Here is a 217,309-nt window from a genome sequence, read left to right as displayed (position 1 = left end):
CCGAGGGCGAGCATCGCGCCGCGATGGTGCGCGCCGCCATCACCGGCCATGCCGGCTTCTCGCTCGACCGCCGCGAACTGCAGCGAAGCGGCCCCAGCTACACCATCGACACCGTGCGCGAGCTCCAGGCCGAGCACCGCGGCGCAGCGCTGTACCTGATCATCGGCCAGGACCAGTACGCCCGCCTGCCCACCTGGCACGAATGGCGCGAGCTGGTCTCGCGCGTCACGTTGGCCGTGGCCGGCCGCGACGGCCAGCCGGCATCGACGCCGAGCGCCTTGCGCGGCACCTGGCACCGTGTCGAGCCGCTGTCCATGCCACCGATGGACGTCTCCGCCTCGCGCATCCGCGAGCACATTGCCGGCGGCGGCACGGCCGAATCGCTGGTCCCCGCCATGGTGCCCACGGTGGTCGCACGCTATATTGACCGTCACCACCTGTACCGCGCCGCTTCGCCCGCGGCCTGACTCCCCAAGCGCATGGATATCCGCAAACTGCAACGCGCCATCGTCGACGGCCTCGAGGACGTCAAGGCCCACGACATCCAGGTGTTCAACACCGAGCATCTGTCACCGCTGTTCGAGCGGGTCATCATCGCGTCGGGCACCAGCAACCGCCAGACCAAGGCGCTCGCCTCGAGCGTGCGCGACGCCGTCAAGGCCAGCGGCATGAGCGTGATGCGCACCGAGGGCGAGGACAACGGCGAGTGGATCATCGTCGACTGCGGCGCCGCGGTCGCGCACATCATGCAGCCGGCGATACGCCAGTACTACCACCTCGAAGAGATCTGGGGCGGCAAGCCGGTGAAGCTCAAGCTCGCCGGCGACGGCGAGGTGCGCCTGGTCAAGGCGTCCGAACCGATGGACGACGAGCCGGCGCCGAAGAAGGCCGCCGCAAAGAAGGCCCCGGCCAGGAAGGCGCCGGCCAAGAAGGCGGCCGCTAAGGGCGCCGCGGCCAAGACGCCCGCCGCCAAGAAGCCGGCGGCAAAGAAGACCGTCGCCGCCGCGAAGAAGCCGGCCGCGCCGGCCAAGAAGGCGCCGGCGCGCAAGGCGGCACCAGCTGCCAAGAAGCGCGGCGCATGAGGCTCACGCTGGTCGCGATCGGCCAGCGCCTGCCTGCCTGGGCCGAGACGGCCTTCGACGACTACTGGAAGCGCCTGCCGCCCGAGTGGCGCGCCGAGCTCAAGACGCCCAAGGCCGAGCCGCGCACGCTCGGCAAGCCCGTCGAGGCGCTGATGGCCGCCGAGGCTCAGCGCATCGAGGCCGCCTGTCCCAAGGGCGCACGCCGCGTCGTGCTCGACGAGCGCGGCACGCGGGTGACGACGGCCCAGCTTGCCGAACGCCTGACCGCATGGCAGCGCGACGGCCGCGATGTTGCGCTGGTGATCGGCGGACCCGACGGCCTGGATCCGGCCTTCAAGGCCGGCGCCGACGAGACGCTGCGGCTGTCGGACCTGACGCTGCCGCACGCGCTGGCCCGCGTGCTGCTCGTCGAGGCGCTGTACCGCGGCTGGTCGCTTTCCGCCGGCCATCCCTACCACCGCGAATGAATCCGCGCGCATGACGACCGGCCCCGAGTTCCTCTATCTCGCCTCGCAGAGCGCAAGGCGCCGCCAGCTGCTGACGCAGATCGGCGTGCGCCACGAACTGCTGCTGCCCGGCGACGACGAGGATGCCGAGGCGCTGGAAGCGGTGCTGCCGGGCGAGGCGGCGCTGGCCTATTGCGAGCGCGTGACGCTGGCCAAGCTCGGTGCTGCGCGCGCACGGCTGCTCTCGCGCAGCTTGCCGCCGGCGCCGATCCTGGCGGCCGACACCACGGTCGCGCTCGAAGGTGCCGACGGCGAGGACGAGATCCTCGGCAAGCCGCACGACGACGCCGACGCCGCGGCCATGCTGCAGAAGCTCTCGGGTCGCACGCACCGCGTGATCACCGCGGTGGCGGTGCTCGAGGCGCCGCATCCGGCCTTTGCCCCGCATGCGACGGTGCAGGTGTCGCTGGTGAGCTTTCGCCAGCTCGATGCCGACGAGATCGTGCGCTACGTGGCCAGCGGCGAGTCGCAGGGCAAGGCCGGCGCCTACGCCATCCAGAGCCAGGCGGCGGCGTGGATCGCGCACATCGAGGGCAGCCACTCCGGGATCATGGGGCTGCCGCTGTACGAAACGGCGCAGCTGCTGAAGCCTCTTGGCTGGCGGTTCTAGCTGGCGCCGGTTCCGCACGAAAAGGACCAGCCGAGAGCTTGCGTGGCTCCAGCTTCGCCGGTCCACCGTAAGGGCCCCCACGGGGGGCAGCGAGCGCCAGCGAGCGTGGGGGCCACAGGTACCATGCGGCAATGCAAGACATCCTGATCAACTGGTCGCCGCAGGAGACGCGGGTGGCCATCGTCGAGAACGGCGCGGTCCAGGAGCTTCATCTGGAACGAACGCTCGAGCGCGGCTGGGTCGGCAACATCTATCTCGGCAAGGTCGCCCGCGTGCTGCCGGGCATGCAAAGCGCGTTCATCGACATCGGGCTCGAGCGCGCCGCGTTCCTGCACGTGGCGGACCTGCACCGCGACGACGGCGCCATCCCGGGCAACGTTGCGCTGCCGATCGAGAAGCAGGTGTTCGAAGGCCAGACGCTGATGGTCCAGGTCATCAAGGATCCGATCGGCACCAAGGGCGCGCGGCTGTCCACGCAGGTCAGCATTGCCGGGCGGCTGCTGGTGTTCCTGCCTCAGGACGACCGCATCGGCATCAGCCAGAAGATCGGCTCGCCGGAGCTGCGCGACCAGCTGCGCCGCCGCATGCAGACGCTGGCCGGCATGGCGGGCGGCGAGGGGGGCGGCAACGGCGGCAACGGCGCGACCGGCGGCTTCATCCTGCGCACCAATGCCGAGGAGGCGAGCGACGAGGAACTGGCCGAGGACATCGCCTACCTGCGCAAGACCTGGGCCGCGGTGCGCGAGCGCGCGTTCAAGTCGGCGCCGGGAACGCTGCTGCACGAGGATCTCAATCTCGCGCAGCGCGTGCTGCGCGACCTGGTGACCGACCGCACCCAGCTCGTGCGCATCGACTCGCGCATGACCTTCGACGCGCTCAAGGCCTTTGGTGCGCAGTACACGCCGACCGCGGTGGCGAAGCTCGAGCACTACGGCGGCGAGCGGCCGATCTTCGACCTCTTCAACATCGACCAGGAGGTCGAGCGCGCGCTGGCGCGCCGGGTCGAGCTCAAGAGCGGCGGCTACCTGATCATCGACCAGACCGAGGCGCTGACGACGATCGACGTCAACACCGGCGGCTACGTCGGCGCTCGCAACTTCGACGACACGATCTTCAAGACCAACCTCGAGGCCGCGCAGGCGATCGCGCGCCAGCTGCGCCTGCGCAACCTCGGCGGCATCATCATCATCGACTTCATCGACATGGCCCGCGACGAGCACCAGCAGGCCGTGCTCGGCGAGCTGCGCAAGCAGCTCGCGCGCGACCGCGTGAAGATCACCGTCAGCGGCTTCACGCAGCTCGGCCTCGTGGAGATGACGCGCAAGCGAACGCGCGAGTCGCTGGCACACATGATGTGCGAGCCGTGTCCCACCTGCCAGGGCCGCGGCCAGGTCAAGACCGCGCGCACCGTGTGCCACGAGGTGCTGCGCGAGGTGCTGCGCGAGGCGCGCCAGTTCAACCCGAAGGAGTTCCGCGTGGTCGCGAACGCGGCCGTGGTTGAGATGCTGCTCGACGAAGAGAGCCAGCACCTTGCCGGGCTGTCGGACTTCATCGGCAAACCGATCTCGCTGCAGGCCGATCCGGCGATGACGCCGGAGCAGTACGACATCGTGCTGCTGTAGTGCCGCGCACGCGTCGAGCAGGCCATCGCCGATGAGCCGCCGCGACGCGAACGCCCAGGCCTGGCGGGTGCTGGCGGCGCGCGGTCTGCGCGCGCTGGCCGATGGCTTCGTGGCCGTGCTGCTGCCGGCCTACCTGCTTGCGCTCGGCTTCAACACGTTCGACGTCGGCATCCTCGCCACCGCGACCCTGCTCGGCTCGGCGCTGGCGACCCTGGCGATCGGTGCCTGGGGCGCGCGCTTCGAGCCGCGTCGGCTGCTGTTGGCGTCGGCCTGGCTGATGGTCGGTACCGGCGTGGGCTTCGTCGCGTTCGACGCGTTCTGGCCGCTGCTGCTGGTGGCCTTTGTCGGCACGCTCAACCCGAGTTCGGGCGACGTCAGCGTGTTCCTGCCGCTCGAGCATGCGCGGCTTGCGCAGGCGGCGAGCGGCGCGGCACGCACGACGCTGTTCGCCCGCTACAGCGTGGTCGGCGCGCTGTGCGCCGCGCTCGGGGCGCTGGCCGCCGGCGTGCCGCAGTGGCTGGCCGGCGCGTGGGGCGTGGCGTGGTTGGATGCGCTGCGCGCGATGTTCGTCCTCCACGCGGCGATCGCGGTCGCGGTGTGGTGGCTCTACCGTGGGTTGCCCACCGTGGTCATCGAAGGCGAGCCGCCGCCGGCTGCGCTGGGGCCGTCGCGGCGCGTCGTCGTGCGGCTGGCCGCGCTGTTCGCGGTCGACGCGTTCGCGGGCGGCCTGGTGGTGAACTCGCTGCTGTCGCTGTGGTTGTTCCAGCGTTTCGGTCTGTCGCTGGCGCAAGCCGGTGCGTTCTTCTTCTGGACGGGCCTGCTGAGCGCGGCGTCGCAGTTCGCCGCGCCGCGCGTGGCGCAGCGCTTCGGCTTGCTCAACACCATGGTGTTCACCCACCTGCCGTCCAGCGTGTGCCTCGTGCTCGCAGCGCTGGCGCCGAGCCTGCCGGCCGCGCTGGTGCTGCTGTCGCTGCGAAGTGCGCTGTCGCAGATGGACGTGCCGACGCGCTCGGCCTACGTGATGGCGGTGGTCACGCCGGCCGAACGCACCGCAGCGGCGAGCTTTACCGCGGTGCCGCGCAGCCTGGCGGCGGCCTTGAGCCCCAGCCTCGCCGGCGCACTGTTCGCTGCCGGCTGGCTGGCCGCACCGATGGTGGCTTGCGGCCTGCTGAAGATCGCCTACGACCTGGCCCTGTGGCGCGCGTGCCGGCGTGACGTGCTGCGCGACCCTTGAGGCCGTATCCGGCCCCAGGGCGTCGGCCACTCAGTCGTAGTTCACTGGATCGCGCCAGGCCGGCTCGTCGTGAGCGGCCCAGTAGGCGTCTTGCAGCCGCACGGTGACGGGGCCGGGGAACCGCGGCAGCGCCACACCGTCCAGCCGCGCGACCGGCAGGATGCCGCCACCGGTGGACGTGAGGAACACCTCGTCCGCGGCGCGGAAGTCCGCCACCGGCAGTGGACCGACTTGCAGCGGGATGCCCAGGCGTTCGCACAGCTCGATCGCGGTGCGGCGAGAGATGCCCTCGAGCACGCCGCGATTGCCGGTGCGCACCACGCCATCCTTGACCATGAAGACGTTGAAGCCGGGGCCCTCGGCGATGTGCCCCAGCGCGTCGACCACGCAGCTCGTGTCGCGGCCGCGGTCGTAGGCGTCGAACATCGACTGGACGAGGTCGATCCAGTGGTAGTTCTTGACCGTCGGGTCGACCGACTCCGGCGCGATGCGCACGCGATCGCTGACGTGCAGATCGATGCCTTGCTGCTGCTTCTCGCGCGAGGCGATCCACACATAGGGCAGGGCGTAGGCGTAGAAGCGGTTCTGGGCCAGGCGCGGATCGCGCGCGCCGCGCGGCGGCACGCCGCGGGTGCAGACCATCGCGACGTACGCGTCGCGCAGGCCGGCGGCGCGCACGCAGCCGTGCAGGATCTCGCGCAGCTCGGCGCGGCTGTGAGGGATCGCCAGGCGCATCTTCGCGAGGCTGGCGAAGAAGCGGTCGATGTGGTCGTCGAGCCGGAAGAAGGCGCCTTGCCAGGTGCTGGCCACGTCGTAGGTGGCGTCGGAGCGCGTGAAGCCCCAGTCGAACAGCGAGACCTTGGCTTCGGATAGCGGGACGTAGGCGCCATCGGCGAAGGCGCAGCCGCCGTCGAACGAGTGCGGGGCGGGGGTGGACGGCAGGGGCGGGGCCATGCGATCAAACGCCGATGGGTTCAGTTTGGCAACTCGGGCTTGGTCAGCATGCCCGACAGGGAGCCCGCCATGCCTGTGATCCCCTCATTGGACAGTCCGGCGTCCTTCATCACTGCATCGACGATGGGCTTGGCAAGCTGGTACTGCAGCGCCGAATTCATGACCTGCTCGGGAAACGTGGCACCGCCAGCGCCGGCAGCACCATCGACTCCGGAACTTGCCGCGCCGGGCATGCCGTTGACCTGAAAGATCCGAATCGAGTCGATCTTCTCCATGGGTCGTACCGCCTGTTCAAGGATCTGCGGCAACTGCTGCAGCAGCAGCGTGCGAACCTGCAGGTCGATCTGCGCAGCCGAAAGCGTGTTCAGCGCCTCGTTGATGGCGCGCTTGCCTTCGGCCTCGGCCAGCGCAGCGGCCTGCCGCGCTTTTGCTTCGATGGTCAGGGCCTCGGCACGGTCCAGCGCGGCCTCCTTCTCCGCCAAAGCCGATACCTTGACGGCAATGGCGTTCTGCTCCGCTTCCTTCGAAGCCTCGATAAGCTGAATGTTCTTCTCGCGTTCCGCCACGGCGACCTGGCGCGCCGTGTTCACGGCCTCCTCGGCCTTGACGGATTCCGCTCGTGCCAAGTTGGCCGCAGCATCGGCATCGGATTGCTCGCGCGACTTGTTGGCGATCGCGATCTGCGTGTCCTGCCTGGCAATCTCAACCTGCTTGCGTTGTTCGGCGCGCTGCATTTCGGTCTTGCGCTCGAGCTCGATCTCGCGCGTCTGGACTACCAAGTTCTTGTCCAGTTCGGCCGCCTTGATTTCACGTTCAGCCTCGATGCGCTTCTGGCTCACCTGCCGCTCGGCTTCGATCTTGGCGGCTTCCGCCTCACGGCTGCGCTCAGCCTGCTGAGAGGCAATCAGTGCGACCTGCTCCGCACGCGTAATCTCGATCTCGCGCTTTTGCGCCAGCGTTGCGAACTCCTGGTCTTTCTCGATCGTCAGCTTTTGTCGAATGGCATCCAGGTTCTTCGTGCGAACCTGAACCTCGGTGTCTTGTTCGACATCATTGCGCTGCTTGCGGCGAGCCTCGGTCTGCTCGGTGAGCCGCGTCAGGCCCTCGGCATCGAATGCATTGTTCGGGTTGAAGAACTGCTTGTCCGTCTGGTCCAGGCTGGTGAGTGACACCGATTCCAACTCGAGGCCGTTCTTTTCCAGATCTTCCGCCACAGCGTTCTGTACCGCCTGGACGAAGTCGCGACGCTTGTCCTGAAGCTCCTGGATCGTCATCGTCGCGGCAGTCGCCCGCAACGAGTCGACGAACTTGTCTTCGACCAGCGCCTTGAGCTCGTCAGGACTCATCGTCCGGGATCCCAGGGTCTGGGCAGCAATGCTGACGGCTTCTTCGGTCTGCTTGACCCGCACGAAGAAGGCAGCCGTGACGTCGACGCGCATGCGGTCCTTGGTGATCAGGCTCTCCCGCTCGCGGCGAACGACCTCTAGCTTGAGCGTGTTCATGTTCACCAGAACACGCTCATGAAAGACGGGCAGGACGATTGCGCCGCCGTCCATGATGACCTTCTGCCCGCCCAGGCCGGTGCGGACAAACGCTGTCTCTTTCGTGGACCGCTTGTACAGCCGCGCGAAGATGATGCCGATGGTCAGAAGCGCGACAAGGGCGATGCCCGCGATGGTCAGTAGCTCGATCAGATTGCTCATTTGGTGTGTTCTCCCTTTTCCAGCGTCGAGATTGTTCGAATCTGGTCTGTTCCTACATCAAGGTCGGATGCGGATTGACGATGCAGCGATAGAAGGCTCCGATCTTTCTGACGATGAGCACCTGCGTACCTTCTTCGAATACTTCGTCGTCCAGATCGGGCTCGACCATCAGGTAGTGCGAGCGGCCATGGATGTCCTTCACCCTGGCCTGCGCAGCGAGACCTCGTCGGGCGCCGCCGCTCACGATCACGCCGGTCCTGCCAACAAGGCTTAGTTCGCTGACGGCGCTGGTTTCATCGCGCGGGACGATGTGCGCGATGAGCGCGCCGACGCCTCGAACAGTCGCCATTCCGGCCGGGACGGCCAGCACCCCCGCCAGCGCCGCAGGAATGTACCCACCGAACAATCCGTTGGACACCAACTGCAAGCTGTAGCCGAACAGCGTGTAGCCGCTCAGGAATAGCAGCAGCAGCACCAGGGCAGGTACCTTGCCGACATGCAGCCAGCCAAGCACCCGATCGAGCCCCGAGTCTGCGTCGACGTCGGGTAGCAGGTCGTCCAAGAGGTTGCTGGGGCTCATCGAGACCAGCATGCCTAGGCCTTCGAGGAGAGCAATGCCGACGATCAGTGCGAAGCCAATGCCGAACGGCAGGTTCTGCGGCGCGGTGAACAGGCTCATGCCTTGTTCGCCTTCAGCTCTGCCATGCGCTGCGAGATCTTGTTCTCGCGGACCATGTCGTCGAGTTCCTTGAGCTGCGCGGCCTGCTGCAAGCTGCTGCTGCGCGCCGTGCCGGAAAGGCCGGTCTGACGCTGGTAGATGCGATCGAAAGCGCTCGTCACCTTGTCAATGCGTTGCTCGACATGTCCGCCGTGCACATTGCCTTTCGCCGACGCCGTCCCGCCAGCAGCGGCTCTACTGGCGCGGAAATCAGTCAGTGCGTCCTGCATTTCCCGCTTCTTTGCGAGTAGGGCGGCCACGTAGCCTTGGAGCTCGCCCTCCTGGCGAGCAAGCTCGGCAAGTGTTGTTTCGAGCACGGGAAGCTGGGCTTCGATGTCAAGCTGCCGTGCGACGGCCGCGCGTGCCAACTCTTCGCGGCTGCCGGCCAATGCCTCTTCGATCTGATCTGCCAGCTTGGCATGCTGGCTGTTCAGATTGGCGTGTCTTTGTTGAGAGAGGTGGCGATTGGCCGAGACCACACCGAGTTCGTGTCGCACTTCGTCGATCACCGCGTCTGCCTCGCGAATCGACTGCTCCATCATGGCCTCGGGCGCCTGATCCTCGATGTGGTCGAGCAGCGCGTGCATGCTGCCGGCGATGACTCGTCCAACGCGGGTCTTGAGGGGTTCGGACATCTCAGGATCCTTTCGAAGTCTGCAGGTTGGCGGCCAGTTCGACCGCTTGACTCATGTAGCGTCGCACGACGGTGGGGTCGTACGCCGCCGCATGCAGCGTGGTTCCTTGACGCAGCAAGGTTTCGCACAGGGCGAATGCGCGACGAACGAGCGCATCCTCGAACTTGGTCGCCTCGATCTCGTCGCCGGGAGTTTGGCTCACGACCAAGGCGACGCATGCTGTCAAGTGATCGAGCAGCAGGCTCACGACCTCCGAATGTTTGCCCGTTCGTCCTTCCGTGCGGACCAGCGCTTCACGCAACCGGCCCGTCAGATCGCGTGCCCAGGCGTGCGCGGCAACGTAGTCCAGGGCGCCGTCGTGCTGACGCTTGAGCTGGCCGAGGAGAACGCGCAGCTTGTCGCTGTTGGTCGTCGCGCCCTCGACCTGCAGTTGCGCCAGCCATAGGTACAGGTCGCTCGGAATCCGCGCCGACAGCGGTTCCATCGTGGAGGGGGATGCGTGCGCGGCCATGGCACTTCGCCTTCACATCGGTTGGGTTGACTGCGAATGTATTCGAATGAATTCGATTGTCAACACCAAGACTTGATGGCCCATTGCTCAACCTTTGCATCACCGATGGTGCGAGCCGTCAAAAGGTGCGCGCGTCGTTCATGCCAAAAGACGAAAGGGGCGATCGCCTTGCCGCGATGCCCCTTGCCTGGTCCGTTTGAACGGCGTCAGCCCTTGCTCTTGGGTACGCGCCCGAGCAGATAGAACTCCTCGTTCGGCCGCAACGACATCAGGTTGGCCATGCGGTTCGAGAGGCCGAACAGCGCGGTGATGCCGCCGATGTCCCAGATGTCGTCGTCGGAAAAGCCGTGCGAGCGCAAGGCGGCGATGTCGGTATCGCCGATGTTCTGCGCGTCGCTGCAGACCTTGAGCGCGAAATCGATCATCGCGTGCTGGCGCGGCGTGAGGTCGGCCTTGGCGGGGTTGGTCGCGAGCTGGTCGGCGATCAGCGGGTTCTTTTCGTAGATGCGCAGGATCGCGCCGTGCGCGACCACGCAGTACAGGCAGCGGTTCACGCCGCTGGTGGCGACGATGATCATTTCCTTCTCGCCCTTGCTGAGGCCCGAGTCGCGCAGCAGCAGCGCGTCGTGGTAGGCGAAGAAGGCGCGGAACTCGTCGGGCCGGTGCGCCAGCGCGAGAAAGATGTTGGGCACGAAGCCCGCCTTTTCCTGCACCGCGAGGATCTTCTCGCGCAGGTCCTCGGGCAGGGCGTTCAGGTCGGGCACCGGCCAGCGGCTGATGGGTTTGGGGGCGGTCATCGGCGGCTCCTCGAGATGAACTGGGTCGCTCAGGTATTGAACTGCAACGCGTGAAGCCGCGAGAAGAGCCCGCCGCGCGCGATCAGTTCGGCGTGTGTGCCTTCCTCGATGACGCGGCCTTCGTCGAGCACGACCACGCGGTCGGCGGCCTCGATGGTCGACAGGCGGTGCGCGATGACGATCGAGGTGCGCCCGGCCATCAGCTTCTCCAGCGCCGACTGCACCATGCGTTCGCTTTCGGTGTCGAGCGCGGAGGTGGCTTCGTCGAGCAGCAGGATCGGCGCGTTCTTGTAGATCGCCCGCGCGATCGCCAGCCGCTGGCGCTGGCCGCCCGACAGCTCGCGGCCGTTGTGGCCGATCACCGTGTCCAGGCCCTGCGGCAGCGCCTCGACGTACTCGAGCAGGTTCGCGCCGCGCAGCGCCTGGATCACGCGATCGCGGTCCAGCGTGTCGCCGAAGCTCACGTTGGCGGCGATCGTGTCGTTGAACAACACGACCTCCTGGCTCACGAGCGCGAACTGGCTGCGCAGCGCGCGCAGATCCCACTGCGGCAGCGGCACGCCGTCGAGCCGGATCTCGCCCGCGCTGGGCTCGAGGAAGCGCGGCAGCATGTTGACGAGCGTCGACTTGCCGGCGCCCGAGGGGCCGACGAGCGCGATGGTCTTGCCGGCGGGAATGTCGAGCGTGACGGCGTCGAGCGCCGGGCGCTGGTCGTCCTTGTAGCGCAGGCTCACGTCGCGCAGCAGCAGATGGCCGTGCACCGTCGCCGGCGCATGCGTGCCGCCGGTTTCCTGAGGCGCGTGGTGGGCCAGCGCCAGGCCGCGCTGCACGGCGGCCAGGCCGCGCGTCACCGGCGCGGTCACGTCCGACAGCCGGCGCAGCGGGTTGATCAGCGTGGCCATCGCGACGATGTAGGACACGAAGGTGCCGACCGTGCTGCCTTGTTCGCGACCCTGCCAAAGTGCCAGCACGATGACCGCCGACAGCGCGCAGGCCGTGAGCAGCTGCGTGGTCGGCGTGAGCACCGAGGAGGCCACGGTCGACTTCATCACCAGCCGGCGCACCGCGTCGCTCGCGCGCGCGAAGCGCTCGCGCTGCAGCGGCGCCGCGTCGTGCAGCCGCACCAGCCGCCAGGCCAGCACGTTCTCCTCGACGACGTAGGCGAGCTGGTCGGTGGCCTTCTGACCCTCGCGCGTGAGCCGGTGCATGCGCTTGCCGAACACGCGCATGACCCAGGCGACCGAGGGAAACAGCAGCGCGATCATCAGCGTGAGCTGCCAATTCACCCAGACGAGATAGCCCAGCAGCGCCGCGACGGTCAGCGAGTCCTTCATCAGGATCTGCGCCGCGTTGACCAGCTGGTTGGCACCCGACTGCAGTTCGTAGACGACGGTGTTGATCAGGCTGCTCGAGGTCTGCTGCGACATCAGCGCCGGGTTGGAGCCGAGCAGGCGCGAGAACATCGCGCCGCGCATGCGCAGCGTGCCGCGGTTGGCAACCCAGGCGAGCGAGTAGTCGACCACGAATCCGGCCAGGCCCCGCACCAGGAACAGGCCGATGATCGCCAGTGGAACCGCCCACAGCGGAAAGCCCTGAGCCAGGAAGCCCTGGTCGAGCAGCGGCTTCATCATCCGGGCGAACGCGGCCTCGCAGGCGCCGCCGATCGCCGCGCCGAGCGCGGCCACCGCGAACGGCCAGCGCGAGTCGCCGAAGTAGGGAAGGAGTTCGCGCAGGCGCTCAGGGATGCTCGGAGAGGGGTTCAACATGCGTGGCGTGGGGCCGCGCCCATCGCGGCCGCGGGATTATGCGGCCCGCCCTGCGCCCACCAGGCCCGGCGCTGCCTACAATCCGGGCCGGACCGCAACACCGTGTCACGACTTTCTGCACCGGGGCGTGACGGGCGCGCACAGGGCCGCTGGTATCCTCTCGCGCTGCTCTCGCTGCGCCGTCGCAGTCCGCACGACAGACCGATGACCGACGCTCTCGCACGCGCGCCTCGCGCCACCGTTTCCCTTTCACGCCGTCACCTCGTTGCCTTGCCGCTGGCCGCGGCGCTGGCTCCGGCGCTGGCCCAGTTCCGCGTCGAGATCTCCGGAGTCGGCGCCACCCAGCTGCCGATCGCCGCGCTGCGCTTTCGAGACGAGGACAAGGCACCGCAGCCGGTGGGCTCGATCGTGCGCGCCGACCTCGAGCGCAGCGGCTACTTCAAGCCCATCGACGCCAGCAGCGCCGTCATCGACGAAGGCGCGCAGCCGGTCATGAGCGACTGGCGTGGCCGCGGCGCCGACGCGCTGGTGGCCGGCTCGGTGACGCGCCTGGCAGACGGCCGCTTCGACGTGCGCTACCGCCTGTGGGACACGGTCCAGGGCCGCGATCTCGGCGGCGCCAGCTTTGCCGTGCCGGCCGCCGATCTTCGTCTCGCAGCACACCAGATCGCCGACGCCATCTACGAGAAGCTCACCGGCGACAAGGGCGTGTTCTCGACCCGCATCGCCTACGTCACCAAGGGTGGCGGGCGCTACACGCTGTGGATCGCCGACGCCGACGGGGAAGGCGCCCAGTCGGCGCTGGCCAGCCCGGAGCCGATCATCTCGCCGGCCTGGTCGCCCGACGGCCGCGAAGTGGCCTACGTCTCGTTCGAGGCGAAGAAGGCCGTGGTCTACGTGCAGGAAGTCGCCAGCGGCAAGCGTCGCACGCTGGCGGCCTTTCGCGGCTCGAACAGCGCGCCGGCGTGGTCACCCGACGGCCGCCAGCTGGCCGTCACGCTCACGCGCGACGGCGGCTCGCAGCTCTACCTCATCGGCCGCGACGGCGGCGAGCCGCGCCGCATCACGAACAGCGGAGCGATCGACACCGAGGCCGCGTTCTCGCCCGACGGCAAGTCGATCTACTTCGTCAGCGACCGCGGCGGCGGTCCGCAGATCTATCGCATGCCGGCCGCTGGCGGTGCCGCCGAACGCGTCACCTTCGGCGGCAGCTACAACATCAGCCCGGCCATCAGCCCGGACGGCAAGACGCTGGCCTACATCACGCGCGACGGCGGCGCGTTCCGCCTGCAGGCGCTCGATCTCGCCAGCGGAACCGCCCGCCCCTTGAGCGACACGAACGACGACGAAAGTCCCAGCTTCGCGCCCAACGGAAAGCTGATCGTCTACGCCTCGCGCGCCCAGGGCCGCGACGTCCTCATGACGACCACGCTCGACGGCAAGATCAAGGCGCGGCTCGTGTCGACGCAAGCCGATGTCCGCGAACCGGTCTGGGGCCCGTTCGGCCGCTGACGACACGGCCAGGCGCCCCGGTTTTTTGATTTCGTACGAAGGGAATGACCCATATGAACATGCTGAAGTCGTTGACCTCCACGCCGCTCGCCATCGCGGCTGCCGCTGCGGCGCTCCTGCTCGGCGGCTGCGCCTCGGACGTCAAGCTGGACCAACCCCCGGTCGAGAACCGCAGCACGAGCGGCGCCGCCGGCGCCGGCAACGGCGGCACCGGTGCTCCGGCGTCGCAGGTCGCCAACGTGGACCTGGCGGCGCAGAACGCCGCGGCGTGGAGCAAACTCGGCAAGGTCGTCTACTTCGACTTCGACAGCTACGTCGTCAAGGACGAGTTCCGCCCGCTGGTCGACAGCTACGCCAAGCTGATGAACGCCGACCGCAAGAAGAAGGTCGTCGTCGAAGGCCACACGGACGAGCGCGGCGGCCGCGAGTACAACCTGGCGCTCGGCCAGAAGCGCGCCGAAGCGGTGGTTCGATCGCTGAGCCTGCTGGGCGTGCAGGATGGCCAGCTCGAGGCCGTGAGCTACGGCAAGGAGCGTCCTGCCGACACCGGCCATGACGAAGCCGCCTGGGCCAAGAACCGCCGCGCCGAACTGCGCGAGCGTTGATTGCCATGCGCGCCGCGCCCTTGCTGAGATCAACGCTCGCGGCGCTGTCGCTCGTCGCCGTGCTGCCCGCGCAAGCGGGCTTGTTCGACGACGAGGAGGCGCGCCGCGCGATCCTCGACCTGCGTTCGCGCATCGACCAGACCGGCGAGGCGCAGCGCAAGAAGGACGCCGAGCTGGCCGAGCAGGTCAACGGCATGCGAGGCGGCCTGCTTGAGCTCAATGCGACGATCGAGCAGCTGCGCGCCGAGATCGCGCGGCTGCGCGGCATCAACGAGCAGCTGCAGCGCGACGTCTCCGACCTGCAGCGCCGCCAGAAAGACGTGCAGCAGGGCATCGACGACCGGCTTCGCAAGCTCGAGCCGCAGAAGGTCAGTGTCGACGGCGTCGAGTTCCTCGCCGACCCCGAGGAGACGCGCCAGTTCAACGAAGCGCTGGCGCAGCTGCGCGGCGGCGACTTCGCCGGCGCCGGTTCGGCGTTCTCGGCGTTCCAGCGCCGCTACCCGTCCAGCGGCTACGGCCCCAGCGCCCAGTACTGGCTCGGCAATGCGCTGTACGGCAAGCGCGACTATCGCGATGCGATCAACACCTTCCGTGCGCTGGTGAACAACAGCCCGGACCACCCCAAGGCGCCCGAGGCGATGCTGGCGATCGCCAATTGCCAGATCGAGCTCAAGGACATCAAGTCCGCCCGCAAGACGCTCGACGACCTGCAGAAGGCCTACCCGAAGTCGGAAGCCGCGCAGGCCGGCCGGCAGCGCCTGGCGGCGCTCAAGTGAGCGTCGCGGCGCTGGCCCCCGCGGCCGGCGAGGCCGCGGACCTCGAGCGCCGCTTCGGCGGTCTGCGGCGTCTCTACGGCGATGAAGGCTACGAACGCCTGCGCGCCGCGCGCATCGCGGTCGTCGGCGTCGGCGGCGTGGGTTCCTGGGCCGCCGAGGCATTGGCGCGCAGCGGCGTGGCCGAGCTGACGCTGATCGATCTCGACCACGTCGCCGAATCCAACATCAACCGGCAGGTCCATGCGCTCGAGTCGACGCTCGGGCAGGCCAAGGTGCGCGCGCTGGCCGAGCGCATCGCGCAGATTCATCCGTCGTGCCGCGTGCACGAGGTGGAGGAGTTCGTCGAGCCGGGCAACTGGCCGTCGTTGCTGCCTGCTGCCGTGGACGTGGTCATCGACGCCTGCGACCAGCGCGCCGCCAAGGCAGCGATCGCGGCGTGGGCGCTAGCGCATGGCGCGGCGGTGGTCCTGTGCGGCGCGGCCGGCGGCAAGCGCCAGGCGCATGCCGTGGCGGTCGACGATCTCGCGAACGTGACTCACGACCCGTTGCTGGCCTCGCTGCGCCAGCAGTTGCGGCGCCAGCACGGCGCCGCGCGCACGGGACCGATCGGCCTGAGCTGCGTCTATTCGCGCGAGGCCGTGAAGCGCCCCGAGGGCGAGTGCGACGTCGACGGCAGCCTCAACTGCCATGGCTACGGATCCTCAGTCAGCGTGACCGCGACCTTCGGCCTGGTTGCGGCCAGCGTCGCCATCGAGCGCTGCATTCGCGATCGCACCGCAAAGGCTTGATCGGTTACGAAACACGTGGCTATAATGGCGGGCTCGCCGGGTTGTTAGCTCAGTCGGTAGAGCAGCAGACTTTTAATCTGTTGGTCGCAGGTTCGATCCCTGCACAACCCACCAGCGATCTATCCAGCGGCAGCCAGTAGATTGCCGGTGGGACAAGAAAAGTTTCAGGGCTCTTAGCTCAGTTGGTAGAGCAGCGGACTCTTAATCCGTAGGTCGAGTGTTCGAGTCACTCAGGGCCCACCAGTCAGTCACAAGGCCCGGCAGCGCAAGCTGCCGGGCCTTGTGCATTTGCGGGCCTGCGCGCCCGCGCCGGGCATCATCGCGCGCAGCCATCAAAGGGTAATTCCCAGGCGGGCTATCGCTAGGCCGTCAGTTTCTGTAAGAAACAAGTAAGGGGCCCGAAAGGAAAGTCGCGTCTGCGATGCTGACCTTTCTGAACCTCGCGCAGCTGCTGCTGTACATCCCCCTGCTGGCCCTGGCCGGGCAGGGCTTGCTCTTCGTGCTGGCGGGCTCGCGTCGCCAATCGAATGTGTTCTACCAGCTGCTGCAGCTGCTTTCGAAGCCGTTCACCGTCGTCGTGCGCAAGATGACGCCGGCACGCGTGGCCGACCAGCATGTGCCGGTGGTGACTTTCTTGCTGCTGCTCATTGCCTATGCAGTGGTGAGCTTCGAGAAGATCAATCACTGCATCCGGATCGGGGTGCATCTGTGTCAGTGAAGCGCCGCGGCTTCGATGCCTGGCGCCTGAAGGCGCGCGCGGTCGCGCTGCTGCTGCTCGGCCGGCGCGAGGCGGCCGAGGCCGTGTTCGGCCAGATGCTCGAGCGATGGCCGGACGACCCCTATGCGTTGGCCAGCCGCGCCCACGTGCGCGCGCAGCTCGGTCGGCGCGACGATGCCATCGCCGACGCGCAGGCCTTGGTCGACCGCCATCCGATGCGCAGCGCCGCCGACTGGTTCAACCTCGCCTTCCTGCTCGAGGAGGCCGATCGCGTCGAGGAGGCCGAGGCTGCGTTTCGTCGCGCCGTGGCACTCGACGACAAGCTCGACCGGGCCTGGTACGGCCTGGGCCTGGCGCTCATTCGCCAGCAACGGTTCGACGAGGCGGTGATGGCGCTCAAGCGCAACACCGAGCTTCAGCCCATGAGCCCCTATGGCTGGTACCAGCTGGCCCGGGTGCACGTGGATCGCAAGGACCCTGAGGCGGCGCGCAAGGTCATTCGCCATCTCCAGGGATTCGAACCCAAGGTCGCGGCTCAACTGCAGCGCGAGACCGGGCTGGCGCCGTAAGACTGCGATTGCAGTTCGTCACGGCGGTTTGGAGGGTGCCCAGTGAGCACCCGGTGACAACGTTGGAGGCAACTGCAATGCAACTGACCGAGCGACACCGAGAGTACTGGCGAAGGAACCTGCGGATCACCGGCGTCCTGCTGGCGATCTGGTTCGTGGTGACCTTCGTCGTGGGCTACTTCGCCCGCGAGCTGAACTTCACCTTCTTCGGCTGGCCCTTCAGCTTCTGGGTGGCGGCGCAGGGCGCGCTGATCGTCTACTGCCTGATCATCTGGTACTACGCGCGGGTCATGAACCGGCTGGACCAGGAGTACGGCGTCCACGAGGAGGAATGACATGGCCGGCATGACCTTCGAACATGGCGCCAGCACCGCTGCCGCCGACAACCGGGCGTTCAAGAGCCAGCTCCACAAGGTGTACGGCTGGTACACCGGCGGCTTCATCGCCTTCATCCTGGTCCTGGCGGTGCTCGAGCAGATGGGCCTGCCGCGCAACTGGATCGGCTTCATCTTCCTGATCGCGACCGTGGCCCTGTATGCCGGCATCGGCATCATGAGCCGCACCACCGACGCGGCCGAGTACTACGTGGCCGGACGCCGCGTGCCGGCGGTCTACAACGGCATGGCCACCGGCGCCGACTGGATGAGCGCCGCCTCGTTCATCGGCATGGCGGGCACGCTCTACCTCACCGGTTACGGCGGCCTGGCCTTCATCATGGGCTGGACCGGCGGCTACTGCCTGGTGGCGCTGTTCCTCGCGCCCTATCTGCGCAAGTTCGGCCAGTTCACGATCCCCGACTTCCTCGGCGCGCGTTATGAAGGCAATCTGCCGCGCTTCATCGGCATTGTCGCGGCGATCCTGTGCTCCTTCACCTACGTGGTGGCGCAGATCTACGGCGTGGGGCTGATCACGACCCGCCTTTCCGGCCTCGCATTCGAGGTTGGCATCTTCGTCGGCCTGGGCGGCATCCTGGTGTGCTCGTTCCTCGGCGGCATGCGCGCGGTGACGTGGACGCAGGTGGCGCAGTACATCATCCTGATCATTGCCTACCTGGTGCCGGTGGTGTGGCTGTCGGTGAAGCAGACCAGCATCCCGCTGCCGCAGGCGATCTACGGCATGCAGCTGCAGAAGGTCACCGAGGCCGAGAACCGGCTCAAGGCCGACCCGAAGGAGCAGGAGGTCATCGCGATCTTCAAGCAGCGCGCCGACGAGGCCGCCGCCAAGCTCAAGGACGTGCCCGCCGCGATGGCCGCCGACAAGGCGGCCGCCGAGAAGAAGCTCGCCGACCTGAAGGCGGCCAACGCGCCGGTGGCCGACATCCAGGCGGCCGAGAAGGCGCTCGCGTCGCTGCCGACCGACCTCGCGGCGGCCAACAAGGCCTATGCCGCGGCGAAGACCGCGAACGAGGCGCGTGCCAAGCCGCTGGCGGGTATGCCGCCGCATGCGCAGATCTTCTCGGGCGATCCGAACGGCGACGAGAAGGCCAGGAAGACCTACGACGAATCCCGGCGCAACTTCCTCGCGCTGGTGTTCTGCCTGATGGTCGGCACGGCCGCGCTGCCGCACATCCTGATGCGCTACTACACGACGCCCTCGGTGAAGGAGGCGCGCGAATCGGTGACGTGGTCGCTGTTCTTCATCTTCCTGCTGTACTTCACCGCGCCGGCACTGGCCGTGCTGGTCAAGTACGAGGTGCTGACGGCCCTGGTGGGAACGCCGTTCGACAAGCTCCCGGAATGGATCTCGGCCTGGGGGCGCGTCGACCCGGCGTTGCTGTCGGTCGCCGACGTCAACAAGGATGGCATCTTCCAGCTCGGCGAGATGAAGATCGGCGGCGACATCATCGTGCTCGCGACGCCGGCCATCGGCGGCCTGCCGTACGTGATCTCGGGCATGGTGGCCGCGGGCGGCCTGGCCGCGGCGCTGTCCACCGCCGACGGCCTGCTGCTGACGATCGCCAACGCGCTGTCGCACGACCTGTACTACAAGATGATCGACCCCAACGCCCCGACCGCGCGGCGCGTCGCGATCTCCAAGGCCTTGCTGCTGGTCGTCGCGTTGTTGGCGGCGCTGGTGGCGGCGCAGAAGCCGGCGGACATCCTGTTCCTGGTATCGGCAGCGTTCTCGTTCGCGGCCGCGGCGTTCTTCCCCGCGCTGGTGCTGGGCATCTTCTGGAAGCGCGCCAACAAGTGGGGCGCGTCGCTGGGCATGGTGGCCGGCCTGGGGGTGACCTTCTACTACATGGTGACGACCCAGCCCTGGTTGCGCGGCATCTTTGGCGTGACCAGCCCGATCGAGCTGTGGTGGGGCATCCAGCCGATCTCGGCCGGCCTGTTCGGCGTGCCGGTGGGCTTCGCGGTGATCATCATCGTGAGCCTGCTGACCGGAGCTCCCCGCAAGGAGACGCAGGAACTCGTCGAGCACGTGCGCTATCCCGAACTGAGGCTGGCGAAGGCCTAAGCCGCGCCGAGCCCTCATGAACAAAGGCCCCGCTCGCAAGAGCGGGGCCTTTTTCGTCGCGGGAGGGGCTGAGCGCCGCGCCGGCGTTCAGCCGAGCGGCGGCTCCAGCTTGCTCAGGAAGCGGTTCGCGAACTGAGCGGCCGGGCCGCCGCCGCGCGCGGTGCTGATGTAGGTGACGGCGCGCTCGAGCAGCATCCGCAGTTCGTTGACGTCGGTCACCTTCTCGAGCTTGATGGCAAGGCTTTCGGCCTGGGGGCCGAGCAGGTCGTTGAGCGCGCGCACGGCTTCGCGGCGTACCGCGATCACATCGACAGCCGGCGCCGCAGGGGCGGCCGCGACGGGGATGTCGACCGGGCGCGTCGCCATCGCCGGCGCAGGGGCAACGGCCGGGCGCGACACCGAGATGGCCTCGATCAGCCCGCCGTCGAGCAGCTCCTTCAGGGCCTCCTCGGCTTGCGGAATCATCTTGAGCAGCTCGTCGTCGCTGCGCTTGCCGTCGACCATGATCAGCGCGGAGCGCACGCGAGGCGACAGGCGCCTCGTGCGGACGTCGATCTCGGCTTGCCCTTGCGCGGTCTTGCGATAGATGGTCGTCATGCGGCAGCAAAGAGTGCGGCGCAAGCTTACCGCCGGCGGCTGCCTTGGCAATAGGCGGCGGCCCGGGCCGGCCGCCTCACAGCGAGATTTCCCAGCGATGGCCGCATCCGCGGCAGCACACCTGCAAGCGCGTGCCGGCATCGCCCGAATCGAGCAGGTCCCAGCGCGCATAGGCGTGGCACTCGCTGCACACCGCCTGGTCGGCGACGAACTCGGCGTGGTTGAGCAGATAGAGGTAGCGCCGCAGCGCCCAGACGCCGATGACCGCGCTGGCCGACACGCACAGCAGCAGCACGAACTGGTCGCCGATCGGTGCCTGCGCGTCGTAGACCTCGGCGCCGGCCAGGAGCGCGATCGCCGACAACAGCAGCATCACGAGATGCGCGTGGCTTTGCAGCAGCTCGCGCTCGTACCACTTGCGAAAGCCGTGGCGCTGGATTCTCTGCACGGACGTCATCGCGACACCTTCGGCGCAGGCAGGCATGCGGCATGCCGGTGGCCGATCTTCGCACCGGCAGGCGCCGCGCGGCGCGAAGGGCTGCAAGAATCCCGCGCGAAGATGTCGCCGCGGCAAGGGAGTTCATGATGGCCCAGCAGGAACAACGCGTGGTCGTGGTCACCGGTGCCTTCGGGGCGCTGGGTCGGCAGGTCGTGCGCTCGCTGTCCGATGACGGCTGGCGCGTCGCGCTGGTCGATGCGGCACCGGCCGCGCCGGCCGATCTGGCCGTCGCGGCGCCGCCGGCAGCCGTGCACGCCGGCATCGATCTCGGCGATGCACAGGCGGCCCGGGTCTGCGCGCAGGCCATCGCTGCCGCCTTCGGCCGCATCGATGCGCTGGTCAACATTGCCGGCGGGTTTCGCTGGCAGACCATCGAGGCGGGTGACCCCGGCGCCTGGGACCAGATGTTCGCGATGAACGTGAAGACGGCGCTGCACATGAGCCGCGCGGCGCTGCCCTGGCTGCTGGCGTCGCCGGCGGGTGCGATCGTCAATGTGGGCGCCGCGGCAGCCGCGCGCGCCGGCGCCGGGATGGGCGCCTACGCGGCCGCCAAGTCCGGCGTGCTGCGGCTCACCGAGGCGCTGGCCGAGGAGGGCAAGGACCGCGGCCTGCGCGTCAATGCCGTGCTGCCCGGCATCATCGACACGCCGGCCAATCGTCGCGAGATGCCGCAGGCCGACACGAGCCGCTGGGTGACGCCGGACGCGGTGGCCGATGTGGTGGGTTTTCTGCTCTCGCCGGCATCGCGCGCGATCACCGGCGCCGGCATCCCGGTGACGGGCCGACTGTGAGCACGGGGCTCGGCATCCCCGACGCGCGTGCGGATGCTTGCCGTGACAGACTTGCGGCCATGAGCCGTTCTCGCGAATCGATCCACTCTCGCAGCGTCCCCGTTCTGCGCTGGTCGATGCTCGCCGCCATGGCCGTGGGACTGCTGGGCGGCTGCGCCCACAGCTACGGTCCCGGCGGCTTGCCTGCGGGGGCCAGCAGCGCCCAGGCGGTTGCGCAGCTCGGGCCGCCGACGGGCCGCTATGCCTTGCCGTCGGGCGGGCAGCGGCTCGAGTTTGCGCGCGGCCCCTACGGCAAGCACACCTACATGCTGGACTTCGATGCCGGCGACCGCCTGCTGCAAGTCGAGCAGGTGCTGACCGAAGCCAAGTTCCTGCAGCTGCGCATCGGCATGACGGCCGACGAGGTGCTCAGCACGATCGGCCATCCCTCCGAGACGCGCTACCTCTCGCGCCAGCAGCACCGCCTCTGGTCCTACCGCTACGACACGCCGTTTTGCATCTGGTACCAGGTGAGCATCGACACGTCCGGCAAGGTTGCCGAGCTGGGCCACAACAGCGACCCGATGTGCGAGAACGATTTCTTCCCTTTCTGATGCGCAGGCCCCGATGACGACGCTCTATGGCATTCCGAATTGCGACACGGTCAAGAAGGCACGCGCCTGGCTCGACGAGGCCGGCATTGCCTATCGCTTCCACGATTTCAAGAAGGCCGGCGTGCCCGAGGACGCCCTCGCGCGCTGGCTTGCCGCGGTCGGCTGGGAGCGTCTGCTCAACCGCCAGGGCACGACCTGGCGCAAGCTCGACCCCGCCGTGCAGGCGCGCGTGACCGATGCGCCCAGCGCGGCCGCCTTGATGCGCGAGCAGTCCAGCGTCATCAAGCGGCCGGTGATCGACTGGCCCAGCGGCGCGGTGACCGTAGGCTTCGACGCCAAGGCCTTTGCCAGCCACCTGGCCGAAGACTGAGCGCCGGCTGCACATGAAAAAGGGCCGCAGACCTTCGCGGGTCTGCGGCCCTTGCGCCTTGTCGGCGCGATCGATCAGGCGGCGAGCAGCTGGCGCAGCACGAAGGGCAGGATGCCGCCGTGCTTGTAGTAGTCGACCTCGATCGGCGTGTCGATGCGAAGCGTCAGCTTGACCTTCTTCTTCGAGCCGTCGGCCTTGGTGATCACCAGCGTGGCGTCGCTTTGCGGCTTGATCTCCGCGCCGAGCTCGATGTCGATCAGCTCGTCGCCCTTGAGGCCCAGGCTTTCCCACGAGTCCCCGGCCTTGAACTGCAGCGGCAGCACCCCCATGCCGACCAGGTTCGAGCGGTGGATGCGCTCGAAGCTCTTGGCCACCACGGCCTTGATGCCCAGGAGCTGCGTGCCCTTGGCGGCCCAGTCGCGCGACGAGCCGGTGCCGTACTCCTCGCCACCGAAGATCACGGTCGGCACGCCCGCGTCGATGTACTTCATCGCGGCGTCGTAGATCGCGAGCTTTTCGCCGGTGGGCTGGTACAGCGTGTAGCCGCCTTCCTCGCGCGAGCCGTCGGCCTTGGCCGGCAGCATCAGGTTCTTGATGCGCACGTTGGCGAAGGTGCCGCGCATCATGACCTCATGGTTGCCGCGGCGCGAGCCGTAGCTGTTGAAGTCGGCCTTCATCACGCCGTTGTCGAGCAGGTACTTGCCCGCGGGCGTGGTTTCCTTGAACGAACCGGCGGGCGAGATGTGGTCGGTGGTGATCGAGTCGCCGAACAGGCCCATGATGCGAGCGCCCTTGACGCCGGCATCGGCCTGCTTGGGCTGCATCGCGAAGTCCTGGAAGAACGGCGGCTCGGCGATGTAGGTGCTCTTGGGCCACGTGTAGACGTTGCCCTTGACGCCCTTGATCTTCTCCCACAGCTTGCCCGGGTCGTTCTTGACCTTGTCGTAGTTCTTCTTGAACGCCTTGCCGTCCATCGCGAACTTCATCAGCTTGTAGATCTCTTCGCTGGTCGGCCAGATGTCGCCCAGGAAGACATCGCGCCCGCCCTTGCCCTTGCCGACCGGCTCGGTCATCAGGTCCTTGGTGACGTTGCCGGCGATCGCGTAGGCGACGACCAGCGGCGGCGAGGCGAGGAAGTTGGCCTTCAGGTTCGGGTGGATGCGCGCCTCGAAGTTGCGGTTGCCCGAAAGCACGGCCGCGCAGACCAGGTCGTTCTTGGTGATGGCTTCGTTGATCTCCGGCGTCAGGTCGCCGGCGTTGCCGATGCAGGTCGTGCAGCCGTAGGCGGCGACGTTGAAGCCCAGCTTCTCGAGGTAGGGCAGCAGGCCCGCCTTCTCGAGGTACTCGGTGACGATGCGCGATCCCGGGGCGAGCGAGGTCTTGACATGCTTCTTGACCTTGAGGCCGGCCTCGACCGCCTTCTTGGCCAACAGGCCCGCGGCCAGCAGCACGCCCGGGTTGCTGGTGTTGGTGCACGAGGTGATGGCGGCGATCAGCACGTCGCCGTTCTTGATCTCGATGCCGTCGGCGGTGGTGAAGCTTTGGGCGAGCTTGTCGGCCGGCTGGTTGAAGCCGTTCTCGGCCGCAGGCTTGCTGAACAGCGAGCTGAACTGCGACTTCACGTTGCCCAGTTCGATGCGGTCTTGCGGACGCTTCGGGCCCGACAGCGACGGCGCCACGGTGCCCAGGTCGAGCTTGACCACCGAGCTGTAGTCGATCTCGCCGGCGCCCGGCACGCCGAAGAGCTTTTGCGCCTTGAAGTAGGCCTCGAAGGCCTCGATCTCGGCCTTGGTGCGGCCGGTGCCCTGGAAGTAGTCGATCGTCTTCTCGTCGACCGGGAAGAAGCCCATCGTCGCGCCGTACTCGGGCGCCATGTTGGCGATCGTGGCGCGATCGGGCAGGGCGAGCGTCTTGGTGCCTTCGCCGAAGAACTCGACGAACTTGCCCACCACCTTGTGCTTGCGCAGGATCTCGGTGACGGTGAGCACCAGGTCGGTCGCCGTCACGCCTTCGCGCAGCTTGCCGGTGAGCTCGAAGCCCACGACGTCCGGCGTCAGGAAGTAAACCGGCTGGCCGAGCATGCCGGCCTCGGCCTCGATGCCGCCCACGCCCCAGCCGACCACGCCGATGCCGTTGATCATCGTCGTGTGGCTGTCGGTGCCGACCAGGGTGTCGGGGTAGTAGACGCCGCCCTTCGTCTTGTGCACGCCGCGCGCCAGGTACTCGAGGTTGACCTGGTGCACGATGCCGAAGCCCGGGGGCACGACGCCGAAGGTGTCGAACGCGTCCATGCCCCACTTCATGAACTGGTAGCGCTCCTCGTTGCGCTGGAACTCCAGCTTCATGTTGAGGTCCAGCGCCTTCTTGTCGCCGAAGTGGTCGATCATCACCGAGTGGTCGACCACCAGGTCCACCGGCACCAGCGGCTCGATCGACTTGGGGTTCTTGCCCATCTTGGCGGCGACGTTGCGCATCGCGGCCAGGTCGGCCAGCAGCGGCACGCCGGTGAAGTCCTGCAGCACCACGCGCGCCACCACGAACGGGATCTCGTCGACGCGCTCGGCCACCGGCGCCCACTTCGCGAGCTGCTTGACGTGTTCGGCGGTGACCTTCTTGCCGTCGCAGTTGCGCAGCACGCTCTCGAGCACGATGCGGATCGACACCGGCAGGCGCGACACGTCGACGCCGAGCTCCTTGCCGAGCGCGGGCAGCGAGTAGTACTGGCCTTCCTTGCCGGAGGCGGTCTTGAACGACTTGAGCGTCTTTGCGTAGGCGTGTGACATGGGGCTGCCTTGTGTTGTGGGTGGCGGGGGTGGAGTGTGACTCAGGCGGCTTTCGGTTCGATGACCTTCAGCCCTTTGAAGTAGTCGCGAAAGAACGTGGCATCGCGCGTGATCAGCGCGTCGCACTGAAGCAGGGCATGCGCACCGACGACGAAATCCGAGACGCCGCGCTCGCGCTCGCCCGCGGCGCGACGCGCGCGCCAGCGGCGCTGCATCTCGCCGGCGCGCAGCGCCGCCTTGCGCTCGACCGGGCTGTAGCGGATGCCCAGTTCCTCGAGCACCTGCATGGCCAGATCACCATCGCGCAGCGAGCTGCAGACCTCGACGACGACCACGTCGCACACGACGACCGGCCCGCGCGACAGCGCGTCGCGTAGCGCGGCCTCGGCCGTGTCGGCGCGCTCGCTGCCGGCCAGCAGGTCGATCAGCACGGCGGAGTCGGCGGCGATCATGCGGACTCGCTGTCGCCCGGCGTGCCGCCGCGCACGGCGCGCATCGCTTCGTCGGTGTCGGCGAAGCCGTCGAGCTTGAAGCGGCCCCGCGCACGCGAGATCGCGTCGTCGACGTTCTTGCGCAGGATGATGCGGCTGCCGTCGAGCTCGACCTTGAGCGTGGTGCCCTTGGTCAGCCCGAGCGCGTCGCGCACGGCCTTGGGCAGGGTGATCTGCCCGCGTTCGGCGACGGTGGCTTCCATGCGCGGCTCCGGAGTCGGTATGCATGAATTATACGTACCGAACGATGCGTACTCCAGGAGAATTCGCGCGCCTGCAGACAGGACTTGACGGCGCGGCGCGCGCTGATAGCGTGCGGCGCCGAACCCAGGACCCTTCGAGGAGGCATTGCATGTTCCGGACCAAGACGATTCGACCCTGGCGCGCGTTCGCGGCGCTGTTGATGGCCGCCGCGGCGCTGACCGTGCATGCCGAAGGGCGCCCGGTGCGCATCCTGGTCGGCTTTCCGGCCGGCGGCGGCACCGACGCGATCGCGCGGGTGCTGGCCGAGAAGCTCAAGGACGAACTCGGCGCGCCGGTCATCGTCGAGAACAAGCCCGGCGCCGGCGGCCAGCTCGCTGCGCAGGCGCTCAAGGTCTCCGCGCCGGACGGCACGACCTTCTTCATCTCGCACGACCACACGATCTCGATCCTGCCGCTGGTGGTGAAGCAGCCCGGCTTCGATCCGTCGCACGACTTCGTGCCGGTGGCCGGCTTCGCGAGCTTCGTCAATGCCTTCGCGGTCTCGGGCGGCACGCCGGCCAAGAGCATGGCGGAGTACGCGGCGTGGGTGAAGAGCGCAGGCGCAGGCAAGGGCACGGTGGGCGTGCCGGCACCGGCCTCGGTGCCCGAATTCCTGGTCGGCGTGATCGGCCGCAAGTTCCAGCTCGACCTCGTCGCCGCGCCCTACCGCGGCAGCGCACCGATGATGCAGGACATGCTGGGCAACCAGATCGCCGCGGGCATCGGCTCGGTGCCCGACCTGATCGAGAACCACCGCCACGGCAAGGTCCGCGTGGTCGCGGTGCTGGGTGGCGCGCGCCAGGCGGCGATGCCCGACGTGCCGACCTTGGCCGAGCTCGGCGTCGCCGGCTTCGAGGACGTGCCGTACTACGCCTTCTTCGCGCCCGCCGGCACGCCCAAGGCCTCGCTCGACGCCTTCTCGGCCGCCCTCGCCAAGGTGATCGCCAAGCCCGACGTGCGCGAGCGTCTCTCGACGATGGGCCTCACGGTCGAATTCATGCCCTCGTCGCAGCTCGCCATCCGCGAGCGCGCCTACAGCCAGACCTGGGCGAAGATCATCAAGGACAGCGGCTTCCAGCCGCAATGAACAAAGCCCGCCGATGGCGGGCTTTGTCTTGACGAAGCGGCTGACTTACTTGGCCGCCGTCACCGCCTGCGTCGCGGCGCGCTGCTCGGCGTGCTGGCAGCCGTCGACCATGCGCTGGCCGATCTTCTGATTCATCATCATCGACTTGCTCGGGATCTGCAGCCAGACGATGCCATTGCGCTTGTCTTCCAGGCGCACCGCGCCGGTCGTCGTCTCCTGCGGCGTCATCAGGTAGTTCGCGTTGTTGAACGAGACCTGGAAGTGGCCGGGCTTCGCGTCGACCGGCATCACGCGCACCGACTGGTTGAACTCGCACTGGGCCGAGCCGGTCAGCACGCGGTTGGCGATCTCGAGCTGGTTCGCGCTGATCGTCTCGGTGACGTCGGTTGCCAGCGCCAGGCCCTTGGCTTCGTTGCGCAGTTCCTTGCGCGACTGCGAGGCGGCCGGCTTCTTCGCCGGCTTGGCGGCTTCTTGCGCCGAGGCCGCGAAGGCCGCGCCGGCCAGGGCCAGGCTCAGGGCGACGAGGGGAATGCGCTTCATGACAGGACTCCGGAGAAAGGCTTTGTGTGGGGCGGATTGTGGTGGGTGGCCGCGTCGACTTCGTTGCAAGTTGCTTCCGGCAGGGTCCGGGAGTTCCCTGCCTGCGCGTGTACGAGATCACGATCCGTCAGGTCGTCCGAACCGCGAGCCTCTTGCTTCATGACATAGCGCACGGCCGGCGGGGCGTCCACCGACTGAACATCTTGTGATGTTCGGCGGCGCGGCAAGCGGCCTGCGGCTTCAGGAAGCGCGCGGTCGTGTTGGCGCGCCGCGACAACCCCTGCGATCAAGCGGTCGCGCGCAAGGCATCTGCCGGCACGCGCACCCAGCCTTCCATCAGCACGCGCGCGCTGCGGCTCATCACCGCCTTGGTGACGGTCCAGTCGCCATTGGTGCACGTGGCCTCGGCGCCGACGCGCAGCGTGCCCGAAGGGTGGCCGAAGCGCACCGCCTGCCGCGCGCCGCCGCCTGCAGCCAGGTTGACGAGCGTGCCGGGGATCGCCGCCGCGGTGCCGATCGCGACCGCGGCCGTGCCCATCATCGCGTGGTGCAGCTTGCCCATCGACAGCGCGCGCACCAGCAGGTCGATGTCCTTCGCGGCAACCGGCTTGCCGCTCGACGCGACGTAGTCCGCAGGCCGCGCGACGAACGCGACCTTGGGCGTGTGCTGGCGCTTGGCCGCTTCGTCGACGTGAGCGATCAGGCCCATCTTGACGGCGCCATGCGCGCGAATGGCCTCGAACTTCGCCAGTGCCTGCGCGTCGCCGTTGATCGCGTCCTGCAACTCGGTGCCGGTGTAGCCGATGTCGGCCGCATTGACGAAGATCGTCGGGATGCCGGCGTTGATCAGCGTGGCCTTGAGCGTGCCGACGCCGGGTACGTCCAGCTCGTCGACCAGCTTGCCGGTCGGGAACATCGCGCCGCCGGCGCCTTCTTCCTCGGCGGCGGGGTCCATGAACTCCAGCTGCACCTCGGCGGCAGGGAAGGTCACGCCGTCGAGCTCGAAGTCGCCGGTCTCCTGCACCGCGCCGTCGGTGATCGGCACATGCGCGACGATGGTCTTGCCAATGTTGGCCTGCCAGATGCGCACGACGGCAACGCCATTGCGCGGCACGCGGCTCGCGTCGACCAGGCCGTTGCTGATCGCGAACGGCCCGACCGCGGCCGACAGGTTGCCGCAGTTGCCGCTCCAGTCGACGAAGGCCTGGTCGATCGACACCTGGCCGAACAGGTAGTCGACGTCGTGGTCGGGCTTGCTGCTCCTGGCGAGGATCACCGCCTTGCTGGTGCTCGAGGTCGCGCCGCCCATGCCGTCGATCTGCTTGCCGTAGGGGTCGGGACTGCCGATCACGCGCAGCAGCAGCGCGTCTCGCGCCGGGCCCGGCCGCTGCGCGGCTTGCGGCAGGTCTTGCAGGCGAAAGAACACGCCCTTGCTGGTGCCGCCGCGCATGTAGGTGGCGGGGATGCGAAGTTGCGGTTCGTGCGGTGCGTGGCTCACGTCGTTCGTTCCTTCAGGCGGCCCGGTTCGCTTCGAGGAAGTCCTGCGCGAAGCGCTGCAGCACCCCGCCGGCCTCGTAGATCGAGACTTCCTCGGCGGTGTCGAGCCGGCAGGTCATCGGCACCTCGACGCGCTCGCCGCTCCTGCGATGGATCACCAGCGTGAGATCGGCGCGCGGCTTGCGAACGCCGACCACGTCGAAGGTCTCGGTGCCGTCGATGGCCAGCGTCTTGCGCGTCGTGCCCGGCTTGAACTCCAGTGGCAGCACGCCCATGCCGATCAGGTTGGTGCGGTGGATGCGCTCGAAGCCCTCGGCCGCGATCGCTTCCACGCCGGCCAGCCGCACGCCCTTGGCCGCCCAGTCGCGCGACGAGCCCTGGCCGTAATCGGCGCCGGCGATCACGATCAGCGGCTGCTTGCGGTTCATGTAGGTCTCGATCGCCTCCCACATGCGCATCACGCTGCCCTCGGGCTCGACGCGCGCCAGCGATCCCTTCTTCACCTTGCCGTCGACCACGGCCATCTCGTTGACGAGCGTCGGGTTCGCGAAGGTCGCGCGCTGCGCGGTGAGGTGGTCGCCGCGGTGCGTCGCGTAGGAGTTGAAGTCCTCCTCGGGCAGGCCCATCTTCGCGAGGTACTCGCCGGCCGCGCTGTCGAGAAGGATCGCGTTCGACGGCGACAAGTGGTCGGTCGTGATGTTGTCGCCCAGCACCGCGAGCGGTCGCATGCCCTTGAGCGTGCGCTCGCCGGCCAGGGCGCCTTCCCAGTAGGGCGGGCGGCGGATGTAGGTGCTTTGTGCGCGCCAGTCATAGAGCGGGCTGGCGTTCGCGGCTTCGCTCGAGCGCTCGTCGAACATCGGGATGTAGACGCGACGGAACTGCTCGGGCTTGACGGCTCGGGCGACGATGGCGTCGATCTCCTCGTCGCTCGGCCACAGCTCCTTGAGCGTGATCGGCTTGCCGTTCGCGTCGGTGCCGAAGCTGTCGCGCTCGATGTCGAAGCGGATCGTGCCGGCGATCGCATAGGCCACCACCAGCGGCGGCGAGGCCAGGAAGGCCTGCTTGGCGTACGGGTGGATGCGGCCGTCGAAGTTGCGGTTGCCCGAGAGCACCGCCACGGCATAGAGATCGCGGTCGATGATCTCCTGCTGGATCTTCGGGTCGAGCGCGCCCGACATGCCGTTGCAGGTGGTGCAGGCGAAGGCGACGATGCCGAAGCCGAGCTTCTCCAGGTCGCCGGTGAGACCCGCTTCGTCGAGGTACTCGGCGACGACCTTGGAGCCCGGCGCGAGCGAGCTCTTGACCCACGGCTTGCGCCGGAGGCCCAGCCGGTTCGCGTTGCGTGCGAGCAGGGCGGCCGCGATCACGTTGCGCGGATTGCTGGTATTGGTGCAGCTGGTGATGGCCGCGATGATCACCGCGCCGTCGGGCATCTGGCCCGGCGTTTCCTGCCAGGGCTTGGCAATGCCCTTGGCGGCCAGCTCGGTGGTGGCCAGGTGCGCATGCGGGTTCGACGGGCCGGCCATGCTGCGCGTGACGCTCGACAGGTCGAACTTCAGCACGCGCTCGTACTCGGCGTTCGCAAGCGAGTCGGACCACAGGCCGGCGGCCTTGGCATAGGTCTCGACGAGCCTGACCTGCTCGTCGCTGCGACCGGTGAGCCTGAGGTAGTCGATCGTCTGCGCATCGATCGAGAACATCGCCGCGGTGGCGCCGTACTCGGGCGCCATGTTGGAGATCGTCGCGCGGTCGCCGAGCGTCAGCGACTTGGCGCCTTCACCGTAGAACTCGAGATAGGCGCCGACCACCTTCTGCCGGCGCAGGAACGCGGTGAGCGCGAGCACGATGTCGGTGGCGGTGATGCCCGGCTGGCGCTGGCCGCTGAGCTCGACGCCGACGATGTCGGGCAGGCGCATCCAGGAGGCGCGGCCGAGCATCACGTTCTCGGCTTCCAGTCCGCCGACGCCGATCGCGATCACGCCCAGCGCGTCGACGTGCGGCGTGTGGCTGTCGGTGCCGACCAGCGTGTCGGGGAACGCTACGCCGTCCTTCGCATGGACCACCGGCGACATCTTCTCCAGGTTGATCTGGTGCATGATGCCGTTGCCCGCGGGGATCACGTCGACGTTCTTGAACGCGAGCTTGGTCCACTCGATGAAGTGGAATCGGTCCTCGTTGCGGCGGTCCTCGATCGCGCGGTTCTTCGCGAAGGCGTCGGGGTCGTCGCCGCCGCACTCCACGGCCAGCGAGTGATCCACGATCAGCTGCACCGGCACGACCGGGTTCACCTTGGCCGGGTCGCCGCCGGCGTCCGCGATCGCGTCGCGCAGGCCTGCCAGGTCCACCAGCGCGGTCTGGCCGAGGATGTCGTGGCAGACCACGCGCGCCGGGAACCACGAGAAGTCGAGTTCGCGCTTGCGCTCGATGAGCTGGCGCAGCGAAGGCTCGAGCTGCGCGGGCTCGCAGCGACGCACCAGGTTCTCGGCCAGCACGCGCGAGGTGTAGGGCAGCCGGTCGTAGGCGCCGGGCGAGAGGGCATCGACGGCCTCGCGGGCGTCGAACCAGTCGAGCGAGGTGCCGGGCAGGGGCTTGCGATGGAGCGTGTTCATGGCGCGCGGCCTCGGATTCAGGTGCGCTGGCCGATCGGAACGAACTTCTGGTCTTCCGGGCCGATGTAGTTGGCGCTGGGACGAATGATCTTGCCGTCGATGCGCTGCTCGATGATGTGGGCCGACCAGCCCGAGGTGCGCGAGATCACGAACAGCGGGGTGAACATCGCGGTGGGCACGCCCATCATGTGGTAGCTGACCGCCGAAAACCAATCCAGGTTGGGGAACATCTTCTTGATGTCCCACATCACCGACTCCAGCCGCTCGGCGATCGCGAACATCTTCATGTTGCTCGCGTCCTGCGAGAGGCGGCGCGCAACCTCCTTGATGACCTTGTTGCGGGGATCGCTGACGGTGTAGACCGGGTGGCCGAAGCCGATCACCACTTCCTTGCGCTCGACGCGCGCGCGGATGTCGGCATCGGCTTCGTCGGGCGAGTCATAGCGCTTCTGGATCTCGAACGCGACCTCGTTGGCGCCGCCGTGCTTGGGGCCGCGCAAAGCGCCGATCGCGCCGGTGATCGCCGAGTAGATGTCGCTGCCGGTGCCTGCGATCACGCGGCCGGTGAAGGTGCTGGCGTTGAACTCGTGCTCGGCGTAGAGGTTCAGCGAGGTGTGCATCGCGCGCACCCACAGCGTGCTCGGCGTCTTGCCGTGCAGCAGGTGCAGGAAGTGGCCGCCGATGGAGTCGTCGTCGGTCTCCACGTCGATGCGCTTGCCGTTGTGGCTGTAGTGGTACCAGTACAGCAGCATCGAGCCCAGCGAGGCGAGCAGGCGGTCGGCGATGTCGCGCGCGCCGGGATGGTTGTGGTCGTCCTTCTCGGGCAGCGCGCAGCCGAGCACCGAAACGCCGGTGCGCATCACGTCCATCGGGTGGCTCGCGGCGGGCAGGGCTTCCAGCGCCGCGCGCACGGCGGCCGGCAGGCCGCGCATCGCCTTGAGCTTGGCCTTGTAGCCGGCCAGCTCGGCCACGGTGGGCAGCTTGCCGTGGATCAGCAGGTGGGCGATCTCCTCGAACTCGCAGGTCTCGGCGATGTCGAGGATGTCGTAGCCGCGGTAGGCCAGGTCGTTGCCGGTGCGCCCGACGGTGCACAGCGCGGTGTTGCCGGCGGTCACGCCCGAGAGCGCGACGGACTTCTTGGGCTTGGGGCCGGTGGCGGGTGCTTCGGCGACGGTGGTGGCTTCGCTCATGTCTCGTTCCTCGTCCGGTTATTTCTTGGCGGCGAACAGCGCATCCAGGTGCTGTTCGAATGCGTGGTAATCGATGCGGTCGTAGAGCTCGTCGCGCGTTTGCATGAGTTCCACGACGTTGCGCTGGTGGCCGTCGCGGCGGATCGCGGTGTAGACCGCCTCGGCCGCCTTGTTCATCGCGCGGAAGGCCGACAGCGGGTACAGCACCATCGCGACGCCGGTCGGGCGCAGATCCTCGACCGAGAACAGCGGCGTCTTGCCGAACTCGGTGATGTTGGCCAGCACCGGCACCTTCACCGCGTCGACGAAGCGGCGGTAGGTGTCGAGGTCGTAGGCGGCCTCGGCGAAGATGCCGTCGGCACCGGCCTCCACGCAGGCGATGGCGCGCTCGATCGCGGCGTCGACGCCGTGCACGGCGATCGCGTCGGTGCGGGCGATGAGGAAGAAATCCTCGTCCGTCTTCGCATCGGCAGCGGCCTTGACGCGGTCGACCATCTCGTCGGTCGAGACGATCTCCTTGCCCGGGCGGTGGCCGCAGCGCTTGGCACCGACCTGGTCTTCGATGTGGCAGGCAGCGGCGCCGGCCTTGATCAGGCTCTTGACGGTGCGTGCGATGTTGAAGGCACTCGGGCCGAAGCCGGTGTCGATGTCGACCAGCAGCGGCAGATCGCACACATCGGTGATGCGGCGCACGTCGATCAGCACGTCGTCGAGCGTGTTGATGCCGAGGTCGGGCAGGCCCAGCGAGCCGGCCGCGACGCCGCCGCCGGAGAGGTAGATCGCGCGGTAGCCGGCGCGCCGCGCGAGCAGGGCATGGTTGGCGTTGATCGCGCCGATCACTTGCAGCGGCGATTCTTCCTTCAAGGCGGCGCGAAAGCGCGCGCCCGGCGAGGGCAGGGTCATGCGGAGTTCTCCGTGGAGTTCAGTTCGGACGGCTCGACGGCGGGAAAGAAGCTTTCGCGCGCCTCGCCGGGCAGCGGCTGGCCGGTGCGCTCGGCGCGCTCCAGGACGTGCCAGTAGTAGCGGTAGCTGGCGCGATCGTGCAGCACGCCGCGGTGCGCGATCGGCGCCCATTGCGCGGCCTGCGCCGCCGTGAGGATCTCGACCGCCTCGTCGACCTCGGCCGTCACCGGCGCAAAGGCCTCGATGATGGGCTTGATCTGGTTGGGATGGATGCTCCACATGCGCGTGAAGCCCAGCTCGCGCGAGGCCCGCGTGGCGGCCTCGGAGATCGCGCGTGCGTGCGTGAACTCGGTGACCACGCAATGCGAGGGCGTCTTGCCCGCCGCATGGCAGGCGGCGGCGATCTCGATCTTGGCGCGCAGCACCAAGGGATGCGTGAACTGTCCGTGTGCGCTCATGCCGGCCGCGGGAATCGCGCCGCGGTGCGCGGAGACGAAGTCCATCAGCCCGAACGAGAGCGACTCGACCTGCGGCAGCGCGGCAAGCGCGTTCACGTCGCGCAGTGCGCCGTGGGTCTCGACCAGCGCGTGCACGGGGATGCGCCGCTGCACGCCGAACTCGAGCTGCGCGCGTTCGATCAGCGCGATCGCGATGGCCAGCTCGGCCGCGCTGCCGACCTTGGGCACCATCAGGTAGGCCAGGCGATCGCCGGCGCCGCCGACCAGCGTGCGCACGTCGTCGACGAAGTGCCCGTTCGACAGCGGGTGCACGCGCGCGCCGACGCGGCCGAAGCGGTTGGCGGCGCTGTTGACCAGCGCGGCCACCAGCAGGGCGTGTTCCTGCTCGCCGCCGACCGGGGCGCCGTCCTCGAGATCGAGCGTGACGTCGAACAGCGCCTGGTCTGCGAACTCGCCTTGCAGCGACAGCGCCTTGCGCATGCGCGCCTCGACGCCGGCATAGTGGTCGCACACGGGCAGCGCCGGGCTGCGCTCGTGGGCGGCGAACAGCGCCTGGCGGGGGTGGATGCGGTGGCGGATCATGGCTGGCGACTCGGCAGTCGGCTGGCGTTCGGGACGACGTTCCGGCGGTTCGCAGACGCAAAAAAGGCCGGTGCAGGCGACTGGACCGGCCTCGTCTTGCTGGCTCGCGCCGCGTCAGAGCAGGTGCTTGACGCCGTCTTGCTCTTCCTGCAGTTCCTTGAGCGTGAGGTTGATGCGCTCCTGCGAGAAGGCGTCGATCTCCAGGCCTTCGACGATCTTGTACTCGCCGCCTTCGGTGGTGACCGGGAAGCCGAACATCACGTCCTTGGGAATGCCGTACTCGCCGTTGCTGGGCACGCCCATCGTGACCCACTTGCCGTTGGTGCCCAGGGCCCAGTCGCGCATGTGGTCGATCGCGGCGTTGGCGGCCGAGGCGGCCGACGACAGGCCGCGCGCTTCGATGATGGCCGCGCCGCGCTTGCCGACGGTGGGCAGGAACACGTCCTTGACCCAGGCCTGGTCGTTGACCAGATCCTTGGCGGCCTTGCCGGCGATCTTGGCGAAGCGGTGGTCGGCGTACATGGTGGGCGAGTGATTGCCCCACACGACCATCTGCTCGATGTCCTTGACGGTGCTGCCGGTCTTGGCGGCCAGCTGGCTCAGCGCGCGGTTGTGGTCCAGGCGCAGCATCGCGGTGAAGTTCTTGCGCGGCAGGTCCGGCGCGCTCTTCATCGCGATGTAGGCGTTGGTGTTGGCCGGGTTGCCGACCACCAGCACGCGCACGTTGCGCGAGGCCACGGCGTTCAGCGCCTTGCCCTGGGCGGTGAAGATCTGGGCGTTGGCCGACAGCAGGTCCTTGCGCTCCATGCCGGGGCCGCGCGGGCGGGCGCCGACAAGCAGGGCGTAGTCGGTGTCCTTGAAGGCGGTCATCGGGTCGCTGTGCGCTTCCATGCCGGCCAGCAGCGGGAAGGCGCAGTCCTCGAGTTCCATCATCACGCCCTTGAGCGCCTTCTGGGCCTTCTCGTCCGGGATCTCCAGCAATTGCAGGATCACCGGCTGGTCCTTGCCCAGCATCTCGCCCGAGGCGATGCGAAACAGCAGGGCATAACCGATCTGGCCGGCGGCGCCGGTGACGGCAACGCGAACGGGCTTCTTGCTCATGGGGGAGGCTCCGGGTTGGGGGTGATGGGTGCGCCGAAAGACCTCTCAGGCGCAGCCACCGAAGTTTAGGCAAGTGTAGGTTGCCCCTGACGCGAACGTCAACGGTCTTATGTCTTATATAAGACATCATTCACTGGACGCTCGTGCGCAGCCTGTGATGCAATCCGGACCCGATGGCCGCCGCCCTTCCTCCCGTGATCCCCGACGACGCCGCCGCCGACGCGGCAGGCCCGGCGTTCAGCCCGCTTTACCAGCAGATCAAGGCGCTGATCACGCGCAGCCTGCAGGCCGGCGAGTGGAAGCCCGGCGAGGCGATCCCCAGCGAGTTGGAGCTCGCGGCGCGCTACAAGGTCAGCCAGGGCACGGTGCGCAAGGCGATCGACGAGCTGGCGACCGAGAACCTGGTCGTGCGCCGCCAGGGCAAGGGCACCTTCGTCGCGACGCACTTCGAAGAGCACGTCCAGTACCGTTTCCTGCGCCTCGTGCCTGACCCCGACGGCGCCGCCGGCCCGGTGGAGCGCCGCTTCCTCGACTGCCGCCGCCTGCGCGCGCCGGCCGACATCGCCCGCGCGCTCGAGCTCAAGGCCGGAGAGCCGGCGGTGCAGGTGCGCCGGCTGCTGCTGTTTGCCGGCAGCCCGGTGGTGCTCGACGAGATCTGGCTGCCCGGCGCGCTCTTCAAGGGCCTGTCCGCCGAGCGGCTGAGCGAGTACCGCGGGCCGCTGTACGCGCTGTTCGAGACCGAGTTCGGCGTGCGCATGATCCGCGCCGAGGAGCGCGTGCGCGCGGTGGCCGCGAGCGCGGCCGACGCGCCGATGCTCGAGGTGCCCGAGGGCTCGCCGCTGCTGAGCGTCGAGCGACGCTCGATGACCTATGGCGACAAGCCGGTGGAGCTGCGCCGCGGCCTCTACAACACGGCGCATCACCACTACCGCAACGAACTGAGCTGACAACGAGGCGATACGCGACGCAGATCGCACCGGCGACGGGTCAGGCAGTGGCCCAGCGAGCCGGTTGGTGTGTTGCGATGCAATAAACTTCTCAGGCTTTACCCGGCACGATCCCCAGCAAGACGGTCTCGCCAGAGAGACCACCAGCTTCGAAGACCACAAAGGTTCGGCATGGCGAACAACACCGCAGTACCCGCGACCCGGCCCCGTCCGGAGTTCCGCAACATCCATATCACGCAGATCGTCTCGTACCGGCTGCCCGCGGCTGGGGTCGTCTCGATCCTGCATCGCATCAGCGGTGCGCTGATGTTCCTGCTGCTGCCCTTCATCGTCTGGCTGTTCGACGTGAGCCTCACGTCCGAGATCAGCTACGAGCGCTTTGCCAGCGCGTTCTCGGCCGGCATCGGCTTCGTGCCGGGCTGGTTCGTCAAGCTCGTGGCGCTGTCGCTGATCTGGGCCTACCTGCACCACTTCATCGCCGGCGTGCGCCACCTGTGGATGGACGCGACGCACGCGGTCACCAAGGGCTTCGGCGCGTCGTCAGCCACCTTCACGCTCGTGGCCAGCGTGCTGCTGACGCTGCTGCTGGGCGCCAAGCTGTTCGGCCTGTTCTGACGCGCGCCGGAGACACACGAATGAGCCAAAACTACGGATCCAAGCGCGTCGTCGTTGGTGCGCACTACGGCCTTCGCGACTGGCTGAGCCAGCGCGTCACCGCGGCGCTGATGGCGCTGTTCACGATCGTCTTGCTGCTGCAGGTGCTGTTCGGCGGCCCGCTGGGCTACGACCGCTGGGCGGCGATCTTCTCGTCGCAATGGATGAAGGTGCTGACCTTCGTCGTCATCGTCTCGCTGGCGTGGCATGCCTGGGTCGGCGTGCGCGACATCTGGATGGACTACGTCAAGCCCGTCGGCGTGCGCCTCGCGCTGCAGGTGTTCACCATCGTCTGGCTGGTCGGCTGCGCCGGCTGGGCGATCCAGGTGCTGTGGAGGCTTTGAACAACATGACCACCAAGAATCTCCCCACCCGCAAGTTCGACGTCGTCATCGTCGGCGCCGGCGGTTCCGGCATGCGCGCCTCGCTGCAGCTCGCGCGCGCCGGCCTCAACGTCGCCGTGCTGTCCAAGGTCTTCCCGACCCGCTCGCACACCGTGGCCGCGCAAGGCGGCATCGGCGCCTCGCTCGGCAACATGAGCGAGGACAACTGGCACTACCACTTCTACGACACGATCAAGGGCTCCGACTGGCTCGGAGACCAGGACGCGATCGAGTTCATGTGCCGCGAGGCCACCAAGGTGGTCTACGAGCTCGAGCACTTCGGCATGCCGTTCGACCGCAACCCGGACGGCACGATCTACCAGCGACCGTTCGGCGGCCACACCGCCAACTACGGCGAGAAGCCCGTGCAGCGCGCCTGCGCCGCGGCCGACCGCACCGGCCACGCGATGCTGCACACGCTGTACCAGCAGAACGTCAAGGCGCGCACGCAGTTCTTCGTCGAGTGGATGGCGCTTGACCTGATCCGCGACGCCGACGGCGACGTGGTCGGCGTGACCGCGCTCGAGATGGAGACCGGCGACGTCCACATCCTGCAGGGCAAGACCGTGCTGTTGGCCACGGGCGGGGCAGGGCGTATCTACGCCGCCTCGACCAACGCCTTCATCAACACCGGCGACGGCCTGGGCATGGCCGCGCGCGCCGGCATCCCGCTCGAGGACATGGAGTTCTGGCAGTTCCACCCGACCGGCGTGGCCGGCGCGGGCGTGCTGCTGACCGAAGGCTGCCGCGGCGAAGGCGCGATCCTGCGCAACATCAACGGCGAGCGCTTCATGGAGCGCTATGCGCCCACGCTGAAGGACCTCGCGCCGCGCGACTTCGTCTCGCGCTGCATGGACCAGGAGATCAAGGAAGGCCGAGGCTGCGGTCCCAACAAGGACTACGTGGTGCTCGACATGACCCACCTGGGCGCCGAGACCATCATGAAGCGGCTGCCCTCGGTGTTCGAGATCGGCCACAACTTCGCCAACGTCGACATCACCAAGGAGCCGATCCCCGTGGTGCCGACCATCCATTACCAGATGGGCGGCATCCCGACCAATGTGCACGGCCAGGTGGTCGTGCCCAACGGCCAGGTCCACAACGCGGTGATCAACGGCCTGTACGCGGTGGGCGAGTGCTCGTGCGTCAGCGTGCACGGCGCGAACCGCCTGGGCACCAACTCGCTGCTCGACCTGCTGGTGTTCGGCCGCGCGGCCGGCAACCACATCGTCGACGCGCTCAAGGGCGAGGCCAAGTCGCACAAGCCGCTGCCCAAGGACGCGGCCGACCAGACGCTCGCCCGGCTGGCGCGCCTGGACGGCAGCACCGGCGGCGAGTACGCGCAGACGGTCGCCAACGACATCCGCAACTCGATGCAGAAGCACGCCGGCGTGTTCCGCACCCAGGCCGCGCTCGACGAAGGCGTCAAGCAGATCGCCGCGATCCGCGAGCGCGTGGGCGGCATCACGCTGAAGGACAAGTCCAAGATCTTCAACACCGCGCGCATCGAGGCGCTGGAAGTCGAGAACCTGATCGAGGCCGCGCAGGCCACCATCACCTCGGCTGCCGCGCGCAAGGAATGCCGCGGCGCGCACACGGTCAAGGACTACGAGCGCGGTGCCGACGACGCCGAGTTCCCGCTCGGCCGCAACGACAAGGAGTGGCTGAAGCACACGCTGTGGTACAGCGAGGGCAACCGCCTTGCGTACAAGCCCGTGAACCTCAAGCCGATGTCGGTGGAGTCGATCCCGCCGAAGGTCCGCACGTTCTGAGCAGCGTCGCCTCCAGGAGAAAGCAAACACCATGGCCACCCAGAAGCGCACGTTCCAGATCTACCGCTACGACCCGGACAAGGACGCCAAGCCGTACATGCAGACCCTCGAGGTCGAGCTCGACGGCTCCGAGCGCATGCTGCTCGACGCGCTGATCAAGCTCAAGGAGCTCGATCCGTCGATCGCCTTCCGCCGCTCCTGCCGCGAAGGCGTGTGCGGCTCGGACGCGATGAACATCAACGGCAAGAACGGCCTCGCGTGCCTGACCAACCTGCGCACGCTCAAGGACCCGATCGTGCTCAAGCCGCTGCCGGGACTGCCCGTCGTGCGCGACCTGATCGTCGACATGACGCAGTTCTTCAACCAGTACCACTCGATCAAGCCGTATCTCGTCAACGAGACCACGCCGCCCGAGAAGGAGCGCCTGCAGTCGCCCGAGGAGCGCGAGGAGCTCAACGGCCTGTACGAGTGCATCCTGTGCGCGAGCTGCAGCACCAGCTGCCCGAGCTTCTGGTGGAACCCGGACAAGTTCGTCGGCCCGGCCGGCCTGCTGCAGGCCTACCGCTTCATCGCCGACAGCCGTGATCAGGCCACCAGCGAGCGCCTCGACAACCTCGAGGACCCGTACCGCCTGTTCCGCTGCCACACGATCATGAACTGCGTCGACGTTTGCCCGAAGGGCCTGAACCCGACCAAGGCGATCGGCAAGATCAAGGAGCTGATGGTCCGGCGCGCCGTCTGACCCTCAGCCTCGAGCACCCCATGGACGCCGCGATGCAACAGCCACTCGGAGAGCGGGAACTCAGCCGCCTGAAGTGGCGTTGCCGCCGCGGCCTGCTCGAGAACGATCTCTTCATCGAGCGCTACTTCCAGCGCCACGAGGCCGCGCTCACCGTGGGTGACGCGGCCGGCTTGTCGGCCCTGATGGACCTGGCCGACAACGACCTGCTCGACCTCCTGCTGCGCCGCACCGAACCGAAGGGCGAACTCGATCGCCCCGAGGTGCGCCAGACGCTGGAGAGGCTGCGTTTGCCTGCAGCCTGATCGCGAACAACAACATCCGAGACAAGCCCCGTCCACCTCCTCGCCTCACAAGGAACGCCCATGACACCGTCCGACGTCAAAGCCACCCTATCGTTCTCCGACGGCAGCCCGAGCATGGACTTGCCGATCTACCAGGGCAGCGTCGGTCCGGACGTGATCGACATCCGCAAGCTCTACGCGCAGACCGGCAAGTTCACCTACGACCCGGGCTTCCTCTCGACCGCGTCGTGCAACTCGTCGATCACCTACATCGACGGCGACAAGGGCGAGCTGCTGTACCGCGGCTACCCGATCGAGCAGCTCGCGGTGAACTGCGACTTCCTCGAGGTCTGCTACCTGCTGCTCAACGGCGAGCTGCCCAACCAGGACCAGAAGAACGCCTTCGTCAAGCTCGTGACCAACCACACCATGGTCAACGAGCAGATGCAGTTCTTCCTGCGCGGTTTCCGGCGCGACGCGCACCCGATGGCGGTGCTCACCGGCCTGGTCGGCGGCCTGTCGGCCTTCTATCACGACAGCACCGACATCAATAACCCGCAGCACCGCGAGATCTCGGCGATCCGCCTGATCGCCAAGATGCCGACGCTGGTGGCGATGGCCTACAAGTACGCGCTCGGCCAGCCCTACATCTATCCGCAGAACTCGCTGAGTTACACCGCGAACTTCACGCGCATGATGTTTGCGACGCCCTGCGAGGAGTACGTGCCCAACGACGTGGTCGTGCGCGCACTCGACCGCATCTTCATCCTGCACGCCGACCACGAGCAGAACGCCTCCACCTCGACGGTGCGCCTGTGCGGCTCGTCGGGCACCAACCCGTTTGCGGCCATCGCGGCCGGCGTGGCCTGCCTGTGGGGCCCCGCGCACGGCGGCGCCAACGAGGCGGCGCTGAACATGCTGGAAGACATCCAGAAGGCCGGCGGCGTGGCCAAGATCGGCGACTTCATCAACCAGGTGAAGGACAAGAACTCCGGCATCAAGCTGATGGGCTTCGGCCACCGGGTCTACAAGAACTACGACCCGCGCGCCAAGCTGATGCGCGAGACCTGCCACGAGGTGCTGGGCGCGCTGGGCCTGGAGAACGACCCGCTGTTCAAGCTGGCGATGTCGCTCGAGAAGATCGCGCTGGAAGACGAGTACTTCGTCGCCCGCAAGCTCTACCCGAACGTCGACTTCTACTCCGGCATCGTGCAGCGCGCGATCGGCATCCCGGTCTCGCTGTTCACGGCCATCTTCGCGCTCGCGCGCACGGTGGGCTGGATCGCCCAGCTCAACGAGATGATCGCCGACCCCGAATACAAGATCGGCCGTCCGCGCCAGCTGTTCGTCGGCAGCACGCCGCGCGAGGTGAAGCCGATCGGTCAGCGCTGATCTCGGCGAAGCCATGAAAAAGGGCGGCCACTGGCCGCCCTTTTCTTTTGCATTGCGCCCTCTCCCGCCTGCGGGAGAGGGCGGGGGTGAGGGCCAAGCCCCCGCCTCCCCTCAAGCCAACGCGTTCGCCGCCAACTGCTGCGACGGCACCCCGATCGACGCCGTCGAGCCACTCGACTCGCCGCCTGAAGGCGCCGCGAAGCCCGCCATCGCCGACACCAGCGCCTCGACCTGCGAGTCGAGCAGCACGCTGCCGTCGGCAAAGCGGAACTCCTCGACGTGGTAGCGCGAGCCGAGGTACCAGTCCTTGACGACGATCTTGTCGGCGCCGTTGCTGAGCACCGCTTCGAGGTTGTTGCCCACGCGCGCGAACGCGAGGTCGGATTGGCCGATGCCGGCGCCGAACTGCAGTGCGTCGACCACGCCGCTTGTGGCGTCGTTCTCCTGCACGGTGTCCAGGCCGTAGCCGTTGCCGAAGCGGTAGACATCGGCCCCGGTGCCGCCGATCAGCGTGTCATTGCCGCCCGCACCGTCGAGCGTGTCGTTGCCGGTCAAGCCGCTGAGTGTGTTGGCGGCCGCGTTGCCGGTCAGCGTGTTGGCGAGTTCGTTGCCTGTGCCATCGAGCGCTACTGAGCCGGTGAGGACGAGGTTCTCGGTGTGCCAACCCAACGTCCACGACACCGACGACAGCACCGTGTCGTTGCCGCCATCGGTCTGCGAAGCGGCTTCAACCACGACATCGTCGATGGAGTCGACCACAAAGGTGTCATGGCCCGTGCCGCCGTTGAGCGTGTCGGCACCGCCGCCGCCGATCAGCGTGTCGTCACCGGCGTAGCCCATCAGCGTGTTGCTGGCGGTATTGCCCGTGAGCACGTTGCCCAGCGAGCTGCCGCTGGCGTTGATGGCATCGGTGCCCAGCAGAGTGAGGTTCTCGCAGTTGGCCCCCAGGGACCAGCTGACGTAGGACTGGATCGTGTCGACACCTTCGTTCGCCAGCTCGAACACCTTGTCGCCCGAGACTTCGACGACGTAGGTGTCGTCGCCCGCGCCACCGTAATGGCTGTCGATGCCGGCGCCGCCGTCCAGCGTGTCGTTGCCGGCAAAGCCGTAGAGCGTGTTGGCGACGCCGTTGCCGACCAAATGGTTGTCGAGGGCGTTGCCGTTGACCATCAGGTTCTGGCTGCCCAGCAGGAGGGCGTCTTCCACATTGGCCGCGAGTGTGAGCGAGACCGTGCTGCGGACGCCGTCGCGCCCTTCGCCCGCGGCCTCGGTCACCACGTCCGCGGACGCGTCGATCACGTACCAGTCGTCGCCGGTGCCGCCGATCATCGTGTCGGCACCCGCTTGGCCGTCCAAGGTGTCGTTGCCGGCGCCGCCGGTCAGCGTGTTGTTGGCGCTGTTGCCGGTGAGCAGGTTGGCGAGTGAGTTGCCGGTGCCGTTGATGGCGGCCGTGCCGGTGAACAGCAGGTTCTCGACCTGGTCGGCCAGTGCATGGCTGACGGAACTTTCCACGCTGTCGATTCCGCCTCCGGCGAGTTCGACCACCGTGTCGCCGGCATCGTCGACGACGTAGACATCGTCGCCGCCGCGTCCGGTCATGACATCGGCGCCTTGTCCGCCGTCGAGGCGGTTGGCGGCGTCGTTGCCGGTGAGCCGGTTCGCCAGCGCGTTGCCGGTGGCGGCGATGGCCGCGGTGCCGGTGAGGACGAGGTTTTCGACATTCGCGCCGAGCGTCCATGACGCCGACGAACGCACGGTGTCCGTGCCCTCGCTGGCGTTTTCAGTGATGGTGTCCGCCGCGGCGTCGACTTCGTAGACATCGTCGCCGGCGCCGCCGCGCAGGGTGTCGTCGCCGGTGCCACCGTCGAGGCGGTCATGGCCATCGCCGCCTTCGAGCGTGTCGGCACCGGCCTGGCCTTGGAGCCAGTCGGCGGAGGCGGTGCCGGTGAGGGTGTCGGGGTTCGCCGTGCCGTTGATGGCGTTAAGGGTGAGTGCGGCGATCTGAGATGTGTCCCACACTGTGCCATCAGCAAAGGCGACTTGCTCGATGAAGAACTCGCCGTCGGTCTTGGCGAACCAGCTCTGGACGGTGACCTGGTCGCTGCCGTTGGCGTGGCTAAAGACCAGGTGGTTGCCCGAGCGGGTGACGGTGATGTCGCTCGGATCGATGCCCGCACCGAAGACGAGGCGATCGGTGAAGAAACCGCCGGTCTTGTACCACTGCTGGTCGGTGATGCTGTCCTGGCCGTCACCGAGGTTGAAGCGGTAGGTGTCGGCGTTGTGGCCGCCGCGCATCACGTCGTTGCCAGTGCCGCCTTCGAAGGTGTTGGCACCGGTCCAGTAGGCGTAGTCGGCCTGCAGGGTGTCGTTGCCGGCGCCGCCGAGCAGCGTGGCGCTGGCGTCGCTGCCCACGGTCAGGGTGTCGCTGCCGTCGCCGCCGTCGAGCGTGTCGCCGTAGCCCACCGCGGTGAGCGTGTCGTTGCCGCCCAGGCCGTGCAGGGTGTCGGTGAACACGGTGCCGCTGATCGTGTCGGCCGCTTCGGTGCCGTTGACCACCAGAGCCATGGTCGTTAGCTCGGCGGCCGTCCACACCGTGCCGTCGGCAAAGGCGACTTGCTCGATGAAGAACTCGCCGTCGGTCTTGGCGAACCAGCTCTGGACGGTGACCTGGTCGCTGCCGTTGGCGTGGCTAAAGACCAGGTGGTTGCCCGAGCGGGTGACGGTGATGTCGCTCGGATCGATGCCCGCACCGAAGACGAGGCGATCGGTGAAGAAACCGCCGGTCTTGTACCACTGCTGGTCGGTGATGCTGTCCTGGCCGTCACCGAGGTTGAAGCGGTAGGTGTCGGCGTTGTGGCCGCCGCGCATCACGTCGTTGCCAGTGCCGCCTTCGAAGGTGTTGGCACCGGTCCAGTAGGCGTAGTCGGCCTGCAGGGTGTCGTTGCCGGCGCCGCCGAGCAGCGTGGCGCTGGCCTCGGTGCCGACGTTCAGGGTGTCGCTGCCGTCGCCGCCGTCGAGCGTGTCGCCGTAGCCCACCGCGGTGAGCGTGTCGTTGCCGCCCAGGCCGTACATGGTGTCGGCGAAGACAGTGCCGCTGATCGCGTCGGCCGCCTCGGTGCCGCTGACCACGAGGGCCTGGGCGGTGAGGTCGGCAGCCGTCCACGTGGTGCCATCGGCAAAGGCGACCTGTTCGATGAAGTACTCGCCGTCGGTCTTGGCGAACCAGCTCTGGACGGTGACCTGGTCGCTGCCGTTGGCGTGGCTAAAGACCAGGTGGTTGCCCGAGCGGGTGACGGTGATGTCGCTCGGATCGATGCCCGCACCGAAGACGAGGCGATCGGTGAAGAAACCGCCGGTCTTGTACCACTGCTGGTCGGTGATGCTGTCCTGGCCGTCACCGAGGTTGAAGCGGTAGGTGTCGGCGTTGTGGCCGCCGCGCATCACGTCGTTGCCAGTGCCGCCTTCGAAGGTGTTGGCACCGGTCCAGTAGGCGTAGTCGGCCTGCAGGGTGTCGTTGCCGGCGCCGCCGAGCAGCGTGGCGCTGGCCTCGGTGCCAACGTTCAGGGTGTCGCTGCCGTCGCCGCCGTCGAGCGTGTCGCCGTAGCCCACCGCGGTGAGCGTGTCGTTGCCGCCCAGGCCGTACATGGTGTCGGCGAAGACAGTGCCGCTGATCGCGTCGGCCGCCTCGGTGCCGCTGGTCACGAGGGCCTGGGCGGTGAGGTCGGCAGCCGTCCACGTGGTGCCATCGGCAAAGGCGACCTGTTCGATGAAGTACTCGCCGTCGGTCTTGGCGAACCAGCTCTGGACGGTGACCTGGTCGCTGCCGTTGGCGTGGCTAAAGACCAGGTGGTTGCCCGAGCGGGTGACGGTGATGTCGCTCGGATCGATGCCCGCACCGAAGACGAGGCGATCGGTGAAGAAACCGCCGGTCTTGTACCACTGCTGGTCGGTGATGCTGTCCTGGCCGTCACCGAGGTTGAAGCGGTAGGTGTCGGCGTTGTGGCCGCCGCGCATCACGTCGTTGCCAGTGCCGCCTTCGAAGGTGTTGGCACCGGTCCAGTAGGCGTAGTCGGCCTGCAGGGTGTCGTTGCCGGCGCCGCCGAGCAGCGTGGCGCTGGCCTCGGTGCCAACGTTCAGGGTGTCGCTGCCGTCGCCGCCGTCGAGCGTGTCGCCGTAGCCCACCGCGGTGAGCGTGTCGTTGCCGCCCAGGCCGTACATGGTGTCGGCGAAGACAGTGCCGCTGATCGCGTCGGCCGCCTCGGTGCCGCTGACCACGAGGGCCTGGGCGGACAGCTCGGCAGCCGTCCACGTGGTGCCATCGGCAAAGGCGACCTGCTCGATGAAGAACTCGCCGTCGGTCTTGGCGAACCAGCTCTGGACGGTGACCTGGTCGCTGCCGTTGGCGTGGCTGAAGACCAGGTGGTTGCCCGAGCGGGTGACGGTGATGTCGCTCGGATCGATGCCGGGGCCGAAGACGAGGCGATCGGTGAAGAAGCCGCCGGTCTTGTACCACTGCTGGTCGGTGATGCTGTCCTGGCCGTCGCCGAGGTTGAAGCGGTAGGTGTCGGCGTTGTGGCCGCCGCGCATCACGTCGTTGCCAGTGCCGCCTTCGAAGGTGTTGGCACCGGTCCAGTAGGCGTTGTCGGCTTGCAGGGTGTCGTTGCCGGCGCCGCCGAGCAGCGTGGCGCTGGCCTCGCTGCCCACGATCAGGGTGTCGCTGCCGTCGCCACCGTTCAAGGTATCGATACCTGAGTCGGCTCGAAGTACATCGTCGCCGGCCCCGCCATTGAGGCGGTCGTTCCCGCGCCCGCCCCACAACTCGTCGTTGCCCTCGCCCCCGACAACTTGGTCGTCACCGTCGTCGCCTCGCAGATCATCGTTGCCTGCGGCACCGCTGACGATGTCGTCACCGGCACCCGCGTTGAATGCGTTGGCATCGTCCGACCCAAGATAGACCTCGTCGGCGGACGTCCCGCTGATGGCTTGGCTCGTCATTACGTGCCAGCTTGAGAGATCGCCTCTGAGTGGCGAGTCAACTGGCAAAGCATCGATCCACGTTCTTAGAAGATCGAGCCCATCGAACCCAACGGCATCCAACGTAGGCAAGGCCAACCGATTCAGGTCGATCAGATCCGTCAGCGCCTTGCGCTCGTCAGCCGTCTTGGTCGTCTCCAGCAGCGCGGTCACCGCCGTCGTGTCGAAATGGATGCCCGTCTCGTCGATCACCAGTTCCACGGCATCCAGATACGGCTTGAGCCGCGTCTGCATCACCAGCGCGTTGTAGACCGAGTTCTCCAACGCTTCGTACGCGCGATTGACGAATTCAATCTGCTGGGTGCTGATCGTGATGTCCCACGTTTGAGTCGACGGCGCCGTGCCTCCAACCGTGCCGGCCCCGCCGCCAGACCCCCCGTCGGTCGGAAAGCTCTGCCCGGGTGGCGGCAGGGTCCGTAGGAAGTCGATGAAGCGTGAACCGTTGAAGGCCTCCAGCACGGCGATGCGTCGCATCACTTCTGCGCCTTCCGCCGTCAGCAGCTCCACGGCGCCGATGATCGGGCGGTACTCCACCGTGTAGTAGCTGTCCGAGCCGAGACGAATGTCCGCGCGAATGGTGGTTGTGACACCAGGATTGGCCGTGGTGTAGCGGACCTCACGCGGGTCACCGTTGGCATACGTCGAAACAATGGAGCCGCCCAGGTAAGGCATGCTCGAACCGTTGTACCGCCCGGTCGTCTTGGCCCAATCGGTCAGCAGGTCATCGAGCAGCGCCTTCTGGTCATCGGCCGTGTTCGCCTGCGCGAACGCGCTCACTGCATCGGTGAACGCCTGCGCCTGCTCGGTGCCCAGGCTCATCGCCTCGCGCATGTCGCGTACCCAGCCGGAGGCGCCCATCTCCGGCAGCGCCAGCGCCGCCTCGGTCAGCGGGATCTCGTCGGTGAACTCGCGGTAGAAGGGGTTGTCGGCGAGGTTGAGGTTGCCGGCGGTGAGGTCGACGCTGTCGATCGCAGTGGTGCTGCCGTTGCTGCGCGTGACGACGGCGGTGCCGGTGATGCTGTTGCCGTTGCCCAGGTTGGTAGTGGCAGTGGTCTCGTTCAGCGAGATGCTCGCGATGCCCTTGTCGGCCAGGGTGAAGAGCTCGCTGGCCTGGCTGATGCCGTCGCGGTTGAGGTCCTGCCAGAGCTTGACCTGGGTGAAGGCGCTGTCGGAGGCGTTGAAGACCGAGTCGCCGTTCTCGTCGAGCGTGCGCAGGGCCTCGAAGCCGGAGGTGGCCCTGCGGGTGTAGGTGTAGGGCGTGCCGTTGCTGTAGTAGCCGGTGGCGGTGATCACGGTGTCCACGCCGAAGAGTTCGCGGCCAGAGTCGATGCTGCCGTTGCCGTCGAGATCGCGCACGAGCCAGGCGTCGTCGCCGGTGAGCCAGCCGGTGCCGGTCTTGATGCCGTTGGCGTTGTGGTCGAAGAGGACGGGCGAGGAGCCGTCGGTGGGGATGCCGAGGGTTTCGATGCCGTCGGCGTCGAGGTCGATGGCGAGGGGGTCGCGTGGGGGTGGGGTAAGGGCTGTGCGCCAGTCGGTATTTGTGCCGTCCGGTGAGATAAACGGAACTGAAACCTGTTCTTCGGGTGGGATGTCGTTCCGTTCTTCGGGTGAGAGTATTGGGTCTCCTCCGCTTTCACCCGTCCATGGGTTCGGTTCGATGCTTCTTACTCGATCAAATAGCCATTCATAAAACTTTCCCGCCACATAGCCAACGACAGCGCCTCCGAGCGGTGTAACGAAGGGGGAGGCCCCTATTCCTACTGCAGTTCCGAACGCGGTGGAGCCAACCACCTTTATTGATCCAAGAGTTGGGTTGCTATCTGCTCCGGCCTCGATGGACGATTTCGCAAGATCTGAAAGTTCAACGGCTGACATGGCCTCGTGGCCTGTTTGAGCGGCGGCATTGACGACGTCGTCTCCCAATTGCTTTCCAACTTGAGCCAGGGCTGAAGGGGAACCTTGAATGGCAATGATGCCTTTGTTCGTGATAATAAATCCAGTGCTGACGAGTGACATGATAATCTTCCTATTCGTAGATGAGTGTGAAGATAACTGCTACTGCGCTGTATATTGAAACTCCAATGGCCGCAACAATGATTGGAAGATGCAGTGGCCAAAGCTGCTCGATCGAACCGATGGATGTCGGTATTTGACCTGAGGCAAATATGGTGACAATGAACAACAATATGAGCCAGTGGATCATCATCAATTTTGGCGTTGACAGCAGGGCGCGCAGAAGATCTAGCTCTTGCTCTGTGCGTAATTCCCCTGTGTCTGCTAGGAGCGAGGCTGCGCGAGCGCTAATTACTTGCTCCGACGGTATGGCTTTTATTAAGTAGGGGATGAATCCGAACGCCTTGGCTGCAGTCGATCGCAACTCAATGGACAGTTCAAGCTGACTTGTGTAGGTATTTTTATGCTCAGCTCGGGATAGGAAAATCCAGCGAATGGTGTTGAATAGAATCACAAGCGCTAGACTTGCTAAAAGTAGCTGATCATGAAGGTAGTCATCGTTTCTTCTCGTTGAGAATAGAAACGAGAACCGCGTTATCCATGCTGCATTGGCTATATGGATTAATGCCGCAAGTAGTGATTCAGACTTCATTGCGTCTCTCGAAGCTGCAAAGGCGTCAAAGGAGCCGGGGTTGGCGGCGTATGCAGTTGCCTGGCCCGCACTTAGTCAATTTCGATTGCATGTCACGTATCCAGCCCGAAGCGCCCATCTCGGGCAGGGCGAGCGCCGCCTCGGTCAGCGGGATCTCGTCGGTGAACTCGCGGTAGAAGGGGTTGTCGGCGAGGTTGAGGTTGCCGGCGGTGAGGTCGGCGCTGTCGATCGCAGTGGTGCTGCCGTTGCTGCGCGTGACGACGGCGGTGCCGGTGATGCTGTTGCCGTTGCCCAGGTTGGTAGTGGCAGTGGTCTCGTTCAGCGAGATGCTCGCGATGCCCTTGTCGGCCAGGGTGAAGAGCTCGCTGGCCTGGCTGATGCCGTCGCGGTTGAGGTCCTGCCAGAGCTTGACCTGGGTGAAGGCGCTGTCGGAGGCGTTGAAGACCGAGTCGCCGTTCTCGTCGAGCGTGCGCAGGGCCTCGAAGCCGGAGGTGGCCCTGCGGGTGTAGGTGTAGGGCGTGCCGTTGCTGTAGTAGCCGGTGGCGGTGATCACGGTGTCCACGCCGAAGAGTTCGCGGCCAGAGTCGATGCTGCCGTTGCCGTCGAGATCGCGCACGAGCCAGGCGTCGTCGCCGGTGAGCCAGCCGGTGCCGGTCTTGATGCCGTTGGCGTTGTGGTCGAAGAGGACGGGCGAGGAGCCGTCGGTGGGGATGCCGAGGGTTTCGATGCCGTCGGCGTCGAGGTCGATGGCGAGGGGGTCGCGGGGTGGGGGTGTTTTGGCTGAGCGGTAGCCATCGCTGGCGGCGGGGTCAGGGCCCCATACCTGTTTGTACTTCAGGTCGGGATAGTCCTCGGGGTTGAACCTCTCAGGATCAACTCTCGGCAAAAGCGTGTTTGGATCCAGCAGTCCGTTGTCAATGAGCGATTGCGGATCCAGGATGGTTACCGGGCTGTATGGGTCGGTGCTTAGCGCTCTGTTGATGTCACTCAGCGCGCCAGCAATGTCCTCTCGGTTCTTGTAGATTTCCTTGGATGCGTTGGCGAGTGCGCTGATCGCAATGCCAAGAGCTTTTGTTTGAGGCAGTGGGGAGAGTGCAAGTAATCCACCTACGCCGCCTATGAGCCCCAAGGCCGCATCTACTCCTTGATCAAAGTTGTTTGTGGCAATGGCGTCCTGCAACTTCGCCAAATCCGCGGCAATTGTCAAGCCGGAAGCAACTGGCGCCAGCTGTGCAAAAACTGACGAGTGTGTCGCAAGAATGGCTGAAAGTGCCGCCATTCCGCCCGCGAGGTCGCCGGCGTTCACGGCATTGATGCCATTCTGAATTCCAGACACAAAACCTCTTGCATCGGAGAACACGTTGGTGGCGTCGCCGATGATAACGACAGGGTTGGTTGGCATCTCAGGTTCTCCCTATTTGATGATGTGAGCGCAGATTACGAATACCCCTGAAGATATAGCTATTGCCAGGATCGTAATGCATGTGCGGTACGTTCCGTGAGACGAAAGTAGCTTATGAAATTTATTGCGTGTTTCCTTTCTGCTTGTAGATGCATGCGCGGCGAGGCCGGATGCGGCTATCAATCCCGGAATTAGGAATAGGTATTTGAACCAGCGGATGGAGAAGTCGGATGTGTCGATGCTGACAATAAGTACCCCAAGTAGGAAGCCTGCAATCAGGCCCTGCTCTGTATATCTGTTGGCGTCGTGCGAATTACCGTTGCTGTTCATTTGCGTTTGTGCTTGGTTGAGTGGTCTTCGGGTCTGCTTCGGCAATCTGGTTTCCGGCGACATCTATCGTTCGCGAAGTCCTTCGTTGGCTCGTAGCAGCAGCGGCCCAGTCAGATACTCGATCACAGTTCTCCCTCCTGTCCTGATCTCCGCTGTCACGTTCATGCCAGGCGCCAACCGGACCTGTTTGCCGTCGACATCAATTGCTGTCTGCGTCAGCACCAACGTTGCCGGAAAGATCGCCCCCCGCTTCTCATCCGCCACCGCATCAGCCGCCATCGATCGCACTGTCGCTGGCACCGTCCCATAGCGCGTGAACGGAAACGTCTCCAGCTTCACCGTCACCTCCTGCTCCGCGCGCACAAAGCCCACGTCCTTGTTCTCGACGATCACCTCCGCCGTCACTTCGGCGTGGTCCGGCACGATCACCATCAGTGCCTGTGCCTCCGTCGCGACGCCGCCCGCCGTGTGCACGGCCAATTGCTGCACGGTGCCACTCACCGGCGCCGAGAGCCGGGTGAGTCGGCTGCGAAGCGCCGCCTTCTCGGCCTCCGACCCGAGCTGCTGGCGACGCAATTCGGCTTGCGCCAGGCGCTCGCGCAGCGTGCGCTCGGTTTCGGCCCGATAGGCACCGCGCGTCTGTTCGCTCTCTGCAAGCGCGGCTTGCGCTTCGGCGCGGCGTGCCAGCTGGGTTTCCAGATCGCGCTCCAGCTCGATGCGCTCGCGCGTTCGGTCCTGCCCGGCGTGGCTGGAGACAAAGCCTTGCGCCGTCAGTGCCTCGAAGTCGGCCGCGCGCTGGCGCACGATCGGCAGCGTGGCCTGCAGCTTGGCGATCTGTTGCTCCACGGTGCTGATCTCGGTGCGGCGGCGGTGCGCCTCGGCGTCGAGCTTCGCGAGGCGAGCGGTGATGTCGGCCCATTCGGCGCGCAGTTGGGATTGCGCCAGCGCGTCGTCGGCGCGGGGCAGGTCCGCGTGGCCCGGCCAGCGTGGCAGGCGGCCGCCGCCCAAGGCTTCCAATAAGGCTTGCGACCGCAGCACCTCAGAGACGGCCGCGGCGCGTTCCTGGGCCACGCGGTGCGCGTCTGCTTCAGGCGCCGTGGCGTCCAGCTCCACCAGCAGCTGGCCTTCCTGGACGTGGTCGCCGTCCTTCACGTGGATCGCCCGCACCACGGCGGTCTCCAGCGGCTGGATCACCTTGCTGCGGTCGCTGACGATGATGCGGCCCTGCGCCACGGCCACGATGTCGACCTTGCCGAAGCAGGCCCAGAGCAGGGCGATCACGAACAAGGCCATGATCGTCCAGGCCGCGCGGCGTGGCGCAGGGTGGACCGGCGTGGCTTGCAGGCTGAGGGCGGCCGGCAGGAAGGCGGCTTCGTCGGCCAGGTGCCTGGGGCCGGCGAGTTCGTGGCGGGCGGCCCAGGCGGCGGCGAGGATGGCGCGGTAGCGGTGGAGGAGGGCGAGCCAGGGCGAATGGGGTGCCGAGCTCGACGGCGCCGTTGTCGTCATGGCTGGTCTCCTGCAACCTGGTGTGGTTCGGCGGGGGGCATCGATACCTCAGCCCGAACGGAGGTGGCCACCGCACCGGGCGTCGCATGAGCGGTGGCATCGCCGGTCTGCATGCTCCACAAATGCGCATACAAGCCGCGCCGCTCCAGCAGCGCCTCGTGCGTGCCCATCTCGACGATGCGGCCCTTGTCCATCGCCACGATCCGGTTCGCGCGCCGCACCGCGCTCAGCCGGTGCGCGATGACGATCACCGTGCGCCCGCGGCAGATGGCGGCCATGTTGCGCGCGAGGATGGCCTCGCTCTCGTAGTCCAGCGCGCTGGTCGCCTCGTCGAAGATCAGGATGCGCGGGTCGCTGAAGAGCGCGCGGGCGATGGCTATGCGCTGGCGCTGCCCGCCGGAGAGCGTCGATCCCTGTTCGCCGACCACGGTGTCGTAGCCCTCGGGCAGCTCGCCGATGAACTCGTGCGCGCCGGCCAGCTGCGCGGCGCGCATCACCTGCTCGATCGGGGCGGCCGGGTCGGTGATCGCGATGTTCTGGCGCACGCTGCGGTTGAACAGCCAGTTTTCCTGCAGCACCACGCCGATCTGGCGGCGCAGCTGGGCGGCGTCGACGAGGCCGATGTCCACGCCGTCCACCAGCACGCGCCCGGCCTCGGGCACGTAGAGCCGCTGCACCAGCTTGGTCAGCGTGCTCTTGCCGGAGCCCGAGCGGCCGACGATGCCGATCACCTCGCCCGGGCGCACCACCAGGCTCACGCCTTGGAGCACCGGCGCGGCCTCGGGCCGGTAACGGAAGGTCACGTTGTCGAGCGCGATCTGGCCCTTCAGCGGCGGCAGCGTCGCGGCGGCCTTGGGCGGCGTCTCGGTGCGGGTGTCGAGGATGTCGCCCAGCCGGCGCATCGAGAGACCGGTCTGCTGGAAGTCGGTCCACATCTGCGCCATGCGCATGATGGGCTGCGCCACTCGGCCGGCGAACATGTTGAACGCGACGAACATGCCGACGGTGAGTTCCTGCTCCATCACCAGCCGCGCGCCGAACCACAGCGTCGCGGCGTTGACCAGTTTGCCGATCAGGTTGACGCCTTCGTTGGCAAAGCCGGCCAGCGTCTGTGTGCGAAAGCTGGCCGAGACGTAGGCCGCGAGCTGCTCGTCCCAGCGCCGGGCCATGGCCGGCTCCAGCGCGCCGGCCTTCACGGTCTGGATGCCGGTGACGGTTTCCACCAGCATCGCCTGGTTCTCGGCGCCGCGGGCGAACTTCTCGTTCAGGCGCGCGCGCAGCACCGGCACCACCAGCAGGCTCAGGCCCACATAGAGCGGCAGGCTCACCAGCACGATCAGCGTCAGCTGCACGCTGTACAGCAGCATGATCGCGACGAAGACCACCGAGAAAAGCAGGTCCATCACCAGCGTCAAGGCGTTGCCCGTGAGGAAGCTGCGAATGGTCTCCAGCTCGCGCACGCGTGCGACCGAGTCGCCGACGCGGCGGGCCTGGAAGTAGGCCAGGGGCAGGGCAACCAGGTGGCGAAAGAGGCGCGAGCCCAGCTCCACGTCGATGCGGCTGGTGGTGTGGCTGAAGACGTAGGCGCGCAGCGCGGTGAGCACGCTCTCGAACACCACCACGACCACGAGGCCGAACACCAGCACGTCGAGCGTGGAGAGGCCGCGGTGCACCAGCACCTTGTCCATCACCACCTGAAAGAGCAGCGGCGAGACCAGGGCGAACAGCTGCAGGAACAGCGAAACGACGAACACCTCGCCGAGCAGCTTGCGATGCCGCACGAGGCTGGGGATGAACCAGCTGAAGTCGAACTTGGCCAGCTCGCCGGCCAGGCTGGCGCGGCTGGTCACGAGGATCAGCTCGCCGCTCCACTCGCCGTTGAACACCTCGAGCGGCTCGATCGTCGGCCGGCTGCCGGGCGTACCAAAGGCCTGCCGCAGCACCCGCTGGCCGTCGGCCTGGGCCAGCAGCACGGTGCGGCCGTCGCGCATCAGCGCGAGCGCGGGCAGCGGGGTTTGGCCGAGCCGCTCGAGGCCGGTTTTGACGCGCTTGGCCTTCAGCCCGAGCTGGCGCGCGGCGAGCAGCAGGTCATCGACGCTGCAGGCGTCGCTCGGGCCCTTGCCGAGCTGGTGGGCGATCTGAGCGGGATCGGCCGCGATGTGATGCAGCCGGGCCATGGCGCACAGGGCGGCCAGCGAGGTGTCGATGGCCGCGGGCGGCGTGGTGCGAGGGGTGTTGGTGGTTGGAACTTCGGTGGTCGGTTGATTCAGGTGCGCCGCTGCAGACGTCGTCACTCGCCGTTCTCCCTGGAGGCCTTCGTGTTGTGGCCGCGCAGGCTAGCCGGACGATGCGGGAAAGCGATCCTCAAATTGAGGAGGACCTGTCAGAAGTGACAGGGCCGCGCCTGAACGGCATCGGCAGCGATCAAGTCGGCTTGAAACGCCATGTGAGTTGCCGCGGTTTCGCTGAGCGCGAAACCTTGCTTCAGAATTTCGGAAACACAAGCTTCTCCGCGAAAGCTACGCTTGCCCTGCAAGACGCTCGAGATCCGGCCTTACCGGGGCGGATCGGCCGTCCGGCTTCCACGCCTACCGGTGTGAGCGGCCGGGGTCGGGGAGGCGTCTTGCATCACGTCGCTCGAGGCCGTAGCCCCCTCACCCCAACCCTCTCCCCCTGCGGGGGCGAGGGAGTTGCTCACCTCCCCTGCGTGCAGGAGCGAGGGAATTGCTCGCTCTCCCGCGTGCGGGAGAGGGCTGGGGTGAGGGTCAGCGGCCATCTTCCCCATGCGCTTCGACCTCGTCACCCTCAACCTCGTGCTCGCCATCGCCGAGTCGCGCAGCATCTCGCGCGGCGCGCAGCGCGAGCATTTGGCCCTGGCGGCGGCGAGCAAGCGCGTCTCGGACCTGGAAGCGCGCCTCGGCGTGGCGCTGTTCGAGCGCCGCGCGCGCGGCGTCGAGCTCACCGAGGCCGGCCGTGCGCTGGTGCGCCACATCCGCTCGCTCAACTCGTCGCTGCACGCGCTCGAAAGCGAGGTGGTCGAGTTCGCGCGCGGCATCAAGGGCCACCTGCGCATCGCCGCCAACGCGGGCGCGATCGCCGAGTGCCTGCCGCCCGACCTGGCCGCGTTCTCGCGCGCCCATCCGCAGATCCGCATCAGCCTCGAAGACCTGACCAGCGCCGAGGTTCAGGCCGCCGTGGCCGAGGGTCGCGCCGACGTCGGCGTGTTTGTCGCGCCGCTGCTCGACGATCGCCTCACGACCTGGCGCTATCGCGAGGGCACGCTTGCGGCCATCGTGCCCAAGGGGCACCGGCTGGCCAGAGGCAAGCGCGTGCGCTTCGAGGCGCTGCTCGACGACGACATCGTCGGGCTGCACGTCGGCGCCGCGGTGCACGAGCTGATGCGCGAAGAGGCGCAAGGGCGCGGGCGAACGCTCAATGCGCGACTGCAGGTGCGCGGCTTCGACGCGATCGCGCAGCTGGTCGGCGCCGGCCTCGGCGTCGCGATCCTGCCGTCGGCCGTGGCCGAGCGCTTTGCGCAGGTCTTCGCGATTCGCGTGCTGGCGCTCGACGAGCCCTGGGCGCGGCGCGACTACCTGCTCGCCGTGCGCACGCAGGAGGTGCTGCCCAGCGTGGTGCAGCGCTTCGTTGATGCGCTGTGTCCCGGCGTCGCCCCGCGCGAAAGCGAGACAATCCACACCGCACGTTCCCGCAAGTCCAACCGTCACCACGACGGTCGCACCGACCGCCGCCAGCCATGAACGCCCGCACGATGAACGCCGCCCGCACGCTCTACGACAAGATCTGGGACGAGCACGTCGTCCGCACCGAGGACGACGGCACCTCCACGCTCTACATCGACCGCCACCTGGTGCACGAGGTCACCAGCCCGCAGGCCTTCGAGGGCCTGGACCTGGCGGGCCGCAAGGTCTGGCGCCTGTCGGCCAACCTGGCGGTCAGCGACCACAACGTGCCCACCACCGACCGCCGTCTCGGCATCGCCGATCCGGTCTCGAAGCTGCAGGTCGACACGCTCGACGCCAACTGCGACCGCGTCGGCATCACGCAGTTCAAGATGAGCGACAAGCGCCAGGGCATCGTGCACGTGATCGGCCCGGAGCAGGGCGCCACGCTGCCCGGCATGACCGTGGTCTGCGGCGACAGCCACACGTCCACGCATGGCGCCTTCGGCGCGCTCGCGCACGGCATCGGCACCAGCGAGGTCGAGCACGTGCTCGCCACGCAGACGCTCCTGGCGCGCAAGGCGAAGAACATGCTCGTCAAGGTGGAAGGCGTGCTGCCCAGGGGCTGCAGCGCCAAGGACATCGTGCTGGCCATCATCGGCAAGATCGGCACGGCGGGCGGCACCGGCTACACGATCGAGTTCGCCGGCTCGGCGATCCGCGCGCTCAGCATGGAAGGGCGCATGACGGTGTGCAACATGGCCATTGAGGCCGGTGCGCGCGCCGGCCTGGTGGCGGTCGACGACACGACGATCGAGTACGTGAAGGGCCGCCCGTTCAGCCCGCGCGGCGTCGAGTGGGAGCAGGCGGTGGCCTACTGGCGCACGCTGCAATCCGACCCGGGCGCGCACTTCGACCGCGTGGTCGAGCTGGATGCGTCGCAGATCCGACCGCAGGTCACCTGGGGCACCTCGCCCGAGATGGTGGTCTCGATCGAGGACCGCGTGCCCGATCCCGACAAGGAAAAGGACGCCGTGCGCCGCGGCGCGATCGAGCGCGCGCTGGCCTACATGGCGCTCGAGCCCAACAAGGCCATGGCCGACATCCGCATCGACAAGGTCTTCATCGGCTCGTGCACCAACAGCCGCATCGAAGACCTGCGCGAGGCCGCGGCCGTGGTGCGCCGCGTGGGCGGGCGCATTGCGTCGAACGTGAAGCTGGCGCTGGTGGTGCCAGGCTCCGGCCTCGTGAAGGAGCAGGCCGAGCGCGAAGGGCTGGACGCCGTCTTCAAGTCGGCCGGTTTCGAATGGCGCGAGCCCGGCTGCTCGATGTGCCTGGCGATGAACGCCGACCGGCTCGAACCCGGCGAGCGCTGCGCCTCCACCAGCAACCGCAACTTCGAAGGCCGCCAGGGCGCGGGTGGGCGCACCCACCTCGTCAGCCCGGCGATGGCCGCCGCCGCCGCGATGAGCGGGCATTTCGTCGACGTGCGCCGCGTGATGTGAGGAACCAGCGATGCAAGCTTTTCGAGTCCACCAGGGCCTGGTCGCCCCGATCGACCGCGACAACGTCGACACCGACGCGATCATCCCGAAGCAGTTCCTGAAGTCGATCAAGCGTTCGGGCTTCGGCCCCAACCTGTTCGACGAATGGCGCTACCTCGACCACGGCGAGCCGGGGCAAGACCCGGCCACGCGCAAACCCAATCCCGATTTCGTGCTGAACCAGCCGCGCTATCAAGGCGCGTCGATCCTGCTGGCGCGGCAGAACTTCGGCTGCGGCTCGAGCCGCGAGCACGCGCCGTGGGCGATCGAGCAGTTCGGCTTTCGCGCGCTGATCGCGCCGAGCTACGCCGACATCTTCTTCAACAACTGCTTCAAGAACGGCCTGCTGCCGATCGTGCTGCCCGAAGCGCAGGTCGCGCGGCTGTTCGACGAGGTGGCTGCGTTCCCGGGCTATCGCCTCACGGTGGATCTGGAGCGCCAGGTGGTGGTCAAGGCCGACGGCACCGAGCTGGCCTTCGAGGTCGAGCCGTTTCGCAAGCAGTGCCTGCTCAACGGCTGGGACGACATCGGCCTCACGCTGCGCCATGCCGATGAGATCCGCACCTTCGAGGCCGAGCGCCTGGCGCGCCAGCCCTGGCTCGCGCACCGCATCGTCTGACCATGCCTTGGCGCCAGCGGCTCAACCATTGGCTGCGGCGCAAGCCGCTGGCCACGCTGGCGCTGATGACGGTGTGCCTGCTGGGATTGGGCGCGCTGTCGGTCAACCTCTATCACCAGCTCAACGCCAACCTCGCGCTGATCCGCGAGCACGGTGTGATGGCCCTGGACGACGGCGCCGCGCAGCAGCTGATCGAGCTCATCGCGCAGGCGCTCGCCGCGACGCTGTTCTATGCCGGCGTCAAGGTCTGCGAGAAGCTGATCGTCGAATGGTGGACGGGCCGCTGAGCCCGCCGCCGCAAGCAATGGAATGAACACGATGAAGATTGCAGTCCTGCCGGGTGACGGCATCGGCCCCGAGATCGTCGCCGAGGCGGTCAAGGTCCTGCGCGCGCTCGAGCTGCCGCTCGAGATGGAAGAAGCGCCGGTCGGCGGCGCGGCCTACGAGGCGAGCGGCCATCCGCTGCCGCCTTCGACGCTGGCGCTGGCCAAGAACGCCGACGCGGTGCTGTTCGGTGCCGTGGGCGACTGGAAGTACGACAAGCTCGAACGCGCGCTGCGCCCCGAGCAGGCCATCCTCGGTCTGCGCAAGGAGCTGGGCCTGTTCGCGAACTTCCGCCCGGCCGTCTGCTACAAGGAGCTCACGCATGCGTCGAGCCTGAAGCCCGAACTGGTGGCGGGGCTGGACATCCTGATCATCCGCGAGCTGACCGGCGACATCTATTTCGGCCAGCCTCGCGGGCGCCGCACCGCGGTCGACGGCCACTTTCCCGGCAGTGAAGAAGCCTTCGACACGATGCGCTACAGCAAGCCGGAGATCGAGCGCATTGCGCACGTGGCCTTCCAGGCCGCGCGCCAGCGCAGCAAGCGCGTGACCAGCGTCGACAAGGCCAACGTGCTGGAGACCTTCCAGTTCTGGAAGGACGTGGTCACCGAGGTGCACGCGCAATACCCGGACGTCGAGCTCGACCACATGTACGTCGACAACGCGGCGATGCAGCTCGTCAAGGCGCCCAAGCGCTTCGACGTGGTCGTCACCGGCAACATGTTCGGCGACATCCTCTCGGACGAGGCGGCGATGCTGACCGGCTCGATCGGCATGCTGCCCAGCGCGTCGCTCAATGCGCGCAACCAGGGGCTGTACGAGCCCAGCCACGGCAGTGCGCCGGACATCGCGGGGCAGGGCGTGGCCAACCCGCTGGCTACAATCCTGTCCGCCGCCATGATGCTTCGCTACTCCCTCCAACGCCCCGACGCCGCCGACCGCATCGAGTCCGCGGTGGGCGCGGTGCTGGCCGCGGGCCTGCGCACGCCGGACATCTGGTCCGAGGGGGCCACGAAGGTGGGCACCCGCGCGATGGGCGATGCCGTGGTCGAAGCGATCACCGGCAAGACCATCACCATCAAGACCAAGAAGAGCTAGGTAGCTCCGGTTCGTCTCGCCCACCTCCTGGACCCCGGCGAACGAGCCGGGGGACCGAAAGCGGGGTTCGGGATCGAGTTGACTTCAAGTAAAGGCGAACGGATATGGCACTCGTAGGACTGGTGGGCTGGCGCGGCATGGTCGGCTCCGTGCTGATGGACCGCATGCAGGCCGAAGGCGATTTCGACCTCATCGAGCCGCTCTTCTTCTCGACCAGCAATGCCGGCGGCAAGGCCCCGGCGCAGGCGAAGAACGAGACCACGCTGCAGGACGCGCACGACATCGACGCGCTCAAGCGCTGCGACATCGTCATCACCTGCCAAGGCAGCGACTACACCAACGAGGTGTTCCCCAAGCTGCGCGCCGCCGGCTGGAACGGCCACTGGATCGACGCGGCGTCCGCGCTGCGCATGAAGGACGATGCGGTCATCATCCTCGACCCGGTCAACATGCCGGTGATCAAGGACGCGCTGGCTAAGGGCGGGCGCAACTGGATCGGTGGCAACTGCACCGTCAGCTGCATGCTGATGGGCGTGGGCGCGCTGTACAAGGCCGGCCTCGTCGAGTGGATGAGCACCCAGACCTACCAGGCCGCCTCGGGCGGCGGCGCGCAGCACATGCGCGAGCTGCTGACGCAGTTCGGCACGCTCAACGCCGAGGTCAAGTCCCTGCTCGACGACCCCAAGAGCGCGATCCTCGAGATCGACCGCAAGATCATCGCCAAGCAGCGCGCGCTGAGCGAAGCCGAGACCGCCAACTTCGGCGTGCCGCTGGGCGGCTCGTTGATCCCGTGGATCGACAAGGATCTCGGCAACGGCATGTCCAGGGAAGAGTGGAAGGGCATGGCCGAGACCAACAAGATCCTCGGCCAGGGTGAAGGCTTCGCCGCGCCCGCGGTACCGGTCGACGGTTTCTGCGTGCGCGTCGGCGCGATGCGCTGCCACAGCCAGGCGCTGACCTTCAAGCTCAAGAAGGACGTGCCGCTGGCGGACATCGAGGCCATGATTGCCGCCGACAACGCCTGGGTGAAGGTGGTGCCGAACACGCGCGAGGCGTCGATGCGCGACCTCACGCCGGTGGCCGTGACCGGTACGCTGACCATTCCGGTCGGCCGCCTGCGCAAGATGGCGATGGGGCCCGAGTACCTCGGCGCCTTCACGATCGGCGACCAGCTGCTGTGGGGCGCCGCCGAGCCGCTGCGCCGCATGCTGCGAATCCTGCTCGAGCAGTGATCGTTGATCGGGCGGCGGCGCTTGCGCGTTGCCACCCCGCAACGTGCAGTCGCTCGCTTCGTGGCGGCTGCACGTTCCGCAAGAACGTCAGCCATTGCTTCAGCTTGTCACCGTAATGGCCTGATGTTATTGTGATTTCGCTTTCTTCGGGCATGGCTTCCGAAGGGGCGCCCGAAGACAGGGACGGGCGCAAGAGGGCGTCGTGCGACGCTCTATTTCGCAGCGGGAGACGCCTTGAATCAACGACGTAATTCAGCCGGCCGGCGGCCGGCGGCCTGGGTTTGGAATCGTGTCGCCGCAGCGGCGATGCTGGTCACCGCGGCGACGCTGCCGTTCGACGCGGCGGCGCTGGGCCTGGGCCGCGTGGCCGTGCAGTCGGCGCTCGGCGAAGCCCTGCGCGCCGAGATCGATGTCAGCAGCATCACGCCCGAAGAGGCCGCGAGCCTGCGCGTGCGCATCGCCTCGCCCGATACCTATCGCAGCACCGGCGTCGACTACAACGCCGTGCTGACCGGCACCACGGTCAGCCTGCAACGCCGTCCCGACGGCCGCACCTTCCTGCGCGTCGCGAGCGATCGCGTCGTTCAGGAGCCCTTTGTCGACCTGATCCTCGAGATCACCTGGTCGTCGGGCCGCCTGGTGCGCGAGTACACGATGCTGTTCGACCCGCCGGTCGCACGCAGCGTCCAGCCCGCACCGGCCGCGCCGGTGGCGATCTCGCCGGCCCCGGTGCCGGCGCCAACGCCGGCGGCGCCCTTGGCGCCCGCGCCGAGCGCCGCGCCGCAACAGCCGCGGGTGGCACCGGCGGCGCCGGCCCCGTCGCCGCGCGCCGCGGCGCCCGCAGCGCCGACCGCCACGACGGCGCGCTCCGACGTCACGGAAGTCGAGGTGCGCCGCGGCGATACGCTGTCGGGCATCGCTGGCCGCACTGCACGCGGCGGCGTGACGCTCGAGCAGATGCTCGTGTCGCTGTACCGCGCCAACCCCGACGCCTTCCTCGACAACAACATGAACCGGCTCAAGGCCGGTTCGGTTCTGAAGGTCCCGGGCGCCGACGAGGCCAAGGCCATTTCGCAGAGCGAGGCGCGCCAGGTGATCCGCGCGCAGAGTTCGGACTTCGGCGCCTACCGCGAAAAGCTCGCCAGCGGCGCGACCGCCGCGGCGCCTGCCGCCACGCGTCAGGCCAAGGGCCAGGTGCAGGCCGAGGTGCAGGACAAGAAGCCGCAGGCCGCGGCTACCGGCGACAAGCTCACCCTGAGCAAGGGCGCCGTGGCGCCTGGCAAGGCAGGCACCGAGGCGCAGGCCGCGGCGGCCAAGGAGCAGAAGGACGCCGCGACGCGCGTCGCCGAGCTCTCGAAGAACGTCGAAGACCTGAAGAAGCTGCAAAGCGCGACGGCGGGCAGCGCGCCGGCCGCCGGTGCCGCAAAGCCGGGCGTGCCGCTCGGCGCCGCGCCGGTGCCGGCACCGGCGACGCCTCCTGCGCAAGCGCCGGCGCCCGCGGCTGCGCCGACCGCTGCACCGGCGCCTGCGCCGGTCGCTGCAACGCCCCCGGCACCGGCCGCATCGCCTGCGGTGACGCCGCCCGCGCCGGCGGCCGAGGCCAGTGCACCTGCCGCCGCCGCGGCGCCGGCTCCGGAGGCCTCCAAGCCGGCCCCCGCGCCGGCCGTGGCCAAGACCCCAGAGCCTGCAACCGCTCCCGAGCCCGGCATCCTCGACGGGCTGCTCGAGAACCCGCTGGTGCTGCCCGCCGCCGGCCTGTTGGTGGCGCTGCTTGCGGCGTTCGGCTTCTACCGCCTGCGCAAGCAGGGCAAGAGCGACGCCGGCGAGACCTCGTTCCTCGAAAGCCGCCTGCAACCCGACTCGTTCTTCGGCGCCAGCGGCGGCCAGCGCGTCGACACGCGCGACGCAACGGGCGTGCCCTCGTCGATGAGCTACTCGCTGAGCCAGCTCGACGCGATCGGCGATGTCGATCCGGTGGCCGAAGCCGACGTCTATCTCGCCTACGGGCGCGACCTGCAGGCCGAGGAGATCCTCAAGGAGGCGATGCGCGCCAACCCCGAGCGCATGGCGATCCGCTCCAAGCTCCTCGAGGTGTATGCCAAGCGGCGCGACACGCGCGGCTTCGAGCAACTGGCCGGCCAGATGTTCGCGCTGACCGGCGGCGATGGCGAAGAGTGGCGCAAGGCGCAGGAGCTGGGCCAGTCGATCGACGCCGAGAACCCGCTGTACCAGCCGGGTGGCCGTCCGGCCACCGCGGTGGTCGACGGCGGCGGCATCGTCGAGCCGCTGGGCGCGAGCACGATGCCGCAGTCGGTGCTGCCCACGCCGTCCAAGTTCGACGCGCAGCGCTCGGCCTACCAGGAAGACCCGGCCGTCGACCTCGACCTCGACATCTCGGTGCCTGCCGCGCTCGACGAGGCGCCGTCGGTGCCGCCGATGCAGCGCACCCAGCCCGTCGTGCCGGCGCCTACCGCGCAGCCCGAGCCTTCGCTCGACTTCGACCTGCCGCCGCTGTCGCTCGACACGCCGGCACCGGCGGCCGATCTCGGCGGCTCGGTCAGCGATCTGCCCGATCTCGGCAACCTCGACATCGCGTCGCCGGGCGTCGATGACGAGGCGCTGGCGCGCAAGCTCGAACTGGCCGACGAGTTCCGCCAGATCGGCGACGTCGACGGTGCGCGCGACCTCCTGCAGGAGGTGGTCGCCAAGGCCGGCGGCGCCCTCAAGTCCAAGGCGCAAGGCATGCTCGACGAGCTCGGCTGACGCCGGGCCGTCGATGCAGCGCCAGACGCCGGGTCCCGGGAGGCCACGATGCGCGTGGCCCTCGGGATCGCCTATCGCGGCACCGGCTACCTCGGCTGGCAGAGCCAGCCGAACGGCCGCACGATCCAAGACCACCTCGAGCGCGCGCTGACGGCCTTCGTCGCCGCGCCGGTTGCGACCATGTGCGCTGGTCGCACCGACACCGGCGTGCACGCGCTCAACCAGGTCGTCCACATCGACGTCGGCGTCGAGCGCGAGCCGTTCTCATGGGTGCGCGGCACCAACCGCTACCTTCCGCCCGACATCGCGGTGCAGTGGGCAATGCCCGTGGCCGACGACTTCCACGCCCGCAATCACGCGCGCGGCCGGCGCTACAGCTACGTGCTGCGTGAGTCGCCCGAGCGAACATCGATCGACGCGGGCCTCGTCGGCTGGGTGTTCCGGCCCCTCGACGGCGACGCGATGCGCGCCGCGGCGACCGTGCTGATCGGCACCCACGACTTCAGCTCGTTTCGCTCCAGCGAATGCCAGGCCGCGTCGCCGGTCAAGGAACTGCGCGCAATCGGCATCGCGCGGCACGGCGCCTACTGGCGCTTCGACTTCGACGGCAGCGCCTTCTTGCACCACATGATCCGCAACCTGATGGGTTGCCTGGTGGCCGTCGGGCAGGGCAGTCGGCCGCCCTCGTGGATGGCCGAGGTGCTGGCCGCGCGCTCGCGCGATGCCGCGGCGCCGACCTTCGCCCCCGACGGCCTGTACTTCCTCGGCCCGTACTACGATGCGGCGCTCGGCCTGCCGCAGCGCACGGCCGCCTTCGACTGGTTGCCCTTCACCGGCGCATGAGCCAACGTACCCGGATCAAGATCTGCGGCCTGACCCGCGAGCAGGACGTCGATGCCGCTGTCGCGGCCGGCGCCGACGCGGTCGGTTTCGTGTTCTATGCGGCCAGCCCGCGCGCGGTGACGCTCGCGCGCGCCGCGGAGCTCGCGCGCCGGCTGCCGCCCTTCGTCACGCCGGTGGGGCTGTTCGTGAACGCGACGGCCGGCGAGATCGCGCAGGCCTGCCGCGCGATCCCGACGCTGCTGCTGCAGTTCCACGGCGACGAGACGCCCCAAGACTGCGATGCAGCCCGGCGACCCTATCTGCGCGCCGCGCGCATGGCCCCAGGGTTCGACTTGCTAAACTTCGCGGCTCGCTACCCCAGCGCACAGGCGCTGCTGCTCGACGCCCACGTCGAGGGCTATGGCGGCGGCGGAAAGGTCTTCGATTGGTCACTCATTCCACCAAACGTGCCCCGTCCGGTCGTTTTGTCTGGTGGGTTGAATCCTGCAAACGTGACCGAGGGGGTGCTCGCGCTGCGGCCATGGGCCGTTGACGTGAGTTCCGGCGTGGAGATCGCCAAGGGCGTCAAGGACGCCGATGCGATCCGCCGGTTCTGCGATGCGGTGCGCGAGGCCGATGCCCGGCTCGCGACGCCACCGCCGCGCTAGACCTCTTTTCGAAAGTTCCACATGTTTGCCTACGCCCAACCCGACGCGCGCGGGCACTTCGGTCCCTATGGCGGCAGCTTCGTCGCCGAGACCCTGGTGCACGCGCTCGATGAACTGAAGGCCGCCTACGCGCACTACGCGGCCGATGCCGAGTTCCAGCGCGAGTTCCGCCACGAGCTGGCGCACTTCGTCGGCCGACCCAGCCCGGTCTACCACGCCGGGCGGCTCAGCCGCGAGATCGGCGGCGCGCAGATCCACCTCAAGCGCGAAGACCTGAACCACACCGGCGCCCACAAGGTCAACAACACCATCGGTCAGGCGCTGCTCGCCAGGCGCATGGGCAAGCCGCGCGTGATCGCCGAGACCGGCGCCGGCCAGCACGGCGTGGCCACCGCGACGATCTGCGCGCGCTACGGCCTCGAATGCGTGGTCTACATGGGCGCCGAGGACGTCAAGCGCCAAAGCCCCAACGTTTATCGCATGCACTTGCTCGGCGCGAAGGTCGTGCCGGTGGAGTCGGGCAGCAAGACGCTGAAAGACGCGCTCAACGAGGCGCTGCGCGACTGGGTCACCAACGTCGAGAACACCTTCTACATCATCGGCACGGTCGCCGGCCCGGCGCCGTACCCGGCGATGGTGCGCGACTTCCAGCGCGTGATCGGCGACGAGTGCCTGGTGCAAATGCCCGAGAGCATCGGCCGCCAGCCGGACGCGGTGATCGCCTGCGTGGGTGGCGGCAGCAATGCGATGGGCATCTTCTACCCCTACATCCCGCACGAGAACGTGCGCCTGATCGGCGTCGAGGCCGCGGGGCAGGGCCTTGAGACCGGCAAGCACGCGGCCTCGCTCACGGCCGGCTCGCCGGGCGTGCTGCACGGCAACCGCACTTACCTGCTGCAGGACGACAACGGCCAGATCATCGAAACGCACTCGATCTCGGCCGGCCTCGACTACCCGGGCGTGGGGCCTGAGCACGCCTACCTCAAGGACATCGGCCGCGCCGAGTACGTCGGCATCACCGACGACGAGGCGCTCGCGGCTTTCCATCGCCTGTGCCGCACCGAGGGCATCATCCCCGCGCTCGAATCCAGCCACGCGGTCGCCTACGCAATGAAGCTCGCCGCGACGATGCGCCCCGACCAGCACCTGCTCGTGAACCTGAGCGGTCGCGGCGACAAGGACATCGGCACCGTGGCCGATCTCTCGGGCGCCGAGTTCTACTGTCGCCCGTCGTGCAAGGGCCAGTCCGTCAAGGGTGGCGACAGCATCGTGAAGGTGGTGTCATGAGCCGCATCGCTTCCACCTTCCAGAAGCTGGCCGGCCGCAAGGCGCTGATCCCCTACATCACCGCCGGCGACCCGGACCCGGCGCAGACCGTCGAGCTGATGCTCGCGCTGGCCGAGGCCGGCGCCGACGTGATCGAGCTCGGCGTGCCGTTCTCGGACCCGATGGCCGACGGCCCGGTGATCCAGAAGGCCTCCGAGCGCGCGCTTGCCAAGGGCATCGGCCTGGCGCAGGTGCTCGAGATGGTGAAGGGCTTTCGCGCGCGCAACGCCGACACGCCGCTGGTGCTGATGGGCTACGCCAACCCGATCGAGCGCTACGACCAGCGCCTGGGCGAGGGCCATTTCGTGGCCGACGCCAAGGCGGCGGGCGTCGACGGCGTGCTGGTGGTCGACTATCCGCCCGAGGAGTGCGAGGACTTCGCCGCGCGCCTCAAGGCGGTGGGGCTCGATCCGATCTTCCTTCTAGCGCCCACCTCGACCGAGCAGCGCATGAAGGACGTCGGGCGCATCGCGACGGGCTATGTCTACTACGTCTCGCTCAAGGGCGTGACCGGCGCCGGCCACCTCGACACGGCCGCGGTCGCGCAGGCGGTGCCGCGCATCAAGGCGCACGTGAAAGTGCCGGTGGGCGTGGGCTTCGGCATCCGCGACGCCGCGACGGCCAAGGCGGTGGCGGCGGCGTCCGACGCGGTGGTGATCGGTTCGCGCCTCGTGCAGATCCTCGAAGAAGCCCTGCCGCATCAGCGGGTCGCGGCTGGGCGACAATTCATTGCTTCGATCCGCGCCGCGCTGGACGAACTCACTGTGGAAGGGACCCAAGCATGAGCTGGCTCGAAAAACTGCTGCCGCCCAAGATTCAGCCTACCGATCCGGCCGAGCGCCGCTCGGTACCCGAGGGCCTGTGGATCAAGTGCCCCTCGTGTGAGACGGTGCTCTACAAGACCGACCTCGAGCAGAACCTCAACGTCTGCCCGAAGTGCAGCCACCACCACCGCATGGGCGCGCGCGAGCGGCTCAACGCCTTCCTCGACGGCGAGGGCCGCTACGAGATCGGCGAGGAAGTGGTGCCGGTCGATCCCTTGAAGTTCAAGGACAGCAAGAAGTACCCCGAGCGCCTCAAGCAGGCGATGGAGGCCACCGGCGAAACCGACGCGCTCATCGTCATGGGCGGCGCGGTGCACACGGTGCCGCTGGTCGCCGCATGCTTCGAGTTCGACTTCATGGGCGGTTCGATGGGCTCGGTGGTGGGTGAGCGCTTCGTGCGAGGCGTGGAGACCGCGATCGAGCAGAAGGTCCCGTTCGTGTGCTTCACCGCCACCGGCGGCGCGCGCATGCAAGAGGGCCTGCTGTCGCTGATGCAGATGGCCAAGACGAATGCCTCCCTGACGCGCCTGGCCAAGGCCAAGCTGCCCTACATCAGCGTGCTGACCGATCCGACGATGGGCGGCGTGTCGGCCGGCTTCGCCTTCATGGGCGATGTGGTGATTGCCGAGCCCAAGGCGCTGATCGGCTTTGCCGGCCCGCGCGTGATCGAGAACACCGTGCGCGAGAAGCTGCCCGAGGGCTTCCAGCGCAGCGAGTTCCTGCTCAACAAGGGTGCGCTCGACATGATCGTCGACCGCCGCGAGCTGCGAATGACGATCGCCCAGCTGCTGACCAAGCTGCAGCGCCAAAGCGCCGACGCGGTGGCCTGACGAGTCCGGCCGCTGCACCTGCAGGGCGGCGCGAGCCGCCCTGTTTGTTTTCGAGAATCGATCCCCATCTGAGCCCGCGATGAGCACCGCAACGCCCGAGCGCACCTTGGCCGATTGGCTGGCCCACTGCGAGCGACTGCACCGCAAGACGATCGACCTCACGCTCGAGCGCGTGGTGCGCGTGAAGCAGCGGCTGGGCCTGGCGTTCGACGTGCCGCTGATCATCGTCGGCGGCACCAACGGCAAGGGCTCGACCTGCGCGATGCTGGAGTCCGTCCTGCGCGCCGCCGGCTACCGCGTGGGCGTGCACACCTCGCCGCACCTGGTGCGCTTCGAGGAGCGATGCCGCGTCGACGGTGCGGTGGTCGACGGCGACGCGCTGCTGCCTCACTTCGCCGCCGTCGAGGCGGCGCGCGGCGACGAGGAGCTGACCTTCTTCGAGTTCACCCTGCTGGTGATCGCGCGCCATTTTGCGCACTGCGGGCTCGACGCCGTGGTGCTGGAGGTCGGCCTCGGCGGACGGCTCGACGCGGTCAACGCCTTCGATGCCGACTGCGCCGTGCTGACCAGCATCGACATCGACCATGTCGCCTACCTTGGCCCCGACCGCGAGAGCATCGGTCGCGAGAAGGCGCACATCGCGCGCACCGGCCGGCCGCTGATCGTGGGCGACCCGGTGCCGCCGCGCTCGGTGATCGACTACGCAACCGAGATCGGCGCCGATGCCTGGCTGCACGGCCGCGACTTCAATGTCAGCGGCGACAAGACGCAGTGGGCCTGGGCCGGGCGAGGGCGCCGTTACGCCGGCCTGGCCTATCCGGCCCTGCGCGGCGCGAACCAGCTGATCAACGCGGCCGGCGTGCTGGCGGCGCTGGAGGCGCTGCGTGACCGGCTGCCGGTGCCGGCGCAGGCCATCCGCGTCGGGCTGGCGAGCGTGGAGCTGCCGGGGCGCTTCCAGATCGTGCCGGGCGAGCCGGCCCTGGTGCTCGACGTCGCGCACAACCCGCACGCCGTGGCCACGCTGGCGCAGAACCTCGACCAGATGGGCTTTCATCCGCGAACCCAGGCCGTGTTCGGCGCGATGCACGACAAGGACATCCCGGCGATGCTCGAGCGCATGCTGCCCTTGGTCGACACCTGGCACCTGAGCGCGCTCGCGACGACGCGCGCGGCCACGGTCGAGCAGTTGCGCACCGACCTCGAGGCCGCGATCGCCGCGGCTCGCGCGCGCGGTGCGACGCTGCCGCCGCAGATCGTGATCCGCACCCACGATCACCCTCGGTCGGCCTTGGTCGCGGCCCTCGAGGCGGCGGACCCCGCTGATAGAATTGTCGTGTTCGGATCCTTTCACACCGTGGGTGGCGTGCTCGAAGGCGGACTGCCCCGCCGCGCGGCGCGCCATCTGTCTTCCTGATCACGGTTTCGATCCGCAACCGCGCATCGAGGCCGACACGATCGCCCTTCGAGCCGCCGATCCCGCATGGGCCTCCTCGACTTCTTCAAGCGCCAAGCCTCAGAGCCCTCGCAACCCTCTGCCGGTGACGAGGTGCAGCGCGCCCGCACCCGCGCTCGGCAGCGCCTGATCGGCGCGGCGGTGCTCGTGGCAATCGGCGTGATCGGGTTGCCGATGATCTTTGACACCGCGCCGCGGCCGGTCGCGGTGGGCATCCCGATCGAGATCCCCGCGAAGGACGGTGCCGCACCGCTCACGCCGCCGCCCGCTGCCAAGCCGGCCGCCTCGCAGCGCGCCGAACTGCCGCCCGAGACGCGCGACGAGCCTGCCGTGAAGCCGGCGGCGGTGGCCGCCAAGAACGAAGGCAAGAGCGAGCCCAAGACCGAGCCGAAGGCCGAACCGAAGGCCGCGGAGTCCAAGGCCACGGAGCCCAAGCCTCAACCGCCCAAAGCCGACTCGCAGCGCGCCGCCGCCTTGCTGGAGGGACGCGACGCGCCGTCGGCGAAGACCGAGCCGGCCAAGGCTGCCAGCAGTGCCGAAGGCCGCTTCGTCGTGCAGGTGGGCGCCTTCGCGGAAACTGAATCGGCACGCGAAGCGCGGCTCAAGGTCGAGAAGCTCGGCCTCAAGACCTACACGCAGGTCGTCGAGACCAAGGAGGGCAAGCGCATCCGCGTGCGCGTCGGCCCCTACGACGGCCGCGCCGACGCCGAGAAGGCGGCCGGCCAGATCCGCAGCGCCGGCATGACGGCCTCGGTGCTCACGCTCTAGAGATCCGATGGACACGATTCACATCGGCTGGGTCGACATCGCGCTGGCGCTGATCGTCGGCGTCTCGGTGATCGTCGGCCTGTGGCGCGGGCTCACGCGCGAGGTGTTCTCGCTGATCGGCTGGGTCGTGGCCTACGTCGCCGCGCAGGCGCTCGGGCCGATGGTGGCTGCGCACCTGCGGGTCGGCGAGCCGGGATCGGCTCTGAACATCGGCGCCGCCTTCGTGCTGGTGTTCCTGGTCGCGCTGGTGGCCTGGAGCCTGGTGACCTGGCTGATCAGCCGGCTCGTGCAGGCCTCGGTGCTCAATGCGCTCGACCGCACGCTCGGTGCGGTGTTCGGCCTGGCGCGCGGCGTCCTGATCGCGCTGGTCATCGTCACCATCGTCAGCTTGACCCCTTGGGCAACGTCGCCGACCTGGCGCGCGTCGCACGGGGCCAGTTCCCTGCAGTATGTTCTCTCGGGCTTGAAGCCGCTGTTGCCGGCGGACCTGACGCAACACCTGCGTCTCGGATTTGCCGCCGATCAGGCGGACGTGAAGGGGTAGTTCCATGTGCGGCATCGTCGGCGTGATCTCCAAGTCGCCGGTCAATCAGCTCATCTACGACGCGCTCTTGCTGCTGCAGCACCGCGGCCAGGACGCGGCCGGCATCGTGACCGCAGGTCCGGATGAGCGCGGGCGCAAGTTCTTCATGCACAAGGCACGCGGCATGGTGCGCGACGTGTTCCGCACCCGCAACATGCGCGGCCTGCCGGGCACCGTGGGCCTGGGCCAGGTTCGCTACCCGACCGCCGGCAATGCCTACAGCGAGGAAGAAGCCCAGCCCTTCTACGTGAACGCGCCGTTCGGCCTGGTGCTGGTGCACAACGGCAACCTCACCAATGCGCATGCGCTGCGCCGCGAACTGTTCGCGGTCGACCGTCGCCACCTCAACACCGAGAGCGACACCGAGGTGCTGATCAACGTCGTCGCGCACGAGCTCGAACTCGCCGCGCGCGACCTGCCGCTGACGCCGGAGGCGATCTTCAAGGCGGTGGGCACGGTCCATCGGCGCATCAAGGGCTCCTATGCCGTGGTGTGCCTGATCGCCGGCCACGGCCTGCTGGCGTTTCGAGACCCCTTCGGCATCCGTCCGCTGTGCCTGGGCGAGATCGACACGCCCAACGGCAAGGAAGTCATGGTGGCCAGCGAGTCGGTCGCGCTCGAGGGCACCGGCCACAAGTTCGTGCGCGACGTCGCGCCGGGCGAGGCGGTGTTCATCGACCTGGACGGCAAGGTCCACGCCAAGCAGTGCGCTCAGTCGCCCTCGCACAACCCTTGCATCTTCGAATTCGTCTACCTCGCGCGGCCGGATTCCGTGATCGACGGCATCTCGGTCTACCAGGCGCGCCTGAACATGGGCGAGACGCTGGCGCAGCGGCTGATCTCCACGATGCCGCCGAGCGAGGTCGACGTGGTGATCCCGATTCCCGAATCCAGCCGCCCCTCGGCGATGCAGCTGGCCCAGAAGATCGGCAAGCCGTATCGCGAAGGCTTCGTGAAGAACCGCTACGTCGGGCGCACCTTCATCATGCCGGGCCAGGCGATGCGCAAGAAGTCGGTGCGCCAGAAGCTCAACGCGATTGCCAGCGAGTTCAAGGGCCGCAACGTGCTGCTGGTCGACGACTCCATCGTGCGCGGCACGACCTCGAAGGAGATCGTGCAGATGGCGCGCGAGGCCGGCGCGAAGAAGGTCTACCTGGCCTCGGCCGCGCCGCCGGTTCGCTTCCCCAATGTCTATGGCATCGACATGCCGACCAAGAGCGAGCTGATCGCGCACGGCAAGAGCATCGAGGAGATCCGCGCCTACATCGGCTGCGATGCGCTGATCTACCAGGACCTCGCGGCGATGAAGCGCGCGGTCGGATCGCTCAATCCCAACCTGGCCGGCTTCGAGGCCTCGTGCTTCGACGGCAGCTACATCACCGGCGATGTCAGCGAAGCCGACTTCGCCGCGATCGAGACGCAGCGCACCAGCCAGCCGCAGGAAGAAGACGGCGGCGGCATGCGCCTCGCACTGCAAAGCGCCAACGAGGGCTGAGCACATGACCGACCCGAAGCCGCGCGGCATTCCCCGCGTCGACTTGCCGAGCGACGTGCGGCTCGACACGCGCGCCGTGCGCGAAGGCCTGCCCGCGTCGCAATGGGGCGAGAACTCCGAGGCACTGTTCCTCACCAGCAGCTTCTGCCATCCCGACGCGGCCACGGCGGCGGCGCGCTTCGCGAACGAGGAGGAGGCCTTCGTCTACTCCCGCTTCACCAACCCGACCGTGATGATGTTCGAGCGCCGGCTTGCTGCACTCGAAGGCACCGAGGCCTGCATCGCCACGTCCAGCGGCATGAGCGCCATCCTGCTGCTGTGCATGGGCCTGCTCAAGGCCGGCGACCACGTCGTCTGCTCGCGCAGCGTGTTCGGCTCGACGATCAAGCTGCTGCAAGGCGAGCTGGGCAAGTTCGGCGTCGAATCGAGCTTCGTCTCGCAGACCGACGTGGGCGAGTGGCGTGGGGCGATCAAGCCCAACACGAAGCTGCTGTTCGCCGAGACGCCGAGCAATCCGCTCACCGAGGTGTGCGACATCCGCGCGCTGGCCGAGCTGGCGCACGGCGCCGGCGCGCTGCTGGCGGTCGACAACTGCTTTTGCACGCCGGCACTGCAGCGACCGGTCGAGATGGGGGCCGACCTGGTCATCCATTCGGGCACCAAGTACCTCGACGGCCAGGGCCGCGTGCTGGCCGGCGCGCTGTGCTGCTCGCAGGAGCTGATCGACAAGGCCTTCATGCCGATGATGCGCAGCGCGGGCATGTCGCTGTCGCCCTTCAACGCCTGGGTCGTGCTCAAGGGCCTGGAGACGCTGGGCATCCGCATGGCCGCGCAAAGCGAGCGGGCGCTGGGTCTGGCGCGCTGGCTTGAGTCGCATCCGTCGGTCGCGCGCGTCTACCACCCGGGGCTCGCATCGCATCCGCAGCACGCGCTGGCGATGGCGCAGCAGCAGGGTTCGGGCGGTGCGGTGGTCAGCTTCGTCGTGAAAGGCGAGGGCGCCGATGTCGCGCGGCGCCACGCTTTCGGCGTCATCGACGCCACCCGCGTGTGCTCGATCACGGCCAACCTCGGCGACACCAAGACCACGATCACACATCCGGCGTCCACCTCGCACGGCCGCCTCACCGAGCCGCAGCGCCTGGCCGCCGGCATCACGCAGGGCCTGATCCGCGTTGCGGTCGGGCTCGAAGACCTCCAGGATCTGAAGGCCGATCTCTCGCGCGGCCTCGACGCACTCTCTGCATGACCACTGTTCGTACCCGAATCGCGCCGTCGCCGACCGGCTTCCTGCATCTCGGCACGGCGCGCACGGCGCTGTATTCCTGGGCATTCGCACGCCATCACGGCGGCCACTTTGTGCTGCGCATCGAGGACACCGACGTCGCGCGCTCGACGCAGGACTCGGTCGACCAGATCCTCGCGTCGATGCACTGGCTCGGTCTCGACTACGACGAAGGCCCGATCTACCAGATGCAGCGCCTCGAGCGCTACCAGGCCGTGGTCGAGCAGATGATCGAAGCCGGCACCGCCTACCGCTGCTACTGCACGCCCGAGGAACTCGATGCGATGCGCGAGGCGCAGCGCGCCCGCGGTGAGAAGACGCGCTACGACGGCCGTTGGCGCCCCGAGCCGGGCAAGACGCTGCCTGCGATCCCGCAAGGCGTGACGCCGGTGGTTCGCTTTCGCAATCCGCTCGACGGCATCGTGAGCTGGGACGACCTCGTCAAGGGGCCGATCAGCATCGCCAACGAAGAGATCGACGATCTCATCATCCTGCGTCCCGACGGCGTGCCGACCTACAACTTCGCGGTGGTGGTCGACGACTGGGACATGAAGATCACTCACGTCTTCCGGGGCGACGAGCACATCAACAACACGCCCTGGCAGATCAACATCTTCAACGCGCTGGGGGCGCCGCTGCCGCGTTTCGGCCATTGCCCGATCATCCTCGGCGACGACGGCCTCAAGCTCTCCAAGCGCCGCGGCGCGGTCAGCGTCACGGCCTATGAAGACGCCGGCTACCTGCCCGAGGCGATGCTGAATTACCTCGCGCGACTCGGCTGGAGCCACGGAGACGACGAGCTGTTCACGCGCGAGCAGATGGTGCAGTGGTTCGACGGCTCGCACCTTGCCAAGAGCCCCGCGCAGTGGGATCCGGCCAAGCTTTCTTGGGTCAATGCGCACTACATCAAGCAGGCCGACGATGCGCGACTCGCGGCGCTGGTCGCCGCCCAGCTCGCCCGGCTGGACGTGAAGGCCGAAGCCGACGAACTGCTGGCCAGACGCTGCGCACTGTTCAAGGACCGCTGCAACACGACGGTCGAGCTCGCGCAGTGGCTGACGATGTACTACGCCGAGGTGAACCCGTCGGAGCAAGACCTCGCGCAGCACGTGACCGATGCGATCAAGCCCTCGCTCGTCGCACTGGCGGCCAAGCTCGAGGCGCTTGCGGCCTGGGATGCACCGTCGATCAACGCCGCGATCAAGGCGACCATCGCCGAAGCCGGCATCAAGATGCCGCAACTCGCGCTGCCGGTGCGCGTGCTCGTGTGCGGTCGCGCGCAGACGCCGTCGATCGATGCCGTGCTGGCACTGTTCTCGCGCGAGAAAGTGCTCGAGCGCTTGCGCGGTTGATTCGAGTCAGGCTATACTCTTTGTCTCGCTTGAACAGCGTTGCCTCAATAACGGGGGTATAGCTCAGCTGGGAGAGCGCTTGCATGGCATGCAAGAGGTCAGCGGTTCGATCCCGCTTACCTCCACCACTCCAGGTGGCGCGCGGTTCAAGTGATGAAGGTTTCAGTCCCCTTCGTCTAGAGGCCTAGGACACGACCCTTTCACGGTTGTAACAGGGGTTCGAATCCCCTAGGGGACGCCAAATACTTCGGTAGATGGCCAAACGCAAACGGCGCCGCAAGGCGCCGTTTGTCTTTCTGAGTCGCAATTCCGCCCCGCACGGCGCGGGGCACAGCGAGGTTCAGATCTTGAAATCCTCGAGCTTGCGGCCCGACGCGATCGCGGCCTGCAGCCATTTGGGTTTGAGCCCTCGGCCGCTCCAGGTTTCACCGGTGCTGTTGTCGCGGTACTTCGGGGCGACCTTGCTGCCGCCGTCCGATGCGCGGGTGGCCTTGGCCGTGCGCGGCGCCTTGCCGGTGTTCAGGTCGGCGATGGTGATCCCGTGCTCAGCCATCAAGCCCTTGATCTGGTTGATCACGCCGGCGCGCTCGGCACGGTGCGCTTCGGCCAGTTGGCGTTCCAGCTCGGCCGCCTGTTTCTCGAGCGCGGCCTTCTTGGCAAGCAGTTCCTGATAAGTCGTCATTCCATCGTCTCCAGAATCCGCCGCGCGCGCGGCCAATGAATTTGATTCTATCGACCGACCGGCAGTCACTCGCGCGGTTCAGGCAAAAGAAAACCCGGCCGCGGCCGGGTTCTCGACGGGGTGGTCCGAGATCACTTATATCCGGCGCGGTCCAGCATCTGCTGCACGCGAGCCGAATTGGCGCCGACAACCGAGATCGGAATCAGCTCCGACTTGAATGCTCCCAGCGCATCGAGCGCCGGATTCGCGACCTTCACGCTCGGCACGGCGGGATACTCGTTGTTGCCGTTGGCGAAATACCGCTGGGCGTCGTCGCTCGCAAGGTATTCGAGGAACTTGACGGCTGCCTCGCGATGCTTGGCGTGCTTGGCCACCGCGCCGCCGGCCACGTTGACATGCGCACCCCATGTGGCCTGGTTCGGGAAGATCACACCGACCTTTTCCATCACCTCGCGGTCTTCCGGCTTGGTCGAGCGCATCAGGCGCGCGACGTAGTAGCTGTTGGACAGCGCGATGCCGCATTCGCCGCTGGCCACCGCCTTGATCTGGTCGGTGTCGCCGCCCTTGGGTTCGCGCGCCATGTTGGCGACGGTGCTCTTCATCCACGCCTCGGTCTTCTCGGCGCCCAGGTGCTCGTAGAGCGAGCCGAACAGCGAGAGGTTGTAGGGATGCGAGCCCGACCGCGTGCAGACCTTGCCCTTGTTCTTCGGATCGGCCAGCTCTTCGTAGGTGTCGGCGTCGTCGCGCTTGACGGTCTGCTTGTTGTAGACGATCACGCGTGCGCGCGTCGAGAAGCCGAACCAGGCCGAGCCGCTGCCGTCGTCCTTGTCGCGCAGCTGCGCCGGGATGCGCTCCTCGAGCAGCTTGGACTTCACCGGCTGGAACAGGCCTTCTTGCTCGGCGCGCCACAGGCGCGCGGCGTCAACCAGCAGGATCACGTCGGCCGGGCTGGCCGCGCCTTCGCTGCGCAGTCGCGCGAGGATGCCTGCGTCGTCGGCATCGACGCGATTGATCTTGATGCCGGTGGCCTTGGTGAAGTTTTCGTACAGCGCTTCGTCGGTCTGGTAGTGGCGCGCCGAGTAGAGATTCAGCTCGCCTGCCGACTGGGCCGATGCGGCGAACGCGGCGGCGGCCAGCGCCATGCCGGTCAATGCGGTACGAAGGGAACGCAGGGCAAGAGTCATCGCGGTGGACGCACCGGCGACGGTGCGGCGGTTGATGGGCAACGCGCCGCAGTATAGAAGCAAACGAGAACGATTCTCGTCCGTATCGCGCGCAGGCGGGCGCCGATCAGGCGCTCGGCGGCACGTAGCCCGCCGGCTGGTCTGCGCCTTCGCCGAAGAAGTAGCGCTCCATCTGCCGCGCCAGGTACTGGCGCGCGCGCGCATCGGCGAGGTTCAGGCGGTTCTCGTTGACCAGCATGGTCTGGTGCTTGAGCCACTGGGCCCAGGCTTCCTTGCTGACGTTGTCGTAGATGCGCTTGCCGAGCTCGCCGGGGTAGGGCGCGAAGTCGAGGCCTTCGGCCTCCTTCTTCAGCAGGACGCATTGAACGGTGCGGGCCATGGCGGAATCTCCGGAATTACTTGAGGTGCTTGACCAGCACTTGCGAGCGCCGGTCCCAGTTGTACTTGCGCTTGCGCGCCTCGGGCAGCCAGTCGGGGTCGACCTGCTGGAAGCCGCGCTTGATGAACCAGTGCATCGTGCGCGTGGTGAGCACGAAGATGCTGTCGAGCCCCATCGCGCGTGCGCGCTGCTCGATGCGCTTGAGGATGCGCTCGCCGTCGCCCTGGCCCTGGACCTGGCCGCTGACGGTCAGCGCGGCCATCTCGCCGGTGCGGCCCTCAGGGTAGGGGTAGAGCGCCGCGCAGCCGAAGATCACGCCGTCGTGCTCGATCACCGTGTAGTGGTCGATGTCGCGCTCGATCTCAGTGCGGTCGCGCTTGACCAGCGTGCCGTCGCGCTCGAACGGCTCGATCAGCTGCAGGATGCCGCCGATGTCCTCGTGCGTCGCCTCGCGCAGGCTCTCGAGCTTCTCGTCGACGACCATCGTGCCGATGCCGTCGTGCGTGAAGACCTCCTGCAGGATCGCGCCATCGACCGCGAAGGGCAGGATGTGCGAGCGCTCGACGCCTTCTTCGCAGGCCTTGACGCAGTGGCGCAGGTAGAAGGCCAGATCGGTGGGCTGCTCGGCATTGGGCAGCCGTGCGAGCAGGCGCTTGGCGTCGGCCAGCGCGAGCTCCGTGTCGATCGCGCTTTCCGGGTCGTCGAGCTTCTCGCGGATGCCCGGAATCTCGGTCAGGAACATCAGCTTGTCGGCCTGCAGCGCGATGGCGGCGGAGGTGGCGACGTCTTCCATCGTCAGGTTGAAGGCCTCGCCGGTCGGCGAGAAGCCGAACGGTGACAGCAGCACCAGCGCGCCGATGTCGATCGCCTTGCGGATCGTGGCCGCGTCGACGCCGCGCACCACGCCCGAGTGCATGAAATCGACGCCATCGACGATGCCCACCGGCCGCGCGGTCAGGAAGTTGCCGGAGACCACGCGCACCGTCGCGTTGGCCATCGGCGTGTTCGGCAGGCCCTGCGAGAACGCCGCCTCGATCTCGAAGCGCAGCTGGCCGGCGGCCTCCTGCGCGGCGTCGAGCGCCATCGGGTCGGTGATGCGCTGGCCGTGGCTGAAGCGCGAGGGATGGCCCTTGGCGGCGAGCTGCTCGTTGACCTGCGGGCGAAAGCCGTGCACCAGCACGAGCTTGATGCCCATCGCGTGCAGGATCGCGAGGTCTTGCACGAAGGCGTTGAGCTTGCCGGCGGCGATCAGCTCGCCGGCCATGCCGATCACGAAGGTCTTTCCGTGATAGGCGTGGATGTACGGCGCGACCGCGCGAAACCACGGGACGAAGGTGTGCGGAAAGACCAGGCTCATGGCGGCTCGAAGGGGGTTCCGGATTGTGCCGCAGGCGTCATCGCCGTGTCGTTGACGCGCGCGGTGTCACCGCGCACGATGCGCCCTTCCCACCAACCGAGCGGAGACCGCGATGGAAGTGTTCAAGACCCATGGGGCGTTCAGCTGGAGCGAGCTGATGACCAGCGACCCGGATGCGGCGCTCGCCTTCTACAAGCAGCTGCTCGGCTGGGGCAGCGACAAGATGGACATGGAGGCCGGCACCTACCACGTGCTCAAGGTCGGCGACACCGCGGTCGGCGGCGTGATGAAGACGCCGCCCGAAGCCGGCCCGATGCCGCCGGCCTGGGGCTGCTACGTCACGGTGGACGATGTCGATGCCGTCGTCGCGCGCGTGCCCGCACTCGGCGGCAAGGTCTACGTGCCGCCGACCGACATTCCCGGCGTCGGCCGCTTCTCGGTGATCGCCGACCCGCAAGGCGCGGTGCTCAACCTCATCACCTACAGCCAGGAGCTCAAGTGAGGCTCGTCGCGGGACGCGGATAATCCGCGCCCCGTGACCGAGACCCCCGACGCGCGTTCGCCGCGCCTGCCCCCCATCACCTTTCCCGAGTCGCTGCCGGTCAGTGCGCGGCGCGACGAGATCGCGCGCGCGATCGCCGAGCACCCCGTGGTCATCGTCAGCGGCGAGACCGGCTCGGGCAAGACCACGCAGCTGCCGAAGATCGCGCTGGCGCTGGGCCGCGGCACCGCACACACCGGCAAGCTGATCGGCCACACGCAGCCGCGCCGCCTGGCCGCATCGAGCGTCGCCAAGCGCATCGCGGAGGAACTGCAGTCGCCGATGGGCGAGGTGGTCGGCTACAAGGTGCGCTTCCAGGACCGCCTGCAGCAAGGCGCCTCGATCAAGCTGATGACCGACGGCATCCTGCTGGCCGAAACCCAGCGCGATCCGCTGCTGCGCGCCTACGACACGCTGATCATCGACGAGGCCCACGAGCGCAGCCTCAACATCGATTTCCTGCTCGGCTATCTCAAGCAGATCCTGCCGCGGCGGCCCGACCTCAAGGTGATCGTGACCTCGGCAACGATCGACGCCGAGCGATTCGCCAACCACTTCGCTTCGATCAAGGGCCCGGCGCCGGTGATCCAGGTGTCGGGTCGGCTTTATCCGGTGGAGCAGCGCTGGCGGCCGTTCGAGGACAGTCGTGAGTACGACGTCAACGACGCGATCACAGATGCCGTCGACGAGCTCTGGCGAGACCGTGGCGGGGGTCCCGGCGACGTGCTCGTCTTCCTGCCCGGCGAGCGCGAGATCCGCGACGCCGCCGAGCACCTGCGCAAGCACCACCCGCCGGGCGTCGAGATCCTGCCGCTGTTCGCGCGCCTGTCGGAGGCCGAGCAGCACCGCATCTTCGAGCCGCATGGCGCGCCGCGCATCGTGCTGGCGACCAACGTCGCCGAGACCTCGCTCACGGTGCCGGGCATCCGCTACGTCATCGATCCCGGTCTCGCGCGCGTCAAGCGCTACAGCTATCGCAACAAGGTCGAGCAGCTGCAGGTCGAGGCGATCAGCCAGGCGGCGGCCAACCAGCGCGCGGGCCGTTGCGGGCGCGTGAGCAATGGCATCTGTATCCGCCTCTACGACGAGAAGGACTTCGCAGGCAGGCCGCGCTTCACCGACCCGGAAATCCTGCGCTCGTCGCTGGCCGGGGTGATCCTGCGCATGAAGTCGGTGGGGCTCGGGCGCGTGGAGGACTTTCCCTTCCTCGAGCCGCCGCCGCGCAAGGCCATTGCCGACGGCTACGCGCTGCTCAATGAACTGGGCGCGACCGACGACGACAACGAGCTCACGCCGGTCGGCCGCGAGCTGGCCAAGCTGCCGCTCGACCCGCGTGTGGGCCGCATGATCCTCGCCGCGCGCGACCGCCACGCATTGACCGAAGTGCTGGTGATCGCCTCGGCGCTCAGCGGCCAGGACGTGCGCGATCGCCCGGCCGACCAGCAGCAGCAGGCCGACGCCAAGCACAAGCCCTTCGACGACGAGCGCTCGGAGTTCATGGGCTACCTCAAGCTGTGGAAGTGGCTCGAGGAATCGCGCGGCGGCCACGGCGAGCATCGCTTGTCGGCGCGCAAACACGAGGCGCGCTTGCGCGAGCACTTCATCAGCCCGCGCCGCGTGCGCGAGTGGCGCGACATCCACCAGCAGCTGCACACAGTGGTGGCCGAGCATGGCTGGAAGCTCAATGCGTCACCGGCCACCTACGAGCAGGTTCACCTCGCCATGCTCGCCGGCCTGCTAGGCAACGTCGGCTGCAAGAGCGACGACGAGGACTGGTACCTCGGCGCGCGCGGCATCAAGTTCTGGCGCCATCCGGGCGCGCACCTGAGCAAGAAGCCGGGCCGCTGGCTGATCGCGGCCGAGCTGGTCGAGACCACGCGGCTGTTCGGGCGCGGACTCGCGGGCGTGGAGCCGGGTTGGATCGAACTTGTCGCCGGGCCGCTGCTGAAGAAGCAGATGCTCGAGCCGCACTGGGAGAAGAAGGCGGCCGACGTCGTGGCGCTCGAGCGCGCCACGCTCTACGGCATCGTGCTCTACAACAACCGCCGGGTGAGCTTCGGGCGCATCGATCCCAAGGCGGCGCGCGAGATCTTCATCCGCGAGGCCCTGGTCGCCGGCGAGTGGGAGACCAAGCTGCCGTTCCTTGCGCACAACCAGAAGCTGGTGCGCCAGGTGCAGGAGCTGGAACACAAGTCGCGCCGTCAGGACGTGCTGGTCGACGACGAGCTGATCTACGCCTTCTACGACCAGCAACTGCCGGCCGACGTGCACTCGGGCGCGACGATGGAGCGCTGGTGGCGCGAGGAGTCCAAGCGCCAGCCGCGCCTGCTGATGCTCAGCAAGGAAGAGCTGATGCGCCACGAGGCCGCCGGCATCACGACGGCGGCCTATCCCAAGACCTTGCGCCTAGGCGGCGTCGACTGCGCGGCGAGCTACCTGCACGAGCCGGGCGATGCCAAGGACGGCGTCACCGTCACCGTGCCGATCTATGCGCTCAACCAGGTCAGCGAAGAGCGCTGCGAATGGCTGGTGCCCGGCATGCTCGAGGCCAAGGTGCTGGCGCTGGTCAAGAGCCTGCCGCAGCGCCCGCGCTCGCGCCTGGTGCCGCTGCCCGAGTTCGCGGCCGAGTTCGCCGAGCTCACCGCCTTTGGCGATGGCGCGTTGATGGATGCGCTGCTCAAGGCCGTGCGCGAGCGCACCCAGCTCGCGGTGCAGCGCAACGACTTCAAGCTCGAGACGCTGCCGGCGCACCTGTTCATGAACTTTCGCGTCGTCGACGAGCACGGGCGCCAGCTCGGCATGGGCCGCCATCTCGCGGCGCTGAAGGCCGAGCTGGGCGGGCAGGCGCGATCGGCATTCCAGGCGCTGGCGGCGCTGAAGGTCGGCAGTGCTGCGCCGCAACCCTCACCCCAACCCTCTCCCGCGAGCGGGAGAGGGAGCCGGCAACTCCCTCTCCCTCGGGGAGAGGGCCCGGGTGAGGGGCTGGCGCAGGCTCCCCAACGCTTCACCGACTGGAGCTTCGGCGAACTTCCCGAGCTGATGGAGGTGCGCCGCGGTGCGCAATCGCTGGTCGGCTTCCCGGCGCTGATCGACCACGGCACGCATGTCGAGATCGAGGTCTTCGACGAGCCGGAGGTCGCCGCCGCGAAGCATCGCGCCGGCCTGCGGCGCCTGATTGCGCTGCAGATCAAGGAGCCGCTCAAGTACCTGGAGAAGAACATCCCGGACCTTCAGCGCATGGCGGTGCAGTTCATGGCGCTCGGTGGTTCGCAGGAGGAGCTGCGCGAGCAGATCATCGAGGTCGCGCTCGATCGCGCCTTCCTGCAAGGCGATCTGCCGGCCGATGCAGCGGCGTTCCGGCGCACGGTCGACGAAGGCCGCACGCGGCTGAACCTGATCGCGCAGGAGGTTGCGCGTCAGGCGGCCGCGATCCTTCAGGAGCACGCCAACGCGGCGCGCAAGCTCAAGGACAGCCGCGCGCCCAAGGACGTGGCTGACGACGTGACCGCCCAGCTCCAGCGCCTGGTGCCCAAGCGCTTTCTCGCCGCCACGCCCTATGGCCAGTTGCAGCACCTGCCGCGCTACTTGAAGGCCGTCACCGCGCGGCTCGACAAGCTGCGTGCCGATCCGGCGCGCGACGCGCAGCGCCTGGCCGAGCTGCGCCCGCTGGAGCAACGCTTCCTGCGCCGCCTGGCCGAGCGCAAGGGCGCTGCCGACGCGCGGCTCGACGAGTTCCGCTGGCTGCTCGAAGAGCTGCGCGTGAGCCTGTTCGCGCAGGAGCTGCGCACGCCGCAACCGGTGTCGGTCAAGCGGCTGGAAAAGGCCTGGGCGCAGATCGCAGCCTGAACCGGGCAAGCGCGCGATAGACGCCGGCGCCGCGGCGCGCTTAGAGTGCGCCGACCTCAACCCTGGTCAGGAGCGCTTCATGCACTATCTCTGGATGGCCGTCATCGGCTTCGTCGTCGGACTCATCGCACGAGCGATCCTGCCGGGCAGCCAAAGCCTGGGCATCATCCTCACGACGGTGCTCGGCATCGTCGGCTCGCTGGTGGCCGGCTTCATCGGCCAGGCGCTGGGCCTCTATGCGGCGGGCGCGCCAGTGGGCTTCATCGCCTCGGTGCTGGGGGCCGTCCTTGTGCTGTGGATCTACGGCAAGGTCAAGCGCGCCTGATGAAACGACATGCGACCGGTAGAATCGCGGCCGGTCTCGGGGTGTAGCGCAGCCTGGTAGCGCAACTGCTTTGGGAGCAGTGGGTCGCACGTTCGAATCGTGTCACCCCGACCAAATTCCCATCGGCGGCCCGGGTCAACGGCCCGCCATCCACGCCCGCAGCTGCGGCTCCTCATAGCCCGAGTCGCGCACGAACCAGGGTCCGCGCAGCAGCATTTCCTGCCCGACCTTGGAATCGAGCGGGTACATGCCCTGCTTGAAGTAGTGCTCGCCGTCGGCATAGCCGAACGGGCCGCGGTAGTCGAGCACCTGCTCGCCGTCGATCCAGGTCTGCAGGCCGCCGCCCTCAGGGTCGAGGCGAACGTGCTGCACGATCGTCGTCCAGCGGCCCGTCACCGCCGGCCCCAAGTCCTTGCGCACGACGCGATGAACCTGATCGGCCTGCGTCATCGGCACCTTGGTCGCGCTGCGCACGTCGATCGTGTAGCGCCCGGAGCGGATAGCCAGCGCCATCGGCGGATTGCGCCCGGCGGTGCTGTGGATCTGCGCGACGATGTAGGTGGCGTCGGTCGGCGTCCAGTTCGGCAGGTAGACCTGCCAGACGCGCCAGAACCAGCTGTCGCGCGGCGGCGAGGTGGCCGGGCGGCCGCGATAGAAGTTGAGCTCGGTGCGCGGTTGGCCGGCGATCTGCGGGTCGTCGGGCAATTGCTTGAGCCGCAGCACCTTGCGGTTCTTGTCCGTCGGGTCGGGCACCAGCGAGATGCGCGGCTCACCGAGGTAGTCGATCGCGTCCGCGGCTGTGTTGCTCGCCGTGTTGACGCCGGCGGCCTCGTAGCCCACGGTGACCTTCTGGCCCTTGAGACCTAGCGCGGGATCGAAGCCGAACAGCACGTCGGCCGGCGACACGGCCTTCGGCTTGGAGGACTGAATGGCCTTGGCGATGGCATCCATCTGCGCCACCTGCCATTCGCCGGCCAGGGCCGCTGGGGAGGCCGACGCGAGCAGCGTCCATGCCAGCAGCAGGCTTCGTTCGTACGTCATGGCACGCATCCCCGATCACTACGCGGCCATTGTGGTCCGTCCGCCTCAGCCGCGCTTCGCCGCGATCAGTGGCTTGACATCCGGCGCGGGCACGCGCTGCCGGTCGGCCTCGGGACCTGGCAGCGGCTGCACCTCGACCATCGTCGCGAGCGAGCGGCGTGCGAGATCCTGGTAGGTGAGGGTGCCTTCGAGCTTCCAGGCGATCTCGTCGTCGCGCAGCGGGCGCTTCACCTTGGCCGGCAGGCCCGCCACCAGCACGGCTGGCGGGATCTGCATGCCGGCGGGCACGAAGGCGCAGGCCGCGACGATCGCGCGCTCGCCGACCACGGCCTCGTCCATCACCACGGCGTTCATGCCCACCAGCGCGTCGCGCTTGACGACGCAGCTGTGCAGCACCGCGCCGTGGCCGATGTGGCCGTTCTCCTCAACCACGGTGTCGGCGCTGGGAAAGCCGTGGACGACGCAGCTGTCCTGCACGTTCGAGCCGGCCTTCAGGACGATGCGTCCGAAGTCGCCGCGCAGGCTCGCGCAGGGGCCGACATAGCAGCCGGGGCCGACGATCACGTCGCCGATCAGCACGGCGCTCGGGTGGACGTAGGCGCTGGGGTCGACCACGGGGGTGACGCCGTCGATGGCATAGCAGGGCATGGGTGTCTCCTGTGAGGCGCTGCGGGTTATCCCGGGGCTCTTCGGCTTGCGCCAGATCAAAGTGCTCCGTATTATTCAACCGACCGGTCGGTTAATCAATCGGCCCAAGCTCCCAACCCCTGATCGACGCCATGTCCGAAGCACTCGTTCTCTCGGCCCAGCAGGGCGCTGTGCGCACGCTGACGCTCAACCGCCCGGCCGCGCTCAACAGCTTCACCACCGACATGCACCGGGCGCTGCGCGCAGCGCTCGACGAAGCTGCGGCCGATGCCGCCGTGCGCTGCGTCGTGATCACCGGCGCCGGCCGCGGCTTTTGCGCGGGGCAGGACTTGTCGGATCCCGCCATCGCGCCCGACCTCACGCCCGGCGCCACCCCCAAGGACATCGGCCGCCTGCTCGACGACCACTACATCCCGCTGGCCAAGCGGCTGCGCTCGATGCCGGTGCCGGTGATCGCGGCGGTCAACGGCGTGGCGGCCGGCGCCGGCGCCAACATGGCCTTCAACTGCGACCTCGTGGTCGCGGCCAAGTCGGCCAGCTTCATCCAGGCCTTCTCGAAGATCGGACTGATCCCCGACTGCGGCGGCACCTGGCTGCTGCCGCGCCTGGTGGGCCGCGCGCGCGCGATCGGCCTGGCGATGACCGGCGACAAGCTGCCCGCCGAGGAAGCCGCGCGTATCGGCCTGATCTGGCAAGTCGTGGACGACGCCGCCTTCGCCGACACGGTGGGCGCGCTCGCGCAGCGCCTGGCCGGCATGCCGACCAAGGCCCTGGCCGAGACGCGCCGCGCGATGGACGCCGCGGTCGAGCTCGGCTTCGACGACGGCCTGGCCCTCGAGGCGCGCGTTCAGGGCGAACTCGGCCGTGCGCACGACTACCTCGAGGGCGCGAGCGCGTTCCTGCAAAAGCGCGCGCCGCAATACAAGGACCGCTGAGCCGCATGGAGCCCACGCCGCAACAGATCGCCGACCTCGTTCGCGAGCGCATGCACGCGAACGACCGCGCCACGCAGGCGCTCGGCATGCGCATCGTCTCGGTCACGCCCGGCGCGGCGACGCTGGAGATGACGGTGCGCGAAGACATGCTCAACGGCCACGAGACCTGCCACGGCGGGCTGATCGCGTCGCTGGCCGATTCGGCCTTCGCGTTCGGCTGCAACTCGTACAACGAGCTGACCGTGGCCTCGGGCTTTTCCATCGACCTGATGGCGCCCGCGCGCCTGGGCGACGTGCTGACCGCGCGCTGCGCCGAGGTGTCCAAGGCTGGCCGCACCGGCGTCTACGACGTCGAGGTGAGCAACCAGCGCGGCGAGCGCATCGCGGTGTTCCGCGGGCGCTCGTACACCATCAAGGGCAAGCCGGCCGTCGCGCCCTGAGCTTGCGCAGACGAGACCCACAGGAGACATCCCCATGCCGGTCCGGCAACCCGCCCCAGGCGACCTCGAGCCGATCGAGCGCGCCAGCCGCGACGAGATCGCCGCGCTGCAGCTGCAGCGCCTGAAGTGGTCGCTGCAGCACGCCTACGACAACGTCGCGCATTACAAGCGCGCCTTTGACGAGAAGGGCGTGCACCCGAGCGAGCTGAAGTCGCTCGCCGACCTTGCCAGGTTCCCGTTCACGACCAAGAAGGACCTGCGCGACAACTACCCGTTCGGCATGTTCGCGGTGCCGCGCCAGCAGGTGTCGCGCGTGCACGCCTCGTCGGGCACGACCGGCAAGCCGACGGTCGTGGGCTACACGAAAGGCGACATCGACCGCTGGGCCGATCTCGTCGCGCGCTCGATCCGCGCCGCGGGCGGCCGCCCCGGCGACATCGTCCACGTCGCCTACGGCTACGGCCTCTTCACCGGCGGCCTGGGCGCGCACTACGGCGCCGAGCGCGCCGGCTGCACCGTGATCCCGATGTCCGGCGGCCAGACCGAGAAGCAGGTCCAGCTGATCCAGGACTTCCGGCCCGACATCATCATGGTCACGCCGAGCTACATGCAGGTGATCGTCGAGGAGTTCCGCCACCAGGGGCTCGACCCGCGCGAGATGAGCGTCAAGGTCGGCATCTTCGGCGCCGAGCCCTGGACGGAAGCCATGCGCCGCGAGATCGAGGCCAGCGCCGGCATCGATGCGGTCGACATCTACGGCCTGTCGGAAGTGATGGGCCCCGGCGTCGCCAACGAGTGCATCGAGACCAAGGACGGCCCGGTGATCTGGGAAGACCACTTCTATCCCGAGATCATCGACCCCGAGACCGGCGAGGTGCTGCCCGATGGCGAGGAAGGCGAGCTCGTCTTCACCACGCTGACCAAGGAAGCGCTGCCCGTGATCCGCTACCGCACGCGCGACCTCACGCGATTGCTGCCGCCCACCGCGCGCAGCTTCCGGCGCATGGGCAAGATCGTCGGCCGCAGCGACGACATGCTGATCATCCGCGGCGTCAACGTCTTCCCGACGCAGATCGAGGAGATCGTGCTCGCGCACGGCCAGCTCTCGGGCCAGTATCAGCTCGTGGTCGCGCGCGACGGCCGGCTCGACACGCTGGAAGTGCGCTGCGAGCTGCTGCCCAACGCCACGGCCACCGCGGCCGACGCGGCCGGCTGGGTGCAGCAGCGCATCAAGACGATGGTCGGCGTCAGCACCACGGTGCAGGTGCTGGCGCCGGAATCGATCGAGCGCACGCTGGTCGGCAAGGCCAGGCGCGTGATCGACCAAAGACCCAAGGGTTGAGACGGTTCAAGGAGAGCCAAGCATGTACACCCAAGCCATGGACACCATGGGCAAGGACGCCGGCGACGGCAAGAAGCCCGTGCGCTCGGCCGAGGAAGCGCAGCTCGAGCAGCGCTTCGACGCGCGCATCGACGCCGGCGAGTTCATCGAGGCCAAGGACTGGATGCCCGAGCACTACCGCAAGACGCTGGTGCGCCAGATCAGCCAGCACGCGCATTCCGAGATCGTCGGCATGCTGCCCGAGGGCAACTGGATCTCGCGCGCGCCCACGCTCAAGCGCAAGGCGATTCTTCTCGCCAAGGTGCAAGACGAAGGCGGCCACGGCCTGTACCTCTATTCCGCTGCCGAGACGCTGGGCACCGCGCGCGACCAGATGCTCGACGCGCTGCACACGGGCAAGGCGAAGTACAGCTCGATCTTCAACTACCCGACGCTGACCTGGGCCGACGTCGGCACCATCGGCTGGCTGGTCGACGGCGCGGCGATCATGAACCAGGTGCCGATCTGCCGCTGCTCGTATGCGCCGTATGCGCGCGCGATGGTGCGCATCTGCCGCGAGGAGAGCTTTCACCAGCGACAGGGCTTCGAGGCGCTGCTGACGATGATGCAAAAGGGCACCGACGCGCAGCGCGCGATGGTGCAAGACGCGGTGAACCGCTGGTGGTGGCCGTCGATCATGATGTTCGGCCCGCCGGACGACCAGTCGCCCAACACCGCGCAGTCGATGCGCTGGGGCATCAAGCGCGTATCGAACGACGAGCTGCGCCAGAAGTTCGTCGACGCCTCGGTCGACCAGGCCAAGGTGCTCGGCGTCACGCTGCCCGACCCGGACCTCAAGTGGAACGAGGAGCGCGGCCACTGGGACTTCGGTGCGATCGACTGGAGCGAGTTCTGGCGCGTGGTGGGCGGCGACGGACCCTGCAACCGCGAGCGCCTGGCCACGCGTGTGAAGGCGTGGGAAGACGGTGCCTGGGTGCGCGAAGCGGCCCTGGCGCATGAGCGCAAGCGCGCCGCGAAAGAAAAGGCCGCGGCCTGAAGCAAAGGATTCGAGATGACGACCCAAGATCCGCAACAACGCGAATGGCCGCTGTGGGAAGTGTTCGTGCGCACGCGCGCCGGCCTGGACCACAAGCATTGCGGCAGCCTGCACGCGCCCGACGCCAAGATGGCGATCCAGCTCGCGCGCGACGTCTACACGCGCCGCCAGGAGGGCACGAGCGTGTGGGTGGTGCGCTCCGACCAGATCGTTGCGAGCGATCCGGGCGACAAGGACATGTACTTCGATCCGATGGAGGACAAGGTCTACCGCCACCCGACCTTCTATCAACTGCCGGCCTCGGTCGACCACATGTGAGGCCGGCGATGCAGGCATCGATCTCGCTTTCCAAGACGCCCGCGCTGCAGTACCTGCTGCGCATCGGCGACACCTGCCTGATCCACGGCCAGCGCCTGGCCGAGTGGTGCGGCCACGCGCCCGTCCTCGAGGAGGACATCGCGATGGCCAACATCGCGCTCGACCTCGTGGGCCAGGCGCGCGCGCTGCTGAGCCACGCCGGCGCGGTGGAAGGGCAAGGCCACGACGAGGACCAGCTCGCCTTCCTGCGCGACGAGCGCGACTACTTCAACGCCACGCTGGTCGAGCTGCCGCGCGGCGACTTCGCCTTCACCGTCGTGCGCAACACGCTGGTGTCGACCTTCCTCAAGCTGCTGTGGGAGCGGCTGCGCGACTCCAGCGACGCCGAGCTCGCCGCGATCGCCGGCAAGGCGCTCAAGGAGGCGCGCTACCACCAGCAGCACTCGGCCGACTGGCTGGTGCGCCTGGGCGACGGCACCGATGAGTCGCGCGCGCGCACCGAGGCGGCGCTGAAGCAGGCCTGGCTCTACGCGGCCGAGTTGTTCGAGTCCGATGCGGTGGACGAGGCCGCTGCGGCCAGCGGCCTCGGTCCGCGCTGGTCCGAGCTGCAGGAGCCCTGGCGCGCCGAGATCGCCGCGGTGCTCGACGAGGCGGGCCTCGCGGCGCCCGCCGACGCGGCGTTTCGCAGCACCGGCAAGCGCGGCGTGCACTCCGAACACATGGGCTTCATCCTCGCCGAGATGCAGCACCTGCAGCGCGCGTTCCCGGGAGGCGTGTGGTGATGACGCTGGTCGAGTCGCCGGCCGTCGCGGTGCGCAGCCCGCGCGTCGAACAGGCCTGGGCCGTGCTCGACACCGTGCTCGACCCCGAGGTGCCGGCGCTGTCGGTGTGCGAGCTGGGCATCGTGCGCGAGGTGATCGAGCACGACGACGACCTCGAGGTCGTGCTGACGCCCACCTACTCGGGCTGCCCGGCGACCGAGCTGATCGAGCAGCTGGTGCGCGAGGCGGTCGACGCCGCCGGGCTGGGTCCCGCGCGCACGACGCTGCGCCGCGCGCCGGCCTGGACCACCGACTGGATCGGCGAGGCCGCGCGCCGCAAGCTGCGCGAGTACGGCATCGCGCCGCCCGGGCACCTGGTGGCCGATGGCGCGGTGCCGATCCGCCTGCACCTGCACCGCAACGCCGAGACCGTGGCCTGCCCGCGCTGCGGCAGCGCCGACACCGAACGCCTCTCGGCCTTCGGCGCGACGGCCTGCAAGGCGCTCTACCGCTGCATCGCGTGCCGCGAGCCGTTCGAGCACTTCAAACCCATCTGATCATGAGTGTCCTCTTCCACCCGCTGAAGGTGCGCGCCATCGAGCCCGACACCGCCGAGGCGGTGATCGTCTCCTTCGACGTGCCGCCCGAGCTGCGTGAGACCTTTGGCTTCACGCAGGGCCAGTACCTGACGCTGCGCACCGAGATCGACGGCCAGGACCTGCGCCGCTCGTACTCGATCTGCGCCGGCGTCGACGACGGCGAGCTGCGCGTGGGCGTGCGCAAGGTCAAGGGAGGCGTGTTCTCCAACTGGATCAACGAGCATCTCAAGGCCGGCGACACGCTGCAGGTGATGGCGCCGCAGGGCCGTTTCTTCGTGCCGATCGAGCCGGGCGCGCAGCGCCACCACGTCGGCATCGCCGGCGGCAGCGGCATCACGCCGATCCTGTCGATCATGAAGACGGTGCTGGCGCGCGAGCCGCGAAGCAGCTTCACGCTGATCTACGGCAACCGCATGCTGCAGTCCACGATGTTCAAGGAAGAGATCGAGGACCTGAAGAACCGCTATCTCTCGCGCCTGGCGCTGCACCACGTGTTCTCCGACGAGCACACCGACGCGCCGCTGAACATGGGGCTGATGAACCGCGACAAGATCGCCGAGTTCCTGGCCAGCGTGGTGCCGGCGGCGAGCATCGACCACGCCTACATCTGCGGCCCCTACCAGATGAACGACGAGGCCGAGGCCGCGCTGCTGGCCGCCGGCGTGCCGGAAGAGCGCATCCACATCGAGCGCTTCGGCGTCGCCCAAGCCGCCGGCGCGCCATCGCCGGTGGGCGCGGTGATCCACGAATCCAAGCCGGGCGATGCCGAGCTCGCAAAGATCGTCATCGTGCGCGACGGCCTGCGCCGCGAGATCGAGTTCCGCCGCGAGCAGCCCAGCATCCTCGACTGCGCCTCGGCCGCGGGCCTCGAGGTGCCGTTCTCCTGCACCTCGGGCGTGTGCGGCACCTGCCGCGCGAAGGTGATCGAAGGCGAAGTGCGCATGGAGCGCAACTTCGCGCTCGACAAGCACGAGGTCGCGGCCGGCTTCGTGCTGACCTGCCAGTCGCACCCGCTGACTGAGCGCGTGGTGCTGTCGTTCGACGAGCGTTGAGCCGATGGCCCGCCCCCGATCCGCCGGCTACGACGACCAGCGCGAGCTCATCCTCGCACGCGCGGCCCACTTGTTCGCGCAACGCGGCTACCCCGGCACCTCCATGAACGAGGTCGCCGAAGCCTGTGGCATGAGCAAGGCGTCGCTCTACCACTACTTCCGCGACAAGGACGACCTGCTGGTCTCGATCGCCGACGGCCACGTCGCGCGGCTCGAGGCCCTGGTGGATCAGGTGCTCGCGGCGCACCCGCCCGGCGAAGGCCGCGCGCGCGCGCTGATCGAGCGCTTCGTCGAGGAGTACGCCGACGCGCAGAACGCGCACCGCGTGCTGACCGACGACGTGCGCTTCCTGCCCGAGGCCACGCGCGAAGCCATCCTCGCGCGCGAACGCCGCGTGGTCGACGGCTTTGCGCAGACCATCGCCGAACTCAAGCCCGCGCTCGGCAAGGACGGCCTGTCCAAGCCGCTCGCGATGCTGCTGTTCGGGATGATCAACTGGATGTTCACCTGGCTTCGGCCGGACGGTGCGCTGACGCACGCCGACATGGGGCCGATCGTGGCCGACCTGTTCTTCGGCGGCGTCGGTGCGGTCAAGGCGCCGGGCAAGGCGAAGCCGCGCGCCGCGGCGCAGCGCGGTGCAAAGCGAATCACTGAAAAGGAAACCTGATGAGCACCACAACGGCAGCTCCCGTTCTCCAGAGCTTCATCGGCGGCCGTTGGCAGGGCCGCGAGGCCGCTCAGGCGCTGCGCAGCGCCGTCAATGGCCGCACCGTGTTCCACACGCATGCCGAATCGCTCGACTTCGCCGAGGCCGTGAGCTTTGCGCGCGGCACCGGCTTGCCGGCGTTGATGGCGCTCGACTTCCAGCAGCGCGCCGAGCGCCTGAAGGCCTTGGCCAAGTTCCTCGTCGAGCACAAGGAAACGCTTTACGCGATTTCGGCCCACACCGGCGCGACGCGTGCCGACGGCTGGATTGACATCGAGGGCGGCACCGGCACGCTGTTCGCCTACGCCAGCATGGGCAGCAACGAGCTTCCCTCGGGCAACGTGGTGCACGAAGGGCCGGTGCTGCCGCTGGGCAAGCAGGGGCACTTTGCCGGCACGCACATCCTGGTGCCGCGCGGCGGCGTCGCGGTGCACATCAACGCGTTCAACTTCCCGATCTGGGGCCTGCTGGAGAAGTTCGCGCCGAGCTTCCTCGCGGGCATGCCGTGCATCGGCAAGCCGGCCACCGCGACCAGCTACCTGACCGAGGCGCTGGTGCGGCTGATCGACCAGTCCGGCATCCTGCCGGCCGGCAGCCTGCAGCTCGTGATCGGCGGCACCGGCGACCTGCTCGATCGCCTGAACGGCCAGGACGTCGTCACCTTCACCGGCAGCGCCGACACGGCGGCAAAGCTGCGCGTGCATCCGAACGTGGTGCGCCAGGCGATCCCGTTCAACGCCGAGGCGGATTCGCTCAACTGCGCCATCCTCGCGCCCGAGGTCACGCCCGACGACGAGGAGTTCGACCTCTTCGTCAAGGAAGTGGCGCGCGAGATGACGGTCAAGGCCGGCCAGAAGTGCACCGCGATCCGCCGCGCGATCGTGCCGCGCAAGCACGTCGACGCGGTCGCGAAGAAGTTGGCCGAGCGGCTGGCGAAGACCACGCTGGGCGACCCGTCGATCGAAGGCGTGCGCATGGGCGCGCTGGCCTCGCACGCGCAACTGGCCGACGTGACCGACCGTGTGCGCCAACTGCTCGACGGCGCCGAGCTCGTGGCCGGCGGTGCGAGGGCGGCCAAGCCGATGGGCGAGGGCGTGGCCGAGGGCGCATTCTTCGCGCCGACGCTGCTGCTCGCGAAGAACCCGCTGACCCATGACGCCGTCCACGACATCGAGGCCTTCGGCCCGGTCAGCACGCTGATGGCCTACGACGATCTCGACGAAGCCCTGGCGCTCGCCGCGCGCGGCCGCGGCAGCCTGGTCGGCTCGCTGGTCACCAAGGACCCGCAGGTCGCCGCGCGCGCGATTCCCGTGGCCGCGGCCCACCACGGCCGCCTGCTGGTGCTCGACCGCGAAGCGGCGGCCGAGTCCACCGGCCACGGCTCGCCGCTGCCGATGCTCAAGCACGGCGGCCCGGGTCGCGCCGGCGGCGGCGAGGAGCTGGGCGGCGTGCGCGCGGTCAAGCACTACCTGCAGCGCGCCGCGGTGCAGGGCTCGCCGACCATGCTGGCCGCGGTGACGCGCGAGCACGTGCGCGGCGCCAAGGTGAACGAGGGCGTGGTTCATCCCTTCCGCAAGCACTTCGAGGATCTCGCGATCGGCGACTCGCTGCTGACGCATCGCCGCACGGTGAGCGAGGCCGACATCGTCAATTTCGGCGGCATCTCGGGCGACTACTTCTACATGCACTTCGACGAGATCGCCGCGAAGGAGTCGCCCTTCGGCAAGCGCATCGCGCACGGCTACTTCGTGCTGTCGGCCGCGGCGGGGCTGTTCGTTTCGCCCGCGCCGGGGCCGGTGCTCGCGAACTACGGCCTGGACACGCTGCGCTTCGTCAAGCCGGTGGGCATCGGCGACACGATCCAGGCGCGCCTGACCGCCAAGCGCAAGATCGACCGCAACAAGAAGGACGCCAACGGCCAGGGCCAGGGCGTTGTCGCCTGGGACGTCGAGGTCACCAACCAGCACGGCGAGCTGGTCGCGAGCTACGACATCCTCACGCTGGTGGCCAAGCGCGGCTGAGGCCGATGCGGCGCGCCACGGTTGCGGGTCAGTCCCGTGGCTGCGCAGCCAAGCGGCACCTAGACTGGCCCGGCCTCCACCCACGCAAGAACTCACGGAGACCCCAACGATGAAGCGAATCACCCTGGCCCTCGCGGGCGTTGCCATGGCGGCGCTCAGCGCGATGGCGCACGCCGACATCAACGTCGGCGTCACGCTCTCGGCCACCGGCCCGGCGGCGTCGCTCGGCATTCCCGAGCGCAACACGATGGCGCTGCTGCCGGCCACGATCGCGGGGCAGAAGGTCAACTACATCGTCCTCGACGACGCCTCGGACACCACCGCCGCGGCCAGGAACGCGCGCAAGTTCATCACCGAGGACAAGGTCGACGTGGTGATCGGCTCGACCACGACGCCGAACTCGCTGGCGATGATCGACGTCGCCGCCGAGAACGAAACGCCGATGATCTCGATGGCTGCGAGCAAGACCATCGTCGAGCCGGTGGATGCCAAGCGCCGCTGGGTGTTCAAGACGCCGCAGAACGACGCGCAGATGTCCACGGCCATCGTCGAGCACATGGTCGACAACAAGATCCAGACCGTGGCCTACATCGGCTTCGCCGATGCCTATGGCGAAGGCTGGGCCAACGAGTTCGGCAAGATCGCCGAGCTGCGCAAGCTCAAGGTCGTGGCCAGCGAGCGCTTCGCGCGCACCGACATGGCGGTGACCGGCCAGATCCTAAAGATCCTCGCCGCCAAGCCCGACGCCGTGCTGATCGGCGGCTCCGGCACGCCGGCGGCGCTGCCGCAGAAGACGCTCAAGGAGCGTGGCTACACCGGCAAGATCTACCAGACCCACGGCGTTGCCAATGCCGATTTCCTGCGCGTGTGCGGCAAGGACTGCGAAGGCACCTTCCTGCCCGCCGGCCCGATGCTCGTGGCCGACCAGCTGCCGGCCGACAACCCGGTCAAGAAGTCGGCACAGGCCTATGTGTCGGCCTACGAAGGCAAGTACGGCAAGGGCTCGGTGTCGACCTTCGGCGGCCACGCCTGGGACGCGGCCAAGCTGCTCGAAGCGGCGGTGCCGGTGGCGCTGAAGACCGGCGCCAAGCCCGGCAGCAAGGAGTTCCGCGCCGCGCTGCGCGACGCGCTCGAGAAGAGCAGCAACGTTGCCGGCGCCCATGGCATCTTCAACATGACCACGACCGACCACCTCGGCCTCGACCAGCGCGCGCGCGTGATGGTTAAGATCGAGAACGGCGGCTGGAAGTACGCGAAGTAGGGCGCCTCCCGATCTGCGATCGTCAAGGGCCGCCATGGGCGGCCCTTACACTTTGGGCCTGAGTTATTTCGTAACGGCTGCCCGTAGCTCAACTGGATAGAGCAGCTGCCTTCTAAGCAGCAGGTCGGGGGTTCGAGTCCCTCCGGGCAGGCCACCCAGTTTTCATAGGGAAATCAGCCATTCGAGTTCGAGGCTCGGGGAAGAATTGGGGAGGAAATAAGCCCTTCCAGCTTGCCCATCTCTACATCGTTGCGCCCGCCGTCGATCCACTTCGCGTACGTGCGTAGGAACTGCTCCACGCTGTGGCCGAGCTGCTTGGCGCAGAAGGCCGGCGTCATGCCCGCCATGAGCATCATGGTCGCGTAGGTGTGCCGCGTCTCGTAGGGGCTGCGGTAGCGGATGCCAAGGCGCTTGAGCGTCGGGCGCCAGAAGTTCTCGCGCGGCCCTTCGTCGTCGACCCAGCGCTCACGCGTGCGCGGGTCCATGAACACCCATCCATCCTTCAGCAGGAACGTCGCTGCCTTCTGGCGCTCGAGCGCGGCCAGCGCGCGGGTGTTGAGCTGCACCACGCGCGCGACGTGCGTCTTGGTCCGGTCCTTGTGCTCGCCCAGCACGATGGCCTCGGCGACCAGCATCTGCTGCAGCCGCCAGTCGATCGACTCCCAGCGGACCGCGAGGCTTTCTGAGGTGCGCATGCCGGTGAAGAACTTCGCCTCGAAGTAGTTGCCGATCTGCGGGTCATAGCGCTTGAACAGCTCGGCGACGATGGCCTCGGCCTCATCGAGGCTGAACGGGTCCGGAGGAGGGCGCTGGTGCTTCGCGGCATCCAGCCCGGCCAGCGGGTCGGCCGTCATCGCGCCATCGCGCAGGGCGAGCGCGAGCGCTTGGCGCAGCACGCTGACCTTGTTGTTCCTGGTCTTGCCGCTCCATGTTGGCTCGGTCGCCAGCGCCGCGAGGATGGCGCTGTGCTTCAGGCTCTTGAGCGGCAGTCCGCCGATGCGAGCCTTCCACCAGCGCGCCGCGACGTTGTAGCCCTTGAGGGTCGACGACTCCTTGCCTGTCTGCAGGCCGATCCACAGGTCGAGCTGGTCAGCTACGGTCGTGCCGTGGCCGGTCGTGGCGTGCTGGCTGGCCGGAAAGTAGTCGGCGTAGCTGAAGGTGCCGTGCCGGATCTTGTCCTTGATCTCGGCGGCCAGGCGGTGGGCGTACTTTATGTTCGCGGGCGTCGGCGCGACGGGCTCGCCGTCCGTCCTGATCGTCTCTCGCCGCAGCTTGCCCTCGAAGGTGAACGACAGCCGGATCGACCGATCTCGGATCTCTACGCCGCTGCCGGTGCGACCCATCGCTCATACCCTCGCATGTCCACCATGACGTGACCATCGGGCGCGCGCACGTACTCGCGGCCCTCGACCCAAACACCGCGGGCGATCTTGGTCCGGATGGCCGAAGCCGTCAGGCCGGTAAGTGTCGCGGCGAGCGGGATGGTAACGAACCGGGACGGTGCGACCTGGACAGGGCGGTCTACGGCGGCGGCGCTCATCTCAGTCGAACAGCGGCAGCGTGCGGTCGTCGGCGACCGGGCTCGGGTCGTCCAGCGGCGAGAAGGCCGTGCACTTCGGGTAGCCGTCTTCGCCGTAGATCCACTCGGGCACTTCGTCGATGTAGCTGTTGCCGAGGATCTCGCACAGGCCTTCGCCGTCCGATTCCTCCATGCTCACGCGCCCGCTCATCACGGCATCGCGCGAGCATCTGCAGCACCAGGCTTCTTGGAAGCAGGCACCCTCGGTGCCGTTGCTCGGCAGGTACGGCTTGCCGGCTTCCTGGCTCGCGAGCTTGGCGTGCTCGGGGGTGAACACGGCTTTGATCGGAATGTGGGTCTGGCTCACGTCACTCTCCATCGGAATGGCTGGCACTGGTGGTCTCCTTCGCGGCCTCAGACGGAGCAGCGCGGTACTCCATCCGAAACGTCGTGCGAGCCCCTTTTGGCGGCCACGCGCCAGCCAGCGGGTTAGGCACTCTGAGGACGATGTCGAAGTCGATGCCGATGGCTTCGCAGGCATGCGATAGGTCATCTACCGACAAGTGCGTCGGAAGCTCATGGCGCGGGATGGTGATGGTTTTCATCTCTCATCCCACTGCGCCAAGCCGATCATCTCGAACTCCCATTCGCGGCTGCCGATTTTCTTGCCAAGTTGGACGAGCCACGCTTTCCCCCACGGATCCCCGAGCGCGACCAGATCGCCGACATCGGCGCCATCGTCGAACTGCGGATAGCAGAGAATCAACGATCGCTCCTCTCGATTTACCCAGCCGTCATTCGGATGGGATGCCTTTGCACCTTGGGCTCGCATCGATGCGATCCATTCCTGTTCTTCGCGCTCCATCTGCCGAGCGACTTCGGCCGCTAGCGCGTAGTCGGCACTGCTGCGGCAGGTAAGACCTTTCAGGTAGTCGCTCATACGCTCTCTCCCTGCTCTTTCGGGGACGGGGCGGCGGACAGCATTGCGACCCAGTGGTCATAGGGACCCTGCTGCACGGTCATGATGTCGCCGAAGTTGCGCAGCGTGTACTCGCGGTCGCCTTCGTCAGCCGCGGCAAGCATTTCTTCGGTCGGCTCCACCGGCACCAGCTTCCATCCCTGCGGGACTGCTCGGGGTGGGGCGGCGTAGAGGGGGATGGGCCACGAGTCAGACAGGACTTGGCGGTCCTGGCAGAAATCGCCGTTGCTGTGCAAATGACCCACCGGTTCCGCCCCCACTGCTCGCAGAGCCTCAGCAGCGGCGCGGCCGGCTTGGAAGGCGCACCACGCAAATTGGACGTGGCCGTTGTGGTACTCGCCATCGCCGCGAATCGTGAGCGCGTCACGGTCGCCGGCCCAGCGCTTCATGCACCACGCCTCGAACGCCTCGCGCTCTTGATCTTCAGGCAGGTTGGGGGTGGTCATGACACGTCCTCCGGGATTCGCTCGCTGGTCTTCCAGTAATGCGCGGCGCTACGAAAAAGCTCGCGCTGGTTCTGCCACCAGAACATCGCAACGCCGAGCAGCATGAGCGTGATGTTCCAGATGAACAGCAGCGGTAGCGTCACGACGATGGTGAGCCGGCGAAGTGCGTTCGACTTGATGCGATACAGGCCGAACACGCGGATTAGCTTGGTCATGACGACGACCCCTTCAGGTTAAGAATGGCGTGGGCTCTTGTGCGCCCAGTAACCCAATAGTTGTCCCATCGCCAACGCGCGAGCCATGTGCCGCTGTTGTCGAGCGCCGGCAACGTTTGGATGAATAACCAGTTCACTTCGCATCCCCCAGCTTCGCGACGATGGCGGCGCGGGCTGCGTTCACGTCGGCAACAGACTGGCTGATCGGAGAACCACGCCGCTCCATGTAGGTAGCACGCGTAAGCCGCTGTCGTGCAGCGCCATACGCCTCGATCAACGGCATCAGCTCCTCGGCCAGCGCGGCGCGGTCAGCGGCGCGTGCTTTCTCAAGCGCCTTGAGTTCTTCGATCAACTCGGCGCAGTGCTCAAGGATGCCGACCATGCTCTGCTCAATCACCTTGCCGCACAGGCGGGTGACGCGCTCGGCCATCGCGGGCGCGTTGTCAATGGCCCATTGCTTCGCGTGCTCTGCGGGGGTGGGGCGATCAGAAGCCATCGAACTCTCCCAGCGCTTCGTAGTCCTTCATCAGCATGGTCTTGAAGGCCAGGGTGTAGGAGGTCTCGCCGCAGCCTTCCTCGTCCTCATCGACGATCTCGTGCACCACGTCTTTCCAGTGCTTGGCAGGCACGGTCATCGTGGCGCCGTCGAGCGTTAGACAGCAGACCCGGATGGCGGGCTCGTTGTACTGAATGCCGTTCTTCATGACGGGCAGCGTGAGGGCGGGGGTGGGGCGATCAGTGGTCATCGGCAGAACCTCTTGGTCACTTCGGCAGCAGCGCCGAGGTAGTCGGGTTGCGGGGCGGGCTCGTCTTCGATCCAGCCGAGTGCTTCGGCTTCGGCCCATGTCAGCGGCTCGCTGCAGGCGAAGCACGGCGGCGAGACGCAGCACCGACAGCCGCCACGGTGCTCGATCAGGGTGAGGTACTTGTCGCCCGCGTCACAGAGTTCTTCGGACAGCGAGACAAGCTTCGCCAGCTCGCGCGGCGTGAGGTCGCGATCAGTGGTCACGGGGTGTCCTTTCGGGTGGCGACTTCGCGCAGGCGGCGATGACCGGCGGGTGTGGTGACGTGCTTGCTGGCGATGCTGTCGGCGGACAGCGGCGTGATGAGCAGGCTGCGACCTTCTTCGCGCACGGCCCGCAGCCGATCGATGTGGCTTGCGTATCGCCGCAGCGCGATCCCGGCGTCGAGTTGCCTGCGCTTCTCAAACGGCAAGTCCAATTGCTCGATCAGCGGTAGGCGCCAGAGAGACTCAGGGTCCACCATGTCGGCGAGTTCTTCGAGGTACTTCGGGCTCACGCTGCACCGCCGTTTCTGTTCCCCGCCTCGCTGGCGGCGGTGAGGGCCTTGCGCGCCACGTTCATGTAATAACTGCGGTCCTTGCTGAAACAGGTTTCGGCGTACTCGCCGACACCCCATTCGCCGCGGCAGATCGCCTTCGCCGCCGCCTCGACCTGCCCCTCGCTCGGCTCGCTCACCGTCTGCTTGGCTGGCTGGGCGGCGTACAGGTCGTCGTTAACTTTGCGCAGCTCCACCAGCGCGTTCGCTTTTGCTTCGGGTAGATCAGTCGTCAGCCAGCGCCGCGCAGCGCGAATTGCCTTGTAGGCATCGCTCAGCGCCGCCGGCTCGGTGGCTGGCTGGGTGGGGCTGGCGGCGAGGCGGATCTGCGCGCAAGCGTTGCGGAAGATGATGGCCGCGTGCCAGCCTGGATCGCCGAAAACGACTTCGCCGTAGTAGTTCGCGGCGAACCACTTGGCGAACTCGGCGCCGGCTGCACTTAGGTCCGGCTCGGGGGCCTCTTGAAACTCGAACAGCTCGGCTCCGATGAACTCGGGCAGCGTCTTGCCGTCTAACCGAAGCATCGGAAGATCGCTGGCGAACGACGCGACGGTTTCATCGGCTGCTTCGAGCATTGCGCCTCGGTCGTCGTCGGAGATCGTGTGTTCACGCCGCCGAAGCACCGCGATCAGCGTCGGCACCAATTCGGCATTGAGCAGCCGGAGCACATCGGTCGGCCCTGCTGCGGGAGTGGGGCGGGCGGCGAGCCTTTGCTGGCGAATGTCGTGCGCAAGGATTGCTACCGCGTCGCGGGACGGTGTGTTTGAACCAGCCCACGAGTTCAGTGGCTCGAACTTCGTCCCATTCCCATCGATGGTCAGCGTGCACGAGGCGCAGAACGCTTTGTCGGGGAAGCCCCAAGAGTCCGCGTTACGACAGGCGGGGCAGTTGCGCTTGCCGGTCTGCGGCGCTCCTTCGATCGGCTCCCCCTGCCCCTGCGGTGCTGCTGGCGATGGGTGGGCGGCGACGATTCCGACATCAGCCATCGCTGCGCAGAATTCGGTATCGGCGAGCAGGCCCATGAACGCGTCCTTGATGACGGCGCGCTCCGTGTCTGTGGGCGTGTAGCTACCTTCGTCGGCCTCAAACGTGTAACCGTCGATGTAGTCGTCGATCGCGCTCTCAAGCCACCAAACCGGATGCGAGCAATCGAGGATGCCCGGCTCTCCCGCCTCTGCCGTACCGGAAAGCGCGGCGGATGGAGAGGGGGTGGCGGCAGACACACTGCCCCACGGTTGCTCACCGCCGAGGGTGCCGTGATTGATGCGGTCAACCGCCATCTGTGCGTCGGTGTAGGCGGCACCGATCAGCATCGACGCAAAGCGGCAGAAGTCGCGCGCATCGCTGAAATGCAATTGCCATGTCTGCTCTCCCTGCTGCGCTAGCGCGGCGGTGGAGGCGAGGGCGGCCCGCCAGTCCTTCGTGCCAACCGCATCCATGCGCTCGGCCAGCGTCGGCGAAATCCCGTGCAGCTTCCGCGCCGCCTCGCTGATCGCCGGCAACGCATCGCGCGCCTCGACGAACAGCGGCATGATTTCGGCAAGTCGCGCTTCCAGCGCTTCGCGCAGTTGTTCGGTGCTCACTTGGAGTTCCCCTTGATGAGCGAGAAGCCGGACTTTCGCGGCTTCCCATCGGTGTGGATGCGGCGGCGCAGGTAGCCGAACTCGCGCCCACGTGCATCACGGGCCACGACACCGTTCGGCAGGATGTCGGTGATCGTCAGAACGCGACCTGGCATGCGGGGATCGTTGTCCTTGATGCGGTCGCCCGGCTTGAGTTCGGTGCTCACTTGGTCAGCTCCTTGAGGGTGGCGAGCGTTGCTTTTGCCCTGCCCATGCGCGGCGATGCTCGGACGGTGCGATGGGACGCGTCGCCTTGGCCCTTCGCGAACGCATGGACCCACTGGATTTGGTCTTCGAGGGATTGCTGCGCCTGCACGAGCGCTGCGTTTTGGGCGCGGAGAAGATTGGCAGCCTCGATCAATGACGCCCTGGCTTCGCAGCCGTGATCCAGGATCGTTGCGTGATCGCCGACCTTCTTCGCTAGTTCGGTTGCTCTGGTCATGGGTTGCTCCCTTGGGCCAGCATCAGCGCCGCAACAACCGGGCGGACCCAGATCGGCGACGCGCTCAACTGGAACGTCTCGCCGGCGTCGGCCAACATCAGAGTGCGCAGCATCTCCTCGGCGATCGGCGTCGCGCCGTCGGGCGGCACAGCGTTCCCCGTCCACTCGCGATGCACGCTGTCGCTCTTGCTCTCGCTGGTGAACGCCAGCGTGAAGGCAGCGACGTCGGCCGGGTCGTCAGGATCGAAGAGCGACTGCAGGGCCGCCAGCTCGAGCGTGGTGAAGGGCCGGTGCCAGGTGCCATCGAGCGCCCGGATCCGCGCAACCAGCTTGTCGGTGGCCTCGGGCATGCGCGGGTCAGCGACGGACCAGCGGCCGTTGTCGTGGCATGCGGCTGCGGCGACCGCACCAGCGGGCTCGCCCCACGGCAGCACGCCGTAGTGGCCGCCGGTGAGGTAGGCCTCTCGATCGCCTGCCATGCCTGAGCGCGGATCCGCAACCGACAGCCAGCCGCCTTGAACGCCCTTGCCTCCTGCGATGACGGTGCGAGAAGGCTCTTCCCAGTCCATCACGCACAGGTTGTTGCCGTGGCGATTCCAGTCGGGGCGCGGGTCGGCGACGGCCTGGCCGCCGGCGCTCGGATGCCCGCCCGCGGTGACGGTGCCCGCGGCCTGGTCGAAGCGGACCACCTTGAAGCAGTTGTTGTGCTTCGTCGCGCCGCAGCGCGGATCGGCGACCGTGCCGTAGCCGCTGCCGGGCGCCAGCTTGGCGGTGACCGTCGAGCTCGCCTCGTCCCAGCGGCGCACGCCGTAGGAGTGCCCGTCGTGCCACTTCTCCGATTGATCGAACCGCGGGTCGGCGACGCTGAACGAACCGGTGCCGGGCCGCGCGTTGCCGGTGACAGTGCCCGCTGGCTCGTGCCAGTCACGCACGCCCAGCACGCCGTTGTGCATCTCCGGCACGATCACGAAGTCGCGCAGGTGGCCGTCTTCGATCGCGAGCTTGTTCAGCGAGCGCCAGTCGGAGCCTGCTTCGACGAACGCGAGGCGAACCCACGTCTTCCACTGCAGGTTCGGCACGCGATGCATCGGGCCCGCAGCCTCGACGCCGGGCAGGTCCATCTTGCTCAGCACGTCACCGACGGCGCGCAGCGGGCGCTTCGGCGGTTCGTAGAGGAAGTTCGGCACCTTGGCCATATGCCGGCCCACGATGAGACAGCGCTTGCGAGACTGAGCGAGGTTGCCCAGCTCGCCGCAGTCGTGCACCGTCTCGGCGGTGGCGTAGCCAAAGGCCTGCTGCATCGCGATCAGCTGGTCGACGAATGGCCGGCCGCGAGTCAGAAGGCGCGGCACGTTCTCGAACAGGATCAGCGGCACCGGGTCATCGGCCCAGGCTTCGAGCGCGAGCCAAAGGCCCCGCTCGGCGAGCCCGTTCATCGCCACGTACTTGGCCGTTGTGCTCTTCGCCTCGCTCAGCAGTCCGGAGAAGCCCTTGCAGGGGGCGCTCAGGAAGATGCAGTCAGGGCGCATGCCGCCCGCGGCGCGCCGGATGTCTTCCGGCGTTGCCTCGCGCCAGACCGGCGGAGGCTCATGGCCGTGAATCGCGATGTACTGGGACCGGTCGGCCAGGTCGATCGTCGTCGCCGGTGCGCCGACGCGGCGCGCGAAGACGCGGTTCGCGCCCTCGTCGACGTCGATGCTGCCGATGCACTCCCAGGTGCCCTCGTGCATGCCCATGCGCACCACGGCGCGCTTGAAGCCCAGCGCGCCGCCACCGACGGCGCCGAACAGGCACAGCACCTTCTTGCGGACGCGGCTGAAGGTCACGACTGGGCCCCAACCGAGGCCGCCAGGGCCTTCTCCGGCGTGAGCTCGTTGCTTTCGAGGCCCTCAAGCGGATCCTGACCCGCTGCCTTCCCCTCGGCGATGCCGTCCGTGGGCTTCGCCCCGGGATGGCCGCTCGTGCCGTCGATCGTGTCGACGTCGTTCGGCGCCAGCAGCGTCGCCTCGATCTCGGTGCCCTCGAGCGCGCAGAGCTTGCCGACGATCTTCTCCGTGATGTCGGTGTTCGACTGGACCATGAACTCGACGAACACCGTGCCACCCTCGCGGCAGTCGAAGGTGACCTTCTTCAGGTTGCAGCCGAGGAGCACCAGGTCGGACTTCCCTCCGAGGCCATGGTCGATGCGCATCGTGTAGCCGGCGCCTTCCCAGTCCCACTTCAGCGGCATCTTCAGCTTCGGGCTGCGCAGGTTCGGCAGTGAGAAGTCCGGCACGCCATCGACCGTGCCCTGGCCTGCCTCGGCCGCCGCGCTGTAGTACAGCGAGCTGCGCAACCAGCCGTCGAACTCGCTGAGCGATTCGTTGCTGGTCTCCCACTTCAGGGAGAGGTCGATCGCCTGCACCAGGTCCTCGCCGTGGCATTCCTTGCGCGGCGAGACGTTGGTGAGCTTCAGCGTCGTGACTTCGGACAGTTCGAACATTCGGTGCTCCGGTGGTGAAGAAGAGGGCGGCTCCGTAGAGCGCTGGCCAGGCAACAGGGAGGTTGGGGACGGGATTCCTGGCCAGCGGGTCGCCCGAAAAGCGTTAGGCGGGTTGACGGGACCGGCTGCCGTACTCGCGCTCGAGTTCCTTCAGCCGGGGGTCGTTGAGGCGGATGCCATTCATGGCGGCGAAGGCCTGGCCGTACTCAATCAGGCTCGCGCCGCGCCGGCGGCTCATCGTTGTGGTGGACTCGCGCACGTTGACCAGCTCGCCCTCCAGGCCGCGAACGAACTCGACGTCGTCGCCAGTGGCCTTGGCGTGGCCGCTGATCAGGAGCACCTTCCACTCGCTGGCGGTACGCTCGCGGCCGTCCCATATCAGCCCGGACTTCGCGAAGTCGCCACACATCGCGTGGAAGCGCTGCTTCTGCCCGTCGTTCATAGAGGGCGACGCGATGAGCACCGTGTAGTCATCGGGCGACTCATCGATGGCGGCGTGCGCCCGGCGGCGCGCTTCGGGGTGGGCCAGGACGAAGAAGCGGCGTTCGCTCATGAGGCCTCCAGCTGTAGGACCTCGGGCCGGCCGGCGGCGCGCGCGATGCCGCGCATGCGCTCCACCCACTCGGCACCAAGAGCGCGGCGCTCGTCGCGCGAGATCTCGATCAGCAGGTCGAACTGCGTATGGCAGCCGACCAGGCCGAAGCGCGGGCCGCACAGGGGGAACGAGCGGGTATCGCAGACCTTCAAGGCCATGCCCTTCTCGAAGTTGTCGTGCGCGCACTGGCTGTAGCCGGCGACGCCGCACCAGAAACAGGGGAACGAGGCGACGAAGCGCCGGTAGTCTTCGGAGCGGATCAACACCGACTTCGGCGCGGCCACGACGTCACCAGCCACGGGCGTGCCGAGGCGAAAGCCCGGCAGCACGCGCAACGGTGCGGCCATCGGAGGCTGGTAGGCGGGGCGCTTGAAGCCGGAGCGACGCATCACTTGATCTCGAGCCGAACGCCTTGCACCATGTGAGCGCCAGGCACTTCCTTGCCCGCCTTGATGGCTTCCTTGATGGCCGTCTTGTCGGGCGCCGGCGGCGGCGGCTCCGGCTGCCGCATGAACTCGGCAGGGATCAGCCCGGGCTCGTTGATCACGACGCTGGCCGGGTTGTTCTTCACCGTCAGGGCGAAGTGCGGAGATTCGATCTTCGTGATCCCCGTCGCCTGCATGTTCTGGAGCAGGTAGGCGGTCAGCCGCTCGGCGCGAGCTTCCAGCGCCTTGCGGCGCGCGGCCATCGAAGCCTCGGCTTCCTTGATCGATGCCGCGAGCGACTGCATGTTGCGCACGACCATCGCGGTGTTGACCGCCTTCACCTCGAGATCGCCGGAGAGGCTCTCGAGGGTGTCGGCCAGGGTTTGCTCGTCGAGGTCGAGATCAGCGAGCGATGCGGCTGCGGCGCGGTACTCCTGCGCCAGGACATACAGAGCGGTCATGGATGATCTCCTTGGGGGTGGCTGCTCACGCGTAGCGGGACATGCGACGAGCGCTCGGTGCGGCCATGTCGAAGGCCGGCGATGCGGTCACGAAGGGAATGTCGTCGTCCATGTCGTCGAACGACGAGCCGCCACCGCCACCCTGGCCGTTGCTGGCGGGCTTCGTGGAGCTCTTGGACGTCTTGATCGGCCTGTCGCGCAGCCTGGAAACGAGGCGGCTCAGCTGCTCGGGCTTGACCTTCTTGTCGAGGATCTCGCTCGCGGTGAGCTCGGTGTCGGCTTGAAAGACGCCTGCCAGCACCATGCGTGTGCCGATCCCGCCGCCCTTCTTCTCGTACTCCTCGGCCTCGAGCAGCACGCCGATCGGCTTGTTCATCAGGTCGGGGAAGCACGAGGCGTCGACATCGATCTCGGCATTGGCGGTCGAGTCCCACTTCTTCACGCGCACCGTCTGAGGCTTGATGTCGCGCAGCTTCAGGCACGTCATCAGCGCCATGACGAAGCCGAAGCCGATGCTGATGACGGTGCCGTCGCTCTTCTTCGTGTAGAGCGCGAAGCGGGCCTTCTGGCCGTCACGGCTGACGAACGAGAAGTCGATGCCCTGCGTGCCGCTCGAGGCCTTCACGTCTTCGGCGCGCGTGAACGTGCCGATGTACTTGCCGGTCTCGTGGATGACGCTGCCGTGTTGATCGGCCTTGCGTGCCTGGTCGGTGTTCAGTGCGTACACAGTGCTTCCTTTCGTTGCTGTGCGTGGTGGGTGATCAGGCGGCGTCCTTCAGTGGCTCGATGCCGTAGAAGGAGCAGATGGATTCGTCGACGGAGGCCAGGTCGTTGCCGATCAGCTGGTCCGCGAACATGTCCATGGGCGACTTGACGGTGTCGCTGCCGTTGTTCTGCGTCGCGAACAGGTAGGAGCCGTCGCGGACCACCGTGCGCAGGACGATGGTGAACATGCCTTCGACGGTGATCTTTTCGTCGAGCATCTTTCCGATCGTCTTGATCTTCACGCGCCCGGTGTCGTCGCTCTGCGTGTGCGCGAGGATGTAGACGCGGCGCCGGTCAGCAAGATCGGACGCGGCGCGCAGGATGTTCCAGGCGTGCTTGCCGATGTCCGTGAACTTGTCGAAGCCCTTCTCGTCGCTGCGGCGCATGTACTCGTTCGCCATGACGTACTGGAAGTCATCGATCACGACGATCTCGTCACCGGACGAGCGCAGCACGCGCTCGATCAACTCCGGGTTGTCGGTCTGGATGACGTTGCCTTCAGCCTTCAGCGACGGGCGAACCTTCCAACCGGTCGACTTGAACGGCAGCGGCTTGCGGATCGCTTGGATCAGCAGCGTCTTGCTGGGGTCGAGATTGCGAAGGCTCGTGCTCTTGCCGGTGCCCGACTCGCCGAGGATCAGAGTTGCGATGCTCATGTGCTTGCCTTTCGTGCTGTGCTTCGTATTGCTGTTGCTCGAGCTGCTGCTGTAGCTGCCAGGGGTCGGCGCCGTCCATGACGGCGGGTCAGTTCGCCCAAGGCCACACCAGCCGCAGGAGGCGGCGCGCGAGGCTCGGGGTCGTTGCGATGCGCACGCGGCGCGTGCGGCGGAAGTTCCAGCTCTCTCCGATCACTTCGGTCGGCTCCTTCGGTCCTTGCCACCAAGCCATCGGATCCGGGAAGGCTTCTTCGCGGGTCCGCGGGTGGCGGCGCGTGGTGTCGTTGGTCGCGGCCATGTCAGCCTCCGAAGAACGCGCCCGGATGCGCAGCACTCGCGGCGATCGACAGCAGCAGCACGACGACGGCGAGAACGATCCCGCGCGCGGTGTCGAACATGTCGTCGAGGTCGGCCTTGCAGCGCTCCGGGTGCGGGCAGGCCTCGTGGCCCTGGCGGCACTCCTCGCCGATGCAGGCCGGCACTTCGGTGCAGCGGTGCAGGCGGGTGTCGATCGGCGTGCTCACAGCGACACCGCCTTCAGCACCACGTGCGTCCAGAGCACAGCGTCGAACGTGCCGAGCAGCACGATCAGGATGGGGTTGGCAGCGGTCACAGCGGCTCTCCCGCAACCTCTTCGCCGAGGCTGACGACCTTCTCGAACAGGTAGTTCTGCAGCTCACGCGTGCAGTCCTTCCAGCCGTGGCGCAGGTGTAGGAACTCCTCGATCAGCGTCGCGGCCAGTTGCTTCGTGCCACCGATCTCGAAGACTCGTTCCGACACGAAGATCGTTCCGCTCTCGGCGAGACCGAGCACGCCATCGCCCAGTGCCTCGACGACCTTGATCGGGTAGGCGCTGACTGGCCAACCGCAGCCCTCACAGAACGTGATGGCTCGCTCGAGGCTCTTGCGCTGCACCGGCGTCAGCGTGATCTCGCGTGGCTTGATCTCCGACTTCGTGTGCGTCTTCCACACACGCAGTGCCGTGGCGTTGATGCCGGATACCTTGTGCGCGGTGAGGTCGCCGACGACCTTCAGGAACGTCGGGCTCGGTTCGACCGACCAGCCGTCGAAGTCAAGGACGCCCTCAAGCGTGTCCTCACGCGCCGTCAGCACGGTGCGCAGGATCTCTTCGTCATCGCTGCGAAGTAGCGCGGTCGCGATGCGGTGCGCCGGCATCCACTGATGCTTGACGGTGCGGTCCTCGGTCAGCTCGAGGTGCCCGGTCTCGTTGTACGTGAACAGGCCGGACTTCGGGAACGTCTGAACACGCACGCCGCGGTAGAAGAAGCCGGGGCCGGTGCGGCGCCGGATCTCGACCGTGTCGGCAACGGCGTAGGCCTGATCCTCGAGCAGGAACATGTGCCGGTCCGAATGGATGCCGGCGAAGAGGTCGCCCTCGACAATGATCTTGGTGCGTCCGGCCTCGGGCGCTGGGTAGTTGAGCGCGCGCGTCGCAGTGCCACCCTCGTCCTTGCAGTTGCAGGCGATCTCGCGGTAGGCCATCCACGGCTCCCACGTCTTGCCAAGCTCGGTCGTGAAGCCGAGGTGCTGAGGCTCGCCGTCGCCGACCTGCATCGTGACGATGTCGAAGACCTGTCCGCGGACGGATTCGGTCGACAGACCGAAGGTCACGACCTGTTCGCCGCTGTAGACCGTGATTTGGTGCTTCAGGCGCAGCAGCACGGCGATGGCGTACTTCAAGCCAGTGCCGAAGAAGCCGATCGGGTTGCTGCCTTCCTTCACGCTCACGCCGAAGGTGCTGATCGAACGGATGTCGATCTCGCCGGGGTTCTCGAAGAGGACCGTGTTCATGCCGCGCCCCCCATCTCGATCGCCATCTCTTCCTCGTGGAAGGCCACATAGCGGTCACGCGCGCCGCGCCAGAACAGCTGCGCCGCCGCCTGCAGGGCAGGGCACGTCGAATCGCACGCCGCCATCGCAGCGATGCGCAACAGGTCGTCGAAGTGCCTGTCGGGGCCGGCAAGGTCGTCGCCCATCACGTAGGCCAGCGTGGCGCGCGGGCGCTGCGGGCCGAGACCCGGCGTCGCGATCACGGTCTGCGGGCCGCTGATCACCGCCTGGTCGAACTCGCGCGCCAGCACGGTCCGTGCATCGATCGCCTCAGCGTCGCGCTGGTCGATGAGCCTCAGGTGCCGCTCGGCGTCCTTGATCGGGCTGCCGTGGGCCTCGCCCGGCCAGAAGGACCGGTCTGCCGGCTGGTGCATCGCTGCCATCTGAGTCCCCTGTTCGTTGAACCGTGAACGCATTGAACCATAGTTCAAGCGTTGATGCAACTATGGTTCATTTTGGGCGTGCGCAGCGATTACCTATAGAGGTACGTAGTGGGGTGCTTACGTGAAAAAGCCCGCTCAAGGCGGGCTTGGTCGGAGAGCGCTGGGCTTGGTCAGCGATCCAAGGCCGGCAGCTCGGTCACCGTCTTATGGAAGTCGTCATCCACATCGATCCGCGTGATGCGTGAGGGATCGACCTCGGAACATAGGTACAGCGTGATGTTGCGGCCGGTCCACCATGGGCCTACGACAACGCCCGAGCCCAAGCTCGGGTGCTGCTCCATCGGCGATTCGGATGCCATCATTGCTGTGTCCTTTGCAGCGACTCTACCGCCGCGCCCCACCAAGTCAATGGCTCAGCATAGGTGATCCGCTCGGTCCCGGAGCCGAAGTTGTAGAAGAGCAGCCAGTCGCCGTCTTCCTGGGCCATGAAGCCGCGCCAAACGTGCATCGGGTTCTGCGGGCTGGGCGACAGGTAGGGGTTGCCGCGGTCCCTGGTCCAGGGGCCTTGATGGGTGGGCGCGTAGGCGTAGCCGATGCGGCTGGTCAACGGCTCTTCGCCCGGCCGCTCGGGCCGTGAGCTCCCGGCGTTGTAGACCATCATCCACGAGCCGTCGCTCAGCCGAATGCGCTGGGCGCCGCCGAGCCAGCCGTGATCCCAGGCATTGACGTCGGTCGACGGGAGCATCACGTCGTCGGGCTGTTTGGCGAACGGGCCCGCAGGGTTCGGGGCGGTCGCGCGCAGCATCCGCTCGGCCAGGCCGAATAGCGGCAAGGGCTGGTCGGGCGCGCCCATGTAGACCAGGTCGATGACACCGTCCTTGACCACCGCCGAGGGCGTGTCGGTGCTGAAGCCGTCACGAGATCCCGGCGCGCCCTTGGCGATGACCGTGCCGGTGCGGCTCCATGGCCCTTTCAGCCCCGGTGCCGAGAAATGGGCGATCGACTTGCTGGCCAGGTCGCCGTCAAAGCTCGCGGCGTAACCGTGGTAGGCGCCGCCGATGCGCGCCGGGCGCCCGTGCTCATCGGTCAGCACCACGAACTTGTGATATCCGTCGAGGCCTTCGAGCGAGACGGGCTCACTCCACTTGTTGCGCAGGCCGTTCGCGGTCGCGTAGAGCGTGCGCACGTGCGGCGCGCCCTTGGCGGTGCGGAACATGTACATCAACCACTCGTCGCCGTCGCGGACGATCTGCGGGTCGCCGGTGATCGTGCCGGGCTGGCTCGCGACGATGACACCGGTCGGCTCAAGGCGAGTGCCGGCCGGCTCGGTAGAGCATCCGGCCAACGCGGCCGCCGCCAGGGCAGCGATAAAGGCGGTCTTCATCTCGTGTTGCTTCAGGGCTTAAGCTCGCCAGTGTGTGGGCGATGTCAACTGGGGCGGCCCACGAAGAAGAGGGGGAGACGGCCAAAAGAAGCGGTGTGTGCGTCATCGTTCACGGTTGGCGAGGGCCTGTCATCCATCGCCGATCCGGTTCCCTAAAAGCCTGTTGGCCGATCGTCCTCTCGAATCATCGACCGCAGTTCATCATCGATCGACAAACACATCCCCCGGCTCCATGTCGGGGACTCGCAGGCCTCCCCCACGCAGTGGACCGAGAAGCGCCGACGCGGGCGGGTTAGGGCGATCACGAACCCCGTGTAGTGACCCGCCCGCGCGTCTTCGAGCAGCTGCTCGAGCGCCTCGATCGTCACTGCCGAGATGTGGCCGCGGACCAGCTCCAGCCTCATGGCTTCGCCTTCTTCGACCGCGCTTGAGGCTTCGCACCAAGATCGAACCCGGTGCCCCTGACCTTGCCACCCCTTGGCGCAGCACTCGCGCGCGGCGGGGGCGGTGATGGCGCTGGAGGAGGCGCCTCGTTCGGCTCCTCCGGGGGGACATAGCCGGTAGCCTGCGTCTCGCGCTGGTACTCAGCCCGAATGTCCTTGAACCACGCTTCTTGCTCCGCGAGCTTAGCGGTCGTTCCCTTGGCTGCGATCTCGAACAGGCGGCGCCCCTCGCTCATAACCAGCGCCTCGGCGGCGTTGCGCATGTTCTCTGGCGTGTGGAACCAGATCGCCGGGGTGACTCGGCGGAAAGGCCACTGCCTGGTCGAGTGCATCTCGCCCTCACCGGTGGCCAGCCAGTCGGAGTCGCAGCCCAGGAAGCGCGCGACGAAGGCGTTGTTCCTGCACGTTGCCGTAGCCCGGCCGTCGAACAGCTTCTTGGCGCCGGTGTAGCTGATGTCCAGCGCCGCGGCCAAGGCGGGCACGCCGATGTTGCCGGCTGCCTTCATTGCTGCGCGCAGCCGCTTTCCGTACTCGACCTTCTCGTGGTCCTTGGCGGGGTCCTTGTCATCAACCATGGTTGAGAGTGTGCCGTCACTGCGCAGGAGATATCGGATACGCAGCGCTCGCGGTTGCTGAACTATGGTTGCATCCATGCGTGAACTATGGTTCAATGAGTCATGCTGAAAACCGAAGCCATCGAACAGCTGGGCGGAACTACGGCCGCGGCCGCCGCAGCGATCGGCGTCACTTACCAGGCGGTCGACAAGTGGCCAGACGTGCTTCCGCCGCGCATCGTGGACCGGGTTCAGGCAGCCCTCTATCGCAAGGCCCAAGGCCTCCCGACGCCGGCGCCGGGCCCCGCGGTCCGAGACGAGCAGGCGGCCTAACCCATGGCCCCGCAGTCCCCGTCCATGCTGTTGGCAAAGGCCTGCTGCGAGCACGGCGTGCCGTTCGTCTCGTTCGGCCGCGGCATGCCGCTGGTCATGGCGATCGACGCGCAGTGCCGTCTGCCGCGGGAAGCGGCCAACGACGAGGGCCTCACCGGCCCGCAGGCGGCCTGAATGCATCACGCCGCCCATCGCCTGACTGCCTCGGCGTGCGCGCGCAGCTCGTCGGCCTCGCCGTCGATCGCCTTTGCCTGGTCTTCGAACCGCTTCGCCGCGACGGCGAACCAGTGGCGCAGCCACGACTGCAGGTCTTCGTCTGCGCGGGCTGCCTCTCGTGCTTTGCGTGTGTCCATGCGAAGCAGTCTCGTTTTTTTGCCCGCCGCGCAGACGGCAACAGACGGAAACACGCAATGACGTCAGTTCCCGTGTCCCAGCTCACGCTGAACTTCGAGCCGGCGCTGCCGGAGCGATTCAAGACGCTGCGGGCCTACCTCGCGCACCGGGTCAACGTGCACTCCAAGCCGGCCAAGACGATCGCGGCCGGCATGGACATGTCGCCCTCGATGCTGTCGCGCAAGCTGACCGCCGGGGTCGATCCCGACGACAAGGACACCCAGCGCTTCAACTGCGACGACCTCGAGGCCTACCTCGCCGAGACCGGCGACGTGGCTGCGGTCATGGAGTACCTCGCTGCCAAGTTCATGGGCGGTGGTGACGAAGGCCGTCGCGCGCGTGCCATCAGCAGCGCCGAGCGCCTGTTGGCCGAGCTGTCGCGCGTGCTGCCCACGTTGAAGGAGGGCGCATGAACTGCAAGCAAGGCGACCTCGCTTCGCCCGCCGCCGCCATCGCGGCCACACATCGCACCGCCGCAGCATGCGCCGATCGTCTGTGCGGCATCGGTGCGGTGGCGCACGCAGAGAGGGATGCCGCATGAATCAGACCTGCCTCGGCTCGCTCATCGAGTCCCTGCTGAACGTGGCGATCGGCTACGGCGTCGCGCTGGCGTCGCAGCTGGCCATCTTCCCTCTGTTCGGCATCCATGTGCCTCTGTCGACCAACGTCGCGATCGGTGCGTGGTTCACCGTCATCAGCGTGGTGCGCAGCTACGTGCTGCGCCGCTGGTTCAACGCGCGTCTTCAGGGTGCCGCACGCCGGCTCGCGGAGGCTGCACGGTGACCGATCCGTACCTGCAGTTCTTGCGCGAGAAGATCAACCTCGCGCGCTTCACTGGCTTCGACGTCGACCCGGAGGAGATCAACCCGGCGCTGAAGCCCCACACGCGCGACATCGTGCGCTGGATGCTCAAGGGCGGCAGCCGCGCGGTGTTCGCCAGCTTCGGCCTGCACAAGACCGCGACGCAGCTCGAGTGGCACCGCCTGATCGGCGTGCACCGACCAGGCCTGCGCCTGCAGGTACTGCCGCTCGGCGTGCGCCAGGAGTTCTTCCGCGAGGCCGCGCTGCGCTTCACCGGCGACCACGCCATCGACCTGCGCTTCATTCGCCGCGACGAAGAGATCGGCGACGAGCGCACGATCTACCTGACGAACTACGAGAGTGTGCGCGAGGGCAAGGTCACGCCGAGCCTGTTCCGCGCCGCCGGCCTCGATGAGGCCAGCATCCTGCGCAGCTTCGGCTCGAAGACCTACCAGGAGTTCCTGCCCGCCTTCGCGCCGGTGGAGTTCAAGGAGGTCGCCACCGCGACGCCGGACCCGAACCGCTACAAGGAGCTGATCCATTACGCCGGCTACCTCGGCGTGATGGACACCGGCCAGGCCCTGACACGCTTCTTCCAACGAGATAGCGAGAAGGCCGGCAACCTGACGCTGTACCCGCACAAGGTGCAGGAGTTCTGGCTCTGGGTGGCGAGCTGGGCCGTGTTCATCACGAAGCCCAGCGACCTCGGCCACGACGACACCGGCTACGTGCTGCCTGAGCTCGACGTGCGCTGGCACGAGATCCCGAGCGACTACGGTGCCGCCGGCGCCGACAAGGTGGGGCAGGGCCTGCTGATCCAGGACGTCGCCATGAACCTGCCGGCCGCCGCGCGCGAGAAGCGCGACAGCATGCCGGCGCGCGTGGAGAAGGTGCGCGAGCTGATCGCCGAGTCGCCCGAGGATCACTTCATCGTCTGGCACGACCTCGAGGACGAGCGCCACGCGATCCAGGAGGCGATTCCCGAGGCGGTGAGCGTGTGGGGCACGCAGGACCTCGACGAGCGCGAGGACCGGATCATGGACTTCAGCGACGGCAAGTTCCGCCTGCTGTCGACCAAGCCCGTGATCGCCGGCAGCGGCTGCAACTTCCAGCGGCACTGCGCACGCGAGATCTTCGCGGGCATCGGGCACAAGTTCAACGACTTCATCCAGGCGGTGCACCGCGTCTATCGGTTCGGCCAGCAGGGCCAGTGCCGCATCGACATCGTGCACACCGAGGCCGAGCGCGAGATCGTCGCCAGCCTCAAGGCGAAGTGGCGCCGCCACGATGAGCAGCAGGTCGCCATGGCCGAGCTCGTGCGCACCTACGGCCTCGACAACCTGGCGATGCAGGACTCGCTGGCCAGGACCATCGGCGTGGAGCGCCGCGTCGTCACCGGCGAGCGCTTCGAGGTCGCGCACAACGATGCGGTGCTCGAAGCCCGGGCCCGGCCGGCGAACTCCGTCGACCTGATCGTCACGTCGATCCCGTTCGCGAACCACTACGAATACACGCCGTCATACAACGACTTCGGCCACACCGAGGGCAACGACCACTTCTGGCGGCAGATGGACTTCCTGACGCCTGAGCTGGTGCGCATCCTCAAGCCCGGCCGCATGGCGTGCATCCACGTCAAGGACCGCGTGCTGTTCCAGAGCGTGACCGGCTTCGGCGCGCCGACGATGGACTACTTCCACGAGGAAGCCGCGTTCCATCTCCGCAAGCACGGCCTGCACAAGATCTGCTCGATCGTCGTCACCACCGACGTGGTGCGCGAGAACAATCAGACCTACCGCCTGGGCTACAGCGAGATGCTCAAGGACGGCACGAAGATGGGCACCGGGTGCTCGGAGTACGTGCTGGTGTTCCGCAAGCCCCAGACCGACCTGGCGCGCGGCTATGCGGACGAGCCGGTCAAGCACACGCCCGACAGCTACAGCCTCGCGCGCTGGCAGGTCGACGCGCACAACTACTGGCGCTCGAGCGGCGACCGTCTCCTGACGGCCGACGAGATGGCCGCCATGGGCCCGGGCAAGCTGCCGAGCTTCTTCCACGCGGACAGCCTGCGGCACGTGTACGACTACCAGCGCCACGTCGCCATCGGCGAGGCGCTGGCCGAGCGCGACGCGTTGCCGAAGCTGTTCGCCTGCCTGGCGCAGGGCAGCCCGGATCCGAACGTCTGGACCGACGTCGCACGCATGCGCACGCTCAACGGCGAGCAGGCGAACCGCGCCGTCGAGAAGCACGTCTGCCCACTGCAGTTCGACATCGTCGATCGACTGATCGAGCGCTTCAGCAACCTCGGCGACCTCGTCTATGACCCGTTCCACGGGCTGGGCACGGTCGGCGTGCGTGCCATCAAGCTCGGTCGGCGCGCCGGCGGCAGCGAGCTGAACGCCGACTACTTCCGCGACCAGGTGCACTACCTGCAGGCGGCGGAGCGCGAGCACGCGATGCCGACGCTTTTCGACTTCGAGGAGGCAGCATGAGGGACTACGGCCGCGTCCACAGCGCCTTCTGGTCAAGCGAGTCCGTCGCGCGCCTCAGCGATGACGGGAAGCTTCTCGCGCTGTACCTGATGACCTGCTCGCACAACACGATCGCGGGCGTCTTCAGGCTGCCCGACGGCTATGTCGCCGAGGACACGAAGTGGACCCCGGAAAGGGTTGCGAAAGGGTTTGCGGAACTGTTGGAGAACGGTTTCGCGACCCGTTGCGACCGGACTAACTGGGTCTGGATCTTCAAGCACCTCGAGTGGAATCCGCCCGAGAACCCGAACCAGCGCAAGGCCGCCGCGAAGGTGGTTCACCAGGTGCCGCGCAACTGCGCCTGGCGCGCCGACTTCCTTGCCGAGAAGGGCTGGGCAGTAGGCCTGGAGCCTGAGCCTCTCGATCCTTCGGAAACCGTTTCGAAACCGTTGCCGAACCCTGTCGCTAACCAGGAACAGGAACAGGAACAGGAACAGGAACAGAAGCAGGATCAGGAGCAGGAACAGACCTTCGGTCTCGTCGGCGATGCCGCCGACCAGGGCGGCCCGAAGAGGCCCACGGTCCCATGCCCGTACGACGCCATCGTCGACGCTTACCACCGCCTCCTTCCCGAGCTGCCCAAGGTCCGTCTGCGCGACGGGCCGACTTGGAAGGGACGCCAGAAGGTGATGCGCGATTTCTGGGGCTGGGTTCTCTCCAGCCGCAAGAGCGACGGCACGCGCCGCGCGGAGACGGCGGAGCAGGCTCTGGCCTGGATCGACCAGTACTTCAGCCGGGCGCGTGACAACGACTTCGTCATGGGCCGCACCCCGCGCGGCGCCGGGCACGAGAACTGGAAGCCGGACGTCGAGTACCTGCTGAGCGCGCGCGGCATGAAGCAGGTAATCGAGAAAACGCAGGAGGCCGCCGCATGACGCGGGAGGAAGCCATGCAGCGCGATGACGACGCTGTGGCGCGCCTACGCGTGCCGCCGCACTCGCGGGAGGCCGAGCAGTCCCTTCTGGGCGGGCTGCTGATCGACAACTTCGCTTGGGATCGCGTCGGCGACATCCTCGTCGAGGCTGACTTCTACCGGCACGAGCACAGGCTGATCTTCGTGGCGATCGCGATGCTCGTGAACGCGAACAAGCCGGCTGACGTCGTGACGGTCGCTGAGTGCCTCGAAGGGCAGGGCAAGCTGCATGACGCCGGCGGGCGGGCCTACCTCAACGACCTGGCGCAGAGCGTGCCCAGCGCTTCGAACGCACGGCGCTACGCCGAGATGGTGCGCGAGAAGTCGATCCTGCGGCGCCTCGTTGCGAACGCGGACGAGATCGCGACAGCCGCTTTCAACCCGAACGGCACCGCGCTGGAAACGCTGCTCGAGGACTCAGTCCAGAAGCTGATGTCGATCGACGCTGGCGTGCGCGAAGACGACTGGGAGCCAGCCGAGGCCGGCATCGTCCAGCTCGTCGACCACATCAGCGACGTCGCCACCGGCCAGAAGAAGCTCGACGTGATCTCGCTGGGCATCCCTGAGCTCGATGAGCGCCTCGATGGCGGCGGCCGGCCCGGCGAGCTGATCGTGATCGGCGCGCGCCCCAGCATGGGCAAGAGCGCGCTGGGCGCCACCATCAGCCTGGCCACGGCCGAGGCGGGCGAGCCGACTTCGTTCTGGACCGGCGAGATGCCCCGGCAGCAGCTGTGGACCCGGATGATGTCGATGAAGTCGCACATCCACCTCAGCCGCCTGAAGCGCCCCGAGCGCCTGCGCGATTACGACTGGGGCAACGTCACCGACAGCGTCGAGAAGCTGCGGACCCTGCCGCTGTTCGTCAACGACGTTCCGGGCCTGACGATCAACAAGCTGCGCAGCAAGGCGCGCGCGGCGAAGCGCAAGCACCGCATCCGCGTGCTGGTCGTCGACCACCTCAGCCTGATGGAGCCCACGGACCCGAAGGCGCCGCGGGTGCAGCAGGTGGGCGAGATCACGCGCGGCTTGAAGCGCCTGGCAAAGGAACTCGGCGCCGTCGTGATCCTGCTGGTGCAGCTCAACCGCGACGTGCAGAAGCGCCCGGATCCGACGCCGATGCTGCCCGACCTGCGCGAGTCCGGAGACATCGAGCAGGACGCAGACATCGTGCTCTTCGTGCACCGGCCGATTTACTACAAGCCAGACCTCGGCGATGAGTGGAAGTACTACGCCGAATTGATCGTCGCGAAGTTGCGCGACGGCGCGATCGGGAAGGTTCCCAGCATGTTCGTCGGCGAGAACGTGCGCTTCATGCCCTGGCCGAAGGACACGCCGATCCCGACCAGCCAGGTCCGAACCCGAAAGGAGTCGTTCGAATGAGCGAATCGCCCGTCCACGTGGTCCTGTGGGACCACCAGAACCACCGATTGATCGTCGGCACCCAGGAGCAGGCCGACAACGCCGGCATGGCCGCGTTCCTGGAGAACCAGCCGGGCATGGCGACGGTGCGGCGCAACCTGACCGGCGAGCAGGCCGACCAACTCGTGCGCAGCTACCGGCAGCTGATCGAAGCGCGGATCCGCGGCAACGGAGTGATCGCAGCATGACCATCATCGAACACATCCTCTTCTTCGTCTCGACGGCAGGCGAGTCCGGCTGCGGTGCGCAGCAGATCTTCGCTGCGGTCGAGATGCACTTCACCAGCCGCAGCGTCGTGATGGCGCAGCTGACGAAGCAGGGCCGCGTGTTCCGCGCTGGCCCTCATCACACGCGATGGGTCAAGTACTTCGCGCGCGCCGAGTGGGCCGAGGCCTGGGCGCCGGTGGCGGCCGAGCTGCAGCGGCAGAACAAGGAGGGGCGCAGCGAGCACGTGAACGCGCGCCGCCGGCGCCGCCACCACGAGCGCCGCGCCGAAGGCTGGACACCGAAGAAGCAGGTGTGGGTGCCGAAGGCGCAGCGCGTCGCCCAGCCGCCGCCGCAGGTCGAACCGCTGAAGCTGGCACCGAAGCCGGCGCCGAAGCAGCTCTTGCCCGCGCCGGTGAAGACGCCTGCCGCGAAGAAGCCGGCGCAGATCGTCGGCATGGACACCGCGAAGCACATCAGCTGCCCGCCGTGCCAGGTCGAGCGGTACCGCGTCGACGGGCCTGTGATCGGCGGGTTCGCGTCGATGGGCGTCGGTCGCTACCTCGAGGAGGCCGCTGCATGACGACCATCCTCGCGATCGACCCCGGCACCACAGAAAGCGGTTGGTGCCGCTACGGCCTCGGCAAGGTCATCGAGAGCGGCGTCGAACCCAACGACGCAATGCTGACGCGGCTCTACCAGCGAGTCGGCTTCGACCTCCTCGCGATCGAGATGGTCGCCAGCTACGGCATGGCCGTCGGGCGCGAGGTTTTCGAGACCTGCGTGTGGATCGGCCGCTTTCAGCAGCAGTTCGCCGAGCCCGGAAAGGTCCGACTGGTCTACCGCAAGGACGTGAAGCTGCACCTGTGCGGCTCGCCGCGCGCGAAGGACTCAAACATCCGACAGGCGCTCATCGACCGCCTCGGCGCTCCTGGCACGAAAAGGGCGCCCGGCGGCACCTACGGCGTCAAGTCGCACGCGTGGCCCGCGCTGGCCGTCGCGGTGACGGTATCCGACTCGCTGCCGCGTCCCGCCGCAGTCCTGAACCCCGAGCTGCTGGAGGCATTCTGATGGTCTCGACCGCGCTGCTGGTCTTCTTCATGGTCCTGCACGGCATCTGCGCCGGCGCGAGCCTCGCGGCACTGTCGAAAGACGTGCTGCCGAGGGGCGACGCGAAGCGCCCGACGCGGCGCGCGGCCGTGTTCCATCTGCTCTACGAGCTCGCCATCGCACTCGCGTGCGTGTGGGCGCTGTTGGTGGAGGGTCGCGTGCAATGACGCAACTCTGCGGCAGCCATCTGCACTTCTACGCCTGCCTCAGCCGCGGCGATCGGTGCGCAGCGCACTCGAAGGCGCGGGCCGACGCCTCACCCGTCGACCAGCCGCTGACCTGGCAGCCGGCGTATCCCTGTGAGGCACCGCCATGCATGTATGCCGAGTGTCGGCACGCTGATCGCGACGGCAGCAAGCACCGCGAGGCGGGTATCAGGCTGCCAGCATGACGCTGACCCTTCGCCCGCGAGGCAGAGGCAACTGGCAGGTCGTCGAGATCTCGATCGCCCAGAGCCGCCACTCGCCGCTGCCGCTGGAGTTCCACGTCGGCCAGCTGCTCGACCTCGGCGGCCGCTGCTTCCGCGTCGTGAGGATCACCGAATGACCTGCCAGGACTGCGCCGACGCGCGGCGGCAGGGCTGCTGCCACTGCGTCTACACGCTGACGTGCGAGGGCTGCAAGGCCCGCATGCTGGCCAAGTCACTGGCCGCCTACAAGGCGATCGAGAAGGGCGAGCCCGACGACCTCAGGGACGCGCTTCAACGCATCTTCCCGAAGCTCCCCGTGAAGCAGTCCAAGCTGCTGGTGTGGGAGTGGTGGGACCTGCTTCATCCGAAGGAAACGACACCATGACCGGCACCGAAGACCGCCCCACCGTCGAGGAGCGCTACACGCGCGCCATCCGCAGCAGCGACCTCGAGGTCGATGAGCAACGCGGCGACGTCGACATGCTGATCGCGGCCGGCTGGTGCCACGAGACGCTTGGCACGATGCTCTACCGGCTGGCCTGCGAGTTCGATTCGGTCAAGAGTGAGCAGCACCTGGCCAACGTCGAGATCGTGCGCGCGGCGAAAGCGATTGACGCCCAGATCGAAGCCGCGGCCGAGGTGCTGAAGCTCAAACCCGAGGCGAAGCAGGAAGAGGTGGAGGCCGCCGAGTACAGGGCGGCGCGCATGCGATCCGACGCCGAGGCCATGCGCCGCCAAGCCGAGGCCGCGCACGTCACGGCGCGCCTGCTGATCCTGCAGCGCATGAAGAGCCTCGACGCCACGAAGGCCGCCCTGGGGCGCTGGGCGTGCGTGCAGGCGACGCGGCGCCACTTCATGCAGAACGACGCCGACGTCGTGCGGCTCGCCGGCCGCGTGCTGAACGTCTTCCTCGACCCGACCTGCAGCTCGTGCCAGGGGCGAGGGCGCAATGGCGGCTACGGCTCCGTGCAGTCCATCTGCCGGGCCTGCTCAGGCAGCGGCAAGCGCAAGACGAACCTGGGCAAGGATGCCGTCGAGCGCTGGTTCGCCCAGCACCTGCTGGCCGAAATGGAGAGCATGCTGGCCGAGATCGACCGTCAGATGAGACGCTACTTGCGGGGTGACGGCAGACCTGCCTAGAATTGCGGCACGCTCAGCCCGGTGCGTCCCGCTGAGTGAATCCGACCGGCGAGCCATCGCCTGAGCAGGCTGGACCTGCGAACCTTCGAGGGGTCGGTGTCTTCGAAGCCCGCTACTTGGCGGGCTCTTTCGCTCCTAGCTCGGCGAGAACGTCATTGAACAAGCGCGGCATGCGCCCGGTCGCATCTTCATAGAGCGACTGTGCCCATGACGGAGTTGTCGAGCAACTTGCGACACCCATGCCGCACTTGAGTGCGAAGCGCCAGCCGATGTCGACCATCGCCATCATGTCTCGGAATCGATAAGCAGGCCCCAGGCGCTCACCGTCGTACCAGCTGTCGATTTGCTCTTTGCCTCCGTGCGTGAGGCCGTGCAGCAGGTTGAGGTTCGTGTCGAGCATCTGGGTCAAGTCCTTGGTGTACTCCGCGCCGCGCTTCGCCATCGCCAGGTTGGCGAGGGGGCGCGTGAAAAGGCGGTCGCCACTGCGGAACTCCTTGAGGGCAGCCTCCGGGTCGTCAGCGGTCATGAGCCACTCGGCGCGCACATAGGCATCCAGCTGGGGCCGTGCTAACGCGAAAGCAGATCCGGCGAGGTTGAGGTCGGTGCTGAGGATAGTCAGCATCGAATCGAAGTGCCGGTGCCCGAGGCCGTACAGAGCTGCGGCCGTACAGCTTATGGGGTCAGGCGCGATTCGCAGACCTCTGCCCAAAAGGCCGTGCACCCATTTCGTCAGGTCGCGAGCCTTGTCGAACTGCTCCCAGAACGAGCCTTCGAGTTCCTTGTCGTCCATCCCGCGACATTACTCCATCGCGAAAGGCAGGTACGCATGGACAACGTCAGCAGCACCGCCGTCGACGATCAGCTCGCACCGGACGAGGACGACAGCACTTCGATGCGACCGGCAGCCGGCCTGCGCGCCGATGCGTTCGACCGGATGGCGAAGACCCTGAGCCAACCGCCCAGCCGGCCGGCGCCCAGCAGCACCGCGAAGCCGGCGATCAGTGGCCTGTACGTCACCGAGTTCGACCGCCGCGCCTTCGCGCGCTGCACCTGACCCGAAGCCATCGCCCGCAGCCGGCGCGGGTCTGCCTGGGGCCGAGTGGTCACCCAGGCGGTGGATCTCCCCCGACGCGCACTCCGACGGGCAAGCCGGTGCGAGAGCGAATCGGCCGGCTGCTGCCGGGCTTGTCCCGGTAACCGGTGGCGCCCCGGTGGCGCCCCGGACGTGGCCGAAGCAGCCACCCATCGCTTCCTTCAACCCCGCTGGATGGCGGGCCCGGTGGATGCCGGAAAGGAACTCCAATGGCCACACGCAAGGCGCCGGCGCGCAAGAAGGCGCCGCCGGCAAAGAAGGTCGGGCGACCGACCAAGTTCAAACCCGACTTCCTGCGTCAGGTCTACGAACTGGCGCTGCTCGGTCTCACCGACGAGGAGATGGCGCCCGTCATCGGCGTCAGCGTCGCGACGTTCAACACGTACAAGCGGCAGCACCCTGAGTTTCTGGAGTCCCTCACACGCGGGAAGGTGATCGCCGACGGCCAAGTGGCCGCGAGCCTGCATCACCGCGCCCGGGGCTACTCGCACGAGGAAATCGTCATCACGTCCTACCAAGGCGAGATCACGAAGACCCGGGTGACGCGGCACTACCCGCCGGACACGCAGGCGGCGGGCATCTGGTTGTGGAACCGCCAGCCCACGCGCTGGCGCCGGCAGCCGGACTCAACGGACGGCAACGACGACGCGCCGCCGCCGGTCAAGGTCGTGGTGGAGGTGAAGAGCGCGCGCCGGCGCAGTGACGATGCCGACGCTCAACGAACCGCAGGCTGAGTTCCTCGCGCTCGAGCGCAAGTACCGGGCGTTCGTCAGCGGCTTCGGCGGCGGGAAGACCTGGGCGGGTGGCGCAGCGCTGTGCAAGCACGCGTGGGAACGGCCACGGATCAATGCCGGCTACTTTGCGCCGACGTTCCCGATGATCCGGGACATCTTCTATCCGACGATCGACGAGGTCGCGCAGGACTGGAACCTGACCATCAAGGTCAACGAGTCGAACAAAGAGGTCCACGTCTACAGCGGGCGCCGGTACCGGACCACGATCATCTGCCGCTCGATGGAGAACCCGGGCGACATCGCCGGCTTCAAGATCGGGCACGCGCAGGTCGACGAGTTGGACCTGCTGAAGATCGACAAGGCGGCGCTGGCGTGGCGGAAGATCATCGCGCGCATGCGCTACTCGGTGCCTGGCCTGCGCAACGGCATCGACGTCACGACGACGCCCGAGGGCTTCAAGTTCGTCTACCGGCAGTTCGTCAAGGAAGTGGCGGAGCAGCCCGAGAAGCTCGGCGGGCTGTACGGCATCGTGCAAGCCTCGACGTTCGACAACGAGGCGAACCTCCCCGACGACTACATCGACTCGCTGCGCGCCAGCTACCCGCCGCAGCTGATCGAGGCCTACCTGCGCGGCCGGTTCGTCAACCTGGCCAGCGGGTCGGTCTACCCAGAGTTCGACCGCCGCCTGAACCACACCGACGCCGAGATCAAGCCCGGCGAGGTGCTGCACATCGGCATGGACTTCAACGTCAACAAGATGGCGGCCGTTGTGTACGTCGTGCGAGATGGCGCGCCGCTGGCGCTGGCCGAGCACACGGGCGTGCGCGACACGCCGGCGATGGCAAAGCTTCTCAAGGACCGGTACCAGACCGGCCGTGAAGCGAAGGACCGCCACGAGATCCGCGTCTATCCGGACGCCAGTGGCCAGAACACCAGCTCGAAGGATGCGAGCGAGTCGGACCTGTCGATCCTGAAGCAGGCCGGCCTGCCGGTCGTCGTGAACCCCACGAACCCGGCTGTGAAGGACCGCGTCAACGCGGTCAACGCCCTGATCCTGAACGACAAAGGCGAGCGCCGGCTGAAGGTGAACACCCGGCACTGCCCGAACTTCACCGAGGCGCTCGAGCAGCAGATCTACGACCCGAAGAGCGGGGAGCCCGACAAGAAGGCCGGGCTAGATCACGTCAACGACGCCGGCGGCTACTTCCTCGTGAAGCAGTGGCCGATCGTGCGTCGCACCGCAACTGTCGAGCGCCTGCGCGCCTGAACCTATGGCAGCAAAAACCGTCGCCGACAAGTCGCCCGCCGTGCTGGCGATGGAGAAGCATTGGGCCCTGGTGGGTTCTCTGTTGGGCGGCACCGACACGATGCGCGCGGCGGGCGAGGCGCTGCTGCCGAAGTGGCCGAACGAGGACGACAAGGACTACGACTTCCGGCGCAAGGTCTCGGTGCTGTTCCCGGCGTACACGCGCACCGTCGAGACTCTGACCGGCAAGCCCTTCAGCAAGCCGATCACGGTGGGCGAGGACGTGCCGGAGCAGATTCAGGCCCTGCTCGACGACGTCGACCTTCAGGGTCGCAACCTCGATGCGTTCGCGTCGGACATCATGGAGGCGGCGCTGGGCTTCGGCCTGGCCGGCATCCTGGTCGAGTTCCCGGACGCCAACGAGGCCGCGGTCGAACGCAACGCGCAAGGCGTCACCACCATGGCGGCCGAGCGAAAGGCAGGCCTGCGGCCGTACCTGGTGCAGATCCGGTGCACGCAGATCCTCGGCTGGAAGGCGCGGCGCGAGAAGGGCGAGTGGAAGCTGCTGCAGCTGCGCTTCTTCGAGACGGTCGAACAGGATGACGGGGAGTTCGGCGCGGCCGAGGTCACGCAGATCCGAGTCCTTGAGCCCGGCAAGTGGTCGACCTACCGCAAGGGCGAGGGCACACAGAAGGACGAGTGGATCCAGCACAAGAAGGGCGTGACCACGCTCGACTTCGTGCCGTTCGTGCCCGTCTACGGCAAGCGCCTGGGCTTCATGGTTGCCAAGCCGCCGATGCTCGAGCTGGCGCACCTCAACGTGAAGCACTGGCAGAGCCAGAGCGACCAGGACAACCTGCTGCACGTCGCGCGCGTGCCGATCCTGACCATCATCGGCATCGACGACGAGAAGTGGAAGCTGACCGTCGGTAGCTCGGCGGCCGTGAAGCTGCCGATGAACGCCGACATGAAGTTCACGGAGCACAGTGGCGCCGCGATCACTGCCGGCAAGACCAGCCTGGACGACCTCAAGGAAGAGATGCGCCAGGCCGGCGCCGAATTGCTGGTGATCAAGCCCGGCGTCATCACGGCCACCGAGGTGACGACCGAGAACGCCGTCGGCATGTGCGCGCTGCAGCGCATCGTGCAGGGCCTGGAGGACGCGCTGGACTTGGCGCTGCAGTACATGGCCGAGTGGCTCAAGCTCGAGCAGGGCGGCCACGTCACCCTGTTCAACGACTTCGGCGCGGCGACGCTGGCCGAAGCTTCCGCGCAGCTGCTGCTGGAGTCGGCGAAGGCCGGCAAGATCAGCGACGAGACCTACCACGGGGAGCTGCAGCGCCGCGGCATCCTGTCGCCCGATGTGGACTGGGACACCGAGAAGGATCGAATCGAGGAGCAGGGCCCAGCGCTGGGCACACTGCCGGACCCAACCGAGGACCCGAACCGGCGACCTGAACCAGCGGGGGCCTGATGCCCTCCGTCAACTTCGAACTGCGCGAGGAGGAGATCGCGCATCAGGTCAACCTGCAGCGCTACAGCACGGGTGTCGTCCGTCGCCTGATCGGAATCCTCAACCGCGCTGACGCCGAGCTCGCCGCCGCCCTCCAAGGGGCGCTGGACCGGCTGCCGGCCGAATCCTTCACCGTCGAGCGCCTCGAGATGCTGCTCGGGTCGATCCGCGCGATCAACCTGCGCGCCTACGAGGCGGTCGGCCGCGAGCTCACCGTCGAGCTGCGCGAGCTGGCGACCTACGAAGCGAACTACCAGCGTCAGCTGTTCGAGTCGGTGATCCCGTCGCAAGTCATCGCGCAGGTCGGCATCGCGCAGATCGCGGTCGAGCAGGTCTACGGTGCCGCGCTGTCGCAACCGATGCGCGGCCGGCTACTCATGGAGTGGGCAAGCAGCTTGGAAGAAGGGCGGCGCGCGCGGATTCGAGACGCCATCCGGCTCGGCTACGTGGAAGGGCAAACGATTCAGCAAATCGTCCAGCGCATCCGGGGAACTCGGGCGCGCGGTTATCAGGACGGCATCATCGAGATTGATCGGCGACATGCGGAGGCAGTCGTCAGGACCGCTGTCTCGCACGTCGCCGGCTTTGTGCAGGATCGGTTCTTCGCCGAGAACGAGGATCTGATCAAGGCACTAGCTTGGACCAGCGTGCTTGATGCGCGGACCACGGTCGAGATCTGTGTGCCGCGTGATGGCAAGCAGTACCACCCGGTCACGCATCGTCCGATCGGGCACAACCTGAAGTGGATGGGCGGACCGGGCCGCGCGCATTGGTGCTGCCGGAGCACGAAGATCCCGATCACGCGCTCGTACCGCGAGCTCGGCATCGATGTGGACGAACTCCCGCCAGGTGATCGGGCCTCGATGGACGGCACTGTGCCGGCCGCGACCACGTACAAGGAATGGCTGTTGCGCCAGAGCGCAGCACGGCAAGACGATGTGCTCGGGCCGACGCGCGGTCAGTTGCTGCGAAAGGGCGGCCTGCAGATCGATCGCTTTTGGACCGACAAAGGCGCGTTCCTGGACCTCGATGACCTGCGAGAAAGGGATGCCGCAGCCTTCCGCAAAGCGGGGGTCTGACCGAAAATAGGCGAGCCCCGAAGGTGCTACCAACACCGACGAGGCTCTAACCACTTCGACTAGTTGGAGTCGCGATGGCTGAGAAGAATTCTACGAGGGTGCTCCCTCACACCTGCGCCATCTGCGGCGCGGTCTTCACACCGCTCAAGTTCAGGCCGTCGCTCGGCGTGTTCAAGGCGTACACCGGGCGCGAGAGCTGCTCCGCTGAGTGCGCTCATATTGCCAAGGGTCGCCGCACCGCGAAGCGGATGAAGGAAACCCGAGACCAGTGGGTCGGCCCGAACAACCCGATGTGGAAGGGCTCCTGCCTGCGGCGCAACAAGTCCTATCGCGGGCCGGATTGGGCGCAGGTCGCCGAGTCGATCCGCAAGCGCGATGGGTACCAGTGCAAGCACTGTCACATGACCCAAGCGGAGCACGAAGCGCGCTGGGCCCAAGCTCTTGAGGTGCACCACAAGGTGCCGTTTTCCGAGTTCACCGACTATCCTCGAGCGAACCGGCCGGCGAACCTCGTGACGCTGTGCAAGACCTGCCACATGCGGGCGGATCGGGCGATCAAGCAGCGGCAGACGCTGCTGACCTTCGAGGACGAGCCGAGGAAAAAGGCGCGCGAGGATCTCGTGCTTGGATCGAACAACCCGCGGGCGAAGCTGAACGAGTCTCAGGTGGCTGAGATCAAGCGACGCCTGCTGTGTCGTGAGCCGCACCGATTGATCGCGGCCGACTACGGAGTGAGGAAGACGCTGATCTCAGCTATCAGCACGGGCCAGAACTGGGGCCACGTCAAGGCAAACCGACCGGCGTAGACTGCCAACCGTGCCGACCCGCCTGAAGCTCGTCCCGCCCACCGAAGAGCCTGCCGCCACCAAGGTGCGCCGGCGCGTGGCCGCGCAGCCGAAGCCGGCCTCGATGATCCAGTGCAGGCGCTGCGGCGGCCGCGAGGTGATCGAGGTCAAGAGCGGCGTGCTGTTCCAAGCCGGCAAGACCAAGGGCGGCACGAGGCAGCTGGCCTGCTACCTCTGCATGATGCGCGGCGAGCGCGTGATCCTCGCCTGAACCTGGAGAGGTTGATGGAGATCGAGGTCATGGTCGACGGCAAGCCGCAGACGCGCCCCGCGACGGTCCAGATGGAGCACCGAGACATCCTCGGCCGGCTGATCGGCCAGGAGATCGTGCCCGAGACGAACGAAGGCGAGGTGCTCGCCCGGACCATCGACGGCCGCTGCCACATCTTCACGGGCGCCCAGCACCCGTAGCGCCACAGCACGCACCGAACACCCACTGAGCCCGCCCCGCGCGGGCTCTTCGCTTTCTAGGCCGCCCTGGGCAACCACGGCGGCCTTTTCGTTTCTGCCGCACCGGCCGGATGGCCGACGGCGCTCCGGGGCGGATGCCTCACCGCGAACCTGGGCGGATGCCCAAGGAAACACCACCATGCCTTTCAAGTACGACGCAACTGGCGCAATCGTTCTCCAAGAGTTCGAGGGCAAAAAGCTTCCGGTGTTCATCAACGCCGAGGGCAAGGAATCGCCCTTCGATGGCGACAGTGCTGTCGCCACCATCAGCCGCCTCAATGGCGAAGCCAAGGGGCACCGCGAGCGCGCGGAGAAGGCCGAGGGAAGCCTCAAAGCCTTCGAAGGCATCACGGACCCGGCGGCCGCCATCAAGGCCTTGGCCACGGTCAAGAACCTCGACGACAAGAAGCTGGTGGATGCCGGCGAAGTCGAGAAGGTCAAGGCCGAGGCGGTGAAGGCGCTCGAGGAGAAGTACGCACCGGTCGTCAAGGAGCGGGACACGCTCAAGAGCCAGCTTGACTCGCACCTCATTGGTGGCGTGTTCACGCGCTCGAAGTTCATCGCGGAGAAGTTCGCCGCTCAAGGCCCGGCCGGCGCCGAGATCGCGCAAGCGCTCTTCGGCTCTCGCTTCAAGGTCGAGGACGGCAAGCTCATCGCACTGGACGCTTCAGGCAACAAGCTGTACTCGCGCGCCAAGCCTGGCGAGCTCGCCGACGCCGAAGAGGCGATCGAGTTGCTCGTCGAGGCGTACCCGCACAAGGCGTCGATCCTGAAAGGGACCGGTTCCTCTGGCGGCGGCACGCAGAACGGCGGCGGTGGTGGCGGTAAGACGACTCTGACCCGAGCTCAGTTCGGCGCGCTCGACCCGGCGGCACAGATGGCCGCAGTGCGCGACGGCGCAACGATCACGGACTGAGCCTCTCTCCGATTGCAAACACCGGGCCCGCAAAAGCGGGCCTTCTCACTTCTGAGAGGTACACCATGCGCACTCTGAAGATTCGTGCCGCGGCTCTGCTCGCGGTCGCCGCGGCCATCGCGGTCTACCCCATCGCCACCATGGCGACCGTTGCGTCGCGCGTCTGGGACTTCATGCGAGGCGACCCCGCCGACCTGAAGGCTCACGGCGTGTTCGGCGCGAACACCATCACCAACCTGATCCCCGACATCTACAACGCGCTCGATGTCGTGTCCCGTGAACTGGTCGGCTTCATCCCGGCCGTTTCCACGGACATGACTTTCGAGCGCGCCGCTGTCGGCCAGACGGTGCGATCGCACGTCGCTCCCGCGGCGAGCGCGTCTGACATCACGCCCGGCGTCACGCCGCCGGACGACGGCGATCAGACGATCGGCAACGTGTCGATGACCATCACCAAGGCACGTCGCGTGCCGGTGCGCTGGAACGGCGAGCAGTCGCTGGGCCTGAACAACGGCGGACCCGGCCGTCGCAACGTCATGCGCGACCAGTTCGCGCAAGCGATGCGCACGCTGTGCAACGAAGTCGAGAGCGATCTCGGTGCGCTGCACATCTACGCGTCGCGCGCCTACGGCACGGCCGGCACCACGCCGTTCGCGACCGCCGACGACTGGACGGACGCGTCGGAGACCCTGCGCATCCTGAAGGACAACGGCGCGCCGGGCGGTCAGCACCAGCTCGTTATCAACACCGCTGCCGGCGCCAAGTTCCTCGGCAAGCAGGCGCGCGTCGATGCCAACGGCAGCGATAGCATCCTGCGTCAGGGCATCTTGCTGCCGGTGCATGGCATCGACCTGCGCGAATCGGCCGCCGTTGCGACGAGCACGGCCGGTACCGGCGCCAGTGCGACGACCAACACCGCCGGCTATGCCATCGGCGCCACGGTCATCACGCTGGCCTCGGCCGGCACCGGCACGATCGTGGCTGGCGACGTGATCACCTTCGCGGGCGACACCAACAAGTACGTGGTGGCGTCTGGCGACGCGGATGTGTCCAACGGCGGCACGATCACGCTCGCGGCGCCCGGCCTGCGCAAGGCCATTGCGGCTTCGGCCACGGCGATCACGGTGGTCGCGGCTGCGGCTCGCAACATGGCCTTCGCCCGCTCGGCCATCGCGCTTGCGACCCGCGCGCCGGCGCTCCCGGAGGAGGGCGATCTCGCGCTGGACCGGCAGATCGTCACCGATCCGCGCAGCGGCCTGAGCTTCGAGATCTCGATGTACGCGCAGTACCGCCAGGTGCAGTACGAGGTCGCGCTGGCCTGGGGCGTGAAGGCGGTGAAGACCGAGCACATCGCCCTGCTCCTGGGCTGATCCAGGACCGAGCTGATCGTGGAATCGCGGGGGCTTCGGCCCCCGCTCTCTTGAAGGAGCCAACCATGAAGCAGATGAAGGTCATGCCCTGGGGCAAGGATCAGGGCGACTACGTGGTGATCAACGCGGAGGACTTCGATCCGAAGGTCCACAAGGCCTACGGCGAGCAGGCAGCGTCGACCGAAGGCGGCGAGAAGCCCCTCGACGAGATGAGCGCGGCCGAACTCAAGGAGCTGGCCACCGCGAAGGGTCTCGAGTTCCCCGGCAACGTCTCGAAGGCGAAGTTGCTGGATATGCTGAACACCGCGGCGGCCTGAAGCCATGGCCCTCGTCGTCGAAACCGGCGCAGGCCTGCCGGACGCGGACTCCTACATCTCGGTCGCAGAAGCCACGGCGTACCACGCCGCGCGCGGCAATGCGGCCTGGGCCGCTGTCGTCGACGATACGACGCGAGAGCAGCTGTTGCGTAAGGCGACGGGGTTCATCGACGGCACCTATGCCGGCCAGTGGCTGGGATACCGGATGACGGACTCGCAGGCGTTGGACTGGCCGCGCGGGTATGTGCCGCGGCAGCCCCCATCGCTGACGGGCAGCATCTACTGGCCTGACGACGAGGTGCCGGTGGCGGTGCGTAATGCGTGCGCCGAGCTCGCGCTGCGCGCCATCAGTGGCGACCTTGCTCCCGACCTCTCCGGCCAAGTCAGGAGCGAGAAGGTCGGCCCGATCGAGGTGGAGTACGCGCCCGGCGCGCGGCAGCAGGTCAAGTACCAGGTCGTCGACGGCCTGCTGCAGCCGTTCCTGCAGGGGGGCGGCCAGTCGTTCGTGAAGGTGACGCGCGCGTGATCGCAGAAGCCGACCAGGCGCATGTGGTGCCGCTGGGCGACCTGCGCGAGCACGACGCGAACATGCGGTGCTGGTGCAAGCCGACTCAGGACGCGGAAGAGCCGGCGCTGTTCGTGCATCACGCGATGGATGGGCGCGAGGCGTTCGAGACTGGCGAGAGGAAGCCGTCATGAAGCGCGCCGGCAGCCACGAGCCCTACACCGAAGATGCAATCCGACGCCTGAAGTGCGTGCGCTGCGGCGCGCGCGCGAAGTTCCAGTGGCAGTGCTGCGCCGACGGCAACACCTGGCGTCCGATCTGCCCAGCCTGTGACGTCGAGCTCAACGCGCTGGTCCTGCTCTGGATGAGAGATCCGGAAGCCGAGGCGAAGGTCTCCGACTACGCGCAGCAGAAGGGCGTCCTGCTGTGACCGCCTTCAACTACGCCGCGACCGCGCAGACCGCGCAGCGCCTGCTGCAGCGCTTCGGCGCGCAGACCACGCTGACGCGGCCTGGCACACCGACCTATGACCCGGAGACGGGCGAGACGACCGCGACGCCGGTGGTTGACTCGTGCACCGCGGCCGTCTTCCCATACGGCGACAAGTACGTCGACGGCACACAGATCCTCGCCACTGACCGGCAGGCCTACATCGCCGCGGTCGGCCTGACCGAGCCGAAACCAGGTGACGTGCTCCTGTGGGGCGGCTCAGGCCTGACGGTGATCAAGACGAAGAACATCGCGCCGGCGGGCCTGCCGGTGCTCTACGAAGCGCAGGTTCGGGCCTGATCATGGCGACCCAGTTCACCTTCGGCCGGTCGCTGCAGCGCTTCGCCGAGAAGGCTGGCCGCAATGCAGACCTCGTGATCCGCAAGGTCGCGGTCGACATGAACTCGCGCATCGTGCTGCGAACCCCGGTCGACACCGGCCGCGCGCGCGGGAACTGGCAGACAACGATCGGCTCGCCGGCGACGGGCCAGCTCAGCGTCGAGGATCCGACCGGCGCGAGCACCGTGGCGGCCGCGACGCGCCGCCTGGCCGGCTTCAGGTCGGGGCCGAGCATCTTCATCATGAACAACCTGCCCTACATCGAGCGCCTCGAGTACGGCCACAGCGGGCAGTCTCCGCAGGGCATGGTCCGGGTCACGGCGCGCGAGTTCCTGAACCTCGTGAACACCGAGGCGCGCGCGGTGCGGCAGACGCCCTTCAACAGCGGCGGCAACCGATGAGCATCCTCAAGATCCGCGCCGCGCTGGAGGTTGGGCTCAACAGCATCACGCCGGCGCTGCCGACCGCCTGGCAGAACATGGACTTCACGCCGCCTGCGTCCGGCGGCTATCAGCGCGTCGCACTGCTGCCGGCGCAGCCAGAGAACCCCAGCATCGGCGCGTCGCTGCACCGCGAAGTCGGGATCCTGCAGGTGACGCTGATCTATCCGCAGAACGCGGGCCCGTCTGCAGCCGAGGCGCGGGCTGAAGCGATCCGCGCGCAGTTCAGGCGCGGCTCGTCATGGATCAAGGATGGCGTGACGGTGATCGTCGACGGAACGCCGGCGATTGCCGCCGGGCGCAACGAAGACGGCCGCTTCGTCGTGCCGGTCTCGATCCCATATCACGCGAACGTCTTCAGCTGACCGGCGAGGGCCGCGCAGCAGGTTTCCGGGCCGCCTCATGGCGGCCTTTTTCATGGGCTACCAGGAAAGGGCGTAAGCCATGTCGAACGCTGAAATCACCAGCCGCACCATTGCCATCGGCAAGCAGGCGGCCCTGGGCACTCTCGCGCTGACCAACAGCGGCAAGTACCAGAACTTCCGGCCGGACACCTCGGGTGGCCTCACGAAGGAGTCCTTCGAAAGCGACTCGGTGCGCCGCGATGCTCAGTACGGCAACCCGCGGCACGGCCTGCGCCAGGTCGGCTTCAACCTGAGCCAGGAGCTGCAGATCGGCGGCCACAACGACCTGCTGGCCGGCCTGCTGCGCGCGGCCTGGGCGGCGGCGGGCACGATCACCGGCACCACGATCGCCGTCAACGCGGCGACGCGCACGATCACCGACAGCGGCAACGGCTTCGTCACCGCCGGCTTCAAGGTCGGCGACATCGTGCGCTTCCTCACCGCAGGCAGCGGCGCGACGGAGAACGAAGGCGTCAACCTGCGCCTGCTCACGGTCGCCGCGGGCTCGATGACCTACGCCGCGGACCCGTGGACCTCCGGCATGGTCGACGACGCCGCCGGCGACAACGTCACGCTGGCGGTGCCCGGCAAGAAGCTGCAGATCCCGTCGAGCGCGCACACGAAGGACTACTTCACCATCGCGGACGATCACGCCGACGTCGATCAGCATTCGGTCTACCAGGACTGCATCGTCAACAGCGCGGCGTTCGACATCGCGCCGGGCGCACATGCGAACGTGACCTTCGCGATGCTGGGCCTGGATGCCGATCTCGACGGCGCCGACGACTACTTCACCACGCCGACCGCGGCGCCCACCGGCGCGCTGCTCGCTGGCCCCGAGGGCAAGATCCGCTACGGCAGCGCCGACTCGGCGGTGATGACGCAGCTCTCGCTGACCGTGGACAACCAGGGCGAGGTCAAGGCGGTGATCGGCGCCAACGTGTCGCCGGACGTCTTCCGCAACGGCGTGCGGGTGTCGGGCTCGATGGGCGCGCTGTTCGACGGCGGTGCGGTGCTGCAGAACTTCGACGACGAGACCGAAGCGGCGCTCTTCATCTACCTCTTCGCCGACAGCACGCCTGGCAGCGAGTTCCTGATCATCAAGCTGCCGAACGCGAAGATCAACAGCGCTGACAAGGGCACGGACGGGCCTGCCGTCACGCTCAGCGGCGACTTCTCGGCCGGCAAGTATGTCGGGGCATCGACGGTGATCGAGGCCACCACCATCGCCATCTGCGATTCGACGGTGGCCTGATGGATCTCGCGAAGCACGACATGAACGCCCTGGGCAACCAGGGCGCGTGGATCTCGATCGTCGGCCCTGACGGCCGGCCGACCGACCTGCGGATCAAGATCCGCGGCGCCCAGAGCGACCCGCTGCGCAAGGTCCAAGAGGACCACAAGCAGCGCGTCGCGGCAGCCATCAAGGCCGCCAAGGGCGACAAGGTCGACTTCGAAGCCCTTGACAAGGTGCGCGATCGCGAGATGGCGATCGCGTCGACCATCGACTGGGAGAACTTCGAGGAGAACGGCCAGCCGTTGGCCTGCACGCCCGAGGCGGTCGCACGCTACTACCTTCACCCCGGCTACGACTGGCTCGTGGTGCAGGTCTACGCCGGCGCGCAGGACGCCAAGGTTTTTCTGACGCCCTGAGCGACCAGGTCGCCGCGTTCGTCGCCCACTGGGAGCGGATGCGGCAGCCATACGTTCAGGGCTCGGCGAAGCCATCGCGGGTCCGCTCGCGCTGGGAGGTGCTCCAGCAGCTCGAGCGCAGCACCGGCCGGCGCCACCCCGACCTCGACGGACCCGGCATTGACCCTGGACTGGCCTACCTCACCGAGTGGTGGCGCGAACTCGACGAAGCGCGCGCGGAAGGCTTCAACGGCCTGCAGCCGCTGAGCTATGCCGAGATTGAGGCCTGGGCCCGGCTGACGGGCCGCTCTCCGTCGGTGGATGAAGTGACCACGCTCCAACGCATCGACCGCGCCTACCGCCGCATGTACGCCGAGGAGTCGGCGCGGCGCCGCGAGGCCGAAAGGACGAAGGCAAAGTAATGGCCGACGTAGCAGCCCTTGGCATCGAGATCCAGACCGGCGACGTCAACCGAGCCCGCAAGGAGCTCGACGCATTGACGAAGTCGGGCCAGCGCACCGAGACCATGGTGGCCGGCCTGTCGAACACCAGTCGCCTGCTCGGCCGCGCCTTCGGTGGCATCGGCGCGGCCGCGCTGGCGCGCGAGGTGATCCAGACCGCGGACGCCTATTCGAACATGAACGCGCGCCTGTCGCTGGTCACGCGCGGCATCACCGGTCTGGAGCAGGCTCAGGCGGCGCTGCTGGCCACGGCCAACAAGACGCGCACCGGGCTGGGCGAGACCGCCGACCTATTCGGCAACCTGTCGCGCGCTACGCAGCGCCTCGGCGTCAGCCAGGGTGAAGTGCTCGGCGTCACCGAGAGCATCAACAAGGCGCTCGTGATCAGCGGTGCCAGCGCGCAGGCCTCGGCCGCCGCGCTGGTCCAGCTGGGCCAGGGCTTCTCGAGCGGCACGCTGCGCGGCGAGGAATTGAACTCGGTCCTCGAGCAGGCGCCGCGGCTCGCTCAGGCCATCGCGGATGGTCTCGGTGTCAACGTGGGCCAGCTGCGACAGCTCGGCGAGCAGGGAAAGCTGACGGCCGATCGAGTCTTCACCGCGCTGCAGTCGCAGGCCGGCAAGCTGAACACCGAGTTCGACAAGATCCCGACCACGGTTGCCGGCGCGATGCAGCAGGTCGGCAACTCGCTGTCGGTTGTCATCGGCAAGCTCAACGAGGCGACCGGCGCGACCAGCCTGCTGGCAAAGGCGCTGTCGGGCATCGGATCGATCCTCGATGACGCCGCCGGCGCGCTGTCGGCGCCGGGCAGTCAGGGCCGCGTGTCGTTCCAGGAGCGCGCGCTGAAGCGATACGAGGATCAGCTGGCGGTGGAGCGCCAGAAGACAGGCGCCGCGGGTGTCATGGCCCGCTTTGTCGACATCCCGTATCTTGAATCGCGTGTCAAGGATCTTCGCGAGCGCATCGACGCAGCGAAGCCGGAGCTCGAGGAGATCGCGCGCAACGTCGCGTTGATCGATGAGGAGAACCGCCGGCGCTTCGGCCGCTTCGATGCGGAGCGAAACCCGGTGGCCAAGGCCACCTCCGGTGGCGGGTCGAAGCGGGATCCGTACCGCGACGCCGTCGAGGCTCAGAAAGAGCGCATCGCGCTGCTCGGCAAGGAAACCGAGCTCGAGCGCGTCAACGCAGAGATCTCGCTTGGCAAGTTCGGCAAGCTCGGCGCGGCGCAGAAGAAGGTGCTGCAGGACGGCGCGGCCGAGCTCGACCAGAAGCAGCGGCTGATCGCGCTGGCCGGTGAGGAGCAGCGCGCGCGCGAAGCCGCGGCGACCCTGATGATGAAAGCCGCCGACTTGGCGGCTCAAGAGGCGGATAGGCTCGCCGAGCAGAACCAGGCACTGCGCGAGGAGATCGAACTCATCGGCGCCAGCGAGCAGGCGAAGGCCAGCATCGAGAAGGCGCGCATCCGCAGCATCCGCACGCTCAAGGAAGAGCAGCTGGCCATGCTGGAGAACAGTGGCAGCGTCGGCGCGGAGACCGAAGCGCTGCGCCAGCAGATAGAGCTGCTGCGCCAGCGAGAAGAGTTGCTCGGTCAGCGCGGCGCGGCGAAGGCATCCGAAGACGCGAGGCAGGCCGCCAGCAAGACGGGTGACGCCTACCGCAGCTCCATCGCCGACAGCATGGAGCAGGGCTTCCGTGACGGCTTCCGGCACGGCGAGGACTTCACCGACATCTTCCTGAACGAGCTCAAGGCACGCTTCGCCAGCACGATCCTGCGGCCGGTGATCGATCCCGTCGCGGCCGCTGGCAACCAGCTGATCGACGCCTTCGTCAAGTACATCGGCGGAGCGCTGACGAACATGTCGACCACGAACCCTTCGTCGGTCAACTACGAGAACAGCTTCGACACGATGTCCTACGGCGGTGGCCGGGCCGGCGGCGGCAGCGTGCGCCGGGGCAGCTACTACCGCGTCAACGAGGAAGGCCCGGAGGTCTACCGCGACCGCGCCGGCCGCGACTACCTCATGAACCCGGACGGTGGTCGCGTGATCCCCAGCGGACAGGCCGGCGGCGGTGCGTCGTCGGTGGTCCTGCAGCCGCGCATCTACAACCAGGACGCTGGCAACACGGCGGTCGAGACGCGGCAGGGCGCTGATGGCCAACTCGAGGTGTTCGTGCGCCGCATCAAGGGCGACCTGCGCAGCGAGATGGCGGGTGGTGGGCCGATCGCGCGGGCCACGGCCGGCCGCTTCGGCATGAACAACGGCAGCCAGTTGCGGCGCCGCGGCGGGTGACGTGTGGCGAGCATCTATGTCCTGCCGGAGTCGATGCCTCCGGCGCTTCGTGACGGCCACAGCTTCCAGCCGCTGCCAAACGCTCGGAAGCGGGACCGCGATGCCGGGGAGTCGCGGATGCGGCCCCGCTTTCGAAGCGTGCCCGATGTCTGCACGGTCTCATGGTTCATCGAGGACCAAGCGGTCTTCGATGCCTTCCACGACTGGTTCGAGGAAACCATCGTCGTCGGCACCGAGGACTTCGATATCCAGGTCGCGGATCGCGAGGCCTTCGGTCGGCGCTGGTACACCGCGCGCTTCATCGACGACGCCGGCTACGAGGTGCAGATCGACGAGTGCGGCCGCTACACGGTCAGCGCCACGCTGTGGCTGGTGGAGGACATTGGCACCGAGCGAGTGGCCCCTGGCATCGAGGCCTCGGGCGGCATTGTGTTCGGAGGCGGCGCCTCCTTCGAACTAGCCGCGCTGGCTGGTTCCGGTGACATCGCGTTCAGTGGCGGCGCGGTATTCGTCCCGCCAGCCCTCCTCGCAGCGGGCGGAATCGAGTTCGAAGGTGGCGCCGAGTTTCCTGCGTCTGTCGAGGCCCGAATCACCGAAGACGACGAGGACCGTCTCACCGAAGACGACGAAACGCGCGTCTTGGAGTAAAGCATGACGAAGAAGATCAGCGAGTTGACGGACGCAGACCTGCCGCTTGCCGGCGATGAGCTGCTCGAAGTGTCGGTGCCCGGAACGCCGAACCTTTCGCGCAAGGTCACCGCACAGGACATTGCAGATTTGGCGCCGGGCGGCGCCGGTGGCGCGCTGACGCCATACCCCGATCCCGCCTATCTCTGGTACGGCCCGAGCGGCGTCACGGTCGACAGTGTCGGCAGCCAGATCTGCGGCGATCCGTTTGTGGTGTGGGACGGAACGCAGTTCATCAAGTACCACTTCGAGACACTGAGCTCGGCGCCCCACGTCAAGTGCTACTACCGAACTGGACCAACAACCGAGGGTCCGTGGGCCACGAAGACAGAGATCACCGGCATGGCCGGCTATCACAAGCCTGTCATCCTGGTCGACGAGCTCGGCGCGCCTGTGCAGGTCGGCGGCAACTACCACGCCTATGCCGTCTTCTTCGACAGCACGCTCGCCTCGAAGGAGATCTTCCACTTCACGGCCGCGACGCTGACCGGCACGTGGACGGTCGCGAGCAAGGTGATCGCCAAGGGCGGCAGCGGCGACAAGGACGAGTTCAACACCGACACCCCCTTCGCGATCTACAAGGGCGGCACCGTGTACCTCTGGTACATGGGCGCGCCGAGCAGTTCGCTTGCGACCTTCGGTCTGGCGGTTCGCATGCTGCGCGCCACGGCCACGGACCCGGACGGCCCTTTCACGAAGTCGAGCACTGACGTTCTCGAGCCGAGCACTTCGGCCGCATGGGACTACGGCTGGATGGGAGGCGTGCAGATTCGCCTGAGGCCGGATGGCACCTACATGATGGTCTACAACGCGGGCGACACGCGGCCCGTGAGCGCAGGCCAGGAACCGAACACCAGCCGAGTCGGCTACGCCTACGCTTCGTCGATCAATGGGCCATGGAGCAAGGATCCGTCGAATCCGTACTTCACGCCGACCAACGCGCCAACGACGGGGCTTGAGCAAACGAACATCTGGCGCGCGCACATGGCGTTCGATCCGAAGATCGGTCGCTGGACGATGTTCTACAACACGGGGGGCTCAGGCAGCGAGGTCATCACCTACGCACGCCAAGGTGCCTATGACTACTTCTACGGCACGGGCGCCGGCTTCGACGTCCAGACGCTGACGACAAGCGCCGCTGCGCTGACGAACTCTCGCGTGAACCTCACGCCCGGCGTGTACCGCGTCAAGTATCAGGTCAACTACATCGCCGACACCGCGGGCGGCACGAGCACGAAGCCCGACATCGACACGCAGATCCGCCTCAACGGCATCGACCTGACCAACAGGGTCAGCAGGGAGTATGTCGGATCGTATGCCTACGAGAACCGGGATACGACTGTCGAGGCGATCGTTGCTCTCGGCGCGTCGGGCTATGTCGATGCAACGGTTGTTGCTGCGCCATCGGCGCTATCGACTTCGAAGGCACGCCGGCTGCGCGTCATGGTTGAGCGGATCGGCTGATATGCCGGAGATCGCCTACCCAACGAGCCTGCCAGGGCCAGGGCCGGGGGTCCTGACGCCGCGACCAAGGCGTGCCGGATCGACCATTGAAGGCAACAGGCAGCTTCGACCTCGTCAGCGTGACTTCGCCGGCGCCATTCATCGCTACCCGTTCACCTACACGCCGGAAGAGATGGCGGCTTGGCGGTCGTGGTATCGGGGATCGCTGATCAATGGTCGCCGGTGGTTCTCGATTGCACTGCCCGGGGGCGGCGGCGTGATCACACGCGTGGCGCGCTATTTGAATGTCAGCGAGGTGCTGCTTCCGTCGGGAAACTTCCGAGTGACGGCCACGCTGGAGCAGCGCGGCGCAGCGATGCCGCCGCAAGCCACGTGGTCGATCGGCAAGGAGGAGTTTTGGAAGTACCGCGTCGAACTGCTAGGCAGCGGCGCGGACTACTCGTCTGCCGAATACAACGACATCGCGTGGCCGATCGCGCAAGCGCCGTTCGGCGACGGGCCTCACCCCTACCACGCAGGCGTCTGGCCCGACCCGAACACCATCGTCCCGCTCAATCGCGCGATCTGGATGCGGCGCTCCGAATTTTTGCCGGTGCTGGATGACATCGCGATCCACGTCAAGGCCGACAACGCGCCAACGTTGTGGATCAACGGAGAACCCGTGACCCTGGTGCAGCAGGGCGCGTACCCCGATCCCGATGAGTTCCTCTATGAGGCGACGTACACACCGACAAGCGAAGTTCTGGTGTTCGTCCTGCGTGTCATAGACGACGAAGGGAGCGAGCCTGGCGACCACATCTACGCAGACTTGGCGGCCGAGTACCTCTGATGCCAACCTATCTCCCCCCGCGCCGCGGCATCAGCCAGTCCGAGGCGCTGGCAGAGTCGCGTTCGTATGCGACCGCCGATGAGCCGGAACTGATCACGCTGGCCTTCTACCACTCGGCATTCCGAGATGAGAACGGCAACCAGGTCGCGGCCTACGTCGTCAACGACTTCGAACCGCTCTCGGCAACGATCGAAGCCGGCGCGCCGCTTGATGCCGGCGAGGCCGTCACCTTCCAGCCGGTGCCGCTCGAGATCGTGATCCCGGAAGAGAGCGAAGAGAACCGCGATCCGCAGGCAGCGATTCGCGTCGACAACGTCGGTCGCACGCTGACGCCGTACTTCAGGGCCGCCGCGCAGACGCAGGAGCCGGTGGTGTGCATCGCGCGCACCTACATGCCCAGCGACACGAGCGCCCCGCACGAGATGCCACCGCTACGCCTGGAAGTCACGTCGGCGAGCACCAACGGCAGCGCGGTCGAGATCACGGCCGGCTTCGGCGACATCACCAACTACCCGTTCCCGAGCGTGCTCTACACGCCGGAGGGCTTCCCGGGACTCGCGGCTGCGCAATGAGCTGGGTGAACTACTACATCGGCAAGCCTTGGAAAAGGGATGCCGAGGGCCCCGCTGCGTTCGATTGCAAGGGCCTGGTGCGTGACGTGGAGCAGAAGCATGCCGGCAAGTCGGTGCCGCGTCTGCTCAACGTCGGCCGACTCACCGACTGGGCCGCGGTGCGCGAGAGCGTCGCGCGTGATGGCTGGCGGCCCGTGAAGGATCGACCTCGCGAGTTCGACATCCTCACCGTTCGCGGGAAGGACGGACCGCACGTCGGTGTGTTCGTGCGCATCGGCCGACGCCTGCGAGTGCTTCACGCCCACGGCTACGAGCGCGACGGCCGCTCAATCGGCCGAGTCCGCCACGACGACCTCGCCGACCTGCTGGCCGGCGGCTATGGACACCCACGCATCTGGAGGTGCGAATGAGCTTCGAGCTTCGCCGCACCATTCCTGCCGGCTGGGCGCATGTCGGCCCGATGCAAGTCGAGATCGATCGACGAGATGTCCGCTTCGTCGGAGAGTTCCTCTGCATCAACGACTTGGCACCGAGGAACGGCCGCCGGGTCATCTGCTGCATCAATGGCGAGTACATCAGCCGCACCGACTGGTGGCAGCCGGTTCGAGCCGGCGACTGCATCGTCTTCTCGGAGATTGCGCACGGCGGCGGAGGGTCAAATCCGCTGCGGATCATCGCGACAATTGCCGTGCTCGTGGCGGCGATATACGCGCCTCAGTTCCTCGGCGTCGCGAAGGGCTCCCTGGCTGCTGCGGCGGTGTCGGCCACGGTGGCGGTGGCAGGGAACCTGCTCGTCAACGCGATCTTCCCGGTCGAGATGGCCCAGGCGCCGCAGACCCTGCAGTCGAGCCCGACGTACTCTGTCGCGCTGCAGGGCAACCGAGCCCGCCTCGGCGAGCCAGTGCCGGTTCGCTACGGGCAGGAGAAGTTCTACCCCGACGACATCTGTCCGCCGTACGCCGAGTACGAGTTCGCGACCTGGGACCAGTACTTCTGCGCCGGCTTGGCTGTTGGCCTCGGCGAGTACGAGATCCTGTCAGTTGAAATCGACGACACGGACGTTCGCAACTTCCAGGACTTCGAAGTCGTCATCGTCGGGCCCGGGCAGTCCACGCGAACGCAGCCGACGGGCTTCCCCGGCGTCGAGACGTGGGCGGATCAAACCATCATCGAGACGGGGATGATCACCTCTGCTGAGGTGACGGGCCAGGACCTGATCGACTCGAACTGGATCGGCCCGCTGACGCTCAACAAGGCAGGCACGTCGGTCAGCAAGATTTTCGTTGACATGCTGATGCCGCGCGGCTTGCGCAACATCGATTCGGACGGCAGCACGTCGGAGCGGCAGGTGTCCTGGCAGGTCTCCGCTCGCCAGATCAACAGTGCCGGCCAGCCTATCGGGTCGTGGTCGGTGCTGGGAACGGAGATCCTCGAGCAAGACACCGGCCAGCAGATCCGTTACAGCCGTGAGTACGTCGTCGACCCCGGGCGCTATCAGGTGCGGGTGCGTCGCATCGATCCCCGCTCCGACAACGACCTGCACGTCAACGATCTGCAGTGGCTGCAGTTGCGAGGCCTGCTAGACACCCCCGGCGTCGCGAGAACCGACGTGACCGGCATCGCGCTTCGGATTCGCGCGACCTCTCAACTCAGCGGCCTCAGTCAACGGCGCGTGCGCGTCATGTCGCGTCGGCTCGTGTCGGTGTACGACGCCGATTCCGAGACCTGGGGGCCTCCGCAGTTCACGCGGAATCCAGCTTGGGCGCTGGCCGATCTGTGGCGCGATCAGACCTACGGTCGGCGGTTGCCCGACGAGCGGATCGACCTGGCCACACTCGCCGATCTCGCCGAGGTGTGGGATGCCCGTCAAGACAGATTCGACTTCAGCTTCGACCGACAGCTCACGACCGACGATGCCGCGCAGATCGTCGCGGCTGCCGGGCGTGCCAGCACGATGCTTCGTCGAGGCTCGATCTACAGCCTGGTGCGCGACGAACAGCAGGACGCGCCGGTCGCGGTCTTCATGCCGCGCAACATGGATGCCGACAGCTTCGGCCTGTCGTGGGCGCTGCCGACTTCGGAGACGCCGGACGCCATCGCCGTGTCGTTCCGCGACGGCCGCTACTGGGAGGACCGCACGATCTACGCGCAGGTCCACGACGGCGCCATCCACGTCTACGCCGCGAACGAGGTCGGTGTGCCCTTGCGGCCGGTGGGTGTTCCTGCGCCGGCGATCATCGAAGACGTCAAGGCCGACGGCATCATCGGCGAGAAACAGGCGATGCGGCATGCCGCCTACCTGTTGGCGCGCAGCCTGTACCGGCGTGAGCAAGGCTCGTTCGTCGCTGACCTCGATGGCCTGCTCGTGACGAAGGGCTCCCTTGTCGGCATGGGCCACGACACCGCAGCCTGGGGCCGGACCGGCGATGTCGTCGACTGGGATGCCGGCACGCAAACGCTGACCGTTACGGAGCCCTTGGTGTGGACATCGGGGCAGACGCACTACGTTCGCCTGCAGGAGCACACCGGCGGCCTCGATGCGGCGATCGAAGCCACGCCCGGAACCTCCGACTTCGAGATGGTGCTGGCCAGCGCGCCGGGCTTCACGCCGAGCTTCGACGACGCTGACCGGGAGCGCACACGCTACCTATTCGGCTCGCTCGCCGACGTCACGCGCAAGGTGGTTGTCGGCGGCCCTCGTCCACAGTCGATCGACGAGGTCGAGGTGCCATTCTTCGTCGAGGACGACCGTGTCCATACGGCCGACAACGCATGGTTGCCAACCGGCAGCGAGATCCAGGATCCGCTGAGCGATGGCTCGCAATCCGGCGGCGGCGGCGGTGGTGGAGGAGGAGGCGGCGGTGAGATCCCGGTGATCATCACCAGCGAGACCTTCACGACCGTTGGCGAAGAGGCCATCAACCCGCGCGGCTACCTCAACTTCCTCAACGACGGAACGATCTTCCGCGGTGTCGAAATCTTCCCGGACCCGCGCGCGTGGCTAGCCGTGTCGCCGGTCACGCCCACCGTGGCGGCCGAGTACGAGATTTATCTCGAGCTGCTGTCGTTCACTGGCGTTGATGGCAACGGAGATCCTCACCCGGACCCCGTGGGCGACGGCACCGGGTCGATCACGATGCCGACGCTGTCGACGTGGCTGTCCCTTGGCACCGACCGGGAAACCGAACTCGACGTTCTCGCGTCGAGCGAATACACGCTCACGGCCCGCATTCGCGTTCAGATGCGCGATGTCGCGACGCAAACCGTGCAGGGCATGGCGACCTACACGGTCGTCGTGGAGCAGCTCGACAACCCCGGCGGCGGTTGACCGCATCCGTTTCAACGAAACCAATCCTCGAAAGGAGGAGGCTATGCCTTTGGCTGTCGCGGCGATCAACGAGCTGATCGACTACTACTTCCGGGGAGCGTCGGCACCGACACTGCCGGCGAACTTCTACTACACGCTGCTCAGCGCGATCCCGTCAGGAGGTTCGCCGAACGGCACCGAGATCACAGCCGGTGGCGTGACGCGGCAGGCCCGCGCGCGCAATACCACGCAGTGGTCCGGCACGCAGGGCGCCGGCACGACTGGCGCGAGCACGGGCACAACGACGCCAGGCATCACGCGCAACAACGACAAGATCACCTTCGCTGCATCGGCCAGTGCTGATGTGAGCGGCGCTGTTGCTGTCGGCCTGTTCGATGCGAGCACCGGCGGCAACCTCAAGGTGTGGGCGTACATCCGCAACAGCGGCGGCACGCCGGTCACGCGCAACTGGCTTGCCGGCGACGAGATCGCCATCGAGATCAGCGCCATGCAGTGGCAGTTGTCGTGAGGTGCTGATGGACTTCGACAAAGACACCATTGGTCGCATCGCGACGAGCCCGTTCGCCATCGGAGCCCTCGGCGCCCTGGTAACGGCCGTCAAGTTCACGCCTGGCGCGAGCTGGCGGGAACGCGCCTTCAACGTCTTCTCGGGCGCCCTGTGCGCCGGCTTTCTCACGCCGGCAATCGTCGAGTGGCTGAACATGAAATCGCCGGCCTATTCGAGCGGCGCAGCGTTCCTCTTCGGTCTCGTCGGGATGTCTCTCGCAGCAGCTCTACTGCAGGCGATCAAGGACACGCCCCTCGGTCAGATCGTCACTGGCTGGATCAGTCGGAGGAGCTGAGATGGACACGCTGCTCGCGCTCATCAACGCCGCTGCCTGCGGCCTCATCGCCGCCGTGCTGCTGTGGGCGATCCTGTCGCCTCGTGTGCACGACGGCATCGTCATCAAGGTCGGCCTCATCGGCCTGTGCGCTGGCTTCGGCTCGATCGCGCTGCGAATGGTCGACGGCCTCAAGGCCGATGACCTGGTCGGAATGGCCAGGTCGATCCTGCTGATCAACGCGGGGATCGCGGTCGTGATCCTCGGCTACCTGTTGCGACGCGCGCGCGCCGGTCATCCGCTGCGCCGCGTGCCGAGCGACTGGGTGGACCTGCACGACGACCATCTCCACCACGTTTCCGGAGGGAAGCAATGAGCGCTCGACCCTTGTTCATCTCGGTGCTGCTCGCGGCGCTGTTCTTCGCTGCCGTCGCGAACGCCCAGCAGTCCATCGTCGTCCCCGGCGCGCCGGCCCAGACGATCACGGTCCCGCAGGATCCGGCCGTGCCGGCGCTGCAGCAGCGCGCCGACAAGACCGATGCGGCAGTGGCCGCGCTCACGAAGCAAGTCGAGGCGGCCAATGCCGCGATTGCAGCGCTGCAGCCCAAGACGGCCGAACCGACCGTCGCCGCGGCCGACGTGCTGTTCGGCGTCGACCCAGCCAAGGCCCTCAAGGCGCAGACGCCCGTGCTCGGCTACGAGGCCTGCGGAGTCAACCTGATCAGCACGTCGGCGCCTGAGGCGATCCTGTGCAACGGCACCGCACGCATCAGCCTGGTGGTCGATCCGGCAGACGCGACGCGCAAGGTGCTTCGCCTCGCGCAGCAGCCCGGCGATCCGGTGATCGGCGGCCAGCCGCGCACGGAGCTCAACTTCAGCCGCTCCGGCGCCCCGCCGCTGGAAACGCCGCTCGTGCGTTCCTTCCAGATCTACCTGCCGGTCTGGAATGCCACAACGGCGACGTACCTGCTCGCGCAGGTTCACTGGGACGGCTCCGGCTTCCTCAACCCGGCCATGGCGCTCAAGGTCATGAGCGGCAAGTGGCGCCTGGACATCCGCCACGGCACCACGTCACAGGTCAACCAGGTCGTGAACGCCGATCTCGGGCCGATCGCAACGGGGCGCTGGATCAACTTCGTGCAGCGCTTCAAGCTGTCGCCGGCCGGCCAAGGCTACCTCGAGACCTGGATCGATGGCGTGAAGGCCCACAGCTACACCGGCCCCTTCGGCTACGCCAAGGGCACGCCCTTCATCAAGCAAGGCCTGTATCCGCTCGACTCGCCCGTTGGGCAGGCCATCCTGCTGCGCGGACCCTGGCTTGTGCGTGACACCGGCCTGACCGTGCCGCAGCTCAGCGCCTGGGTGGCGACGAAATGAAGTTCGAGATCTACCGAGACGCCGCCGGCCGGTGGCGCTGGCGCCTGAAGGCGCGCAATGGCGAGATCATCGCTGACCCAGGCTTCGGATACTCGCGCAAGGCCGGCGCACTCGCGGCGATCAAGCGCCTCCAGCGCGTGGACCTGTCATTGGTCAAGGTGGTCGCATGCTGATCTCCCTGGCGCAGTTGGTCGCCTGCGGGATCGGCCCGACCCAGGCTCGGACGTTTGTTTATCCGATCAACGAGGCATGCCAGGCATTCGACATCGACACGCCGCCGCGCCTCGCAGCCTTCCTTGCCCAGTGCAAAGTCGAGTCAAGGCGGTTTGCCGACCTCGAGGAGGACTTGACGTATCGGCGCGCCGAGCGCATCCGCGAGGTCTTCGGCGACCGAGTGTCCAGCCTGCAGCAGGCCGGCACGCTCGTCGGAAAGCCCGAGGCGCTGGCCAACGTCGTCTATGCCAACAAGAACGGCAACGGCGATCCCAACAGTGGTGACGGCTGGCGCTACCGTGGTCGCGGGCTCATTCAGCTCACAGGGCGAGCCAACTACATGGCTGCCGGCGCGGCGCTGGGCATGCCGTACAAGGACCAGCCAGACCTCGTGGCAACACCGCGGCACTCCTGCCTCACGGCGGCGCAGTTCTTTGCGGCCAACGGCTGCAACGAGCTCGCCGACAGCAGCCAGATCGACAAGATCACCCGCAAGGTCAACCGCGCGATGCTGCACGCCGCTGAGCGTCGGCAAGCTTTCGAAGAGGCCGTGAGGGTTCTGCTGTGAGCCTCCTGGACCCGCGCGTCTGGCTCGCCGTCATGGCGCTGTGCCTCGCGTCATACGGCGCCGGTCGGTTCCAGCAATGGCGCGCCGACGACCGCGCCGGCAAAGCGGTCGCCCTCGCCGCAACTCAGGACGCGCGCGAGCGCGAAGCCGCTGCACGCAAGTCCGAAAGGGAGATCGCCGATGCGCAACTCGCGAACCTTCGCCGCATCAATGCTCGCCTCGCTGCTGACCTTGACGGGCTGCGCAACCGCCCCGATCGTCTGCCCGACACTGAGCGAGCCGCCTGCACCGGCACCAGCGGAGCCGAGCTTTCAGGACCGGATGCGGGATTTCTTGTCCGGGAAGCTGCCCGAGCCGACGCCGTACTCGCTGCCCTCCGGGCCTGCGAAGCTCGGGAGCGCGGGCAGTACGACGCGCTGATGCTCCGCTAGCCGGCGCAAACACGCCGGGCTGGTCAAGGCGTGGCCGCAACGGTAGCGGGGAAGAATCCGGGGAAGAATCCGACGAATCCAGCCTAGCCAAGCACACCATGTCTCTATGAGATGTTGTGCCAAGTTGTGCTTTGGAGTGCCCTGTTGGCGGTTCGAGTCCCTCCGGGCAGGCCACGCCGCCCAAGGCGTGGCGGGTGGGCCTGGCGCGACCCAGCGCGCTCGCAGCTGGTAACCGATGTTGAAGACCGATACCGGTCTTGCGTCGGCGCTTCGTAGCATCAGCTTGCAGGTGGGGCCTCTTGTGCCGCTGTTGACGCGATCGACACCAACGATCGAATGTCAAGCTGGCCGGGCTTCGATTTGTTGAACCACGATCTCTTCCCGACAAAGGCAAAGCCCGAGCAATCGGGCGGCGCAAAGCCGACGGGTCCAGCGGCTGCTGGATGGCCGGGTTACCGAAGGAAGACCGCAGTGCACTCCCGGTGCTGAAGGGGCGGAGGTCTGGATCTGAACTGGACCTCCGATGCATCGCTACGCCCGCCCCACCTCGACCTCGATCCGATCTTCCCTCTGCACCTGGTTCACCGCGATGGCGACGGGCCTGGCCGCGCTCGGCGCCCATGCAGCGCCTCCCGCCGCGCCGAGTTCCTCCGCATCGACGGTCGCCGAAGGCACGCTCGAGATTCTGGTCGAAGACCATCCGTCCGGCGGCAAGGTACGCCACCTGCTGAAGACGGCCAACGGCCGCCTGGAACTGCGCCTGCGTGGCCATGCGCCGCAGGAGTGGCGCAGCGGCGACCGGCTGCGCGTGCGCGGACAGCAAAGCGGCAACGTGCTGGCGTTGAGCAGCACCGACAGCGGCTCGGTGAGCGTCGTCGCGAGCGCGCCGCTGGCCAACACGATGGGCGAGCAGAAGGTGGCCGTGCTGCTGGTCAACTTCAGCGACGACACGCGCCAGCCCTACACGCAGGCGCAGGCGCAGGACGTGGTCTTCAACCAGGTCAGTGGCTTCATGCGCGAGAACTCGTTCCAGAAGACCTGGCTGTCGGGCAATGTCCATGGCTGGCTCACGCTGCCGATCGCCAAGACCTGCCTGACGTCGGACATCGCCGATGCGGCCAAGGCAGCCGCCAGCAGCGCCGGCATCAGCCTCTCCGGGGTCGGCCGCGTGGTCTATGTCTTCCCGCGCAATGACAGCTGTGTCTGGTCGGGCGTCGGCACGGTCGGCGGCCTGCCATCCGATGCGTGGATCAACGGCCGCCTGGAGACCAAGGTCATCGCGCACGAGCTGGGCCACAACTTCGGCCTTCAGCATTCGCATGCGTCCGATTGCGATGCCACGCCCTTCGGCCCCAACTGCGTCGTGCAGGACTACGGCGATGTCGCCGACGTGATGGGCAACACCGGCGCGACGCATTTCAACGCCTTCCAGAAGGAGCGGCTCGGCTGGCTGAACAACGGCACGCAGCCGGCGATCACGCCGGTGACGGCCAGCGGTTCCTACACGATCGGCGCGTACGAGAGCGCCACCGTCGAGTCGAAGGCGCTGAAGATCCTCAAGAGCACCGACCCCGTCACCGGCGCGAAGACCTGGTACTACGTCGAGTACCGCCGCCCGCTGGGCTACGACAGCTCGCTCGCCACCATCTACGCCTCCAATCTGGTCAGCAACAGCCTGCTGGTACGCACCGGCACCGACGGCGACATCAACAGCAGCTTCCTGCTCGACATGACGCCGGGCACGGTGCCGACCTTCGACATGGGCGACGCGGCCCTGGTCTACGGCCAGGTGTTCAACGACGTGCAAAGCGGCGTCATGGTGACGCTCGAATCGGCGAGCGATGCCAGCGCGCGCGTGGCCGTGACGATGAGCAGCGCAGCCGCCTGCGTGCCCGCGGCGCCGGCCATCGGCATCACCGGCGGCGCCACGGTCAGCGCCGGCACGGCCGTGGCCTATGGCGTTTCGGTCACCAACAAGGACAGCAGCAACTGCGCTGCGACGAGCATCTCGCTGCAGTCGGTGGTGCCGGCGGGCTGGAGCGCGAGCTTCGCGAATCCGGTCGTCTCGCTCGCGCCCGGCGCCTCGGCGATGACCACGCTGACCGTTACCTCGCCGGTCACGGCGGCTGCAGGCACCTACGGCATCACCGCCAAGGCCGTCAACGGTGCGAACGCCAGCCTGGTCGGGTCGGCCAGCGCGAGCTACTCGGTCGCCGCGGCGGCGCTGGCCGCCAGCGTGACGACCAACAAGGCCGTCTACGCGCGCAACGACACCGTGCGCATGACCGCACGCGTGAACGCAGGCGGTGTGCCCGTGGCCAACGCGACGGTGGGCTTCACCCTCGTCAGGCCAGACGGGACGCAGGTCACGCAAAGCGCCTCGACGGATTCGAACGGCGTGGCCACGTCGAGCTACCGCCTCTCGCGCAAGGAAGTCGTGGGCGCCTGGCAGGTGCGGGCGAGCGCAAGCCGTAACGGCTCGACGGCCAGCGCGAGCGGGACCTTCGCGGTCCAGTAAGAACAAGGGCGGGGAGGATCCCCGCCCTTGTGTCGTCGCCGTCTCGGCGAGCGTCGATCAGCGCTTTCTGAGCGTGCTGCTCGTCGTCGCGCCGCTTGACGTCGGGCAGACGCCGTTCGGGCATGCGTCAGGCGAGCAGGTCGGGCACAGCGTGCATTCGGCAGTGGCCGTGTCGGGCTGGACCGAGAAGCCCAGCGGCGCCGTGCCGGTGGCGGTGACCGTGTCGCTGAAGCGCGCCAGGCCAGGCACCAGCGTGCTCGTCCCAGGCTGCTGGCGGTTCTCCGCCGTCGTCGGGAAGTACGACGCGCTGAAGCTCTTGCACGCACCGGTCGTGCCCGGAAGCGTCAAGGTCTGCGCCGAGCCGAGCAGGTTGCCCGAGACGTCCGTGTCCGTGACGGAGACGTTGGTCAGCACCGTGTCGCCCGTGTTGCACACCGAGCCTTCGACCAGCACCTTCACGACGAGGTACGGCGACACCTGGGCCAACGTCGTCGAGCACGACTTGGTGACGTCGAGCGACGGCGACAGCTGCAGGTTCGGGCAGTCGGCCGTGGCTTGAGCGGTCACGTTCGCGCTGCCGGTACTCGCCGTCGCGGTGATCGTGTCGTTCTCGCCGTTGACCGGCGTCGTGAAGCTGGACTGGTAGCACACCGACGCCAGGGGATTCAGCGAGCCGTTGAACGAGATCGCACCACCCGTCGGCAGGCCGTTGGCGTCGCAGTTGTGGTACGTGATCGCGCCGAGAGGCCGAGGCGCATCGGTGAGCGACAGGTTCGTCAGCGTGCCGAAGCCGGTGTTCTGCACCTGTCCGCGCACGGTGTAGCCGATCGTCGTGTCGGAGGCGAGGATCGGGTTGAGGCACTGCTTGGTGACCGCGATGCCACACACCGGGAAGCTGTGCATCACGAAGTCCTTCAGCGTCGCACTGACCTGCGACGACGCGCGCGTCTCGGCCATGAAGGTCGAGAAGCAGGGCACGCTTCCGGCGTTCGCGGCCGCGAAGACGTCGCTGATGTTGATGCCGATCTCGAAGAACGTGGCGGTCGGGAACGACGATGTGTTGCTCTTGGAAAGGTAGGTCCAAGGCGGCGTCTCGCCTGCGGTCGTGTTGGTGATGCCGCAGAACAGATCGTTGGTGAGTCCCGCCGAGCAGGTGGCGGGTGTGCCGCCCGCGATGCCGGCAATGCGCTGCAGCGTGCCGTTGACGTTGCCGCCGGTGCCGACCCACTTGAGCACCTCGATGTTGACGGTCGTGCCGCCCCCGGTGAAGTTGGCGAGCACGAGCACGTCGCCGACGGCGTGCTGGCCGGTGAAGCCGCCGGAGTTGCCCGAGATGGGGCCGAGGCCGATCTGGTTCTGGAAGAACCAGAAGCCCATGAACGCGTCGCCGCTGTTGTCGAAGCGGTCGGCGCCCGCATAGATCACCAGCTTGCCGTTGACGTTGTACGCCACGGCATAGGCATTGGTGATGTCGTCCTTGTCGGGGACGGAGCCGTTCTTGTGCTTCCACCCACCCGCGCCGGACAGCGGGCCGTTGAGGTCGAGGTCGTCCTTGGAGCCGCCGCCCGTGAAGATGGTCTGCGGCGCAGGATCCGCGGTGACGCCGGTGCGCGCGAGGATCGCGGACGAGCCGCCGGTCGGATTGACGACGGTCGCCCAGTCATCGCCGCCACCCGCAGGGTCGGCGACATTGCCGTCGAGTTCGAAGATGCCGTTGTCATGGACGGACCATGCCACCGGCATCACGAGCACAAAGCCCGCGATCGTTGCGATGGCCCACTTGCTGGTGATCTTGCATAGCGCGGCAAGGCCGCTGGATCGATGGCTCGGCATACAACCTCCTCAAAAGTCAGAGGACTGCTATGAGCTATCGCTGGACCTCCCGGGCGCGTCGGCTGTGGCGAACCGGCGCGACTGCAAGCGTCATAAAAAGATACAGCGGCAATGTGTAGTTACAAGGTCGGGTATCGAAGCTAGGGGGCCTCAGGCCTGGTCGAACCGGCAACGGGCAATGCGGACCTCGCCGTCCTGCACGCGCTCGTAGGTCATCTCGATCAGGTTGGACGAGCCGTCGCTGCGCTCGCCGGAATTGAGCACCAGGGTCTCGACCACTTTCGTGCCGCTCGTGCCGCGGCGGCTCAGCTGAAGGCCCACATGCCCCAGCTCGACATCGGCGACCTGCATGGCGTGGCTGGCTCGATCCTTGGGTGGCGCGGCGGTGTCGTCGCGTTCGATGCTCATCGAATGGCTCGTGCGCGCGAACCTGAACTGACCTTGCGTGGCCGCGATGCGCAGCGAGCACGCTTCGCCGCCAGTGGTCTTGCCGGCGTAGGTTCCGATCAGGCAATCCATCAGCGATTGCGCGCTGTTGTCGCCCAGCTTCAGCGCCCTGGTGACACGCTGCATGCAGCTGTGCACGGGCGCCACGGCCGCGGCCCGTTCGGCGGCGACGGTCGGTGCGGCCTCCTCAGGGTCGGCATCGCCGAAACCTCCGCACGATGCAAGGGCGCCGGCGACGGCGACCGAGATCATCCGCGCGAAGAACCGCGGCTGCGCAAGGCTGCCGGTTCGCGTGCTCGACATACGACCTCCTTGCGCGTCTGCCCGAGGCGTCGACGCAAACAAGAGTGCCCACAGAGGATATGGCGGACCGGGCCGTTTACAAGCCGGGCGCGACCGCGCGGACGCAGCCCGCTGTACGGGCGGCAGGCACGCCAGCTGCCAAGACGGTGTCAGTAAGGTCTTCGCAGCGCGCGCGACTCACGTTCAAAATGCCCCGGCGGCTGGGTTTCGGCCGCTTCGTTTTCGCGGCTTTGCGCAGGCCCGGCGGGAGGTGACCGGAACGTGGATCAAGCTTCACATCTCGACGCGAGCTCTCGGCTTGGCTGGGCCGAGCGGGCGCAAGCGGTGCGCGCGCGGTCGCTGCAGCTGGCCGCGCCGCTTTCGGCTGAAGACCAATGCGTGCAGTCGATGCCGGACGCCAGTCCGGTCAAGTGGCATCTCGCGCACACCAGCTGGTTCTTCGAAGCGGTGATCCTGCGCGCGCACGCGGCGGACTACCGCGAATTCGACGCACGCTTCGATCGCCTCTTCAACTCCTACTACGAGTCGCTGGGGCCGCGCCATCCGAGGCCGCAGCGCGGCATGCTGACGCGCCCGTCGATCGACGAGGTGCGCGGCTATCGCGCGCATGTCGACGCAGCGCTCGCGCGCTTCATCGAGCAGGCCGATGACGCGGCCTGGTCGCGCGCCGCGCCCTTGGTCGAGCTTGGCCTGCATCACGAACAGCAGCACCAGGAGCTGATCCTCACCGATCTCAAGCACCTGCTGTCGCTGAACCCGCTGCAGCCGGCGTATGTGGGGTCTGGCGCGGCCATGCGGGTGCATCCACGCGCGAATGCGGGCGGGCCGCTGCGCTGGATCGATCGCGACGGCGGCGTCGTCGACATTGGCGCGAGGTCAGCGGGATTCGCGTTCGACAACGAGCGCCCGCGCCATCGCGCCTTGCTTGCGCCGCATGCGATCGCCGATCGGCCGGTGAACTGCGCCGAGTACCTGGGCTTCATCCGCGATGGCGGCTACCAGCGGCCCGAGCTGTGGCTGTCCGACGGCTGGGCGCAGGTGCAGGCGCAGGGCTGGCGCGCGCCGCTGTACTGGGGCGATCCGGCCGATGCCGAGCCGGTGGTCTTCACGCTGCAGGGCCCGAGGCCCTTCGAGCCGGCCGAGCCGGTGGCGCACCTGAGCTTCTACGAGGCCTGGGCCTATGCGCAGTGGGCCGGCGCGCGATTGCCCACCGAGTTCGAATGGGAGGCCGCCGCCTCGCAGGGGCTGCTCGGCGGCACGGGCGAGGTGTGGGAGTGGACACGCTCGTCTTACGACCCTTACCCGGGCTTTCGTCCGCTGCAAGGCGCGGTAGGCGAGTACAACGGCAAGTTCATGGTCGGCCAGCTGGTGCTGCGCGGCGCCAGCTGCGCCACGCCGCCGGGCCACGCGCGCGTGAGCTATCGCAATTTCTTTCCACCGGCCGCGCGATGGCAGTTCGCCGGCATTCGACTCGCGAGGGATTCATGAGCAGACAAGCGCTCTTGCGGCCGGTGGCCGACGACGCCCAAGCCGAAGCCGCGGTGATCGACTGCGAGTTCGCTCGCGAGCTGCTGGCCGGCCTGTCGCGCCAGCCGCGCGCGGTACCGCCCAAGTTCTTCTACGACGCGCAAGGCTCGGCGCTGTTCGACCGCATCTGCGAGCTGCCCGAGTACTACCCGACGCGCACTGAACTCGCGATCCTTCAGACGAACGCGGCCGAGATCGCCGGCTGCATCGGCCCCGACGCCGAGATCGTCGAGTTCGGCGCGGGCTCGCTGCGCAAGATCCGCGTGCTGCTCGACGCGCTGCCGAGGCCGCGGCGTTTCGTGCCGATCGACATCTCTACCGAGCACCTGCTGGGCGCGGTCGAGCGGCTGCGCGCGGCGTATCCCGGCCTGGCGGTCGAGCCGGTGGCGGCCGACTTCACCTCGGACTTCGATCTGCCGAAGGCGCAGGGGCGCCGGATCGGCTTCTTTCCGGGCTCGTCGATCGGCAACTTCGATCCGCCCGAGGCGCTGGCCTTCCTGCGCCGCGCCGCCGCGCTGCTGGGGCAAGGTGGTGACGGCAGCGGCCTTCTGATCGGCGTGGACCTCGTCAAGAACCCGGCGCTGCTGCATGCTGCCTACAACGACGCGGCCGGCGTCACCGCGGCCTTCAACCTGAACCTGCTGGCACGCGCGAACCGCGAGCTGGGCGCGAACTTCGCGCTTGACGGCTTCTTCCATCACGCCTGCTACGTGCCCTCGCGCCAGCGCATCGAGATGCACCTGATCAGCCGGCGCGCTCAGCGCGTGCGGGTGTGCGGGCACGAGTTCGCCTTCGCCGAGGGCGAGTCGCTGCACACCGAGAATTCGTACAAGTACAGCGTTGCGGGCTTTCGCGCGCTGGCCGCGCAGGCGGGCTTCGTGCCGGGGCCGGCGTGGTGCGACGCGAAGGGCCTGTTCAGCCTGCACTGGCTGGCGCTGCCTGCGGCGCCGTCTCGTTCCCATCCTCTTCGTTGAACCAGCACAGCACGCGATGCAAGCCATCTGGAACGGTACCGTGATCGCCGAGAGCGACGACACGGTCGTGGTTGAAGGCAACCACTACTTCCCCGAATCCGCGCTCAAGCGCGAGTACGTGGTCTCGAGCAACCACCGCAGCACCTGCCCCTGGAAGGGCGAGGCGCGCTATTACTCGCTGCTCGTCGACGGCGACCTCAACCCCGACGCGGTCTGGTACTACCCGGAGCCGTTCGAGGCGGCCGCCGCGATCCGCGGGCGCGTCGCGTTCTGGAAAGGCGTGCAGGTACGCTGACACGGCCGGCTCTCAGGCGCGCGGCATGAAGATCGCCACGAGCCGCAGCGCCAGCACGCCGTTGTTGACGATCTCGTGCGCCACGCCGGCCGGCACGATCAGCGTGCACGGCGCGTGGAAGTGCTGCGGGTCGGCCTCCAGCCGCTGCTTGCCGGTGCCGGCCAGCACCAGCAGCACGCGCGGATGCGGCTGCGCCGGTGTTGTCCACCGGGCGCCGGCCTCGACGCACAGCAGCTCCACCTCGAACGGCGCCGGGCCGACGGCAGCGCCGGCGACGGTCTGTCGCTGGCAGCCGTCGCAGCCGGTGCGCGGCAAGGCGCTGTGGTTGATGACGTGCATGGGGCCGAGCCTCGGTGACGATGGCCGCAGTGTTGCGGGATCGTCGCGGGCTGCCATCGCCCGGAGGAGCCATCGGCTTGCGTTCGCCGGAGATGGCTCCCACGCCCCTTGATGGGCCGCAGAGGGGGCGGGTGGTGCGCCGGCCGAGCCAGCGTGCGCGCGTTCAGCCGTGGTCGCGGTACCAGGCGGCCGCCTGGCCGCGCGAGGCCAGCGCGAGCTTGTCGAGGATGTTGGCGACGTGGCGCTTCACGGTGTGCGGGCTCAGGTCGAGCGAGCGCGCGATGACCTTGTTGCTGTCGCCGGCGGCGATGCGCTCGAGCACCTCGCGCTCGCGCGCGCTGAGCGGGTCGTCGGCGCCCGCGGCGCGCAGCGCGCCCGGTGCGGGCTCGGCGGCCGGCGCGGACAGCGCGGCCGGATCGCGCAGATGGCGCGAGAGCGCGGCGGCACGGCGCAGCTGCTGTTGCTCGTCATCGTCGAGCAAGGCGCCCCAGGGCTGCTGCGCCAGCTCGGAGAGCACCTGGTGGCCGCACATCAGCGCATGGCCGTGTTCGCCTTCGCTGACCATGCGCTGCAGCGCCGGGCGGATCGCGCCGGCGGCTTCCGCGAGGCGCCGCTCGCGCGCCAGCGCATGGCCGCAGCGTAGCTGCACCTCGATGCACTGGCCCATCAGGTCCAGGTGCGGTGCGTAGGGCAGCAGCCGCAGGTAGAGCTCGGCGGCGTCGTGCCAGCGGCCCTCGGCCGCGGCGACGCGGGCGTGCAGCGTCGAGACGCGGCCCTTGGGCTTGCCGTCGTCGCCGAGGTCCTCGCCGACCGGCGGTCGTTCGAGCGGGCGGTCGATCTGCAGCGCGCCGAAGCGGCGCAGCGCGGCGGCATCGCTGCCCATGATCTCGGTCAGGCGCACCGCGAAGATCGCGGCCTGGTGGCGCCAACGCTCGGCGCGCTCGGCGGTCGTGCCGTCTTCGCGCGCCAGCAGGGCCTCGATTGCCGGCGCCACCGCCTCGGCGCGGCCGCGCAGCGCGTCGGCCAGCATGCGGAACACGACGACATTGACCTCGATGTCGGCCGAGCAGGCCAGCCAGCGCACGTCGGCCTCGGCGGTGGCGGCTTCGTCGAGCGCGCGGTCGACCTCGCCGCCCCACAGGTAGCACCAGGCGCGCTGGATGTGCACCGAGCCGCGAAACGGCATCGAGCGCTCGCCCAGGCGGCGCGCGGCGCCGCTCAGGTAGCGCAGCATCTGCACGCGCATGCCGCGGATCGTCGACCAGGCCGAGGCGGGCTGGACCTTCCACCACAACAGCAGGTCGTCGCTGGGCTCGATGGCGTCGAGGACCTGCGCGAACAGCGCCGGCACCGGCGCGATCTCGCCGCGGTCGAAGTGCAGGCCGCAGTCGGCCAGCAAGGCGATGCCGCGCGTCTCGGCATCGAGGCCCGGCTGCGCGGCCAGCTCGTCGATCGCGGCCTGCGCCGCCGCGGCATGGCCGATCGCGCGCTCGGCGGTGGCCAGGTAGGCGAGCGACAGCGCCAGCTCCTCGGGCGGGCCCGACACGCGCGCGAGCCGCACCGCGTCGCGCAGGCACTGCGCCATCTCGTGCCACTGCCAATGCTGGCAGTGCGCGATCGCCGCGATGCGCTGCAGTCGCGCGGAGGCGTCGCGCCACGGCGCCGGGAAGAGTTCGATCAGGCGCTGCAGCTCGTGCAGCGCGCCTTGCAGCAGGAGGTCGTTCGACGCGGCGGCGAGCGCGGCTTCGGCCGCAGGCCAGTCGGCCGCGCGGGCGAGGAAACCGACCTGGCGGGTCGCATCGCGCTCGCCCTGGGCCGCGCGCACCAGCAGCCGCGGCAGCTCCTCGGGCAGCTCGCGGCGCAGGCGGTCGTCGAGGCAGTCGCGGAACAGGTCGTGCAGGACCAGCGTGCGTTCGTCGGCGTCGAGCACGGCGACGAACAGGCCGCGGCGCTCGATCTCCTCCAGCCAATCCGCGGCGCGCGCGTCGCCGGTGACGGCCGCGCAGCGCTCGGCGGTGAGTTCGGGCAGCACCGAGCAGCGCAGCAAGAAGGTTCGCAGCTCGGCGGGCATGTCGTCGAGCACCTCGCTGGCGAGGTAGTCGAAGGCGTGGCGATCGAGCCGGCTGCCGGCCAGCGAGGCGCGCTGTGGCGACGCGGCGCCCAGCGCCAGGCCCAGGCCGGCCGCCCAGCCCTGCGTGCGCGCGTGCAGCGCCTGCACCTCGTCGTCGCTGCAGCCGGGGCGCTGCAGCTGCACCAGGCTGCGCACCTCGTCGGGACTGAAGCCCAGGTCTTCCTGCCGGAACTCGGCCAGCTCGCCGCGCGCGCGCAGCCGCGGCAGCGCCAGCGGCGGGTCCATGCGCGTGGACATCAGCAGCGACCAGTTCGCCGGCAGGCGCTCGAGCAGCGCGTCGATCAGCTCGAACACTGCGGGGTCGGTGACACGGTGCGCGTCGTCGAGCACGATCAGCCCGCGCTCGCGGCCGCTGGCGGCCAGCGCGTTGACCAGCGCGGCGACGAAGGCCTGGCGGCTGGCGCGCTGGCCGTCTTGCGCCGCGAGCACCAGTGCGTCGGGCGAGGTGCGCCACGGCAGGTCGAAAGGTTCGAGCGCGGCCACCAGACCGGCCGCGACGCGGCCGAGGTCGTCGTCCTCGTCGAGCGCGAACCAGGCCAGTGCGGCATCGCTGCCGAGTCGGCTCAGCAGCCGCGTCAGCACGACGGTCTTGCCGGCGCCGGCCGGCGCGCTCATCAGCACCAGGCGCGCGTCGACGGTGGCGTCGAGCAGGCGTTGCTCCAGTTCCGTGCGCTCGATCAGCCCGGGCCGCAGCCGCGGCGGCTGCAGCTTGGTGAGGGCGAAGCGCGTCGGAAAGCTCATCGCCCGTTCAGGCTTCGCGCGCCGCCGCAGCGCAGGCGCGGCAGATGCACGCCTCGCCGCGCTGAGACTCGGGCACGCGCGCGATCAGCTCGGGCGTGAAGCGCACGTCGCGGCACCAGCAGGCCACGTCGAAGCGGCCCGCTTCGGCGACCGCGCAGCCGTTGGCCGCGCCGCACAAAGGGCAGCGCGGCGCGCGGCGCGGCTCGCCCGGGTTCGGACCCGAGGTCAGACGGTCGCCACCGGGATCTTGCCGATCTTGGCCTGCCATTCCTTCGGCCCCGTGATGTGCGCCGAGGTGCCGCCGGCGTCGACCGCCACGGTCACCGGCATGTCGCGCACGTCGAACTCGTAGATCGCCTCCATGCCCAGGTCGGCGAAGCCGACCACCTTGGCGCCCTTGATCGCCTTGGCCACCAGGTAGGCGGCGCCGCCCACGGCCATCAGATACGCGCTCTTGTGGTTGCGGATCGACTCGATCGCCACCGGGCCGCGCTCGGCCTTGCCGATCATCGCGATCAGGCCGGTCTGGCTGAGCATCATGTCGGTGAACTTGTCCATGCGCGTGGCCGTGGTCGGGCCCGCCGGGCCGACCACTTCGTCGCGCACCGGATCGACCGGGCCGACGTAGTAGATAACGCGGTTCGTGAAGTCCACCGGCAGCTTCTCGCCCTTGGCCAGCATGTCCTGGATGCGCTTGTGCGCGGCGTCGCGGCCGGTGAGCATCTTGCCGGACAGCAGCAGCGTCTCGCCTGGCTGCCAGCTCGCGACCTCTTCCTTGGTCAGCGTGTCGAGGTTGACCTTGCGGCTCTTGTTGTAGTCGGGGGCCCAGTGCACGTCGGGCCACAGATCCAGGCTGGGCGGCTCGAGGTAGGCGGCGCCGCTGCCGTTGAGCACGAAGTGCGCATGGCGCGTGGCGGCGCAGTTCGGGATCATCGCGACCGGCTTGCTCGCCGCGTGCGTGGGATAGGTGGCGATCTTGATGTCGAGCACCGTGGTCAGCCCGCCCAGGCCTTGCGCGCCGATGCCCAGCGCGTTGACCTTCTCGTAGAGCTCGATGCGCAGCTCCTCGAGCTTGCTGCTGGGGCCGCGCGCGAGCAGGTCGTGCATGTCCAGCGGCTCCATCAGCGATTCCTTGGCCATCAGCATCGCCTTCTCGGCGGTGCCGCCGATGCCGATGCCCAGCATGCCCGGCGGGCACCAGCCGGCGCCCATGGTCGGCACGGTCTTGAGCACCCAGTCGACCAGCGAGTCGCTGGGATTGAGCATCACGAACTTGCTCTTGTTCTCCGAGCCGCCGCCCTTGGCCGCGACGGTGACCTCGACCGTGTCGCCCGGCACCACGCTCATGTGCACGACGGCCGGCGTGTTGTCCTTGGTGTTCTTGCGCTCGAAATGCGGGTCGGCCACGATCGACGCGCGCAGCTTGTTCTCGGGATCGTTGTAGCCCCGGCGCACGCCTTCGTTGATGGCGTCCTCGATCGAGCCGGGAAAGCCTTCCCAGCGCACGTCCATGCCGATCTTGATGAAGACGTTGACGATGCCGGTGTCCTGGCAGATCGGCCGGCGGCCCTCGGCGCACATGCGGCTGTTGGTGAGGATCTGCGCGATCGCGTCCTTGGCCGCGACGCTTTCCTCGCGCTGGTAGGCGCGCGCCAGGTGGCTGATGTAGTCCGTCGGGTGGTAGTAGCTGATGTACTGCAGCGCGGCGGCGACGGAGTCGACGAGGTCGTCGTAGCGGATGGCGGTGGTCATGGTCGCTGGCTCGGTAGGATCGGCGGGCTTGCCTCGGGAAAACCCGTCAAGTTTAGCGACGCGAGCATCCCCCACGGACCGCCCCGGATCGATGAACGCACCACCCATGCGGACTGAACCTGTTGCGCCGCCGCACGCGATGAAGGCTTTTGACGCGTTGACGGCGCTGTGGCTTGGCGCAGGCGGCGAGCCTGGAGCGCTCCAGGCCGTGACACTTTCCGGCGACGCGCCGGTGCTGCCGTCGTCGTTCGCGGTCGACGTGGCCGCGCAGGCCAGCATTGCCGCCGCCACGCTGGCCGCGCGCGAGCTCGGCCGCGAACGCGGCGGGCCGGCGCAGACGGTTCAGGTCGATCGACGGCACGCGGCGGTGGCGTTCCGCAGCGAACGCTACCTGCGCGTCGACGGCCAGCCGGCGCCCGAGCTGTGGGACCGCATCGCCGGGCTGTACCGCTGCGAAGGCGGCTGGGTGCGCGTCCACACCAACTTCCCCCATCACCGCGACGGCGTGCTGCGCCTGCTCGGCTGTGCGCACGAGCGCGACGCGGTGGCGGCAGCGCTCGCGCGCTGGCGGGCCGAGGACTTCGAACAGGCGGCGGCCGAGGCCGGGTTGGTGGCCAATGCGCTGCGCTCCTTCGCGCAATGGGACGCACATGCGCAAGGCCTCGCGGTGGCGCGCGAGCCGCTGCTGGCCTTCGAGCGGCTCGACGACGCCGCGCCGCGCGCGCTGCCGCCGCTCGCGCTGGGCGCGTCGCCGTTGGCCGGGCTGCGCGTGCTCGACCTCACGCGCATCATCGCCGGCCCGGTGGCCGGGCGCACGCTGGCCGCGCACGGCGCCGAGGTGCTGCTCGTCACCGCGGCGCACCTGCCGTCAGTCGCGCCGCTGGTGATCGACACCGGTCGCGGCAAGCGCTCGACGCAGCTCGACTTGCGCACGCGCGAGGGCGCCGATGCGCTGCGCGCGCTGGTGCGCGAGGCCGATGTCGTGATCCGCTCGTACCGGCCGGGTGCGCTCGATGCGCTGGGCTTCAGCGCGCGGGCCATGGCGCAATTGCGCCCGGGCCTGGTCGTCGCCACGCTGTCGGCCTGGGGCGCGCAGGGGCCCTGGGCGCAGCGCCGCGGCTTCGACTCGCTGGTGCAGGCCGCCAGCGGCTTCAATCTCGCCGAGGCCGAGGCCGCCGGCGACGCGCAGCCGCGCGCGCTGCCGGCGCAGGCGCTCGATCACGCCTCGGGCTATCTGCTCGCGCTGGGCGCGCTGCAGGCATTGCGTCGTCGCGCGCATGAAGGCGGCAGCTGGCACGTGCGCGTGTCGCTCGCGCGTACCGGGCTGTGGCTGCGCTCGCTCGGGCGCGTCGAGCAGGGCTTCGCCGTGCGCGATCCCGGCTTCGACGACGTGCGCGATCTGCTGGAGGAAAGCGACTCGGGCTTCGGCCGCCTCGCGGCCGTGCGCCATGCGGGCGGCCTGGCGGCGACGCCTGCGCGCTGGGTGCGGCCGTCGGTGCCGCTGGGCACCGACGCGTCACGCTGGCTCAGTGGTCCGCCGCCGACTTGAGGCCGAGGATGCGGTCCACCGCCGCGATCGCCATCGCCGAGAGCAGGAAGGCGATGTGGATCGCGGTCTGCGCGATCAGCACGCGGTCGGTGTAGTTCTCCGCGTTGATGAAGGTCTTGAGCAGGTGGATCGAGCTGATGCCGATGATTGCGGTGGCCAGCTTGACCTTGAGCACCGAGGCGTTGACGTGGCTGAGCCACTCGGGCTGATCAGGGTGGCCTTCGAGGCGCATGCGCGAGACGAAGGTCTCGTAGCCGCCGACGATCACCATGATCAGCAGGTTGCTGATCATCACCACGTCGATCAGGCCCAGCACCACCAGCATGATCGTGGTCTCGTTGAGCTTGGGCGCCTCGGTGCCGATCACGTTGCCGGCGGCGTCCTTGATCGCCGGCAGCTTGTAGCCGATCGACTTGATCAGCGAGGCGAGCGCGTCCTGACTGCCGAACGCGGCCTCGATCAGGTGCACCAGCTCGACCCAGAAATGGAAGACGTAGACCGCCTGCGCGAGGATCAGGCCGAGGTACAGCGGCAGCTGCAGCCAGCGGCTGGCGAAGATCAGGTTGGGCAGGGGCGGCAGCTTGCTGGCCGCGGTTGCGGCGGACGTGTCGGTCATCGCGGGTCGCTAGGGCTAATACGGGGTTGCGCGGGATTCTAGGTGTGGCCCAAGGTGCGGCCGAACGCGGGCTGTCGCGCATGCGTCAGGCGACCGTAAGAGCGCTTGGCGACAGTGTGCGCGCCGCGAAGACAGCACCATCGAAGGAGACGTTCCCATGAGCGAGCACGAGACCCGGCTCTATGCGCCGCCCGCCGACCTTGCCTCGAGCGCCCACGTGGCCGGCATGGCGGCCTACGACAAGCTGGTTCGCGAGGCCGAGACCGACTACGAAGGCTTCTGGGCCCGCCTGGCACGTGAGTACGTGAGCTGGAAGACGCCGTTCACCAAGGTGCTCGACAGCTCCAACGCACCGTTCTTCAAGTGGTTCGAGGACGGCACGCTCAACGTCTCGTACAACTGCCTGGACCGCCAGGTCGAGGCCGGCCTCGGCGACAAGACGGCCATCATCTTCGAGGCCGACGGCGGCGAGGTCACCAAGGTCAGCTACAGCGAACTGCTGGCGCGCACCTGCCAGCTCGCCAATGCGCTCAAGGCGCAGGGCGTCAAGAAGGGCGACCGCGTCGTGATCTACATGCCGATGTCGGTCGAGGGCGTGGTCGCGATGCAGGCTTGCGCTCGCATCGGCGCGACGCACTCGGTGGTGTTCGGCGGCTTCTCCGCGCAAAGCCTGCGCGACCGCATCGAGGATGCCGGCGCGGTGATGGTGATCACCGCCGACGAACAGCAGCGCGGCGGCAAGGCGCTGCCGCTCAAGGCGATCGTCGACGAGGCGCTCGGCATGGGCGGCTGCGAGTCGATCAAGAACGTGATCGTCTATCGCCGCACCGGCGGCAACGTGGCGTTCAAGCCCGGCTGCGACTTGTGGATGCACGAGCTCACGGCAAGCCAGCCCAAGACCTGCGACCCGGAGTGGGTGAGCGCCGAGCATCCGCTGTTCCTGCTCTACACCTCGGGCTCGACCGGCAAGCCCAAGGGCGTTCAGCACAGCACCGGCGGCTACCTGCTGCACGCGGCGCTGACGATGAAGTGGACCTTCGACCTCAAGCCCGAGGATGTGTTCTGGTGCACCGCCGACATCGGCTGGGTCACCGGCCACACCTACATCACCTACGGCCCGCTGGCCATGGGCGGCACCGAGGTCGTGTTCGAGGGCATCCCGACCTATCCGGACGCCGCGCGCTTCTGGAAGATGATCGAGAAGCACAAGGTCACCATCTTCTACACCGCGCCGACCGCGATCCGATCGCTGATCAAGGCCGCCGAGACCAACGAGGCGGTGCATCCCAAGCGCAGCGACCTGTCGAGCCTGCGCATCCTCGGCTCGGTCGGCGAGCCGATCAACCCGGCGGCCTGGGAGTGGTACCACCAGCACGTCGGCGGCGGGCGCTGCCCGATCGTCGACACCTGGTGGCAGACCGAGACCGGCGGCCACATGATCACGCCGCTGCCCGGCGCGACGCCGCTGGTGCCGGGCTCGTGCACGCTGCCGTTCCCCGGCATCACCGCGGCGATCGTCGACGAAACCGGCGGCGACGTGCCCAACGGGCAGGGCGGCATCCTCGTGATCAAGAAGCCCTGGCCCAGCATGATCCGCACGATCTGGGGCGACCCGGAGCGCTTCAAGAAGAGCTACTACCCGAGTGAGCTCAAGGGCTACTACCTCGCGGGCGACGGCGCCAGCCGCGACGCCAAGACCGGCTACTTCACGATCACCGGGCGCATCGACGACGTGCTCAACGTCTCGGGCCACCGCATGGGCACGATGGAGATCGAGTCGGCGCTGGTGTCGCACACCGAGCTGGTGGCCGAGGCGGCCGTCGTGGGCCGCCCCGACGAGACCACCGGCGAGGCGATCTGCGCCTTCGTCGTGTTGAAGCGTCCGCGCCCCACCGGCGAGGAGGCGAAGAAGCTCGCCAACGAACTGCGCAACTGGGTGGCCAAGGAGATCGGCCCGATCGCCAAGCCCAAGGACATCCGCTTCGGCGACAACCTGCCCAAGACGCGCAGCGGCAAGATCATGCGCCGCCTGCTGCGCTCGATCGCCAAGGGCGAGACGATCACGCAGGACACGTCGACCCTCGAGAACCCGGCGATCCTGGAGCAGCTGGCTCAGACCAACTGAATCGCTGCGCCAGAAAAGACAGGGCCCGCATCTGCGGGCCCTTTGTCTTGCGGGATCGAACGGCTTACTTGGCGCCGCCCAGGATCCAGGTCACGAGCGTCTTGGCTTCGGCCTCGCTGACCTGGGCATTGGCCGGCATCGGCACCTGGCCCCACACGCCCGAGCCGCCCTTGATGACCTTCTGCGACAGCTTGTCGACCGCGTCCTTCTGGCCGGCGTACTTGGCGGCGACGTCCTTGTAGGAAGGACCGACCAGCTTCTTGTCGACCGCATGGCAGGCCATGCAGTTCTTCTTCTGTGCGAGCTCCAGGTTGGCGAACGCAGGTGCTGCGGACAAACCCGCAATCACTGCAACGAGAGACAGACGCAGCTTCATGAACGATGTCCTTTCAGGCGGAGTTACACATCGATTACAGTGCTCCAACGCATTGTAGTGAGACGGGTTGACGGTGTCGCCGATCATCCCGCGAAGTCGTCGGAGGAAGCCTCATGTTGTTCATCGTCGTGGGCGTGCTGCTCGTGCTGCTGAAGCTGCTCGACTTCGGCGCACCGGCGGCCTGGCCGTGGTGGGCCATCTTGTCGCCCTTCATCCTCGCGGCCCTGTGGTGGTGGTGGTCCGACGCGAGCGGGCGCACCAAGCGCCTCGAGATGGAGAAGATGGACGACCGCAAGGAGGAGCGCCGGCGCAAGAACCTGGCGGCGCTGGGCATCGACTACCGCGCCCACTCCAAGCAGAAGAAGCAGGCCGAGAAGTTCAAGGCGATGCGCAAGAAGGAAGTTGCCGAGGTTGAAGGCAAGCGGGAAGCGCAGCGGCAGAAGTTCAAGGACTCCATCCTGCACAGCCGGCTCGACAGCAGCCAGAGCACGTTCGAGAACACGCAGCAGCCGCCTGCCGAAGGCGGCAAGAGCTGACGATTCGGTTCAGGTGACAAGACAAGGGCGGCCCGCGGGCCGCCCTTGTCGTTTGCAGCGCGGCTCAGCTGCTCATTCGAAGCGATCGAGCACCGCGCCCGAACTCGCGCTCGACGCGTTCTTCGCGAACTTGGCCAGCACGCCGCGCGTGTAGCGCGGCGCCGGCGGCGTCCACGCGGCACGGCGCTTCGCGATCTCGTCGTCGGCCACGTTGAGCTGCAGCAGCAGTTGGTGCGCGTCGATCGTGATCGAGTCGCCTTCCTTCACCAGCGCGATCGTGCCGCCGGCCGCGGCTTCCGGCGCGACGTGGCCCACCACCATGCCCCAGGTGCCGCCGGAGAAGCGGCCGTCGGTGATGAGCCCCACGCTTTCGCCCAGCCCCTGGCCGATCAACGCACCGGTGGGCGCGAGCATTTCCGGCATGCCCGGTCCGCCCTTGGGGCCGAGGTAGCGCAGCACCATCACGTCGCCGGCCTTGATCTGGCCGGCCATGATGGCCGCCAGCGCCGACTGCTCATCGTCGAACACGCGCGCCGGGCCGGTGATCACCGGGTTCTTGAGGCCGGTGATCTTGGCGACGCAGCCCTCGGGCGAGAGATTGCCCTTGAGGATCGCCAGGTGTCCGGCGGCGTAGATCGGGTCGGATACCGGGCGGATCACGTCCTGGTCGGCGCGCAGCGGCGGCACGTCGGCGAGGTTTTCGGCCACGGTCTTGCCGGTGATCGCCATGCAATCGCCGTGCAGCAGGCCGGCGTTCAGCAGCTCCTTCATCACTGCCGGAATGCCGCCGGCGCGATGAAGGTCGATCGCGAGGTACTTGCCGCTGGGCTTGAGGTCGCACAGTACCGGTGTCTTGCGGCGCACGCGCTCGAAGTCGTCGATCGTCCAGTCGACGCCGGCCGCGTGGGCAATGGCGAGGAAGTGCAGCACTGCGTTGGTCGAGCCGCCGGTGGCCATGATCACCGCGACCGCGTTCTCGATCGCCTGCTTGGTGACGATGTCGCGCGGCTTGAGATCCGCCTTGACCGCCTGCACGAGCACCGCGGCGGCCTTCTTGACGTTGTCGACCACCTCGTTCTCGACGTTGGCCATCGTCGACGAGTAGGGCAGGCTCATGCCCAGCGCCTCGAACGAGGAGCTCATCGTGTTGGCGGTGTACATGCCGCCGCACGATCCGCTGCCGGGGATGGCGCGCCGCTCGATCTGGCAGAAGTCTTCCTCGCTCATCTTGCCGGCCGAGAACTGGCCGACCGCCTCGAACACGCTGACGATGTTGAGGTCCTGGCCCTTGTAGTGGCCGGGCAGGATGGTGCCGCCGTAGATGTAGATCGCCGGCACGTTGGCGCGCAGCATGCCCATCATGCCGCCCGGCATGTTCTTGTCGCAGCCGCCGATGACGATCACGCCGTCCATCCACTGGCCGCCGACGCAGGTCTCGACGCAGTCGGAAATCACCTCGCGCGAGACCAGCGAGTACTTCATGCCCTCGGTGCCCATCGCCATGCCGTCGCTGATGGTCGGCGTGCCGAAGATCTGCGGATTGGCGCCTGCGGCCTTGAGGCCCTCGACGGCGGCATCGGCCAGGCGCTGCAGGCCGGAGTTGCAGGGCGTGATCGTCGAGTGGCCGTTCGCGACGCCGATCATCGGCTTGGCGAAGTCCTCCTCCTTGTAGCCCATGCCGTAGTACATGGAGCGGTTCGGCGCGCGGGCCACGCCTTCGGTGATGTTCTTCGAGCGGCGGTTCATCTCGGACATGTCGGTCTCCTGGCGAGTGGAGAAGTATCGAGCGCGCCCCGGCGGGCGGTCCAATCCCGATGCGGTCCGGTTTTGATATGTTTGGCATATGAATCACGAGCCATTGAGCGGGTCGATTGAACTTCGGGCCTGGCGCCAGTTCGCCGTGCTGGCCGAGACGCTGCACTTCGGCCGCGCCGCCGCGCGGCTGCACATGACCCAGCCGCCGCTGACGCAGGCCATCCAGCAGCTCGAGCGGCGCCTGGGTGTGGCGCTGTTCGTGCGCAGCAAGCGCAGCGTCGCGCTCAGCGCGGCGGGCGAGGCGCTGCTCGCACCGGTGCAGGCGCTGCTGGCGGCCGCCGCGGCGCTGCCAGCCATTGCGCGCGATGCCGCCGCAGGCCAGACCGGGCGTCTGCGCCTGGCCTTCGTGTCGTCGATCGGCTACGGGCCGCTGCCGCGCTGGCTGCGCGGTTTTCGCGAGGCGCATCCCGGCGTGACGGTCGAGCTGCGCGAGGCCACGGCCGACGTCCAGCTGCCGGCGCTGGAGCGCGGCGACATCGACGCCGGCTTCGTCTTGCATGCACCGCAGGCAGCGCCGGCCGGCCTTGCGGCATTGACCGTGCTGGAAGAACCGCTGGTGCTGGCGCTGCCCGAGGCGCACGTGCTGGCGACGCGTGCGCGCATCGCCAGCCTGGCGGCGCTGGACGCCGCGATGGCCGAGCCGCTGGTGACGATCCCGCGCGCGATCGCGCCGTCGCTGCACGACGCGATCCTCGCCGGCTACCAGCGCCGCGGCCTGGCGCCGCGCATCGCGCAGGAGGCGATCCAGATGCAGACCATCGTCAACCTGGTTGCCGGCGGGTTGGGCGTGGCCTGGGTGCCGGCCAGCGTGTCGGCGCTGCAGCGCCCTGGGGTGGTCTACCGCGCACTGGAGCGCTCGGCCGCCGCGACCGTCTCGCGCGTGCAGACCAGCCTGGTCTGGCGGGGCGAGCCGTCGCCGGCGCTGCATCACTTCATCGCCCACATCGAGCGCCATCCGGCGGCCGCGACACGGCGCTGAGCCCGGCGGCTCGGGTATCGTCGCGCCTTTCGTGCCGCTTGCCGACGATGTTGATTCACCCCCAGTTCGACCCCATCGCGTTGCGCCTCGGGCCGCTCGCGATCCACTGGTACGGCGTCACCTACCTGGTGGCGTTCGCGATGTTCCTCTGGCTGGCACGCCTGCGCGCGAAGCGCGAGCCCTTCGCCTCGGCGGGCTGGAACGCGCGCGACGTCGAGGACCTGCTGTTTTACGGCGTGCTCGGCGTCGTGCTCGGCGGGCGGCTCGGCTACGTGCTGTTCTACAAGCCCGAGTGGTACCTCGCCCATCCGCTGGAGGTGTTCGCGGTGTGGAAGGGCGGCATGGCCTTTCATGGCGGGCTGCTGGGCGTGATCGCTTCGATGGTGGTGTTCGCGCGCATGCGCGGGCGCCGCTTCCTCGAGGTGGCCGACCTTGTGGCGCCGTGCGTGCCGGTGGGGCTGGCGGCCGGGCGCGTGGGCAACTTCATCAATGGCGAGCTGTGGGGGCGCGCGGCCGATCCGTCGCTGCCGTGGGCGATGGTGTTTCCGCAATCAGGTACGGACGTCCCGCGCCATCCATCGCAGATCTATCAGTTCGCCCTCGAAGGCCTGCTGCTGTTCGCGCTGCTGTGGTGGTTTGGGCGTCGCCCCCGCCCGACCGGTCGGGTCGCCGCGGCCTTCCTGATCGGCTACGGCACGCTGCGCTTCGTGGCCGAATGGTTCCGCGAACCGGACAGCTTCCTGGGCCTGTTGAGCCTGGGCCTCAGCATGGGGCAGTGGCTGTGCGTGCCGATGGTGCTGGCCGGCGCCGCCCTGTGGTGGTGGTCGGGCCGCGGGGGCACTGCGAAGGTGCACTGACGGCCGACGGGCGTCATGAAAAACGCCCTTCCGGCGGCTGCCGGAAGGGCGGGGAAAGGGCCATGCCCTGCTGAGGAGATAGCGACTGCATCGGAGATCCAGTCGACCACCCTATTGCAAGGCCCATGCCACCGGCCCACGAATACCCGGGCGCAAAAAAGCCCGCACGCGGCGGGCTCTTCGAAGCGGTTGGCTCGGCTTACGCGTGACGGTCGAAACTGCCCGCGAAGGTGCGGCGGAACCACTCGATCGGGCGCAGCTGGCCGAAGAACGACGAGTCAGGTGTGGCTTCGTCGCGTTCGCGCAGGACGCTACGCGCCGACAGCAGCTCCAGGAAGGCCATCACGGCCGGGCGGGCCAGGCCGCTTTCGTTCGCGAGCTGCGGCACCGAGGCATAGCGCTGCGACATCAGGTGCAGCATGCGCCGGTAGGCGGTGCGGTGATAGGGGGGCGGCAGGTCAGGCCAGCCCGATAGCTTGTATTGCTTCATGATCCCAACGACTCCGCAGAGGTCTCTGACAAACGACAGAGGTACTGCCGGCTTTTGACAGCAGGGTAGCGACGGTCGATGACAACCGGAAGTCCGATTGCCCCGCGATTTGTGATATTTGCCACAGGCTGCATGTGACCAATTGAAAGAGCTTGCAAGCGCTTGCGGGGCAGCGGGACGTCTGCGACGAGACCCCTTCGCTCGGCCGCCTCGGCGGGCCTGCCTACACTGCCGGCATGCTGATCCTCGGATTCGAATCCTCGTGCGACGAAACCGGCGTGGCCCTGGTCGAGCTGCGAGAAGGCGCGGCGCCTTTGTTGCTCGCGCACGCCCTGCACAGCCAGGTCACGATGCATGAGGCCTATGGCGGCGTCGTGCCGGAGCTGGCTTCGCGTGACCATGTGCGGCGCGTCTTGCCGCTGGCGCGCGAGGTCATGGCCGCGTCGAAGCGTTCGCTCGAGGAACTCGACCTGGTGGCCTATACGCGCGGGCCAGGTCTCGCCGGCGCGCTGCTGGTGGGCAGCGCGACCGCGAACGCACTGGCGCTCGCCTTGGGCAAGCCGGTGCTCGGCGTGCACCACCTCGAAGGCCACTTGCTGTCGCCTTTCCTGTCGGCCGACCCGCCGGAGTTTCCTTTCATCGCGCTGCTGGTTTCGGGCGGTCACACGCAGCTGATGCGCGTGGATGGCGTCGGCGAGTACGAGCTGCTCGGCGAAACGATCGACGATGCCGCCGGCGAGGCCTTCGACAAGAGCGCCAAGCTGCTGGGCCTGGGCTACCCGGGCGGGCCGGCGCTGGCGCGGCTGGCCGAGTTCGGCGACGACAAGGCTTTCGCGCTGCCGCGCCCGCTGCTGCACAGCGGCGACCTCGACTTCTCGTTCGCGGGGCTCAAGACGGCGGTGCGCGTTCAAGTCGGCAAGCTGGCCAACCGGGTCTGCGAGCAGGACCGCGCCGACGTGGCGGCCTCGACGCAGGCGGCGATTGTCGACGTGCTGGTCGCCAAATCGATGTCCGCCCTCAAGCAAAGCGGCTTGACGCGCCTGGTGGTAGCCGGCGGTGTCGGCGCGAATCGCCGGCTGCGCGAGCAGCTGGACACGCAGTGCGCGCGCCGCGGCGTGCGCGTGCACTACCCGGAACTTCACCTGTGCACCGACAACGGCGCCATGATCGCGCTCGCCGCGGCGATGCGCGTGGCGGCCGGCCGGGGCTCGCCGCGCCCGGCCGGCGCCTTCGACGTGCAGCCGCGCTGGCCGCTCGCCGAAGCCGCCTGAGCTGTCGGCTCAGTTGATCGCGAGCTGCGTCGCGCCGGGGCGGCCCTTCTTCACCAGCGTCAGCGTCAGCACGCCGTTCTCCAGGCGGGCGCTCGAAGCCTGGTCATCGATCTCGACCGGCAGCTTGAGGCTGCGCTCGAACTGCGTCACCGAGCGTTCGCCAAGCAGAACGCGTTCGCCTTCCTTCGCGTCGGCGGCCTTGACGGCAGCGGCGATCGAGACCTTGTGGCCGTCGATCGAGACCTTCACGTCCTCCTTGGCGACGCCGGGCAGGTCGGCTGCGAGCAGGTAGCTCGTGTCGGTCTCGCGCACGTCGACAGCCGGCGCGCGCAGCGTGGTGCGCGGCGCGACGCCGAGGTCGTCGAACAATCGATCGACGACGCGGCCGAGGTCATGCAGCGCGGCACCGTTGAACGCACTGGCGGGGACGGAACGGCGGGTCACAGGCATCACGAACATGGCGTTCTCCTAGAATCCAAAACGGTGGTCCAGCCACCCATGCCGCTGACTTGGGAGCGGCGTTTTTGTTTTTCAAGAGCCGATGAATCGACCGTGGTGGCCGCGCCTGGCGGCCTTGTCCGTCGCGCTGTTCAGCGGCCTGGTGGCCGCCTCACCGAAGGAACCGATCCGCCTCGCGCTGATCGAGGGGCTGTCCGGCCCGTTTGCCAATGCCGGCGAGGCGGTCGAGCGCAACTTGCTGATGGCCGTCGAGCGCGTCAATGCACGCGGTGGCGTGCGGCTGGCCGACGGCATGCACGCGTTGGAACTGGTGCGCTACGACAGCAAGGGCCAGGTCGACGAGGCCTTGTCGATGCTCAAGGCCGCAACGGGGCAGGGCGCGCGCTTCGTCCTGCAAGGCAACAGCTCCGCGGTCGCCGCCGCCCTGGTCGATGCGCTCGACAAGCACAACGAGCGCGAGCCGGGTTCGCGTGCGCTGCTGCTCAACTACTCGGCCGTCGATCCCCAGCTGACGCAGTCGCGCTGCAGCTTCTGGCACTTTCGCTTCGATGCCCATGCCGACATGCGCATGGCCGCGCTCACCGAGGTGATGCGTGCCGACACGCGCCTCGAGCGCGTCTACCTGATCGGCCAGGACTACAGCTTCGGCCGTCAGGTGCTGCAATCGGCGCGCTCGATGCTGGCCGCCAAGCGCCCGGACGTGCGCATCGTCGGCGAGGAGTTGCACCCGATCGGGCGCATCAAGGACTTCCTGCCCTACGCGCTGAAGATCAAGGCCAGCGGCGCGCAAGCGGTGGTCACCGGCAACTGGGGCAACGACCTGACGCTGCTCGTGCGCGCCGCACGCGAGGTCGGACTGGAGGCCAAGTTCTACACCTTCTACGGCAACGGCCTCGGGGCGCCGGCGGCCATCGGCGAGGCCGGCGTCGGACGCGTGGTGGCCGTGGCCGAATGGCATCCGAATGCCGGCGGGGCGGCGTCGGACCGCTTCGTCGAGGCCTTTCGCGCCCGCTTCCCGCGCCCGCAGGACGACTACCAGCACGTGCGCATGCACGCGATGGTCGAACTGCTGGCGGCCGCGCTCGAGCGGGCCGAGAAGGCCGATGCCGTGACGGTGGCCCGCGCGCTGGAAGGGTTGCGATTCGATCCACGAACGCTGGGCGGCCTGCACGAGGGCTGGATTCGCGCGGCGGACCACCAGTTCGTGCAGCCGCTGTACGTCAGCGTGATGGCGCGCGCCGGCGAGCCGGGCGTGCGCTTCGACAATGAAGGCTCCGGCTGGGGCTTCAAGACCCTGCGCTTCGTGTCGCCGGCGCAGACCGAGCCGCCGCAGCGCTGCCTGATGCGCCGGCCCTGAGCGGGTGGCCATGTGGCCCTGAGCGATGCGTCGTACCGCATGGCTATAATCCCTGGCTTCGCGGGTCGCAAGGCCTGCGGATACGAGCACGGCACGGGTCGGTTTCACCTGTGACCGCAAGTCCAACCGACCGGCGTCAGGCGTCACAGCGACGACGACAAGGGTCACGACGAAACCGCGGCGGCGCCTCATGGCAGCTTCCCGGTCCGTCATCCGATCGAGGAAACGCCATGTCCATCGCCGACATCAACACCGCCGACATCGTCAAGGCCAACGCGCGCGGCGCGGCCGACACGGGGTCGCCCGAAGTTCAGGTGGCGCTGCTGACCGCGCGCATCAACGAACTGACCCCCCACTTCAAGACGCACGCCAAGGACCACCACGGTCGCCGCGGCCTGCTGCGGATGGTGAGCCGCCGCCGCAAGCTGCTGGACTACCTCAAGTCCAAGGATGCGGACCGCTACGTGGCGCTGATCCAGAAGCTGGGCCTGCGCAAGTAAGCAAAGCATGACGACGAAGAGCCTGTCTGGTTTCGCCAGCACAGGCTCTTTGTTCTTTGGCCTTTGACGTTCCATCTCACCGTGAGCGTTGCTGTGTCATTCCAACGAGGCGAGGCGACCCGCCGCTTCGCTGGAATGGCATCCCGCTCGGTGATCGAAGGCCCGGTCCGTCCCGCAGCCGTCTTGCGGGCATCACTTGCGGCATGACGCCGCAACGGAGACACCATGAGCATGTTCAACAAGGTCACCAAGACGTTCCAGTGGGGCCAGCACAAGGTCACGCTGGAGACCGGCGAGATCGCTCGCCAGGCCAGCGGTGCGGTCATCGTCAGCATTGAAGACACCGTGGTGCTGGCCACCGTGGTCGGCGCCAAGAACGCCAAGCCCGGCCAGGACTTCTTCCCGCTCACCGTCGACTACATCGAGAAGACCTACGCCGCCGGCAAGATCCCCGGCAGCTTCTTCAAGCGCGAGGCCAAGCCGAGCGAGCTCGAGGTGCTGACCTCGCGCCTGATCGATCGACCGATCCGCCCGCTGTTCCCGGAAGGCTTCTACAACGAGGTGCAGGTCGTCATCCACGTGCTGTCGCTGAACCCCGAGGTCTCGGCTGACATCGCCGCGATGATCGGCTCGTCGGCGGCGCTTGCGATCAGCGGCATCCCGTTCAACGGCCCGATCGGCGCCGCGCGCGTGGGCTACGTCAACGGCGAGTACGTGCTGAACCCCGGTCCGACGCAGCTGGCCGACTCGAAGCTGGACCTGGTCGTCGCCGGCACCGAGGCGGCCGTGCTGATGGTCGAGTCCGAGGCCGACCAGCTGCCCGAGGACGTGATGCTGGGCGCCGTGGTGTTCGGCCACGACCAGGGCAAGGTGGCGATCGCCGCGATCAACGAGCTGGTGCGCGAGGCCGGCAAGCCGGCCTGGGACTGGCAGCCGCCGGCCAAGGACGAGGCCTTCATTGCCAAGGTCAACGGCCTGGCCGAAGAGAAGATCAAGGCCGCCTACCAGATCCGCTCCAAGCAGGCCCGCACGCAAGCCACGCGCGAGGCCTACGCCGGCGTGAAGGCCGCGCTGGCCGCCGAGGGGGTCGAGTTCGATCCGATCAAGGTCGACAACCTGCTGTTCGACCTCGAGGCCAAGACCGTGCGCGGCCAGATCCTGTCGGGCGAGCCGCGCATCGACGGCCGCGACACGCGCACCGTGCGGCCGATCGAGATCCGCACCGGCGTGCTGCCGCGCACCCACGGCTCGGCGCTGTTCACGCGCGGCGAGACGCAGGCGCTCGTGGTCGCCACGCTGGGCACCGACCAGGACTCGCAGCGCATCGACGCGCTGGCCGGCGAGTTCCGCGACAACTTCCTGTTCCACTACAACATGCCTCCGTTCGCCACCGGCGAAGCGGGCCGCATGGGCACGCCCAAGCGCCGCGAAGTGGGCCACGGCCGCCTGGCCAAGCGCGCGCTGGTGCCGCTGCTGCCGGCCAAGGAGGACTTCGCCTACACGATGCGCGTGGTCTCGGAGATCACCGAGTCGAACGGCTCGTCGTCGATGGCCTCCGTGTGCGGCGGCTGCCTGGCGCTGATGGACGCCGGCGTGCCGATGAAGGCGCACGTCGCGGGCATCGCGATGGGCCTGATCAAGGAAGGCAACCGCTTCGCCGTGTTGACCGACATCCTGGGTGACGAAGATCACCTCGGCGACATGGACTTCAAGGTCGCCGGCACGACCGCCGGCGTGACTGCCCTGCAGATGGACATCAAGATCCAGGGCATCACCAAGGAGATCATGCAGGTCGCGCTGGCGCAGGCCAAGGAAGCCCGCCTGCACATCCTCGGCAAGATGGTCGAGGCCATGGGCGGCGCGCGCACCGAGGTCAGCGAGTTCGCCCCGCGCCTGTACACGATGAAGATCAATCCGGAAAAGATCCGCGACGTGATCGGCAAGGGCGGCGCGGTGATCCGCGCGCTGACCGAAGAAACCGGCACGCAGATCGACATCGCCGAGGACGGCACCATCACCATCGCCTCGACCGACGCCGATAAGGCGGCGATCGCGCGCCAGCGCATCGAGCAGATCACGGCCGAGGCCGAGGTCGGCGCGATCTACGAGGGCCCGGTCACCAAGATCCTCGACTTCGGCGCGCTTGTGAACATCCTGCCGGGCAAGGACGGCCTGCTGCACATCAGCCAGATCGCGCACCAGCGCGTCGAGAAGGTCACCGACTTCCTGCAGGAAGGCCAGATCGTCAAGGTCAAGGTGCTCGAGACCGATGAGAAGGGCCGCATCAAGCTGTCGCTGAAGGCGCTGCTCGACAAGCCGGAAGGCTACGTCGAGGAAGAGCGTCCGCGCCGCGAGCGCAGCGACCGCGGCGACTTCCGCGGTGAGCGCCGCGACCGCGGTCCGCGCCCCGAGCGTGGCGAGCGCCCCGAGCGTGGCGAGGCCGCGCCGGTGTCCGATGCTCCCGTGGGCGGCGGTTCGGACGAGCCGCAAGCCTGACGACCGCACGCCGGGCGCCGCGTGGTGCCCGGCATGACGAACCACGAGGACGCGTGATGCAAGCAATCGAGATCTCGCGCCCCGGCGGCCCCGAGGTGCTGCGCCTGGCGGAGCGGCCCGACCCGGTGCCGCGTGCCGGCGAGGTGTTGATCGAGGTGGCAGCGTGCGGCGTGAACCGCCCCGACGTGCTGCAGCGCAAGGGCGCCTATCCGCCGCCGCCAGGTGCCTCCGACCTGCCCGGGCTGGAGGTGGCCGGGCGCATCGTCGGCGGCGACGCTGCCGAACTCGCGGCGGCCGGCTTCAAACTTGGTGACCGCGTCTGTGCGCTGACGCACGGCGGCGGCTACGCGCGCCTGTGCGTCGCGCCGATCAGGCAGTGCCTGCCGGCACCGGCCGGCTGGAGCGACGTCGATGCGGCCAGCCTGCCCGAGACCTGCTTCACCGTCTGGATCAACGTGTTCGAGCGCGCCCGCTTGCAGCCGGGCGAGACGCTGCTGGTGCAAGGCGGCTCCAGCGGCATCGGCGTCACCGCGATCCAGCTCGCACGGGCGCTCGGCTCGGACGTGATCGTCACTGTCGGCGACGACGACAAGGCGCGGGCCTGCGTCGCGCTCGGCGCAAATCACGCGATCAACTACAAGACGCAGGACTTCGTCGTCGAGGCGCGGCGCCTCACCGACGGTCGCGGCGTCGACGTGATCCTCGACATGGTCGCCGGCGACTACGTCGCGCGCGAGGTCGAATGCCTGGCCGACGACGGCCGGCTGTCGATCATCGCGGTGCAAGGCGGCGTCGCGGCCAGCTTCGACGCGGGGCAGGTGCTGCGCCGGCGCCTGACGATCACCGGCTCCACGCTGCGTCCGCGCACCGTCGAGTACAAGGCTTCGATCGGCCGCGCGCTGCGCGAGCGCGTGTGGCCCTTGCTCGAGGCGGGTCGCGTGAAGCCCGTGGTGCATCGCGTGTTCCCGGCCGCCGAGGCGGCTCAGGCGCACGCGCTGATGGAATCCAGCCGCCACGTCGGCAAGATCATGCTCGCGTGGTGAGAAAGGCCAGGAGATGAGCGCTCAATTGAGTGATTCGCGCCGCCCGCTCGTGGTGGGCAACTGGAAGATGCACGGCAGCCACGCTGCCAACGAGCAATTGCTCGAAGGTCTCAAATCCGCCGGGCCGCTGCCCTGCGAGGTGGCTGTGTGCGTGCCGTTCCCCTACCTCGCGCAAGCCGCCGAGCGCCTGGCGCGCAGCGCGATCGCCTGGGGTGCGCAGGATTGCTCGGCGCACGAGCAGGGCGCTTTCACCGGCGAGGTGTCGGCGCCGATGCTGGCCGACTTCGGTTGCCGCTACGCGATCGTGGGTCATTCGGAGCGCCGTGCGCTGCATGGTGAGAGCGATCAGCTCGTGGCCGACAAGGCCAAGGCGGCGCTCGCCAAGGGCATCACACCGATCGTGTGCGTCGGCGAGACGCTCGCGCAGCGCGAAGCCGGCGAGACCGAGTCGGTGGTCAAGCGCCAGCTCTCGGCGGTCATCCATACGCTGGCCCACTGCGCCGGCGAGATGGTCGTGGCCTACGAGCCCGTCTGGGCAATCGGCACCGGCCGCACCGCGACGCCCGAACAGGCCCAGGCCGTGCACGCGCTGCTGCGCGCTCAGCTCGCCGCGGCCACGCCGCGCGCGGCGCAGATGAAGCTGCTGTACGGCGGCAGCGTCAAGCCGGACAACGCGGCCCAGCTGTTCGGCCAGCCCGACATCGATGGCGGGCTGATCGGCGGCGCCTCGTTGAAGGCCGCCGACTTCGTCGCCATCTGCCGCGCCGCGGCGAACCATTGACTCAGAACAAATCCACAGCAAGTTTTCTGGAGCTCTAAGACATGCAATTCGTGATCACCATCGTCCTCGTCGTGCAGATGCTGGCCGCCGTGACGATGATCGGCCTGGTGCTGGTCCAGCACGGCAAGGGCGCTGACATGGGCGCCTCGTTCGGCAGCGGCGCGTCGGGCAGCCTCTTCGGCGCGACCGGCAGCGCGAACTTCCTGTCGCGTACCACGGCCGTGTGCGCCGCAGTGTTCTTTGTATGCACGCTCGCGCTGGCCTACTTCGGCAACCTGCGCGGCGGCGAACCTGCGGGCAGCAGCGTGCTCGAACGCGCCGCAACCTCCGCACCGGCCGCCAGCGCGGCCGAAGCAGCGATTCCGCAAGCACCTGCCGCGAGCGGCAGCGCCGTTCCCGCCGCTCCGGCGGCTTCGGCAGCGAACCAGATCCCTGCGCGCTGAGCACGGGCGCGGACCCAGGCCAGGAGCGCGTGAAGCGCGATGCGGCCGAGTGAATCTCTTGGGGTTTGCCTGGATCGGGTCGTCGTTTCACGCTAGAATCTTTGGCTGTTCGGTGAGCCAAACCTCATGCAAGCCGGACAGCCGAAACAGATCGCACTGACTGCGATCTGACGGGCCGAAGCAAAGCGGGAGGACCGCTCGGGTTCGGTCAGGCCGACGTGGTGAAATTGGTAGACACGCTATCTTGAGGGGGTAGTGGCGAAAGCTGTGCGAGTTCGAGTCTCGCCGTCGGCACCAGTTGAATGATGAGTGGACCGTCGTGTCGTCCGGCCGCGGTTCAGCGCCCTGACAGCAATACGAGCAGGCAGGGACCGGGCGCGCTGCACGTGCAACGAGGATCAGGGTGGATCCGGTTGTGCCAGCGCGCTTTGTTTTGGCCGGACGGCAACGCTTAACACCCGAGCGAGTCCGCCATGAGTCTTGACGCCTACCTGCCAGTGATCCTGTTCATCCTCGTGGGTGCGGCGGTCGGAGTGGCGCCTCAGGTGCTCGGCTTCCTGCTCGGCCCGCGTCGCCCCGATGCGGCGAAGAACAGTCCCTACGAGTGCGGCTTCGAAGCCTTTGAAGACGCGCGCATGAAGTTCGACGTGCGCTATTACCTCGTGGCGATCCTGTTCATCCTGTTCGACCTCGAGATCGCCTTCCTCTTCCCATGGGCTGTGGCCCTGCGCGAGATCGGTGCCACCGGGTTCTGGGCCATGATGGTCTTCCTGGGCATCCTCGTCGTGGGCTTCGCCTACGAATGGAAGAAGGGTGCCCTCGACTGGGAGTAATGATGCCCCTCGTCCGACGAGTACGTCGGCCGATCCCCCGGGGGGATGCGGGCCGGCTTGGGAGCGGCCCGGCGCTCGGCCCGCTCGCTTGCAAAGGTTTGGAGCACTGATATGGGAATCGAGGGCGTCCTCAAAGAGGGCTTCATCACCACCTCGGCCGACAAGCTGATCAACTGGTCGAAGACCGGTTCGCTGTGGCCGATGACCTTCGGTCTCGCCTGCTGCGCGGTCGAGATGATGCACGCGGGCGCCGCGCGCTACGACATCGACCGTTTCGGCATGCTGTTTCGCCCGAGCCCGCGCCAAAGCGACCTGATGATCGTCGCCGGCACGCTGTGCAACAAGATGGCGCCGGCGCTGCGCAAGGTCTACGACCAGATGGCCGAGCCGCGCTGGGTGCTGAGCATGGGCTCGTGCGCCAATGGCGGCGGCTACTACCACTACAGCTACTCGGTCGTGCGCGGCTGCGACCGGATCGTTCCGGTCGACGTCTACGTGCCGGGCTGCCCGCCCACCGCCGAGGCGCTGCTCTACGGCATCTTGCAGCTGCAAGCCAAGATCCGCCGCGAAAACACGATCGCGCGCTGAACAAAACGATGGACCACAAACTCGACGCGCTGCAGCCCGCCCTCGAAGCGGCGCTGGCTGGCAAGATCGTCTCGCTCGTGCGCTCGCGCGGCGAGCTCACGCTGACCGTCAAGCTGGCCGACTATCTGGAGGTCTGTCGCACGCTGCAGTCGAACGAAGCGCTCTCGTTCGAGCAGCTGATCGATCTCTGCGGCCTCGACTACTCGGGCTACAAGGACGGCGCCTCGCCGCTGGCCGAAGGCCCGCGCTTCGCGGTGGTCTCGCACCTGCTGTCGGTCAGGCACAACTGGCGAGTGCGCCTGCGCGTGTTCGCGGCCGACGACGGCCTGCCGGTCGTGCCGAGCGTGACGCCGATCTGGAACGCCGCCAACTGGTTCGAGCGCGAGGCCTTCGACCTCTACGGCATCGTCTTCGACGGCCACGAGGATCTGCGCCGCATCCTCACCGACTACGGCTTCATCGGGCATCCGTTCCGCAAGGACTTCCCGATCTCGGGACACGTCGAGATGCGCTACGACCCAGAGCAAAAGCGCGTGATCTACCAGCCGGTGACCATCGAGCCGCGCGAGATCACGCCGCGCATCGTGCGCGAAGAGAACTACGGCGGCCTGCACTGAAACGCGCAGCGTTCATCGAGTAGCCCATGGCAGACATCAAGAACTACACGCTGAACTTCGGCCCGCAGCACCCGGCAGCGCACGGCGTGCTGCGCCTCGTGCTGGAGCTCGACGGCGAAGTGATCCAGCGCGCCGACCCGCACATCGGCCTGCTGCACCGCGCGACCGAGAAGCTCGCCGAGACGCGCACCTACATCCAGTCGCTGCCCTACATGGACCGTCTCGACTACGTGTCCATGATGTGCAACGAGCACGCCTACTGCCTGGCGATCGAGAAGCTGTTGGGCATCGAGGTGCCGATCCGCGCCCAGTACATCCGCGTGATGTTCAGCGAGATCACGCGCATCCTGAACCACCTGCTGTGGATCGGCGCGCACGGCCTCGACTGCGGCGCGATGAACATCCTCATCTACGCCTTCCGGGAGCGCGAGGACCTGTTCGACGCCTACGAGGCGGTCTCCGGCGCGCGCATGCACGCGGCCTACTTCCGTCCGGGCGGCGTTTACCGCGACCTGCCGGACTCGATGCCGCAGTACAAGGTCAGCAAGATCCGCAACGCGAAGGCGCTGGCCAAGATGAACGAGAACCGGCAGGGCTCGCTGCTGGACTTCATCGAGGACTTCACGAACCGCTTCCCGCAGCGCGTCGACGAGTACGAGACTCTGCTCACCGACAACCGCATCTGGAAGCAGCGCACGGTGGGCATCGGCGTCGTCTCGCCCGAGCGCGCGCTCAATCTCGGCTTCACCGGCCCGATGCTGCGCGGCTCCGGCGTCGCCTGGGACCTGCGCAAGAAGCAGCCCTACGACGTCTACGACCAGGTCGATTTCGACATCCCGCTGGGCACCAACGGCGACTGCTACGACCGCTATGTCGTGCGCGTCGAGGAGATGCGCCAGTCCAACCGCATCATCAAGCAGTGCATCGACTGGCTGCGCAAGAACCCCGGCCCGGTCATCACCGACAACCACAAGGTCGCTCCGCCGTCGCGCGTCGAGATGAAGACCAGCATGGAAGAGCTGATCCACCACTTCAAGCTCTTCACCGAAGGCTTCCACGTCCCGGAGGGCGAGGCCTATGCGGCGGTCGAGCACCCGAAGGGCGAGTTCGGCATCTACCTCGTCAGCGACGGCGCCAACAAGCCCTACCGCCTCAAGATCCGCGCGCCCGGCTTCGCCCACCTGGCGGCGATGGACGAGATGTCGCGCGGCCACATGATCGCCGACGCGGTCGCCGTGATCGGCACGATGGACATCGTGTTCGGCGAGATCGACAGGTAAGCAGCACATGACGCTCAGCCCCGCCACCGAGCAACGCTTCGCGCGCGAAGTCGCGAAGTACCCCGCCGACCAGAAGCAGTCGGCCGTGATGGCCTGCCTGGCGATCGTCCAGCAGGAGCAAGGCTATGTCTCGGCCGAGGCCGAGAACGCCATCGCGGCCTACCTCGGCATGCCGCCGATCGCGGTGCACGAGGTCACGACCTTCTACAACATGTACAACCAGCAGCCGGTCGGCAAGTTCAAGCTGAACGTCTGCACCAACCTGCCGTGCCAGCTGCGCAACGGCCAGACCGCGCTCGACCACGTCTGCCACAAGCTCGGCGTCGAGCCCTACGGCACCACGGCTGACGGCGTCTTCACCGTGCAGCCCAGCGAATGCCTGGGCGCCTGCGCCGACGCACCGGTGATGCTGGTCAACGACCGCGAGATGCTCAGCTTCATGACCGAGCCGCGGCTCGACGAGCTGCTCGACACGCTCAAGGCCGATGCGGCCTCGAAGTGAGGACATGACGACCATGCTCGATCTGTCGAAGTTCAAGGCCACCGGCCGCGAGACCTGCTTCCACGGCCAGCACATCGGCGCGCAGATCTATGCCGATCTCAACGGCGCGAACTGGCGCCTGAAGGACTACGAGGCGCGCGGCGGCTACCAGGCGCTGCGCAAGATCCTCGGCAAGGATGGCGCCAAGCCGCAAGGCGACCAGCAGGTCGCGGGCATGACGCCCGACCAGGTCATCGCCGAGGTCAAGCTCTCGGCGCTGCGCGGCCGCGGCGGCGCGGGTTTCCCGACCGGCCTGAAGTGGAGCTTCATGCCGCGTCAGTTCCCGGGCCAGAAGTACCTCGTCTGCAATTCCGACGAAGGCGAGCCGGGCACTTGCAAGGATCGCGACATCCTGATGTTCAACCCGCACATCGTGATCGAGGGCATGGCCATCGCCGCCTACGCGATGGGCATCACCGTGGGCTACAACTACATCCACGGCGAGATCTTCGAGGTCTACGAGCGCTTCGAGGAGGCGCTCGAGGAGGCGCGCGCCGCGGGGCTGCTGGGCGACAACATCCTCGGCAGCGGCTTCAGCTTCCAGCTGCATGCTCACCACGGCTTCGGCGCCTACATCTGCGGCGAAGAGACCGCGCTGCTCGAGTCGCTCGAGGGCAAGAAGGGCCAGCCGCGCTTCAAGCCGCCGTTCCCGGCGAGCTTCGGCCTCTACGGACGGCCGACCACGATCAACAACACCGAGACCTTCGCCGCGGTGCCCTGGATCATCCGCAACGGCGGCCAGGCGTATCTGGAGATCGGCAAGCCCAACAATGGCGGCACCAAGATCTTCTCGGTGGTCGGCGATGTCGAGCGTCCCGGCAACTTCGAGATCCCGCTGGGCACGCCGTTCTCCAAGTTGCTGGAGATGGCCGGTGGCGTCAGCGGCGGTCGAAAGCTCAAGGCGGTGATCCCCGGCGGCTCGTCGGCCCCGGTGCTGCCGGCCAACATCATGATGGACCTGACGATGGACTACGACGCCATCGCCAAGGCCGGTTCGATGCTCGGCTCGGGTGCGGTGATCGTGATGGACGAGCGCCGCTGCATGGTCAAGAGCCTGCTGCGGCTGTCCTACTTCTACCAGCACGAGAGCTGCGGCCAGTGCACGCCGTGCCGCGAAGGCACCGGCTGGCTGTGGCGCATGGTCGACCGCATCGAACATGGCAAGGGTCGCCCGGAAGACCTCGCGCTGCTCGACTCGGTGGCCGACAACATCAAGGGTCGCACCATCTGCGCGCTCGGCGACGCCGCCGCGATGCCGGTGCAGGGCATGCTCAAGCACTTCCGCGACGAGTTCGCCCACCACATCGAACACAAGACCTGCATGGTCCCGGTGGCCGCACAAGCGTGATCGGGGCAAGACGACATGGTTGAAATCGAACTCGACGGCCGCAAGGTCGAGGTGCCCGAAGGCAGCATGGTCATGCATGCCGCCGACAAGGCCGGCACCTACATCCCGCACTTCTGCTACCACAAGAAGCTCAGCATCGCGGCCAACTGCCGCATGTGCCTGGTCGACGTCGAAAAGGCGCCCAAGCCCATGCCGGCCTGTGCGACGCCGGTGACGCAGGGCATGATCGTGCGCACCAAGAGCGACAAGGCGCTCAAGGCCCAGCAGTCGGTGATGGAGTTCCTGCTCATCAACCACCCGCTGGACTGCCCGATCTGCGACCAGGGCGGCGAATGCCAGCTGCAGGACCTCGCGGTCGGCTACGGCAAGTCGTCCTCGCGCTACACCGAAGAAAAGCGCGTCGTCTTCCACAAGGACGTCGGCCCGCTGATCTCGATGGAGGAGATGACCCGCTGCATCCACTGCACGCGCTGCGTGCGCTTCGGCCAAGAGGTGGCCGGGGTGATGGAGCTGGGCATGATCCATCGCGGCGAGCACAGCGAGATCACCACCGTCGCCGGCAGCACGGTCGACTCCGAGCTGTCGGGCAACATGATCGACCTGTGCCCGGTCGGCGCGCTGACCAGCAAACCGTTCCGCTACAGCGCGCGCACCTGGGAACTCTCGCGCCGCAAGAGCGTGAGCCCGCACGACTCCACCGGCGCGAACCTGATCGTTCAGGTCAAGGGCCAGCAGGTGATGCGCGTGGTGCCGTTCGAGAACGAGGCCGTCAACGAGTGCTGGATCGCCGACCGTGACCGCTTCAGCTACGAGGCGCTCAACGGCGTCGATCGCCTCACCGCGCCGATGCTCAAGCAAGGCGGCGAGTGGAAGCAGGTCGACTGGACCACCGCGCTCGAGTACGTCGCCAACGGCCTCAAGCAGATCAAGACGCAGCATGGCGCGAGCGCGATCGGTGCGCTGGCCAGCGCGAACCAGACGGTCGAGGAGCTGCACCTGCTGGCCAAGCTCGTGCGTGGCCTGGGCTCGGAGAACGTCGACCATCGCCTACGCCACGCCTCGACCGAGTCCGCGCCGGGCGTGCGCTGGCTCGGCCTCGAGATCGCCGCGCTGTCGTCGCTGGAGCGAGCCTTCGTGATCGGCTCCTTCCTGCGCAAGGATCATCCGCTGTTCGCGCAGCGCCTGCGCCAGGCCGCCAAGCGCGGCGCGCAGATCAGCGCGCTGGGCGCCGTGGCCGACGACTGGCTGCTGCCGGTGGCCGCGCGCGTGATCGCCGCGCCGAGCGCCTGGGTCGGTGCGCTGGCGTCGGTGGCCGCAGCCGTCGCGCAAGCCAAGGGCACGAGCGCGCCCGTGGCCGCCGAGGTCACGCCCGCCGCGCAATCGATCGCGACCTCGCTGCTGTCGGGCGAGCGCAAGGCCGTGCTGCTGGGCAACACCGCGATGCAGCACCCCGAGGCCGAGTCGCTGCTGGCGCTGGCGAACTGGATCGCCGCCCAGGTCGGCGCCCGCTGCGGCGTGCTGGGCGAGGGCGGCAACAGCGTCGGCGCGCAGCTGGTCGGCGCGCAGCCGGGAGCCGCGGGCCTGTCGGCCGCCGAGATGCTGGGCGCCAAGCCGCGCAAGGCGGTGCTGCTGCTCGGCGCCGAGGCGAGCTACGACAGCGCCGATCCGGTCGCCGCGCGCGCCGCGCTCGGCCACGCCGAGATGGTCGTCTCGCTGAGTCCGTTCAAGGACGCCAATGCCGAGGTGGCCGACGTGCTGCTGCCGGTGTCGCCGTTCACCGAGACCTCGGGCACTTTCATCAACGCCGAGGGCCGCGTGCAGAGCTTCCACGGCGTCGTCAAGCCGCTGGGCGAGACGCGCCCGGCCTGGAAGGTGCTGCGCGTGCTCGGCTCGATGCTGGGCCTCGAGGGCTTCGGCTTCGAGACCTCGGAAGAGGTGAGGGCGCAGGCGCTCGGCGACGTGACCGCGCTGCCGCAGCGCCTGAACAACGCCGCCGCCGTCGATGCCGCCGCGGTGCGCGTGTCCGCGCCGGCCAATGGCATCGAGCGTCTGGCCGATGTGCCCATCTACAGCACTGATGCGATCGTGCGCCGCGCTTCGTCGCTGCAGCTCACGGCCGATGCGCGTCCGCCGCGCGCGTCGCTGCCTGCGGCCTTGTGGCAGCAACTCGGCCTGGCCGAAGGCGCCGCAGTGCGCGTGACGCAGGGCTCGGCCAGCACCGTGCTGCCGGCCGTGCTCGACGCCAGCCTCGCTTCCAACACCGTGCGCGTGCCGGCCGGCCACGGCGCAACCGCCACGCTGGGCGCGATGTTCGGCGCGATCAGCGTCGCCAAGGCCTGACGGGAGCCCTCGAATGATCGATACCGTCTACCAGTTCGGCGCGCTGCACCTGGGCGGCGTCTGGCCGGTGATCTGGAACCTTGCCAAGATCGTCGCGCTGCTCGTGCCGCTGATGGTCTGCGTCGCCTACCTTACGCTGTGGGAGCGCAAGGCCATCGGCTGGACGCAGATCCGCCCCGGTCCCAACCGCGTCGGCCCCTGGGGCCTGCTCACACCGATCGCCGATGCGGTCAAGCTGATCTTCAAGGAGATCATCCTGCCCACGGCCTCGAGCAAGGGGCTGTTCCTGCTCGGACCGGTGATGACCATCATGCCGGCGCTGGCCGCGTGGGTGGTGATTCCCTTCGGCCCCGAGGTCGCGCTGGCCGACATCAATGCCGGCCTGCTGTACCTGATGGCCATCACCTCGATGGAGGTCTACGGCGTGATCATCGCCGGCTGGGCCTCGAACTCGAAGTACGCCTTCCTGGGCGCGCTGCGCGCGTCGGCGCAGATGGTCAGCTACGAGATCGCGATGGGCTTCGCCTTCGTGGTGGTGCTGATGACCACCGGCAGCCTGAACATGACGGACATCGTGCTCTCGCAGGACAAGGGCATGTTCGCCGACATGGGCCTGAACCTGCTCTCCTGGAACTGGCTACCGCTGTTCCCGATCTTCCTCGTCTACTTCATCTCCGGTCTGGCCGAGACCAACCGGCACCCGTTCGACGTGGTGGAAGGCGAGTCCGAGATCGTGGCCGGCCACATGATCGAGTACTCGGGCATGGCGTTCGCGATGTTCTTCCTCGCCGAGTACGCCAACATGATCCTGGTCTCGGCCCTGTGCTCGATCCTGTTCCTCGGCGGCTGGTTGCCGCCGATCGACAGCGCGATATTCAACTGGATCCCGGGCTGGATCTGGCTGGGCTTCAAGACCTTCTGCGTCGTGACCGTGTTCCTGTGGGTGCGCTCCACGTTCCCGCGCTTCCGCTACGACCAGATCATGCGCCTGGGCTGGAAGATCTTCATCCCGGTCACCCTGGTCTGGCTGGTCGTCGTGGGCCTGTGGATCCAGTCGCCCTGGAACATCTGGAAGTAAGGAGGTCAGCACGATGAGCGCTGTCGCCTCGATCAAAGAATTCTTCAACACCTTCTTGCTGCTCGAGCTCTTCAAGGGCATGAAGCTCACGGGCAAGCATTTCCTGTCGCCCACCATCACGGTGCAGTTCCCGGAAGAGAAGACGCCGCTGTCGCCGCGTTTTCGCGGCTTGCACGCGCTGCGCCGCTATGAGAACGGCGAAGAGCGCTGCATCGCCTGCAAGCTGTGCGAGGCCGTGTGCCCGGCGCTGGCGATCACCATCGAGTCGGATGTGCGCGCCGACGGCACGCGCCGCACGACGCGCTACGACATCGACCTGACCAAGTGCATCTTCTGCGGCTTCTGCGAGGAGAGCTGCCCGGTCGACTCGATCGTCGAGACGCACATCCTCGAGTACCACGGCGAGAAGCGGGGCGACCTGTATTTCACCAAGGACATGCTGCTCGCGGTGGGCGACCGCTACGAGCGCGAGATCGCCGCTGCCAAGGAGGCCGACGCTCCCTACCGCTAAAGGCGGCAGAGGCGACACAAGCCATGGATACCAAGACCGCGCTCTTCTACGTCTTCTCCGCGATCCTGCTGTTCGCAGCGTTTCGCGTCATCACCGCGCGCAGCTCCGTGCACGCTGCGTTGTACCTCGTGCTGGCCTTCTTCAACGCCGCCTGCGTGTGGATGCTGCTCAAGGCCGAGTTCCTCGCGATCTCGCTGGTGCTCGTCTACGTGGGCGCCGTGATGGTGCTGTTCCTGTTCGTCGTGATGATGCTCGACATCAACGTCGACCGGCTGCGCGAAGGTTTCTGGAAACTGTTCCCGGTGGCCGGCACCATCGCGGCGATCATCGCCGTCGAGATGATCTGGGTCATCAAGCGCGGCTTCAACCTGCCGGTGGCTGCGCAGCCCGATCCGGCGCTGGCCAAGCTGAGCAACACCAAGCTGCTGGGCATCGAGATCTACACGCAGTACCTGTACCCACTGCAGATCGCCGCGGTGCTGCTGCTGGTGGCCATCGTCGCGGCGATCGCGCTGACCCTGCGTCGCCGCAAGGACAGCAAGTACGTCGACCCGGGCGCGCAGGTCAAGGTCAAGAAAGCCGACCGGCTGCGCGTCGTGAAGATGGCGCCAGAGGTCGCGCCGGCGCCGGCCGCGCCCGCCGGCGACGCCCCCCAAGCCACCGGAGGCCAGGCATGACGCTCACGCTCGGTCATTACCTGTCGCTCGGCGCGATCCTGTTCGCGCTGTCGGTGATCGGCATCTTCCTGAACCGCCGCAACCTGATCGTGCTGCTGATGGCGATCGAGCTGATGCTGCTGGCGGTCAACCTGAATTTCGTGGCCTTCTCGCACTATCTGGGCGACATGGCCGGACAGGTGTTCGTGTTCTTCATCCTGACCGTGGCCGCCGCCGAATCGGCGATCGGCCTGGCGATCCTGGTGGTGCTGTTCCGCAACCGCTCGACGATCGCGGTCGACGAACTCGACGCCCTCAAGGGCTGAACGCGGCCTTCACCGCCGCACACTGAAACGCAACGAGAGCCCGCTTACCGGGCGGGCTTCGGAGAGAACAACAATGTCTGCGCTATCGCAATCGATGCTGGTCGCCGTGCCGCTCGCGCCGCTGGTCGGGGCGATCGTGGCCGGCCTGTTCGGCAAGACGGTCGGACGCCGCGGCGCGCATGCGGTCACCATCCTCGGCGTCGCGATCGCCTTCGTGCTGTCGGCCATCACGCTCAAGGCGGTGGCCGTCGACGGCGCGCGCTTCAACCAGACCGTCTACGAATGGATGGTCATCGGCGGCATCAAGATGGAGGTCGGCTTCCTGGTCGACGGCCTGACCGCGATGATGATGTGCGTCGTGACCTTCGTCTCGCTGATGGTGCACATCTACACCATCGGCTACATGGAGGAAGACCCGGGCTACCAGCGCTTCTTCTCCTACATCTCGCTGTTCACCTTCTCGATGTTGATGCTCGTGATGAGCAACAACATGCTGCAGCTGTTCTTCGGCTGGGAGGCGGTGGGCCTGGTGTCCTACCTGCTGATCGGCTTCTGGTACACCAAGCCGACGGCGATCTTCGCCAACATGAAGGCCTTCCTGGTCAACCGGGTCGGCGACTTCGGCTTCATCCTGGGCATCGGCCTGCTGCTGGCCTACGGCGGCACGCTCAACTACGGCGAGCTGTTCGCCAAGGGCCCCGAGCTCGCCAAGCTGGGCTTCCCCGGCACCGACTGGATGCTGATCACGGTCGCGTGCATCTGCCTCTTCATCGGCGCGATGGGCAAGAGCGCGCAGTTCCCGCTGCACGTCTGGCTGCCCGACTCGATGGAAGGCCCGACGCCGATCTCGGCACTGATCCACGCCGCGACGATGGTGACGGCCGGCATCTTCATGGTGGCGCGCATGTCGCCGCTGTTCGAGCTGTCGGACACCGCGCTGAACTTCGTGCTCGTGATCGGCGCGATCACGGCGCTGTTCATGGGCTTCTTGGGCATCATCCAGAACGATATCAAGCGCGTCGTCGCGTACTCCACGCTCTCGCAGCTGGGCTACATGACGGTGGCGCTGGGCGCCTCGGCCTACTCGGTCGCGGTGTTCCACCTGATGACGCACGCCTTCTTCAAGGCGCTGCTGTTCCTGGCCGCCGGCTCGGTGATCATCGGCATGCACCATGACCAGGACATCCGCAACATGGGCGGCCTGCGCAAGTACATGCCGCTGACCTGGATCACCTCGCTGCTGGGCTCGCTGGCGCTGATCGGCACGCCGCTGTTCGCCGGCTTCTACTCGAAGGACAGCATCATCGAGGCGGTCCATGCGAGCCACCTGCCGGCCGCCGGCTTCGCGTACTTCGCGGTGCTCGCGGGCGTGTTCGTCACGGCGTTCTACTCGTTCCGGATGTACTTCCTCGTCTTCCACGGCGAGGAGCGCTTCCGCCACAAGCCGTTCCCGGCCGAAGACGAAGAGGTCCACGGCCACGACGAGCACGAGCACGAGGAGCCGCACGAGTCGCCCTGGGTCGTGACCGCGCCGCTGCTGCTGCTGGCCGTGCCCTCGGTGGTGATCGGATTCATGACGATCCAGCCGATGCTGTTCGGCGAGTTCTTCAAGGACTCGATCTTCGTCAACGCCGAACTGCACCCGGCGATGGAAGAGCTCGCGCACGAGTTCCACGGCGCCGCCGCGATGGCGCTGCACGCACTGACCACCGCGCCGTTCTGGCTCGCGCTGGCCGGCGTGGTCGTGTCGTGGTGGTTCTACATGAAGCAGCCGGCGATCCCGGCAGCCATCAAGGCGCGCTTCGCCATCGTCTACAAGCTGCTCGACAACAAGTACTACATGGACTGGATCAACGAGCACGTGTTCGCCGCAGGCGCCAGGCTGCTCGGCCGCGGCCTGTGGAAGGGCGGCGACGTCGGCCTGATCGACGGGGTGCTGATCAACGGCTCGGCGCGCGTCGTCGCCGGCGCGGCCGCGATCACGCGCCTGTTCCAGACCGGCTACCTGTACCACTACGCGCTCGTCATGATCCTCGGCATCTTTGCGCTGATGACCTGGCAGCTGTGGCCCTACCTGGGCATGGCCCGCTGATCGAGAGGCCGGAGAACAACGAATGGGACTGCTGAGCCTCTCCATCTGGATGCCGATCGTCTTCGGCCTGATCCTGCTCGCGCTCGGCCGCGACGAGCAGGCCGGTGCGGTGCGCTGGATCGCGCTGGCCGCCGCCGTGCTGAGCTTCATCGTCACGCTGCCGCTGGTGTCGGGCTTCGACGCCTCGACCGCCGCGATGCAGTTCGCCGAGAACCTGCCGTGGATCGAGCGCTTCAACGTGCGCTACCACCTCGGCGTCGACGGCCTGTCGGTGTGGTTCGTGCTGCTCACGGCCTTCATCACCGTGATCGTCGTGATCGCCGGCTGGGAAGTGATCGAGACGCGCGTGAACCAGTACATGGGCGCGTTCCTGATCCTCTCCGGCCTGATGGTCGGCGTGTTCAGCGCGCTCGACGGCATGCTGTTCTACGTGTTCTTCGAGGCCACGCTGATCCCGATGTACATCATCATCGGCATCTGGGGCGGGCCGCGGCGCGTCTACGCGGCGTTCAAGTTCTTCCTGTACACGCTGCTCGGCTCGCTCCTGATGCTGATCGCGCTGATCTACCTGTACACGAAGTCCGGCGGCAGCTTCGACATCCTCACCTGGCACAAGCTGCCGCTGGCGATGCCGGCGCAGACCCTGCTGTTCTTCGCGTTCTTCGCGGCGTTCTCGGTCAAGGTGCCGATGTGGCCGGTGCACACCTGGCTGCCCGACGCCCACGTCGAGGCGCCGACCGGCGGCTCGGTGGTGCTGGCGGCCATCATGCTGAAGCTGGGCGCCTACGGCTTCCTGCGCTTCTCGCTGCCGATCACCCCTGACGCCAGCCACGCCTGGGCCGGCTTCGTGATCACGCTGTCGCTCATCGCGGTGCTCTACATCGGGCTGGTCGCGCTGGTGCAAGGCGACATGAAGAAGCTGGTGGCGTACTCGTCGATCGCCCACATGGGTTTCGTGACGCTGGGCTTCTTCATCTTCACCGACCTGGGCGTCGCCGGCGGCATCGTGCAGATGATCAGCCACGGCTTCGTCTCGGGCGCGATGTTCCTGTGCATCGGCGTGCTCTACGACCGCGTGCACTCGCGCGAGATCGCGGCCTATGGCGGCGTGGTCAACACCATGCCCAAGTTCGCCGCCTTCGCCGTGCTGTTCGCGATGGCCAACTGCGGCCTGCCGGGCACCAGCGGCTTCGTCGGCGAATGGATGGTGATCCTCGGTGCCGTCCAGTACAACTTCTGGATCGGCCTGCTCGCCGCGACCACCCTGGTCTTCGGCGCCGCCTACACGCTGTGGATGGTCAAGCGCGTGTACTTCGGCAAGGTCGCCAACGACGACGTGAAGGCGCTCGTCGACCTGAACAAGCGCGAGTTCTTCATGTTCGTGCTGCTGGCGGCCGGCGTGCTGTGGATGGGCCTGTATCCCAAGCCCTTCACCGACGTGATGCAGACATCCGTCACCGAGCTGCTCAAGCACGTGGCGGTCTCGAAGCTGAACTGAACGACAAGAAGAGACCGCGATGGAATCCTCGATGAACTGGCTCGCCATCTACCCGGAGATCCTGCTGCTCGGCATGGCGTGCGCGATCGCGCTGGTCGACCTGTTCGTGACCTCGCCCAAGCGCACGGCCACCTATGGCCTGACGCTGATGACCCTGGTCGGCATCGGCGCCTTGCACCTGGCCTACCTGAAGGGCGGCGCCACGCTCTACGCGATGGACCGCATGGTCGTCACCGACCCGATGGGCCACCTGCTGGCGTTCTTCGCGACCCTGGCCGTCGGCGTGACGCTGGTCTACGCGCGCCCCTATGCTGCCGACCGCGACATGCTCAAGGGCGAGCTGTTCACGCTGTCGCTGTTTGTGCTGCTGGGCGTGTCGGTCATGGTGCAGGCCAACCACTTCCTGGTGGTCTACCTGGGCCTCGAGCTGATGACGCTGTCGCTGTACGCGATGGTCGCGCTGCGCCGCGACAACCTCAACGCCACCGAGGCGGCGATGAAGTACTTCGTGCTCGGCGCGCTGGCCTCGGGCTTCCTCCTGTACGGCCTGTCGATGATGTACGGCGCGACCGGTTCGCTGGAGATCGGCGAGGTGTTCCGCGCCATCGGCACCGGCCAGATCAACAAGCAGGTGCTGGTGTTCGGCGTCGTGTTCGTGGTCGCCGGCCTGGCCTTCAAGCTGGGCGTCGTGCCGTTCCACATGTGGGTGCCCGACGTCTACCACGGCGCACCGACCGCGGTGACGCTGATGATCGCCGGCGCCCCCAAGCTGGCCGCGTTCGCGATCACGATCCGCCTGCTCGTCGAGGGCATGCTGGGCCTTGCGATCGACTGGCAGCAGATGCTGATGGTGCTGTCGGTCGCCTCGATGGTGATCGGCAACCTCGCCGCCATTGCGCAGAGCAACCTCAAGCGCATGCTGGCCTATTCGGCCATCGGCCAGCTCGGCTTCATGCTGCTGGGCCTCACGCCCACCGTGGTGTTCGGCAACACCTTCTCGGCGGCCAACGGCTACAGCTCGGCGATGTTCTACCTCGTGACCTACGTGCTCACGACGCTGGCGAGCTTCGGCGTGATCATGGTGCTGGCGCGCCAGGGCTTCGAGTGCGACGAGATCGACGACCTGCGCGGCCTCAACAAGCGCAGCCCCTGGCTGGCCGGCGTGATGGCGGTGGTGATGTTCTCGCTGACCGGCATCCCGCCGACGGTGGGCTTCTACGCCAAGCTCGCGGTGCTGCAGTCGCTGGTGTCGACCAGCGCGACGCCCTATGTCGTGCTGGCCATCGTCGCGGTGCTGCTGTCCTTCGTGGCGGCCTATTACTACCTGCGCGTCGTCAAGGTCATGTACTTCGACGAGCCGGTGGACGCGGCCTTGGGCGTGCACGAGCCGGTGAGCCTGCATGTGCGAGCGGTGCTGGCGGTCAACGGCGCGGCCGTGCTGGGGCTGGGTCTGCTGCCCGGCGGCCTGATGGCCGCCTGCGCCGAGGCGATCCGCATCACGCTCGCGACCTGATCGCGAGCGCGCCGCCGCCACGCCCTCGATGAACACCGCGCTCGCGGTCTGGGTCGTGCTGCTGCTGGCGGCAGTGGCGGCCAACCTGCCGTTCGTCAACGAGCGGCCGTTCCTCGTCGGGCCGCGGCGGGTGCCGGTCAAGTCGGTCGCCTGGCGCCTGCTCGAACTCGCGGTCTACGGTGCGCTCGTGATCGCGGCCGGACGCCTGATGGAAGGCGCGATCGGCCAGGCGGCACCGCAGGGCTGGGAGTTCTACGCGGTGCTGCTGTGCCTGTTCCTGACGCTGGCCTTCCCGGGTTTCGTCTGGCGCTACCTGCGTCGGCATCGTGGCTGATCCCAAAGACCCCCAGGACGACGACGCCCACCTGCGCGAGACGCGCGTCTCGAGCGAGCAGGTCTTTCGCGGCGGCTTCCTCGATGTGCGCCGCGACGCCGTGCGCCTGCCCGACGGCAGCACGGCGCAGCGCGAGTACGTCGTCCATCCCGGCGCGGTGATGGTCGTGCCCATCCTCGACGACGGCCGCCTGGTCATCGAGCGCCAGTGGCGTTACCCCCTCGATCGCGCCTTCATCGAGTTCCCCGCCGGCAAGCTCGACGCGGGCGAGGGCGCCTTCGCGTGCGCCGTGCGCGAACTGGCCGAGGAGACCGGCTACCGCGCCGGCGAGTGGGCGCGGGCCGGCGTGCTGCACAACGCGATCGGCTATTCGAACGAGGTCATCGAGATCTGGTTCGCGCGTGAGCTCAGGCTCGGCGAGCGGCGCCTCGATCACGGAGAGTTTCTCGACGTGCAGACCACCACGCTCGAGGCGCTGGAGGCCGACGCGGCCGCCGGCTCGCTCACCGACGCCAAGACCCTGATCGCGCTGCTGTGGCTGCGTCATTGGCGCGACGGCCGTTGGGACTTGCACTGGCAGCCCACACCGGCGCACCTGCAAGGCCAATAATCAGCCCATCATGAAGGTGCTCAACCTCCAGTGCGAACAGGGCCATGGCTTCGAAGGCTGGTTCGGCTCGGAAGCCGACCATGCCGACCAGCACGCGCGCGGTCTGATCGAATGCCCGCTGTGCGGCAGCAAGTCGGTGCAGCGGTTGCCCAGCGCACCGCGGCTGAACCTGTCGGGTGCCAGCGCGCCACCGGCTGCGGCCGCCACGGCCGCCGCGCCGACGCCCGAGCGTGCCAGCGTCGAGGCGCTGTGGCTGCAGGCGGTGCGTCACGTGATCAACAACACCGAGGACGTCGGGCCGCGCTTCGCCGAGGAGGCGCGCCGCATCCACTACGGCGAGACGCCGGAGCGCGCGATCCGCGGCCAGGCCAGTCCCGACCAGGCTCAGTCGCTGCGCGACGAGGGCATCGAGGTCTTCAGCATGGCCGTGCCGGCGGCGGCCAAGGGCACGCTGCAGTAGGTGCGAGCTGATGCGCGAGTAGGCGCGCGGCGCCGCGCCTAGAGCACGCGGCCGGGGTTCATGATCCCCTGCGGATCGAGCGCCTGCTTGATCGCACGCATCAAGCCCAGCGCCACTGCATCCTTGCGCTGCGCGAGTTCATCGCGCTTGAGAGCGCCGATGCCGTGCTCGGCCGAGATCGATCCGCCATGCGCGATCACGGCGTCGTAGACGATCGCGTTGACCGCCTCCTCGTGCTCATGCAGGAACGCGGCCGCATCGCCGCCCTCGGGACACTGCACGTTGTAGTGCAGGTTGCCGTCGCCCAGGTGGCCGAAGTCGACCAGCCGCACGCCGGCAAAGGCCGCCTCGAGCGCGGCATCGGTCGAGGCGACGAAGCTTGGGATGCTCGAGACGGGCAGGGCGATGTCGTGCTTGATGTTGAGGCCTTCCTCGCTCTGCGCGAGCGGGATGCTCTCGCGCAGATGCCACAGTGCCTTCGACTGCTCGATGCTCGCGGCCACCGCGGCGTCGTCGATCTCGCCGGCCTCGAGCGCGGCTTCGAGCAGCGCTTCGAAGCGCTGCTGCGCGTGCTCCGCGCCCTCGGCGTCCGACTGCTCCAGCAGCACCGTCCACGGCGCCGCCGGCAGCGGGCGTGGCAGCTGCGGGAAATGCTTGGTGACCAGCGCCAGCGAAAACGCATTCATCACCTCGAATCCGGTCAACGCCGGGCCAAGGCTGGCACGCGCACGCGCCAGCAGCGCGACGCAGGCCTCGAGCGACGCGCAGGCGGCAAGTGCCGTGGTGCGCGCGGCCGGCTGCGGCTGCAGCTGCAAGGTGGCGGCAGTGATCACGCCCAGCGTGCCTTCGCTGCCGACGAAGAGGTCGCGCAGGTCATAGCCGGTGTTGTCCTTGCGCAGGCCCGACAGGCCGTTCCAGACCTCGCCGGCGGCCGTGACGACCTCCAGCCCCAAGCACAGCGCGCGCGCAGTGCCGTAGCGCAGCACCTGCGTGCCGCCGGCGTTGGTCGCGAGGTTGCCGCCGATCGTGCAGCTGCCTTCGGCGGCCAGCGACAGCGGCAGCAGCAGTCCGGCCGCTGCGGCCGCTTCCTGAGCGGCCTGCAGCACGCAGCCGGCCTCGACGGTCATCGTCGCGTTGGCGCGGTCGAGTTCGCGCACGCGGTTCATCCGCGTGAGGCTGAGCAGGACCTGCTCGCCGCTGTCGTCGGGCACACCGCCACCGACCAAGCCGGTGTTGCCACCTTGCGGCACCAGCGGCACGCGGTGCGCGGCGCAGGCACGCACGACCGCAGCCACCTCGGCGGTCGAGGCGGGCCGCACCACAGCGAGCGCGCGGCCGCGCCAGCGCCGGCGCCAGTCGAGCTCCCAGGCCGAGAGGTCGCCCTCGGTCAGCACGTGCGCCGTGCCGACGGCGCTGCGCAGTTCTTCGATCAAGGCCATGGGCTCAAGCCTCCCGCTTCGCTTGCGCCAGCCGCGCGCGCACGTGCCAGCCGCAGGCCGCGAACAGCGCGACGCCGAGCGCCACCTCGACGAGCGCCAGGAGCGCACCCGGTGCCGGCTCGCTGGTCGCGCGCACCAGCCCTTCGGCGACGTAGAGCCACACCAGCAGGCTCAGCCAGCGAAACGTGTAGAGCCTTCGCGTGAACAGCCCGGGCAGGGCCAGCGCAAGCGGCAGCACCTTGATCGCCAGCGTGCCGCGGCCGGTCGGCGCGAGCCACAGTTCCCACGCGAGGCCGAGCGCGATCAGCGCAACCAGCGCCACGAGCGCCAGCCGGCGCGACAACTCGATCGACGATGGCGCATGCGCCGCCTCGGCACCGATGGCGTTCTCTCCAGACATGGCTGGCATGATAGCCAGCATGAATGTTCCTTCCGCGCTGCGAGTGCCCTTGCGCGAGCGGCTCGCGCGGCTTGCGCAAACGCTGTCCTCCTGGCCCTGGCTCGAAACGATGCGCACGCTGCGGCAGCGCTTTCGCGAGGATCGCCTCGGCCTCACCGCGAGCAGCCTGACCTTCACGACCACGATCGCGCTGGTGCCGCTGGCGACCGTCACGCTGGCGATCTTCACCGCCTTTCCGATGTTCTCGCGCTTCCAGGGCGCGCTGGAGAAGTACTTCATCCAGAGCCTGGTGCCCGACAACATCGCCAAGCCGGTGCTGGGTGCGCTGACGCAGTTCGCGCTCAAGGCCAACCGGCTCGGCACGCTGGGCCTGGTGGTGCTGGTGTTGACCGCGCTGGCGCTGATGCTGACGATCGACCGCACGCTCAACGCGATCTGGCGCGTGCGCAAGCCGCGGCCGATCGCGCAGCGCGTGCTCGTGTACTGGGCCGCCGCGACGCTCGGGCCGCTGCTGCTAGGCATCAGCCTGACCATGACCTCGTACGCGATCTCGGCCTCGCGCGGCGTGGTGGGCTCGCTGCCCGGCGGCGTGAGCTTCCTGCTCAACGTGATCGAGTTCCTGCTGCTGGCCGCAGCGATCACCTCGCTCTACCACTACGTGCCGAACACGCCGGTGCGCTGGGTCCACGCCTGGGCCGGCGGGCTGTTCGTCGCGGTCGGCTTCGAGCTGGCGAAGAAGGGGCTGGCCTGGTACCTCGGCCAGGTGCCGACCTACTCGACGATCTACGGCGCCTTCGCGACCGTGCCGATCTTCCTGATCTGGCTCTACCTCGGCTGGGTCATCGTGCTGTTCGGCGCAGTGATCGCCGCTTACGCGCCGAGCCTTGCGATGCGCGTCGTGCGCCGTCCGGAAACGCCGGGCTTCCAGTTCGACCTCGCGATCGCGATGCTGCGCCAGCTCGCGCTGGCGCGCACGCAATCCACCCACGGTTTGAGCGCCGCGCGCCTGGCCGAGAGCCTGCGCGCCGATCCGCTGCAGATCGAGCCCATCGTCGAGACCCTGCTCGGGCTCGACTGGATCGCGCGGCTCGACGAGGGCGATGACCCCCGCCTCGTGCTGCTGGCCGATCCGGACTTCACGCCGGCGCAGCCGCTGATGGCCGCGCTGCTGCTCGAGCCGACGCCGACCGTGCGCGCGTTCTGGCAGCGCGCCGGCTTCCAGGACATCAGCCTGCGTCAGCTGCTCGACGCCTGAGGCGACGAGGAGCCCCCACGCTCACTTCGTTCGCTGCCCTCCGTGGGGGCCCGGTCGCCTTGGGGCGGCCCGGCGGCGACCGAGGTGCGCAGCACCGCGCAGCGCAGCACGCGGTCGCGTCCGAGCCGCTTGGCCTCGTACATCGCCTCGTCGGCGCGCTGCACCAGGCGCGCGGCATGGTCGCCGTCTTCCGGTGCAAGGGCATAGCCGATGCTCGCGCTGACGCGGTGCGCAACCTGCAGCCCAGCGCTGCACACGCGCACGGCGTCCAGCAGGTGGCGCGCCAGCGCCTCGGCGCCGGCGTCGTCGCGCACGCGCGCGAGCACGAGGAACTCGTCGCCGCCGAAGCGCCCGACGGCGTCCTCGGCGCGCACGGCCGACTGCAGCGCGGCCGCGGCGGCCAGCAGCAGCCGGTCGCCCTCGCGATGGCCGAGCGTGTCGTTGACGGACTTGAAGCCGTCGAGGTCGACGAAGAACAGCGCGACCGGCGCCTCGGCGCTGGCCAGCGGCAGCGCCGCCTCGAGGCGCTCCATGATCGCGCGGCGACTGAACACGCCGGTCACCGCGTCCTCCTCGACGCTGCGCTGCAGGCGCTCGCGCGCCAGCGTGAGCTCGTGCACGTCGATCGTGGAGGTGTAGATGCCGACCACGCTGCCGTTGGCGTCGCGGTCGGGCACGTAGCTGGTGCGCAGCCAGCGCGCGCCCTGCGGCAGCTCGACCAGGCGCGTGTAGGTGGCGGTCTCGCCGGCCAGTGCGCGCTCGTAGAACGGCCAGTGCTCGCGCCACAGGCGCTCGCCGCGCACCTCGCCGATGTGGCGGCCGAGGATGGCCTCGGGCGGCGTGCCGGTGGCCTCGACGTAGGCCTTGTTGATGAAGCGCACCACGCAGCCGCGGTCCAGGTAGGTCAGCGGGTAGGGAATGTTGTCGGTGAAGTGATCGAGCCGGCGGCGCGCGGCCTCGAGCGTCTCGCGCGCGGTGACGTCGTCATGGATGTCGAAGGCGATCGTGTAGACCGCCTCGACGTTGCCGTGCTCGTCGCGGTCGGGGAAGACCTGCACGCGCGCCCAGCGCGGCGTGCCGCCGCGGTGGGTCAGCAGGCGTTCGTAGAACACGGTTGCGCCGCCGTAAGCCCGCTCGAAGGCGCTGCGTGCGGCGGCCCAGGCGTTGTCGCCGTAGTTCTCGCGCAGCGTGCGCCCGATCAGCGCCTCGCGCGGCCGGCCGGCCCAGCGCAGGTAGGGCGGGTTGACGAAGCACAGCACCGCCTCGCCGTCATCGCGGCGCTCCCAGCGGCCCATCGGCAGGTCGATCGCGGCGACCAGCCGCTCGATGTGCCCGACGCGGTCGTCGGCGTGCATGGCAGTGCCCGCCGGATCAGAACGGGATGCGGCCCAGCCAGATGTCGCGGTACATCGCCCAGTCGCCCATGAAGCTGTAGAGCGGGCGCTTGAACGAGGCGGGCTTGTTCTTCTCGAAGCCGAAGTGGCCGAGCCAGGCGAAGCCGTAGCCGCACAGCAGGCCGTAGATCAGGAACTGCAGCGAGCCGGTGGTCAGCACGACGGCGAAGCACACGAGCGCCAGCGTCGAGCCGACGAAGTGCAGCCGCCGGCAGGTGCGGTTGCTGTGCTCGCCGAGGTAGAAGGGATAGAACTCGCCGAAGCTGTGAAACGAATGCGGGTCGACCGCGCCCTGCGTGCTCATGCTGCAGCCTCCGTCTTGTTGGCGAGAAAGGTCCAGATCGCATTCAACACGCCGTCCGGCGCCTCGGTCATGAGGGAATGCCCGGCCGGCAAACGGATGGTGTCGGCCTTCAGCAGCTGAGCCAACCCGGCGGCCATGCGCGGCTGCGTCATCTGGTCCTTGGTGCCCAGCACCAGGCGCGCCGGGCAGCGTACCCGGGCAGCGGCCGCTTCGGCGCCGGCGTAGGCGTTGCAGGCGCTGAAGTCGATGTGAAACAGGCTGGCGCCGCCGTGGCGGGCGGCGTAGTTGCCCTGCATGCGGCGCTTGAGCGCCATCGCCGCGCCGTGCAGCCAGGTGCCGGGCCCGGGCGCCGACGGCTTGGCGGCGAGGGTGGAATGTGCGAAGACGTTGTCCATCGCCATCGCCCGCGGCGGATCGTCGCGCGAGGTGTCCAGCAGGGTCGGCGACACCGTCATCGGGTAGGCGGTGCCGACCATCACGAGCCGTGTCGCCCGTTCGCCGAGCCGCGCCGCGGTCTCCAGGCCGATCAGCGAGCCCATGCTGTGGCCGACGATGGCCGCGCGCGGCACGGCCAGCGCGTCCAGCAGGGCGACCAGCCAGTCGGCCATCGCCTCGACGCTCGAAAGCGCCGGGCCCTCGCTGCGGCCATGGCCGGGCAGGTCGACCGCCAGCACCGAGTGGCCGTGATGCGCCAGGTAGCGGCTTTGCAGGCCCCAGACGCTGTGGTCGTTGAGCGCGCCGTGCACGAGCACGACGCAGGGCAGGGCGGCGTCGAACGGACGGCCGCCGGTGTAGGCGTAGGCGCTGCGGCCTTGCAGATCGATCTTCATGCGGCCACCTTCGCTGCGGCCTTCAGCGCGCGGCCGAGGTCGTCGATCAGGTCGGCCGGATCTTCGAGGCCGATCGACAGGCGGATCGTCCCCGGGCCGATGCCGGCCTGGCGCAGCGCGTCGTCGTCCATGCGGAAATGCGTGGTCGAGGCCGGGTGGATCACCAGCGAGCGGCAGTCGCCGACGTTGGCCAGGTGCGAGAACAGCTTCAGCGCCTCGATGAAGGCCTTGCCCTGGGCGCGCGAGCCCTTGAGGTCGAAGCTGAACACCGCGCCGCAGCCGCGCGGCAGCAGCCGTTGCGCCAGCGCGTGGCTGGGGTGTTCGGGCAGCTCGGGATAGCCGATTCGCTCGACCATCGCCTGCTTGGACAGGAACTCGACCACCCGGCGCGTGTTGTCGACGTGGCGCGCCATGCGCAGCGGCAGCGTCTCCAGGCCCTGCAGGATGGTCCAGGCGGTGTGCGGGCTCATGCACGCGCCGAAATCGCGCAGGCCCTCGCGGCGCGCGCGCAGCAAGAAGGCGCCGACGGTGCTCTCCTCCGTGAATACCATGCCGTGGAAGCCCTCGTAGGGCTCGGTCAGCTCGGGGAATCGGCCCGAGGCGTCCCAGTCGAAATTGCCGCTGTCGACCAGCACCCCGCCGACCACGGTGCCGTGGCCGCACAGGAACTTGGTGGCCGAGTGGTAGACGAGGTCGGCGCCGTGCTCGAACGGGCGCAGCAGCCACGGCGTCGTGAAGGTCGAGTCGACCAGCAGCGGCAGGCCGGCGTCGTGCGCGATGGCCGCGACCGCCTCGATGTCGAGCACGTCCAGGCCCGGATTGCCGAGCGTCTCGCCGAACAGCAGTCGCGTGTTCGGCCGGATCGCGGCGCGCCAGCCGTCGAGGTCGCCCGGCTTCACGAAGCTGGTCTCGATGCCGAAGCGGCGCAGCGTGTAGTGCAGCAGATTGTGCGAGCCGCCGTAGAGGGCCGAGCTCGCGACGATGTGCGAGCCGGCACCCGCCAAGGTGGCAACGGCCAGGTGCAGCGCCGCCTGGCCGCTCGCCGTGGCGATCGCCCCGGCGCCGCCCTCGAGCGCGGCCATGCGCTCCTCGAACACGGCGTTGGTCGGGTTGGAGATGCGCGAGTAGACATGGCCCGCGCGTTCCATGTTGAACAGCGCCGCCGCGTGGTCGCTGCTCTCGAAGACGAAGGAGGTCGAAAGATGCAGCGGCACGGCGCGCGCGCCGGTGGCCGGGTCGGGGGCGGCGCCGGCGTGCAGCGCCAGCGTGTCGAAGCCGGGATCGGATGCGCCGGGCATCGGGGTCTCCTCTACAGCGGATTTGAGGGGCGTCGCTCGTGGCGGCGCCCGTGTTCGTCGCGCGGCATTGTGGGCTATATTGGCCGCATCACCCGAAGCGCATTTCCCCAAGGAGCACCGCCATGAAAGTCAGCGACATCCTGCGCGTCAAGGGCGGCACGCTCTACACCGTTTCCCCTGACCTGCCGCTGGCCGAAGCCGTGCGCACGATGGCCGAGCGCGACATCGGTTCGCTGGTCGTGATGGAGCACGGCGACCTGGTCGGCATGCTGACCTTTCGCGAGGTGATCCAGGCCGTGGTCGGCAACGACGGCACGGTCGGCACGACCATCGTGCGCACCGTGATGGATGACCATCCGCTGACCTGCACCCCCGAGACCGAGATCGACGAGGTGCGCCGCATGATGCTCAACCGCCATGCGCGCTACATGCCGGTGATGAACGGCCGCACGCTGATGGGCGTGATCTCGTTCTACGACGTCGCGAAGGCCGTGGTCGACAGCCAGGACTTCGAGAACCGCATGCTCAAGGCCTACATCCGCGACTGGCCGGTCGAGGACGCGCAGGCCCAGCAGCAACAGCAGTAAGCCGGTCGTGCGTTCGCGGGACGGGCGTGCCGTCCTAAGGCGGGATTAAGGCAACGCTCCCAGACTGCATCTCAGGCAGCGGCATCAGTCGCCGCGTTGGGGAGCAGGAGTGGGAAGCCGCGCGCGTCAAGGAAGCTGGTACGGTGCCCGGACCGCCCGTGTCCTGGCCCTCGGGACGGCGCTCGCCGCTGCGAACATCACTGTGCAGGCCGAGCCGCGGCCGGCCGTGGAGGCTCCTGCCGCTGCGCCCCCGCTGCGATTGAGCCTCCCGCCGAGCCACCCGTTCGGTTCCGAAGGTGCGAAGGACGCGATCGAGCCCGCTCGCATCACGGCGCCGCGGCCGCTGTGGCAACGCGTCAGCGTGGTCGAGATGCCGGTGGACGCCATTCCCGGCGCGCCGCCGCGCCGTGCCCACCACGCGCTGCGCATCGCCACCGACGCCCCCAAGGCCTTCTTGCGCGGCCTGGGCTTCGAGCCGAGCGACTGCGCCGCGCAGCTTCGAGCCCCGGCGCGGATGAAGCAGGAACGCGGCGACACCAACGTGGACGTGCAGGCCCAGGTGCGCATCGGCTGCCGCTTCTGAGCCCGGTCCCCGTCTCAGGACGAGGCGCCGCGTCGGCGACAATGGCGCATTGCGCCTCGCGCGCCGAACGCCTCTCGCTTGCGCCATGTCCGGCAACACCCTCGGCCACCTGTTTCGCGTCACCACCTTCGGCGAGTCGCACGGACCGGCGATCGGCTGCGTGATCGATGGCTGCCCGCCCGGCATGTCTCTGTGCGAGGCCGACATCCAGCCAGAGCTCGACCGCCGCCGCCCCGGCACCTCGCGTCATGTGACGCAGCGCCAGGAGGCCGATGCCGTGGAGATCCTCTCCGGCGTCTACGAAGGCCGCACCACCGGCACGCCGATCGCGCTGCTGATCCGCAACACCGACCAGCGCAGCAAGGACTACGGCAACCTGCTCGACACGTTCCGCCCCGGGCACGCCGACTACACCTACTGGCACAAGTACGGCATCCGCGACCCGCGCGGCGGGGGGCGCAGCTCGGCGCGCCTGACCGCGCCCGTCGTGGCCGCCGGCGCGGTGGCGCGCAAGTGGCTCGCCGAGCGCCACGGCGTGAAGCTGCGCGCCGGCATGGCCGCGCTGGGCGCCACCGAGATCACCTTCGAGGGCTGGGAGCACGTCGACCACAACCCGTTCTTCGCGCCCAACGCGAGCCAGATCGATACGCTCGAGGCCCAGATGGACGCGCTGCGCAAGTCCGGCGACTCGGTCGGCGCGCGCATCGTGGTGGAAGCGGCGGGCGTGCCGGTCGGCTGGGGCGAGCCGATCTACGACAAGCTCGACGCCGACATTGCCTACGCGATGATGGGCCTGAACGCCGTCAAGGGCGTCGAGATCGGGGCTGGCTTCGCCAGCGTGGCGCAGCACGGCAGCGAGCACGGCGACGAGCTCACGCCCGAGGGCTTCCTGAGCAACCACGCCGGGGGCGTGCTGGGCGGCATCTCGACCGGCCAGGACATCCGCGTCTCGATCGCGATCAAGCCGACCAGCTCGATCCGCCTGCCGCGCCGCTCGATCGACAAGGCCGGCCTGCCGGTCGAGGTGGTCACGCACGGCCGCCACGATCCCTGCGTCGGGATCCGCGCGACGCCGATTGTCGAGGCGCTGCTGGCCCTGGTGCTGATCGACCATGCACTGCGCCATCGCGCCCAGTGCGGCGATGTCTCGGTGCCGACGCCGGCCATCCCCGCTTCACCCGGTTCGCGCGGCTGACGCGTCGCTTCGTCGCGCGGCGCCGGACCCCTGTCGCGCCGCCCTGCGGTTCGCTCCCGCCGAACTGCAATCCGTCGCATGATGGGAACCTTTCGTCAGACGGCCCACTTAGACTCGCGGCCCATGAACGAAGCCACCCTCGTCCAGCCCGTCGCCGCGCCCACGAAGCGCCGCCGCCGGGCGATCACCGCCGCGATCGTCGTGGTCCTTCTCGCAGGGGCGGGCGTCGCGCTGTCCTCCCGCCTCGGCCCCGGCAAGAAGAAGGAAGAGACGCCGGCGCCGCCGCTGCAGTTCGGTCCCGCCGAGGTGGCGCGGCCGCTGCTGGCGCCGATGCCGCAGCGCGTCGAGTTCACCGGCCCGCTGGTCGCGCCCCGCACGGCCGTCGTGCGCGCCAAGGCCGCCGGCACCCTGCTGTCGCTGGCGGTGGCCGAAGGCAGCCGGGTGCGCGCCGGCCAGCCGCTGGGCAGCATGGACCTGGCCGACCTGCAGGCGCGCATCAACGAGCGCAGCGCCGGCATCGAGTCGGCCCAGGCGACACTGATCGAGGCCGAGCGCATGCACGACTCGAACACGCGGCTGGCGGCGCAGAACTTCATCTCGTCGACCGCGCTGCAATCCTCGCAGGCGCGGCTCGACGCGGCCCGTGCCGCGTTGAAGTCGGCCCAGGCCCAGCTTGAGACGCAGCGCATCTCGATGCGCGAGGCGGCCCTCGTGGCGCCGATCGACGGCATCATCGGCAAGCGCCACGTGGTGCCCGGCGAGAAGCTCAGTGCCGAGCAGCAATTGCTGACCATCGTCGACCTGAAGACGCTGGAGCTGGCCGGCACGGTGGCCACGCACGAGGTTTCGGTGCTGCAGGTGGGGCAGGCGGTCGAGGTCAAGGTCGAGGGCATGGCCAAGCCGGTCGTGGGCCGCATCGACCGCATCGCGCCGTCGGCCGAGGCCGGCACGCGCGCGATCGGCGTGGTGGTCGTGCTGGACAACAAGAGCGAGGTGCTGCGCGCCGGCCAGTACGCCCAGGCCGCGGTCACGCTGGAGGACCCCACGCCGCGCCTGACGGTGCCGGTGGCCGCGATCGGCCAGGCCTCGGGCCAGGACTTCGTCTGGACGGTCGAGAACGGCGCCCTGGTGCGCCGCGTCGTGATCACCGGCCGCAAGGACGTTGCCAGCGGGCGCGTCGAGGTGCTGCAGGGCCTGAAGCCGGAGTCCATGGTGCTCGCGGCGCGCTTCGACAATCTGCGCGAAGGCGCGCTGGCCGAGGTCACGGGCCATTCGAACGTCGCGCCGGCCGCCTCGGCGTCGACGCCGCGCCCGGCGTCCTGAGCGCCGGCCTGATTTGCCGGACCGACCGGCCCTTGTAGCCGGTCGCCCCATCGTTCTCGCCGCTGGCATCGCAGCGGCTGCTGTCGGGAGCGTCCACCATGTGGATCACGCGCGTTTCCATCAACAACCCCGTGTTCGCCGCGATGATGATGATCGCGCTGTGCGTGCTCGGGCTGTTCTCCTACGCCCAGCTGCGCGTCGAGCGCCTGCCCGACATCAGCCCGCCGGTGGTGTTCGTCAGCATCAGCTACCCGGGCGCGTCGCCGGAGGCGATCGAGACCGAGATCACGCGGCCGGTCGAGCAGTCGATCAACGGCATCGCGGGCGTCAAGCGCATCATGTCGACGAGCCGCGAGGGCCGCAGCGACACCGTCGTGCAGTTCAATCTCGAGGCCGACATGAACCGCGCGATGCAGGACGTGCGCGACAAGGTTGCGGTGCTTGCGCCGACCTTCCCGCGCGACGTCAAGTCGCCGCTGGTCAGCCGCTTCGACAACGACAACGCGCAGCCGGTGGTCTACCTGTCGCTGATGGGCGCCGACCGCAGCGCGCGCGAGCTCTCGCTGCTGGCCGACCAGGTGGTGCGCAAGCGGCTCGAGCGCGTCTCGGGCGTCGCGCGCGTCGATGTGGGCGGCATGACGGTGCGCCAGGTGCGCATCGACCTCGACCCGCAGCGCCTGCGCGCCCACATGCTCACGCCGGCCGACGTGGCCGCCGCGCTGCAGCGCGCCAACACCGACGTGCCGGTCGGCCTGCTGCAAAGCACGCAGGCCGAGGCGATCGTGCGCGTCGAGGGCAAGGTGCGCGACGCCAAGGCCTTTGCCGACGTGGTGGTCTCCACGCGCAACGGCACCGTGGTCACGCTCGGCGACCTGGGCTCGCTGGTCGAGCGCGAACAGGAGCCGCAGTCGCTCGCGCGCCTGGACGGCCAGCCGGCGATCAACTTCAACGTCTTCAAGCAGCAGGACGCCAACATCGTCGACACCGGCGAGGAGATCAAGCGCGCCGCCGAGGAACTGCGCCAGGGCCTGCCGCCCGGCGTGGAGCTGCGCCTGGTCTACGCCGACAGCGAGTGGGTCAAGGACTCGCTCGCAGGCGTCAAGCGCACGCTGATCGAAGGCGCGCTGCTGACGGTGGCGATCGTGTTCCTGTTCCTGCACAGCTGGCGCTCGACCGTGATCACCGGCCTGACGCTGCCGATCTCGGTGATCGCCTCGTTCATTGCCGTCTATGCGTTCGGCTTCACGCTGAACTTCATGACGATGATGGCGCTGTCGCTGTGCATCGGCCTCTTGATCGACGATGCCATCGTCGTGCGCGAGAACATCGTGCGCCATGTCCACATGGGCGCCGACCACCACACGGCCGCGCGCGTGGGCACCGACGAGATCGGCCTCGCGGTGATGGCCACCACCTTCGCGATCTGCGCGGTGTTCGTGCCGGTGGCCTTCATGAAGGGCATCATCGGCAAGTTCTTCTTCCCGTTCGGCATCACCGTCACGGTGGCCGTGCTGGTGTCGCTGTTCGTGAGCTTCACGCTCGACCCGATGCTCTCGAGCATCTGGAAGGACCCGCCCGGCACGCGCCTGGCCAAACTGCCGGTGCTGGGCTGGCTGATGCGCGCGACCGATCGCGTGATGGACGTCTTCCACTCGCTCTACGAGAGCAAGATCCGCTGGGTCTTCTCGGGCAGGCACTACCGCCTTTGGCTGCCGTCGATCGGCCTGTGGCGCGCGATCCGCCATGGCGAGCTCGCGGCGCTCAAGCCGCGGCGCGCGACGATCACGCCGCGCGGCATCATCCTGTGGGGCGGCTTCCTGAGCTTCGTGGGCGCCGTGATGCTCACGCCCCTGGTCGGCACCGAGTTCGTGCCCGAGAGCGACCAGAGCTACATCCAGCTCAACGTCAAGCTGCCGGTCGGCGTGAGCCTGGAGCGCGCGAGCGACAAGATCGCGCAGGTGGAGCGCGCGGTGAAAGCCTTCCCCGAGGTCAAGTCGCTGACCGCGACGATCGGCGACGCGGGGCAGGGCAGCCGCAACGCGGCCGAGCTCGGTGTGCTGCTGCATCCGCGCCTGGAGCGCAAGCGAACGCAAAAGCAGATCGAAGAGGGCATCCGCGAGGCCCTGCGCTCGATTCCCGGCATCGACGTCGCGCTCGGCCAGCGGCCGATCTATGTCGCGCTGCTCGGCCCCGACCCGGCGGTGCTCGAACGCGAGGTGCTCAAGCTCGCCGATGCCGTGAAGAAGATCCCCGGCGTGGCCGACCTGCAGACCTCGGTGGAAGCGGGCATGCCGGCCTACGCGGTGCGGCTCAAGCAAGACGCGGTGCGCGAGCTGGGCATCACGCCGCAACAGCTCGCCGGCAGCCTGCGCGCCTTCGTCAATGGCGATGTCGCGACCTACTGGACCGCGCCCGACGGCGAGCAGGTGGAGGTCGAGCTGCGCTTGCCGCGCGAGTCGCGCGAGAACATCGCGCAGATCGAGTCGCTGCCGGTGGCCTACAGCCGCGACGGCACGCCGGTCGTGCTGGGGCGCATCGCGCACATCGAGCAGGTTTTCAACCCGGACAACATCAAGCGCCAGGACCTGCAGCGCCGCCAGGCGATCTACGCCGGCGTGCAGGGCCGCCCGGGCGGCGACGTCGGTGCCGACGTGCAAAAGCTCATCAAGACCTGGCAGCTGCCGCCCGGCTACCGCTTCGACATCGGCGGCCAGACGCGCGACCAGCAGGAGGCCTTTCAGGGCGTGCTGATGGCGCTGGGCCTGTCAATCATCTTCATCTACATCGTGCTGGCCTCGCAGTTCGGCAGCTTCATCCAGCCGCTGGCGATCATGGCCTCGCTGCCGCTGGCGCTGATCGGCGTGATGCTGGCGCTGCTGATTTCGGGCTCGACGCTGAACCTGTTCTCGATGATCGGCCTGGTGATGCTGATGGGCCTGGTGACCAAGAACGCCATCTTGCTGGTCGATTTCGCCAACCACGCCCGCAGGCGCGGCGCCACTGTCGCCGAGGCGCTGCTCGAGGCCGGCCTGGTGCGCATGCGCCCGATCATGATGACGACCGCAGCAATGGTGTTCGGCATGCTGCCGCTGGCGCTGGCGCTCAACGAGGGCGGCGAGATCCAGGCGCCGATGGGCCGCGCGATCATCGGCGGCGTGATCACCTCGACCCTGCTGACCCTGGTGGTCGTGCCGGTGCTGTACTCGTACCTCGCACGCGACCGCCGGGCCGCAGTGCAGCCGTCCGCGTCCATCGAGCCGAGCGGCTCGGGGGCTCTGCCCGGCTATGCGCCAGCCGACCGCGAATAGGGCGCTTGCCGACGTTGCGATTGTCGAAACGGGTTCGCCTGCGGCGCGCTTGCGGCTAGGATTGCCCTGCAAGCGCCGCGACCCGGCGCGACGGGAGACAGCGATGCCTTATCGGCGCATCCTCCTGCACGTGGACAGTGGGCCCGCCACCGCAGCTCGTACCGCGGTGGCCGCCCGCCTGGCGATCGAGCACGACGCGCAGCTCGTCGTGCTTGCACCCACCGACCCCGTTTCGGTGCCGGGTGATCCTTCCGCCCTGATCGGCGGCGCGGCTGAGACGGTCGAGCGGGCGCTCGCCGATTCGATGCGCCGCGCCCAGGAGGCCGCCGACACGGCGCGCTCGCGCCTGGCGCAGGCCGGCGTGGTGCCGATCGCCGCGCGCGTCGATGGACGCGACCATGCGGTCGCGGTCGTCGAGTCGGCGCTGACGGCCGACCTGATCGTGCTCGGCCAGCCGCATGCTGAGACCGCCCCTCACCTGGCCGGCCTGGCCCCGGAGGTGCTGCTGCACGCCGGGCGGCCGGTCCTCCTGGTGCCGCACATTGCCGAGGAGCAGGCAAGCGTCGGCACGCGTGCGCTGGTCGGCTGGAACGCCAGCCGCGCCTGCGCGCGCGCCATCGCCGATGCGCTGCCGATCCTGCGCCGCGCGAAACAGGTCGACGTGGTCCGTTTCGAGAAGCCGGCGGTCGGCGTCGAGTTCCGCGCCGACGGCTTCGGCGGACTCGACGACTGGCTCGCCTCGCATGGCGTGCGCGCCAAGCTCGAGGCCGTGCCCAGCGAGATCGGCGTGGCCGATGCGCTGCTGTCACGCGCGGCCGACGGCGGCCACGATCTGGTGGTGATGGGCGGCTACGGCCACTCGCGCTTCCGCGAGGCGCTGCTCGGCGGCGCGACGCGGTCGGTGCTCAAGCAGATGACCGTGGCCGTGCTCATGTCTCATTGATGAGGCCCCACGCTTGCCGCTTCGCGGCGGCGCTGCCCCCAAGGGGGCTGGCCGGGCTTGGGGCGGCCCGGCGCCCGGCCGCCGTCCGGCTTCATCGCGCAGCGTGGTGGATCACGTCGCGCACGAGCGGATAGATCTGCATCTCCCAGCGCCGGCCGCTGAACACGCCGTAGTGGCCGGCGCCGGGCTGCACGTAGTGCGACTTCATGTACGGCCGGATGCCGGCGCACAGGTCGTGCGCGGCCAGCGTCTGGCCGAGCGCGCAGATGTCGTCGCGCTCGCCTTCAACGGTCAGCAGCGCGGTGCGGCGGATCGCCTGCGGGCGCACCGGCCGGCCTTGCACCTCGAACATGCCGCGCGCGAGCTCGTAGTCCTGGAACACGCGGCGCACGGTCTCGAGGTAGAACTCGGCCGGCAGGTCGGCGACCGCGAAGTACTCCTCGTAGAAGCGGCGCGTCGGCTCTGCCTGCTCCTGCTCGCCGTTGGCCAGCTGCTCGTACATCGTCTTGAGCGAGTGCAGGTGACGCTCCAGGTTCATGCTCATGAAGGCGGTGAGCTGCATGAAGCCCGGGTAGACGCGGCGCAGCGCGCCCTGGAAGCGCAGCGGCACCACGCCCAGCAGGTTGCGCTCGAACCATTCGATCGGCTTGCTGGTCGCCAGCGCGTTGACCTCGGTCGGCGCGACGCGGCAGTCGATCGGACCGGCCATCAGCGTCATGCTGCGCGGCGTGGCGGGGTGCTCGTCCTCGGCCATCAGCGACACGGCGGCGAGCGCCGGCACGCAGGGCTGGCAGATCGCCAGCAGGTGCACGCCGGGGCCGATGCGGCCGAGGAAGTCGATCACGTGCGCCACGTACTCGTCGAGCCCGAAGCGCCCGGCCGACAACGGAATGTCGCGCGCGTTGTGCCAGTCGGTGATGTAGACGTCGTGGTCGGCGAGCGCCACGCGCACCGTCTCGCGCAGCAGCGTCGCGAAGTGGCCCGACATGGGCGCTACGATCAGCAGCGGCGGCTGGCCCTCGACGCCCGGCTTGCGAAAGTGCAGCAGCGAGCCGAAGGGCGTGCGGTAGGGCACTTCCTCCACCACCCGGCGGGGCACGCCGTCGACCGGCACCTCGTCGATGCCGAAGGCCGGGCGCTTGTGCGTCATCTGAACCAGAGAGACCAGCTCGCACCATGCGGCGGCACGGCGCACCGGCGGCCAGTCGCGTGCACCATGACGGGCGTCGCCGAGCCACGGGGCGGCGGCGCTGGCGGCGCTGCGCAGCGGCCAGAGCCAGTCGGTGTGGGCCTGGTAGGCGTGGTAGATCATGCCGTGCCTCCGAGGGGGAATGCGCTGTCCGTGCAACTTGCGAGCCAAGCACGACGGCACCGCGACGGGGCGCGTGGCACAGCGCTTGCGGAGCCTGCGACGACGCCCCAGCGAGGAGACGGCCGATGGCCCGCGCGACGCTCACGATCAGCAGCAAGAACTACTCGTCCTGGTCGCTGCGCGGCTGGCTGCTGGCGCGCTTCGCCAAGCTCGACTTCGACGAGCGCATCGTGCCGCCCGACGACGCCGACGCGCGCAAGGAGATCCTGCTGCTGTCGCCGTCGATCCTCGTGCCCTGCCTGCGCCACGAGGGCGTGACCGTCTGGGACACGCTGGCGATTGCCGAGTACCTGCACGAGGTCAAGCCGCGCGCCGGCCTGCTGCCCGCCGATCGGGCCGCGCGCGCGCACTGCCGCGCGATCTGCGGCGAGATGCATTCGGGCTTCGCGAGCCTGCGCGCGGCGTTGCCGATGAATCTCAAGGGCGACTTCCCGGACTTCAAGGTCTGGGCGCGCGCCCAGGCCGACATCGAACGCATCTGCGAGATCTGGCGCGACTGCCTGGAGTGCTACGGCGGCCCCTATCTCTTCGGCGCCAGGCGCACGATGGCCGACGCGATGTACGCGCCGGTCGCGACGCGCTTCGCGACCTACCACGTGCCGCTCGACGAGGCCTCGCGGCGCTATTGCGAAGCCGTGCTGTCGATGCCCGAGATGGTCGAGTGGACCGAGGCCGCGCTGGCCGAGGAAGAGGAGATCGACGAGCTGGACGTCGAGTTCTGATCAGGCGGCAGCCGGCCGTCGGGTCGTCCCAAGGCCGCCAAGCCCCTCGAGGACAGCGCCGCGACGAGGCCGCAAGCGTGGCGGGCGTTCATCTCCACGGTGTCGGCTTCGGGATCTCGCATGGCCCCTCGACCTCCACCGTCTTGAAGTCCGCCGGGCTCACGATCTCCAGGTACTCCATGTCCGGCGAGTAGTCGAACAGGTAGTGCACGATGCCGGGGCGCTGGTGCACCACGTCGCCGGCTTCGACGAGGGTTTCCTTGTCCTCGTACATGAACTTGGCCCAGCCCTTGGTCATGATGACGATCTGGAACTCGGCCTCGTGGCGATGCCAGCCGGTGCCGCCGCTCTCGGGCGGGATGTCGCTGGCCTTCACCAGGTGTGCGATCACCTTGCCGTTCGTCGCGTCGGCGACCCCGAGGTCGCGGTAGAGGAAGAAGTCGCGCAAGCCCTCGCCCTTGAACGCGGTGTCGCCGGGCTTGACGTGGGAGAAGCGGGTGCCGGTGGTGTCCAACATGGCATGGCCTCCTGCGATGCGGTGGTGGCTTACCGCCTGCATCAGGCATGCCAAGGCTTGTGCACCGCAGCAGGGCGGCGCACAAGCTTCCTCGTCGATCAGAGCGTGAGCCGAAAGCCCTCGATCACCGCTCCCGGCGTCGTGATCGAGCCGAGCTGCCGCTGCCCATAGGTGTCGCTGTTGGGCAGGAACTCGGCCTCGTCAGTGAGGCCGACGAGGCCGTCGCCGAGCAGGCGCAGGGCGTCGTCGTCGAAGCGCATCACGTTGACGGGCGCCACCAGCTCGCCGCCTTCGACCCAGAAGCAGGCGTAGCGCGTCATGCCGGTCATGCGGCAGGCCTGGCGGTCGCTGTAGTTCAGGTACCAGAGGTTGCTGACATACAGGCCGGTGTCGAGCGCGCGCAGCATCTCGCTGTGCGCGATGCTGCCGGCGGCCACGCGCAGCGAGTCGGGCGACTCCTGGGCATCCGCGCCGTTGGTCGCGACGCCGTATTCGCGCGCCGAGCGCGGCGAGTTCAGCGTGCCGCCCTCGCGCGGCAGGCGGCCCGCCGTCACCAGCGGCACGCTGGCCGGGCGCGTGAAGCCTTCGGCCGTGAAGGCCGGCGCCGTGCCGCTGGCCACGGCCTCGTCGATGTGCAGCGAAGGCGCGAACGCCGCCTCGCCGCGTTCGAGGCGCATCAGCGACGAGACGCCGGTGCGCCGCGACTTCAGCGAGAAGCCGCTCCAGCCCAGCGTGCCGAGGATCTCGACCAGCGCGGTCGGCGTGAAAGCGGCGCGGTAGGCACCCGGCTTCAGCGTGCGCGGCTCGCGCGCCAGCAGCGGCACGCGCGCGGCGACCTCGTCGAACCTCGCGACGAAGGCCGCGTCGTCCCAGTGCGTGCCGGCGTAGGCGGTCTTGATCGCCTTGTCGGCCTGACGGTACAGGCACCAGTCGAAGTGGAAGCTCTCGACGCGGTGCCAGTGGCGGCTGCCCAGCGTGTCGGCGAAGGCGCGCACCATCGGCCCGCCGGCGTAGAAGCCGACGAAGTCGTGCTTGCCGGCAGCCAGGCCGTGCACCAGCGCGATCAGCTGCGCGGCCTCGGGCAGGCGGCCGTGGTCGTCGCGGCTGCTGGTGCTGGCGGCGTCGGGCACCAGCAGCCAGGGGTCGTCGGGAATCAGGTCGAGGTCGCGCAGCAGTTCGGCGCGCTCGGACGACAGCGTTGCGAGGTCGCGCGACAGATCGCCCGACAGCGCTACCGTCGCCTCGGTGCGGCGCTGGCCGCGTTCGACGGCCAGCGTCGCGTAGGCCTGCGAGACCTGCGTCGCCTGGCGCAGCGTGCCGCGGTTGAAGCGCAGGAAGTCGCTCGACTCGGCCGACACCAGCAGCGTCGTGCGGTCGGCGCCGTGGCGGGCCTCGGGGGTGCCGAGCAGCGCGTCGGCGAGGGCCTCGAAGCCTTCGCGGCGGGTGAGCGGGTTCAGTTGCACGCGTGCGTCCATCACTGGGCCCCTCCGAAGACGTCGACGGCGGCGAACTTGCAGGCCGGCGACGCGTGGCCCACGCGGATGACTTGCGAGGGCTCGCCCTTGCCGCAGAACGGCGTGCCCATGACCTCGTAGGTGCTGTCGTTGCCGACCATCGCGAGCGAGCGCCAGAACGTGGCGCTGATGCCGCGGTAGTTGGGGTTGCGCACCACCTCGGCCAGCTGGCCGTTGCGGATCACGCGGCCGTACTCGCAGCCGAACTGGAACTTGTTGCGCGAGTCGTCGATGCTCCACGAGCAGTTGGTGTGCATCATCACGCCGAGCTCGATGCTTTGGATCATCTCGTCGAGCCCGCTCGTGCCGGGCTCGACGTTCAGGTTGCTCATGCGATCGATCGGCGCGCGGTTCCAGCTGCACGCGCGCGTGGTCGCGACGCCGCCGATGTCATGCCCCAGCGCGCGGGCGCGTGCCTGCGACAGGCTGCCGCCGAGCGGGCGCTGGAGGATGCCGCGCTCGATGATCAGCGCGCGCTGCGCCGGCAGGCCGTCGTCGTCGAAGGCGAAACCGGCGAATTCATGCGCGCGCGTCGGGTCGTAGCTGACGTTGAGCAGCTCGCTGCCGTAGCGGTAGTGGCCGAACATGTCGAGCGTCACGAAGCTGGTGCCGGCGAAGTTGCGCTCGTCGCCGAGGATGCGGTCGAGTTCGAGCGGGTGGCCGATCGACTCGTGGATCTGCAGCATCATCTGGTCCGGCATCAGCAGCAGGTCCATCGTGCCGCTCGGGCACACGGGTGCGGCCACCAGCTCCAGCGCCTCGCGGGCGACGCGCGGGCCTTCATGCGTGCGAAAGCCGGCGCGTTCCAGCACCTCGAGCCCGCCTTGCTGGCAGTAGCCGTTGTACTGGCCGGCGCTCGAGCGCACCTGCGTGACGCCGGCGTCGTGGGCGGTGACCTGCACCGAGGGCGTGAGGAACTCCCAGTGTTGCTCGGTGCGCGCGCCGTCGCTGGTGAGGTAGAGCTGGTCGGTGACCACGCTCCACAGCGTCGCGTGGCGGTCGACGATGCGCGCGTCGGCCTTGGCGGCGGCGCAGACCTCGTGCAGCCACTCGAGTTTCTCGGGCAGCGTGGCACTGCCGGCCGGACGCTCGACGGCGCTCGCGTAGCGCCCGCTCGCGGTCGGCGGCTGCAGTGCCGCGTCGTCGTGCGCGGTCTTGCCGGCGCTGGCACGCGCCAGCGCATGCGCGCGCTCGAAGGCGGTGGCGAGGCCGGCCTCGGAAACGTCGGAGGTGGCGGCGTAGCCGAGGCCCCCGTCGATCACGGTGACCATCGCGCCGGCGTCGTGCGAGCGGCGCGGTGCCTCGGCGACGTCGTCGCGCACGCTCAGTTGTTCGGACACTTCGCGCACGCCGCGCACGGCCCAATGGCGGGCTGTGGAGGGCAGGGCGCCGGCCGCGCGCCGCGCGGTCGCTTCGACGGTATCGAGCATGGGGGCCTCCGCTGATGGCCGCGGGTTCATGGCCCGCGGCGGTGGAGGCAGTTTAGCGGCGTAGCATCGCGGCCCTTGGTCTGGCCGGCCAGACGCACACTCGACAACCCGCAATGCAAACACGCCGATCCTTGCTGTCCGGCCGCCACGCTTGCCGGATCCTTCTGATCGTCTGCGGCCTGTGGGGCGGCGGCGCGCAGGCGCAGAACCCGAGCCCGGCCGAGTCCTGCCGGACCGACCTGGAGGCGCTGCCCGGCTTCCTGCTGGAGAACGACGCCGGTGCGCGCGAGCACGTCGCGCGCCGGGGGCAGGCGGTGTTCGACGCCGCGCTGGCGAAGGCGCGCGTCGACGTCGCGGGGATCGACAGCGATGCCGATTGCGTCAAGCTGCTGCGGGGCTATCTGCGCAGCTACCGTCATGGCCATCTGGGCGTGAGCGCGATCGCACCCTCGTTGACCGTGCCGGCGGCAGCGACGCCTGACGCATCGTTGCCGAGCTTCCGGGTCTTGTCGGCGAAGACCGCGCTGCTGGTGCTGCCGAGCTTCGCGGACCACTACGCCGAGCCGATCGGCGCGTTGCTGCGCCGGCATGCGCGCGAAATCGCCGCGCGGCCCAACCTGATCGTCGACGTGCGGCGCAACGGCGGCGGATCCGACACGACCTACGAGCCGGTGATGGCGCTGATCGATGCCAACCTGCGCCGCGACGTCGGTGCCGAGTTCCTTTCGACGCCAGCCAACATCGAGGCTTCGCAAGCGGTGTGCGAGCAGATGCAGCCGCCGTCGCAGGCTTGTCGCGACTTCATGCGGCCGGTGCTCGAGGCGATGCGCGCGGCGCCCGTGGGCAGCTTTGTGCTGCCGACGGGGATCGAGCCCGTCGCGACGGTCCGCCCGAGGCAGATCGCGCGGCAGCCCCAGCGCGTTGCCGTCGTGATCGACCGCGGCTGCGGCAGCTCGTGCGAGGAGTTCGTGCTGGCCGCGCGGCAGAGCTTCAAGGTCAAGCTGTTCGGGCGTCCGACCTACGGATCGCTCGACTACTCCAACATGCGGCCCCACACGCTGCCTTCGGGGCTGCGGCGGCTGCACTACGCAACCTCGCGCTCGCTGCGCCTGCCGGCCTATGCGATCGACGCGGGCGGCATCGCGCCGGACCACTTCATGCTCAAGCCCGCCGAAGGGCAGGCCGACGAAGAGCTGCGCTACGTGCAGCAGGTGCTGGAGTCGACGCGCTGAGCGCACCGCGGCCGCGCGCGGCGATCGGCGTCCGAGGCCCGGTGCCCCGGCGCGTCAGGGGCCATCCTGGCCCCCAGGCGATGACCTCGACCGCGTGGTCGGGTGGGCTCAGCCCACGCGTTGCTCGCTGCGGCCATCGAACAGGTGCGCTGCGCCCGGCTGCCAGCGCAGTCGCACGG

Annotated in this window: 230 protein-coding genes, 7 tRNA genes and 1 riboswitch (2 of these 238 only partly in view); of the genes, 154 read left to right on the top strand and 83 right to left on the bottom strand. The window is 68.1% G+C overall.

Annotated features, from left to right (window positions below):
• From nadD to ACO2TI_RS01930, 6 genes are all read left to right on the top strand, one after another.
• Window positions 1-467 carry the 3' portion of a nicotinate-nucleotide adenylyltransferase gene (gene nadD, locus ACO2TI_RS01955; protein WP_423281748.1) on the top strand. 178 nt of this gene lie to the left of the window's left edge, so only the last 467 of its 645 coding nucleotides appear in the window; the start codon falls outside the window, past its left edge; it ends in the stop codon at window positions 465-467.
• Window positions 468-479: 12 nt separating this feature from the next.
• Complete coding sequence (gene rsfS / locus ACO2TI_RS01950) at window positions 480-1,082, top strand: ribosome silencing factor (protein ID WP_423281747.1); 603 nt, start codon at window positions 480-482, stop codon at window positions 1,080-1,082.
• Window positions 1,079-1,549, top strand: coding sequence for a 23S rRNA (pseudouridine(1915)-N(3))-methyltransferase RlmH (gene rlmH / locus ACO2TI_RS01945; RefSeq protein WP_423281746.1), 471 nt, complete (start codon window positions 1,079-1,081; stop codon window positions 1,547-1,549). The genes rsfS and rlmH overlap by 4 nt, the downstream gene beginning before the upstream one ends.
• 10 nt (window positions 1,550-1,559) lie before the next feature.
• Window positions 1,560-2,198: a Maf family protein gene (locus ACO2TI_RS01940; RefSeq protein WP_423281745.1), complete on the top strand. Its 639-nt coding sequence runs from the start codon at window positions 1,560-1,562 to the stop codon at window positions 2,196-2,198.
• Between the two features lie 131 nt (window positions 2,199-2,329).
• The gene (gene rng / locus ACO2TI_RS01935; RefSeq protein ID WP_423281744.1) at window positions 2,330-3,820 is read left to right on the top strand and encodes a ribonuclease G; all 1,491 of its coding nucleotides are present in this window, start codon (window positions 2,330-2,332) and stop codon (window positions 3,818-3,820) included.
• Window positions 3,821-3,851: 31 nt separating this feature from the next.
• Window positions 3,852-5,054: an MFS transporter gene (locus ACO2TI_RS01930; RefSeq protein WP_423281743.1), complete on the top strand. Its 1,203-nt coding sequence runs from the start codon at window positions 3,852-3,854 to the stop codon at window positions 5,052-5,054.
• A gap of 30 nt (window positions 5,055-5,084) precedes the next feature.
• Here the strand turns inward: ACO2TI_RS01930 and ACO2TI_RS01925 are convergent, their stop codons facing one another.
• From ACO2TI_RS01925 to msbA, 7 genes are all read right to left on the bottom strand, one after another.
• Window positions 5,085-6,008 carry an aminotransferase class IV gene (locus tag ACO2TI_RS01925; RefSeq protein WP_423281742.1) on the bottom strand — a complete coding sequence of 308 codons (924 nt, stop codon included), beginning with the start codon at window positions 6,006-6,008 and terminating at the stop codon, window positions 5,085-5,087.
• 20 nt (window positions 6,009-6,028) lie between these two features.
• Window positions 6,029-7,711: a flotillin family protein gene (locus ACO2TI_RS01920; protein WP_423281740.1), complete on the bottom strand. Its 1,683-nt coding sequence runs from the start codon at window positions 7,709-7,711 to the stop codon at window positions 6,029-6,031.
• Between the two features lie 52 nt (window positions 7,712-7,763).
• Entirely contained in the window at window positions 7,764-8,390 is a 627-nt protein-coding gene (locus ACO2TI_RS01915; protein WP_423281739.1) for a YqiJ family protein, read from the bottom strand.
• Entirely contained in the window at window positions 8,387-9,064 is a 678-nt protein-coding gene (locus ACO2TI_RS01910) for a PspA/IM30 family protein (protein WP_423281737.1), read from the bottom strand. The genes ACO2TI_RS01915 and ACO2TI_RS01910 overlap by 4 nt, the downstream gene beginning before the upstream one ends.
• A 1-nt stretch (window position 9,065) precedes the next feature.
• Complete coding sequence (locus ACO2TI_RS01905; RefSeq protein ID WP_423281736.1) at window positions 9,066-9,575, bottom strand: hypothetical protein; 510 nt, start codon at window positions 9,573-9,575, stop codon at window positions 9,066-9,068.
• A 206-nt stretch (window positions 9,576-9,781) separates the two neighbouring features.
• A complete protein-coding gene (locus ACO2TI_RS01900) occupies window positions 9,782-10,372 on the bottom strand; it encodes a peroxidase-related enzyme (protein ID WP_423281734.1) in 591 nt (196 codons plus the stop codon).
• Window positions 10,373-10,401: 29 nt separating this feature from the next.
• Window positions 10,402-12,138 carry a lipid A export permease/ATP-binding protein MsbA gene (msbA, locus tag ACO2TI_RS01895; RefSeq protein WP_423281733.1) on the bottom strand — a complete coding sequence of 579 codons (1,737 nt, stop codon included), beginning with the start codon at window positions 12,136-12,138 and terminating at the stop codon, window positions 10,402-10,404.
• A 204-nt stretch (window positions 12,139-12,342) separates the two neighbouring features.
• Here msbA and tolB point away from each other — a divergent pair, with 204 nt between their 5' ends.
• The 10 genes from tolB (at window position 12,343) to ACO2TI_RS01845 (ending at window position 19,566) form a co-directional block, all read left to right on the top strand.
• Window positions 12,343-13,650, top strand: coding sequence for a Tol-Pal system beta propeller repeat protein TolB (tolB, locus tag ACO2TI_RS01890; RefSeq protein WP_423281732.1), 1,308 nt, complete (start codon window positions 12,343-12,345; stop codon window positions 13,648-13,650).
• Between the two features lie 53 nt (window positions 13,651-13,703).
• Window positions 13,704-14,255: a peptidoglycan-associated lipoprotein Pal gene (pal, locus tag ACO2TI_RS01885; RefSeq protein ID WP_423281731.1), complete on the top strand. Its 552-nt coding sequence runs from the start codon at window positions 13,704-13,706 to the stop codon at window positions 14,253-14,255.
• A gap of 5 nt (window positions 14,256-14,260) precedes the next feature.
• A complete protein-coding gene (gene ybgF, locus ACO2TI_RS01880; protein ID WP_423281730.1) occupies window positions 14,261-15,031 on the top strand; it encodes a tol-pal system protein YbgF in 771 nt (256 codons plus the stop codon).
• A complete protein-coding gene (locus ACO2TI_RS01875; RefSeq protein WP_423281729.1) occupies window positions 15,028-15,819 on the top strand; it encodes a tRNA threonylcarbamoyladenosine dehydratase in 792 nt (263 codons plus the stop codon). Before ybgF ends, ACO2TI_RS01875 begins: the two co-directional genes overlap by 4 nt.
• 38 nt (window positions 15,820-15,857) lie before the next feature.
• Window positions 15,858-15,933: transfer RNA gene (locus ACO2TI_RS01870), tRNA-Lys, on the top strand.
• Between the two features lie 53 nt (window positions 15,934-15,986).
• Window positions 15,987-16,062: transfer RNA gene (locus tag ACO2TI_RS01865), tRNA-Lys, on the top strand.
• Window positions 16,063-16,240: 178 nt separating this feature from the next.
• Entirely contained in the window at window positions 16,241-16,537 is a 297-nt protein-coding gene (locus ACO2TI_RS01860) for a hypothetical protein (protein WP_423281728.1), read from the top strand.
• Window positions 16,528-17,106 carry a tetratricopeptide repeat protein gene (locus tag ACO2TI_RS01855; RefSeq protein WP_423281727.1) on the top strand — a complete coding sequence of 193 codons (579 nt, stop codon included), beginning with the start codon at window positions 16,528-16,530 and terminating at the stop codon, window positions 17,104-17,106. The genes ACO2TI_RS01860 and ACO2TI_RS01855 overlap by 10 nt, the downstream gene beginning before the upstream one ends.
• A 77-nt stretch (window positions 17,107-17,183) precedes the next feature.
• Complete coding sequence (locus tag ACO2TI_RS01850) at window positions 17,184-17,441, top strand: DUF4212 domain-containing protein (protein WP_423281726.1); 258 nt, start codon at window positions 17,184-17,186, stop codon at window positions 17,439-17,441.
• Between the two features lies 1 nt (window position 17,442).
• Window positions 17,443-19,566, top strand: coding sequence for a sodium:solute symporter family protein (locus ACO2TI_RS01845; protein ID WP_423281725.1), 2,124 nt, complete (start codon window positions 17,443-17,445; stop codon window positions 19,564-19,566).
• 87 nt (window positions 19,567-19,653) lie between these two features.
• On the opposite strand, the gene ACO2TI_RS01840 is transcribed toward ACO2TI_RS01845, so the two are convergent.
• Together ACO2TI_RS01840 and ACO2TI_RS01835 are read right to left on the bottom strand one after the other, a co-directional pair.
• Complete coding sequence (locus ACO2TI_RS01840) at window positions 19,654-20,163, bottom strand: hypothetical protein (protein WP_423281724.1); 510 nt, start codon at window positions 20,161-20,163, stop codon at window positions 19,654-19,656.
• A 76-nt stretch (window positions 20,164-20,239) separates the two neighbouring features.
• Window positions 20,240-20,620 carry a hypothetical protein gene (locus ACO2TI_RS01835; RefSeq protein ID WP_423281723.1) on the bottom strand — a complete coding sequence of 127 codons (381 nt, stop codon included), beginning with the start codon at window positions 20,618-20,620 and terminating at the stop codon, window positions 20,240-20,242.
• A gap of 128 nt (window positions 20,621-20,748) precedes the next feature.
• Here ACO2TI_RS01835 and ACO2TI_RS01830 point away from each other — a divergent pair, with 128 nt between their 5' ends.
• Genes ACO2TI_RS01830 through ACO2TI_RS01820 form a run of 3 tightly spaced genes read left to right on the top strand, consistent with a single transcriptional unit; the run spans window position 20,749 to window position 22,416 of the window.
• The gene (locus ACO2TI_RS01830; protein WP_423281722.1) at window positions 20,749-21,453 is read left to right on the top strand and encodes an SDR family NAD(P)-dependent oxidoreductase; all 705 of its coding nucleotides are present in this window, start codon (window positions 20,749-20,751) and stop codon (window positions 21,451-21,453) included.
• 59 nt (window positions 21,454-21,512) lie between these two features.
• The gene (locus tag ACO2TI_RS01825; protein WP_423281721.1) at window positions 21,513-22,046 is read left to right on the top strand and encodes a hypothetical protein; all 534 of its coding nucleotides are present in this window, start codon (window positions 21,513-21,515) and stop codon (window positions 22,044-22,046) included.
• A 13-nt stretch (window positions 22,047-22,059) separates the two neighbouring features.
• Window positions 22,060-22,416, top strand: coding sequence for an ArsC family reductase (locus ACO2TI_RS01820; RefSeq protein ID WP_423281720.1), 357 nt, complete (start codon window positions 22,060-22,062; stop codon window positions 22,414-22,416).
• Window positions 22,417-22,490: 74 nt separating this feature from the next.
• Here the strand turns inward: ACO2TI_RS01820 and acnA are convergent, their stop codons facing one another.
• The 3 genes from acnA to ACO2TI_RS01805 are packed head-to-tail and all read right to left on the bottom strand — an operon-like array spanning window position 22,491 to window position 25,893.
• On the bottom strand, window positions 22,491-25,199 hold the full coding sequence (gene acnA / locus ACO2TI_RS01815; protein ID WP_423281719.1) for an aconitate hydratase AcnA: 2,709 nt from the start codon (window positions 25,197-25,199) through the stop codon (window positions 22,491-22,493).
• A 41-nt stretch (window positions 25,200-25,240) separates the two neighbouring features.
• Window positions 25,241-25,651, bottom strand: coding sequence for a PIN domain-containing protein (locus ACO2TI_RS01810; RefSeq protein ID WP_423281717.1), 411 nt, complete (start codon window positions 25,649-25,651; stop codon window positions 25,241-25,243).
• Window positions 25,648-25,893, bottom strand: a complete 246-nt coding sequence (locus ACO2TI_RS01805; protein ID WP_423281716.1) for an AbrB/MazE/SpoVT family DNA-binding domain-containing protein — start codon at window positions 25,891-25,893, stop codon at window positions 25,648-25,650. Before ACO2TI_RS01805 ends, ACO2TI_RS01810 begins: the two co-directional genes overlap by 4 nt.
• Window positions 25,894-26,042: 149 nt before the next feature.
• Here ACO2TI_RS01805 and ACO2TI_RS01800 point away from each other — a divergent pair, with 149 nt between their 5' ends.
• Complete coding sequence (locus ACO2TI_RS01800) at window positions 26,043-27,020, top strand: Bug family tripartite tricarboxylate transporter substrate binding protein (RefSeq protein WP_423281715.1); 978 nt, start codon at window positions 26,043-26,045, stop codon at window positions 27,018-27,020.
• Between the two features lie 45 nt (window positions 27,021-27,065).
• Here ACO2TI_RS01800 and ACO2TI_RS01795 read toward each other — a convergent pair whose 3' ends face one another.
• The 7 genes from ACO2TI_RS01795 to ACO2TI_RS01765 all read right to left on the bottom strand — a co-directional run bounded on the left by ACO2TI_RS01795 (window position 27,066) and on the right by ACO2TI_RS01765 (window position 35,900).
• Window positions 27,066-27,560: a hypothetical protein gene (locus tag ACO2TI_RS01795; protein WP_423281714.1), complete on the bottom strand. Its 495-nt coding sequence runs from the start codon at window positions 27,558-27,560 to the stop codon at window positions 27,066-27,068.
• Between the two features lie 286 nt (window positions 27,561-27,846).
• Window positions 27,847-29,058: a 2-methylaconitate cis-trans isomerase PrpF gene (gene prpF, locus ACO2TI_RS01790; RefSeq protein WP_423281713.1), complete on the bottom strand. Its 1,212-nt coding sequence runs from the start codon at window positions 29,056-29,058 to the stop codon at window positions 27,847-27,849.
• A gap of 13 nt (window positions 29,059-29,071) precedes the next feature.
• Window positions 29,072-31,666 (bottom strand): Fe/S-dependent 2-methylisocitrate dehydratase AcnD, encoded by a 2,595-nt coding sequence (gene acnD, locus ACO2TI_RS01785; protein WP_423281712.1) that lies wholly within the window; start codon window positions 31,664-31,666, stop codon window positions 29,072-29,074.
• 17 nt (window positions 31,667-31,683) lie between these two features.
• Window positions 31,684-32,856: a bifunctional 2-methylcitrate synthase/citrate synthase gene (gene prpC / locus ACO2TI_RS01780; RefSeq protein ID WP_423281711.1), complete on the bottom strand. Its 1,173-nt coding sequence runs from the start codon at window positions 32,854-32,856 to the stop codon at window positions 31,684-31,686.
• A gap of 18 nt (window positions 32,857-32,874) precedes the next feature.
• On the bottom strand, window positions 32,875-33,759 hold the full coding sequence (prpB, locus tag ACO2TI_RS01775; protein WP_423281709.1) for a methylisocitrate lyase: 885 nt from the start codon (window positions 33,757-33,759) through the stop codon (window positions 32,875-32,877).
• Window positions 33,756-34,799 (bottom strand): HpcH/HpaI aldolase/citrate lyase family protein, encoded by a 1,044-nt coding sequence (locus ACO2TI_RS01770; protein WP_423281708.1) that lies wholly within the window; start codon window positions 34,797-34,799, stop codon window positions 33,756-33,758. Before ACO2TI_RS01770 ends, prpB begins: the two co-directional genes overlap by 4 nt.
• A 114-nt stretch (window positions 34,800-34,913) precedes the next feature.
• Window positions 34,914-35,900 carry a malate dehydrogenase gene (locus ACO2TI_RS01765; RefSeq protein ID WP_423281707.1) on the bottom strand — a complete coding sequence of 329 codons (987 nt, stop codon included), beginning with the start codon at window positions 35,898-35,900 and terminating at the stop codon, window positions 34,914-34,916.
• Window positions 35,901-36,073: 173 nt separating this feature from the next.
• Here ACO2TI_RS01765 and ACO2TI_RS01760 point away from each other — a divergent pair, with 173 nt between their 5' ends.
• The 7 genes from ACO2TI_RS01760 (at window position 36,074) to ACO2TI_RS01730 (ending at window position 42,071) form a co-directional block, all read left to right on the top strand.
• Window positions 36,074-36,847, top strand: coding sequence for a GntR family transcriptional regulator (locus ACO2TI_RS01760; protein ID WP_423281706.1), 774 nt, complete (start codon window positions 36,074-36,076; stop codon window positions 36,845-36,847).
• A gap of 171 nt (window positions 36,848-37,018) precedes the next feature.
• Window positions 37,019-37,462, top strand: coding sequence for a succinate dehydrogenase, cytochrome b556 subunit (sdhC, locus tag ACO2TI_RS01755; protein WP_423281704.1), 444 nt, complete (start codon window positions 37,019-37,021; stop codon window positions 37,460-37,462).
• 20 nt (window positions 37,463-37,482) lie between these two features.
• Window positions 37,483-37,845: a succinate dehydrogenase, hydrophobic membrane anchor protein gene (gene sdhD / locus ACO2TI_RS01750; protein WP_423281703.1), complete on the top strand. Its 363-nt coding sequence runs from the start codon at window positions 37,483-37,485 to the stop codon at window positions 37,843-37,845.
• Between the two features lie 5 nt (window positions 37,846-37,850).
• The gene (gene sdhA, locus ACO2TI_RS01745) at window positions 37,851-39,656 is read left to right on the top strand and encodes a succinate dehydrogenase flavoprotein subunit (protein ID WP_423281702.1); all 1,806 of its coding nucleotides are present in this window, start codon (window positions 37,851-37,853) and stop codon (window positions 39,654-39,656) included.
• A gap of 31 nt (window positions 39,657-39,687) precedes the next feature.
• On the top strand, window positions 39,688-40,398 hold the full coding sequence (locus ACO2TI_RS01740; protein WP_423281701.1) for a succinate dehydrogenase iron-sulfur subunit: 711 nt from the start codon (window positions 39,688-39,690) through the stop codon (window positions 40,396-40,398).
• 32 nt (window positions 40,399-40,430) lie between these two features.
• Window positions 40,431-40,700, top strand: coding sequence for a succinate dehydrogenase assembly factor 2 (locus ACO2TI_RS01735; RefSeq protein WP_423281700.1), 270 nt, complete (start codon window positions 40,431-40,433; stop codon window positions 40,698-40,700).
• Between the two features lie 60 nt (window positions 40,701-40,760).
• Window positions 40,761-42,071 carry a citrate synthase gene (locus ACO2TI_RS01730; RefSeq protein ID WP_423281699.1) on the top strand — a complete coding sequence of 437 codons (1,311 nt, stop codon included), beginning with the start codon at window positions 40,761-40,763 and terminating at the stop codon, window positions 42,069-42,071.
• A gap of 111 nt (window positions 42,072-42,182) precedes the next feature.
• Here ACO2TI_RS01730 and ACO2TI_RS01725 read toward each other — a convergent pair whose 3' ends face one another.
• The 5 genes from ACO2TI_RS01725 to ACO2TI_RS01705 all read right to left on the bottom strand — a co-directional run bounded on the left by ACO2TI_RS01725 (window position 42,183) and on the right by ACO2TI_RS01705 (window position 55,242).
• The gene (locus tag ACO2TI_RS01725; RefSeq protein WP_423281698.1) at window positions 42,183-49,121 is read right to left on the bottom strand and encodes a calcium-binding protein; all 6,939 of its coding nucleotides are present in this window, start codon (window positions 49,119-49,121) and stop codon (window positions 42,183-42,185) included.
• Between the two features lie 10 nt (window positions 49,122-49,131).
• On the bottom strand, window positions 49,132-49,710 hold the full coding sequence (locus tag ACO2TI_RS01720) for a hypothetical protein (protein WP_423281697.1): 579 nt from the start codon (window positions 49,708-49,710) through the stop codon (window positions 49,132-49,134).
• A 25-nt stretch (window positions 49,711-49,735) separates the two neighbouring features.
• Window positions 49,736-51,112 carry a hypothetical protein gene (locus ACO2TI_RS01715; RefSeq protein WP_423281696.1) on the bottom strand — a complete coding sequence of 459 codons (1,377 nt, stop codon included), beginning with the start codon at window positions 51,110-51,112 and terminating at the stop codon, window positions 49,736-49,738.
• A gap of 393 nt (window positions 51,113-51,505) precedes the next feature.
• A complete protein-coding gene (locus ACO2TI_RS01710) occupies window positions 51,506-52,948 on the bottom strand; it encodes an HlyD family type I secretion periplasmic adaptor subunit (protein ID WP_423281695.1) in 1,443 nt (480 codons plus the stop codon).
• Window positions 52,945-55,242: a type I secretion system permease/ATPase gene (locus ACO2TI_RS01705; protein WP_423281694.1), complete on the bottom strand. Its 2,298-nt coding sequence runs from the start codon at window positions 55,240-55,242 to the stop codon at window positions 52,945-52,947. Before ACO2TI_RS01705 ends, ACO2TI_RS01710 begins: the two co-directional genes overlap by 4 nt.
• A gap of 489 nt (window positions 55,243-55,731) precedes the next feature.
• Between ACO2TI_RS01705 and ACO2TI_RS01700 the strand changes: the two genes are divergently transcribed.
• The 20 genes from ACO2TI_RS01700 to ACO2TI_RS01605 all read left to right on the top strand — a co-directional run bounded on the left by ACO2TI_RS01700 (window position 55,732) and on the right by ACO2TI_RS01605 (window position 75,852).
• The gene (locus ACO2TI_RS01700) at window positions 55,732-56,706 is read left to right on the top strand and encodes a LysR substrate-binding domain-containing protein (RefSeq protein WP_423281693.1); all 975 of its coding nucleotides are present in this window, start codon (window positions 55,732-55,734) and stop codon (window positions 56,704-56,706) included.
• Window positions 56,703-58,133 (top strand): 3-isopropylmalate dehydratase large subunit, encoded by a 1,431-nt coding sequence (gene leuC, locus ACO2TI_RS01695; RefSeq protein WP_423281692.1) that lies wholly within the window; start codon window positions 56,703-56,705, stop codon window positions 58,131-58,133. The genes ACO2TI_RS01700 and leuC overlap by 4 nt, the downstream gene beginning before the upstream one ends.
• A 10-nt stretch (window positions 58,134-58,143) precedes the next feature.
• Window positions 58,144-58,791, top strand: coding sequence for a 3-isopropylmalate dehydratase small subunit (gene leuD, locus ACO2TI_RS01690; protein ID WP_423281690.1), 648 nt, complete (start codon window positions 58,144-58,146; stop codon window positions 58,789-58,791).
• Window positions 58,792-58,793: 2 nt separating this feature from the next.
• The gene (locus ACO2TI_RS01685; RefSeq protein WP_423281689.1) at window positions 58,794-59,078 is read left to right on the top strand and encodes a hypothetical protein; all 285 of its coding nucleotides are present in this window, start codon (window positions 58,794-58,796) and stop codon (window positions 59,076-59,078) included.
• A 31-nt stretch (window positions 59,079-59,109) separates the two neighbouring features.
• Window positions 59,110-60,213 (top strand): 3-isopropylmalate dehydrogenase, encoded by a 1,104-nt coding sequence (gene leuB / locus ACO2TI_RS01680; RefSeq protein WP_423281688.1) that lies wholly within the window; start codon window positions 59,110-59,112, stop codon window positions 60,211-60,213.
• Between the two features lie 104 nt (window positions 60,214-60,317).
• Window positions 60,318-61,445, top strand: coding sequence for an aspartate-semialdehyde dehydrogenase (gene asd, locus ACO2TI_RS01675; RefSeq protein ID WP_423281687.1), 1,128 nt, complete (start codon window positions 60,318-60,320; stop codon window positions 61,443-61,445).
• A 306-nt stretch (window positions 61,446-61,751) separates the two neighbouring features.
• A complete protein-coding gene (locus tag ACO2TI_RS01670; protein WP_423281685.1) occupies window positions 61,752-64,208 on the top strand; it encodes a FimV/HubP family polar landmark protein in 2,457 nt (818 codons plus the stop codon).
• Window positions 64,209-64,256: 48 nt separating this feature from the next.
• Complete coding sequence (gene truA, locus ACO2TI_RS01665) at window positions 64,257-65,051, top strand: tRNA pseudouridine(38-40) synthase TruA (RefSeq protein ID WP_423281684.1); 795 nt, start codon at window positions 64,257-64,259, stop codon at window positions 65,049-65,051.
• Window positions 65,048-65,698, top strand: coding sequence for a phosphoribosylanthranilate isomerase (locus ACO2TI_RS01660; RefSeq protein WP_423281683.1), 651 nt, complete (start codon window positions 65,048-65,050; stop codon window positions 65,696-65,698). Before truA ends, ACO2TI_RS01660 begins: the two co-directional genes overlap by 4 nt.
• 21 nt (window positions 65,699-65,719) lie before the next feature.
• Complete coding sequence (gene trpB, locus ACO2TI_RS01655) at window positions 65,720-66,985, top strand: tryptophan synthase subunit beta (protein WP_423281682.1); 1,266 nt, start codon at window positions 65,720-65,722, stop codon at window positions 66,983-66,985.
• Window positions 66,982-67,809, top strand: coding sequence for a tryptophan synthase subunit alpha (trpA, locus tag ACO2TI_RS01650; protein ID WP_423281681.1), 828 nt, complete (start codon window positions 66,982-66,984; stop codon window positions 67,807-67,809). The genes trpB and trpA overlap by 4 nt, the downstream gene beginning before the upstream one ends.
• A complete protein-coding gene (gene accD / locus ACO2TI_RS01645) occupies window positions 67,806-68,678 on the top strand; it encodes an acetyl-CoA carboxylase, carboxyltransferase subunit beta (RefSeq protein ID WP_423281680.1) in 873 nt (290 codons plus the stop codon). Before trpA ends, accD begins: the two co-directional genes overlap by 4 nt.
• A 79-nt stretch (window positions 68,679-68,757) precedes the next feature.
• Window positions 68,758-70,092 carry a bifunctional tetrahydrofolate synthase/dihydrofolate synthase gene (gene folC, locus ACO2TI_RS01640; protein ID WP_423281679.1) on the top strand — a complete coding sequence of 445 codons (1,335 nt, stop codon included), beginning with the start codon at window positions 68,758-68,760 and terminating at the stop codon, window positions 70,090-70,092.
• A gap of 66 nt (window positions 70,093-70,158) precedes the next feature.
• On the top strand, window positions 70,159-70,899 hold the full coding sequence (locus ACO2TI_RS01635) for an SPOR domain-containing protein (protein ID WP_423281678.1): 741 nt from the start codon (window positions 70,159-70,161) through the stop codon (window positions 70,897-70,899).
• 7 nt (window positions 70,900-70,906) lie between these two features.
• The gene (locus ACO2TI_RS01630) at window positions 70,907-71,443 is read left to right on the top strand and encodes a CvpA family protein (RefSeq protein WP_423281677.1); all 537 of its coding nucleotides are present in this window, start codon (window positions 70,907-70,909) and stop codon (window positions 71,441-71,443) included.
• A gap of 4 nt (window positions 71,444-71,447) precedes the next feature.
• A complete protein-coding gene (gene purF, locus ACO2TI_RS01625; RefSeq protein WP_423281676.1) occupies window positions 71,448-72,977 on the top strand; it encodes an amidophosphoribosyltransferase in 1,530 nt (509 codons plus the stop codon).
• Between the two features lie 4 nt (window positions 72,978-72,981).
• A complete protein-coding gene (locus tag ACO2TI_RS01620) occupies window positions 72,982-74,223 on the top strand; it encodes an O-succinylhomoserine sulfhydrylase (protein WP_423281675.1) in 1,242 nt (413 codons plus the stop codon).
• Window positions 74,220-75,611, top strand: coding sequence for a glutamate--tRNA ligase (gene gltX, locus ACO2TI_RS01615; protein ID WP_423281674.1), 1,392 nt, complete (start codon window positions 74,220-74,222; stop codon window positions 75,609-75,611). The genes ACO2TI_RS01620 and gltX overlap by 4 nt, the downstream gene beginning before the upstream one ends.
• 52 nt (window positions 75,612-75,663) lie before the next feature.
• A tRNA-Ala gene (locus tag ACO2TI_RS01610) sits at window positions 75,664-75,739 on the top strand.
• A 37-nt stretch (window positions 75,740-75,776) separates the two neighbouring features.
• Window positions 75,777-75,852 (top strand) — tRNA-Glu (locus ACO2TI_RS01605).
• Between the two features lie 99 nt (window positions 75,853-75,951).
• On the opposite strand, the gene ACO2TI_RS01600 is transcribed toward ACO2TI_RS01605, so the two are convergent.
• From ACO2TI_RS01600 to argA, 4 genes are all read right to left on the bottom strand, one after another.
• Window positions 75,952-76,293, bottom strand: a complete 342-nt coding sequence (locus ACO2TI_RS01600) for an H-NS family nucleoid-associated regulatory protein (RefSeq protein WP_423281673.1) — start codon at window positions 76,291-76,293, stop codon at window positions 75,952-75,954.
• Window positions 76,294-76,424: 131 nt separating this feature from the next.
• Window positions 76,425-77,477 carry a Fe(3+) ABC transporter substrate-binding protein gene (locus tag ACO2TI_RS01595; protein WP_423281672.1) on the bottom strand — a complete coding sequence of 351 codons (1,053 nt, stop codon included), beginning with the start codon at window positions 77,475-77,477 and terminating at the stop codon, window positions 76,425-76,427.
• A gap of 106 nt (window positions 77,478-77,583) precedes the next feature.
• Entirely contained in the window at window positions 77,584-77,856 is a 273-nt protein-coding gene (locus ACO2TI_RS01590; RefSeq protein WP_423281671.1) for an oxidative damage protection protein, read from the bottom strand.
• 16 nt (window positions 77,857-77,872) lie between these two features.
• Window positions 77,873-79,213 (bottom strand): amino-acid N-acetyltransferase, encoded by a 1,341-nt coding sequence (argA, locus tag ACO2TI_RS01585; RefSeq protein ID WP_423281670.1) that lies wholly within the window; start codon window positions 79,211-79,213, stop codon window positions 77,873-77,875.
• 112 nt (window positions 79,214-79,325) lie between these two features.
• Between argA and ACO2TI_RS01580 the strand changes: the two genes are divergently transcribed.
• The 4 genes from ACO2TI_RS01580 to ACO2TI_RS01565 all read left to right on the top strand — a co-directional run bounded on the left by ACO2TI_RS01580 (window position 79,326) and on the right by ACO2TI_RS01565 (window position 84,039).
• The gene (locus ACO2TI_RS01580) at window positions 79,326-79,715 is read left to right on the top strand and encodes a VOC family protein (RefSeq protein WP_423281669.1); all 390 of its coding nucleotides are present in this window, start codon (window positions 79,326-79,328) and stop codon (window positions 79,713-79,715) included.
• Window positions 79,716-79,748: 33 nt separating this feature from the next.
• The gene (hrpA, locus tag ACO2TI_RS01575) at window positions 79,749-83,600 is read left to right on the top strand and encodes an ATP-dependent RNA helicase HrpA (protein WP_423281668.1); all 3,852 of its coding nucleotides are present in this window, start codon (window positions 79,749-79,751) and stop codon (window positions 83,598-83,600) included.
• Between the two features lie 79 nt (window positions 83,601-83,679).
• The gene (locus tag ACO2TI_RS01570) at window positions 83,680-83,925 is read left to right on the top strand and encodes a GlsB/YeaQ/YmgE family stress response membrane protein (protein ID WP_423281667.1); all 246 of its coding nucleotides are present in this window, start codon (window positions 83,680-83,682) and stop codon (window positions 83,923-83,925) included.
• Window positions 83,926-83,962: 37 nt separating this feature from the next.
• Window positions 83,963-84,039 (top strand) — tRNA-Pro (locus ACO2TI_RS01565).
• 21 nt (window positions 84,040-84,060) lie between these two features.
• Here the strand turns inward: ACO2TI_RS01565 and ACO2TI_RS01560 are convergent.
• Window positions 84,061-84,966 (bottom strand): polysaccharide lyase, encoded by a 906-nt coding sequence (locus ACO2TI_RS01560; RefSeq protein ID WP_423281666.1) that lies wholly within the window; start codon window positions 84,964-84,966, stop codon window positions 84,061-84,063.
• Window positions 84,967-85,011: 45 nt separating this feature from the next.
• Window positions 85,012-85,614 (bottom strand): phenylacetic acid degradation protein PaaY, encoded by a 603-nt coding sequence (locus ACO2TI_RS01555; protein WP_423281665.1) that lies wholly within the window; start codon window positions 85,612-85,614, stop codon window positions 85,012-85,014.
• 131 nt (window positions 85,615-85,745) lie between these two features.
• Between ACO2TI_RS01555 and ACO2TI_RS01550 the strand changes: the two genes are divergently transcribed.
• From ACO2TI_RS01550 to ACO2TI_RS01495, 12 genes are all read left to right on the top strand, one after another.
• Window positions 85,746-86,549, top strand: a complete 804-nt coding sequence (locus ACO2TI_RS01550) for an enoyl-CoA hydratase-related protein (RefSeq protein WP_423281664.1) — start codon at window positions 85,746-85,748, stop codon at window positions 86,547-86,549.
• 5 nt (window positions 86,550-86,554) lie between these two features.
• On the top strand, window positions 86,555-86,989 hold the full coding sequence (gene paaI, locus ACO2TI_RS01545) for a hydroxyphenylacetyl-CoA thioesterase PaaI (protein ID WP_423281663.1): 435 nt from the start codon (window positions 86,555-86,557) through the stop codon (window positions 86,987-86,989).
• 34 nt (window positions 86,990-87,023) lie between these two features.
• Entirely contained in the window at window positions 87,024-88,331 is a 1,308-nt protein-coding gene (paaK, locus tag ACO2TI_RS01540) for a phenylacetate--CoA ligase PaaK (protein ID WP_423281662.1), read from the top strand.
• Window positions 88,332-88,353: 22 nt separating this feature from the next.
• Window positions 88,354-89,367 (top strand): 1,2-phenylacetyl-CoA epoxidase subunit PaaA, encoded by a 1,014-nt coding sequence (paaA, locus tag ACO2TI_RS01535; RefSeq protein WP_423281660.1) that lies wholly within the window; start codon window positions 88,354-88,356, stop codon window positions 89,365-89,367.
• Between the two features lie 15 nt (window positions 89,368-89,382).
• Window positions 89,383-89,685: a 1,2-phenylacetyl-CoA epoxidase subunit PaaB gene (gene paaB, locus ACO2TI_RS01530; protein WP_423281659.1), complete on the top strand. Its 303-nt coding sequence runs from the start codon at window positions 89,383-89,385 to the stop codon at window positions 89,683-89,685.
• 8 nt (window positions 89,686-89,693) lie between these two features.
• Window positions 89,694-90,467 (top strand): 1,2-phenylacetyl-CoA epoxidase subunit PaaC, encoded by a 774-nt coding sequence (paaC, locus tag ACO2TI_RS01525; RefSeq protein ID WP_423281658.1) that lies wholly within the window; start codon window positions 89,694-89,696, stop codon window positions 90,465-90,467.
• Window positions 90,467-91,003, top strand: coding sequence for a 1,2-phenylacetyl-CoA epoxidase subunit PaaD (gene paaD, locus ACO2TI_RS01520; protein WP_423281657.1), 537 nt, complete (start codon window positions 90,467-90,469; stop codon window positions 91,001-91,003). The genes paaC and paaD overlap by 1 nt, the downstream gene beginning before the upstream one ends.
• Window positions 91,004-91,005: 2 nt before the next feature.
• Entirely contained in the window at window positions 91,006-92,097 is a 1,092-nt protein-coding gene (paaE, locus tag ACO2TI_RS01515; RefSeq protein WP_423281656.1) for a 1,2-phenylacetyl-CoA epoxidase subunit PaaE, read from the top strand.
• A 4-nt stretch (window positions 92,098-92,101) separates the two neighbouring features.
• A complete protein-coding gene (locus ACO2TI_RS01510) occupies window positions 92,102-92,764 on the top strand; it encodes a TetR/AcrR family transcriptional regulator (protein ID WP_423281655.1) in 663 nt (220 codons plus the stop codon).
• Complete coding sequence (paaZ, locus tag ACO2TI_RS01505) at window positions 92,764-94,824, top strand: phenylacetic acid degradation bifunctional protein PaaZ (protein WP_423281654.1); 2,061 nt, start codon at window positions 92,764-92,766, stop codon at window positions 94,822-94,824. The genes ACO2TI_RS01510 and paaZ overlap by 1 nt, the downstream gene beginning before the upstream one ends.
• A 109-nt stretch (window positions 94,825-94,933) precedes the next feature.
• Window positions 94,934-96,085: an ABC transporter substrate-binding protein gene (locus tag ACO2TI_RS01500; RefSeq protein WP_423281653.1), complete on the top strand. Its 1,152-nt coding sequence runs from the start codon at window positions 94,934-94,936 to the stop codon at window positions 96,083-96,085.
• A gap of 77 nt (window positions 96,086-96,162) precedes the next feature.
• Window positions 96,163-96,239 (top strand) — tRNA-Arg (locus tag ACO2TI_RS01495).
• Between the two features lie 19 nt (window positions 96,240-96,258).
• Here the strand turns inward: ACO2TI_RS01495 and ACO2TI_RS01490 are convergent.
• The 29 genes from ACO2TI_RS01490 to ACO2TI_RS01350 form a co-directional block, all read right to left on the bottom strand.
• On the bottom strand, window positions 96,259-97,428 hold the full coding sequence (locus tag ACO2TI_RS01490) for an Arm DNA-binding domain-containing protein (RefSeq protein WP_423281652.1): 1,170 nt from the start codon (window positions 97,426-97,428) through the stop codon (window positions 96,259-96,261).
• The gene (locus tag ACO2TI_RS01485; protein ID WP_423281650.1) at window positions 97,404-97,625 is read right to left on the bottom strand and encodes an excisionase; all 222 of its coding nucleotides are present in this window, start codon (window positions 97,623-97,625) and stop codon (window positions 97,404-97,406) included. The genes ACO2TI_RS01490 and ACO2TI_RS01485 overlap by 25 nt, the downstream gene beginning before the upstream one ends.
• Window position 97,626: 1 nt before the next feature.
• Window positions 97,627-97,971, bottom strand: coding sequence for a hypothetical protein (locus ACO2TI_RS01480; protein WP_423281649.1), 345 nt, complete (start codon window positions 97,969-97,971; stop codon window positions 97,627-97,629).
• A gap of 1 nt (window position 97,972) precedes the next feature.
• On the bottom strand, window positions 97,973-98,209 hold the full coding sequence (locus tag ACO2TI_RS01475) for a hypothetical protein (protein ID WP_423281648.1): 237 nt from the start codon (window positions 98,207-98,209) through the stop codon (window positions 97,973-97,975).
• The gene (locus ACO2TI_RS01470; protein WP_423281647.1) at window positions 98,206-98,544 is read right to left on the bottom strand and encodes a hypothetical protein; all 339 of its coding nucleotides are present in this window, start codon (window positions 98,542-98,544) and stop codon (window positions 98,206-98,208) included. The genes ACO2TI_RS01475 and ACO2TI_RS01470 overlap by 4 nt, the downstream gene beginning before the upstream one ends.
• Window positions 98,541-99,029 carry a hypothetical protein gene (locus tag ACO2TI_RS01465; RefSeq protein WP_423281646.1) on the bottom strand — a complete coding sequence of 163 codons (489 nt, stop codon included), beginning with the start codon at window positions 99,027-99,029 and terminating at the stop codon, window positions 98,541-98,543. The genes ACO2TI_RS01470 and ACO2TI_RS01465 overlap by 4 nt, the downstream gene beginning before the upstream one ends.
• Entirely contained in the window at window positions 99,026-99,244 is a 219-nt protein-coding gene (locus tag ACO2TI_RS01460; RefSeq protein ID WP_423281645.1) for a hypothetical protein, read from the bottom strand. Before ACO2TI_RS01460 ends, ACO2TI_RS01465 begins: the two co-directional genes overlap by 4 nt.
• 133 nt (window positions 99,245-99,377) lie before the next feature.
• Entirely contained in the window at window positions 99,378-99,740 is a 363-nt protein-coding gene (locus ACO2TI_RS01455; RefSeq protein WP_423281644.1) for a hypothetical protein, read from the bottom strand.
• Window positions 99,730-99,990: a hypothetical protein gene (locus tag ACO2TI_RS01450; RefSeq protein ID WP_423281642.1), complete on the bottom strand. Its 261-nt coding sequence runs from the start codon at window positions 99,988-99,990 to the stop codon at window positions 99,730-99,732. The genes ACO2TI_RS01455 and ACO2TI_RS01450 overlap by 11 nt, the downstream gene beginning before the upstream one ends.
• The gene (locus tag ACO2TI_RS01445) at window positions 99,987-100,253 is read right to left on the bottom strand and encodes a hypothetical protein (RefSeq protein WP_423281641.1); all 267 of its coding nucleotides are present in this window, start codon (window positions 100,251-100,253) and stop codon (window positions 99,987-99,989) included. Before ACO2TI_RS01445 ends, ACO2TI_RS01450 begins: the two co-directional genes overlap by 4 nt.
• Window positions 100,250-100,543: a hypothetical protein gene (locus tag ACO2TI_RS01440; RefSeq protein ID WP_423281640.1), complete on the bottom strand. Its 294-nt coding sequence runs from the start codon at window positions 100,541-100,543 to the stop codon at window positions 100,250-100,252. The genes ACO2TI_RS01445 and ACO2TI_RS01440 overlap by 4 nt, the downstream gene beginning before the upstream one ends.
• A complete protein-coding gene (locus tag ACO2TI_RS01435; RefSeq protein ID WP_423281639.1) occupies window positions 100,540-102,165 on the bottom strand; it encodes a hypothetical protein in 1,626 nt (541 codons plus the stop codon). Before ACO2TI_RS01435 ends, ACO2TI_RS01440 begins: the two co-directional genes overlap by 4 nt.
• On the bottom strand, window positions 102,162-102,371 hold the full coding sequence (locus ACO2TI_RS01430) for a hypothetical protein (RefSeq protein WP_423281638.1): 210 nt from the start codon (window positions 102,369-102,371) through the stop codon (window positions 102,162-102,164). The genes ACO2TI_RS01435 and ACO2TI_RS01430 overlap by 4 nt, the downstream gene beginning before the upstream one ends.
• A complete protein-coding gene (locus ACO2TI_RS01425) occupies window positions 102,368-102,646 on the bottom strand; it encodes a hypothetical protein (RefSeq protein WP_423281637.1) in 279 nt (92 codons plus the stop codon). Before ACO2TI_RS01425 ends, ACO2TI_RS01430 begins: the two co-directional genes overlap by 4 nt.
• Complete coding sequence (locus ACO2TI_RS01420) at window positions 102,643-104,472, bottom strand: DNA cytosine methyltransferase (protein WP_423281636.1); 1,830 nt, start codon at window positions 104,470-104,472, stop codon at window positions 102,643-102,645. The genes ACO2TI_RS01425 and ACO2TI_RS01420 overlap by 4 nt, the downstream gene beginning before the upstream one ends.
• Window positions 104,469-105,128: a hypothetical protein gene (locus ACO2TI_RS01415; protein ID WP_423281635.1), complete on the bottom strand. Its 660-nt coding sequence runs from the start codon at window positions 105,126-105,128 to the stop codon at window positions 104,469-104,471. Before ACO2TI_RS01415 ends, ACO2TI_RS01420 begins: the two co-directional genes overlap by 4 nt.
• A gap of 103 nt (window positions 105,129-105,231) precedes the next feature.
• Window positions 105,232-105,681, bottom strand: coding sequence for a recombination protein NinB (locus ACO2TI_RS01410; RefSeq protein ID WP_423281634.1), 450 nt, complete (start codon window positions 105,679-105,681; stop codon window positions 105,232-105,234).
• Window positions 105,678-106,112, bottom strand: a complete 435-nt coding sequence (locus ACO2TI_RS01405) for a hypothetical protein (RefSeq protein WP_423281633.1) — start codon at window positions 106,110-106,112, stop codon at window positions 105,678-105,680. Before ACO2TI_RS01405 ends, ACO2TI_RS01410 begins: the two co-directional genes overlap by 4 nt.
• Window positions 106,112-106,609 carry a siphovirus Gp157 family protein gene (locus ACO2TI_RS01400; protein WP_423281632.1) on the bottom strand — a complete coding sequence of 166 codons (498 nt, stop codon included), beginning with the start codon at window positions 106,607-106,609 and terminating at the stop codon, window positions 106,112-106,114. Before ACO2TI_RS01400 ends, ACO2TI_RS01405 begins: the two co-directional genes overlap by 1 nt.
• A gap of 25 nt (window positions 106,610-106,634) precedes the next feature.
• On the bottom strand, window positions 106,635-107,336 hold the full coding sequence (locus tag ACO2TI_RS01395; RefSeq protein WP_423281631.1) for a hypothetical protein: 702 nt from the start codon (window positions 107,334-107,336) through the stop codon (window positions 106,635-106,637).
• A 34-nt stretch (window positions 107,337-107,370) separates the two neighbouring features.
• Window positions 107,371-108,030 (bottom strand): ATP-binding protein, encoded by a 660-nt coding sequence (locus ACO2TI_RS01390; RefSeq protein WP_423281630.1) that lies wholly within the window; start codon window positions 108,028-108,030, stop codon window positions 107,371-107,373.
• Between the two features lie 88 nt (window positions 108,031-108,118).
• Window positions 108,119-108,328 carry a hypothetical protein gene (locus ACO2TI_RS01385; RefSeq protein WP_423281629.1) on the bottom strand — a complete coding sequence of 70 codons (210 nt, stop codon included), beginning with the start codon at window positions 108,326-108,328 and terminating at the stop codon, window positions 108,119-108,121.
• Between the two features lies 1 nt (window position 108,329).
• Window positions 108,330-108,554: a hypothetical protein gene (locus tag ACO2TI_RS01380; RefSeq protein WP_423281628.1), complete on the bottom strand. Its 225-nt coding sequence runs from the start codon at window positions 108,552-108,554 to the stop codon at window positions 108,330-108,332.
• A gap of 85 nt (window positions 108,555-108,639) precedes the next feature.
• Window positions 108,640-109,842 carry a hypothetical protein gene (locus ACO2TI_RS01375; protein WP_423281627.1) on the bottom strand — a complete coding sequence of 401 codons (1,203 nt, stop codon included), beginning with the start codon at window positions 109,840-109,842 and terminating at the stop codon, window positions 108,640-108,642.
• Window positions 109,839-110,324, bottom strand: coding sequence for a hypothetical protein (locus ACO2TI_RS01370; protein ID WP_423281626.1), 486 nt, complete (start codon window positions 110,322-110,324; stop codon window positions 109,839-109,841). The genes ACO2TI_RS01375 and ACO2TI_RS01370 overlap by 4 nt, the downstream gene beginning before the upstream one ends.
• Window positions 110,325-110,434: 110 nt before the next feature.
• Window positions 110,435-110,626, bottom strand: a complete 192-nt coding sequence (locus ACO2TI_RS01365) for a hypothetical protein (RefSeq protein WP_423281625.1) — start codon at window positions 110,624-110,626, stop codon at window positions 110,435-110,437.
• Window positions 110,623-111,648 (bottom strand): hypothetical protein, encoded by a 1,026-nt coding sequence (locus ACO2TI_RS01360; RefSeq protein ID WP_423281623.1) that lies wholly within the window; start codon window positions 111,646-111,648, stop codon window positions 110,623-110,625. Before ACO2TI_RS01360 ends, ACO2TI_RS01365 begins: the two co-directional genes overlap by 4 nt.
• Before the next feature lie 152 nt (window positions 111,649-111,800).
• Window positions 111,801-112,052 carry a hypothetical protein gene (locus ACO2TI_RS01355; RefSeq protein ID WP_423281622.1) on the bottom strand — a complete coding sequence of 84 codons (252 nt, stop codon included), beginning with the start codon at window positions 112,050-112,052 and terminating at the stop codon, window positions 111,801-111,803.
• Window positions 112,049-112,666, bottom strand: coding sequence for a hypothetical protein (locus tag ACO2TI_RS01350; RefSeq protein ID WP_423281621.1), 618 nt, complete (start codon window positions 112,664-112,666; stop codon window positions 112,049-112,051). Before ACO2TI_RS01350 ends, ACO2TI_RS01355 begins: the two co-directional genes overlap by 4 nt.
• Window positions 112,667-112,768: 102 nt before the next feature.
• On the opposite strand from ACO2TI_RS01350, the gene ACO2TI_RS01345 reads away from it, so the two are divergent.
• Entirely contained in the window at window positions 112,769-112,978 is a 210-nt protein-coding gene (locus ACO2TI_RS01345) for a hypothetical protein (RefSeq protein WP_423281620.1), read from the top strand.
• 24 nt (window positions 112,979-113,002) lie between these two features.
• The gene (locus ACO2TI_RS01340; RefSeq protein ID WP_423281619.1) at window positions 113,003-113,152 is read left to right on the top strand and encodes a hypothetical protein; all 150 of its coding nucleotides are present in this window, start codon (window positions 113,003-113,005) and stop codon (window positions 113,150-113,152) included.
• A 5-nt stretch (window positions 113,153-113,157) separates the two neighbouring features.
• Here the strand turns inward: ACO2TI_RS01340 and ACO2TI_RS01335 are convergent, their stop codons facing one another.
• A complete protein-coding gene (locus tag ACO2TI_RS01335) occupies window positions 113,158-113,331 on the bottom strand; it encodes a hypothetical protein (protein WP_423281618.1) in 174 nt (57 codons plus the stop codon).
• Window positions 113,332-113,388: 57 nt separating this feature from the next.
• On the opposite strand from ACO2TI_RS01335, the gene ACO2TI_RS01330 reads away from it, so the two are divergent.
• From ACO2TI_RS01330 to ACO2TI_RS01275, 12 genes are all read left to right on the top strand, one after another.
• A complete protein-coding gene (locus ACO2TI_RS01330; protein ID WP_423281617.1) occupies window positions 113,389-113,784 on the top strand; it encodes a hypothetical protein in 396 nt (131 codons plus the stop codon).
• A gap of 124 nt (window positions 113,785-113,908) precedes the next feature.
• Window positions 113,909-114,154 carry a DUF7220 family protein gene (locus ACO2TI_RS01325; protein ID WP_423281616.1) on the top strand — a complete coding sequence of 82 codons (246 nt, stop codon included), beginning with the start codon at window positions 113,909-113,911 and terminating at the stop codon, window positions 114,152-114,154.
• Window positions 114,151-116,661, top strand: a complete 2,511-nt coding sequence (locus ACO2TI_RS01320) for a DNA methyltransferase (RefSeq protein ID WP_423281615.1) — start codon at window positions 114,151-114,153, stop codon at window positions 116,659-116,661. Before ACO2TI_RS01325 ends, ACO2TI_RS01320 begins: the two co-directional genes overlap by 4 nt.
• Window positions 116,658-117,575, top strand: coding sequence for a hypothetical protein (locus ACO2TI_RS01315; RefSeq protein ID WP_423281614.1), 918 nt, complete (start codon window positions 116,658-116,660; stop codon window positions 117,573-117,575). Before ACO2TI_RS01320 ends, ACO2TI_RS01315 begins: the two co-directional genes overlap by 4 nt.
• Window positions 117,572-118,993 (top strand): replicative DNA helicase, encoded by a 1,422-nt coding sequence (gene dnaB / locus ACO2TI_RS01310; protein WP_423281613.1) that lies wholly within the window; start codon window positions 117,572-117,574, stop codon window positions 118,991-118,993. The genes ACO2TI_RS01315 and dnaB overlap by 4 nt, the downstream gene beginning before the upstream one ends.
• Entirely contained in the window at window positions 118,990-119,220 is a 231-nt protein-coding gene (locus tag ACO2TI_RS01305; protein ID WP_423281612.1) for a hypothetical protein, read from the top strand. The genes dnaB and ACO2TI_RS01305 overlap by 4 nt, the downstream gene beginning before the upstream one ends.
• Complete coding sequence (locus ACO2TI_RS01300) at window positions 119,217-119,819, top strand: hypothetical protein (protein ID WP_423281611.1); 603 nt, start codon at window positions 119,217-119,219, stop codon at window positions 119,817-119,819. The genes ACO2TI_RS01305 and ACO2TI_RS01300 overlap by 4 nt, the downstream gene beginning before the upstream one ends.
• Window positions 119,816-120,307 (top strand): hypothetical protein, encoded by a 492-nt coding sequence (locus ACO2TI_RS01295; protein WP_423281610.1) that lies wholly within the window; start codon window positions 119,816-119,818, stop codon window positions 120,305-120,307. The genes ACO2TI_RS01300 and ACO2TI_RS01295 overlap by 4 nt, the downstream gene beginning before the upstream one ends.
• Window positions 120,307-120,513, top strand: coding sequence for a hypothetical protein (locus ACO2TI_RS01290; protein WP_423281609.1), 207 nt, complete (start codon window positions 120,307-120,309; stop codon window positions 120,511-120,513). The genes ACO2TI_RS01295 and ACO2TI_RS01290 overlap by 1 nt, the downstream gene beginning before the upstream one ends.
• Before the next feature lie 220 nt (window positions 120,514-120,733).
• Window positions 120,734-120,892 carry a hypothetical protein gene (locus ACO2TI_RS01285; protein ID WP_423281608.1) on the top strand — a complete coding sequence of 53 codons (159 nt, stop codon included), beginning with the start codon at window positions 120,734-120,736 and terminating at the stop codon, window positions 120,890-120,892.
• Window positions 120,889-121,140, top strand: coding sequence for a hypothetical protein (locus tag ACO2TI_RS01280; protein WP_423281607.1), 252 nt, complete (start codon window positions 120,889-120,891; stop codon window positions 121,138-121,140). Before ACO2TI_RS01285 ends, ACO2TI_RS01280 begins: the two co-directional genes overlap by 4 nt.
• Complete coding sequence (locus ACO2TI_RS01275; protein WP_423281606.1) at window positions 121,137-121,895, top strand: hypothetical protein; 759 nt, start codon at window positions 121,137-121,139, stop codon at window positions 121,893-121,895. The genes ACO2TI_RS01280 and ACO2TI_RS01275 overlap by 4 nt, the downstream gene beginning before the upstream one ends.
• Window positions 121,896-122,007: 112 nt before the next feature.
• Here ACO2TI_RS01275 and ACO2TI_RS01270 read toward each other — a convergent pair whose 3' ends face one another.
• Window positions 122,008-122,685 (bottom strand): DUF6988 family protein, encoded by a 678-nt coding sequence (locus tag ACO2TI_RS01270; RefSeq protein WP_423281605.1) that lies wholly within the window; start codon window positions 122,683-122,685, stop codon window positions 122,008-122,010.
• 36 nt (window positions 122,686-122,721) lie between these two features.
• Here ACO2TI_RS01270 and ACO2TI_RS01265 point away from each other — a divergent pair, with 36 nt between their 5' ends.
• The 35 genes from ACO2TI_RS01265 (at window position 122,722) to ACO2TI_RS01095 (ending at window position 150,824) form a co-directional block, all read left to right on the top strand.
• Window positions 122,722-122,949, top strand: coding sequence for a hypothetical protein (locus ACO2TI_RS01265; RefSeq protein ID WP_423281604.1), 228 nt, complete (start codon window positions 122,722-122,724; stop codon window positions 122,947-122,949).
• A gap of 248 nt (window positions 122,950-123,197) precedes the next feature.
• A complete protein-coding gene (locus ACO2TI_RS01260) occupies window positions 123,198-123,722 on the top strand; it encodes a terminase (protein WP_423281603.1) in 525 nt (174 codons plus the stop codon).
• Complete coding sequence (locus ACO2TI_RS01255; RefSeq protein WP_423281602.1) at window positions 123,694-124,989, top strand: terminase large subunit domain-containing protein; 1,296 nt, start codon at window positions 123,694-123,696, stop codon at window positions 124,987-124,989. Before ACO2TI_RS01260 ends, ACO2TI_RS01255 begins: the two co-directional genes overlap by 29 nt.
• Before the next feature lie 4 nt (window positions 124,990-124,993).
• Window positions 124,994-126,442 carry a DUF4055 domain-containing protein gene (locus ACO2TI_RS01250; RefSeq protein WP_423281601.1) on the top strand — a complete coding sequence of 483 codons (1,449 nt, stop codon included), beginning with the start codon at window positions 124,994-124,996 and terminating at the stop codon, window positions 126,440-126,442.
• On the top strand, window positions 126,442-127,560 hold the full coding sequence (locus tag ACO2TI_RS01245; RefSeq protein WP_423281600.1) for a hypothetical protein: 1,119 nt from the start codon (window positions 126,442-126,444) through the stop codon (window positions 127,558-127,560). Before ACO2TI_RS01250 ends, ACO2TI_RS01245 begins: the two co-directional genes overlap by 1 nt.
• 74 nt (window positions 127,561-127,634) lie before the next feature.
• On the top strand, window positions 127,635-128,366 hold the full coding sequence (locus tag ACO2TI_RS01240) for an HNH endonuclease (RefSeq protein ID WP_423281599.1): 732 nt from the start codon (window positions 127,635-127,637) through the stop codon (window positions 128,364-128,366).
• A gap of 10 nt (window positions 128,367-128,376) precedes the next feature.
• Window positions 128,377-128,616: a hypothetical protein gene (locus tag ACO2TI_RS01235; protein WP_423281598.1), complete on the top strand. Its 240-nt coding sequence runs from the start codon at window positions 128,377-128,379 to the stop codon at window positions 128,614-128,616.
• Window positions 128,617-128,630: 14 nt separating this feature from the next.
• Window positions 128,631-128,816: a hypothetical protein gene (locus ACO2TI_RS01230; protein ID WP_423281597.1), complete on the top strand. Its 186-nt coding sequence runs from the start codon at window positions 128,631-128,633 to the stop codon at window positions 128,814-128,816.
• A gap of 178 nt (window positions 128,817-128,994) precedes the next feature.
• On the top strand, window positions 128,995-129,771 hold the full coding sequence (locus ACO2TI_RS01225) for a DUF6651 domain-containing protein (RefSeq protein WP_423281596.1): 777 nt from the start codon (window positions 128,995-128,997) through the stop codon (window positions 129,769-129,771).
• 65 nt (window positions 129,772-129,836) lie between these two features.
• A complete protein-coding gene (locus ACO2TI_RS01220) occupies window positions 129,837-131,141 on the top strand; it encodes a P22 phage major capsid protein family protein (protein WP_423281595.1) in 1,305 nt (434 codons plus the stop codon).
• Window positions 131,142-131,206: 65 nt separating this feature from the next.
• On the top strand, window positions 131,207-131,458 hold the full coding sequence (locus tag ACO2TI_RS01215; RefSeq protein ID WP_423281594.1) for a hypothetical protein: 252 nt from the start codon (window positions 131,207-131,209) through the stop codon (window positions 131,456-131,458).
• Between the two features lie 4 nt (window positions 131,459-131,462).
• On the top strand, window positions 131,463-131,984 hold the full coding sequence (locus ACO2TI_RS01210) for a DnaT-like ssDNA-binding protein (protein WP_423281593.1): 522 nt from the start codon (window positions 131,463-131,465) through the stop codon (window positions 131,982-131,984).
• Window positions 131,981-132,157, top strand: coding sequence for a hypothetical protein (locus ACO2TI_RS01205; protein WP_423281592.1), 177 nt, complete (start codon window positions 131,981-131,983; stop codon window positions 132,155-132,157). Before ACO2TI_RS01210 ends, ACO2TI_RS01205 begins: the two co-directional genes overlap by 4 nt.
• The gene (locus ACO2TI_RS01200) at window positions 132,154-132,393 is read left to right on the top strand and encodes a hypothetical protein (RefSeq protein ID WP_423281591.1); all 240 of its coding nucleotides are present in this window, start codon (window positions 132,154-132,156) and stop codon (window positions 132,391-132,393) included. Before ACO2TI_RS01205 ends, ACO2TI_RS01200 begins: the two co-directional genes overlap by 4 nt.
• The gene (locus tag ACO2TI_RS01195; protein ID WP_423281590.1) at window positions 132,390-132,752 is read left to right on the top strand and encodes a hypothetical protein; all 363 of its coding nucleotides are present in this window, start codon (window positions 132,390-132,392) and stop codon (window positions 132,750-132,752) included. Before ACO2TI_RS01200 ends, ACO2TI_RS01195 begins: the two co-directional genes overlap by 4 nt.
• A gap of 2 nt (window positions 132,753-132,754) precedes the next feature.
• On the top strand, window positions 132,755-133,192 hold the full coding sequence (locus ACO2TI_RS01190; protein WP_423281589.1) for a hypothetical protein: 438 nt from the start codon (window positions 132,755-132,757) through the stop codon (window positions 133,190-133,192).
• Window positions 133,189-133,596 carry a phage tail terminator-like protein gene (locus ACO2TI_RS01185; protein ID WP_423281588.1) on the top strand — a complete coding sequence of 136 codons (408 nt, stop codon included), beginning with the start codon at window positions 133,189-133,191 and terminating at the stop codon, window positions 133,594-133,596. The genes ACO2TI_RS01190 and ACO2TI_RS01185 overlap by 4 nt, the downstream gene beginning before the upstream one ends.
• 79 nt (window positions 133,597-133,675) lie before the next feature.
• Window positions 133,676-134,890 carry a phage tail tube protein gene (locus ACO2TI_RS01180; protein ID WP_423281587.1) on the top strand — a complete coding sequence of 405 codons (1,215 nt, stop codon included), beginning with the start codon at window positions 133,676-133,678 and terminating at the stop codon, window positions 134,888-134,890.
• Window positions 134,890-135,288, top strand: a complete 399-nt coding sequence (locus tag ACO2TI_RS01175) for a hypothetical protein (RefSeq protein ID WP_423281586.1) — start codon at window positions 134,890-134,892, stop codon at window positions 135,286-135,288. Before ACO2TI_RS01180 ends, ACO2TI_RS01175 begins: the two co-directional genes overlap by 1 nt.
• Before the next feature lie 98 nt (window positions 135,289-135,386).
• Window positions 135,387-135,689, top strand: coding sequence for a phage tail assembly chaperone (locus ACO2TI_RS01170; RefSeq protein WP_423281585.1), 303 nt, complete (start codon window positions 135,387-135,389; stop codon window positions 135,687-135,689).
• Window positions 135,689-138,016 (top strand): tape measure protein, encoded by a 2,328-nt coding sequence (locus ACO2TI_RS01165; protein WP_423281584.1) that lies wholly within the window; start codon window positions 135,689-135,691, stop codon window positions 138,014-138,016. The genes ACO2TI_RS01170 and ACO2TI_RS01165 overlap by 1 nt, the downstream gene beginning before the upstream one ends.
• Window positions 138,017-138,019: 3 nt before the next feature.
• The gene (locus ACO2TI_RS01160) at window positions 138,020-138,664 is read left to right on the top strand and encodes a hypothetical protein (RefSeq protein ID WP_423281583.1); all 645 of its coding nucleotides are present in this window, start codon (window positions 138,020-138,022) and stop codon (window positions 138,662-138,664) included.
• A 3-nt stretch (window positions 138,665-138,667) separates the two neighbouring features.
• Complete coding sequence (locus ACO2TI_RS01155; RefSeq protein WP_423281582.1) at window positions 138,668-140,167, top strand: family 43 glycosylhydrolase; 1,500 nt, start codon at window positions 138,668-138,670, stop codon at window positions 140,165-140,167.
• 1 nt (window position 140,168) lies between these two features.
• Window positions 140,169-140,996, top strand: coding sequence for a hypothetical protein (locus ACO2TI_RS01150; RefSeq protein WP_423281581.1), 828 nt, complete (start codon window positions 140,169-140,171; stop codon window positions 140,994-140,996).
• Entirely contained in the window at window positions 140,996-141,568 is a 573-nt protein-coding gene (locus tag ACO2TI_RS01145; protein ID WP_423281580.1) for a DUF1833 family protein, read from the top strand. Before ACO2TI_RS01150 ends, ACO2TI_RS01145 begins: the two co-directional genes overlap by 1 nt.
• Complete coding sequence (locus ACO2TI_RS01140; protein WP_423281579.1) at window positions 141,565-141,978, top strand: hypothetical protein; 414 nt, start codon at window positions 141,565-141,567, stop codon at window positions 141,976-141,978. Before ACO2TI_RS01145 ends, ACO2TI_RS01140 begins: the two co-directional genes overlap by 4 nt.
• Window positions 141,975-144,896: a host specificity factor TipJ family phage tail protein gene (locus ACO2TI_RS01135; RefSeq protein WP_423281578.1), complete on the top strand. Its 2,922-nt coding sequence runs from the start codon at window positions 141,975-141,977 to the stop codon at window positions 144,894-144,896. The genes ACO2TI_RS01140 and ACO2TI_RS01135 overlap by 4 nt, the downstream gene beginning before the upstream one ends.
• Window positions 144,897-144,939: 43 nt before the next feature.
• Complete coding sequence (locus ACO2TI_RS01130; RefSeq protein WP_423281577.1) at window positions 144,940-145,404, top strand: phage tail fiber protein; 465 nt, start codon at window positions 144,940-144,942, stop codon at window positions 145,402-145,404.
• Window positions 145,405-145,411: 7 nt separating this feature from the next.
• Window positions 145,412-145,738, top strand: coding sequence for a hypothetical protein (locus tag ACO2TI_RS01125; protein ID WP_423281576.1), 327 nt, complete (start codon window positions 145,412-145,414; stop codon window positions 145,736-145,738).
• A gap of 1 nt (window position 145,739) precedes the next feature.
• Window positions 145,740-146,093: a hypothetical protein gene (locus ACO2TI_RS01120; RefSeq protein ID WP_423281575.1), complete on the top strand. Its 354-nt coding sequence runs from the start codon at window positions 145,740-145,742 to the stop codon at window positions 146,091-146,093.
• Entirely contained in the window at window positions 146,090-147,094 is a 1,005-nt protein-coding gene (locus ACO2TI_RS01115) for a heparin lyase I family protein (protein ID WP_423281574.1), read from the top strand. The genes ACO2TI_RS01120 and ACO2TI_RS01115 overlap by 4 nt, the downstream gene beginning before the upstream one ends.
• The gene (locus tag ACO2TI_RS01110) at window positions 147,091-147,267 is read left to right on the top strand and encodes a YegP family protein (RefSeq protein ID WP_423281573.1); all 177 of its coding nucleotides are present in this window, start codon (window positions 147,091-147,093) and stop codon (window positions 147,265-147,267) included. Before ACO2TI_RS01115 ends, ACO2TI_RS01110 begins: the two co-directional genes overlap by 4 nt.
• Window positions 147,261-147,875 (top strand): glycoside hydrolase family 19 protein, encoded by a 615-nt coding sequence (locus ACO2TI_RS01105; RefSeq protein WP_423281572.1) that lies wholly within the window; start codon window positions 147,261-147,263, stop codon window positions 147,873-147,875. Before ACO2TI_RS01110 ends, ACO2TI_RS01105 begins: the two co-directional genes overlap by 7 nt.
• Window positions 147,872-148,306 (top strand): hypothetical protein, encoded by a 435-nt coding sequence (locus tag ACO2TI_RS01100; protein ID WP_423281571.1) that lies wholly within the window; start codon window positions 147,872-147,874, stop codon window positions 148,304-148,306. The genes ACO2TI_RS01105 and ACO2TI_RS01100 overlap by 4 nt, the downstream gene beginning before the upstream one ends.
• A 379-nt stretch (window positions 148,307-148,685) precedes the next feature.
• A riboswitch (cyclic di-GMP riboswitch) is annotated at window positions 148,686-148,766 on the top strand.
• A gap of 63 nt (window positions 148,767-148,829) precedes the next feature.
• Window positions 148,830-150,824: an MG2 domain-containing protein gene (locus ACO2TI_RS01095; protein WP_423281570.1), complete on the top strand. Its 1,995-nt coding sequence runs from the start codon at window positions 148,830-148,832 to the stop codon at window positions 150,822-150,824.
• Window positions 150,825-150,881: 57 nt separating this feature from the next.
• On the opposite strand, the gene ACO2TI_RS01090 is transcribed toward ACO2TI_RS01095, so the two are convergent.
• Window positions 150,882-152,657, bottom strand: coding sequence for a hypothetical protein (locus ACO2TI_RS01090; RefSeq protein WP_423281569.1), 1,776 nt, complete (start codon window positions 152,655-152,657; stop codon window positions 150,882-150,884).
• Between the two features lie 150 nt (window positions 152,658-152,807).
• Window positions 152,808-153,356, bottom strand: coding sequence for a hypothetical protein (locus tag ACO2TI_RS01085; RefSeq protein WP_423281567.1), 549 nt, complete (start codon window positions 153,354-153,356; stop codon window positions 152,808-152,810).
• Between the two features lie 312 nt (window positions 153,357-153,668).
• Here ACO2TI_RS01085 and egtB point away from each other — a divergent pair, with 312 nt between their 5' ends.
• Genes egtB through ACO2TI_RS01070 form a run of 3 tightly spaced genes read left to right on the top strand, consistent with a single transcriptional unit; the run spans window position 153,669 to window position 156,203 of the window.
• The gene (gene egtB, locus ACO2TI_RS01080) at window positions 153,669-154,895 is read left to right on the top strand and encodes an ergothioneine biosynthesis protein EgtB (RefSeq protein ID WP_423281566.1); all 1,227 of its coding nucleotides are present in this window, start codon (window positions 153,669-153,671) and stop codon (window positions 154,893-154,895) included.
• A complete protein-coding gene (gene egtD / locus ACO2TI_RS01075) occupies window positions 154,892-155,908 on the top strand; it encodes an L-histidine N(alpha)-methyltransferase (RefSeq protein ID WP_423281565.1) in 1,017 nt (338 codons plus the stop codon). Before egtB ends, egtD begins: the two co-directional genes overlap by 4 nt.
• 16 nt (window positions 155,909-155,924) lie before the next feature.
• A complete protein-coding gene (locus ACO2TI_RS01070; RefSeq protein ID WP_423281564.1) occupies window positions 155,925-156,203 on the top strand; it encodes a DUF427 domain-containing protein in 279 nt (92 codons plus the stop codon).
• Window positions 156,204-156,215: 12 nt separating this feature from the next.
• Here the strand turns inward: ACO2TI_RS01070 and ACO2TI_RS01065 are convergent, their stop codons facing one another.
• From ACO2TI_RS01065 to ACO2TI_RS01050, 4 genes are all read right to left on the bottom strand, one after another.
• Window positions 156,216-156,542 carry a cupin domain-containing protein gene (locus ACO2TI_RS01065; RefSeq protein ID WP_423281563.1) on the bottom strand — a complete coding sequence of 109 codons (327 nt, stop codon included), beginning with the start codon at window positions 156,540-156,542 and terminating at the stop codon, window positions 156,216-156,218.
• A gap of 163 nt (window positions 156,543-156,705) precedes the next feature.
• The gene (locus ACO2TI_RS01060; RefSeq protein WP_423281562.1) at window positions 156,706-159,414 is read right to left on the bottom strand and encodes a LuxR C-terminal-related transcriptional regulator; all 2,709 of its coding nucleotides are present in this window, start codon (window positions 159,412-159,414) and stop codon (window positions 156,706-156,708) included.
• Window positions 159,415-159,421: 7 nt separating this feature from the next.
• Window positions 159,422-159,682, bottom strand: coding sequence for a cysteine-rich CWC family protein (locus ACO2TI_RS01055; RefSeq protein ID WP_423281561.1), 261 nt, complete (start codon window positions 159,680-159,682; stop codon window positions 159,422-159,424).
• Window positions 159,640-161,166 carry a fumarate hydratase gene (locus tag ACO2TI_RS01050; RefSeq protein ID WP_423281560.1) on the bottom strand — a complete coding sequence of 509 codons (1,527 nt, stop codon included), beginning with the start codon at window positions 161,164-161,166 and terminating at the stop codon, window positions 159,640-159,642. Before ACO2TI_RS01050 ends, ACO2TI_RS01055 begins: the two co-directional genes overlap by 43 nt.
• A gap of 91 nt (window positions 161,167-161,257) precedes the next feature.
• On the opposite strand from ACO2TI_RS01050, the gene ACO2TI_RS01045 reads away from it, so the two are divergent.
• Entirely contained in the window at window positions 161,258-162,715 is a 1,458-nt protein-coding gene (locus tag ACO2TI_RS01045; protein WP_423281559.1) for a CoA transferase, read from the top strand.
• Here the strand turns inward: ACO2TI_RS01045 and ACO2TI_RS01040 are convergent.
• Window positions 162,693-163,331, bottom strand: coding sequence for a YqhA family protein (locus ACO2TI_RS01040; protein ID WP_423281558.1), 639 nt, complete (start codon window positions 163,329-163,331; stop codon window positions 162,693-162,695). The two genes, ACO2TI_RS01045 and ACO2TI_RS01040, sit on opposite strands and share 23 nt — an antisense overlap.
• A 157-nt stretch (window positions 163,332-163,488) precedes the next feature.
• Here ACO2TI_RS01040 and acs point away from each other — a divergent pair, with 157 nt between their 5' ends.
• Window positions 163,489-165,456, top strand: coding sequence for an acetate--CoA ligase (acs, locus tag ACO2TI_RS01035; RefSeq protein WP_423281557.1), 1,968 nt, complete (start codon window positions 163,489-163,491; stop codon window positions 165,454-165,456).
• 64 nt (window positions 165,457-165,520) lie between these two features.
• Here the strand turns inward: acs and ACO2TI_RS01030 are convergent, their stop codons facing one another.
• Window positions 165,521-165,832 carry a c-type cytochrome gene (locus ACO2TI_RS01030; protein WP_423281556.1) on the bottom strand — a complete coding sequence of 104 codons (312 nt, stop codon included), beginning with the start codon at window positions 165,830-165,832 and terminating at the stop codon, window positions 165,521-165,523.
• Window positions 165,833-165,945: 113 nt separating this feature from the next.
• Between ACO2TI_RS01030 and ACO2TI_RS01025 the strand changes: the two genes are divergently transcribed.
• On the top strand, window positions 165,946-166,368 hold the full coding sequence (locus tag ACO2TI_RS01025) for a TIGR04438 family Trp-rich protein (RefSeq protein WP_423281555.1): 423 nt from the start codon (window positions 165,946-165,948) through the stop codon (window positions 166,366-166,368).
• A 72-nt stretch (window positions 166,369-166,440) separates the two neighbouring features.
• Here the strand turns inward: ACO2TI_RS01025 and ilvD are convergent, their stop codons facing one another.
• Complete coding sequence (gene ilvD, locus ACO2TI_RS01020; RefSeq protein WP_423281554.1) at window positions 166,441-168,123, bottom strand: dihydroxy-acid dehydratase; 1,683 nt, start codon at window positions 168,121-168,123, stop codon at window positions 166,441-166,443.
• Window positions 168,124-168,211: 88 nt separating this feature from the next.
• On the opposite strand from ilvD, the gene ACO2TI_RS01015 reads away from it, so the two are divergent.
• Both ACO2TI_RS01015 and lgt read left to right on the top strand, forming a co-directional pair.
• A complete protein-coding gene (locus tag ACO2TI_RS01015) occupies window positions 168,212-169,162 on the top strand; it encodes a LysR family transcriptional regulator (protein WP_423281553.1) in 951 nt (316 codons plus the stop codon).
• Between the two features lie 47 nt (window positions 169,163-169,209).
• On the top strand, window positions 169,210-170,019 hold the full coding sequence (gene lgt, locus ACO2TI_RS01010) for a prolipoprotein diacylglyceryl transferase (protein WP_423281552.1): 810 nt from the start codon (window positions 169,210-169,212) through the stop codon (window positions 170,017-170,019).
• 199 nt (window positions 170,020-170,218) lie between these two features.
• On the opposite strand, the gene ACO2TI_RS01005 is transcribed toward lgt, so the two are convergent.
• A complete protein-coding gene (locus ACO2TI_RS01005) occupies window positions 170,219-170,509 on the bottom strand; it encodes a hypothetical protein (RefSeq protein ID WP_423281551.1) in 291 nt (96 codons plus the stop codon).
• Between the two features lie 236 nt (window positions 170,510-170,745).
• Here ACO2TI_RS01005 and tsaD point away from each other — a divergent pair, with 236 nt between their 5' ends.
• On the top strand, window positions 170,746-171,780 hold the full coding sequence (gene tsaD, locus ACO2TI_RS01000; protein ID WP_423281550.1) for a tRNA (adenosine(37)-N6)-threonylcarbamoyltransferase complex transferase subunit TsaD: 1,035 nt from the start codon (window positions 170,746-170,748) through the stop codon (window positions 171,778-171,780).
• A 9-nt stretch (window positions 171,781-171,789) separates the two neighbouring features.
• On the opposite strand, the gene ACO2TI_RS00995 is transcribed toward tsaD, so the two are convergent.
• A complete protein-coding gene (locus tag ACO2TI_RS00995; protein ID WP_423281548.1) occupies window positions 171,790-172,239 on the bottom strand; it encodes an Hsp20/alpha crystallin family protein in 450 nt (149 codons plus the stop codon).
• Window positions 172,240-172,321: 82 nt separating this feature from the next.
• Between ACO2TI_RS00995 and ACO2TI_RS00990 the strand changes: the two genes are divergently transcribed.
• The 24 genes from ACO2TI_RS00990 to ACO2TI_RS00875 all read left to right on the top strand — a co-directional run bounded on the left by ACO2TI_RS00990 (window position 172,322) and on the right by ACO2TI_RS00875 (window position 195,484).
• Window positions 172,322-173,596: a branched-chain amino acid ABC transporter substrate-binding protein gene (locus ACO2TI_RS00990; protein ID WP_423281547.1), complete on the top strand. Its 1,275-nt coding sequence runs from the start codon at window positions 172,322-172,324 to the stop codon at window positions 173,594-173,596.
• A gap of 230 nt (window positions 173,597-173,826) precedes the next feature.
• The gene (gene rpsO, locus ACO2TI_RS00985; protein WP_423281546.1) at window positions 173,827-174,096 is read left to right on the top strand and encodes a 30S ribosomal protein S15; all 270 of its coding nucleotides are present in this window, start codon (window positions 173,827-173,829) and stop codon (window positions 174,094-174,096) included.
• Between the two features lie 225 nt (window positions 174,097-174,321).
• Window positions 174,322-176,592, top strand: a complete 2,271-nt coding sequence (gene pnp / locus ACO2TI_RS00980) for a polyribonucleotide nucleotidyltransferase (RefSeq protein ID WP_423281545.1) — start codon at window positions 174,322-174,324, stop codon at window positions 176,590-176,592.
• Window positions 176,593-176,648: 56 nt separating this feature from the next.
• The gene (locus ACO2TI_RS00975; protein ID WP_423281543.1) at window positions 176,649-177,635 is read left to right on the top strand and encodes an NAD(P)H-quinone oxidoreductase; all 987 of its coding nucleotides are present in this window, start codon (window positions 176,649-176,651) and stop codon (window positions 177,633-177,635) included.
• 13 nt (window positions 177,636-177,648) lie between these two features.
• Window positions 177,649-178,416 carry a triose-phosphate isomerase gene (gene tpiA / locus ACO2TI_RS00970; RefSeq protein ID WP_423281542.1) on the top strand — a complete coding sequence of 256 codons (768 nt, stop codon included), beginning with the start codon at window positions 177,649-177,651 and terminating at the stop codon, window positions 178,414-178,416.
• A 41-nt stretch (window positions 178,417-178,457) separates the two neighbouring features.
• Window positions 178,458-178,859, top strand: coding sequence for a preprotein translocase subunit SecG (gene secG / locus ACO2TI_RS00965; RefSeq protein WP_423281541.1), 402 nt, complete (start codon window positions 178,458-178,460; stop codon window positions 178,857-178,859).
• Window positions 178,860-179,071: 212 nt separating this feature from the next.
• Window positions 179,072-179,156: transfer RNA gene (locus tag ACO2TI_RS00960), tRNA-Leu, on the top strand.
• 176 nt (window positions 179,157-179,332) lie between these two features.
• Window positions 179,333-179,692, top strand: a complete 360-nt coding sequence (locus tag ACO2TI_RS00955) for an NADH-quinone oxidoreductase subunit A (protein WP_423281540.1) — start codon at window positions 179,333-179,335, stop codon at window positions 179,690-179,692.
• A 111-nt stretch (window positions 179,693-179,803) separates the two neighbouring features.
• Window positions 179,804-180,280: a NuoB/complex I 20 kDa subunit family protein gene (locus ACO2TI_RS00950; protein WP_140626292.1), complete on the top strand. Its 477-nt coding sequence runs from the start codon at window positions 179,804-179,806 to the stop codon at window positions 180,278-180,280.
• A gap of 8 nt (window positions 180,281-180,288) precedes the next feature.
• Window positions 180,289-180,897, top strand: coding sequence for an NADH-quinone oxidoreductase subunit C (locus ACO2TI_RS00945; RefSeq protein ID WP_423281539.1), 609 nt, complete (start codon window positions 180,289-180,291; stop codon window positions 180,895-180,897).
• A 26-nt stretch (window positions 180,898-180,923) separates the two neighbouring features.
• Window positions 180,924-182,177: an NADH-quinone oxidoreductase subunit D gene (locus ACO2TI_RS00940; RefSeq protein ID WP_423281538.1), complete on the top strand. Its 1,254-nt coding sequence runs from the start codon at window positions 180,924-180,926 to the stop codon at window positions 182,175-182,177.
• Between the two features lie 7 nt (window positions 182,178-182,184).
• Window positions 182,185-182,679, top strand: coding sequence for an NADH-quinone oxidoreductase subunit NuoE (gene nuoE, locus ACO2TI_RS00935; RefSeq protein ID WP_423281537.1), 495 nt, complete (start codon window positions 182,185-182,187; stop codon window positions 182,677-182,679).
• 13 nt (window positions 182,680-182,692) lie between these two features.
• On the top strand, window positions 182,693-184,066 hold the full coding sequence (nuoF, locus tag ACO2TI_RS00930) for an NADH-quinone oxidoreductase subunit NuoF (protein WP_423282133.1): 1,374 nt from the start codon (window positions 182,693-182,695) through the stop codon (window positions 184,064-184,066).
• 15 nt (window positions 184,067-184,081) lie between these two features.
• Window positions 184,082-186,406 (top strand): NADH-quinone oxidoreductase subunit NuoG, encoded by a 2,325-nt coding sequence (gene nuoG / locus ACO2TI_RS00925; RefSeq protein WP_423281536.1) that lies wholly within the window; start codon window positions 184,082-184,084, stop codon window positions 186,404-186,406.
• Window positions 186,407-186,419: 13 nt separating this feature from the next.
• Window positions 186,420-187,484: an NADH-quinone oxidoreductase subunit NuoH gene (gene nuoH / locus ACO2TI_RS00920; RefSeq protein ID WP_423281535.1), complete on the top strand. Its 1,065-nt coding sequence runs from the start codon at window positions 186,420-186,422 to the stop codon at window positions 187,482-187,484.
• Window positions 187,485-187,497: 13 nt separating this feature from the next.
• The gene (gene nuoI / locus ACO2TI_RS00915; RefSeq protein ID WP_423281534.1) at window positions 187,498-187,995 is read left to right on the top strand and encodes an NADH-quinone oxidoreductase subunit NuoI; all 498 of its coding nucleotides are present in this window, start codon (window positions 187,498-187,500) and stop codon (window positions 187,993-187,995) included.
• A 23-nt stretch (window positions 187,996-188,018) separates the two neighbouring features.
• The gene (locus tag ACO2TI_RS00910; RefSeq protein WP_423281533.1) at window positions 188,019-188,672 is read left to right on the top strand and encodes an NADH-quinone oxidoreductase subunit J; all 654 of its coding nucleotides are present in this window, start codon (window positions 188,019-188,021) and stop codon (window positions 188,670-188,672) included.
• On the top strand, window positions 188,669-188,977 hold the full coding sequence (nuoK, locus tag ACO2TI_RS00905; RefSeq protein WP_423281532.1) for an NADH-quinone oxidoreductase subunit NuoK: 309 nt from the start codon (window positions 188,669-188,671) through the stop codon (window positions 188,975-188,977). Before ACO2TI_RS00910 ends, nuoK begins: the two co-directional genes overlap by 4 nt.
• A gap of 73 nt (window positions 188,978-189,050) precedes the next feature.
• On the top strand, window positions 189,051-191,069 hold the full coding sequence (gene nuoL, locus ACO2TI_RS00900; RefSeq protein ID WP_423281531.1) for an NADH-quinone oxidoreductase subunit L: 2,019 nt from the start codon (window positions 189,051-189,053) through the stop codon (window positions 191,067-191,069).
• A 22-nt stretch (window positions 191,070-191,091) separates the two neighbouring features.
• Window positions 191,092-192,567, top strand: coding sequence for an NADH-quinone oxidoreductase subunit M (locus tag ACO2TI_RS00895; RefSeq protein WP_423281530.1), 1,476 nt, complete (start codon window positions 191,092-191,094; stop codon window positions 192,565-192,567).
• Between the two features lie 19 nt (window positions 192,568-192,586).
• Window positions 192,587-194,080, top strand: coding sequence for an NADH-quinone oxidoreductase subunit NuoN (gene nuoN, locus ACO2TI_RS00890; RefSeq protein ID WP_423281529.1), 1,494 nt, complete (start codon window positions 192,587-192,589; stop codon window positions 194,078-194,080).
• Window positions 194,081-194,108: 28 nt separating this feature from the next.
• Window positions 194,109-194,414 (top strand): DUF2818 family protein, encoded by a 306-nt coding sequence (locus tag ACO2TI_RS00885; protein ID WP_423281528.1) that lies wholly within the window; start codon window positions 194,109-194,111, stop codon window positions 194,412-194,414.
• Complete coding sequence (locus ACO2TI_RS00880) at window positions 194,407-195,024, top strand: NUDIX domain-containing protein (protein ID WP_423281527.1); 618 nt, start codon at window positions 194,407-194,409, stop codon at window positions 195,022-195,024. The genes ACO2TI_RS00885 and ACO2TI_RS00880 overlap by 8 nt, the downstream gene beginning before the upstream one ends.
• Window positions 195,025-195,034: 10 nt before the next feature.
• Window positions 195,035-195,484 carry a DUF1178 family protein gene (locus tag ACO2TI_RS00875; RefSeq protein ID WP_423281526.1) on the top strand — a complete coding sequence of 150 codons (450 nt, stop codon included), beginning with the start codon at window positions 195,035-195,037 and terminating at the stop codon, window positions 195,482-195,484.
• Between the two features lie 38 nt (window positions 195,485-195,522).
• Here the strand turns inward: ACO2TI_RS00875 and ACO2TI_RS00870 are convergent, their stop codons facing one another.
• Together ACO2TI_RS00870 and ACO2TI_RS00865 are read right to left on the bottom strand one after the other, a co-directional pair.
• Entirely contained in the window at window positions 195,523-196,923 is a 1,401-nt protein-coding gene (locus ACO2TI_RS00870; RefSeq protein ID WP_423281525.1) for an FAD-binding oxidoreductase, read from the bottom strand.
• Between the two features lie 4 nt (window positions 196,924-196,927).
• The gene (locus ACO2TI_RS00865; protein ID WP_423281524.1) at window positions 196,928-197,344 is read right to left on the bottom strand and encodes a DUF2069 domain-containing protein; all 417 of its coding nucleotides are present in this window, start codon (window positions 197,342-197,344) and stop codon (window positions 196,928-196,930) included.
• On the opposite strand from ACO2TI_RS00865, the gene ACO2TI_RS00860 reads away from it, so the two are divergent.
• A complete protein-coding gene (locus tag ACO2TI_RS00860) occupies window positions 197,343-198,578 on the top strand; it encodes a YihY family inner membrane protein (RefSeq protein WP_423281523.1) in 1,236 nt (411 codons plus the stop codon). The two genes, ACO2TI_RS00865 and ACO2TI_RS00860, sit on opposite strands and share 2 nt — an antisense overlap.
• On the opposite strand, the gene ACO2TI_RS00855 is transcribed toward ACO2TI_RS00860, so the two are convergent.
• The 4 genes from ACO2TI_RS00855 to ACO2TI_RS00840 are packed head-to-tail and all read right to left on the bottom strand — an operon-like array spanning window position 198,560 to window position 202,404.
• A complete protein-coding gene (locus ACO2TI_RS00855) occupies window positions 198,560-199,933 on the bottom strand; it encodes a sensor domain-containing diguanylate cyclase (protein WP_423281522.1) in 1,374 nt (457 codons plus the stop codon). The genes ACO2TI_RS00860 and ACO2TI_RS00855 overlap by 19 nt on opposite strands.
• A 16-nt stretch (window positions 199,934-199,949) precedes the next feature.
• Entirely contained in the window at window positions 199,950-200,276 is a 327-nt protein-coding gene (locus ACO2TI_RS00850; protein WP_423281521.1) for an Mpo1-like protein, read from the bottom strand.
• Complete coding sequence (locus ACO2TI_RS00845) at window positions 200,273-201,106, bottom strand: alpha/beta fold hydrolase (protein WP_423281519.1); 834 nt, start codon at window positions 201,104-201,106, stop codon at window positions 200,273-200,275. The genes ACO2TI_RS00850 and ACO2TI_RS00845 overlap by 4 nt, the downstream gene beginning before the upstream one ends.
• Window positions 201,103-202,404, bottom strand: coding sequence for an O-acetylhomoserine aminocarboxypropyltransferase (locus ACO2TI_RS00840; protein WP_423281517.1), 1,302 nt, complete (start codon window positions 202,402-202,404; stop codon window positions 201,103-201,105). The genes ACO2TI_RS00845 and ACO2TI_RS00840 overlap by 4 nt, the downstream gene beginning before the upstream one ends.
• Window positions 202,405-202,526: 122 nt before the next feature.
• Here ACO2TI_RS00840 and ACO2TI_RS00835 point away from each other — a divergent pair, with 122 nt between their 5' ends.
• From ACO2TI_RS00835 to ACO2TI_RS00810, 6 genes are all read left to right on the top strand, one after another.
• Window positions 202,527-202,991, top strand: a complete 465-nt coding sequence (locus ACO2TI_RS00835) for a CBS domain-containing protein (protein WP_423281514.1) — start codon at window positions 202,527-202,529, stop codon at window positions 202,989-202,991.
• Window positions 202,992-203,250: 259 nt separating this feature from the next.
• The gene (locus tag ACO2TI_RS00830; protein ID WP_423281512.1) at window positions 203,251-203,574 is read left to right on the top strand and encodes a hypothetical protein; all 324 of its coding nucleotides are present in this window, start codon (window positions 203,251-203,253) and stop codon (window positions 203,572-203,574) included.
• An 85-nt stretch (window positions 203,575-203,659) separates the two neighbouring features.
• On the top strand, window positions 203,660-204,769 hold the full coding sequence (gene aroC, locus ACO2TI_RS00825) for a chorismate synthase (RefSeq protein ID WP_423281511.1): 1,110 nt from the start codon (window positions 203,660-203,662) through the stop codon (window positions 204,767-204,769).
• 123 nt (window positions 204,770-204,892) lie between these two features.
• Window positions 204,893-206,092 (top strand): efflux RND transporter periplasmic adaptor subunit, encoded by a 1,200-nt coding sequence (locus tag ACO2TI_RS00820; protein WP_423281510.1) that lies wholly within the window; start codon window positions 204,893-204,895, stop codon window positions 206,090-206,092.
• A 98-nt stretch (window positions 206,093-206,190) separates the two neighbouring features.
• Window positions 206,191-209,400, top strand: a complete 3,210-nt coding sequence (locus ACO2TI_RS00815; protein WP_423281508.1) for an efflux RND transporter permease subunit — start codon at window positions 206,191-206,193, stop codon at window positions 209,398-209,400.
• Between the two features lie 103 nt (window positions 209,401-209,503).
• A complete protein-coding gene (locus tag ACO2TI_RS00810) occupies window positions 209,504-210,343 on the top strand; it encodes a universal stress protein (RefSeq protein WP_423281507.1) in 840 nt (279 codons plus the stop codon).
• A gap of 91 nt (window positions 210,344-210,434) precedes the next feature.
• Here the strand turns inward: ACO2TI_RS00810 and ACO2TI_RS00805 are convergent, their stop codons facing one another.
• Window positions 210,435-211,655 carry a polyhydroxyalkanoate depolymerase gene (locus ACO2TI_RS00805; RefSeq protein WP_423281506.1) on the bottom strand — a complete coding sequence of 407 codons (1,221 nt, stop codon included), beginning with the start codon at window positions 211,653-211,655 and terminating at the stop codon, window positions 210,435-210,437.
• Window positions 211,656-211,780: 125 nt separating this feature from the next.
• Between ACO2TI_RS00805 and ACO2TI_RS00800 the strand changes: the two genes are divergently transcribed.
• Window positions 211,781-212,437 carry a glutathione S-transferase family protein gene (locus tag ACO2TI_RS00800; RefSeq protein ID WP_423281505.1) on the top strand — a complete coding sequence of 219 codons (657 nt, stop codon included), beginning with the start codon at window positions 211,781-211,783 and terminating at the stop codon, window positions 212,435-212,437.
• 88 nt (window positions 212,438-212,525) lie between these two features.
• Here ACO2TI_RS00800 and ACO2TI_RS00795 read toward each other — a convergent pair whose 3' ends face one another.
• From ACO2TI_RS00795 to ACO2TI_RS00785, 3 genes are all read right to left on the bottom strand, one after another.
• Window positions 212,526-212,954: a cupin domain-containing protein gene (locus ACO2TI_RS00795; RefSeq protein ID WP_423281504.1), complete on the bottom strand. Its 429-nt coding sequence runs from the start codon at window positions 212,952-212,954 to the stop codon at window positions 212,526-212,528.
• Window positions 212,955-213,052: 98 nt separating this feature from the next.
• The gene (locus ACO2TI_RS00790; RefSeq protein WP_423281503.1) at window positions 213,053-214,429 is read right to left on the bottom strand and encodes a TldD/PmbA family protein; all 1,377 of its coding nucleotides are present in this window, start codon (window positions 214,427-214,429) and stop codon (window positions 213,053-213,055) included.
• Window positions 214,429-215,898 carry a TldD/PmbA family protein gene (locus tag ACO2TI_RS00785; RefSeq protein WP_423281502.1) on the bottom strand — a complete coding sequence of 490 codons (1,470 nt, stop codon included), beginning with the start codon at window positions 215,896-215,898 and terminating at the stop codon, window positions 214,429-214,431. The genes ACO2TI_RS00790 and ACO2TI_RS00785 overlap by 1 nt, the downstream gene beginning before the upstream one ends.
• A gap of 113 nt (window positions 215,899-216,011) precedes the next feature.
• Between ACO2TI_RS00785 and ACO2TI_RS00780 the strand changes: the two genes are divergently transcribed.
• Window positions 216,012-217,130, top strand: a complete 1,119-nt coding sequence (locus tag ACO2TI_RS00780) for a S41 family peptidase (RefSeq protein WP_423281501.1) — start codon at window positions 216,012-216,014, stop codon at window positions 217,128-217,130.
• Window positions 217,131-217,238: 108 nt separating this feature from the next.
• On the opposite strand, the gene ACO2TI_RS00775 is transcribed toward ACO2TI_RS00780, so the two are convergent.
• On the bottom strand, window positions 217,239-217,309 hold the end of the coding sequence (locus tag ACO2TI_RS00775) for an ABC transporter ATP-binding protein (RefSeq protein WP_423281500.1). Its footprint extends 997 nt past the window's final position; the window shows 71 of its 1,068 coding nt (coding positions 998-1,068); its start codon lies off the right edge, out of view; it ends in the stop codon at window positions 217,239-217,241.

Source organism: Caldimonas sp. KR1-144 (assembly GCF_049446155.1).
In the GTDB taxonomy this organism is placed as follows: Bacteria; Pseudomonadota; Gammaproteobacteria; order Burkholderiales; family Burkholderiaceae_C; genus Rivibacter.
This window is presented reverse-complemented; position numbering and strand designations above follow the sequence as displayed.

What these genes read in the sequence shown, in the direction of transcription:
- ACO2TI_RS01275 (WP_423281606.1), top strand. Translation starts at nt 121,137, where the DNA reads ATGACCGGCACCGAAGACCGCCCCACCGTCGAGGAGCGCTACACGCGC.
- ACO2TI_RS01820 (WP_423281720.1), top strand. Translation starts at nt 22,060, where the DNA reads ATGACGACGCTCTATGGCATTCCGAATTGCGACACGGTCAAGAAGGCA.
- ACO2TI_RS01095 (WP_423281570.1), top strand. Translation starts at nt 148,830, where the DNA reads ATGCATCGCTACGCCCGCCCCACCTCGACCTCGATCCGATCTTCCCTC.
- nuoG (WP_423281536.1), top strand. Translation starts at nt 184,082, where the DNA reads ATGGTTGAAATCGAACTCGACGGCCGCAAGGTCGAGGTGCCCGAAGGC.
- ACO2TI_RS01175 (WP_423281586.1), top strand. Translation starts at nt 134,890, where the DNA reads ATGGATCTCGCGAAGCACGACATGAACGCCCTGGGCAACCAGGGCGCG.
- ACO2TI_RS01825 (WP_423281721.1), top strand. Translation starts at nt 21,513, where the DNA reads ATGAGCCGTTCTCGCGAATCGATCCACTCTCGCAGCGTCCCCGTTCTG.
- ACO2TI_RS00790 (WP_423281503.1), bottom strand. Translation starts at nt 214,429, where the DNA reads ATGGACGCACGCGTGCAACTGAACCCGCTCACCCGCCGCGAAGGCTTC.
- tpiA (WP_423281542.1), top strand. Translation starts at nt 177,649, where the DNA reads ATGAGCGCTCAATTGAGTGATTCGCGCCGCCCGCTCGTGGTGGGCAAC.
- ACO2TI_RS01720 (WP_423281697.1), bottom strand. Translation starts at nt 49,710, where the DNA reads ATGAAGTCTGAATCACTACTTGCGGCATTAATCCATATAGCCAATGCA.
- ACO2TI_RS01810 (WP_423281717.1), bottom strand. Translation starts at nt 25,651, where the DNA reads ATGATCGCCGCCGACTCCGCCGTGCTGATCGACCTGCTGGCCGGCAGC.
- ACO2TI_RS01485 (WP_423281650.1), bottom strand. Translation starts at nt 97,625, where the DNA reads ATGAGCGCCGCCGCCGTAGACCGCCCTGTCCAGGTCGCACCGTCCCGG.
- ACO2TI_RS01590 (WP_423281671.1), bottom strand. Translation starts at nt 77,856, where the DNA reads ATGGCCCGCACCGTTCAATGCGTCCTGCTGAAGAAGGAGGCCGAAGGC.
- ACO2TI_RS00895 (WP_423281530.1), top strand. Translation starts at nt 191,092, where the DNA reads ATGGGACTGCTGAGCCTCTCCATCTGGATGCCGATCGTCTTCGGCCTG.
- ACO2TI_RS01595 (WP_423281672.1), bottom strand. Translation starts at nt 77,477, where the DNA reads ATGACTCTTGCCCTGCGTTCCCTTCGTACCGCATTGACCGGCATGGCG.
- ACO2TI_RS01315 (WP_423281614.1), top strand. Translation starts at nt 116,658, where the DNA reads ATGAGGGACTACGGCCGCGTCCACAGCGCCTTCTGGTCAAGCGAGTCC.
- nuoK (WP_423281532.1), top strand. Translation starts at nt 188,669, where the DNA reads ATGACGCTCACGCTCGGTCATTACCTGTCGCTCGGCGCGATCCTGTTC.
- tolB (WP_423281732.1), top strand. Translation starts at nt 12,343, where the DNA reads ATGACCGACGCTCTCGCACGCGCGCCTCGCGCCACCGTTTCCCTTTCA.
- ACO2TI_RS01835 (WP_423281723.1), bottom strand. Translation starts at nt 20,620, where the DNA reads ATGACGTCCGTGCAGAGAATCCAGCGCCACGGCTTTCGCAAGTGGTAC.
- prpC (WP_423281711.1), bottom strand. Translation starts at nt 32,856, where the DNA reads ATGAGCGAAGCCACCACCGTCGCCGAAGCACCCGCCACCGGCCCCAAG.
- ACO2TI_RS01915 (WP_423281739.1), bottom strand. Translation starts at nt 8,390, where the DNA reads ATGAGCCTGTTCACCGCGCCGCAGAACCTGCCGTTCGGCATTGGCTTC.
- ACO2TI_RS01105 (WP_423281572.1), top strand. Translation starts at nt 147,261, where the DNA reads ATGCTGATCTCCCTGGCGCAGTTGGTCGCCTGCGGGATCGGCCCGACC.
- ACO2TI_RS01730 (WP_423281699.1), top strand. Translation starts at nt 40,761, where the DNA reads ATGACACCGTCCGACGTCAAAGCCACCCTATCGTTCTCCGACGGCAGC.
- ACO2TI_RS01925 (WP_423281742.1), bottom strand. Translation starts at nt 6,008, where the DNA reads ATGGCCCCGCCCCTGCCGTCCACCCCCGCCCCGCACTCGTTCGACGGC.
- ACO2TI_RS00850 (WP_423281521.1), bottom strand. Translation starts at nt 200,276, where the DNA reads ATGAGCACGCAGGGCGCGGTCGACCCGCATTCGTTTCACAGCTTCGGC.
- ACO2TI_RS01230 (WP_423281597.1), top strand. Translation starts at nt 128,631, where the DNA reads ATGGAGATCGAGGTCATGGTCGACGGCAAGCCGCAGACGCGCCCCGCG.
- ACO2TI_RS01290 (WP_423281609.1), top strand. Translation starts at nt 120,307, where the DNA reads ATGGTCTCGACCGCGCTGCTGGTCTTCTTCATGGTCCTGCACGGCATC.
- ACO2TI_RS01670 (WP_423281685.1), top strand. Translation starts at nt 61,752, where the DNA reads ATGCTGGTCACCGCGGCGACGCTGCCGTTCGACGCGGCGGCGCTGGGC.
- ACO2TI_RS01015 (WP_423281553.1), top strand. Translation starts at nt 168,212, where the DNA reads ATGAATCACGAGCCATTGAGCGGGTCGATTGAACTTCGGGCCTGGCGC.
- ACO2TI_RS01355 (WP_423281622.1), bottom strand. Translation starts at nt 112,052, where the DNA reads ATGAGGCTGGAGCTGGTCCGCGGCCACATCTCGGCAGTGACGATCGAG.
- ACO2TI_RS01265 (WP_423281604.1), top strand. Translation starts at nt 122,722, where the DNA reads ATGGACAACGTCAGCAGCACCGCCGTCGACGATCAGCTCGCACCGGAC.
- ACO2TI_RS01570 (WP_423281667.1), top strand. Translation starts at nt 83,680, where the DNA reads ATGCACTATCTCTGGATGGCCGTCATCGGCTTCGTCGTCGGACTCATC.
- ACO2TI_RS01400 (WP_423281632.1), bottom strand. Translation starts at nt 106,609, where the DNA reads ATGACCGCTCTGTATGTCCTGGCGCAGGAGTACCGCGCCGCAGCCGCA.
- paaC (WP_423281658.1), top strand. Translation starts at nt 89,694, where the DNA reads ATGCAGGCATCGATCTCGCTTTCCAAGACGCCCGCGCTGCAGTACCTG.
- ACO2TI_RS01490 (WP_423281652.1), bottom strand. Translation starts at nt 97,428, where the DNA reads ATGGGTCGCACCGGCAGCGGCGTAGAGATCCGAGATCGGTCGATCCGG.
- ACO2TI_RS01280 (WP_423281607.1), top strand. Translation starts at nt 120,889, where the DNA reads ATGACCTGCCAGGACTGCGCCGACGCGCGGCGGCAGGGCTGCTGCCAC.
- ACO2TI_RS01215 (WP_423281594.1), top strand. Translation starts at nt 131,207, where the DNA reads ATGAAGCAGATGAAGGTCATGCCCTGGGGCAAGGATCAGGGCGACTAC.
- ACO2TI_RS01455 (WP_423281644.1), bottom strand. Translation starts at nt 99,740, where the DNA reads ATGGCTTCTGATCGCCCCACCCCCGCAGAGCACGCGAAGCAATGGGCC.
- ybgF (WP_423281730.1), top strand. Translation starts at nt 14,261, where the DNA reads ATGCGCGCCGCGCCCTTGCTGAGATCAACGCTCGCGGCGCTGTCGCTC.
- acnA (WP_423281719.1), bottom strand. Translation starts at nt 25,199, where the DNA reads ATGTCACACGCCTACGCAAAGACGCTCAAGTCGTTCAAGACCGCCTCC.
- ACO2TI_RS01350 (WP_423281621.1), bottom strand. Translation starts at nt 112,666, where the DNA reads ATGGTTGATGACAAGGACCCCGCCAAGGACCACGAGAAGGTCGAGTAC.
- ACO2TI_RS01555 (WP_423281665.1), bottom strand. Translation starts at nt 85,614, where the DNA reads ATGCCCTGCTATGCCATCGACGGCGTCACCCCCGTGGTCGACCCCAGC.
- ACO2TI_RS00955 (WP_423281540.1), top strand. Translation starts at nt 179,333, where the DNA reads ATGAGTCTTGACGCCTACCTGCCAGTGATCCTGTTCATCCTCGTGGGT.
- ACO2TI_RS01255 (WP_423281602.1), top strand. Translation starts at nt 123,694, where the DNA reads ATGCCGACGCTCAACGAACCGCAGGCTGAGTTCCTCGCGCTCGAGCGC.
- msbA (WP_423281733.1), bottom strand. Translation starts at nt 12,138, where the DNA reads ATGTTGAACCCCTCTCCGAGCATCCCTGAGCGCCTGCGCGAACTCCTT.
- ACO2TI_RS01240 (WP_423281599.1), top strand. Translation starts at nt 127,635, where the DNA reads ATGGCTGAGAAGAATTCTACGAGGGTGCTCCCTCACACCTGCGCCATC.
- ACO2TI_RS01110 (WP_423281573.1), top strand. Translation starts at nt 147,091, where the DNA reads ATGAAGTTCGAGATCTACCGAGACGCCGCCGGCCGGTGGCGCTGGCGC.
- ACO2TI_RS01700 (WP_423281693.1), top strand. Translation starts at nt 55,732, where the DNA reads ATGCGCTTCGACCTCGTCACCCTCAACCTCGTGCTCGCCATCGCCGAG.
- ACO2TI_RS01910 (WP_423281737.1), bottom strand. Translation starts at nt 9,064, where the DNA reads ATGTCCGAACCCCTCAAGACCCGCGTTGGACGAGTCATCGCCGGCAGC.
- ACO2TI_RS01210 (WP_423281593.1), top strand. Translation starts at nt 131,463, where the DNA reads ATGGCCCTCGTCGTCGAAACCGGCGCAGGCCTGCCGGACGCGGACTCC.
- ACO2TI_RS01415 (WP_423281635.1), bottom strand. Translation starts at nt 105,128, where the DNA reads ATGTTCGAACTGTCCGAAGTCACGACGCTGAAGCTCACCAACGTCTCG.
- ACO2TI_RS01740 (WP_423281701.1), top strand. Translation starts at nt 39,688, where the DNA reads ATGGCCACCCAGAAGCGCACGTTCCAGATCTACCGCTACGACCCGGAC.
- ACO2TI_RS00845 (WP_423281519.1), bottom strand. Translation starts at nt 201,106, where the DNA reads ATGAAGATCGATCTGCAAGGCCGCAGCGCCTACGCCTACACCGGCGGC.
- ACO2TI_RS01710 (WP_423281695.1), bottom strand. Translation starts at nt 52,948, where the DNA reads ATGACGACAACGGCGCCGTCGAGCTCGGCACCCCATTCGCCCTGGCTC.
- ACO2TI_RS01900 (WP_423281734.1), bottom strand. Translation starts at nt 10,372, where the DNA reads ATGACCGCCCCCAAACCCATCAGCCGCTGGCCGGTGCCCGACCTGAAC.
- ACO2TI_RS01260 (WP_423281603.1), top strand. Translation starts at nt 123,198, where the DNA reads ATGGCCACACGCAAGGCGCCGGCGCGCAAGAAGGCGCCGCCGGCAAAG.
- ACO2TI_RS01600 (WP_423281673.1), bottom strand. Translation starts at nt 76,293, where the DNA reads ATGACGACTTATCAGGAACTGCTTGCCAAGAAGGCCGCGCTCGAGAAA.
- ACO2TI_RS01830 (WP_423281722.1), top strand. Translation starts at nt 20,749, where the DNA reads ATGGCCCAGCAGGAACAACGCGTGGTCGTGGTCACCGGTGCCTTCGGG.
- ACO2TI_RS01795 (WP_423281714.1), bottom strand. Translation starts at nt 27,560, where the DNA reads ATGAAGCGCATTCCCCTCGTCGCCCTGAGCCTGGCCCTGGCCGGCGCG.
- ACO2TI_RS00820 (WP_423281510.1), top strand. Translation starts at nt 204,893, where the DNA reads ATGAACGAAGCCACCCTCGTCCAGCCCGTCGCCGCGCCCACGAAGCGC.
- ACO2TI_RS01365 (WP_423281625.1), bottom strand. Translation starts at nt 110,626, where the DNA reads ATGATGGCATCCGAATCGCCGATGGAGCAGCACCCGAGCTTGGGCTCG.
- rng (WP_423281744.1), top strand. Translation starts at nt 2,330, where the DNA reads ATGCAAGACATCCTGATCAACTGGTCGCCGCAGGAGACGCGGGTGGCC.
- ACO2TI_RS01905 (WP_423281736.1), bottom strand. Translation starts at nt 9,575, where the DNA reads ATGGCCGCGCACGCATCCCCCTCCACGATGGAACCGCTGTCGGCGCGG.
- ACO2TI_RS01330 (WP_423281617.1), top strand. Translation starts at nt 113,389, where the DNA reads ATGACGTCAGTTCCCGTGTCCCAGCTCACGCTGAACTTCGAGCCGGCG.
- ACO2TI_RS01580 (WP_423281669.1), top strand. Translation starts at nt 79,326, where the DNA reads ATGGAAGTGTTCAAGACCCATGGGGCGTTCAGCTGGAGCGAGCTGATG.
- accD (WP_423281680.1), top strand. Translation starts at nt 67,806, where the DNA reads ATGAGCTGGCTCGAAAAACTGCTGCCGCCCAAGATTCAGCCTACCGAT.
- ACO2TI_RS00950 (WP_140626292.1), top strand. Translation starts at nt 179,804, where the DNA reads ATGGGAATCGAGGGCGTCCTCAAAGAGGGCTTCATCACCACCTCGGCC.
- argA (WP_423281670.1), bottom strand. Translation starts at nt 79,213, where the DNA reads ATGAGCCTGGTCTTTCCGCACACCTTCGTCCCGTGGTTTCGCGCGGTC.
- ACO2TI_RS01065 (WP_423281563.1), bottom strand. Translation starts at nt 156,542, where the DNA reads ATGCACGTCATCAACCACAGCGCCTTGCCGCGCACCGGCTGCGACGGC.
- ACO2TI_RS01145 (WP_423281580.1), top strand. Translation starts at nt 140,996, where the DNA reads ATGCCAACCTATCTCCCCCCGCGCCGCGGCATCAGCCAGTCCGAGGCG.
- ACO2TI_RS01220 (WP_423281595.1), top strand. Translation starts at nt 129,837, where the DNA reads ATGCGCACTCTGAAGATTCGTGCCGCGGCTCTGCTCGCGGTCGCCGCG.
- ACO2TI_RS01045 (WP_423281559.1), top strand. Translation starts at nt 161,258, where the DNA reads ATGAACGCACCACCCATGCGGACTGAACCTGTTGCGCCGCCGCACGCG.
- nuoL (WP_423281531.1), top strand. Translation starts at nt 189,051, where the DNA reads ATGTCTGCGCTATCGCAATCGATGCTGGTCGCCGTGCCGCTCGCGCCG.
- ACO2TI_RS01620 (WP_423281675.1), top strand. Translation starts at nt 72,982, where the DNA reads ATGACCGACCCGAAGCCGCGCGGCATTCCCCGCGTCGACTTGCCGAGC.
- ACO2TI_RS01840 (WP_423281724.1), bottom strand. Translation starts at nt 20,163, where the DNA reads ATGACGACCATCTATCGCAAGACCGCGCAAGGGCAAGCCGAGATCGAC.
- paaE (WP_423281656.1), top strand. Translation starts at nt 91,006, where the DNA reads ATGAGTGTCCTCTTCCACCCGCTGAAGGTGCGCGCCATCGAGCCCGAC.
- ACO2TI_RS01660 (WP_423281683.1), top strand. Translation starts at nt 65,048, where the DNA reads ATGAGCCAACGTACCCGGATCAAGATCTGCGGCCTGACCCGCGAGCAG.
- ACO2TI_RS01500 (WP_423281653.1), top strand. Translation starts at nt 94,934, where the DNA reads ATGAAGCGAATCACCCTGGCCCTCGCGGGCGTTGCCATGGCGGCGCTC.
- sdhD (WP_423281703.1), top strand. Translation starts at nt 37,483, where the DNA reads ATGAGCCAAAACTACGGATCCAAGCGCGTCGTCGTTGGTGCGCACTAC.
- paaA (WP_423281660.1), top strand. Translation starts at nt 88,354, where the DNA reads ATGTACACCCAAGCCATGGACACCATGGGCAAGGACGCCGGCGACGGC.
- ACO2TI_RS01125 (WP_423281576.1), top strand. Translation starts at nt 145,412, where the DNA reads ATGGACTTCGACAAAGACACCATTGGTCGCATCGCGACGAGCCCGTTC.
- ACO2TI_RS01335 (WP_423281618.1), bottom strand. Translation starts at nt 113,331, where the DNA reads ATGGACACACGCAAAGCACGAGAGGCAGCCCGCGCAGACGAAGACCTG.
- ACO2TI_RS01245 (WP_423281600.1), top strand. Translation starts at nt 126,442, where the DNA reads ATGCCCTCCGTCAACTTCGAACTGCGCGAGGAGGAGATCGCGCATCAG.
- ACO2TI_RS01295 (WP_423281610.1), top strand. Translation starts at nt 119,816, where the DNA reads ATGACGACCATCCTCGCGATCGACCCCGGCACCACAGAAAGCGGTTGG.
- ACO2TI_RS01325 (WP_423281616.1), top strand. Translation starts at nt 113,909, where the DNA reads ATGAATCAGACCTGCCTCGGCTCGCTCATCGAGTCCCTGCTGAACGTG.
- ACO2TI_RS01760 (WP_423281706.1), top strand. Translation starts at nt 36,074, where the DNA reads ATGGCCGCCGCCCTTCCTCCCGTGATCCCCGACGACGCCGCCGCCGAC.
- ACO2TI_RS00785 (WP_423281502.1), bottom strand. Translation starts at nt 215,898, where the DNA reads ATGCTCGATACCGTCGAAGCGACCGCGCGGCGCGCGGCCGGCGCCCTG.
- ACO2TI_RS01475 (WP_423281648.1), bottom strand. Translation starts at nt 98,209, where the DNA reads ATGAAAACCATCACCATCCCGCGCCATGAGCTTCCGACGCACTTGTCG.
- nuoI (WP_423281534.1), top strand. Translation starts at nt 187,498, where the DNA reads ATGAGCGCTGTCGCCTCGATCAAAGAATTCTTCAACACCTTCTTGCTG.
- leuC (WP_423281692.1), top strand. Translation starts at nt 56,703, where the DNA reads ATGAACGCCCGCACGATGAACGCCGCCCGCACGCTCTACGACAAGATC.
- leuD (WP_423281690.1), top strand. Translation starts at nt 58,144, where the DNA reads ATGCAAGCTTTTCGAGTCCACCAGGGCCTGGTCGCCCCGATCGACCGC.
- ACO2TI_RS01345 (WP_423281620.1), top strand. Translation starts at nt 112,769, where the DNA reads ATGCTGAAAACCGAAGCCATCGAACAGCTGGGCGGAACTACGGCCGCG.
- ACO2TI_RS01085 (WP_423281567.1), bottom strand. Translation starts at nt 153,356, where the DNA reads ATGATCTCGGTCGCCGTCGCCGGCGCCCTTGCATCGTGCGGAGGTTTC.
- rlmH (WP_423281746.1), top strand. Translation starts at nt 1,079, where the DNA reads ATGAGGCTCACGCTGGTCGCGATCGGCCAGCGCCTGCCTGCCTGGGCC.
- ACO2TI_RS01550 (WP_423281664.1), top strand. Translation starts at nt 85,746, where the DNA reads ATGTCCGAAGCACTCGTTCTCTCGGCCCAGCAGGGCGCTGTGCGCACG.
- nuoE (WP_423281537.1), top strand. Translation starts at nt 182,185, where the DNA reads ATGACGCTCAGCCCCGCCACCGAGCAACGCTTCGCGCGCGAAGTCGCG.
- ACO2TI_RS01090 (WP_423281569.1), bottom strand. Translation starts at nt 152,657, where the DNA reads ATGCCGAGCCATCGATCCAGCGGCCTTGCCGCGCTATGCAAGATCACC.
- ACO2TI_RS01250 (WP_423281601.1), top strand. Translation starts at nt 124,994, where the DNA reads ATGGCAGCAAAAACCGTCGCCGACAAGTCGCCCGCCGTGCTGGCGATG.
- ACO2TI_RS00855 (WP_423281522.1), bottom strand. Translation starts at nt 199,933, where the DNA reads ATGCACGCCGACGACCGCGTCGGGCACATCGAGCGGCTGGTCGCCGCG.
- ACO2TI_RS00800 (WP_423281505.1), top strand. Translation starts at nt 211,781, where the DNA reads ATGGCCCGCGCGACGCTCACGATCAGCAGCAAGAACTACTCGTCCTGG.
- ACO2TI_RS01360 (WP_423281623.1), bottom strand. Translation starts at nt 111,648, where the DNA reads ATGAAGACCGCCTTTATCGCTGCCCTGGCGGCGGCCGCGTTGGCCGGA.
- ACO2TI_RS01635 (WP_423281678.1), top strand. Translation starts at nt 70,159, where the DNA reads ATGGGCCTCCTCGACTTCTTCAAGCGCCAAGCCTCAGAGCCCTCGCAA.
- ACO2TI_RS01300 (WP_423281611.1), top strand. Translation starts at nt 119,217, where the DNA reads ATGACCATCATCGAACACATCCTCTTCTTCGTCTCGACGGCAGGCGAG.
- trpB (WP_423281682.1), top strand. Translation starts at nt 65,720, where the DNA reads ATGTTTGCCTACGCCCAACCCGACGCGCGCGGGCACTTCGGTCCCTAT.
- ACO2TI_RS01470 (WP_423281647.1), bottom strand. Translation starts at nt 98,544, where the DNA reads ATGAGCGACTACCTGAAAGGTCTTACCTGCCGCAGCAGTGCCGACTAC.
- purF (WP_423281676.1), top strand. Translation starts at nt 71,448, where the DNA reads ATGTGCGGCATCGTCGGCGTGATCTCCAAGTCGCCGGTCAATCAGCTC.
- ACO2TI_RS01630 (WP_423281677.1), top strand. Translation starts at nt 70,907, where the DNA reads ATGGACACGATTCACATCGGCTGGGTCGACATCGCGCTGGCGCTGATC.
- ACO2TI_RS01930 (WP_423281743.1), top strand. Translation starts at nt 3,852, where the DNA reads ATGAGCCGCCGCGACGCGAACGCCCAGGCCTGGCGGGTGCTGGCGGCG.
- ACO2TI_RS00885 (WP_423281528.1), top strand. Translation starts at nt 194,109, where the DNA reads ATGAACACCGCGCTCGCGGTCTGGGTCGTGCTGCTGCTGGCGGCAGTG.
- ilvD (WP_423281554.1), bottom strand. Translation starts at nt 168,123, where the DNA reads ATGTCCGAGATGAACCGCCGCTCGAAGAACATCACCGAAGGCGTGGCC.
- acnD (WP_423281712.1), bottom strand. Translation starts at nt 31,666, where the DNA reads ATGAACACGCTCCATCGCAAGCCCCTGCCCGGCACCTCGCTCGACTGG.
- ACO2TI_RS01845 (WP_423281725.1), top strand. Translation starts at nt 17,443, where the DNA reads ATGGCCGGCATGACCTTCGAACATGGCGCCAGCACCGCTGCCGCCGAC.
- ACO2TI_RS01225 (WP_423281596.1), top strand. Translation starts at nt 128,995, where the DNA reads ATGCCTTTCAAGTACGACGCAACTGGCGCAATCGTTCTCCAAGAGTTC.
- ACO2TI_RS00860 (WP_423281523.1), top strand. Translation starts at nt 197,343, where the DNA reads ATGAATGTTCCTTCCGCGCTGCGAGTGCCCTTGCGCGAGCGGCTCGCG.
- ACO2TI_RS00805 (WP_423281506.1), bottom strand. Translation starts at nt 211,655, where the DNA reads ATGATCTACCACGCCTACCAGGCCCACACCGACTGGCTCTGGCCGCTG.
- ACO2TI_RS00875 (WP_423281526.1), top strand. Translation starts at nt 195,035, where the DNA reads ATGAAGGTGCTCAACCTCCAGTGCGAACAGGGCCATGGCTTCGAAGGC.
- ACO2TI_RS01410 (WP_423281634.1), bottom strand. Translation starts at nt 105,681, where the DNA reads ATGAGCGAACGCCGCTTCTTCGTCCTGGCCCACCCCGAAGCGCGCCGC.
- ACO2TI_RS01135 (WP_423281578.1), top strand. Translation starts at nt 141,975, where the DNA reads ATGAGCTTCGAGCTTCGCCGCACCATTCCTGCCGGCTGGGCGCATGTC.
- ACO2TI_RS01450 (WP_423281642.1), bottom strand. Translation starts at nt 99,990, where the DNA reads ATGACCACTGATCGCCCCACCCCCGCCCTCACGCTGCCCGTCATGAAG.
- ACO2TI_RS01715 (WP_423281696.1), bottom strand. Translation starts at nt 51,112, where the DNA reads ATGCCAACCAACCCTGTCGTTATCATCGGCGACGCCACCAACGTGTTC.
- sdhA (WP_423281702.1), top strand. Translation starts at nt 37,851, where the DNA reads ATGACCACCAAGAATCTCCCCACCCGCAAGTTCGACGTCGTCATCGTC.
- ACO2TI_RS01005 (WP_423281551.1), bottom strand. Translation starts at nt 170,509, where the DNA reads ATGAAGCAATACAAGCTATCGGGCTGGCCTGACCTGCCGCCCCCCTAT.
- ACO2TI_RS01040 (WP_423281558.1), bottom strand. Translation starts at nt 163,331, where the DNA reads ATGACCGACACGTCCGCCGCAACCGCGGCCAGCAAGCTGCCGCCCCTG.
- ACO2TI_RS00910 (WP_423281533.1), top strand. Translation starts at nt 188,019, where the DNA reads ATGGATACCAAGACCGCGCTCTTCTACGTCTTCTCCGCGATCCTGCTG.
- gltX (WP_423281674.1), top strand. Translation starts at nt 74,220, where the DNA reads ATGACCACTGTTCGTACCCGAATCGCGCCGTCGCCGACCGGCTTCCTG.
- ACO2TI_RS00975 (WP_423281543.1), top strand. Translation starts at nt 176,649, where the DNA reads ATGCAAGCAATCGAGATCTCGCGCCCCGGCGGCCCCGAGGTGCTGCGC.
- paaD (WP_423281657.1), top strand. Translation starts at nt 90,467, where the DNA reads ATGACGCTGGTCGAGTCGCCGGCCGTCGCGGTGCGCAGCCCGCGCGTC.
- ACO2TI_RS00795 (WP_423281504.1), bottom strand. Translation starts at nt 212,954, where the DNA reads ATGTTGGACACCACCGGCACCCGCTTCTCCCACGTCAAGCCCGGCGAC.
- ACO2TI_RS01385 (WP_423281629.1), bottom strand. Translation starts at nt 108,328, where the DNA reads ATGGCCGCGACCAACGACACCACGCGCCGCCACCCGCGGACCCGCGAA.
- ACO2TI_RS01860 (WP_423281728.1), top strand. Translation starts at nt 16,241, where the DNA reads ATGCTGACCTTTCTGAACCTCGCGCAGCTGCTGCTGTACATCCCCCTG.
- secG (WP_423281541.1), top strand. Translation starts at nt 178,458, where the DNA reads ATGCAATTCGTGATCACCATCGTCCTCGTCGTGCAGATGCTGGCCGCC.
- ACO2TI_RS01060 (WP_423281562.1), bottom strand. Translation starts at nt 159,414, where the DNA reads ATGAGCTTTCCGACGCGCTTCGCCCTCACCAAGCTGCAGCCGCCGCGG.
- folC (WP_423281679.1), top strand. Translation starts at nt 68,758, where the DNA reads ATGAGCACCGCAACGCCCGAGCGCACCTTGGCCGATTGGCTGGCCCAC.
- ACO2TI_RS01190 (WP_423281589.1), top strand. Translation starts at nt 132,755, where the DNA reads ATGGCGACCCAGTTCACCTTCGGCCGGTCGCTGCAGCGCTTCGCCGAG.
- ACO2TI_RS01115 (WP_423281574.1), top strand. Translation starts at nt 146,090, where the DNA reads ATGAGCGCTCGACCCTTGTTCATCTCGGTGCTGCTCGCGGCGCTGTTC.
- ACO2TI_RS00840 (WP_423281517.1), bottom strand. Translation starts at nt 202,404, where the DNA reads ATGCCCGGCGCATCCGATCCCGGCTTCGACACGCTGGCGCTGCACGCC.
- ACO2TI_RS01390 (WP_423281630.1), bottom strand. Translation starts at nt 108,030, where the DNA reads ATGAGCATCGCAACTCTGATCCTCGGCGAGTCGGGCACCGGCAAGAGC.
- trpA (WP_423281681.1), top strand. Translation starts at nt 66,982, where the DNA reads ATGAGCCGCATCGCTTCCACCTTCCAGAAGCTGGCCGGCCGCAAGGCG.
- ACO2TI_RS01050 (WP_423281560.1), bottom strand. Translation starts at nt 161,166, where the DNA reads ATGACCACCGCCATCCGCTACGACGACCTCGTCGACTCCGTCGCCGCC.
- egtD (WP_423281565.1), top strand. Translation starts at nt 154,892, where the DNA reads ATGAGCAGACAAGCGCTCTTGCGGCCGGTGGCCGACGACGCCCAAGCC.
- ACO2TI_RS00815 (WP_423281508.1), top strand. Translation starts at nt 206,191, where the DNA reads ATGTGGATCACGCGCGTTTCCATCAACAACCCCGTGTTCGCCGCGATG.
- paaZ (WP_423281654.1), top strand. Translation starts at nt 92,764, where the DNA reads ATGAGCACCACAACGGCAGCTCCCGTTCTCCAGAGCTTCATCGGCGGC.
- asd (WP_423281687.1), top strand. Translation starts at nt 60,318, where the DNA reads ATGGCACTCGTAGGACTGGTGGGCTGGCGCGGCATGGTCGGCTCCGTG.
- pnp (WP_423281545.1), top strand. Translation starts at nt 174,322, where the DNA reads ATGAGCATGTTCAACAAGGTCACCAAGACGTTCCAGTGGGGCCAGCAC.
- truA (WP_423281684.1), top strand. Translation starts at nt 64,257, where the DNA reads ATGCGCGTGGCCCTCGGGATCGCCTATCGCGGCACCGGCTACCTCGGC.
- ACO2TI_RS01850 (WP_423281726.1), top strand. Translation starts at nt 17,184, where the DNA reads ATGCAACTGACCGAGCGACACCGAGAGTACTGGCGAAGGAACCTGCGG.
- prpB (WP_423281709.1), bottom strand. Translation starts at nt 33,759, where the DNA reads ATGACCCTGCCCTCGCCGGGCGCGCGCTTTCGCGCCGCCTTGAAGGAA.
- ACO2TI_RS01150 (WP_423281581.1), top strand. Translation starts at nt 140,169, where the DNA reads ATGCCGGAGATCGCCTACCCAACGAGCCTGCCAGGGCCAGGGCCGGGG.
- ACO2TI_RS00810 (WP_423281507.1), top strand. Translation starts at nt 209,504, where the DNA reads ATGCCTTATCGGCGCATCCTCCTGCACGTGGACAGTGGGCCCGCCACC.
- ACO2TI_RS01140 (WP_423281579.1), top strand. Translation starts at nt 141,565, where the DNA reads ATGAGCTGGGTGAACTACTACATCGGCAAGCCTTGGAAAAGGGATGCC.
- nuoH (WP_423281535.1), top strand. Translation starts at nt 186,420, where the DNA reads ATGATCGATACCGTCTACCAGTTCGGCGCGCTGCACCTGGGCGGCGTC.
- rpsO (WP_423281546.1), top strand. Translation starts at nt 173,827, where the DNA reads ATGTCCATCGCCGACATCAACACCGCCGACATCGTCAAGGCCAACGCG.
- ACO2TI_RS01685 (WP_423281689.1), top strand. Translation starts at nt 58,794, where the DNA reads ATGCCTTGGCGCCAGCGGCTCAACCATTGGCTGCGGCGCAAGCCGCTG.
- pal (WP_423281731.1), top strand. Translation starts at nt 13,704, where the DNA reads ATGAACATGCTGAAGTCGTTGACCTCCACGCCGCTCGCCATCGCGGCT.
- nuoF (WP_423282133.1), top strand. Translation starts at nt 182,693, where the DNA reads ATGCTCGATCTGTCGAAGTTCAAGGCCACCGGCCGCGAGACCTGCTTC.
- ACO2TI_RS01340 (WP_423281619.1), top strand. Translation starts at nt 113,003, where the DNA reads ATGCTGTTGGCAAAGGCCTGCTGCGAGCACGGCGTGCCGTTCGTCTCG.
- ACO2TI_RS00835 (WP_423281514.1), top strand. Translation starts at nt 202,527, where the DNA reads ATGAAAGTCAGCGACATCCTGCGCGTCAAGGGCGGCACGCTCTACACC.
- dnaB (WP_423281613.1), top strand. Translation starts at nt 117,572, where the DNA reads ATGACGCGGGAGGAAGCCATGCAGCGCGATGACGACGCTGTGGCGCGC.
- sdhC (WP_423281704.1), top strand. Translation starts at nt 37,019, where the DNA reads ATGGCGAACAACACCGCAGTACCCGCGACCCGGCCCCGTCCGGAGTTC.
- paaB (WP_423281659.1), top strand. Translation starts at nt 89,383, where the DNA reads ATGACGACCCAAGATCCGCAACAACGCGAATGGCCGCTGTGGGAAGTG.
- acs (WP_423281557.1), top strand. Translation starts at nt 163,489, where the DNA reads ATGAGCGAGCACGAGACCCGGCTCTATGCGCCGCCCGCCGACCTTGCC.
- ACO2TI_RS01070 (WP_423281564.1), top strand. Translation starts at nt 155,925, where the DNA reads ATGCAAGCCATCTGGAACGGTACCGTGATCGCCGAGAGCGACGACACG.
- paaK (WP_423281662.1), top strand. Translation starts at nt 87,024, where the DNA reads ATGCCGGTCCGGCAACCCGCCCCAGGCGACCTCGAGCCGATCGAGCGC.
- ACO2TI_RS01770 (WP_423281708.1), bottom strand. Translation starts at nt 34,799, where the DNA reads ATGATCCGCCACCGCATCCACCCCCGCCAGGCGCTGTTCGCCGCCCAC.
- ACO2TI_RS01025 (WP_423281555.1), top strand. Translation starts at nt 165,946, where the DNA reads ATGTTGTTCATCGTCGTGGGCGTGCTGCTCGTGCTGCTGAAGCTGCTC.
- ACO2TI_RS01055 (WP_423281561.1), bottom strand. Translation starts at nt 159,682, where the DNA reads ATGGCAGGCCAAGATCGGCAAGATCCCGGTGGCGACCGTCTGACCTCG.
- ACO2TI_RS01460 (WP_423281645.1), bottom strand. Translation starts at nt 99,244, where the DNA reads ATGACCAAGCTAATCCGCGTGTTCGGCCTGTATCGCATCAAGTCGAAC.
- lgt (WP_423281552.1), top strand. Translation starts at nt 169,210, where the DNA reads ATGTTGATTCACCCCCAGTTCGACCCCATCGCGTTGCGCCTCGGGCCG.
- ACO2TI_RS00870 (WP_423281525.1), bottom strand. Translation starts at nt 196,923, where the DNA reads ATGGCCTTGATCGAAGAACTGCGCAGCGCCGTCGGCACGGCGCACGTG.
- aroC (WP_423281511.1), top strand. Translation starts at nt 203,660, where the DNA reads ATGTCCGGCAACACCCTCGGCCACCTGTTTCGCGTCACCACCTTCGGC.
- ACO2TI_RS00990 (WP_423281547.1), top strand. Translation starts at nt 172,322, where the DNA reads ATGAATCGACCGTGGTGGCCGCGCCTGGCGGCCTTGTCCGTCGCGCTG.
- ACO2TI_RS01030 (WP_423281556.1), bottom strand. Translation starts at nt 165,832, where the DNA reads ATGAAGCTGCGTCTGTCTCTCGTTGCAGTGATTGCGGGTTTGTCCGCA.
- ACO2TI_RS00780 (WP_423281501.1), top strand. Translation starts at nt 216,012, where the DNA reads ATGCAAACACGCCGATCCTTGCTGTCCGGCCGCCACGCTTGCCGGATC.
- ACO2TI_RS00865 (WP_423281524.1), bottom strand. Translation starts at nt 197,344, where the DNA reads ATGCTGGCTATCATGCCAGCCATGTCTGGAGAGAACGCCATCGGTGCC.
- ACO2TI_RS01120 (WP_423281575.1), top strand. Translation starts at nt 145,740, where the DNA reads ATGGACACGCTGCTCGCGCTCATCAACGCCGCTGCCTGCGGCCTCATC.
- ACO2TI_RS00940 (WP_423281538.1), top strand. Translation starts at nt 180,924, where the DNA reads ATGGCAGACATCAAGAACTACACGCTGAACTTCGGCCCGCAGCACCCG.
- ACO2TI_RS01465 (WP_423281646.1), bottom strand. Translation starts at nt 99,029, where the DNA reads ATGACCACCCCCAACCTGCCTGAAGATCAAGAGCGCGAGGCGTTCGAG.
- ACO2TI_RS00995 (WP_423281548.1), bottom strand. Translation starts at nt 172,239, where the DNA reads ATGTTCGTGATGCCTGTGACCCGCCGTTCCGTCCCCGCCAGTGCGTTC.
- ACO2TI_RS01165 (WP_423281584.1), top strand. Translation starts at nt 135,689, where the DNA reads ATGGCCGACGTAGCAGCCCTTGGCATCGAGATCCAGACCGGCGACGTC.
- leuB (WP_423281688.1), top strand. Translation starts at nt 59,110, where the DNA reads ATGAAGATTGCAGTCCTGCCGGGTGACGGCATCGGCCCCGAGATCGTC.
- ACO2TI_RS01285 (WP_423281608.1), top strand. Translation starts at nt 120,734, where the DNA reads ATGACGCTGACCCTTCGCCCGCGAGGCAGAGGCAACTGGCAGGTCGTC.
- ACO2TI_RS01805 (WP_423281716.1), bottom strand. Translation starts at nt 25,893, where the DNA reads ATGGAAGCCACCGTCGCCGAACGCGGGCAGATCACCCTGCCCAAGGCC.
- ACO2TI_RS01270 (WP_423281605.1), bottom strand. Translation starts at nt 122,685, where the DNA reads ATGGACGACAAGGAACTCGAAGGCTCGTTCTGGGAGCAGTTCGACAAG.
- rsfS (WP_423281747.1), top strand. Translation starts at nt 480, where the DNA reads ATGGATATCCGCAAACTGCAACGCGCCATCGTCGACGGCCTCGAGGAC.
- nuoN (WP_423281529.1), top strand. Translation starts at nt 192,587, where the DNA reads ATGGAATCCTCGATGAACTGGCTCGCCATCTACCCGGAGATCCTGCTG.
- tsaD (WP_423281550.1), top strand. Translation starts at nt 170,746, where the DNA reads ATGCTGATCCTCGGATTCGAATCCTCGTGCGACGAAACCGGCGTGGCC.
- ACO2TI_RS01560 (WP_423281666.1), bottom strand. Translation starts at nt 84,966, where the DNA reads ATGACGTACGAACGAAGCCTGCTGCTGGCATGGACGCTGCTCGCGTCG.
- ACO2TI_RS01765 (WP_423281707.1), bottom strand. Translation starts at nt 35,900, where the DNA reads ATGAGCAAGAAGCCCGTTCGCGTTGCCGTCACCGGCGCCGCCGGCCAG.
- ACO2TI_RS01405 (WP_423281633.1), bottom strand. Translation starts at nt 106,112, where the DNA reads ATGCGTCGCTCCGGCTTCAAGCGCCCCGCCTACCAGCCTCCGATGGCC.
- ACO2TI_RS01940 (WP_423281745.1), top strand. Translation starts at nt 1,560, where the DNA reads ATGACGACCGGCCCCGAGTTCCTCTATCTCGCCTCGCAGAGCGCAAGG.
- ACO2TI_RS01375 (WP_423281627.1), bottom strand. Translation starts at nt 109,842, where the DNA reads ATGAACACGGTCCTCTTCGAGAACCCCGGCGAGATCGACATCCGTTCG.
- ACO2TI_RS01200 (WP_423281591.1), top strand. Translation starts at nt 132,154, where the DNA reads ATGAAGCGCGCCGGCAGCCACGAGCCCTACACCGAAGATGCAATCCGA.
- ACO2TI_RS00945 (WP_423281539.1), top strand. Translation starts at nt 180,289, where the DNA reads ATGGACCACAAACTCGACGCGCTGCAGCCCGCCCTCGAAGCGGCGCTG.
- ACO2TI_RS01800 (WP_423281715.1), top strand. Translation starts at nt 26,043, where the DNA reads ATGTTCCGGACCAAGACGATTCGACCCTGGCGCGCGTTCGCGGCGCTG.
- ACO2TI_RS01735 (WP_423281700.1), top strand. Translation starts at nt 40,431, where the DNA reads ATGCAACAGCCACTCGGAGAGCGGGAACTCAGCCGCCTGAAGTGGCGT.
- ACO2TI_RS01510 (WP_423281655.1), top strand. Translation starts at nt 92,102, where the DNA reads ATGGCCCGCCCCCGATCCGCCGGCTACGACGACCAGCGCGAGCTCATC.
- ACO2TI_RS01130 (WP_423281577.1), top strand. Translation starts at nt 144,940, where the DNA reads ATGCCTTTGGCTGTCGCGGCGATCAACGAGCTGATCGACTACTACTTC.
- ACO2TI_RS01425 (WP_423281637.1), bottom strand. Translation starts at nt 102,646, where the DNA reads ATGACCAGAGCAACCGAACTAGCGAAGAAGGTCGGCGATCACGCAACG.
- ACO2TI_RS01305 (WP_423281612.1), top strand. Translation starts at nt 118,990, where the DNA reads ATGAGCGAATCGCCCGTCCACGTGGTCCTGTGGGACCACCAGAACCAC.
- ACO2TI_RS01920 (WP_423281740.1), bottom strand. Translation starts at nt 7,711, where the DNA reads ATGAGCAATCTGATCGAGCTACTGACCATCGCGGGCATCGCCCTTGTC.
- ACO2TI_RS01180 (WP_423281587.1), top strand. Translation starts at nt 133,676, where the DNA reads ATGTCGAACGCTGAAATCACCAGCCGCACCATTGCCATCGGCAAGCAG.
- ACO2TI_RS01185 (WP_423281588.1), top strand. Translation starts at nt 133,189, where the DNA reads ATGAGCATCCTCAAGATCCGCGCCGCGCTGGAGGTTGGGCTCAACAGC.
- paaI (WP_423281663.1), top strand. Translation starts at nt 86,555, where the DNA reads ATGGAGCCCACGCCGCAACAGATCGCCGACCTCGTTCGCGAGCGCATG.
- ACO2TI_RS01155 (WP_423281582.1), top strand. Translation starts at nt 138,668, where the DNA reads ATGACGAAGAAGATCAGCGAGTTGACGGACGCAGACCTGCCGCTTGCC.
- ACO2TI_RS01725 (WP_423281698.1), bottom strand. Translation starts at nt 49,121, where the DNA reads ATGTCACTCGTCAGCACTGGATTTATTATCACGAACAAAGGCATCATT.